Annotated in this window: 143 protein-coding genes and 3 tRNA genes; 81 read left to right on the top strand and 65 right to left on the bottom strand. The window is 42.6% G+C overall.

Annotation, left to right across the window (positions count from 1 at the left end; all coding sequences use genetic code 11):
• Window positions 1-208: 208 nt before the first annotated feature.
• A complete protein-coding gene (locus tag FQ083_RS09495) occupies window positions 209-469 on the bottom strand; it encodes a DUF1289 domain-containing protein (RefSeq protein WP_133104990.1) in 261 nt (86 codons plus the stop codon).
• A 188-nt stretch (window positions 470-657) separates the two neighbouring features.
• Between FQ083_RS09495 and FQ083_RS09500 the strand changes: the two genes are divergently transcribed.
• From FQ083_RS09500 to FQ083_RS09510, 3 genes are all read left to right on the top strand, one after another.
• Window positions 658-1,284: a YqiA/YcfP family alpha/beta fold hydrolase gene (locus tag FQ083_RS09500; protein WP_149409677.1), complete on the top strand. Its 627-nt coding sequence runs from the start codon at window positions 658-660 to the stop codon at window positions 1,282-1,284.
• A 139-nt stretch (window positions 1,285-1,423) separates the two neighbouring features.
• Window positions 1,424-3,310 carry a DNA topoisomerase IV subunit B gene (parE, locus tag FQ083_RS09505; protein WP_133104989.1) on the top strand — a complete coding sequence of 629 codons (1,887 nt, stop codon included), beginning with the start codon at window positions 1,424-1,426 and terminating at the stop codon, window positions 3,308-3,310.
• Between the two features lie 134 nt (window positions 3,311-3,444).
• The gene (locus FQ083_RS09510; RefSeq protein ID WP_262881098.1) at window positions 3,445-4,140 is read left to right on the top strand and encodes a lysophospholipid acyltransferase family protein; all 696 of its coding nucleotides are present in this window, start codon (window positions 3,445-3,447) and stop codon (window positions 4,138-4,140) included.
• A 112-nt stretch (window positions 4,141-4,252) separates the two neighbouring features.
• On the opposite strand, the gene FQ083_RS09515 is transcribed toward FQ083_RS09510, so the two are convergent.
• Complete coding sequence (locus FQ083_RS09515) at window positions 4,253-5,065, bottom strand: SDR family NAD(P)-dependent oxidoreductase (RefSeq protein WP_020444503.1); 813 nt, start codon at window positions 5,063-5,065, stop codon at window positions 4,253-4,255.
• Window positions 5,066-5,390: 325 nt separating this feature from the next.
• Between FQ083_RS09515 and FQ083_RS09520 the strand changes: the two genes are divergently transcribed.
• Window positions 5,391-6,770 (top strand): hypothetical protein, encoded by a 1,380-nt coding sequence (locus FQ083_RS09520; protein ID WP_188004102.1) that lies wholly within the window; start codon window positions 5,391-5,393, stop codon window positions 6,768-6,770.
• A 121-nt stretch (window positions 6,771-6,891) separates the two neighbouring features.
• Here FQ083_RS09520 and FQ083_RS09525 read toward each other — a convergent pair whose 3' ends face one another.
• Window positions 6,892-8,589 (bottom strand): mechanosensitive ion channel, encoded by a 1,698-nt coding sequence (locus FQ083_RS09525; RefSeq protein ID WP_020444501.1) that lies wholly within the window; start codon window positions 8,587-8,589, stop codon window positions 6,892-6,894.
• Between the two features lie 426 nt (window positions 8,590-9,015).
• On the opposite strand from FQ083_RS09525, the gene FQ083_RS09530 reads away from it, so the two are divergent.
• Entirely contained in the window at window positions 9,016-9,747 is a 732-nt protein-coding gene (locus FQ083_RS09530; RefSeq protein ID WP_149409678.1) for an FKBP-type peptidyl-prolyl cis-trans isomerase, read from the top strand.
• A 125-nt stretch (window positions 9,748-9,872) separates the two neighbouring features.
• On the opposite strand, the gene argA is transcribed toward FQ083_RS09530, so the two are convergent.
• Window positions 9,873-11,195: an amino-acid N-acetyltransferase gene (gene argA, locus FQ083_RS09535; protein ID WP_149409679.1), complete on the bottom strand. Its 1,323-nt coding sequence runs from the start codon at window positions 11,193-11,195 to the stop codon at window positions 9,873-9,875.
• A gap of 402 nt (window positions 11,196-11,597) precedes the next feature.
• Here argA and FQ083_RS09540 point away from each other — a divergent pair, with 402 nt between their 5' ends.
• A complete protein-coding gene (locus tag FQ083_RS09540) occupies window positions 11,598-12,185 on the top strand; it encodes a hypothetical protein (RefSeq protein ID WP_011514709.1) in 588 nt (195 codons plus the stop codon).
• A 124-nt stretch (window positions 12,186-12,309) separates the two neighbouring features.
• Here the strand turns inward: FQ083_RS09540 and FQ083_RS09545 are convergent, their stop codons facing one another.
• Window positions 12,310-13,317, bottom strand: a complete 1,008-nt coding sequence (locus FQ083_RS09545; protein ID WP_149409680.1) for a patatin-like phospholipase family protein — start codon at window positions 13,315-13,317, stop codon at window positions 12,310-12,312.
• A 267-nt stretch (window positions 13,318-13,584) separates the two neighbouring features.
• Between FQ083_RS09545 and recG the strand changes: the two genes are divergently transcribed.
• The 5 genes from recG to FQ083_RS09570 all read left to right on the top strand — a co-directional run bounded on the left by recG (window position 13,585) and on the right by FQ083_RS09570 (window position 23,667).
• Window positions 13,585-15,939 carry an ATP-dependent DNA helicase RecG gene (gene recG / locus FQ083_RS09550; protein ID WP_149409681.1) on the top strand — a complete coding sequence of 785 codons (2,355 nt, stop codon included), beginning with the start codon at window positions 13,585-13,587 and terminating at the stop codon, window positions 15,937-15,939.
• 426 nt (window positions 15,940-16,365) lie between these two features.
• Entirely contained in the window at window positions 16,366-17,481 is a 1,116-nt protein-coding gene (locus FQ083_RS09555; protein WP_149409682.1) for an OmpW/AlkL family protein, read from the top strand.
• Between the two features lie 398 nt (window positions 17,482-17,879).
• Entirely contained in the window at window positions 17,880-19,202 is a 1,323-nt protein-coding gene (locus FQ083_RS09560; protein ID WP_149409683.1) for an efflux RND transporter periplasmic adaptor subunit, read from the top strand.
• Window positions 19,199-22,306, top strand: coding sequence for an efflux RND transporter permease subunit (locus tag FQ083_RS09565; protein ID WP_149409684.1), 3,108 nt, complete (start codon window positions 19,199-19,201; stop codon window positions 22,304-22,306). The genes FQ083_RS09560 and FQ083_RS09565 overlap by 4 nt, the downstream gene beginning before the upstream one ends.
• A gap of 359 nt (window positions 22,307-22,665) precedes the next feature.
• Window positions 22,666-23,667: an NAD(P)-dependent alcohol dehydrogenase gene (locus FQ083_RS09570; RefSeq protein ID WP_020444493.1), complete on the top strand. Its 1,002-nt coding sequence runs from the start codon at window positions 22,666-22,668 to the stop codon at window positions 23,665-23,667.
• A gap of 249 nt (window positions 23,668-23,916) precedes the next feature.
• Here FQ083_RS09570 and glmS read toward each other — a convergent pair whose 3' ends face one another.
• The 7 genes from glmS to hisF all read right to left on the bottom strand — a co-directional run bounded on the left by glmS (window position 23,917) and on the right by hisF (window position 31,917).
• The gene (gene glmS, locus FQ083_RS09575) at window positions 23,917-25,761 is read right to left on the bottom strand and encodes a glutamine--fructose-6-phosphate transaminase (isomerizing) (protein ID WP_149409685.1); all 1,845 of its coding nucleotides are present in this window, start codon (window positions 25,759-25,761) and stop codon (window positions 23,917-23,919) included.
• Between the two features lie 159 nt (window positions 25,762-25,920).
• The gene (gene glmU / locus FQ083_RS09580) at window positions 25,921-27,297 is read right to left on the bottom strand and encodes a bifunctional UDP-N-acetylglucosamine diphosphorylase/glucosamine-1-phosphate N-acetyltransferase GlmU (protein WP_149409686.1); all 1,377 of its coding nucleotides are present in this window, start codon (window positions 27,295-27,297) and stop codon (window positions 25,921-25,923) included.
• A 196-nt stretch (window positions 27,298-27,493) separates the two neighbouring features.
• Complete coding sequence (locus FQ083_RS09585; RefSeq protein ID WP_149409687.1) at window positions 27,494-28,072, bottom strand: phosphatidylglycerophosphatase A; 579 nt, start codon at window positions 28,070-28,072, stop codon at window positions 27,494-27,496.
• A 3-nt stretch (window positions 28,073-28,075) separates the two neighbouring features.
• Window positions 28,076-29,110: a thiamine-phosphate kinase gene (gene thiL, locus FQ083_RS09590; protein ID WP_149409688.1), complete on the bottom strand. Its 1,035-nt coding sequence runs from the start codon at window positions 29,108-29,110 to the stop codon at window positions 28,076-28,078.
• A gap of 2 nt (window positions 29,111-29,112) precedes the next feature.
• Window positions 29,113-30,183 (bottom strand): transcription antitermination factor NusB, encoded by a 1,071-nt coding sequence (gene nusB, locus FQ083_RS09595; protein WP_262881099.1) that lies wholly within the window; start codon window positions 30,181-30,183, stop codon window positions 29,113-29,115.
• Window positions 30,184-30,407: 224 nt separating this feature from the next.
• Window positions 30,408-30,929 carry a 6,7-dimethyl-8-ribityllumazine synthase gene (gene ribE, locus FQ083_RS09600; protein WP_149409689.1) on the bottom strand — a complete coding sequence of 174 codons (522 nt, stop codon included), beginning with the start codon at window positions 30,927-30,929 and terminating at the stop codon, window positions 30,408-30,410.
• A gap of 205 nt (window positions 30,930-31,134) precedes the next feature.
• Window positions 31,135-31,917 carry an imidazole glycerol phosphate synthase subunit HisF gene (gene hisF / locus FQ083_RS09605; RefSeq protein WP_149409690.1) on the bottom strand — a complete coding sequence of 261 codons (783 nt, stop codon included), beginning with the start codon at window positions 31,915-31,917 and terminating at the stop codon, window positions 31,135-31,137.
• A gap of 188 nt (window positions 31,918-32,105) precedes the next feature.
• Between hisF and FQ083_RS09610 the strand changes: the two genes are divergently transcribed.
• The 3 genes from FQ083_RS09610 to FQ083_RS09620 are packed head-to-tail and all read left to right on the top strand — an operon-like array spanning window position 32,106 to window position 34,503.
• Window positions 32,106-33,275, top strand: a complete 1,170-nt coding sequence (locus FQ083_RS09610; RefSeq protein ID WP_149409691.1) for a homoserine kinase — start codon at window positions 32,106-32,108, stop codon at window positions 33,273-33,275.
• A gap of 43 nt (window positions 33,276-33,318) precedes the next feature.
• On the top strand, window positions 33,319-33,579 hold the full coding sequence (locus tag FQ083_RS09615; RefSeq protein WP_149409692.1) for a hypothetical protein: 261 nt from the start codon (window positions 33,319-33,321) through the stop codon (window positions 33,577-33,579).
• Window positions 33,580-34,503 carry a class II glutamine amidotransferase gene (locus FQ083_RS09620; protein WP_149409693.1) on the top strand — a complete coding sequence of 308 codons (924 nt, stop codon included), beginning with the start codon at window positions 33,580-33,582 and terminating at the stop codon, window positions 34,501-34,503.
• A gap of 23 nt (window positions 34,504-34,526) precedes the next feature.
• On the opposite strand, the gene FQ083_RS09625 is transcribed toward FQ083_RS09620, so the two are convergent.
• Both FQ083_RS09625 and FQ083_RS09630 read right to left on the bottom strand, forming a co-directional pair.
• Window positions 34,527-35,090 carry a YchJ family protein gene (locus FQ083_RS09625; protein WP_149409694.1) on the bottom strand — a complete coding sequence of 188 codons (564 nt, stop codon included), beginning with the start codon at window positions 35,088-35,090 and terminating at the stop codon, window positions 34,527-34,529.
• Window positions 35,091-35,132: 42 nt separating this feature from the next.
• Window positions 35,133-35,849, bottom strand: a complete 717-nt coding sequence (locus FQ083_RS09630; protein WP_149409695.1) for a metal-dependent hydrolase — start codon at window positions 35,847-35,849, stop codon at window positions 35,133-35,135.
• A gap of 114 nt (window positions 35,850-35,963) precedes the next feature.
• On the opposite strand from FQ083_RS09630, the gene FQ083_RS09635 reads away from it, so the two are divergent.
• Together FQ083_RS09635 and acnA are read left to right on the top strand one after the other, a co-directional pair.
• Entirely contained in the window at window positions 35,964-37,007 is a 1,044-nt protein-coding gene (locus FQ083_RS09635; protein ID WP_149409696.1) for a DUF3025 domain-containing protein, read from the top strand.
• 411 nt (window positions 37,008-37,418) lie between these two features.
• A complete protein-coding gene (acnA, locus tag FQ083_RS09640; RefSeq protein WP_149409697.1) occupies window positions 37,419-40,226 on the top strand; it encodes an aconitate hydratase AcnA in 2,808 nt (935 codons plus the stop codon).
• A gap of 88 nt (window positions 40,227-40,314) precedes the next feature.
• Here acnA and FQ083_RS09645 read toward each other — a convergent pair whose 3' ends face one another.
• The 5 genes from FQ083_RS09645 to gltX form a co-directional block, all read right to left on the bottom strand.
• Complete coding sequence (locus FQ083_RS09645) at window positions 40,315-40,968, bottom strand: LysE family translocator (RefSeq protein WP_149409698.1); 654 nt, start codon at window positions 40,966-40,968, stop codon at window positions 40,315-40,317.
• A 224-nt stretch (window positions 40,969-41,192) separates the two neighbouring features.
• A tRNA-Glu gene (locus FQ083_RS09650) sits at window positions 41,193-41,268 on the bottom strand.
• 145 nt (window positions 41,269-41,413) lie between these two features.
• Window positions 41,414-41,489: transfer RNA gene (locus FQ083_RS09655), tRNA-Ala, on the bottom strand.
• Window positions 41,490-41,611: 122 nt separating this feature from the next.
• Window positions 41,612-41,977: a hypothetical protein gene (locus FQ083_RS09660; protein ID WP_149409699.1), complete on the bottom strand. Its 366-nt coding sequence runs from the start codon at window positions 41,975-41,977 to the stop codon at window positions 41,612-41,614.
• A gap of 136 nt (window positions 41,978-42,113) precedes the next feature.
• Entirely contained in the window at window positions 42,114-43,643 is a 1,530-nt protein-coding gene (gene gltX, locus FQ083_RS09665) for a glutamate--tRNA ligase (RefSeq protein ID WP_149409700.1), read from the bottom strand.
• A gap of 277 nt (window positions 43,644-43,920) precedes the next feature.
• Between gltX and rsmH the strand changes: the two genes are divergently transcribed.
• The 7 genes from rsmH to FQ083_RS09700 all read left to right on the top strand — a co-directional run bounded on the left by rsmH (window position 43,921) and on the right by FQ083_RS09700 (window position 53,452).
• Window positions 43,921-45,072 (top strand): 16S rRNA (cytosine(1402)-N(4))-methyltransferase RsmH, encoded by a 1,152-nt coding sequence (gene rsmH / locus FQ083_RS09670; protein WP_262881100.1) that lies wholly within the window; start codon window positions 43,921-43,923, stop codon window positions 45,070-45,072.
• 212 nt (window positions 45,073-45,284) lie between these two features.
• Window positions 45,285-45,797, top strand: a complete 513-nt coding sequence (locus FQ083_RS09675) for a cell division protein FtsL (RefSeq protein WP_149409701.1) — start codon at window positions 45,285-45,287, stop codon at window positions 45,795-45,797.
• The gene (locus FQ083_RS09680; protein WP_149409702.1) at window positions 45,794-47,881 is read left to right on the top strand and encodes a peptidoglycan D,D-transpeptidase FtsI family protein; all 2,088 of its coding nucleotides are present in this window, start codon (window positions 45,794-45,796) and stop codon (window positions 47,879-47,881) included. The genes FQ083_RS09675 and FQ083_RS09680 overlap by 4 nt, the downstream gene beginning before the upstream one ends.
• A gap of 70 nt (window positions 47,882-47,951) precedes the next feature.
• Window positions 47,952-49,670 (top strand): UDP-N-acetylmuramoyl-L-alanyl-D-glutamate--2,6-diaminopimelate ligase, encoded by a 1,719-nt coding sequence (locus tag FQ083_RS09685; protein WP_149409703.1) that lies wholly within the window; start codon window positions 47,952-47,954, stop codon window positions 49,668-49,670.
• Window positions 49,671-49,781: 111 nt separating this feature from the next.
• Window positions 49,782-51,230, top strand: coding sequence for a UDP-N-acetylmuramoyl-tripeptide--D-alanyl-D-alanine ligase (locus FQ083_RS09690; RefSeq protein ID WP_149409704.1), 1,449 nt, complete (start codon window positions 49,782-49,784; stop codon window positions 51,228-51,230).
• A gap of 3 nt (window positions 51,231-51,233) precedes the next feature.
• Window positions 51,234-52,352: a phospho-N-acetylmuramoyl-pentapeptide-transferase gene (gene mraY, locus FQ083_RS09695; protein ID WP_011514680.1), complete on the top strand. Its 1,119-nt coding sequence runs from the start codon at window positions 51,234-51,236 to the stop codon at window positions 52,350-52,352.
• A gap of 158 nt (window positions 52,353-52,510) precedes the next feature.
• Window positions 52,511-53,452 carry a putative RNA methyltransferase gene (locus FQ083_RS09700; RefSeq protein ID WP_149409705.1) on the top strand — a complete coding sequence of 314 codons (942 nt, stop codon included), beginning with the start codon at window positions 52,511-52,513 and terminating at the stop codon, window positions 53,450-53,452.
• A gap of 70 nt (window positions 53,453-53,522) precedes the next feature.
• Here the strand turns inward: FQ083_RS09700 and cls are convergent, their stop codons facing one another.
• The 3 genes from cls to FQ083_RS09715 form a co-directional block, all read right to left on the bottom strand.
• On the bottom strand, window positions 53,523-54,962 hold the full coding sequence (gene cls / locus FQ083_RS09705; RefSeq protein WP_149409706.1) for a cardiolipin synthase: 1,440 nt from the start codon (window positions 54,960-54,962) through the stop codon (window positions 53,523-53,525).
• Between the two features lie 81 nt (window positions 54,963-55,043).
• The gene (locus FQ083_RS09710; protein ID WP_149409707.1) at window positions 55,044-55,823 is read right to left on the bottom strand and encodes a YdcF family protein; all 780 of its coding nucleotides are present in this window, start codon (window positions 55,821-55,823) and stop codon (window positions 55,044-55,046) included.
• An 809-nt stretch (window positions 55,824-56,632) separates the two neighbouring features.
• On the bottom strand, window positions 56,633-57,307 hold the full coding sequence (locus FQ083_RS09715; RefSeq protein ID WP_020444457.1) for a GntR family transcriptional regulator: 675 nt from the start codon (window positions 57,305-57,307) through the stop codon (window positions 56,633-56,635).
• A gap of 323 nt (window positions 57,308-57,630) precedes the next feature.
• On the opposite strand from FQ083_RS09715, the gene madL reads away from it, so the two are divergent.
• The 10 genes from madL to FQ083_RS09765 all read left to right on the top strand — a co-directional run bounded on the left by madL (window position 57,631) and on the right by FQ083_RS09765 (window position 65,871).
• Window positions 57,631-58,035, top strand: coding sequence for a malonate transporter subunit MadL (gene madL / locus FQ083_RS09720; RefSeq protein WP_020444456.1), 405 nt, complete (start codon window positions 57,631-57,633; stop codon window positions 58,033-58,035).
• A 72-nt stretch (window positions 58,036-58,107) separates the two neighbouring features.
• Entirely contained in the window at window positions 58,108-58,866 is a 759-nt protein-coding gene (gene madM / locus FQ083_RS09725) for a malonate transporter subunit MadM (RefSeq protein WP_020444455.1), read from the top strand.
• 21 nt (window positions 58,867-58,887) lie between these two features.
• Window positions 58,888-60,543 carry a malonate decarboxylase subunit alpha gene (gene mdcA, locus FQ083_RS09730; protein ID WP_149409708.1) on the top strand — a complete coding sequence of 552 codons (1,656 nt, stop codon included), beginning with the start codon at window positions 58,888-58,890 and terminating at the stop codon, window positions 60,541-60,543.
• A 21-nt stretch (window positions 60,544-60,564) separates the two neighbouring features.
• Complete coding sequence (mdcC, locus tag FQ083_RS09735; RefSeq protein WP_020444453.1) at window positions 60,565-60,882, top strand: malonate decarboxylase acyl carrier protein; 318 nt, start codon at window positions 60,565-60,567, stop codon at window positions 60,880-60,882.
• Window positions 60,875-61,762 carry a biotin-independent malonate decarboxylase subunit beta gene (locus tag FQ083_RS09740; protein WP_149409709.1) on the top strand — a complete coding sequence of 296 codons (888 nt, stop codon included), beginning with the start codon at window positions 60,875-60,877 and terminating at the stop codon, window positions 61,760-61,762. The genes mdcC and FQ083_RS09740 overlap by 8 nt, the downstream gene beginning before the upstream one ends.
• A 4-nt stretch (window positions 61,763-61,766) precedes the next feature.
• Window positions 61,767-62,483: a biotin-independent malonate decarboxylase subunit gamma gene (gene mdcE, locus FQ083_RS09745; RefSeq protein WP_149409710.1), complete on the top strand. Its 717-nt coding sequence runs from the start codon at window positions 61,767-61,769 to the stop codon at window positions 62,481-62,483.
• Window positions 62,484-62,514: 31 nt separating this feature from the next.
• Complete coding sequence (gene mdcG / locus FQ083_RS09750) at window positions 62,515-63,240, top strand: malonate decarboxylase holo-[acyl-carrier-protein] synthase (RefSeq protein WP_149409711.1); 726 nt, start codon at window positions 62,515-62,517, stop codon at window positions 63,238-63,240.
• A complete protein-coding gene (mdcB, locus tag FQ083_RS09755; RefSeq protein ID WP_149409712.1) occupies window positions 63,167-64,054 on the top strand; it encodes a triphosphoribosyl-dephospho-CoA synthase MdcB in 888 nt (295 codons plus the stop codon). Before mdcG ends, mdcB begins: the two co-directional genes overlap by 74 nt.
• Window positions 64,032-64,940: a malonate decarboxylase subunit epsilon gene (gene mdcH / locus FQ083_RS09760; RefSeq protein ID WP_149409713.1), complete on the top strand. Its 909-nt coding sequence runs from the start codon at window positions 64,032-64,034 to the stop codon at window positions 64,938-64,940. The genes mdcB and mdcH overlap by 23 nt, the downstream gene beginning before the upstream one ends.
• Before the next feature lie 127 nt (window positions 64,941-65,067).
• On the top strand, window positions 65,068-65,871 hold the full coding sequence (locus tag FQ083_RS09765; RefSeq protein WP_149409714.1) for a sulfite exporter TauE/SafE family protein: 804 nt from the start codon (window positions 65,068-65,070) through the stop codon (window positions 65,869-65,871).
• A 481-nt stretch (window positions 65,872-66,352) separates the two neighbouring features.
• On the opposite strand, the gene FQ083_RS09770 is transcribed toward FQ083_RS09765, so the two are convergent.
• Window positions 66,353-66,443: transfer RNA gene (locus FQ083_RS09770), tRNA-Ser, on the bottom strand.
• Window positions 66,444-66,666: 223 nt separating this feature from the next.
• Between FQ083_RS09770 and FQ083_RS09775 the strand changes: the two genes are divergently transcribed.
• From FQ083_RS09775 to FQ083_RS09785, 3 genes are all read left to right on the top strand, one after another.
• Window positions 66,667-67,560, top strand: a complete 894-nt coding sequence (locus tag FQ083_RS09775) for a DNA/RNA non-specific endonuclease (RefSeq protein ID WP_149409715.1) — start codon at window positions 66,667-66,669, stop codon at window positions 67,558-67,560.
• 76 nt (window positions 67,561-67,636) lie between these two features.
• Window positions 67,637-67,900, top strand: a complete 264-nt coding sequence (locus FQ083_RS09780; RefSeq protein WP_133104959.1) for a hypothetical protein — start codon at window positions 67,637-67,639, stop codon at window positions 67,898-67,900.
• Window positions 67,901-68,171: 271 nt separating this feature from the next.
• The gene (locus FQ083_RS09785; RefSeq protein ID WP_133104958.1) at window positions 68,172-68,555 is read left to right on the top strand and encodes a DUF2147 domain-containing protein; all 384 of its coding nucleotides are present in this window, start codon (window positions 68,172-68,174) and stop codon (window positions 68,553-68,555) included.
• Between the two features lie 293 nt (window positions 68,556-68,848).
• Here FQ083_RS09785 and FQ083_RS09790 read toward each other — a convergent pair whose 3' ends face one another.
• From FQ083_RS09790 to FQ083_RS09805, 4 genes are all read right to left on the bottom strand, one after another.
• Window positions 68,849-70,111 (bottom strand): ammonium transporter, encoded by a 1,263-nt coding sequence (locus FQ083_RS09790; RefSeq protein ID WP_011514652.1) that lies wholly within the window; start codon window positions 70,109-70,111, stop codon window positions 68,849-68,851.
• Between the two features lie 77 nt (window positions 70,112-70,188).
• Complete coding sequence (locus FQ083_RS09795; RefSeq protein ID WP_011514651.1) at window positions 70,189-70,527, bottom strand: P-II family nitrogen regulator; 339 nt, start codon at window positions 70,525-70,527, stop codon at window positions 70,189-70,191.
• A 439-nt stretch (window positions 70,528-70,966) separates the two neighbouring features.
• Window positions 70,967-71,821 carry a universal stress protein gene (locus tag FQ083_RS09800; protein ID WP_149409716.1) on the bottom strand — a complete coding sequence of 285 codons (855 nt, stop codon included), beginning with the start codon at window positions 71,819-71,821 and terminating at the stop codon, window positions 70,967-70,969.
• 145 nt (window positions 71,822-71,966) lie between these two features.
• Complete coding sequence (locus FQ083_RS09805; RefSeq protein WP_011514649.1) at window positions 71,967-73,466, bottom strand: SulP family inorganic anion transporter; 1,500 nt, start codon at window positions 73,464-73,466, stop codon at window positions 71,967-71,969.
• Between the two features lie 521 nt (window positions 73,467-73,987).
• Between FQ083_RS09805 and murD the strand changes: the two genes are divergently transcribed.
• Both murD and FQ083_RS09815 read left to right on the top strand, forming a co-directional pair.
• A complete protein-coding gene (murD, locus tag FQ083_RS09810) occupies window positions 73,988-75,403 on the top strand; it encodes a UDP-N-acetylmuramoyl-L-alanine--D-glutamate ligase (RefSeq protein ID WP_149409717.1) in 1,416 nt (471 codons plus the stop codon).
• A gap of 437 nt (window positions 75,404-75,840) precedes the next feature.
• Window positions 75,841-76,965, top strand: coding sequence for an FtsW/RodA/SpoVE family cell cycle protein (locus FQ083_RS09815; RefSeq protein WP_149409718.1), 1,125 nt, complete (start codon window positions 75,841-75,843; stop codon window positions 76,963-76,965).
• Window positions 76,966-77,013: 48 nt separating this feature from the next.
• Here FQ083_RS09815 and gluQRS read toward each other — a convergent pair whose 3' ends face one another.
• The 6 genes from gluQRS to FQ083_RS09845 all read right to left on the bottom strand — a co-directional run bounded on the left by gluQRS (window position 77,014) and on the right by FQ083_RS09845 (window position 82,597).
• Window positions 77,014-78,003 carry a tRNA glutamyl-Q(34) synthetase GluQRS gene (gene gluQRS, locus FQ083_RS09820; RefSeq protein WP_149409719.1) on the bottom strand — a complete coding sequence of 330 codons (990 nt, stop codon included), beginning with the start codon at window positions 78,001-78,003 and terminating at the stop codon, window positions 77,014-77,016.
• Window positions 78,004-78,266: 263 nt separating this feature from the next.
• A complete protein-coding gene (dksA, locus tag FQ083_RS09825) occupies window positions 78,267-78,707 on the bottom strand; it encodes an RNA polymerase-binding protein DksA (RefSeq protein WP_011514645.1) in 441 nt (146 codons plus the stop codon).
• A 523-nt stretch (window positions 78,708-79,230) separates the two neighbouring features.
• Window positions 79,231-80,070 carry a metallophosphoesterase gene (locus FQ083_RS09830; protein ID WP_149409720.1) on the bottom strand — a complete coding sequence of 280 codons (840 nt, stop codon included), beginning with the start codon at window positions 80,068-80,070 and terminating at the stop codon, window positions 79,231-79,233.
• A gap of 309 nt (window positions 80,071-80,379) precedes the next feature.
• Window positions 80,380-81,213, bottom strand: coding sequence for a metal ABC transporter permease (locus FQ083_RS09835; RefSeq protein ID WP_149409721.1), 834 nt, complete (start codon window positions 81,211-81,213; stop codon window positions 80,380-80,382).
• Between the two features lie 73 nt (window positions 81,214-81,286).
• The gene (locus FQ083_RS09840; protein WP_227673050.1) at window positions 81,287-82,018 is read right to left on the bottom strand and encodes a metal ABC transporter ATP-binding protein; all 732 of its coding nucleotides are present in this window, start codon (window positions 82,016-82,018) and stop codon (window positions 81,287-81,289) included.
• Window positions 82,019-82,075: 57 nt separating this feature from the next.
• Window positions 82,076-82,597 carry a Fur family transcriptional regulator gene (locus FQ083_RS09845; protein ID WP_149409723.1) on the bottom strand — a complete coding sequence of 174 codons (522 nt, stop codon included), beginning with the start codon at window positions 82,595-82,597 and terminating at the stop codon, window positions 82,076-82,078.
• A gap of 278 nt (window positions 82,598-82,875) precedes the next feature.
• On the opposite strand from FQ083_RS09845, the gene FQ083_RS09850 reads away from it, so the two are divergent.
• The 13 genes from FQ083_RS09850 to FQ083_RS12695 all read left to right on the top strand — a co-directional run bounded on the left by FQ083_RS09850 (window position 82,876) and on the right by FQ083_RS12695 (window position 95,877).
• Entirely contained in the window at window positions 82,876-83,805 is a 930-nt protein-coding gene (locus tag FQ083_RS09850; RefSeq protein ID WP_149409724.1) for a metal ABC transporter solute-binding protein, Zn/Mn family, read from the top strand.
• A gap of 294 nt (window positions 83,806-84,099) precedes the next feature.
• On the top strand, window positions 84,100-84,498 hold the full coding sequence (locus FQ083_RS09855; RefSeq protein WP_011514639.1) for an ATP synthase subunit I: 399 nt from the start codon (window positions 84,100-84,102) through the stop codon (window positions 84,496-84,498).
• A 682-nt stretch (window positions 84,499-85,180) separates the two neighbouring features.
• Window positions 85,181-86,047 carry a F0F1 ATP synthase subunit A gene (gene atpB / locus FQ083_RS09860; protein ID WP_011514638.1) on the top strand — a complete coding sequence of 289 codons (867 nt, stop codon included), beginning with the start codon at window positions 85,181-85,183 and terminating at the stop codon, window positions 86,045-86,047.
• 33 nt (window positions 86,048-86,080) lie between these two features.
• Window positions 86,081-86,329 carry a F0F1 ATP synthase subunit C gene (gene atpE / locus FQ083_RS09865; protein ID WP_010197960.1) on the top strand — a complete coding sequence of 83 codons (249 nt, stop codon included), beginning with the start codon at window positions 86,081-86,083 and terminating at the stop codon, window positions 86,327-86,329.
• A gap of 117 nt (window positions 86,330-86,446) precedes the next feature.
• Window positions 86,447-86,917 (top strand): F0F1 ATP synthase subunit B, encoded by a 471-nt coding sequence (locus FQ083_RS09870; protein ID WP_011514637.1) that lies wholly within the window; start codon window positions 86,447-86,449, stop codon window positions 86,915-86,917.
• A gap of 13 nt (window positions 86,918-86,930) precedes the next feature.
• On the top strand, window positions 86,931-87,554 hold the full coding sequence (locus tag FQ083_RS09875) for a F0F1 ATP synthase subunit delta (protein WP_020444434.1): 624 nt from the start codon (window positions 86,931-86,933) through the stop codon (window positions 87,552-87,554).
• Window positions 87,555-87,645: 91 nt separating this feature from the next.
• Window positions 87,646-89,190: a F0F1 ATP synthase subunit alpha gene (gene atpA / locus FQ083_RS09880; RefSeq protein ID WP_149409725.1), complete on the top strand. Its 1,545-nt coding sequence runs from the start codon at window positions 87,646-87,648 to the stop codon at window positions 89,188-89,190.
• 261 nt (window positions 89,191-89,451) lie between these two features.
• Window positions 89,452-90,333: a F0F1 ATP synthase subunit gamma gene (atpG, locus tag FQ083_RS09885; RefSeq protein WP_011514634.1), complete on the top strand. Its 882-nt coding sequence runs from the start codon at window positions 89,452-89,454 to the stop codon at window positions 90,331-90,333.
• 50 nt (window positions 90,334-90,383) lie between these two features.
• The gene (gene atpD / locus FQ083_RS09890; RefSeq protein ID WP_011514633.1) at window positions 90,384-91,817 is read left to right on the top strand and encodes a F0F1 ATP synthase subunit beta; all 1,434 of its coding nucleotides are present in this window, start codon (window positions 90,384-90,386) and stop codon (window positions 91,815-91,817) included.
• 104 nt (window positions 91,818-91,921) lie between these two features.
• Window positions 91,922-92,338, top strand: coding sequence for a F0F1 ATP synthase subunit epsilon (locus FQ083_RS09895; protein WP_133104949.1), 417 nt, complete (start codon window positions 91,922-91,924; stop codon window positions 92,336-92,338).
• A gap of 530 nt (window positions 92,339-92,868) precedes the next feature.
• Entirely contained in the window at window positions 92,869-93,585 is a 717-nt protein-coding gene (locus FQ083_RS09900) for a response regulator (RefSeq protein ID WP_011514631.1), read from the top strand.
• Between the two features lie 252 nt (window positions 93,586-93,837).
• Window positions 93,838-95,523, top strand: coding sequence for an ATP-binding protein (locus FQ083_RS09905; RefSeq protein WP_011514630.1), 1,686 nt, complete (start codon window positions 93,838-93,840; stop codon window positions 95,521-95,523).
• Between the two features lie 177 nt (window positions 95,524-95,700).
• Window positions 95,701-95,877 carry a hypothetical protein gene (locus FQ083_RS12695; protein ID WP_156772650.1) on the top strand — a complete coding sequence of 59 codons (177 nt, stop codon included), beginning with the start codon at window positions 95,701-95,703 and terminating at the stop codon, window positions 95,875-95,877.
• Between the two features lie 177 nt (window positions 95,878-96,054).
• Here the strand turns inward: FQ083_RS12695 and FQ083_RS09910 are convergent, their stop codons facing one another.
• Complete coding sequence (locus FQ083_RS09910) at window positions 96,055-97,524, bottom strand: ATP-binding protein (RefSeq protein ID WP_049751817.1); 1,470 nt, start codon at window positions 97,522-97,524, stop codon at window positions 96,055-96,057.
• Window positions 97,525-97,820: 296 nt separating this feature from the next.
• Here FQ083_RS09910 and rpsP point away from each other — a divergent pair, with 296 nt between their 5' ends.
• The 4 genes from rpsP to rplS all read left to right on the top strand — a co-directional run bounded on the left by rpsP (window position 97,821) and on the right by rplS (window position 100,265).
• Window positions 97,821-98,090, top strand: coding sequence for a 30S ribosomal protein S16 (gene rpsP, locus FQ083_RS09915; protein ID WP_011281274.1), 270 nt, complete (start codon window positions 97,821-97,823; stop codon window positions 98,088-98,090).
• A gap of 179 nt (window positions 98,091-98,269) precedes the next feature.
• Window positions 98,270-98,803, top strand: coding sequence for a ribosome maturation factor RimM (gene rimM / locus FQ083_RS09920; protein ID WP_149409726.1), 534 nt, complete (start codon window positions 98,270-98,272; stop codon window positions 98,801-98,803).
• A gap of 87 nt (window positions 98,804-98,890) precedes the next feature.
• A complete protein-coding gene (trmD, locus tag FQ083_RS09925; RefSeq protein ID WP_011514627.1) occupies window positions 98,891-99,655 on the top strand; it encodes a tRNA (guanosine(37)-N1)-methyltransferase TrmD in 765 nt (254 codons plus the stop codon).
• Window positions 99,656-99,836: 181 nt separating this feature from the next.
• Window positions 99,837-100,265, top strand: a complete 429-nt coding sequence (gene rplS, locus FQ083_RS09930; protein ID WP_011514626.1) for a 50S ribosomal protein L19 — start codon at window positions 99,837-99,839, stop codon at window positions 100,263-100,265.
• Window positions 100,266-100,476: 211 nt separating this feature from the next.
• On the opposite strand, the gene FQ083_RS09935 is transcribed toward rplS, so the two are convergent.
• Window positions 100,477-101,034: a DUF4442 domain-containing protein gene (locus FQ083_RS09935; protein WP_149409727.1), complete on the bottom strand. Its 558-nt coding sequence runs from the start codon at window positions 101,032-101,034 to the stop codon at window positions 100,477-100,479.
• Window positions 101,035-101,486: 452 nt separating this feature from the next.
• On the opposite strand from FQ083_RS09935, the gene FQ083_RS09940 reads away from it, so the two are divergent.
• Together FQ083_RS09940 and uvrC are read left to right on the top strand one after the other, a co-directional pair.
• Entirely contained in the window at window positions 101,487-103,007 is a 1,521-nt protein-coding gene (locus FQ083_RS09940) for a DUF3360 family protein (protein WP_011514624.1), read from the top strand.
• A gap of 148 nt (window positions 103,008-103,155) precedes the next feature.
• A complete protein-coding gene (gene uvrC / locus FQ083_RS09945; protein WP_149409728.1) occupies window positions 103,156-105,000 on the top strand; it encodes an excinuclease ABC subunit UvrC in 1,845 nt (614 codons plus the stop codon).
• A gap of 117 nt (window positions 105,001-105,117) precedes the next feature.
• Here uvrC and FQ083_RS09950 read toward each other — a convergent pair whose 3' ends face one another.
• The 3 genes from FQ083_RS09950 to lgt all read right to left on the bottom strand — a co-directional run bounded on the left by FQ083_RS09950 (window position 105,118) and on the right by lgt (window position 107,576).
• Window positions 105,118-105,690: a dihydrofolate reductase gene (locus FQ083_RS09950; RefSeq protein ID WP_149409729.1), complete on the bottom strand. Its 573-nt coding sequence runs from the start codon at window positions 105,688-105,690 to the stop codon at window positions 105,118-105,120.
• 55 nt (window positions 105,691-105,745) lie between these two features.
• A complete protein-coding gene (locus FQ083_RS09955; RefSeq protein ID WP_149409730.1) occupies window positions 105,746-106,618 on the bottom strand; it encodes a thymidylate synthase in 873 nt (290 codons plus the stop codon).
• Window positions 106,619-106,691: 73 nt separating this feature from the next.
• Window positions 106,692-107,576, bottom strand: a complete 885-nt coding sequence (lgt, locus tag FQ083_RS09960) for a prolipoprotein diacylglyceryl transferase (protein WP_149409731.1) — start codon at window positions 107,574-107,576, stop codon at window positions 106,692-106,694.
• A 157-nt stretch (window positions 107,577-107,733) separates the two neighbouring features.
• Here lgt and FQ083_RS09965 point away from each other — a divergent pair, with 157 nt between their 5' ends.
• Window positions 107,734-109,407, top strand: coding sequence for a DUF4139 domain-containing protein (locus FQ083_RS09965; protein ID WP_149409732.1), 1,674 nt, complete (start codon window positions 107,734-107,736; stop codon window positions 109,405-109,407).
• A 197-nt stretch (window positions 109,408-109,604) separates the two neighbouring features.
• Window positions 109,605-110,429 (top strand): NRDE family protein, encoded by an 825-nt coding sequence (locus FQ083_RS09970; RefSeq protein ID WP_149409733.1) that lies wholly within the window; start codon window positions 109,605-109,607, stop codon window positions 110,427-110,429.
• Between the two features lie 99 nt (window positions 110,430-110,528).
• On the opposite strand, the gene FQ083_RS09975 is transcribed toward FQ083_RS09970, so the two are convergent.
• The gene (locus FQ083_RS09975) at window positions 110,529-111,050 is read right to left on the bottom strand and encodes an RNA pyrophosphohydrolase (RefSeq protein ID WP_011514617.1); all 522 of its coding nucleotides are present in this window, start codon (window positions 111,048-111,050) and stop codon (window positions 110,529-110,531) included.
• Window positions 111,051-111,539: 489 nt separating this feature from the next.
• Here FQ083_RS09975 and FQ083_RS09980 point away from each other — a divergent pair, with 489 nt between their 5' ends.
• Both FQ083_RS09980 and FQ083_RS09985 read left to right on the top strand, forming a co-directional pair.
• A complete protein-coding gene (locus tag FQ083_RS09980) occupies window positions 111,540-111,953 on the top strand; it encodes an OsmC family protein (RefSeq protein ID WP_020444418.1) in 414 nt (137 codons plus the stop codon).
• A gap of 14 nt (window positions 111,954-111,967) precedes the next feature.
• On the top strand, window positions 111,968-112,393 hold the full coding sequence (locus tag FQ083_RS09985) for an MAPEG family protein (protein WP_020444417.1): 426 nt from the start codon (window positions 111,968-111,970) through the stop codon (window positions 112,391-112,393).
• Window positions 112,394-112,442: 49 nt separating this feature from the next.
• On the opposite strand, the gene FQ083_RS09990 is transcribed toward FQ083_RS09985, so the two are convergent.
• The 6 genes from FQ083_RS09990 to hisIE form a co-directional block, all read right to left on the bottom strand.
• The gene (locus tag FQ083_RS09990; protein ID WP_149409734.1) at window positions 112,443-113,465 is read right to left on the bottom strand and encodes a tRNA dihydrouridine synthase; all 1,023 of its coding nucleotides are present in this window, start codon (window positions 113,463-113,465) and stop codon (window positions 112,443-112,445) included.
• A 104-nt stretch (window positions 113,466-113,569) separates the two neighbouring features.
• Window positions 113,570-115,069 carry a UvrD-helicase domain-containing protein gene (locus FQ083_RS09995; protein WP_149409735.1) on the bottom strand — a complete coding sequence of 500 codons (1,500 nt, stop codon included), beginning with the start codon at window positions 115,067-115,069 and terminating at the stop codon, window positions 113,570-113,572.
• A 218-nt stretch (window positions 115,070-115,287) separates the two neighbouring features.
• Window positions 115,288-116,172 carry a twin-arginine translocase subunit TatC gene (tatC, locus tag FQ083_RS10000; protein ID WP_149409736.1) on the bottom strand — a complete coding sequence of 295 codons (885 nt, stop codon included), beginning with the start codon at window positions 116,170-116,172 and terminating at the stop codon, window positions 115,288-115,290.
• Window positions 116,172-116,867, bottom strand: coding sequence for a Sec-independent protein translocase protein TatB (gene tatB / locus FQ083_RS10005; protein WP_133104911.1), 696 nt, complete (start codon window positions 116,865-116,867; stop codon window positions 116,172-116,174). The genes tatC and tatB overlap by 1 nt, the downstream gene beginning before the upstream one ends.
• A gap of 26 nt (window positions 116,868-116,893) precedes the next feature.
• Window positions 116,894-117,136 carry a Sec-independent protein translocase subunit TatA gene (gene tatA / locus FQ083_RS10010; RefSeq protein ID WP_011514610.1) on the bottom strand — a complete coding sequence of 81 codons (243 nt, stop codon included), beginning with the start codon at window positions 117,134-117,136 and terminating at the stop codon, window positions 116,894-116,896.
• A gap of 189 nt (window positions 117,137-117,325) precedes the next feature.
• Window positions 117,326-118,174 carry a bifunctional phosphoribosyl-AMP cyclohydrolase/phosphoribosyl-ATP diphosphatase HisIE gene (hisIE, locus tag FQ083_RS10015; protein WP_149409737.1) on the bottom strand — a complete coding sequence of 283 codons (849 nt, stop codon included), beginning with the start codon at window positions 118,172-118,174 and terminating at the stop codon, window positions 117,326-117,328.
• Window positions 118,175-118,708: 534 nt separating this feature from the next.
• Here hisIE and rpmI point away from each other — a divergent pair.
• The 5 genes from rpmI to FQ083_RS10040 all read left to right on the top strand — a co-directional run bounded on the left by rpmI (window position 118,709) and on the right by FQ083_RS10040 (window position 123,866).
• A complete protein-coding gene (gene rpmI, locus FQ083_RS10020) occupies window positions 118,709-118,906 on the top strand; it encodes a 50S ribosomal protein L35 (RefSeq protein WP_011514608.1) in 198 nt (65 codons plus the stop codon).
• A gap of 150 nt (window positions 118,907-119,056) precedes the next feature.
• Window positions 119,057-119,413 carry a 50S ribosomal protein L20 gene (rplT, locus tag FQ083_RS10025; protein WP_011281252.1) on the top strand — a complete coding sequence of 119 codons (357 nt, stop codon included), beginning with the start codon at window positions 119,057-119,059 and terminating at the stop codon, window positions 119,411-119,413.
• A 339-nt stretch (window positions 119,414-119,752) separates the two neighbouring features.
• Entirely contained in the window at window positions 119,753-120,808 is a 1,056-nt protein-coding gene (gene pheS / locus FQ083_RS10030; RefSeq protein ID WP_133104909.1) for a phenylalanine--tRNA ligase subunit alpha, read from the top strand.
• A 104-nt stretch (window positions 120,809-120,912) separates the two neighbouring features.
• A complete protein-coding gene (gene pheT / locus FQ083_RS10035) occupies window positions 120,913-123,318 on the top strand; it encodes a phenylalanine--tRNA ligase subunit beta (protein ID WP_149409738.1) in 2,406 nt (801 codons plus the stop codon).
• 248 nt (window positions 123,319-123,566) lie between these two features.
• Window positions 123,567-123,866 carry an integration host factor subunit alpha gene (locus FQ083_RS10040; RefSeq protein WP_011514605.1) on the top strand — a complete coding sequence of 100 codons (300 nt, stop codon included), beginning with the start codon at window positions 123,567-123,569 and terminating at the stop codon, window positions 123,864-123,866.
• A 178-nt stretch (window positions 123,867-124,044) separates the two neighbouring features.
• Here FQ083_RS10040 and FQ083_RS10045 read toward each other — a convergent pair whose 3' ends face one another.
• Window positions 124,045-124,398: a hypothetical protein gene (locus tag FQ083_RS10045; protein ID WP_133104907.1), complete on the bottom strand. Its 354-nt coding sequence runs from the start codon at window positions 124,396-124,398 to the stop codon at window positions 124,045-124,047.
• A 541-nt stretch (window positions 124,399-124,939) separates the two neighbouring features.
• Here FQ083_RS10045 and FQ083_RS10050 point away from each other — a divergent pair.
• Window positions 124,940-125,824, top strand: a complete 885-nt coding sequence (locus FQ083_RS10050) for a neutral zinc metallopeptidase (protein WP_011514603.1) — start codon at window positions 124,940-124,942, stop codon at window positions 125,822-125,824.
• 168 nt (window positions 125,825-125,992) lie between these two features.
• Here the strand turns inward: FQ083_RS10050 and FQ083_RS10055 are convergent, their stop codons facing one another.
• The 3 genes from FQ083_RS10055 to trxA all read right to left on the bottom strand — a co-directional run bounded on the left by FQ083_RS10055 (window position 125,993) and on the right by trxA (window position 128,698).
• On the bottom strand, window positions 125,993-126,232 hold the full coding sequence (locus FQ083_RS10055) for a hypothetical protein (RefSeq protein WP_011514602.1): 240 nt from the start codon (window positions 126,230-126,232) through the stop codon (window positions 125,993-125,995).
• A gap of 341 nt (window positions 126,233-126,573) precedes the next feature.
• On the bottom strand, window positions 126,574-127,842 hold the full coding sequence (gene rho, locus FQ083_RS10060) for a transcription termination factor Rho (protein ID WP_020444407.1): 1,269 nt from the start codon (window positions 127,840-127,842) through the stop codon (window positions 126,574-126,576).
• 529 nt (window positions 127,843-128,371) lie between these two features.
• Window positions 128,372-128,698 (bottom strand): thioredoxin, encoded by a 327-nt coding sequence (trxA, locus tag FQ083_RS10065; protein WP_020444406.1) that lies wholly within the window; start codon window positions 128,696-128,698, stop codon window positions 128,372-128,374.
• A gap of 353 nt (window positions 128,699-129,051) precedes the next feature.
• Between trxA and FQ083_RS10070 the strand changes: the two genes are divergently transcribed.
• Together FQ083_RS10070 and FQ083_RS10075 are read left to right on the top strand one after the other, a co-directional pair.
• Window positions 129,052-129,765: an RluA family pseudouridine synthase gene (locus FQ083_RS10070; protein ID WP_149409739.1), complete on the top strand. Its 714-nt coding sequence runs from the start codon at window positions 129,052-129,054 to the stop codon at window positions 129,763-129,765.
• A 136-nt stretch (window positions 129,766-129,901) separates the two neighbouring features.
• Window positions 129,902-131,524, top strand: a complete 1,623-nt coding sequence (locus FQ083_RS10075) for a flavin-containing monooxygenase (RefSeq protein ID WP_149409740.1) — start codon at window positions 129,902-129,904, stop codon at window positions 131,522-131,524.
• A 19-nt stretch (window positions 131,525-131,543) separates the two neighbouring features.
• On the opposite strand, the gene FQ083_RS10080 is transcribed toward FQ083_RS10075, so the two are convergent.
• The 3 genes from FQ083_RS10080 to FQ083_RS10090 form a co-directional block, all read right to left on the bottom strand.
• On the bottom strand, window positions 131,544-132,482 hold the full coding sequence (locus FQ083_RS10080) for an NAD(P)-dependent oxidoreductase (protein WP_149409741.1): 939 nt from the start codon (window positions 132,480-132,482) through the stop codon (window positions 131,544-131,546).
• Between the two features lie 185 nt (window positions 132,483-132,667).
• Window positions 132,668-133,636, bottom strand: a complete 969-nt coding sequence (locus tag FQ083_RS10085; protein ID WP_149409742.1) for a response regulator — start codon at window positions 133,634-133,636, stop codon at window positions 132,668-132,670.
• Window positions 133,637-133,720: 84 nt separating this feature from the next.
• Window positions 133,721-136,033: a sensor histidine kinase gene (locus FQ083_RS10090; RefSeq protein WP_149409743.1), complete on the bottom strand. Its 2,313-nt coding sequence runs from the start codon at window positions 136,031-136,033 to the stop codon at window positions 133,721-133,723.
• 708 nt (window positions 136,034-136,741) lie between these two features.
• Here FQ083_RS10090 and rapA point away from each other — a divergent pair.
• Together rapA and FQ083_RS10100 are read left to right on the top strand one after the other, a co-directional pair.
• A complete protein-coding gene (gene rapA, locus FQ083_RS10095; RefSeq protein ID WP_188004103.1) occupies window positions 136,742-139,630 on the top strand; it encodes an RNA polymerase-associated protein RapA in 2,889 nt (962 codons plus the stop codon).
• A gap of 244 nt (window positions 139,631-139,874) precedes the next feature.
• On the top strand, window positions 139,875-140,777 hold the full coding sequence (locus FQ083_RS10100; RefSeq protein ID WP_020444398.1) for an acyl-CoA thioesterase: 903 nt from the start codon (window positions 139,875-139,877) through the stop codon (window positions 140,775-140,777).
• A gap of 105 nt (window positions 140,778-140,882) precedes the next feature.
• Here FQ083_RS10100 and FQ083_RS10105 read toward each other — a convergent pair whose 3' ends face one another.
• The 5 genes from FQ083_RS10105 to FQ083_RS10125 form a co-directional block, all read right to left on the bottom strand.
• Window positions 140,883-142,601, bottom strand: coding sequence for a DUF262 domain-containing protein (locus FQ083_RS10105; protein ID WP_149409744.1), 1,719 nt, complete (start codon window positions 142,599-142,601; stop codon window positions 140,883-140,885).
• A 42-nt stretch (window positions 142,602-142,643) separates the two neighbouring features.
• The gene (mutY, locus tag FQ083_RS10110) at window positions 142,644-143,912 is read right to left on the bottom strand and encodes an A/G-specific adenine glycosylase (RefSeq protein WP_223145236.1); all 1,269 of its coding nucleotides are present in this window, start codon (window positions 143,910-143,912) and stop codon (window positions 142,644-142,646) included.
• A gap of 243 nt (window positions 143,913-144,155) precedes the next feature.
• Window positions 144,156-145,112, bottom strand: coding sequence for a ribosome biogenesis GTPase YlqF (ylqF, locus tag FQ083_RS10115; protein ID WP_041772331.1), 957 nt, complete (start codon window positions 145,110-145,112; stop codon window positions 144,156-144,158).
• A 159-nt stretch (window positions 145,113-145,271) separates the two neighbouring features.
• Window positions 145,272-148,391: a DUF2339 domain-containing protein gene (locus FQ083_RS10120; RefSeq protein WP_149409746.1), complete on the bottom strand. Its 3,120-nt coding sequence runs from the start codon at window positions 148,389-148,391 to the stop codon at window positions 145,272-145,274.
• A 152-nt stretch (window positions 148,392-148,543) separates the two neighbouring features.
• Entirely contained in the window at window positions 148,544-149,281 is a 738-nt protein-coding gene (locus tag FQ083_RS10125; protein WP_149409747.1) for a dienelactone hydrolase family protein, read from the bottom strand.
• 160 nt (window positions 149,282-149,441) lie between these two features.
• Here FQ083_RS10125 and FQ083_RS10130 point away from each other — a divergent pair, with 160 nt between their 5' ends.
• A complete protein-coding gene (locus FQ083_RS10130) occupies window positions 149,442-150,005 on the top strand; it encodes a YcgN family cysteine cluster protein (protein ID WP_149409748.1) in 564 nt (187 codons plus the stop codon).
• 52 nt (window positions 150,006-150,057) lie between these two features.
• Here FQ083_RS10130 and FQ083_RS10135 read toward each other — a convergent pair whose 3' ends face one another.
• Window positions 150,058-151,401: a DUF4105 domain-containing protein gene (locus tag FQ083_RS10135; protein ID WP_149409749.1), complete on the bottom strand. Its 1,344-nt coding sequence runs from the start codon at window positions 151,399-151,401 to the stop codon at window positions 150,058-150,060.
• Between the two features lie 276 nt (window positions 151,402-151,677).
• On the opposite strand from FQ083_RS10135, the gene FQ083_RS10140 reads away from it, so the two are divergent.
• The 5 genes from FQ083_RS10140 to FQ083_RS10160 all read left to right on the top strand — a co-directional run bounded on the left by FQ083_RS10140 (window position 151,678) and on the right by FQ083_RS10160 (window position 159,074).
• Window positions 151,678-152,577, top strand: coding sequence for an HlyC/CorC family transporter (locus tag FQ083_RS10140; RefSeq protein WP_011514586.1), 900 nt, complete (start codon window positions 151,678-151,680; stop codon window positions 152,575-152,577).
• A 307-nt stretch (window positions 152,578-152,884) separates the two neighbouring features.
• A complete protein-coding gene (gene lnt / locus FQ083_RS10145; protein ID WP_149409750.1) occupies window positions 152,885-154,459 on the top strand; it encodes an apolipoprotein N-acyltransferase in 1,575 nt (524 codons plus the stop codon).
• Between the two features lie 136 nt (window positions 154,460-154,595).
• On the top strand, window positions 154,596-155,021 hold the full coding sequence (locus tag FQ083_RS10150; RefSeq protein ID WP_011514584.1) for a hypothetical protein: 426 nt from the start codon (window positions 154,596-154,598) through the stop codon (window positions 155,019-155,021).
• 312 nt (window positions 155,022-155,333) lie between these two features.
• Entirely contained in the window at window positions 155,334-156,896 is a 1,563-nt protein-coding gene (locus tag FQ083_RS10155; protein WP_149409751.1) for a peptide MFS transporter, read from the top strand.
• Window positions 156,897-157,256: 360 nt separating this feature from the next.
• Window positions 157,257-159,074: an aminopeptidase P family protein gene (locus FQ083_RS10160; protein WP_149409752.1), complete on the top strand. Its 1,818-nt coding sequence runs from the start codon at window positions 157,257-157,259 to the stop codon at window positions 159,072-159,074.
• A 75-nt stretch (window positions 159,075-159,149) separates the two neighbouring features.
• Here the strand turns inward: FQ083_RS10160 and FQ083_RS10165 are convergent, their stop codons facing one another.
• The 3 genes from FQ083_RS10165 to FQ083_RS10175 form a co-directional block, all read right to left on the bottom strand.
• Entirely contained in the window at window positions 159,150-160,022 is an 873-nt protein-coding gene (locus tag FQ083_RS10165) for a hypothetical protein (RefSeq protein ID WP_262881101.1), read from the bottom strand.
• Between the two features lie 126 nt (window positions 160,023-160,148).
• Entirely contained in the window at window positions 160,149-161,420 is a 1,272-nt protein-coding gene (fabF, locus tag FQ083_RS10170) for a beta-ketoacyl-ACP synthase II (RefSeq protein ID WP_149409765.1), read from the bottom strand.
• Window positions 161,421-161,648: 228 nt separating this feature from the next.
• Complete coding sequence (locus FQ083_RS10175; protein ID WP_149409754.1) at window positions 161,649-163,022, bottom strand: anhydro-N-acetylmuramic acid kinase; 1,374 nt, start codon at window positions 163,020-163,022, stop codon at window positions 161,649-161,651.
• A 119-nt stretch (window positions 163,023-163,141) separates the two neighbouring features.
• Here FQ083_RS10175 and tyrS point away from each other — a divergent pair, with 119 nt between their 5' ends.
• Window positions 163,142-164,353 carry a tyrosine--tRNA ligase gene (gene tyrS, locus FQ083_RS10180; protein WP_149409755.1) on the top strand — a complete coding sequence of 404 codons (1,212 nt, stop codon included), beginning with the start codon at window positions 163,142-163,144 and terminating at the stop codon, window positions 164,351-164,353.
• 132 nt (window positions 164,354-164,485) lie between these two features.
• Window positions 164,486-164,713 carry a DUF1653 domain-containing protein gene (locus tag FQ083_RS10185; RefSeq protein WP_149409756.1) on the top strand — a complete coding sequence of 76 codons (228 nt, stop codon included), beginning with the start codon at window positions 164,486-164,488 and terminating at the stop codon, window positions 164,711-164,713.
• Window positions 164,714-164,884: 171 nt separating this feature from the next.
• Here the strand turns inward: FQ083_RS10185 and FQ083_RS10190 are convergent, their stop codons facing one another.
• Together FQ083_RS10190 and FQ083_RS10195 are read right to left on the bottom strand one after the other, a co-directional pair.
• The gene (locus FQ083_RS10190) at window positions 164,885-165,634 is read right to left on the bottom strand and encodes an alpha/beta hydrolase (RefSeq protein WP_316623668.1); all 750 of its coding nucleotides are present in this window, start codon (window positions 165,632-165,634) and stop codon (window positions 164,885-164,887) included.
• Window positions 165,635-165,817: 183 nt separating this feature from the next.
• A complete protein-coding gene (locus tag FQ083_RS10195) occupies window positions 165,818-166,774 on the bottom strand; it encodes an alpha/beta fold hydrolase (protein ID WP_149409757.1) in 957 nt (318 codons plus the stop codon).
• A 235-nt stretch (window positions 166,775-167,009) separates the two neighbouring features.
• On the opposite strand from FQ083_RS10195, the gene FQ083_RS10200 reads away from it, so the two are divergent.
• A complete protein-coding gene (locus FQ083_RS10200; protein ID WP_149409758.1) occupies window positions 167,010-167,666 on the top strand; it encodes a hypothetical protein in 657 nt (218 codons plus the stop codon).
• 24 nt (window positions 167,667-167,690) lie between these two features.
• Here FQ083_RS10200 and FQ083_RS10205 read toward each other — a convergent pair whose 3' ends face one another.
• Window positions 167,691-168,443 (bottom strand): SDR family NAD(P)-dependent oxidoreductase, encoded by a 753-nt coding sequence (locus FQ083_RS10205; RefSeq protein WP_149409759.1) that lies wholly within the window; start codon window positions 168,441-168,443, stop codon window positions 167,691-167,693.
• Between the two features lie 80 nt (window positions 168,444-168,523).
• Window positions 168,524-169,171 (bottom strand): uracil phosphoribosyltransferase, encoded by a 648-nt coding sequence (gene upp / locus FQ083_RS10210; RefSeq protein ID WP_011281223.1) that lies wholly within the window; start codon window positions 169,169-169,171, stop codon window positions 168,524-168,526.
• A 251-nt stretch (window positions 169,172-169,422) separates the two neighbouring features.
• Between upp and FQ083_RS10215 the strand changes: the two genes are divergently transcribed.
• Window positions 169,423-170,130: a DNA glycosylase gene (locus FQ083_RS10215; RefSeq protein ID WP_262881102.1), complete on the top strand. Its 708-nt coding sequence runs from the start codon at window positions 169,423-169,425 to the stop codon at window positions 170,128-170,130.
• Window positions 170,131-170,653: the final 523 nt, after the last annotated feature.

The raw sequence follows: 170,653 nt of genomic DNA on the forward strand, positions 1-170,653 counted from the left end.
AAGTGAAACATCGTCGCGCCAATGGTAGTGTGGTTCGCCCATGTGAGAGTAGGTCATCGTCAGCTCTCTATTCTAGATAAACCCCCAACGTTAATTCGTTGGGGGTTTTCTTTTGCCTGACGTTTGGATGAGTGAGTGTTTATCGGATAATCGCGCTGATTTATTCAATTTAGAGTACGTATCCTAGTGAGGCGTTATCATGAGCTTTTTAGAAAAGCTTACCCGCTTCTGCTGTGTCTTCAAAATCAAACCCCAACTGCTCACCTTTACGCTGTTTCATTTGTTCGATACGTTGCCTGCGTCCAGAGACTAGCCGTAGCACCTCACGGCGCTGCTCGTTAGTCATGCTCAGCCATAGCTGACGCTCAGGACGACTGCGCAAGCAACCAAAGCAATAGCCTTTTTTATTGCTTTTACAAAGACCAATACATGGATTGGCAATCTCGAACAGCTCAAACTGTTGATTCATGGCTACTCCATCGCTATTATCGTCATTCCTTTGACCTATATAAAACTGCAATGACAACATTATTATGTCGCAAATACTGACTAATAGTGTGCCGTTTTATTGTTATTATTTTTGTTTAGCGGGTGCTATGCTTGGCTTTGATAGCCTATATAAGATAATCATAACAAAATTAACAAGGGAGATGATACGTGAACCTGATTTATATCCATGGACTGGACAGTGATGCCAACTCTACCAAAGGGGTGCTGTTAGAAAAATACTGCCAGCGTCATTATCCTGATATCAATGTATATCGTCCTAACCTGAATAGTGCTCCTGAGCAAGTTTTTGAGCAACTAGTTAAATTGGTAACCGAACTCAGTAGAGAGGATAAAACCTTACTTATTGGTAGCTCGTTAGGAGGCTATTTTTCTACCTTGGTGAGCAATCATACAGGTTGCCCCGCACTATTGCTAAACCCTAGCACTCAGCCTCATATTACTCTACAGCGTTTTTCTGACACCTCAGTATCAAATCAAGAAAGCAGTGATGAGTTGTCTCATAGTGACGTCCTGCATACGACGGCGGGCGGCTGGAATATTACTCCCTTAGATTTACAATGGTTTGCAGACCATCAACTTTTAGCAGTAAATTATCCCGATAAAGTTGCTGTGCTACTGAAAAAAGGCGATGAGCTGTTAAATTCTGAATTGTCTAAAGCTTTTTATCAGAGTCAGGGCGCATCGGTAGCTGTGCAAGCAGGTGGCGATCACAGGTTTAGCGATTTTGGTGAGCAATTGCCAAAGGTGATTGATATGCTACAGCAGTTGCTCTAAGTTCAAATAAAGCTGACATAGCGTATTAAATAGACGACATTATCTGACGTAAGCGACTGACTATTACCGTTACCGTCGCTATTTTTCGTTATAATGGTTTAATAGAATTAATCGTATATGAATATTTAAGGATGCATTTGTGAGTCAGTATAATGCGCAATCATTAGAAGTTTTAGAAGGGCTTGAGCCAGTACGTCGTCGTCCCGGTATGTATACTGATACCACTCGCCCCAATCATTTGGCGCAAGAAGTTATTGATAACTCCGTCGATGAGGCATTGGGTGGTTACGCCAAAACTATCAAGGTTCAATTGCATAGTGATGGGTCGCTGTCGGTTGAGGATGATGGTCGCGGTATGCCGACAGATATTCACCCTGAGTTCAATCAATCGGGTATCGAGCTGATTTTGACCCGTTTGCATGCTGGTGGTAAATTTTCGACCTCTAATTATGAAGTTTCGGGCGGTTTGCATGGCGTGGGTATTTCTGTCGTTAATGCCTTGTCGACGCGAGTTGAAGTCACGGTATGGCGTGATAGCACGCAGTTTGAGATGGCGTTTGAAAATGGCGCGCCAGTGACGGCGCTAACTGAGACGATTAGCTCCAATAAGCGTAAACGTGGCACTAGGGTACGCTTTTGGGCAGATGGTAGCTTTTTTGATACGCCAAAATTCAATGTAAAGCATCTCAAGCATAATTTGAAAGCCAAAGCGGTTTTGGCAGCTGGACTGACGATTGAATTCACTGATGACATTAATGATGAAAAGGTGGTTTGGCAGTTTACCGATGGGGTGGTCGAGTATTTAAACGAACAATTAGATGGTCTTGAGACATTGCCTGAAGCACCGTTTTATTATAATTACGATGCGAAAGCGGGCGAACGAGCTGCCATTACCTTTGCCTTGTCTTGGTTGCCTGATGGTGGGACGCCGATTCAAGAAAGCTATGTGAACCTGATTCCGACAGCTCAGGGCGGTACTCACGTCAATGGACTACGCACGGGTATCTTAGAAGCATTGCGTGAGTTCTGCGATATTCATAATTTGCTACCACGTAGTGTGAAGCTAACCGCAGAAGATGTCTGGGACGGGGTGAACTATATTCTGTCTCTGAAGTTCTCTGAGCCACAGTTTTCTGGACAGACCAAAGAACGTTTATCTAGTCGCGAGGCTGCAGGCGCTGTACAGACATTGGCAAAAGATGCCTTTAGCCTATGGTTAAACCAGCATGCAGACATGGGTACGCAAATCGCTGAACTGGCGATTAATAAAGCAGGGCGTCGTTTAAAATCTGCTAAAAAAGTCGCCCGTAAGAAAATCACTCAGGGACCTGCATTGCCCGGTAAGTTGGCAGATTGCCGCGGTGATTTGCGTGATGGGGCTGAGCTGTTTTTGGTAGAAGGGGATTCTGCGGGTGGGAGTGCGAAGCAAGCACGTGATCGTCATTATCAGGCGATTCTACCCTTGCGTGGTAAGATTTTAAATACGTGGGAGGTCTCATCAGATACAGTGCTATCGAGTCAAGAAATTCATGATATTGCGATTGCCATTGGCGTTGATCCAGCATCTGACGATTTATCTGAGCTACGTTATGACAAGGTATGCATCTTAGCGGATGCCGATTCTGATGGACTGCATATTGCTACCTTGATCTGTGCGCTATTCGTGAAGCACTTTCCTGCCTTAGTCGATGCTGGTCATTTATTTGTTGCAATGCCGCCACTCTATCGCGTCGATGTGGCTAAAGAAGTGCATTATGCGTTAGATGAAACCGAGCTTCAGCATATTTTAGCCAATGTACCGGGCAATAAAAAAGCTCAAATCACACGTTTTAAAGGCTTGGGTGAGATGAGCGCTGAGCAGCTGCGTGAAACAACCATGAATCGCGATACTCGTCGTCTGGTTCAGTTGGATATGGATGACATGGTACTAACCAACAGTGTGATGGATATGCTGCTAGCCAAAAAGCGTGCTGCTGATCGTAAGATATGGCTAGAAGATAAAGGTAATCTAGCTGATATCTCATAGCTATTTTTAGGACGCTTAGCATTATTTATAATCATGATTGAGTAAGCTATAACATAACAAAAGCATGTAAAATCCAGATTAGTGATACCAGCTTAATGGTATTATATGGATATCTTCTACTACATGGTGCCGTTATGACATCAAAATTATTTAATCGCTCTAATGCTAACAGTGCTAAGCCGCCACGCTCTAAAACATTACCAAGTCTCAATAAAAAACAGCTTGGGAATTTGGTTCCTAGACGCGGCAACAAGATTGCGCCAGTGATTGCGTCTGCATTATTAAAAGCGGCAGGCTGGCGTACCGTTGGTGAGATAGAAAATATTCCACAGGCGGTGGTGCTAGCGCTTCCGCATACATCAAATATCGACGGTGTATATGCGATACCCAGTTTGTTTGCGCTCGATTTGAAAATTAGTATTATGGGCAAACACACCTTATTTAAGGTGCCGATCCTTGCACAATTGCTGCATTGGATAGGTATTGTTCCGATTGATCGCCGTAATAAAGGCTCCGTATTACAAGCGAGTATTGATAAATTTAAAACAGGTGAGCCATTATTTTTGGGGTTGTCGCCAGAAGGTACGCGTCAGTACACCAAAAATTGGAAGTCAGGCTTTTATTATTTAGCAGTGGGTGCCGGTGTGCCAATCTTGCCAGTGGCGCTGGATTACAATACCAAAGAGATACGCTTTATGCCTTTGGTCTATCCTACCGGAGATATCGAATCCGATTTGCCAAGAATATATGCTCAATATCAAGGTGTAATTCCAAGACATCCTGAGCGTTTATCGCAGCCGCTACAGGACGTTAATAAATCAGCGGAGTAGTTTTTTAAGTAGTAGCTGATTATATTTATAAAAAACCCCTGATATGGAGTATCAGGGGTTTCTTGTTTGCGCTTATTAATCTTGAGCCCTTACACATTAAGGTTTTATAAAGTTATAAAGGTAGCTGACGGTTAGAAGTGCTTACACCGCCATCGACGGGCAAATTGGTACCGGTAATCATGGCAGCATCATCGCTTGCTAAGAAAGTAATCACCGCGGCAATATCGTTTGGTGTAGCACAGCGTCCTAATGGACTATTATCTGATGATTCATCTATATTTGCTTGAAGATCTGTTATATCGGTATTTTGAATATCGGTGTTTTGAATCGCATCTGATATATCAGACTGAGTGACGCTTGGATTTACTGCATTAACGCGCACGCCGTCTGCGCTGTGTGCCGAAGCCAACGTACGGGTCAAATCAGTAATACCTGAGGTGGCAGCATCATAAGTTGCTGCACTCTGATCGCTACTACAAGCTGCAAATGAAGGAACGTTAATGATACTACCTTTACTCTGTATTAAGTAAGGCATAGCCGTCTGACAGACATACAAGGTTTCACTTAAATAGTCATCAACAGCTGGACTCTTCTGTTCAGTAGATAACCCACTATTTCTGCCTTGCGTCGTTTGTGCTGCGTTATTCACCAATATATCGATTGTTTCAAACTTATCGATGACTCTTTTTATCATCTCTTGTACTTGGCTCTCAACACCAATGTCACAAGCGATGGTTAAAAAGTTGTCGGTATGAATCCATGTACGGTCTTGTGGAAATCCTTCAGTGATTTGATTTAATGTATCGGTCGAGCGTCCGACGAGTATGACGTTAGCACCTTCATTCGCAAAACGAATGGCGGTTGCACGACCGATATGTGAGTCGGCACCTGTTACGACAACTGTTTTCTCTTTAAAGCGTTTCATGATGGGCAAGTCCTTGTTATCATCAGAGAGACATTTTCTAAATAAATGGGCTAATTATATTGTAAGGTAGCATGCGTATTAATTGATTCCTTAATACGCGAGTAATACCGCTTTTATATCATCATAACAAGTCACTGTGCTGAAAGCGACCATGTATAATTGCTATTATGTAGTTTATTTTTTATCCAATAGTCTTGGAGCAGCAGTTGCATTTATCCGCTGCACACCAATTGCGCCGCTTATAATAGCGTATTTTTTTTCAGACAAAAAGGTGGTAACTGTGCCCAGTGATTCGACGATGGTAATGTCTGATGGAAGCTATCTTATGAATGAAATGGCTTGTTATTTACGAGCAGATATCTTAAAGATTATCTTACCGGATATGCCAGTGATAGAGAGCAACTATCAAGCGCAATATTCTCAGTACCAGCTACCACTAGGCGATCTTAACTTAGTAGAGTGGGTGATATATTTGCCTACTGACATGCTGCCAGCTGATATTGAGGCACTAGGTAGGACAGTTTTTAATGCTGTAAATATATGGCGCAAGACTCATATATCAAGATCTATAGACAGCCAGTTACGTAGTATTGACGTCTTGGTTTTGGATATCCAGCGTCAAATTGATACTGATACTGATACTGATACTGATACTGATACTGATACTGATACTGATACTGATACTGATGTTCATAATAAATCCTGCAAAAAAAATCCTGTTCAACGTCTAGCCCATAGTTTTACGGACAGTAATTTAGTAGAGGGTTCGCTCGTTGATACAAGTGCATCTATTCAGCCATTACAAGCATTTGGCTGGCATGACTGGCATATTCATTTAAATAAATTACAGATACCTTGCGAGCTATGGCGATTTTTACACTATCGTTTAGGGCAGTCACAGCAGGATAATAAGGATCATATAACAAATTCCGAAAACGATATTATTACTGGATTTCTAAATGTTGCCGACTTCTTTGCACCTGCAATTACGATAGATAATGCGTTGATAAAATATGGTTTGCAAAATGAGCCTAACTCGGCATTGATAGCGATGTCGCTGGCACAGAAAACCAATAGCCCAACTAAGCAGATGTATCAACAGCATATGGCGCAAGCGGCTGCTTTATGGTCACAACTTAGCATGCAGATGTTAGAAACAGTTTATAAAAATCCTGCTGCGTTTAAGCAGAAAGAATCATTGGAGAAGTCTAGTAAGGCAGATTTTTCTCATTGGCAACAGCAGATATTAGATGAGTCATTGTTTTCGCGTCATGAGTTAGTTCGTACTTTATATAAGCATCCCAAGCAAGCGCAGCAGTTGCAGCAACAAGGCTATGTTGTCCACCAACATTCTTACGAGTGTTTGGGGCGGCATTATGTACTAATATTTTATGGACAAGATGCAGAAGGAAAGCATGGTAAGTCGGCTATACGCCCAAATTTAGCGAAAATCGCTTTAGATGTGGCGACACGGTTACCAATGGCAGAACTACATCATGTGGTTGTATTGGGTATAGATTTTATAATAGAGGCTGAAGATGCTTTTATGGATATTGATTTATGGATTCAGCCAGTTAATCCCATGACCCAGCGCGAGCGCCAACTGACTAAAAAGGTTCAGCAGTTGCAGCAAAGTAATCAGAGTAATGCTAGTGAAATTACCGAAGATAATAAGAAAAAAGCTCATTCTAATCATCTATCATAAGTGCGCTTAAATATTCCAAGTGCATCTCGCCCTAATAATACTGACTAAAATTACTTATTATCAAACATAAAAAAAGACAGCCTAAGCTGTCTTTTTTATAAAATAAATCAATAACGATAAATTATCTTAGATTATTAGGACCATCGATATCACTATCATCAGTTGCAATATGATTGATATCAACCGTAGAAGAATTTACATCACTGGTAGAGCTTAAGTTATTAGGTGTGATGGTATTATTATCTACTTGGGTTGTGCTGCTACCAAACGTATCAGTAGCTGTACTTGGCGTATTGTCACGTACTGAAGCAGCAACCTTATCTTGAGTCGATGAGCTTGGCGTCAAAGCAGATTTTGCTTTTGCTTCGTCACGTTCTCTGTCCATTTTATCCTGCATTTTGCGTAAGAAACGTGCTGCTGCTTCTTGACCACCTAGACCAAACGATAGGGCAAATGCTACGGCAACCGCACCTAAAGTTAGACCAAATGCTAGGTTAACGATAGAATCCGCAATACCCATCGCTTTTAGACCCATCGCAAGAACTAAGCCCATGATCAAAACGCGCACGATATTTGCTAGGAACTGTGAACCTTGTTCAGAGCGCTCAACGACACCAGCGATGATATTGGCAAGCCAAAAACCGATGAATAGGATGATTGCGCCTAGGATGATATTGGCACCGAAAGCAATAAACATCGCAATAATGGCTGAGATAGGTTCAAAACCTAATAAGTCAGCAGCAGCGATAGAGGCAAATAACATGGCAAAAAATACGATGGCATAGCCAACTAAGTCAGAAACCTTTTTATCACCCATGGTCTGTTGAAGACCAACTTTGGCAGGTAACTGATTGATTTGCGTATTTTCAAGCAAGCCTTTAATGATGTTTGCAACCATACGTACAACATAAAAAGTCACAACCAAGATAGCAATTGCCATAAAGATATTTGGCAAGGCTTCCATGATTTTGTTTAACATGTTGGTTGCAGGACGAGCAATTACATCAATTTTTAGGGCATTTAAAGCAGCAATGATTGTTGGAATAATCACTACTAGAAACGCTAAAGAACCTGCAATGTTGGGTAAGCTATTCTGTTCGCTTAAACCAGCTTTGGTTGCAAGCTTCTGGACATCAAAAGTAGAAACAAGGTTGGTTACGATGCCACGTACCACTTTGGCGATGATGTAACCTACTACGAATACTACAGCAGCAATCAGAATATTAGGGATAAAGCTGAAGATTTTATCAACCATATTGGTTAATGGAGCAAATAAACCATCTAGCTCTAGTTGGCCTAATACCATGGTCAATACTACTAATAGAATGAACCAATAAACCATGTCAGCAATCGTGCTGCTCATGGGTTTTACACCAGCTTTTGCACTCAAACGCTCATCCATTGAGGTTTTTGAAAGTGCAGCATTGATGGCAGTACGTGCAACTGTTGCAATTACCCAACCGATCACACCAACTGCAATAGCAGCGATAAGATTAGGGATAAAGGTGAGTACTTGGTTTACCATATTGGCAAACGGTGCTGAAATAGAGTTTAGGTTTAACTGACTTAACGCGCCAGAAATAGCGATAACGAAAATAAACCAAAAAACAATCTTAGAGATGATGCCCTCTAAGTCATAGCTTTTACCCGTTGAAGAGTTCATACGTTGATTAAGATTGATTTTAGACAGCACGCCGCGTACCAGAGCAGCAATGCCCAAGGCGACAAGCCAACCAATGATAAAAATAAGAATAGCGCCGATGATGGAGCCGATAGGGCCACCCAGATAACCGTTGAAAGATGTAAACATTGGATTCATCCTGTCCTCCTCTAATGATCATGTGTCTGCTATAAGATAAGAAAATCACTTTAATTCAAGCGTTTCATCTGAGGCAAACACACACCTATTTATTAGTATTTTTAATTAAAATTATTTGTAAATTTGATTTTAGAGCTTTATAAGAAATTTATAATTAACAATCAGTAGTCACTATTAAAAAGACATATCTTTTGTTATTTCTTTCCTTAACCAATTTAGCTTAGCTTATGTAATTATGAATTTAAAGATAGAAAGCTTAACGTCTTACTATATTTGTGTGATAAGTTGTTATTTTTACGGTAAATATTAACATAGACTGTACATTTGACCGATAATTTCAAGTGAGTCATAGCAGGCAAAACTAAGATTTGCTATTATAGATAAATGTGACATCTCGCCACTATTATTACAATTTGAGAGCATTTTATGAAAAAAATCACTACCCTAAGTATCAGTGCCCTTGCTAGTGCTATGTTATTAATCACAGGCTGTAGCGCAAACAATGGCAGTAAAGAAACCGCTACCAAAAGTGTTTCAGTGACTGAACAAAGTCCTGCCAAGGAAAAAGTAGGCTATAGCTTGGGCTATATGATGGCAGAAGGGAATAAAGAAGCGGTTGGGGATCTGCACCTAGATACGTTTGAAAAAGGTTTTCGTGATGGCTATGAAGGCAAAAAAGCGGCATTGACAGAAGAGCAAATGCAAGAAGTGTTAATGACCTATCAAAAAGAACAGGAAGCGAAGTTTGTGAAAGATATGGAATCTAAAGCGGGTGCAAACAAAACTAAGGGCGCCGCATTCTTAGTAGAGAATGGCAAAAAAGCTGGCGTAAAAACCACTGCTTCAGGTCTACAATATAAAGTAGTGACCGCAGGTACTGGCAAGTCGCCAAAAGCTACGGACGTGGTTGAAGTAAACTACGAAGGTAAATTGATTGACGGTACTGTATTCGATAGCTCATACGAGCGCGGTGAGCCAATTGAATTCCCACTAAACCAAGTGATTGCTGGTTGGACTGAAGGTCTACAGTTGATGAAAGAGGGCGGTAAATACGAGTTTTATATCCCCTCTGATATCGCTTATGGTGAAGCGGGTAACGCAGGTATCGAGCCTAATAGCACGCTAATCTTTACCGTTGAGCTATTAAAGGTAAAGTAATTAGCAGTAATTAATGCTAATTTAGTATTGATACAATAGACGCAAAAAGAAGCCCTCTTAATGTAAGAGGGCTTCTTTTTGCGCAAGAAATAGCACTTAAGCTTTCGTCGTTAATGAGCCATTATTTAAAGATTCTTTTGGAAAACTTTAGAATTGCGACCGTTATTATACTTCTCGCGGCGTACTTCAGGTAAGGCACTTGCCTCAACTTCAGCAAACCCTTGTTCAACGAACCAATGTGCTGTACGAGTGGTCAATACAAATAACTTGTGTAGACCATGGCTGCGTGCTTGTTGCTCCAAAAATGCCAGTAAATCAGCGCCGCGGCTACCGCTGCGATATTCTGGATGTACCGCGACGCAGGCAACTTCTGCTGAATCTGTATCGAGTGGATAAAGCGCTGCACAACCTAAAATCATGCCGTCACGTTCGATGACGCTGTAATTATCAATCTCTTGCTCCAAGCGTTCGCGTGAGCGACTGACCAAGATACCTTGCTCTTCTAACGGCGATAATAGCTCTATCAGCCCTACCACGTCATCGACATCAGCGCGGCGAATCTCTTCGTAAGGGTCGTGACTAATCAAGGTGCCAGAACCATCACGGGTAAATAGCTCTTCAAGTAGTGCGCCGTTTTTGGCATAAGAGATAATATGGGTGCGATGAACCCCTTGGCGACAGGCATTGCTGGCACAGCTTAAGAAGTAATTAATCTCACAGTTTAGATCACGGTCACGTAAGAAGCGATCGACCTCATTTGGAATCATCTCACGTAGCAAACGATCATTGTGATTGATACCGGCTTCTTCGCTTAAGAATATAAGCTTGTCGGCACCAAGCGCCACGGCGGCACTAAGAGCAACATCTTCCGCGAGCAAGTTAAAGACTTCGCCGGTTGCCGAATAGCCCATAGAGCCTAAAATTACAATATGATCGTGTAGTAGATTATTTTTGATGGCTTCAACATCGATAGAGCGTACTTCGCCTGTCATCTGGTAATCAACGCCATCGCGGATACCATAAGGACGCGCAGTGACAAAATTGCCCGACACTGCATCAATACGTGAGCCGTACATAGGTGAGTTGGCAAGCCCCATCGATAGCTGCGCTTCAATCTGCAAGCGAATAGCACCAACCGCTTGTAATATAGAAGGCATCGCAACGCGAGGTGTCACACGAATATCTTGATGCAGTGGCGATTCAATATCAGCATCTTTGAGGTTTTTCTCGATTTGGGGTCGCGCCCCATGCACCAATACCAGCTTGATACCCAAGCTATGCAATAAAGCAAAGTCATGAATCAGTGTGCTGAAATTTGGATGATTGACCGCCTCACCACCAAACATAATCACGAACGTTTTGCCGCGATGGGTATTGATATAGGGGGCAGAATTACGGAACCAATGGACGTATTCAGGGTTAATCTGGGGCATGGCGCTAGTAGTCATAATGGGAGCAATAGTCGTTAGAATAAGAAAAAGGACGTGACAGAAAATGCCTGTCGCTAAAGGATCGCTAAAGATTTACCATAGCAAAAAACGTCGTTATGAGCTATCTTTTATTTCAGTAGCGTTAAAGAGTCTTCACAGCAGATTAACGATATACACAACATCAACACAGGGTTAATGTTCGTATAAATGCTTTTTGTTATGCTAAGCGCTATTGCTTTACCGATGGCTTACGCAGATAATTGATAAAAATAATAATGTTTAAAAGTTAACATGACTGAGTATGACCATATATGATGGTAAATTGCTTATTCTCCTATATTTTTAAAACTACTAATTTTTACCATCTCCTTTTTTACCAGCTTTGTTTTACCGATACATCAACTAGGGATAATGAATGTCATGAAGAAAAGTAACCATTTTGCGAACCCATTCAGTGCATGGACTGGACACCGTTTGTTTCATGTTGTCGCTGGTACGCTCGTTGGCGTTATGGCTGTCACGCAAGCATCAGCGATGTTGCCCACACCAGAACAAGCCGTTAATAATTCAGTAGCGGTTCAGTCAAACTTTAATCAAAACAGTCAGTCAAATGCGCAAGCAGTTAACAGTAGAATTACAGCGTCATTGATTAGTGTTGATGCCAATGGTAAAGAAATACTGGTTCCTGTGGATGCAAATACGCGTTTGCAGTCAGGTAATGTTTTAGAGTATCAAGGCTATTTTACCAATACCAATGCCGATCGTGTTCGTAAAATGACCGTGACGATGAGTATTCCTGAACAAGTAGAATTGCTGCGTGCTGTTTCTCCTGATTTTCCTTATGGTAGTGCAGATGGCAATACCTTTGCCCGTATGCCGCTACGTGGAAAAGTTGACAATCAGTTGCAAGAAATTCCGTTAAAATTCTATAAAGCCGTACGCTGGGATCTAGAAGGCGTAGGTCTTAATGATACAGTCGCAGTGAAATACCGTGCACGTGTCAAATAAGTTTATGCTTTGATATCTGCTTCAACAAAAAAGCACCGCAGCAATCACTGTGGTGCTTTTTTTATCGTCAATCTTTAATATCTGTAGTTAGCAGGATTTTTTATATATCCTTTTTCACTATAAATTAAAGAGTGGCATATTTACTCTTGGATTTCTCGTTAATAAGTTGCTTAATGGCATGAATTTGGGCGGTAGTGGCTTGCGAGCCAGCAGCAATCACAGCGCTGCGCTGGCTAGTATCTAGCGAGCTGATATGACCGACATTTGGCATAATCACAATATCAGCACTATCACGCTCATGACGCATTGATGCAGCGCTATGATTAATCGGAGATGCTTTCGCGTTATAGGCTGCATTGGCGATTAAACTGTTTTCAAGAAAGCCCCAAAAGCTGGTTAATGAATTGATGTTTGGTTTTTGATTGACAGTCGATGTATTAGCGTTAGCAGCAGTCACATCAACGGCGATGATAATATCGGCACCCAAATCACGGGCGCTATCCACAGGCACCAAGCTGACCACGCCACCATCAATATATTTTTTGCCGACTTTTTCAGGGATGCGCGGTGCAATAAAGATATTAGGCACACTACAGGATGCTTGTACTGCAAGCCCAACATCACCGGTGGTAAATACGGTCTTTTTCAGCGTATTTTTTTCAGCAGTAATAGCGGCAAAGCGGATTGGGAAGTTTTCTATCGTTCGTCCACCAACATTCGCGTTAATAAAGTTTTTGAGCTTAATACCTTCGATAAAGCCTTGGTTAGATAAGGTAAAGTCTGTCAATTCACTATCAGTGGTGTTCAATGCCAAGTGTTCAAGCTGCTTTGCAGTATAACCACTGGCATATAAGCTACCAACTAAGCTCCCGACACTGGTGCCTACTACCAGTGTCGGTTTGATACCGTTCTCTTCTAATGCTTTAATCACGCCTACATGAGCGAAACCTTTTGCACCGCCACCACCTAATACTAAAGCTACCGTAGGTTTGTTCGGTACTGACGTATCTGCTGGCGCGACTGGCGTCAAACTATTGCAAGCACTCATCAATATAGCAAATATAGCGAAGAGGCTCAGACGAAGCGTCAATAAAAAATGATAATAAGGGTGGCAGATAGAATGAGAGGACATAAAAAACCTTATCAAAAATTATCATAGAGGAATAAATAGCGGTGTAGTAAGGTATTCATCAATAGGTTACGCAGAAATCAGCTAGACGTTGTATGGCGAAATAGCTTAGCATAAGGTATTAGTTAGCATAATAATTTAGCGGTATAGCTAGGCACGTTACAGAATATTGATCATTATCACATGATAAGACAGCTTATAAGCTAGCATGAATTCTTGAACAAGACACTTGACCCTATAAAATTTATATTAACATCGTTAGGATTTTTGATGCCCACATCGGTTAACCCTGCTACACCTCATTTACTAGACGTTTTGGCACTTGATATGCCGGTGACGGCGCTGGCAGGTGTTGGACCAAAAGTGGCCGAGCAATTGACGCAATTGGGCATTGCCCGTATCTTTGATTTGCTACTACATCTGCCGCGCGACTATGAAGATCGTAGTCGCTTGGTATCAATAGGCGATGTGGCTCATGGACAAGCCGCCATGATTACTGGTCGCGTCGTGCATGTCGATACCAATCGCAGCGGCATGACGGTGATTGTAGATGATGACACGGGTACGATATCTCTACGCTTTTTTAAGGTATATCGTGGACTTGCTCAAACCATGTGTCTAGGTACCCATCTACAATTATTCGGTGAAGTCAAAGTGAGCCGCTACGGTAAGCAGATACCTCATCCTGAATATCAAATTATCAGCAGTAACGAGACGGTAGTAAATACGGGTTTACAGCCTATTTATCCAAGCGTTAAAGGTTTACATCAAAATAAGCTGCGTACATTGATTAAGCTTGCACTACAAACGGTTCGTAGTCAGGGCTTGCCAATGACTTTATTTACGCCTGAGGATTTTTCAGTCGTTGCGGATTTGCCATTAGTGCCTTTTGAACCAGCTAAAATACCGATAACCGAGCCAGACTATCCAGAAGATATCTTTTCCACCCTCGCGCGTAGTGTGCCTGACAACGGTTTTAGTAGTAGTGTTAGTGATAGCAATAACAGTAGCGTCAATAGGACGAAGCCCTCTTTTTATCATAGTCAAAATAATACCAGTTCCGATGCTATAAGTATGGCTAACAATAACGTCTATAATTTAACCATATTTGAGGCGTTGGTATTACTGCATACGCCGCCTACTTATACTGATGCTGGTCAACAATACAAATTATTAACCCAATTAAGCGCTCGTACTCATGCTGCTTGTCAACGCCTCATTATTGAAGAGTTGACTGCACATCAGCTCAGCTTATTATATCGCCGTCAGCAATTACATCAGTATAAAGCGCCAAAATGCGCTATCCAAAGTCCATTGGCAGATAAATTGTTTGGTGCGTTGCCATTTAATTTAACGGGTGCACAAAAAAGAGTTATGAGGGATATTACCGCTGATATGGCGACTTCAATACCAATGCTCAGATTGGTACAAGGCGATGTTGGCGCTGGTAAAACCTTAGTCGCGGCAGGCGCGGCGGGTTATGCATTAGATAGTGGTTGGCAGGTGGCGGTGATGGCACCGACGGAGATTTTAGCGGAACAGCATTTGGTTAATTTCAAAAACTGGTTTGAGCCGTTAGGTATTGGGGTCGGTTGGTTGGCTGGTAAACAAACCGCTAAGCAGCGCCGCGAAGCGTTAGAAGCGGTGAGCGAGAATACCGTACAAGTAGTCGTTGGTACTCATGCGCTTTTTCAGAATCAGGTACAATTTGCCAAATTGGGTTTGGTTATTATCGATGAACAGCATCGCTTTGGTGTTGAGCAGCGTATGGCGTTGACCAATAAAGGCGTGGCTGGTAGCACACCGCATCAGCTGATTATGACTGCAACGCCCATTCCGCGGACGCTAGCGATGAGTGTTTATGGCGATATGGACACTTCTATTATCGATGAGCTACCACCAGGGCGTACACCGATTACTACCGTAACAATTGACCGCAACCGCCGTGATGAGGTGATTGAACGTATTGCAGTTAATTGTGAAGCTGGCAGGCAGGCATATTGGGTGTGCTCACTGGTTGAAGAGTCGAGTGTACTCGATGCGCAAGCTGCTGAGGCGACTTATGAAGATTTGAGCGAGCGTCTGGATATTCGCATTGGCTTGGTGCATGGCAAAATGAAAGGCGCTGATAAACAAGCCATTATGCAAGCGTTTAAGGCAGGACAACTTGATTTGTTAATAGCTACCACAGTTATCGAAGTGGGTGTTGATGTGCCTAATGCTTCTCTGATGGTCATTGAAAATGCAGAGCGATTGGGTCTATCGCAATTGCACCAATTACGCGGGCGAGTCGGGCGCGGTTCAACAAAAAGCTATTGTGTGCTGTTGTATCAGAAGCCGTTGTCAGAGACAGGTATTGAACGTCTAAATGTATTGCGTGATAGTACTGATGGTTTTGTCATTGCGCAAAAAGATTTAGAGCTGCGTGGTCCGGGCGAGTTATTAGGAAAGCGTCAAACAGGTAATATCGGGTATTATTTGGCGGACCTTATTCGGGATGAGCAGTTATTTGCTATTGCCCAGCGTTTGGCAAAGCATCTGATTGCAGATCCTGCACGCAAAGCCGATGTCAGCCAACTGATTCATCGTTGGATGCCATCGGCAAGTCGTTATACCAATGCTTAATGATAGTTAACTCAACCTGTTTTCTATTACTGATTACTATAAAAAAAGCCATTATTTTAAGAAAATAATGGCTTTTTTATGGTTTTATAAATCATTTATCAACCAATAATTAACACTGTATTCTGATTTTAATGAACTAATATTGACTTATGTGTTCATGAGTTATTATTGAACTATGATTATTTGTGTGGCAGTTTACGATAATGGATTGGCACAGTGTCTTCCATGCGTTTGCTAGGATATCGCGTTTTGCATAATGATATATGGTTAAAATATGCGTATTTCTAGTCGTTTTATCGATTCTAACAGGACGTTAGGATGAGAACTTGATTAGCTTCATACTGGCAATCTATCTGCTTTGTCTGATGACTACTGTGCCATTCATGCTTTTTATTAACGACCTGAATTTATTAACAAGGATGTTTCATGAAAAAGACGTTAACCTTCGTTTGTGCTATCGCCACACCATTATTATTTAGCCAGTCTGCTTTTGCTGCATTCGATTATTTTAAAAGCGATGGTAGCTTCAAACGCTTTTCGGTCTCTGCTGGCTGGTTGCATGCCTCTCCGCAAGGCACGGCCAATCCTCTAGAAAATACGACAGCCATTAAAGATGGTACTGTCGCTAAAAACGGCAGTGTTAAAATAAAAACTGTCAGAGAGGTTATTGATCCTGATCAAAGTGAGCTTACTAAAGTTAAAGTAAATACAGGCCTAACTGCTATAGGGGTAGTAAGCTTTAGAGGTGAAGAAACTGATTTGTCTAGAACTACCCTAGGTGATGTATCAGGTCAAGTTAAGCTTGGCGGTTTAGAGAATTTCAGCAGTCCAGGTACGGGTCTTGAGTCTGCTGATGTTGATACTTTTGGTTCGCTATTTAACTATTATCTAAATGATAACTGGTCAATTGAGGTAAAAGCCGGATTTCCTCCTAAAGTAGATATTATGGGTAAAGGGAAAGTGTATGCACCTATATCTGGTGAGGTTACAGCTGGTGGAATAGGAGAATATGCACTACCAAAATTTAAAATTAAAAAAGAACAGCTTATAACCGATTTAGAACAAGGTGATGGCGTCGCGTCGAGTGCTCGCGCATGGCTACCGGCAGCGGGGGTGCAATATCAGTTTGGCAAATCTGGGGTCAATAAGTTTCGCCCTTATGTCGGTGCTGGGGTCATGTATGCCTATTTTAACGGTATTGAGCTAAATGATGGTATTCGTAAGGATTTAGAGGCAGCTGGACATCAAATTCAGAATATCAAAGATGGAAAATCGGGTGCTGCGCTAGAAAATGTGCCATCCAATCGAGAGATGAACGTGGATGTGGAGGCAGAAAGCGCTTTTGCACCTATCGTCACTGTTGGCGCTACTTATGATTTCAATGATAGATGGTTTGGAGTCGGGTCATTGTCTTATGCAAAACTGGACAGCGATACGACCATCACCGTTAAAAATGATAAGAATGAAGAGTTGATTCGATCGAAAGCTCACCTCGATATCGATCCTTATATTACTTTCCTTGGCGTCGGCTATCGTTTTTAATAGAAGGTTTGTAGTAACTACAGAATAGTAGGGTAAACATAGCGCATATTCTTAGGAATGTGCGTTTTGTCTTACGATCTACAAAAAGAATCTCTATCCTGTCAAATTCATTAATAAGCAGTATGTATGGCTTATCACTTTTAGTATGTTCGCTTGGAGCGTTTTTATATCTGCCGATATTGAGTTAGTATGGAACTTACGAAGCTCAGACACTATATATATAAATCAGATGACAACTTAATATATGCTATGCTCAATAAATTTACGAACTATTGTAGTCACAAACAGCATTTTGACCATATAAAGATGCTCGTTTAACGTAATGCTAGCCTATTTTCACCTATTATTTTCCTCATATTATATATCCTTATTATTGCCTGTATTGACAGAGAGTTATCATGAGCGATGTTGAAGACAACAAGCTGCCAGTTGAATCTGAGCTACCCCCATACCGCCAATCTGATGCGCGAGCGTCTAAGCCTTTATTAGATAAGCCATTATCAAAATTTCCTTTATGGTTATTACCAGTATTGGCTATTGTGCTCGTTATTGGGGTATTGGTTGGTAAGTACTGGGGCAATGATGAGGAAGCGAGCAATGAGTCGCCCGTTGCTAACAATGTACAAAACGATAGCGCTAACCTAAAAGATGCTAGCATTGAGCAAGCTGTATTATCGGTCGAAACAGTGCTACCAAGCCAAGATAATATTGGTAATACGCTCAGTGCTGACGGAACCATCAATGCTAAGGATGTCGCTAATGTCAGTGCCAAAGTAAACGGCGTAGCGATTGAACGGATATTGGTCGAAGAAGGTCAGCGTGTTAAAGCTGGTCAAATACTGGCTGTATTTGATACCGACGCGATGGAGCAGCAAGTCTTGCAAGCAGAAGCTGATGTTGCCGAAGCAGAAGCGACGCTTGCCAATGCCACTGCCGATGCCGCCCGCGTCCTGCCACTTATTGATATTGATGCCATTAGCAAACAAGAAGCGGATCGCTATCGTACGGCTAAACTACAAGCGCAGGCGTCATTGCAAGCCTCTAAAGCTCGACTGAGTACGCAGCGCTTGAGTGTCAATAATGCCAATGTGGTTGCACCGGTTAGCGGTATTATTAGTGAAAAAATGGCTGAAGTTGGTATGGTTGCTGGTGGAGACCCACTATTTACTATTATCAAAGGTGGTATTTTAGAATGGCGTGCGGATATCGATCCTAAGCTGATTGGTGAGGTTAATGTTGGCACACCAGTGCAAGTTAGCCTACCGGGCGGCGATTCTGTCATGGGGCAGGTCAGTCGCATTGCACCAACTGCTGATAATAATAGGCAAATTACCATTTATGCTAGCCTTGCTGCTAACGCAAAAGTACGAGCAGGCATGTATCAAACGGGCGAGTTTTTATTGGGTAGTAGCAGCGCTCAAACGGTTCCTAATAGCGCCATTGTCAGCAATGACGGCTATGACTATGTGATGCTAGTGACCAATATCAGTACTAAAGACGGTAAAAACGGTCACAACATTGGCCGTATCAAACAACAACGTGTGACCCTTGGTGAGCGCTTTGGCGATAGTATTATGCTCACAGAGCCACTCCCTGCAGAGAGCCGACTTGTAAAGCAAGGGGGAAGCTTTTTAAATGATGGTGACTTGGTACGTGTCGTTGATGGTCTGAGTCAAACTGGTAAGCAGGCTACTAGCACAGACACGCAGGCGCGCTCATGAGTTTAAATGTTTCCGCCTACTCGATTAAAAATCCATTAGTGGCTATCTTGCTGTTTGTACTGCTCACCTTAGGCGGTATCTATGGCTTTATGCAAATGAAGGTGCAGCAGTTTCCCGATATTGACCTACCAGCGGTGGTGGTCACGGTGACCTTGCCAGGCGCTGCGCCATCGCAGCTCGAAAACGATATTGCAAAAAAGGTGGAAAATAAGCTCACCAGTATTGAAGGCGTCAAGCACATTCGTACCACGCTACAGACGGGCGCTGCCACTATGGTCGCTGAGTTCGTCTTAGAAAAAGACATCCAAGAAGCGGTTGATGATGTGCGCTCGGCAGTCGGTGAGGTACGTGGCGATTTGCCTGCCGCTGCCAATGACCCTATCGTTACCAAAGTCTCAACATCAGGATTCCCAGTCGTCACGTACTCTGTCGCTGCTGAAAACATGAATGTAGAAGACTTGTCTTGGTTTGTCGATGATACCGTCACCAAGCGTTTATCTGATATACCCGGTGTCAGTACCGTTAGCCGTATCGGCGGTTTACAGCGTGAAATTACGGTTGCCGCTGACCCTATTACCTTGAGTGGTCTAAAGCTTTCTATCACGCAATTATCCAATCAAATCACCGGTATTCAGCAGGACAGCTCAGGTGGTGAAGCCGAAGTCGGCAAAACCACGCAGACCATTCGTGTACTTGGTGCCGTTGAGCGCGCAAGCGATTTAAATAACTTACAAGTTGCAGTGCCTACGGGTGGTACGCAAGCGCTTGGACGTATGGCACAAATTACGGATGGCGCGGCTGATCCTAGCTCTATTGCCAAGCTCGATGGGCAAACGGTGGTTGCGTTCAATATTACGCGCTCGCGTGGTGCCAGTGAAGTGGAAGTCATGGAGCTGGTTGACGCTGAGCTTACTAAGCTGTCAGCAGATGTAGGCAATATTAGTATTGAAAAAGTTTACGATCGAGCAACGCCAGTCGCTGAAGATTATCAAGCGTCATTACGGATGCTGATAGAAGGTGGTTTGCTTGCCGTAGTCGTGGTGTTCTTATTTTTGCGCAATATCCGCGCGACTTTTGTAGCTGCTGTGGCATTGCCATTGTCCGTCATACCTACTTTTTTGGGTATGTATCTGTTTGGTTTTAGTCTCAACATTATCTCCTTGTTAGCACTGTCGCTGGTCATTGGTGTACTGGTCGACGATGCCATTGTAGAAGTTGAAAATATTATTCGTCACTTGCGTATGGGTAAAACGCCTTATGAGGCGGCAATGGAAGCAGCGGATGAAATTGGCTTGGCGGTTGTTGCCACTACCTTTACCTTGATTGCCGTATTTTTACCGACTGCGTTTATGGGCGGAATTGTCGGGCAGTTTTTCCGGCAGTTCGGTTGGACGGCGGCATTATCAATATTTGCCTCGTTAATGGTTGCGCGCCTTATCACACCGATGATGGCAGCATATATATTAAAACCAGAAAAGAAGCACGTTGAAAAGCAGAGCGCGCTGATGGATTGGTATCTTAAAGTGGTCTCATGGACGCTAGATCATCGCTGGATGACGATGGGTGCTACCTTAGTATTGTTTGTAGCTTCATTGGCTTTGGTAAAATTATTACCCACCTCTTTTATACCTGATAATGATATTGACCAAACACGGGTGGCGATTGAGTTGACACCCGATGTGGCGTTAGCGGACACGGAACGAGTTGCCGCGCTGGCAAGTGAGCGTATTTTAGCCATGCCTGAAGTGACCAATATTTTTACGTCGGTAGGTGAGGCGCAGGCGACAATGGACTCAAACTCTAGCGGTGGCAAGGCAGAAAATATAGCAGGTCTAGATATTGTACTTGCACCAAGAGCAGAGCGCGGCTCTAAGCAAGAGATTGAGCGTAAGATGAGTACTATATTGGCAGAAGTACCCGGTGCGCGCTTTACGGTCGGGTTATCGAGTGGTGGTGAGACAGGTTATAATTTTTCTTTGACCAGCACCGACCCGCAACTGCTTGAGCAAACGGTACAGCAGATGATGTCAGAGATCCGTGAGCTACCAAGTGCTGGTGCTGTCACGAGTGATCGCAGCCTGCCCCGCCAAGAGTTGACCGTCACGCCAAATAGGCTAGCAATGGCGGATAAAGGGGTGACGACGCAAGACATCGCCACGACCTTACGTGTGGCGACCGTTGGTGACTATGAGCAACGTTTGTCCAAGCTGAATTTAGATACGCGGCAGATACCAATTGTCGTGCGCTTGCCAGATATCGCTAAGCAAAACGTCAGCCAACTCGAAGGTTTATATGTACCAAGTGCGCTACCAGCAGGACAAGGCGTGCGTGTTGGCGAAGTTGCGACACTCGACTTTGGTACTGGACCTGCGCAAATCAGTCGCCTAGATCGTGAGCGGGCGATTAGTATTACTGTTCAGCCTGCCAATGGTGAGCTTGGTGATTTGGTACAAGCGGTCAAGAGTATACCTAGTATGCAACAGCTGCCAGCCTCTATTACTATTATTGATCAAGGACAAGCAGAAAATATGGCCGAGTTATTTAGCGGCTTTGTGATTGCGATGTCGGTCGGCGTGGTCTGTATTTTGGGCGTACTTATATTATTATTTGGACGCATTTTGCAGCCATTTACGATTCTCATGGCATTGCCCCTGTCTATCGGTGGTGCCTTTGTCGGCTTGGTAATTACCAATAGCAGCCTGTCGATGCCCTCGATGATTGGTTTTATTATGTTGATGGGCATTGCGACCAAAAACTCTATTCTTTTGGTTGATTATGCACTGATTGCTCAGCGGCGCGGCTTAGCACGTTTTGAGGCGATTATCGATGCTTGTCGTAAGCGTGCGCGCCCGATTATTATGACTACCATTGCGATGGGTGCGGGCATGCTGCCATTGGTATTTGGTTGGGGTGATGCCGACCCGACGTTTCGTCGACCGATGGCCGCTGCGGTACTGGGCGGTTTGGTCACGTCAACCTTATTAAGCCTCGTTGTTATTCCGGTAGTTTATACCTTGATGGACGATTTGTCAGGCTGGTTTGCTAAGTGGTTTGCTGCAACTGATAAGCCAGATAGAGTGACTGAGAAAAAGCAGCAGCTCTAATATATGAATGTTAGTAAGCGACATAAAAAGCTCAAACTATAGGCAGATATAGTTTGAGCTTTTTATATATAAGATATTAGTTGCTGGATTAATTCAAGCTATTATGAAGTCAAAGAGTCGTAATGTGTGTTATTGGGAGACAGGTTACCAAGTTAATGGGCTTTCATTATGGTTCTTTGTATGACGTTAGTCTGAAACTGGTAAGTTTAGTGGTTTAGTTGAGCAAGTCTTTGTTATAGTCGATTCAGTTAAATTTATCAAAGAAACGGTTTATATCGATATTTTGATACTATCCGTGTCTTGATCACTACTAGAACTACAAACCAGTTTCTACAAACATTAGAAAACAAGGAATAACTATGATTAATGCCTATGCAGCAAAAGAAAAAGGTGGCGAGTTTGTGCCTTATCAATATGATCCTGGCACATTAGGGGATCATGAAGTAGAAATCGAAGTACATAGCTGCGGTATCTGCCATAGCGATCTATCGATGTGGCAAAACGAATGGGGAATGACCCAATATCCGTTTGTAGGTGGGCATGAAGTCGCAGGAAAAGTCCTCGCAAAGGGCAAGCACGTCAAGCACCTAGAGCTTGGCGATAAAGTCGGACTTGGCTGGCATAAAGGATATTGCAACGTTTGTGATCTATGTATTGGTGGGGACCACAATCTATGCCCTGAGCAAGAAGGGACTATCATTGGTAATCATGGCGGTTTTGCAGATAAGGTGCGCGCAAAAGATACGAGCGTCATCAAGATACCTGAAGGGCTGGATTTTAATGCGGTAGGACCATTGCTATGCGGTGGCGTTACGGTGTTTAATCCGCTTATGCAGTACGACATCACGCCAACCTCAAGAGTCGCTGTTATCGGTATCGGTGGTTTAGGTCATCTAGCGCTTCAGTTTGCCAATGCGTGGGGCTGTGAAGTGACGGCATTTACCAGTGAATCAAAAATGGAAGAAGCAAAAGAGATGGGCGCTCATCACTCATTAAACTCAAGAGAGGATAGTGAAATTGAAAAAGCCGCTGGTTCTTTTGATTTAATCATATCAACAGTGAACGTCGATATGAACTGGGATGTTGTGATCAAGACTTTGAGACCAAAAGGTAAACTACACTTTGTTGGACTGTTAGAAGCTCCATTAGAGATATCAGCTGCACCAATGATTATGTCTCAAAACAGTCTGTCAGGCTCACCAGTTGGATCACCGTCAACCCTGCGAAAAATGTTAGATTTTGCCGCTCGACATAATATTCAGCCAGTGACTGAAACGTATAAAATGTCTGATATCAATGAAGCATTTGAGCGCCTAGAGAGTGGTAACGCTCGCTATAGAGTGGTATTAGAAAGAGACTAAAAGTCTTTAAAGGTAATGAAGCATAGTCATAGTAGTGATACCTCATTTAATGAAAGACGGGGTATCGCTATTTTTTTGTATTGTACCTCTACTTTCTTTAAGCCATCTTTGCTTTTTTTTTGAGCGCATAAAAAACCCTTGCTGTGGTATTAAACAACAGCAAGGGCTAATAGTTGAGTCAATAGAATGAATTGTCTAATATGATACTTTATTACTCAATGACAATAAATATTGTTAAATTAGTAAACATTATTCGACTGTAACTGATTTTGCTAAGTTACGTGGCTGATCGACATCAGTACCACGCATCACCGCCACATGGTACGACAGCAGCTGTACTGGCACGCTATAAACAATCGGCGCAAGCGTTTCGCAAACATCTGGCACATACACCACGTGTAATCTATCTGCTGCGACCATTTGACTGGATTCGCTCGCAAAGACAAACAGTTCACCATGACGGGCATGTACTTCTTGCATATTGGCTTTTAGCTTATCAAACATACTGTCTTTAGGTGCTAGCACCACGATAGGCATGTCTTTATCAACTAATGCCAATGGTCCGTGCTTCAGCTCGCCTGCCGCATAGCCTTCAGCATGAATATAAGAGATTTCTTTTAACTTTAATGCGCCTTCTAGAGCAATTGGGAACTGTAAACCACGACCTAGGAATAAGCAGCTTTTTTTATATTCAAAATGCTCACTCATGATCTTGATAGGCGCGTCGAGGTGTAAGCTGGCATGGAGCTGACCCGGTAGTTGTTGCAGTTGACCAAGCAGCGTGCTCAAATTTTCATCAGTCATGCGCTGTTGGGTCACACCTACCTTTAATAACAATAACATCAGTGCTGCAAGCTGAGTAGTAAAGGCTTTTGTAGATGCCACGCCAATCTCGGGACCGGCAAGCGTTGGTAAGAAGATATCCGTTTCACGTACCAATGATGAGGTTGGCACATTGCACAATGCCAGACTAACCAGTCCAATAGGAGACTGTTTTTGAATATCACGTAGTGCAGATAAAGTATCAGCAGTCTCGCCCGACTGAGAAATACAAATCACTAAAGAGTTATCAATGACGACTGGATTGCGATAACGGAACTCACTGGCAACTTCCACTGAGCAAGGCAGACGAATAAGACTCTCAAACCAATATTTTGCGACCAGACCTGAATGATAGCTAGTACCACAAGCGATCACTTGTACGTGCTTAATGCCTTTTAATTGCGTTTCATGACGTTGCAGAAAATAATCACGCAGTTTAGTTGGCTCATCATTATCTAATGCCATCTCGAGAGTGCGAGCGACGGCATCTGGCTGCTCGTAAATTTCTTTGAGCATATAATGCTTAAATTCGCCTTTGTCCGCATTGTGTTGTGCTGCGTCAATTTCATGGATTTGGCGTGTGACCTCGACACCATCAGCGTAAACCTGAATACTGTTACGCGTTAATCGGGCAATATCGCCTTCCTCTAGATACATAAAACGATTGGTCACTGGTAAAAGTGCCAATTGATCGGAGGCGATAAAGTTTTCGCCAATACCGACGCCAATCACTAAAGGAGAGCCTAAACGTACCGTAATAAGCTCTTCTGGGCAATCAATATGGATAACGCCAAGGGCAAATGCGCCATGTAATAAAGGAGTGACAGTGCGAACGGCTTCTAATAAGTCAGGCGTTGCTTTATAGATATCGTTAATGAGATGCGCGACGACTTCGGTATCGGTTTGCGAGGTAAACTCGTACCCTTTGGCAATTAATTCTTCTTTTAGCTCGGCGTAGTTTTCAACGATACCATTATGTACCACAGCAATCTTGCCTGAAACATGCGGATGGGCGTTACGCTGAGCCGGCTCGCCATGCGTTGCCCAGCGTGTATGCGCAATACCAATATGACCATCGAAAAACTCTGGGTTGACTGCGACGGCATCGACTAAGGCCTGAACTTTACCCACTTGGCGCTCACGGTGGAGCTCGCCATCACGAATGACAGTCAGACCAGCAGAATCATAGCCTCTATATTCTAGGCGCTTAAGTCCCTCAAGTAAGATATTGGCGATATTACGCTCAGCCACTGCTCCAACTATTCCGCACATAACTATTCCTTAAATTTAATTATTAGTATTTCTATGTATTTCTATGTATGACGATGTCTGTTTAATCTATAAATATAAATAAGCAGCACCACAAATCATTGTCGTACTGCTTGAGATTGCTAAGAGCCGTTTTTATTTAGCTAACTGTCAACGCTGCCATTATTTTTTAGTCGGACGCTTAAAGTCATTTTTCTGTGTTTGACGAGCACGACCAAAGGCTAATGCATGAGCATCAACGTTTTTAGTAATCACTGAACCAGCTGCCACAGTAGCGGTATCACCAATTTTCACTGGCGCCACTAGACTTGAGTTAGAGCCAATAAAGGCATTATCTTCAATGATGGTTTGTGATTTATTTACACCATCATAATTGCAAGTAATCACACCAGCGCCAACATTGACACCAGTACCAATAGTGGCATCACCAATATAGCTTAGATGATTAACCTTGCTACCATCACCAATCGTTGATTTTTTAATTTCGACAAAATTACCGACTTTGCTGTTGTCAGAGAGTATTGTCTCAGGACGTAAATGCGCAAAAGGACCAATATCTACACCAGCGCCAACTTCAGCCCTATCAATCACGCAATAAGGTTTTATATGACAAGCGTTGCCTATCTGGGCGTTTTTAATGACACAGCCCGCTTCAATATAAACATTATCACCTAAGACACAATCGCCTTCAAATACCACACCCACATCGACAAACACGTCCTGACCTGCGCTCAAGGTGCCACGAATATCGACACGAGTAGGGTCAGCGAACTGTACGCCAGCTTCTTGTAAGTCGGCGACCAGTTTACCTTGCCATGTACGCTCTAAGCTAGCAAGTTGTTGGCGGTTATTCACACCTTCAATCTCAAAGGTATGCTCAGGCTCAATCGCTGCAATAGTAATGCCATCAGCAACCGCCATTTTGACAATATCGGTCAGATAGTATTCTTGCTGCGCATTGTCATTTGATAGTTTGGGCAAAAATTTATGCAATAAAGCATTATCGACGCAGTAAATACCGCTATTAATTTCTTGTATCTGCTGCTCATCGCTATTGGCATCTTTTTGCTCAATAATGGCTTCAATATTGCCATCTTTATCACGTTTAATACGACCAAGACCAAATGGATTATCTACGGTTAGCGTCAACATAGACATGCCGTCAGTATTGGCATCCTGTAGAGTCGCTAACGTTTGGCAGCTAACCAATGGCACGTCGCCGTAAAGAATGAGGCTTTGTCCATCTTTTGGTAACTCAGATAGAGTCACTTTGACCGCATGTCCCGTGCCCAACTGCTCAGTTTGGGCAACCCAAGTAATGGGCAAATGCGCATATTGCTGGTCAATGTGATCTTGTACTTGCTCGCCACCAAAACCATGCACAATGATGGTGTCATCAACCGTCAATTGATGGCAAGTGTCTAACACGTGACCTAGCAATGACTTGCCAGCCAATGTCTGTAGCACTTTTGGCTTGGCCGACTGCATACGCGTGCCTTTACCAGCAGCGAGGATAATTACCGAAAGAGGAGATGTCATAGTATTCCTAAAAAAGAGCCCTACAAATGTAACAAAATATAATTTTGGATTATAGCGTAAATTGCCATTTAGCTAAAACGCTATGTCGTGACCTCTTTGTAATTCAGCTATCGCTAACAGCAATATTAAATGATGAAAGTTGTTGTGTTATAACCATCTGGTTACAAGATAAAATAAATGCGCTGTTAATGTAAAATTAGAGGATCATATTATAAATAATAACCCAAACTGCCGCTGCCATAATGCCAGCAATAATGTCATCTAACATAATGCCTAGACCGCCAGCGACTTTTTTATCTGCCCATCCAATGGGTGGTGGCTTAATGATGTCAAAAAAGCGAAAAAGTATAAAGATCATGATCAGAGCAGCGACAGAAAAAGGTTGCGAGATATTGTGCCAAAAATTACCGTCAGCAATACCTATATAGGACAACGGCAATAAGGTAATCCATATACCTGCCCACTCATCCCAGACGATATGTGGATCATCATGACCGCCCATCAAATCTGAGGTGCGACTACATATCCAGATACCAATGATGCAAGATAAAAGTGTAATAATTAAAAATGGTATAAAACCTAAGCTTAGCAGCGGTATTGCAACAGTTAAGCCGCCAACCGTACCCCAAGTGCCGGGCGCCCGGCGAGGTATACCACTGCCCAAGCCGATACCGAGCCAATAAACTGCGCGGTCAAGCATGGTGGCGTTGACTGGCAGAGGAGGGCAATCATTTGCTTTACGGATATCGGGCTTAACTAGGTCGTGATCGGTCATGGGTTAACCTGCAAAATGTTGGTAACCCGTAAGATTGGGCCAAGTAATAAACGGTGAGGGATGGGTGGGTGTCACTGGCTGATCTTGATAATAAAGTTTAGGACGTTTATGCGCCACATTATCTGTATTTCTATCACTCGCCAATGCAATCACATTACCAATGTAAGTCACAGGCGTATTAACGTCGGTACAAGAAGACGGCTCAATATGGGGAGGCAAGGTAAAAGCCAACTCATAATCATCGCCACCAGTTAATTGACACAATAGCCGCTCAGATACATCGATACTAGCTAAAGGGTTACTGGTAGGAAGAGCTTCCAAATTAAGTCTCATAGCGATGCCGCTTTGCTCGCAGATATGACCAAGATCTTGATAAAGACCATCAGAGATATCTATCATTGACGTTGCACCGATTTGTGCTAGTGCTGCACCTAAGCTAATACGTGGTGTTGGCATATGAAGTCGATGCGCAAGTTCAATACCGATAGCATTATCAGGGTGCTGTAAGGCATAAGCAGCATCGCCCAGTGTACCTGATACATAAATTTTATCACCGACTTGCGCACCTGAGCGATAGACAGCTGGAGTATCTGCGGCAAGCAGCCCTTGGGCACTGACACTTAACACTAAGCTATCATTATGGGTCGTATCGCCGCCTATCAAGGTCACACCAAATAACTGGCAAGCATGAAATAAACCTTTGGCAAAATCAGTCAGCCACTGACTATTAGCAAGGCGCTGAGGTAATGCTAATGCCAGTAAAATGCTATGCGGGGTGGCACCCATAGCCGCGATATCAGAGACGTTAACGGCTACCGCTTTATAACCAATGGCAAATGCCAGCTCATTAACTTGATCCCAACCAGCGCTAAAGTGTCGACCTTGAACGAGTGTGTCAATACAGCTGACCAAGCGCGCGCCTTGCGGCAATGCCATGACTGCTGCATCATCACCGATGCCCTTTTCGACAGCGTTAGATGATGACTGCGTGGCTTGCATTTGCGAAAATATACGCTCAATCAGCTCAAATTCATTCATGGCTAGTCTTGGCTTTTTTCATCAGTATCGTTTAATTCAGCACTTTTTGTATCAAAATCAACGCTATTCGAGTCAAGTAATTCGACCTCTGCTGTAACTTTGTCATTGCTAGCAGCGATGTTTTCTTCTACTGGCTGATCATTGGCAATGTTTTCGGCACTAACGGCACTAACGGCAATCTCGTCTGCTTTATCAACGATGACTGTTTCGATGCTAGTCGGTTTAATAATAATTTCTTCAACCGTATTTTGAGTATCGTTCTGCTTACTGGCTTTGTAATCAGTAATATTTGCCAAAGCTTTACTGACACTATTGCGTTTAACACTGGCATTATTAGCACTGATACGTGGTTTATTTGATGCTGTTGGTTTTTCTTCGATATCACTATTATTAGCATTGATATCTGTGTTTTTATCCGCTTTAGTAACAGGCTTAGCTGCCGCTTTTTGCGAGGTGCGAAGATTGGCTTTACTATCTGCTTCTACTTCAGGAGCACGTAGCTCAACTGCCATTCTATCTAAGACGGCATTAATCAGTTTATGTGCATCTGTCGCGCCAAAGTGATTGTTTAGCTTCATCGCTTCATCAAGTACCACTTTGTACGGAATTTCTAAACGATTTTGTAGCTCGTAAGCGCCAACTAAAAGAATGGCATGTTCAACCGTATCGAGTTTATTGATTTCACGATCTAGATGCTGGCTAATAAGCGCATCTAAGGCATCAATCTGCTCTGGGATATCACGCATCATTTCATGATAGTAGCCAATATGTACAGTATGCATGGCATTAGTCGCGCGTGTACGAGCAGCAATATCGTGCGGGGCATTGGCTTTCCAGCCAAGCTTGCCATCGATATCAAAACGGCGGTCAGTAACCAGCCATTCATATAGACCTTGCATAGCAAAGCGGCGTGCCTTACGAATAGCAGTGTGACTGGTCTTATAAGAAGACTCACTCATATCAAAGGTTTGATCGCCCGCACTGCTGCTCGCGATGCGCGTGGCTTCAGCTTGTTGGTCATTAACTTGTGCGGTTTGTGCAGCGCTAATAGCGCGCTTGAGTTGGTCAGTCATAAGGGGTCTATACCTAGTTTTTGAGATAATAAGTTTAAAAATAAAATGTTAAATAGTGGTCGACTAGCAAATGTTGCTAGTCAGTCTTGGAGATGGATGTTCGATAATCATTTAAAATATTAACGCTATTGTAAAGTGCTGAGGGCTATCGTTATAACCATAGCCCCGTTTCAAACAATAAATAATAATTTTATACTCACAAATGCGGCTAACAGTGAGTGCAATTAAGCGTCTTCGCTGCCATCATCAATGTCTAACTGTGATAACACGGCAAGCATTTCTAGTACAACCATCGCTGCTTCTGAACCTTTATTACCAGCTTTAGTACCAGCACGCTCAATCGCTTGCTCGATGCTGTCAGTAGTCAATACGCCGTTTGCTACTGGAATATTATAGTCAATGGCAACACTGCTTAAACCTTTAGCAGATTCGCTTGCGACAAAGTCGAAATGCGGCGTGCTACCACGGATAATCGCGCCTAACGCAATGATGGCATCAAAACGGTCTGATTCAGCAGCGCGCTGAGCAACCAATGGCAATTCGAAAGCACCAGGAACGCGAATAACGGTAATATTGCTACCCAATACACCATGACGAAGTAGGGCGTCGATTGCACCATCTACCAATGATTCAACGACAAAACCATTAAAACGACCGACGACGATACCGATACGCACGTCCTCGTTTTGATGTAAATTGCCATCAATATGGGTCACGTCATTGCGTTGCTGTTGTAAATTTGACATAAAAAATCCTTTGCCGAATAGGCTATTAATAGAAGTATAAGAATCTAAGTATTAGGAATCTAAATATATTGTTAGGTTCAAATCGCTTATTTAATTGGCTAGTGAGCAGATAAATAGGCAGTCAAATGAACGAAAACCAAATGATAATAAGCAGTTAGCGCTATGATAACATTTTTTTCTACTATATTTGTATTTTACCAACGTCTTACAAACGCATTTGTATCCCTTGCGCTGCCATATATGCTTTGGCTTCTTGAACGGTATACTCACCAAAGTGAAAAATACTGGCAGCAAGGACGGCATCGACGCCACCTTCTAATACGCCTTCGGCTAAATGCTGTAAATTACCGACGCCGCCTGAAGCAATGACCGGTACATTTACACGACTGGTAATTTGCTTCATTAATGCCAAATCGTAGCCTTTTTTGGTGCCATCGCTATCCATAGAAGTTACCAATAATTCACCAGCGCCAAGCTCAGCCATTTTGCTTGCCCAAGCGACGGCATCAATGCCTGTTGGCTTACGACCGCCGTGGGTGAAAATCTCCCAATGCGGTACGATAACACCATCAACCGTGATATCTGCAACGCGTTTGGCATCGATAGCCACAACAATACATTGATTACCAAATTTCTGCGCCGCTTCACCGACGAACTCAGGGGTAAATACCGCTGCTGAATTAATCGCTACTTTATCCGCACCTGCATTGAGTAAGTTGCGGATATCCGCAATCTTACGCACGCCGCCGCCGACAGTTAATGGCACAAATACCGTTTCCGCCATACGCTCGACCGTATGATAGGTGGTATCGCGCTCGTCATTGGTTGCAGTAATGTCCAAAAAAGTAATCTCATCGGCGCCTTGTTCATTGTAGCGTTTCGCTACTTCGACAGGGTCACCTGCATCTTTGATATCGACAAATTGTACGCCTTTGACCACGCGCCCATTATCAACGTCCAAACAAGGGATGATACGCTTTGCTAACATAGGGTCTTTCACCTTATAATCAATTCATTCTATAAGCGCTAGTCTAGCAAAATCACTGCCATCTCAGGCAGGTTTTCGCAAGATTAATGTGCTTTTTGCCAAAGTTTATCTATAAGCGGTGCAATCGTCGCCATCACCGTCTATATTTATCCCATTTACCTTTATTTAATTGCCATAAGTGAGATGTCATGTCCGTCTATACCCAGTTAACCGATGATCAATTTGCTACCTTTTGCCAACGTTTTGGCGTGTCATTCGCGCGTGCCATTCCAATTACCCAAGGTATCAAAAACTCTAACTGGTTTATTCAGACGACTGATGATGTAGATGGTGCACATTCTTATGTGTTTACCTTGTTTGAAGAGCGTCCACCAGAAGATATCGAAAAAATGGCGGTTATCTTAAACCAATTAGATGGTAAATTACCGGTAGCGGCGCCGTTATCACTCGTTGATAGCGCAGAAAAATGTTATGTCATACGCTATGATAATAAAGCGATTACCTTAGTGCCATGTTTGGCAGGCTCTCATCCACAGCAGACTACGCAAGCCATGTGCCATGAAATTGGCGCATCTTTGGCAGTATTGCATGAAACGCTACAACAGCTACAGCCTGCGGAAGAATATGGCGTGCCATTATACCCATGGAGCGAGGTACGCGACCGTGAAATGCAGTTTATGCCAGCTGACGAAGCTAAATTGATGAGTGATATTTGGCAATCTTATACGGACTTGCCACTTGCCACTTTGCCAAAAGGCTTATGTCATTTAGACATGTTTGCTGATAATACTTTATGGAACTTATCTTTAAATAACAGTCAAAAAGGTGAAGCGCGTCTGACTGGATTGTTAGACTTTACCGAAGTCAGCGTCGAGCATTATGTGATGGATATTGCCATTACCATTAATGATTTTTGTACCACTTGGGGTATGGCTGAACAAGGCGAGTCGGTGAATTTTGACCGCAGCAAAATGGCGGCTTTTTTGCAAGGCTATGAGTCGAAACGCATGCTCGGTGAAGATGAAAAGCGTGCCTTACCAGTGATGCTCGCAAAAGCCGCGGTGATTTTTTGGCTATTACGTCTCAACGTCATTCATTATAACCGTACCGAAGGTCGTACCGGTGATAACATCATGGTCAAAAACCCTGACTTGATGAAGCGTCTAGCTGCTTATCATTGGTCACATGTTGAAAAAGTGCAAAATACGGTATTTGTATTGTTAGCTATTAATAATAAGATCGAAAAGCCGATAGCCGGTGTGTTCAGCAGTATTACGCAAGCTGAGCAAACATGTGATAGTTTAGGTAATAGCAGCGATTTTATTATTAAAGAATATACGCTCGATCAATTAGTATAATTTTTTTTGAGCATTCCTGTATCAAACATATAAAGGCGACCTCATGACCGATCAAGTTGATAACTGGCACAAACTGGCACGCTACGATACCAATATCCAAGGTGAGTTACATGCCAATTTGCTGCGTAATAATGATATTACTGTTTCTCTACAACCGCTGAGTGCGATGCCTGGTATGAATTCTGGCATCGTGCTTTGGGTACAAGATACCGATTTGGTGCATGCCAAACGCATTTTGGATAGTATTGATAAGGATGCGGCAAGCTTGCCTGAAACAGACGACAATAACGGCGGTACTCTATAAATGTGTCAACTTTTAGGTATGAACTGTAATACGCCAACCGATATTGGTTTTAGCTTTGCAGGCTTCCGTCGTCGCGGCGGCATGACAGACAGTCATGAGGATGGTTTTGGTATTGCATTTTTTGAGCGTAGCGAATGCACTAATAGTGACAGCTCTAATAGTGAAAAGTCGGACAATGCCTCGACTGGTCTACGCTTATTCCATGACAATCGCCCAAGCCATTTATCGCCCGTTGCTGATTTGGTTAATAATTATCCAATTAAAGCGATGAATGTTATCGCACATATTCGTAAAGCCACCCAAGGTCAGAATTGTTTGGCGAATACCCATCCTTTTGTCCGTGAAGTCTGGGGTGAGCAGTGGGTATTTGCGCACAACGGACAGATGAATAGCGAATTTACTAAACGCTGCCAGCGCCTGCAAGACAATGGTAATGCCTCACATTGCCAACCAGTCGGCACAACTGATTCTGAAATGGCGTTCTGTTATCTGGTCAATCGCCTGAAAAGTAGCTTTAAAACTCGTCCGGATGACAAAACGCTGTTTAACTTTTTGACGACTCAATGTCGTTATTTATCCGCTAACGGTTTGTTTAATTGCTTAATATCGAATGGTCAATGGCAATTGGCTTATGCAGGCAGTTTACTGTTTTATCTCACGCGCAAAGCACCATTTGGTGAAGCAAAATTAGCAGATGATGATTTGGCGATTAACTTTGGTGATGTAACCACTGATAAAGATAAAGTGACTATCTTAGTGACTGTGCCATTGACTGAAAATGAAAAATGGCAGCAGCTGGCAGTCAATGAATGCTTAATATTTCAAGATGGGGATGTCATTTATAAAGACAGCCCAAGCCAGCGCAAGTTTTTGACGATTGAGGAAGGCGTTGCGGTGGCACGGGCAGTTGGGGCGAGTGTTTAGAAGTGGTGAATAGTGGATGTTAATTAAATATACATTCCACAACAACGCTTAAACTTCTCACCCGAACCGCAAATACACGGCTGTTTTTGGGTTATAGTCATTTCTACTGTTGGGTCGAGGAAGTACCAACGCGCATCGTTGTTCGCTTTGTCTGTTACTTCTACAAAGGCAGACAATTCATGATGCGCCTGCAAGCCATCATCTTCATTATCAGAGACATTAAAGTAAGCCTTAAATTCAACTTGCGCATGACGTTTACCTAGCTTTGGCGTGTGCGCAACGATTTCCAATCCTGCCCAGTCCGTCTCTTTTGCCCAACTCTCAATTGCCTGAATATCTAGTAAATTTTGCTGCGCGGGTATTGTAGTCTTGACGATATAGTTTGGCTTGACCAACACAAAAGCACTATAACGCGACCGCATGAGGCGTTCAGCAGTTTCTGCTTTTATGCCGTCAGCTTTATCAGTTTCTTCGCTCAATAAACTGTCATGATAAGGCTGGCAGCAATCTTGATAAAGTAGCGGCGCGCTAATGTCATCCGATGACGGGTTCATTTGGCAAGGGCAGGTCTGTAGAGAAATTGACATTATTTACTCAAGTTATTATTCGTTTTGATAGCTTCATAAGTTTTAATTTAGCCAGTTTTTTATCAATTCTGGCCATAGACCGATTTTAAGCTTTGCCCAAGGGGCGGGGTCACATAGCTGCTGCCAAAATTCATCAAATGGTGGCGCAAAATATACCAAGAGCGCAAGGATAGCGTACAGTAGCAGATACCACCATTTGTCTTTATGTTGATAGAACTTCATCGCCGTACCCGATGAGCGCTTCATTTTCATATTGGATAAATTCACACTATATAGCTCATCCAATGCCAAATGTACCATCGCGCCGCCGAATAAAAACAAGCCGTAAAACCAGCTAACCGTCAACGGTAAGTGTAAAATATCGTAGCTGATATAGGTCATTCCAAGCCCCATTATCGCCATATAGGGCACCGAGTGAATGACACCACGATGCACGGTCATATTGGTAAAAATCGAAAATACCACATAACGCATAAAGCCGTAGCCGGCCAACCATAACGCTATCAACGCCAGTAAACTCAGCTCACTACGCCAATGCATTACCAGACCAAAGGCAAAAATAAACGAGGTAATATTAAAGCCAAGTTTAATCGGCGTCGAGTTATCTGAATCTAAATCAGGCAGCAACCCACCGATGGTACCGAGCGCCACACACATCAAAAAACCTGAATCATCAATCAAGCCAGCTTTATAAACCGTTAGACTCAGCGTACCACTGACCATGAATGCGACATTTAAGTGGGTGTTAAAATTTGCCATAAAAACTCATCAATCAGTAGCGCACGAAAACGTCATTTCGAGCGGCTCGTCTAGCCGTAAAAAAGCGCTCCATGATACCATAGCCACGCCAGTCGTCTAATAGAGATAGTGAATATGACCGCCACTGAATTACCTGCCAAGCCTAATACCAATCTTTGCAACGCTCCTTTCGATGTGCCTGTTAATGCGCCTGTTGAAGCTGCTATTAATAACCCGTCTGCATGCGATAGTCAGCTTGATGACAGCTTTGCTGCCATTGACTGGCAAGCGCCATGGCTCTGTCACTTAAACCAGTTAGGCTATATAAGTAAAGCTATCACAAAGCTTAGCTCTTTAAGAGATGAGCCTGCTCAAACAGATAAACTCGAAAACACACCTGATATTATCGCCAAGGTTTTAAATACAGCGTTGCAGCAACAGGCTGATGACCTACAGCAGTCATTACCGCAAACCAAACCTGCGCTAAATAATCAAGCCCAAACCTTACGATTTGTCTCACAAAATGCGTTGCCAGCAGGTGAAGCGTACGAGAGCTTTATCGGTACGACTGGTAATATTCCGACACGGGATAATTTGCATGACTTATTTAACGGTAGTATTTGGCTAACCTTTCCTAAGACCAAAGCCCTGCTGAATTATTATCATATGCTTGAAATCAATCAACAAGGTATTGGTGCCAGTCGCGGGCGTGTCCGCGATACCATTACCGTACTTGATGAGAACGGCGCGATTTTAGTGACAGCAGAGCCTAGTATTGGTGAGGCACTCATTGATTTTGACTGGCAAAAAAGTTTGGTAGAACCGCGTGAGCAGTGGGATAAGCCAAAGCAATCGAATAACCACTCTCGGGCGGCAGTTTATATTTTTGGTCATGCACTATTAGAGAAGCTACTTCAGCCGCGCAAGGCATTATGCGCCCATAGTATTGTTATTTATGTGACGCCAGATTTTTTTGCCTTATCGCTATCTGAGCGTATTAGTCATTTGGATCAGAAAGTAGCTGATTATATGGAGGCATTATTATCACAACCGGATGTGACACCGCGCAAACTGTCTCCATTGCCTATTTTGGGTGTGCCGCATTTTTGGGCTGAAAATGCCAAGCCTAACTTTTATGATGATAGCCAAGTGTTTCGCAGTGGTCGCCGTCAAAAATAAAAAGATAAGGGAATACCTTACGAGTTAACCGTTAATGCTTAACCGCTAAAGCATTGTTACGTTTACGATTGTGCCACGATTTGACTACGTCTAGACGTTAACAAAGCTCGGGTTATTTGTTATGGTAAAAGGACGTTACTGTTAAATACTAAAGATATGCTTATGTCTTTTGTTACCTAAGATTTTGTAAGTATAAAAATACAGCGGTCTATTTTTCTTAGCAACTCTTATGAGTCATTAATTTGAGTTGTTAATAACAGCTACTAAAGTTAGCCATTAAATGCATTTAGTAAAAATTTAAGCACTATTATTTAGCCACCAATTATCAGCATAAATGCTTATTGATTGATAGTCATATTAGTTCAAGAGTCATTTATGTTCAGGATCTATAACAACGATAAGGAAGCTACCATGAGTGATATTTTTAATGTAAAAGACACCATTACGGTCGATAGCAAGGACCATACCTATTACAGTCTGCCCAAGTTAACCGAGACTTACGAAAACATCAGCAAGTTACCATTTTGCATGAAAGTCGTTTTAGAAAACTTATTGCGTAATGAAGATGACGGGCAGTCTGTTGGCAAAAATCACATCGAAGCGGTCGCCAATTGGGATGCAGGCGCAGAAGCGTCAAAAGAAATAGCCTTTATGCCAGCCCGTGTTGTCCTGCAGGATTTTACTGGTGTGCCATCGGTAGTCGATTTGGCAGCGATGCGCGATGCCGTCGTTGAGCTTGGCGGTAAAGCTGAGCAAATTAACCCGTTTATCCCAAGTGAATTGGTCGTCGATCACTCAGTACAAGTTGATGCTTATGGCCGCGAAGATGCCATAGATCTTAACGAAAAGATTGAGTTCAAGCGTAATAATGAGCGCTATGAATTTCTGCATTGGGGCAAGAATGCCTTTAAAAACTTCGTTGTCGTGCCACCAGCCACAGGTATTGTGCATCAGGTCAACTTAGAGTACTTGGCCCGTGTGGTAATGGCTGCTGATGTCGACGGTGAGCTGACCGCTTATCCTGATACGGTATTTGGTACTGACAGTCACACTACTATGATTAATGGTATTGGTGTACTTGGTTGGGGCGTGGGCGGTATTGAAGCGGAAGCGGCAATGCTCGGTCAGCCATCATCAATGCTCATCCCACAAGTGGTTGGTTTTGAGCTAAAAGGTAAGTTAACCGAAGGCGTTACTGCAACAGATTTAGTGTTACGTGTGGTTGAAATGCTGCGTGCGCATGGCGTGGTTGGTAAGTTCGTCGAATTTTATGGCGAAGGCTTACACAGTATGCCACTTGCAGATCGTGCCACCATTGCCAATATGTCACCAGAATATGGTGCAACGTGCGGTATTTTCCCGATTGACCAAATGGCGATTGATTATCTACGTCTATCAGGTCGTGATGAAGCACAAATCGAGTTGGTTGAAAAATATGCCAAGGCACAAGGCTTATGGCATGATGCAGATACTCCAGCAGCGACCTACTCAAGTAAGTTGGAATTGGATTTATCATCAGTACAGCCCGCACTTGCTGGTCCGAACTTGCCACAACAGCGTATTAATCTATCTGATATGCATGAAAAATTTGGCGAAACCTTGACGGCGATGACCAAAGACCGTAAGAAAGAAGTTGAAGCCAAGGTTCGCTTCGATGAAGAAGGCGGTAAGCAAGAGCAAGCAAAAACGCTCGCGGCAAAACCTAATCCTTTTTGCGCGGAAGGCAGTACTTACTGCACGGTCAAAATCGAAGACGAAGAGTATAGATTGCGTGATGGTTCTGTCGTTATCGCAGCGATTACTTCTTGTACCAATACCTCAAACCCAGCAGTGATGATTGGCGCAGGTTTGGTTGCCAAAAAAGCCGCGGCAAAAGGCCTAACAGCTAAACCATGGGTTAAAACTTCACTGGCTCCAGGGTCAAAAGTAGTAACTGATTATCTTGAAAAAGCCAAATTGATGGATGAGCTAGAGAAAATAGGCTTCTACCTAGTTGGTTATGGCTGTACCACTTGTATCGGTAACTCAGGTCCGTTATTAGGGGCGATTGAAGGGGCTATCGAAGAAGGTGATTTGGTTGCCGCTGCTGTACTATCAGGTAACCGTAACTTTGAAGGTCGTATTCACTCGCACGTAAAAGCCAGCTACTTGGCGTCACCGCCATTGGTTGTTGCTTATGCCCTAGCAGGTACTGTCGATATTGACTTGACCACGCATCCTCTAGGACAAGACCAAGAAGGCAATGATGTATTCCTAAAAGACATCTGGCCAACGTCAGAAGAAATTAACGAGCTAATTGCCAATAATATCGACGCCGATATGTTCCGTAAAAACTATGGCGAAGTGTTTGACGGTAGTGCAGCATGGAACGCGATTAGCTCAGCCGATAGCCAGCTGTATCCATGGAGCGAAGAGTCTACGTACATTAAGAACCCACCGTTCTTTGATGGCATGACCATGGAGCCGGAAGGTATCCCTGATATCGAAGGCGCGCGTATCTTAGGGTTGTTCGGTGATTCGATCACCACCGATCATATCTCACCTGCTGGTAATATCGATGCTGATTCTCCTGCGGGTAAGTACTTGCAAGGGCGTGGTGTGATGGAAGCTGACTTCAACAGTTATGGCTCACGCCGTGGTAACGATGCGGTCATGACTCGTGGTACCTTTGCCAATATTCGTATCAAAAACGCCATGATGGCGGGCAAAGAGGGCGGTTATACCTATTACTTCAATGGTGATAGTGCCACGTTACAAGATGGTCAAGAAATGGCTATCTATGATGCGGCGATGAAGTATAAAGAAGACAAACGTCCGCTCGTGGTACTTGGCGGTGCAGAATATGGCTCTGGCTCTAGCCGTGACTGGGCAGCGAAGGGAACGATTCTACTCGGTGTAAAAGCGGTACTGACCAGCTCGTTTGAGCGTATTCACCGTTCAAACCTAGTCGGTATGGGTGTGTTGCCATTGACCTTTAAAGAGGGTAAAAATGCAGCGACCTATAATCTAGATGGTTCTGAAGTCCTTAGTATCACAGGTCTAGATAATGGTGAGAGCAAGACCGCCAAAGTCACGGCTACGCGTGCCGATGGTTCGTCTGAGAGCTTTGATGTCAATGTCATGTTACAGACGCCAAAAGAGCGCGAGTATGTGCGTCATGGCGGTGTATTGCATTATGTGCTACGTCAACTGGCAGCTGAGAGCAAAGACGCTGCGTAATAATTGATTAGACTTAGTATGACAAAGAGCCCAATCATATGATTGGGCTCTTTTATGCAATATTATCGTGCTTAGGTAATTTTATCGCTCAACCTTTCTCAGTCAGCAGCTTGACTCCCATGCCGATAAATATGACACCGCTTATTCTATTTAAAATCACTTCAATAGTAGGATTCTTACGCAGATTTTCACTGAACTTTGACGACAGTAATGCCAAGCATGAGAACCACATAAAAGCGGTCGTGGCAAAAGTTAGCCCAAGACCTAAAAAAGACAACATGCTATTACCGTAACTCGAGTCGATAAACTGTGGGAAGAATGCCAAGAAAAATAATGCGACTTTTGGATTAAAGGTATTAGTTATGACCCCTTGCTTATATATCTGCCACCTATCTAACGGTCGAGTAGACGCTAATTTTTCCTCAATGGGTAAATTACTGGCAAGTAAAGGTGCTGGTTTGCTAGTCAGCATTTTAAAGCCTAGATAGCATAAGTAGCTTGCGCCAATATATTTCACTAGCGTAAATGCAAATGGTGAATTGGCTAATAGGACGGACAACCCGAGCGCAGCCAGCAAAGTATGTACTAAAATACCAGAGATAATACCGAATACAGAGTAGAATCCTGCAGTCTGTCCCTGTGACATACTACGAGTAATGATATACATGCTATCTGTTCCGGGTGTTATATTTAATAAAATGGCAGCAAGAATAAATCCCAGATAATTTTCAATACCAAACATAGCCAATCCCTCCTTGTGATAGAAATTCAGCTCAACATTTTATAGAGCGCCTTTACATTGCATTCTATCAATATTCCTAATGGTATATATAGCCTTGCTAGCATTTTTCAGAAATGACAGACATAAAAAAGCCCAGTCACCGTATGATGACTGGGCTTTTTTATTGTTCGCTTATTAGTCTAATCTGATGCTAAGCAAAAGTGCTAATAAGTGACGCCGTATAGTGGCGTCCCCAGGGGGATTCGAACCCCCGTTACCGCCGTGAAAGGGCGGTGTCCTAGGCCTCTAGACGATGGGGACGCATAGAGTGTTATAACCAGGGGTTACAACGGTACTTCACAATATCAGATAGCTTATAAATAAGCATTGCCTAGGTGCTGATATCGTCCTACTAGCGAGTATTTACGTTAAAGTTTCAGTAAACTGAGCTTTGCAATAAATAGTATGGTGGAGCTAAACGGAGTCGAACCGTTGACCCCTTGCATGCCATGCAAGTGCTCTACCAACTGAGCTATAGCCCCTCGCTAAGAGTGTGCGTATTTTATGTAAGACCAGCAGTCTTGTCAACTGCTATTTTAAAAATAATGCATAAATATGCAAAAAAAAGTGTTCAAAGCTATTTTATTAACTTACTCAGCCCAAATTAGCGTGGATTTTGCTGACTGGCTATCTCTTTAATGGCTTTATCGGTAAAGAATTCTTCTTCCGTACCATCTGAAAAAATAACGGCACCGCATTCTGTGGGGATATATTGCCCACCTTTTAGTTGTACTGTGCTGATACCTTTAAAACCAATAATGTCAGATTCTTTCAATCGATCGACATTATGATTGATATAACTGCAATAAGAGGTATATATCCACTTTAAGTCATCAAAGTCTTGACCGGTCGTGAGGATTAACTTGGTATCGTATAGCTCTTTTATGATTGCATCATAGTATTTCTGCGCTTCTTTTAACGTGTTAAAGACATAATCTTTACTTTCTATTGTGACGGTCTTGGCTGCCATTTTTATTTCCAATTTAAGTATTAAATAAAGAATCAGTATTCGTATGCAAATGCTGATATTCACGTAAAAAGGGGTCAGTAATAGCCTGACCCCTCTTTTTTATTCACTAATAATGTTATGAACCAAAAGTTAAAAATTATTCAGCAGCTAAAAAATCTGGCAACTCTGCCGCTTGTTTCTCTAGTTTTTTCAGCTTCTTTTTGCCCAAACCACCAAGTACGTCAACCGCATGACGCAAGCGTGTCAATGTCATATCAGCGCCGATAATTGCCATAGAGTTCATGACTGGCGTCGATGAGGTGCTACCAGCGATAGCAATGAAGAACGGCGCCATAAAATCACGCATTTTAATGTCAAGGTGAGCAGCAAGACCTTTTAAGGTGGCATAGATGTTTTCTTCCGACCACGTTGGTAAGGTCTCTAGCTGCCAAAGCGCTAATTGCAGCATCTCAGTAATTTGTTCAGCCGAGAGTAATTTATGGGTAAAGCTCTCAGCATTGATATCAGGTAGGTTTTGGAAATAAAAGCCACCCCAATTAACTGCATCAGATAACAGCTCAATACGCGGCTGAATCGCTGCTGCGATAGCGGTTAATTTATCGCTGTTACTTGCCCAGTCGAGGATTTTGTTTTTGAGTTCTTCTGGCGTTAGCGCCCGTAGCCATTCTGCATTGAGCCAATTAAGCTTTTCGATATCGAAAATAGGGCCGCCAAGTGACACACGCTGAATATCAAAGCTGGCAATCATTTCATCCAAGGTAAATTTCTCAGCTTCGTCAGGCATTGAGTAGCCCATACGACCAAGGTAATTTAGCAAGGCTTCAGGTAGCACGCCGGCATCACGGTAATACGTGATAGAGGTTGGGTTTTTACGCTTAGACAGTTTTGATTTATCAGGGTTACGCAGCAGTGGCATATGGCAAAGGACTGGCATCTCCCATCCAAAATACTCATAAAGCAGCTGATGTTTCGGCGCAGAGTTGAGCCACTCTTCACCGCGCAACACATGGCTGATGTCCATCAAGTGGTCATCGACAACGTTGGCTAAATGATAAGTCGGCATGCCGTCGGTTTTGAGAAGCACTTGCATATCGACTTGCGTCCAAGGAATCTCGACCGTACCGCGCAGCATATCTTGTACCTGACAGACGCCTTCGGTTGGCACACGCATACGAATGACGTTTGGTTTGCCCTCAGCAACCAATTGCGCGGTTTTCTCTGGTGCTAAATGGGCACAGCGACCGTCGTAACGCGGCGTTTCACCATTGGCCATTTGCGCAGCACGCATGGCATCGAGTTCTTCACTGCTACAAAAGCATCGAAACGCATGATCGTTTTCTATCAGCTGCTCTGCATGCTTTTTGTAGATATCACTACGCTCGCTCTGACGATAAGGCGCGTGCGGACCGCCGATATCTGGACCTTCCGCCCAGTCAAGACCGACCCAACGCAGTGCATCCAAAATCATTTTTTCAGATTGCTCTGTCGAGCGCGTTTGGTCGGTGTCTTCAATACGCAAAATAAATTCGCCGCCATGAGCTTTGGCAAAGGCCAAGTTAAACAGTGCGATATAAGCAGTGCCAACGTGCGGGAAGCCAGTAGGCGAAGGGGCAATGCGGGTACGAACAGGGCGTATGATATTAGTAGAAGTAGATGGTTGCATCATAAAAATCTCAGAATGTTGTTGTTAATGAATGGGACAGTCAAAAGTAGTAGTGAAAAGTGAAAATATGGACGAAAGAATGGCAGTCAACGTTGAAAAATAGCGTAAAATATAGCGCTAGTATAACAGAGAGATGGGATATTTTTAACGAAATGCCCTTCTAGCGCTTGACTAGCCGTGTATCCTTGCGATAATAATGTTAGGTAAGTCATAACTTGTTTATTTTCATCTGATTTTTTACTATTACTGGTCAATTTGACCATCATCTATTGAGTTGTTTGTGTCCATATCGAATAGTAAGCCAAAAAATACGCCAAATGCTAATCACAATCCTTCTGACCCTGATCATTCTATGTCAGCGGCGAGTCTGTTTTCTGAAGAAAGCACTTCTACTCAAAAACTTACACAAGAGTCTAGTGAAGATCAAGCTACGTCTGACGAATTGAGTTTTGTCCATGATGCGGTGCTATTGCAAGAAGCAGTCGCCGCAGTGTTGGGTGTCAAAGCGCTACCGAAGCAGACAGACGACGAAAGTCAAGATAGCTTGCAAGCAAGCGGTATCTACGTCGATGCTACCTTTGGTCGTGGTGGCCATAGTCGCTTGTTATTAAGCCAGCTTGCCGATGACGCAACCTTGATTGTTTTTGATAAAGACCCAACGGCCATTAGTGTTGCTCGTAAATTGGCAAATAGCGACAGTCGCGTAAAAGTGGTACATGATAGCTTTGCGACGTTAACAGACAGTCTTGCTGCAATGGGAATCACTCAAGTTGACGGTTTAATGGCAGACTTGGGTATCTCATCACCGCAAATTGATGATGGCAGTCGTGGTTTTAGTTTTATGCGCGATGGCGCGGTCGATATGCGTATGGATACCAGCCGCGGGCAGTCGGTTGCTGAGTGGCTTGAGACGGTCGATGATGAAACCTTGGCCAATGTCCTTTATGAGTTTGGTGAAGAGCGTCACAGCCGCCGTATCGCTCGTGCCATTAAGCAGATGGACAGTTACGACTCTACTTTAGCATTGGCTGAAGTGATAAAAGTTGCGCACCCAAACTGGCAACGCGGCAAGCATCCAGCGACCCAGAGCTTTCAGGCGATGCGGATTTTTATTAACAACGAGCTTGGTGATGTCGATAACTTTTTAGAGCAAAGTATTCCGATATTAAAGGTAGGCGGACAGCTAGCAGTGATTAGTTTCCACTCGTTAGAAGATCGACGTATCAAGCAGTTTTTGCAGCGTCATAGTAAAGGGCAATATCCAGAAGATGAGAATTTGCCGATGCCACCCAAGCGTCCACGTTACTTTAGTAAGCCAAAACGCGTCGGTCCTAGTCAAGCAGAGATAAGTCATAACCCACGCTCGCGTAGTGCATGGTTACGCATGGCAACACGTACTGATGCTGACTATGTAGCAGATGTTCATCCATGAATGCCATTATTAAATTATGTGGTTTAAATATGACTGAATGTTTTAATGATTACGCGGCTGTTAAAAAGCTGTAAACATTATCTGCTAGGCTCAGCAGTTACTTTTTTGCTTGGTATTGTTTTTATTGATGGTGCTGATGGCTTATAAGAGTTTTATAACTCGTAAATGGTTATCGCTTTTTATATTTTGAAGTTCACTTTTTTGAGATTGTCATGGCAATATCCGACAAACCTGCAAACCGCCGCGCCGCAACGCCATCGAATACCGATGTTGGCGCCTTATTTGTGCGTAAGTTTAAAATATCAAATATCTATGTGGCTATATTGGTACTGTTGGCGGCTGGTATTGTATGGAGTGGCATCAAAACGGCTGAAGGTGTTCAGCAATATCATCAGGATTATAAAACCTTGCAAGACATGAAAAAACAAGAGCGGAAACTACAAGTTGAGCATCAGCGTCTGCTTATTGAACAGCAGACCTTTAGTGCGACGCCGCAGATTGCCAGTCGTGCCGTTGCTGAGCTTGGGATGTTTTCGCCGACACTCAAAGATAAGCTGATTATCCAGCCAGGTGCTGCGACAGCAGTTGCACTCGTGGACCCTGAGGCCAGTACTCCAGACACTTTAACGACGAATGATTCTGATGTTTTCGAAGCTGATGCTGTGAGCGATGCACCCGTTAAGGCTGCTGCTACCGATTCTGACCTAGCGGAGGCAGGACAATGAGCGATAAAAAACCCAGTGCTAAAGCGACCAGCAAAAAACCCGCCAGCGGCAAGGTTACTAAGCCACTACGCCGTGCTAGTGCGGCCAAATCTGGGCAAACGAGTAGCAAGCCTGACAATAAATCAGATGATGGCCGTAAAGCCAAGCTATTTGGTCGCTTAAAAAAGAATGAAGAACAGGGTGCTTATACCAGTGTCAAAAATCTAAAAAGCAAAAGATCAATTTTGGGAAAAGCATCTGGTGCTTCCTCTCGCGGCGGTGTCGAACAAGATAAGAACCGTTTCCGTTTGATTTGGGGTATAGCGCTGCTTATTTTGGTGGCACTTATCGGTCGTGCTTACTATATTCAAATTGCCAATACTCAGTTTTATCAAGATAAAGGCAATGAGCTCATCACCAGTGTACGCACGCAAAAATCCTATCGTGGCATGATTACGGATCGCAACGATTTGCCATTGGCTGTCAGTGCACCACTTGCGACAGTCTCTTTTAGCCCGCATGACTATGCCCGTGAATACTACGAGCTTAAGCGTATTATTATCACCAATCCTGAAAGTCCGCAGCTTATCGCACGTATGCAAAAGCGCTTGGATAATATGGATTTGACGACGCTTGCGGCGGCTGCCAACATCTCAGCCGATGAGCTAAAAAGAGTGACAGCTATCGATCCTACTATTGATGTAACGGATGAAGTGGCAGTCAAAGCAGCGCTGCCATCGGGTGCAGGCTCCCATTATTTGCCACTATTAAATAAAGTAACGCCGGAGATTGCAGAAAGCGTTAGCTCGCTTGATTTTCCTGGTGTTAATGAGAAAAACTTTTTTCAGCGCTATTATCCGCAGCCACAGCCTAACTCGCAACTACTAGGTTTCATGGGACAAAATGCCAACGATCCTGAAGGTGGTTACGAAGGACGTGCTGGTATCGAACGTCAGTATGAGAAAGAGCTGGCGGGTGATGATGGCAAGGTTTTGGTGCTCAAAGATGCCAAACAAAACAGTCTTAAAGAAATCAAACAGGTTGAACCAGAAGTGCCGGGTAAAGATGTGACATTGACCATTGATTCGCGTTTGCAATATTTGCTTTATAAAGAGTTAGAAAAGGCGGGGCGTTTGCAAAAAGCACGTTGGTCGACGGGCATGGTAGTCGATGTACAAACCGGTGAAGTACTGGCGCTATCGACATGGCCGTCATTTAACTCTAATAATCTAAATGAGATGACGGGTGAAAATCAGCGTAACCGTGCGCTTCTTGATGTCTTTGAACCCGGTTCAGTCATGAAGCCATTCACCGTTGCTGCAGCTTTAGATTCAGGGAAATACACTGCCACTACTTTGATCGATACCAATCCTGGCTCTATCCGTGTCCGTGGTTATACGATTCGTGACCATAATAATCTAGGGCGGATCACGATGGCAACGCTACTACAGAAATCTAGTAACGTCGCCTCGACCAAGATTGCTTTGTCTCTACCGGCTGATGGCATTACCAATATGCAAAGACAGTTTGGCTTTGGGGCAAAAACACCGCTGCAATTCCCAGGTGAAGGCAGTGGGCTTGTGGTGACACCGGAAGAAAAAGAGACCTCAAGACGGGCAACGGTCAGTTATGGCTATGGCATACAGGTAACGCTGGCACAGATAGCGCAAGCTTATTCAGCGCTGGCGGCAGGTGGCGTCATGCATCCGCTAACGTTGAATAAAAATGACAAAGCGCTACCAAGCAAACGTATTATGGCGCATGAACAAGCGATGGCCATCGTACAGATGATGGAAAGTGTCACAGAAGACGGCGGTACGGCTAAGGGTGCGGCTATTGATGGTTACCGCGTTGCTGGTAAAACAGGAACTTCGCGCCGTATCAATCCAAAAGGCGGCTACTATACTGACCAGTATCGTAATGTCTTTGCGGGTATGGCACCAGCTTCTAATCCAAAACTGGTCGGTGTCATGTTAATCGAAGACCCGCGTGGTCAGATTTATGCTGGTTTAACCGTGGCTCCTGTTTTCCATAATGTTATGAAAGAGGCACTACGTTTATATAATGTGCCTTTAGATAAGCCGCTCAAAACCGAAGCTCAATAGATATAAAAGTAAATTTTTTAATATCCAGCTCTTAACTATTTGATGTGTTTTAACCGTTTAGGATTTGCCAATGACCCTGTCTACCTCGTTGCCATGCAGTATCACAGTTACCTTGCACCAGCTGATTGCAGCTAGTAGCAGCGACGATAGACATAGTCTACAGCAGGTATTTACAGCGAATATGACCGCAGCTGTTAGCGAGTTCTCGAATCAAATGACCGCTGTTCAACTGGATGCGGTGATCAATATTCCATTCCAGCAGTTCTGTTTAGACAGCCGTCAACTAGCCAGCAATGACGTGTTCGTCTTGTTAAAAAGCCATACGCCAAATTGCCAAAAAAGCCGTGACCACCTCTATCAAGCCGCTAACAATGCGGCTTTTATCCTATCGGAAATCGACCCTATTGCTTTGCTTGCCACCGCTAATGTCCCGCCTCATGTCAATCTCGAATTGACTAAAACTGATAATGCAAAATCTATCGCACAGCAGCAATTAGATACTTTGCCTTGCCCCGTATTATATGTGCCTCATATCCGTGATTTTCTGGGCAGCTTGATTCAAGCACGTTTGCAGTATCAGCAGCCCGTGACATTACCAACTGTCATAGCCGTGACGGGCACCAATGGCAAAACCACTATTAGTCAATTGGTGGCACAATTGACGCAGCTGACAGATATGAGTAGCGCAGTCATGGGCACGGCAGGTAATGGTCGGCTTGGCGCTTTGGTGCAAGCCAGCCATACCACGGGCGATGCCTTAGCGGTCCAGCAATTTTTATATCAAATGGGCAAAGAAGGTGCTGAACTACTAGCATTAGAAGCCAGCTCACATGGGTTGGATCAGCAGCGTCTACAAGGTATGCCAGTGTCGGTGGCGATTTATACCAATCTTAGTCGCGATCATTTAGATTATCATGCTGATATGGCAGAGTACGCGGCAGCTAAAGCCAAGCTGTTTGATAAAGCCCATTTTCCAGATTTGACACATGCCATTATCAATATCGATGATGAGCATGCCCAGATTATGCTCGACACCGCACACGCTAGCAATTTGACCGTTTGGACATACAGCTTAGATTCACTAAAAACAGCTACCTTTGTCGCCGCTAACATCACGCCAAGTTTACAAGGTGTAGAGATTAGCCTGCGTACAGATTTTGGCGATGGGACAATGAATCATTTAGATATCGTCAGCCCATTATTGGGACGTTTTAACGTGGCGAATTTACTTGCTGCTATGGCAGCTGCTGTAGCTTTAGGAACTAGCCTTGAAAGCATTGCGACCGTTATCCCGCAACTGCAAGGTGTGGTTGGGCGTATGCAGCGTGTACCATCGAATGATGGTTGTTTCATCGTCGATTATGCTCACACCCCTGATGCCTTAAGTCAGGTGCTTGCCAGTCTAAAAAATCATTGTAAAGGCCAACTATGGGCAGTGTTTGGCTGCGGTGGCGACCGTGATGCGGGCAAACGTCCTTTGATGGCGCAAGCAGGATTGGCAGGCGCGGATAAAGTCGTGTTAACGGCAGACAATCCACGTACTGAAGACCCCAACGCGATTTTGCAAGATATGCAGGCAGGGATGAGTACTGAACAATATCAGCGTACCCATATTGAGCCTGCGCGCCAAGCAGCGATTGAGTATGCCGTCAATCAAGCAGCGGCTGATGATATCGTCGTTATCGCGGGCAAGGGTCATGAGACTTATCAAGAGATTAACAACATCCGTTATGATTTTGATGACAGCGTTATTTTGCAAAATGCCTTAAAACAAGCAGGGCGTGTATAGCATTTATAGATAAATAATAGCGCTTACAGTTAGTTTTCCATGCTATTTAAAAAGTATTGGTCGTTAACTATAAAAAATAAATAAGTAGTCATCATATATAAGGTAATCATTATGACAGCCGACAACGATAACAGCATTCAGTCGCAAGGGCTGTATGTTTGGCAAGCAGACAATCTGCTCGCGGCAACCGCAGCGCTCAACGGGCATTGGCAGCTGAGTGAAGGACAATCCGGCTCAGAAAACGATGTAATGAGCACTCGTATTGCCACCGATACCCGTACGATAAAGCCTGGTGATATATTTTTAGCGTTAACGGGTGATAATTTTGATGGTCACGACTATATCGATACTGCCATCGCGCAAGGTGCGGTTGCGGCTATCGTCGCTCGCCCTATTGCTACGGCTGATGCAAATAGCATTCCGCAGTTAGTGGTGAGCGATACCCGTTTAGCGTTAGGACAATTGGCTGCGTATCGTCGTCAACAGCATCAAAATTTAACCGTTATTGCTATTACTGGCTCTAGCGGTAAGACCACCTGTAAAGAGATGCTCGGTAGTATCTTTGGCAGACTTGCCCCAACGCTTATCACGCGTGGCAACCTAAATAATGACTTGGGTGTGCCGATGATGTTGCTCGAATTATCCGATCATCATCGCTATGCCATTTTGGAGTTGGGCGCAAACCATATCGGCGAAATTGCTTATACTACGGAGATTGTCCAGCCAGATGTTGCGTGTATCTTAAATATTGGTACGGCGCATTTGGGTGAGTTTGGCAGCCGTGAAGGGATTTGCCAAACCAAGGCTGAGATTTACCATACCTTGAATGACAGCCAATTTGCGATCGTTCCTGATAAAGATGATTTTACCAATCAATTACGCCGTATCGCTGAAAAGCATACGTCACACGTGATTGGCTTTGGTAATACTGATGTTAGTGCCAGCCATTTAGATGTCGAGCCTGAGCGCAGTGAATTTAAGCTGCATATCGGCAATCAAGTCCATGATATCAACTTGCCACTAGCGGGCGAGCACAATGTCAATAATGCTTTAGCCGCTGCTGCCTGTGCCCATGCATTAAACATTGAAGTTAGTGATATCGTCGTCGGACTTGAAAATGCGCGTCCTGCCAAAGGTCGCTTGAACAGTCAGCTGTTAGGCATGCATCGACTGATTGATGATACTTATAATGCCAATCCGCATTCGGTGCGAGCTGCAGCAAAAGTATTGGCGGCGCAAACAGGCACGCAAGTCATGGTGCTGGGCGATATCGCAGAACTGGGAGAGGCGGCGGTTAGCGAGCATCGAAGCTTGGGTCGTACCATTGCGACCACAGGTATTAATGTACTGCTTTGCGTTGGTGAATATGCCCCTTATACAGTCGAAGGTGCGCAGGAGATTTCTGATATCAATGCCCATGCGTTTACCGATAAAGACAGTTTATTGGCGTATTTGAAACCTTATTTGCAAGCGCAGCAGGCGCAACCTTGTACGGTGTTGTTTAAAGGTTCTCGTTCCATGGAAATGGAAACACTTATCAATGCGCTAGTCGAGGAGTAGGCGGTGTTAGTTTGGTTGTTTAGCTGGCTTGGTCATTATTATGCCCCGTTTTATGCGGTTTCTTCTTTGACGCTGCGCGCGTTACTGGCGGTCGTTACCGCCCTTGCTTTTAGCATGGTTTTTGGTAATCGCGTTATTCGACGTTTGCGTGCACTTAAGTACGGTCAGGCGATTCGTAATGATGGACCACAGTCGCATTTGGTCAAAACTGGTACCCCGACCATGGGTGGGGTGCTGATTTTAAGCGCGATTGGGGTATCAACCTTGCTTTGGGCGCGTTTGAATAATCCGTATGTCTGGATTTTGCTCATCGTCATGATTATCTTTGGTGCGGTAGGCTGGGCGGATGATTGGCTCAAAATTAAATATAAGAACCCCAAAGGTCTAATCGCTCGCAAAAAATACTTTTGGCTATCCATGGGTGCATTATTCGTCGGCATTTCTTTATATTATATTGCCACACTTCAGCCAGATATTGCGACGACTCGCGAGATGCAGGATTTATTAATACCTATCTTTAAAGATTGGATGATTCCATTTTCGGCAGTGCCGTTTGGTATTGGCTTTATTATCTTTACTTACTTTGTGATTAATGGCGCCTCTAACGCGGTCAATTTAACTGATGGCTTGGATGGCTTGGCGATTTTGCCAGTGGTCTTGGTTGCTGCAGGCTTGGGCGCGATGGCATATGTCTCTGGTGACGTACGCTTTGCGGATTACTTGCACGTGCCTTATATTGCTTATAACTCTGAGGTGATTATTGTCTGCGGCGCAATGATTGGCGCAGGGCTTGGCTTTTTATGGTTTAACGCCCATCCAGCGCAAGTGTTTATGGGTGATGTGGGTGCGCTGTCACTGGGCGCAATGCTCGGTACCATTGCGGTGATGACACGCCAAGAAATCGCTTTCGCAATTATGGGTGGACTGTTCGTTGCAGAAGCACTGTCGGTGATGCTACAGGTTGGCTCATATAAGCTACGCAAAAAGCGCGTCTTTCGTATGGCACCTCTGCATCACCATTTTGAAGAGATTGGCTGGAAAGAAACCCAAGTGGTGGCAAGGTTTTGGATTATCGCCATTATCTTGGTAATCCTTGGCTTGATGACGTTAAAGCTGCGTTAAAACAATAACTCAGATTAATCTCGATATTCTTCGTTAAAAAGCCATCTCAACAAGTTTGAGATGGCTTTTTTGTTTCCCATACTATCTTTTCTCATACCTTTTAATACTTAGCATGGCTGAATTTTGGTAAAATAACAGCCATATTGCTATGATTTGAGATGCCTGTGTCTTTATTTATTTGTCCCCTTTGTCAGTCGCCACTGCAGCCCGCAATCGATATATGGCGCTGTGATGGTAGCTTGCACCTGAAACAAACTGCGCATCCTTTTGATGTGGCACGTCAGGGTTACGTTAATCTGCTACCTGTCCAACAAAAAAAATCTAAAGCACCGGGTGATAGTCAAGCATCCATCGAGGCACGTAAACGGTTTTTAAATGCAGGGCATTATCAGCCATTACAAGCGCTTATTTGTCAAAAAATAGTGGAACTGTTAGCAAAAAACGAGTTGCCATCTGAACAAACTGGTAAACCAGTCAATTGGCTAGATATCGGTTGCGGCGAAGGTTATTACACCCAAGCGATGGCTCAGACGGGTATGGATACACTTATTGCGGCAGATATTAGTAAACCTGCCATAGTAGAGCTTGCAAAAGTGAGCAAGGCAGCAAGTTCTCTTTGGAATCAGCAAGATAAGAACGATAGTATTAAAACAGCAGTGATTTATCCATTAGTAACCAGTGCTGCTCATTTGCCCTTGCGTGCGCAAAGTATCAATGGGATTAGCAGTATTTTTAGTCCCATTCTGCCAGAAGCGTTCAATGAAGTATTAAGCGATGAGGGTTATTTAATCATTGCTAAGCCAGATATCGGGCATTTAGCAACGATGCGTGAGGCTTTGTTTAACGATGTCCGTGAGCACGATTCTGACAAGTTTTTGCAGGAATTAGCGCCATATTTTACGCTGCTTAACACTTATAATGTCAGTACTGAGTTAAAATTATCAGCAGATGATTTGGCCGATTTGCTGACTATGACTCCTTATGCATATCGTGCGCATACCGAAAAAAGACAAGCGCTACTAGCTTCAGTTGCAACCGAAACATTTGCAACTGAAGCCAAGTTTGTCATATACATTTTGCAGAAAACAACTAACTTATAAGTTTACTTATCGCTATGTCATCTTATCAAGACACTTCACAAAATAACCTGATGGGCTTAAAGTAAAAGGCTTATAAAACAGGTCCCATCGTAGCAATGATATTGTTCCAAATCCTAGAAGATAGTGGCCAGTTTTTGACCTCTTCACGTGTTACTTCGTCTGAGTCAGCGATATATTGGTATTGGCGCTCGATAATATCCGCCGTCAGCTTTTTATCGCTAAAGACAACGTTATTCTCATAATTCAAATCAAAGCTACGCAAGTCTAAATTGGTCGAGCCAATCAAGCTAATTTCACCATCAATCGTCAAGGTCTTCGCGTGTAACAAGCCTGGTTTATATTCATAAATTTTTACCCCCGCTTCAAGCAATTGCCAATAATAACTGCGACTGGTCGCGGCGACGATAAAGGAATCGTTATTTTTTGGAAAAACCATCGTCACTTCAACCCCGCGATAGGCGGTAGCGCATAAAATACTGACGAGTGAATAATCGGGCACGAAATAAGGCGTAGAGATAATCAGCGTCTCTTGCGCTTGGCTAATCAAAGCACCTAAAAACTGTGGCGTGGTACCGTGCCGCTGAGTAGGACCATCTGAAAAAACTTGGGCAGGGAAGCCATTAGGCTTTGGCGTGCTATCATAATAAAAGCTATCAAGCGAAGTATCTGGGTTTTCAATCAGCCAATCACTGGCAAATAACATCTGATTCTGCGCGACCACAGGTCCTTCAATACGCAGCATAATATCGACCCACGGCGCATATTTTGGCTTTACCATAAATTCAGGATCGGCGCAGTTACGACTACCAGAGTAGCCAATTTTGCCATCAATAACGGTAATTTTGCGGTGATTACGCAGATCAATACGGCTAAACAGCATTACTTTTACAAAGTTGGTTAGGGGGAGAGCTACACTGACTTGTACGCCAGCATCTTGCATTTCTTGCCATATCTTTGAGCTCACCATCTTCCGTGAGCCCATGCCATCAACCATTGCTCGACAAGTAACGCCGCGCTTTGCTGCTCGAATGAGAGCTTGCGCGGTATCAATACCCATGCCATCGACGAGCCAAATATAATACAGCACATGTATATGGTCTGTTGCAGCATCAAAATCGGCAATCATGCGTCTGCGTGTTTCGCTTGCATCTGCCATGAGCTCTGCCTGATTACCCTCCATAGTATGAAAACCGGTGGCTTTTGCTGCATAAGCAAAGGAAGCTTGATAAGCAGGCTTGATCATCTTCTCTAACGTCGTCTCATGACCAAGAACGCTTGGACTATGAGTATTTAATCGCTTAATGATATCGTCGCGTTTTTGCCCAAAGTCATGACCCAAATGCACTTCACCAAACATCCAGTAAATCAGCACGCCAAAATAAGGCAAAATAAACAGAATGACAATCCATGCTAATCTAGCGGGCGAGGTCAAATCATGACGAGATAAGACCCGTAAAGAAATCAGTATCAGTAGGATAAAATGTATCGTCAACAAAATATCTACGATCATAACAGCGTCCCTTATTATTATTTTATCTAAAAAGTATCAATCGCTTTAACTAATCAAAAAGAGAAGTACTATGAAAACCGTCTAGTATTCTCCAAAAAGCCAACCACTGACAAAGGCAAAGTACTCTCTAAACCACGCATTATAGCGGATGGATAACGGAGTAGGGCTGGCAATCATAATAGGTTGCACGTAGCCTTGATGCCGAGCGATGTTTGCGGCGCGAATAATATGAAAATCACTGGTCACGATAGCGATGGGCGCTTTAATAGAAATGCCTTTTGCCGCTAATATCTCTTGGCTATAAATAAGGTTTTCTGCTGTACTCGTGCTCTGACCTTCTTGCAAAATATGCTTAGGAGGAATGTCATATGTATCGTACAAGTAGGTTGCCATAATATAGGCTTCGCTACGTGTCTGACCAAAACCTATACCACCGCTAGTGATAACTAGCGCGCTTTTTTGTGAATCGATAAGGGGCGCGGCAGTATCTAAGCGTTTGGCAAGTGTTGGTGTAGGTTTGCCTGCCACCGTACCTGACCCTAGCACAATGATGGCAGCGACTTCAGGTATGGATTTAGCACTTTGTTTAATCTGCTGCTGTAATGCATAAACAAAAATGCCAAAACTGATCAACCAGATAAAAAACACCATCCATAGCCCATACCACAGACGGCCTAACCAACGATTTTGGCAGATAAATTTTATTACGTTATGCCACAAAATACCATGAGCAACAAACACCATACCCACTAAAAAGGGTACAACAGAACCAAAATTTACCTTACCTACTGCCATCAAAATCGTACAGTCGACGATCATAAGGCTACCGATAATGGTTAATATAACTCGCACTGGCATCATGAAGTTTTTTGGCAGGGGTATACGATTGTTTAAATGCGATATATTCAATGGATCTTCTATGGTGATATTAGTTTGGACGCTATAGCGTGTTTGATAAGAGACTGTTTGATCCCATCATAACGCACCCTGTTTTGAGATAACGTCTCATTGTTGTTACTAGGAAAGGCAAATTTAACGATGAGTGCTGGAAGAGAGAGTTAAAGCGGTTTAAGGTTGAAGAAATCATTCATTAATGTAAATTTAGTGATAAGAAAATCGTAGAAAGTGATATCAGAAAAACAAGCATGAGAAGACTATAAGATTTATCTTAAAAGTTTTTAAGAGATGTTTAGGAGAGAGTGGGACAAGTTGGGAAAACTAGGAATTTCTAAGATTGGCGGTGAAGGAGGGATTCGAACTATTAACATAAGACTTTGATTTTTAATATATTTCATTTTAAATACGTATTTATAGACCAGCTATTAGACCAACATCATTCAAGTGTTGGATGCAGGGTAAATATCGGGATTTATCTCAGAATAAGTTGAAACTAAATGTTTCTACTCTTTAGTTTCAAAACTATATTATCACTAAAAAAGGTTTTTTGAGGAATATAACCATTGTAAATTGATTCCTGCTAGAAAATTGATCAGAAAGTTAAGTGCTCTCAGTTAGCGAACATCGTAATTCCTAGCTTTATAAGAACCTCTAAACCTATCGTTACTAGTTAAAGGCTCATATAAATCAATTAAAATACATTCTTAAAGTGCCATAAAAGTATACTTATATAAACAATAAAACTATCAAGTTTTATAATGGTGCATATAAGCTTAATCTTGTGAGTTATCAGGACTCATAGTTGCAACTAAGTCTGTAAACCTTTCTCCTTGTACTGAGACATGTTCTTTAATTAAACGCTCAGCTAAATCCTCATCAGCACTAATAACTGCATCTACGATCCTTTGATGCTCTTCAAAAGAATGTTGCATGCGGTTATTTACTCGAAGCTGCAAACGCCTATATGGATGTAGTCGATTGTGTAAATTGCTTGCTTGCTCTATAAGAAAGCTATTATGACTAAGTTGATATAGGAAGAAATGAAACGTCCTATTTGCTTCATAATAGCTTTCTGTGTTCTGGTCCATTAAGTACTGTTTACATTGATTATGTAAAGACAGTAGCTCAACTTTTTCTTCTTCATTTATTCTTCTGGCAGCTAACCTTCCACACATTCCCTCAAGATATGCCATTACTTCAAACATTTCAAATAGCGTCACAATATTTAAAGTAGGGATGATTGCACCTCTACGTGGGCGTATTTCTACTAATCCTTCAGATGCTAAAAGTTTCAAAGCTTCACGAATAGGTGTTCTTGATACACCATATTTTTCGCAAAGCTTTGCTTCATCAAGTTTAGTACCAGGAGGAAGCCGACCATAAATGATCTCGTCTTCTATTTTTTTACTAACTTGTACTGATAAGGGTAAATCATCAATTAAACTCATAATACCTCAATTTGTATACAATATATATTTTAATAAATACAATATGGTTGCACTTTAAAACTATCTGTATTAGATTATATCAAACAAGTGGGTAGTAGGTGATAGATCCTTCTAAAGGTTTTGAGCTCTATTAAGGCTTATATTCTTTATAAGGTAGGGGTAGATAAGGAAATTCGAAGAACCCTGAAAGACATCATCAAGCTACAATTATTTGCGCTTGTATCTATATCTAATTGTTATTAATTTAGATTCTTATTTATACAGCCCGTATATCAAGTTAGATATTGCCAAAAAGGCTGTCATGATATCCAAGGAAGGTTTTTATGATCATATATGGTACTGCTTTATTGGCGGTTAGCTATTTGCTAGGAGTTTTTCTTGGTGGATTGTTAGGAAAAATATTAGGGGTTGACGCTAATATTGGTGGTGTAGCTATCGCAATGATTCTACTAATTGTCGGCAAAGAAATGCTTGCTAAAAAAGGTTATCTACCTAAGTCGACGCAGTTTGGTGTTCTATATTGGGCAGGTATGTACATCCCTATCGTTGTTGCGATGGCTGCAGGACAGAACGTAGTCGCTGCACTATCTGGCGGAATGGTAGCAGCTGTTGTTTCTGTTATTGCGCTTACTGCAACTGTCTTTGTCGTACGCTTACTTAATAATATTGGTAATGATTACGATACATTTACTTGGGATGATACTGAAGAGCATCGTGACCAATTGTGAGTGTCTCATCAATATTATCAACACTATAAGAAAACTGAAACTACCAATTCAATCGCGCAATGGAGTAATTAAATGGACTTAATTATAGAAACCCTCACTAAAAATGCCTTTGTAACTGCTCTAGCAGTAACAGGCCTAGTGATGCTCTTCTCTCAAATACTATCCAAGTACCTAACAAACAATAAGCTACAGTCATCTGCAATTGCTATCACCCTTGGTCTCATTGCTGCCTATTTTGCTGGTTTATATACTGGTGGTGAAAAAGGCATTTCCGATATAGAGCTTTTCTCTGGATTTGCTCTTTTAGGTGGCGCGATGCTCAGAGATCTTGCCATTGCATCTACTGCTTTTGAAGTAGACGTTAAAGAAATAAAGCGTGCTGGGAAGATTGGTATTGTTGCCTTGATATTGGGCTGCGTTATACCGTTTGTGGTAGGAGCCGGTGTTGCATGGACATTAGGCTATAGAGATGCTGTCTCTATGACCACTATTGGAGCAGGTGCAATGACTTACATTGTGGGACCTATTACAGGTACAGCAATTGGAGCAAGCTCTGATGTGATTGCTTTATCCATTGCCATTGGTTTGATTAAAGCCGTCTTCTTTATGATCGCAACCCCTTTACTTGCCAGATTTATGTATCTTAAAAGCCCACGTTCAGCCATGATTTTCGGTGGCTTGGTAGGTACTACTAGTGGAGTAGCAGCTGGCTTGGCAGGTACTGATGTAAGGCTGGTTCCATATGGAGCATTGGTAGCCACTTTTTATACGGGCCTAGGTGCTTTATTAGGACCATCTATATTTTTCTTAACACTAAACGCAATATTTTAATAAGTAGAGAAAGGAAGTCTTATGAAAGCGAATATTGACAAAAAAGTATGGGATACACAAAAAACTAGACGGCTTACCAAACTAAATGCTGCAAAAGACAAAGGATTAGAAAAACTAGTCCCGAGTGATAGAACAATTGAACTACTGGAAACGGTACTTGCACCTGAAGATAAAGTTTGTATTGAAGGTAATAATCAAAAGCAAGCTGACTTTTTATCTGAATGTTTGTCTCAATGTAATAATGAAGTGCTAAACGACTTGCATATATTACAGTCGGTTTTAGCACTACCCAGCCATATCGATATATTTGAAAAGGGTATTGCCAGTAAAGTAGATTTTTCTTTTTCTGGTCCACAAGCATTAAGATTAGCAAAGCTGGTTCAGCAACAAAAAATCCAAATTGGCTCGATTCATACCTATCTAGAGTTATATGGTAGGTATTTTATCGACTTAATACCGAATGTGTGCTTGATCACAGCACATTCTGCCGATGCAGAAGGTAACCTATATACCGGTCCAAATACTGAAGATACACCAGCAATTGTAGAAGCCACGGCATTCAAGAGCGGTATTGTCATTGCACAAGTGAATGAGTTAGTAGATATCGTTCCACGAGTTGATATTCCTTCGGATTGGGTGGATTTTTTCATTGTTGCACCTAAGCCTAACTATATAGAGCCTCTGTTTACACGTGATCCAGCCCAGATTACCGAAGTACAGATATTGATGGCAATGATGGTTATAAAAGGTATTTACGCTCCCTATCAAGTCAAACGCTTAAACCATGGGATTGGCTTTAATACAGCAGCAATTGAGTTGCTCTTACCTACCTACGGCGCAGAATTAAACCTCAAAGGTAAAATTTGTACTAACTGGGCACTTAATCCTCATCCGACTATGATTCCAGCGATAGAAAGTGGGTTTGTGGATAGTATTCATAGCTTTGGCTCAGAAGTAGGGATGGATGAATACATTCAAAGCCGCCCTGATGTATTTTTTACAGGCAAAGATGGAAGTATGAGATCCAACCGTGCTTTTAGTCAAACGGCAGGTTTGTATGCTTGCGATTTATTTATAGGGGCAACTTTACAGATTGATCTACAAGGTAATAGTTCGACAGCGACGGTAGACCGCATTGCAGGTTTTGGTGGGGCTCCCAATATGGGGTCAGATCCACATGGACGTAGACATTCTAGCTATGCATATCTCAAAGCAGGTAAAGAAGCGACAGATGGACGCGTGGTAAAAGGTCGTAAGCTAGTGGTGCAAATGGTAGAAACTTATCGTGAGCATATGGATTCTGTCTTTGTGGAAGAGCTTGATGCATGGCAACTACAAGAAAAGATGGGAAGTGACTTTCCACCCATCATGATCTATGGCGATGATGTCACACATATTGTGACCGAGGAAGGTATCGCAAACTTATTATTGTGTCGCACTCCAGAAGAGAGAGAGCAGGCCATTCGCGGTGTAGCGGGTTACACACCTGTCGGTCTGCAACGAGATCATGAAAAAGTCAAAGAATTAAGACAGCGTGGGATTATCCAAAGACCAGAAGATATTGGCGTAGATGCTTCAAAAGCGACGAGGGATTTATTGGCAGCCAAATCTGTCAAAGATTTAGTGAAGTGGTCGAATGGTACTTACTCTCCACCAAGCCGTTTTAGAAACTGGTAAAACAATACTAAGGATATAACTATGAATGTACTTAATTTCGACTTCATTTCACAACCAATCGAAAATATCAAAAAAGAAGTTATTTGCGGTGTGGTTGGGTCAGGCAACTTAGAAGTATTAGTAACACCGCTAGCGAACAATGAAAGTAGCAAATTCATTATTGATACCTCAGTCGCAGGCTTTGATCATATTTGGGAGACTGTGTTAAAGGATTTTTCTAGTCGTTATGCAGTAGGCGGATTGGAGTTTAAAGTCAATGATATGGGTGCGACTCCTGCAGTAGTGAGTTTACGTTTAAGCCAAGCGATTAATATCTTAGAGGAAGAATCAAATGGATAATTCAAATATTCAACAAAGCTTTTATGAAAAGACGGCACGTAATCGAATCACCAGTATTGTTGATAAAAACAGTTTTCAAGAAGTTCTTAAACCCGGCAGTATCCCTGTGAGTCCCAACCTTGCCTCGTTAGATATTGTAGGCAGTTTTGATGATGGTGTCATTATTGGGCAAGCAAAAATTCAAGATGAGCCAGTATACATGATTGCTCAAGAAGGCAAATTCATGGGGGGTGCTGTAGGGGAAATACATGGGGCAAAAATTGTCGGCATGTTACTCAAAGCTATTGAGGAAAAGCCTAAAGCCATCATATTTTTGGTTGATTCAGGTGGCGTTCGCCTTCACGAGGCAAACGCTGGTTTGATCACGATTTCTGAGATTATGCGTGCGATGTTAAAAGTTCGAAATGCTGGCATTCCTATTATTACCGTCATTGGTGGTACGAATGGTGCCTTTGGTGGCATGGGTATATGTGCGTGCCTAAGTACGCACGTTATCATGACAGAAGAGGGACGTTTGGCTCTTTCAGGTCCTGAAGTCATTGAAACTATTAAGGGTGTAGAAGAGTTTGACTCTAAAGACAGGGCTTTAGTATGGCGAGTGACAGGTGGTAAAACACGTTATTTGCTCAATCATGTCGAGTTTTTGGTAGAAGACGATGTAAATGATATTACTCAAGGGATTATTGAGGCTCTTCAGCAACCTGCTGTGGATTTAGACTTAGCGTATTTGCAGCAACAGCAAGCGTCATTGCAGAACCAATATGATCAGTGGTTTGGTGAGAAAGATAGTATACAAATTTGGCAGGCAATGAATATAGACAACCCTGAATCTATTTCCATGCTTAGCGCTCAACAGGTTAGAGCTATTAAAAAAGGATAATATCATGCAAACCAAAACAATTTTAGAAAAGCTTTTTCCCAATAATCTTGAGTATCGCATTGAGCATTCAATGATACGAGGTAGTGCAGACACTAAACTTGGGAAAGTTGAAATTATTGGTACAGTCGATTCTGCAGCTATGAACCAGCTGATTGCAATGACCCTTGCTAATGAGATATTAGATGTCATAGCAAAAGGTCAAAAAACACCCATCGTATTTATTGTAGACACGATGGGGCAAGACTCATCGAGAGCTGATGAGCTGTTATGTTTAAACAGAACATTTGCTCATCTAGCATCTTGTGTAGATTTGCTCAGACGTAGCGCTCATCCAAATATAGCCATTGTCTTGGGTGAGGCGGTTAGTGGTGGGTTTTTATCTTATGGTCTCATGGCAAATCAAGTATTTGCTATGCAATCAAGCCAAGTTAAAGTAATGGACTTAAATGCGATGTCCAGGGTAACCAAAATACCGTTAGATAAACTGAAGTCCTTGTCACAGACATCAGCCATTTTTGCTCCAGGTGTAGAGAACTATTATGCAATGGGAGCAGTTGATGATATCTGGAAAGAGCTTAATGAACATCTGGTCGAAAATGCTCTTGAATCCCAGCTGATGGATATTGATGATTTTCTTATAGATGATCGCCGGCAAGTAGCAGAAGAAAGAAAAGGGCGTTTATTATGCAACGAGATTGTTGAGTCAGTTCTGATGGCTTAATTCTAAGCAGATTTTTATAGAGGTGAGATGTATGCAACGTCATGATTTAGTTTACTTACAACCACATGAGTCATACGATTTTATGAATGCATCCCTACCTTTATCTGTGACGATGGCTGTTGGTAAGATGATTGAATCTCAACAGCCACTGACTGCTTGTAGACAAGACATTGCCAATGTAATCAAAGTTGCTACTAGTTATATAGAAGACGGTCGTAAATATCGATTGGCACTAACACTATCTAAAACACCTGAAATTATCAAGCCACCTTTAGCGCTTGAGGTTTTAGTGCCTCAGTTGCCGAAAGCGATTCGAGAACACACTCAAAAATTTATCGAACGCTGTTCTCATTTAGATTGTGATGTGCATGTCTATGGCTCCTTTGCCAATCAATATTTTACGGATTTGCCTTTTGTGAAACCAACATCAGATTTGGATGTTTTGATCGTTGCACACAGCAATAATATCTCACAAATATTGTTAGAAGTGGAAGCCTTGAACCTGTTTGCAAAATCTACTGTGGGTTTAAAAATTGATGGGGAGATAAGATTACATGGATGTAACGACATATCTTTTAATGAACTAATCTACGCCATTATGTTTGATATTCCAACCGTTTTAGTGAAAACCCTTTGTGATATCAAGCTTCAAAAAATAGACGTATCACTAGGATGGAATACTGATGAATTTGAACACTTTATTAGATCAAACAAACAAACCTTTATTGCCCATACAGGCAGTCTGGCAGCAGATTGATGAATTAGCATGTGAAGCTTTATATGATGAGTTAAGTTTGGAAAATAAACCAGGTCTTGTCTGTCCCTCCAGTAATGGCAGTCACACAGATATGAACCATATTACTTTTATTAATAGCATCACATCTTTGAAAGGGTATTTTTCCACGTTAAGTCAGTTTGGCTATGATGACAGACCATTCGATAACTTAAAGCATATGGGGATTTACCAAGAAGCAAAAATGCGAGAGGCGACCAAGAATATTAATACCCATAAAGGGGCTATATTTAATTTAGGTTTTGTCTGTGCAGCGATTGGTAGATGTATACAAGCAGAAATACCATTAACCGCTAACAATATCTGTGAGCAACTGGTGGATCGGTGGCAGTTTGATTTAACGACTCGTCTGCAGCGTGAGCCAAATAGCCACGGTCAAAAAATGTTTAAGAAGCACGGCATAACTGGTGCTATCGAGATGGTTTCTAATGGCTTTGAGATTATTTTAACTGACGTTTTGCCATGCTTCTATGACACTATTTATAGCACTCAAGATTTTGAAAAAGCCAGTATGCAAGCATTGATGACACTGATATCTGCATTATCGGATACTAATATCGTGTGGCGAGGCGGGATAAAAGATTTAGAAAATGCTCAAGCATTGGCGAAACAGTTTTTGCAGGAAGGTGGTGTACATCAGCTAAATTGGCGGCAGAAAGTAAGTAATATTAATCAATATTTTATTCATAATAACCTCAGCCCAGGTGGCAGTGCCGACTTACTAGCCGTCACAATCTTCTTTTATAAGGTGGAAAATGAATTTAATTATCTTATTTAGTGGGCAAGGCCTACAAAGCCAAAAGCATGTGAATGAAATACTGACCTATATCTCGGAGCACGAGCGATCGATTCTAAGTGCTATGGCACCCGAGCTCTTCAATGAAAATTCTGATAGTGATAAATTATTTGATAACAAAGTTGCGCAACCGTTTATTTATACTTTGCAATATTATCGATGGCATCAGCTACGTCAATTGATTGCAGCACCAACGGCTTTTGCTGGGTATTCTTTGGGAGAAGCAAATGCCTTTTGTTGTAGTAGCCAAATCACATTTGAGGGCGGGTTAGATTTAGTTAGTAAAAGAGCCAACCTCATGCAGCAAGAAGTAACAGAGTCTAGCGGGTTATTAGCAATCAAAGGTGTTTCTGATAGGAACCTTGAGCAACTGCTTGAAGAAAGCAACACCTATCTGTCTATCAAGATCAATAGGGACCAATTCATTATAGGTGGTAATAAAAATGATCTTGAACAGGCTGCACAAGTTGCACAAACACTAGGTGCACAAAGTGTGCAGCTGTTAAACGTGTCTGTGCCATCCCATACAGCAATGATGCAAGGTGCTGCAGAAGGATTTCGTAAATATACTAAGACATTGGCTTTACCTTCTATGACAACTCCCATCATTAGTGCAACTGAAGGAATAAGGTACAGCGATACACATCAAGGTTTAGAAATCTTGTCACGTCAAATAGACCATGCGTTAGACTGGTACTTTTGTATGGAAAATATTGAAGAATATCAGCCAAGTATGGTAATAGAAATAGGGCCAGGAAATGCTTTGTCCAGAATGGTAAATAATTTGCTACCGCATGTGCCTTGTAGAAGTTGGGACGACTTTCGTAATGTAGATGGGTTAAAAGAGTGGATAGACAGAAATAGCTAAGGTGCTAGTTAATAGTTTTTATAATTTAGAGCCTGATAAGTGGTTTTTTATAAAATTTTTAATAAGGCCATCAGATGAAATAATCATCATTATTTGTGATTTATTATAATCAAAAGGTAGGCTCTACATGTTGTATGTGTGGTTTGTTATTGCAGGTGCGTTCGCAGGGGTCAGTGCTGGTTTGTTTGGTGTAGGCGGCGGCATGATTATTGTACCAGTACTCGTGTGGATTTTTACCGCATACAATTTTTCACCTGAGGTAGTCACACATTTAGCTATTGGAACCTCTCTAGCGACTATTGCCGTAACCTCTATTAGTTCATTGACCGCACATAACAAACGTGGTGGTGTACGTTGGGAAGTCTGGCGTAGTATGGCATTAGGTTTAGTAATTGGTGGTCTAGTCGGGGCAGGGATTGCCGATATGATTGATGGAGATATATTGCAAGTCATTATTGGTATTGGGGCATTATTAATGGCTTTGAAAATGTTGTTTTTATCCAATAAGGAACAATTAGACAGGCCTTTACCGCCTGCTAGTGTGCAGTTTGGTGCTGGTAGTGCTATTGGTATGGCCTCGTCTATTTTCGGTATTGGCGGTGGTAGCTTGACTGTTCCATTTTTAAATTGGGCAGGATTACCGATGAGACAATCGGTGGGAACGTCTGCTGCTTGTGGTTTACCAATTGCTGTAGCTGGAGCGGTGGGTTTTGCATGGTTTGGTCAAGATGTTGTCAATCTTCCTAAAGGCACTATAGGCTTTATACATATTAGTGGATTTATATGTATCTCAGTTGCAAGCTTCGCGATGGCCAAAGTTGGGGCTAAGCTTGCCCATGTATTGCCAGCCTTGATGCTAAAGCGAGCATTCGGTGTGTTGTTATTAGTGGCAGGCGGTCAGTTATTGTTGAGCGGTATCGGAGTGTTGTAGTATGCCTTAGTCTAATAAAGTATTGAGAATTCAGCTGTAAAGACTGTTTTTCCGTTTTTAAGAACTCTTTTGACTAAGTTTAGGCTCTATCCTTGATAAAAATAATTAATGAGAAGCCTGCATAACCCATTACGTCAAAACCAATTTAGATAATAAACATAGTCATGTTCGTAATTGATCAAAAAATACTTGGTAGCTGTGTTTAATAATTTAAAAACGGTGCCTACTTGAGGCACCGTTTTTTTTGTTTGTATATGACTGTAGTGGCATAATTAAATTGGACAGCGCCTAAGAGGTTATACTAACCCAAAGAGGAAAATAGTATGACCAACGAATAGACCAACACAACACGTGGGATACATAGGGTTGAACGGGAATGATTGGGACAGCAATAGAGAATAATCATAGACTGAAAGTCTTGCTATTAAAGGTTTTAAGGAGTATTTAGGTCGAGATAAGGAAAACTAGGATTTTATAAGATTGGCGGTGAAGGAGGGATTCGAACCCTCGATACGCTATTAACGTATACACACTTTCCAGGCGTGCGGTTTCAGCCACTCACCCACTTCACCGTTTTGAGTCATACTCACTTAAATACTACACAGACCATTGATAATCTGATTAGGACTCCAAGCTTTTAAATACTGTATATGATATACAGGCACTGATTTTTGCAGGACCTAGTATAGCGGATAGCATTTAAAATGTCACGGTGTGCGCAGTATCTTTCTTTATTGGTAGACGCCTGCTAGGATAGAGCATACGTAATAGTAAGCATAAACGGTTGAAAGTTGCATGAGAAGTGTTTTTAAGCGAAGATTTAATCTAAAAAACAGCACGATAACGGTAATAATTGCTACCGTTTTAAGCGTATCAACGGCACATGCTGAGGATTTCACACAATGCAGCCAATCATTTTATGGCGGTGTCTATCCTGAATTCAGCAATACGAAGCTCAGTAATAATACCCAAGCACTATGTATGGACGGTTTCGCTGTCATGTATTCTGGTATATCACGTACACCATTATGGTCAGCAGAATATCTGGATCGTAAGCGTTTACAGCAGGCCAAACAAATCGACCGTGAAGACAGCTTTCATGAAGAAAGCCGATTGCCACAGTCCATGCGTGCCAAGCTCTCTGACTATTCAGGCTCAGGTTATGACCGCGGACATTTAGCGCCTAATGGTGACATGGCCAATCGAAGTCAGCAGTATGATAGCTTTAGCCTTGCTAATATAGCCCCGCAATCACCACGTAATAATCGCTATATCTGGCGCAATATTGAATCGGCGACTCGCTATTTAACGCAGCAATATGGTGAAGTCTATACTGTCACAGGGGTTGCATTTACTGATAAAAAAGCTAAACAATTAGCAGGGCGGGTACTGGTGCCCAGTCATTTTTTTAAAGCCGTTTATATTCCAGCGATCAATCAAGCAGGTGTTTACTATGCGCCAAACGACGAATCTGAGCGTATAGAAATCATTAGTATTGACGAATTGACGTCTAAAATTGGTATTGACGTCTTGCCGGTACTTGATGCAAAGACTAAAGTACAAGCTCTGGATTTACCGCTAAAGGCTGGCGAAGCGATAGATCTACCAACCACAGAGGTAGAAGAGCCTGCTTGGATATTATTCGTAGTAGCAATCTTTGAATGGCTCATGACACAATTGCAAACATAGGTCGTTTAAATATTGCTAAACCTGTGTGATTCTGATACATCCTGTAATATGCTACTCATGAAAAGAGGGGGATTAAATGATTGACCCATTTGCTAATAACCACCAAAGCATGCAAATTGGTGAGCTGGTAATTGAAAATCAAGAAGATAAAATTATTATTTATGGGGACATTAATCTGGTCTTAAATGACACTGGATATGAGCAGGCAAAGCAGTTGCATGAGCTTAGCGGTAAAATTTTAAGCGCCTTCGAAAGTAAAAGTCTTTATAGCAATAATGAAGCTAAGTCAAAAGAAAAAGATGACCAATCGGGCAAAATTATAGACAATCCTTTCTTGTAACTTATTGATATAGTTTTGATTTTATAGAAATAATAAACTATAAAAAAATTACTAGGCAAATTCTTAAAATTGCTTATAATGAGTCAAGACAACGCTTATGCTGTCCAGATTTTTTATAAAGAGTAAATTGGTCATTTGGTATTTGCTGTACTAATGAGCGAAAACTGAATATAGTACCACTGAGCTGTAATAAAAAATTGTTGGCAAAGGATGAGCTTAGGACATAGAAACATATCGTTTCTAATAATCATTGAATGAAGGGAGTCTATTTATGAAACTATTCGCAAAAACTACATTAGCAATTGCTGGTATCAGTTTAGCAAGCATGGCATTCGCTGCTGATCCATTAGCCAATACTACTTGGCAGACTTATGACGAAGGCAAGCCAAAAGGCGTGGTTAAAATCACCGAGTCAAATGGCGTGTTGACTGGTAAGCTTATCAGCACCGTGTCAGAGAAAGGTCAGAAGCACGTTGGTATGACGATTATCTCTGGACTAAAAGCTGATGGTAATGGTAAATACAGTGGTGGTAAGATTACTGACCCTGAAAAAAACAAGACTTATAAATTGACTGCTAACTTGAATGGTAGCAATCTTGATCTAAAAGGTCATTTAGGGCCATTCTCACGTAGTCAAACGTGGAAAAAGAAATAAGTCTGAGTTACTGTAACTCTCTTTATTAAGCTAAGTCTTAATAAAGGATAAAAAAATCCCGCATTGCCGAAAGGTATTGCGGGATTTTTAGTGGTGTCTGTTGTTATATTTCTGTTTAAAGTAAAATTAAGATCCTGATTAGATATTCGTCTCAAAACAAAAGCGGTATAAGATAACTATAGCTTTGCTAGGATAGATGTTCATCGTAAACTGTGAGCAATGCGTGGCAGAGACTTTGAAATCTCTGCTAGCAGCACTACAGCATTCTTAAAGCGGAGTTATTAATATATCCCCTATCTTATAAATTCTGGATAGGCTTCCATACCACATTCGGCAATATCAGCACCTTGATATTCTTCTTCTTCAGAGATACGCAGACCGATGACAAACTTGATAATGCTCCAAACGATTAAGCTGCTTATAAAGACCCATGCAAAAATAGTCGCAGCACCGACTAGTTGACCAAGCAATGACGCCGCCGGATTGGTCAGCGGTACAATAAGCAGACCAAATAAACCCACCACACCATGAACAGAAATAGCGCCTACCGGATCGTCAATTTTTATTTTGTCTAGTAGTAAAATCGATAAGACAACGATGACACCAGCAGTCATACCAAATAAGGTAGCTTGTAGTGCTGACGGCGTTAAAGGTTCTGCAGTGATGGCAACCAAACCTGCCAATGCACCATTTAAGAGCATGGTTAAATCGGCTTTACCAAATATAAGGCGTGCGATGAGCAAGGCACCAATCGCTCCACCAGCAGCGGCGGCATTGGTATTCAAAAACACGACAGCGACAGAATTGGCGCTAGCGATATCACCCAGTTTTAATACTGAACCACCGTTAAAGCCAAACCAGCCCATCCATAAGATTAAGGTACCAAGCGCTGCCAGTGGTAAGTTTGCACCAGGAATAGCGCGTATCTCGCCTTTAACGCCATATTTACCGAGGCGCGCTCCTAAGAGTAGTACACCTGATAACGCCGCCGCCGCACCTGCCATATGTACGATGCCAGAGCCTGCAAAATCAGAGAAGCCCAAGTCGCCTAGACTATATAAGCCAAAGACTTCCTTGCCACCCCATGTCCAGCTGCCTTCTAATGGATAAATGACACCAGTCATCACCACGGCAAACAGTAAGAATGCCCATAGTTTCATACGTTCAGCGACCGCGCCTGAGACGATAGACATACAGGTGGCTACAAAGACCACTTGAAAGAAAAAGTCGGACGCGCTGGAGTAAACGGCATCGCCATTAAAACCGTTTTCAGCTGAGGTAGCTAATGCATCAGTGACCAAACTTTCGGTGCCTGCAATACCACTCAAAAACAGATTGCCGTCATACATGATGGCATAACCGCATATCATATACATGGTACAGGCAGTCGCAAAAAGCGCGATATTTTTTGTTAGGATTTCGACAGTATTTTTTGAGCGAACCAGCCCTGCCTCTAACATTGTGAAGCCCGCAGCCATCCACATGACAAGCGCGCCACACATTAAAAAGTAAAACGTATCTAGCGCGTACTGGAGCTCAAAGATTTGATTTTGCATGTTAATTCCCCCTTGAATATATGCAATACAGAGATCGGTATGACCTATAAAGAGATATTTATAGGTAAGTCTTGCGCTTAGATAGCGTCAGGACCTGTCTCACCCGTACGAATACGAATGACTTGCTCGAGATTGGTCACAAATATCTTACCGTCTCCGATTTTACCGGTACTAGCGATACGCGTGATAGCTTCAATAGCTGGCTCAACCATCTCATCCATCACCGCCACTTCCACTTTTACTTTAGGCAAAAAATCCACCACGTACTCGGCGCCGCGATAGAGCTCAGTATGACCTTTTTGACGACCGAAACCTTTGACTTCAGTGACGGTAACGCCTTTTACACCAATGTCAGAAAGCGCTTCACGCACATCATCGAGCTTAAACGGTTTTAAGATCGCAGTGATTAGCTTCATAAAAAAATCCTTATATGGGTGATGTCGCAGGTCAATAGATGCCATTTGATGCAACATATTATGATCATGCTTATATTAAATGATTCAAGAATTGTGCCAAACTTACTCAAGGGGGAAGGTAAAATAAGGCGCATTTACTCAAAATCATTAGCACAATGACAAAAATGGCGTCTATACAGCAAATATAATCCTCATTTTACTGTGTATAAATAGACAATTAACCTGTAACGTTACATGAATACAAACTTTATTATAACTAACTTTTTAATCACTTGGGGGAGGATATGGCTTTATTTCCTGTGATGATTTGCTAAATGATTGTAGGATATAAAAACAGCTAGAAAAGATAAAGGCTACTTATTTATCGATATAAAGAGTAGTCTCTATATCGATAAACAGGTAGCCTGAGTGTCAAAAAGAATAAGCTAAGAGGCTGTCTTTAGGCCTTGGGGAACAATAAGTACGGAGTAGTGGTGCTACCTAATAGCTTTTTGGTGTCACTGCCTTTGAGCAGCTCAATTAAGCGGGGCTGGGCAAAGGCACCTGTCATCAGTAGACCGATATCGTTGTCACGTTGATAGTAGGTCAGCGCTGCAGTGACATCACGGCAGTCGAGCAAGGTTTTTTTGCATTTAATACCAGCTTGTTTTAGGCGCGCGTAGGCTTCACGTAATGCATCGCAGTTTTCAGAGTTCTCTTTGCCGACCATGACGATATGGATCATCAAGGCGCGCACTAAAGGTGTTTTACAGAGCCAATTCAGCATTTTGTGGGAAGTAGGACTATTATCAAACGCAAATAAAGCACTGGTAGGGGGCAAAAATGGTGCATGAGTCACCAAAATGGGGCAGTGACTTGAGCGGATAAGCTGGCTTAGAGTCGATTTACAAGTGACATGATGACCAATCACGATAAGTTGGGCTTGGTCATCAACATAATTAATACTGTCATCGAGCTTTTCATGCCGATGCAGCGTATAAGTCTTGATTTTGTGACGTTGCTGCTCGCAATAGCTGCTTGCTTGATGTAAAAGAAGCTTACCTTGCGCTTTTAACTCGCAATTACTCAAGTGCTCTTTTGTAGTGAATTGATCTAGTAAGGTATTTTCATCATCAATATTGAGGCAGCCTGAATAATCAACGGCTGCCTTTTGCTGTAAGCTTGGCACCGAATACAGCAGTCCAATCGGGGCTTGCAAGCGGATAGACGCCCACAAGCTTGCTTCCAATACAGCTTGCACATGGTTTGGGCAGTCTAAGCAGGCAATCACGCTATCTGGCTTCAAATTACTCATAAAGGCATCACATCATTTCAATAACTTAAATGCAAGCTGGGCAGTCGAGATATGGCGCTCAACTGCCCAACCTGATTTATATACCAATATAATTACTGATCAATAAACCACTCGTTTATATCAGCTTGATAACACACATACAGTGCTAATCTAATAAGCCAATATCTCGGCGATCATGAATTGAAAAACGATCGATAAGCGTACGGCTGGCACTGTTCAATCCAACGACTTTTACCTCAATACCTTCGCGCTGCAAGCGTATCACCAGCTTATCTAAAGTATCTACTGCGCTGATATCCCAAAAATGCGCTTGGCTCACATCGATGTGAACATTATCTAATGCCTCTTTGGTATCAAAGCTTTGCAAAAACTGCGTGGTAGATGCAAAGAACACTTGCCCTTGAACGTAATAATAACGCGTATTGCTACTGTCATCATATTCGCTAAATACGGTTAAGAATTGACCAATTTTGTTAGCAAAAGCTAAAGCAGATAATAGTACGCCAACACCGACGCCGTATGCTAAGTTGTGAGTAAAGACGGTGGTCAAAACTGTCGCTAGCATGACAATATTAAATGACATAGGATGGGTCTTAAATTCACGAATAGACTGCCAGTTAAAGGTACCAATAGATACCATAATCATCACAGCTACCAGCGCCGCCATCGGTATCAAGCTGACCCAATCATTTAAAAACACCACCATAATCAGTAGTACGACACCAGCGATGAGCGATGATAAACGGGTACGCCCACCAGATTTTACGTTAATCATTGACTGCCCAATCATTGCACAGCCAGCCATACCGCCAAAGAATCCTGATACGACGTTAGCGATACCTTGACCACGGCATTCGCGGTTTTTATCGCTTGGCGTATCGGTCAGCTCATCGACAATGGTTGCTGTCATCATAGATTCCAACAAACCTACGATGGCAAGCGCGATAGAGTAAGGCGCGATAATAAGCAAGGTAGTCAAGTTTAGGGGAATATCAGGAAGCAAAAACATCGGTAATGAATCTGGCAAGTCGCCCATACTACCAACGTTACGAATATCAAGATTCATATACATGGCAACAGCTGTCAAACCTACAATACAAATCAGTGGCGATGGAATAACGCGACCAATTTTAGGAATGAGGGGAAATAAATAAATAATCGCCAAACCTGCGGCAGTCATTATATAAACCGTCAGACCAACGCGTTCAGTGGCAGGGTTGAGCTCAGGCAACTGCGCGGCAAATATCAAAATTGCCAGCGCATTCACAAAACCGATAACGACTGAGCGCGACACAAAACGCATCAGATTACCCAGCTTTAAGATGCCCATAACGACTTGAATACCACCGCACAACAAGGTTGCAGCAAGTAGGTATTGCAGACCGTGGTCGGCAACCAAGTCAACCATGACCAGTGCCATGGCTCCTGTAGCTGCCGAAATCATACCCGGACGTCCACCAACGAAACTGATGACTACTGCGATGCAAAATGAGGCATATAAACCAACTTTTGGGTCGACACCGGCGATGATAGAAAAGGCAATGGCCTCTGGAATCAGTGCCAGAGCAACGACTAAACCCGATAAGGTATCGCCACGAATATTGGAAAACCACTCTTCACGTAAATTACCAAAAAAAGATGTCATAAGTAAACTGCACATAGTTGGGGACAAAAAAAGCAATCATTACTCAGTGACAGAATGATTGCATTGTGATGAGCATTTCTAGAATGATAAAACTGTGTCCGCAATCATGGTCTGCGGTAGAAGAAGACAGATAAACCGTCAGAAAAATTATAAAAATACATATGATGAAAAATAAGGGAGAGCATGCCTATCATACTATTAGCGTAATATGAAACATTGCCAATAAGAGGCGACAGTCGCACGATAATCGTGACAACATGCTAAACTAAAATGCTATGCTGAAGTTGTCGTCAATATAGTCGCTCTTACTAAGGTCGCTATTATAGCATTAGCCACTCAATATAAAAACCGCCGTCTCATTGTATAAAGTATTGAAAAATCAGTACCGAAATATGGTTGATACCGTTATCATGCTATTCATTTTAAGCAAATGGTTCAGGCGATATGTGCAGTATGTTGATTGTCTGTTTTCTTGATATTATTTTGTTCGTTTATTTATTCGTTTCATAAAAGGAAAAGCCATGACCGCTAGCACCGCAACAGAAACCTTACTTCATAAAGGCAGTGGTTTACAAGTCGTGGTCGGTTTGGGGCAGTCGGGGTTATCGGTCGCGCATTATTTGGCCGAGCAAGGCTACCAAGTTGCCGTCACTGACAATCAAGAAAATCCTGCGTTAGCAAATAAGCTACCTGCTACTATTGATATCAGGCAGTTTGGGGCGATCGATGCCGAATTATTACAACAAGCGGCACGGATTATTATCAGCCCTGGTATCTCTTTAGATAATGTCGCCATTGCCGCGGCACGAGCTGCAAATATTCCAGTGGTCAGTGATATTCAGCTATTTTGTGAGGCTTGTACGGTACCAATCGTTGCGATTACAGGTTCAAATGCCAAGAGCACCGTTACGACACTGGTCGGACAAATGGCGGCAGATGCAGGCATCAATGTTGGCGTAGGCGGTAATATTGGTGTGCCAGCGCTGAGCCTACTGAGTAATAAAGAGATGGAGCTGGCGGTTATAGAGTTATCCAGCTTTCAGTTAGAAACGGTCACCAACTTAGGAGCGCAGGTCGCGACAGTCCTCAATATGTCGCCTGATCACTTAGATCGTCATGGGGATATGCTCGGCTATCACCAAGCCAAGCATCGTATCTTTCAAGGCGCCAAATCAGTAGTAATTAATCGAGAAGATGCCTTGACTCGGCCACTGGTATCAGACAGTTTGCCAAGATTGAGTACTGGTATCCATGCGCCTAATAAAGGACATTATGGACTTATTACGGATACCGCCGGACAAACTTATTTGGCACGCGGCACAGAGCGTCTAATATCGGCAGACAAACTTAAGATAAAAGGGCGTCATAACCTGCTCAATGCCCAAGCAGCGTTGGCATTGGGCGAGCTTGCTGGTTTGCCGCTTGAAAGTATGCTCATTACTTTGCAGCAGTTTGCAGGGCTTGAGCATCGCTGCCAATATGTCTCTACAGTCGCTGGTATTGATTATTTTAATGACTCTAAAGGCACTAATATTGGCTCAACTATGGCGGCTGTTGAAGGTTTAGGTGCAGTTTATGCGCCAAAAGACGGTAAGCTGCTATTAATATTGGGCGGTCAAGGTAAAGGTCAGCAGTTCGGTGAACTTTCGCCCTTTATCAATCAATATGTGAGTCAAGTGCTGTTTATTGGTGAAGACGGTAAGCAGATTGAGCAGCATTTACGTGCAGCGGGTCTCAGCGATGAGGTCAGCCTGCATCAATGTCAGACATTAGAAAATGCTTTTGCGACGATTGAGCAAGTAACAGCAAGTAGTTTGTCGCAAGTACAGGCTGTATTATTGTCACCTGCTTGTGCAAGCTTCGATCAGTTTGATGGGTTTGTCGCCCGCGGCGAGCACTTTAGCCAGCTCGTTAAACAATTGGATATTGTGTCTTAAAGGCTTCTATCATGAACGGCAAAACCTAAGCATCTATATCGTCGTATTTAGTCTTATAAAGCGCCTTGTTACAATATTATGTGACCTGCGCTTTATAATCGTAAACACGACAAGCATTTTCTGGATAAATGATTGTTTTGCTTATAAATTGCTGCTACTGTCAAAGAAAAGCATTACGGTCAGGAATTACAGGCTGTAGCAGAGACAATGAATACTTTGATGAGTATTCATTGAAGGTTTTCTAATCGACACTTGCTTATGCGCAACTTTTTAGTCAAGTCTATTTAACAATATCTCTTTTTAATTTTTAAACGGTGGCGTTGCATAAACGCCGTGTTTTTTCGTTTGCTAGTGTATATAAAATTATGGCGCTCTCTTCTCTCTTTCGTTCTTCTTTTCAATCTCGACAACCTAACGGTTCAGATGGCGTTTTATCTATGCCATCTGCGCGTGCGATTTTATTATCTAGCGTTGGCTGTATGTTGGTTCTGAGCCTATTAATGGTGGCTTCGGCGTCTATTCCTTTTGCGCTCAGTCGCGGCATGACAGAGCTAAAGTTTTTCTACAATCAGCTTCTATACATGGGCATTGGACTGGCTATTGCAGCGGTTTCTTATCGGGTTGTATCCTTAAAGACCTTATATAAGACCGAAACTCAATTTATACTCTTAGCCATTACGGGAGCCTTGCTATTTGCAACCTTATTTAGCACACCCATTAATGGCTCGAAGCGCTGGTTAACCTTAGCAGGATTCAACTTCCAGGTAGCAGAGCTTGCAAAGCTTGTAATGATTATATTTGTCTCAGATTTTGTCGTACGGCGCTCATTCGAAGTTCGTAACGGTTGGGATGGCTTTTTAAGGATTGCTTTGGTGGTTGGGATGATAACTTTCCTATTATTAGCGCAGCCAGATTTTGGCTCCTTTGTGGTTATCATTGGTATGGTCTTTGCGATTTTTTATATCGCTGGTGCTCCTTACAAACAGTTTATCGCCTTGGGTGCGGTCGCTGTCGGCGGCGCAGTATTAATGGTTGCGACGGTACAGTACCGATTGGTACGAGTGATGTCTTTTCTAGACCCATTTGATGATGTGCAAGATACTGATTATCAGTTGGCACGCAGTTTAATTGCCTTTGGTCGTGGACAGTTTACCGGCGTTGGTTATGGTGAAAGTGTGCAAAAACTGTCGCATTTGCCAGAAGCGCATACCGATTTTTTATTAGCCATTACGGGTGAAGAATTGGGTTTCGTTGGGGTGACTATGATTCTAATACTTGAAGCGCTGATTATCGGTAGTGCCATGCATATCAGTTATACCGCTCTAAAGCGTCGGCAGATGCGCATGAGCTATACTGCTTTTGGGATTGCAGTGGTATTTATTGCACAGACTATTATCAATGCTGCAATGAATATGGGTGCAATTCCGACTAAAGGTTTGACAATGCCTTTCTTTAGTTATGGTGGCTCATCAATGTTGATTAGCCTAGTGATGGTGGCAGTGCTACTAAAGATTTATAAAGAAAGTCCTGAGATTGAAAAAAGCCAATGTCGCTATTACTAATTGGTGTTTTTGATTTAGAGAAGCGTCGCTTATAGCGGCGTTTTTTTGTTAAATAGTGGGCATATTTAAAGACTGCCTACCTTGTAATGGCGTGCTATCCCATTGAGTAATCGCTTGATTTAACATACGCTCTGGCGAGTCATGCTCGACTGGTAACTGCCCTAATAGCTTTAACGCATACGCAAGTAATTTACTTGGATGACGGGTATCGATAGGCTGCGCAAGATTTTGCTTGGAAAGTTTTTGACCATCTGAATTGCATATCAAGGGCAGATGATACCAATGACTGATCGTCGGTAAGCGTGCTGCTTGCATGATACTGATTTGAGCAGTCGTCATCGGTAAGATGTCCAAACCACGCATGATATGAGTGACTTGCTGTAGTCCGTCATCAAGACTTGCCGCCAAAATATAATTAATCATGCCATCTTGACGTCGAGCCACCATGTCCCCTAAAGTTTGCTGCGGATTATCCCACTGTATGCCCTGGATACCATCATTAAATCCAATACAGTAATCTGGCAGCTGTATACGCAGTTTATGTTGTGTAGGACTTAAATCCTCCTCAATACAAAAACGTGGATAGCGTTGTCTATTAGGCTGTAGATCGCTATCTACTTGTCTATTATCGTTAATAGACAAGTCAGTGGATAATTTTACATCATTAAGCGCTATTTGTTGTTCTTGCTGTGTCCAATAATGCTCTAAACGCTTACGTGAGCACTGACAGCCATAAGTCAGAGGACTTAATACTGAAGAGACATAATCATTATAAATATCAATGCGCTCAGACTGAAAAATAACATCGTCATCCCAGTTGAGCCCAAGCGCCTCTAAATCTATCAAAATTTGCTCGGTAAACTGTCTGTCACAACGTTCGGTGTCCGTATCTTCGATACGTAATAACCATTTGCCACCGAGTGATTTGATATGACAAAAGCTTGCAAGCGCGGTCGTTAACGAACCTAGATGCAGCTCACCTGTGGGTGAAGGCGCAAAACGGCCGATAGGCTGCGTCAATTCAATATTGGTTGGCATAGTTTTTTCTGACTTAGACGGGGTAGAGGTTTTCAACATAGACAGTTATTGTAAAATGACTGGAGAGATAAATAGAATAAACAATCCCATTATAAAAAGATATTTAACAAATACGCTTATTTTGTTGGTGACTCGTCAACCTGCGTAAAGCCTATTTATAAAACGCAACGAGCGACCAATCAATGGTCGCTCGTCGTTATTGTCATGCTTAATCAAAATGGCTTCAGTTCACTATATCTTGTATTTAGCAAACCTAAGCGCTTTTAGGTATGACCTTGGTTTTGGCGTTCTTTAATCTCAGACAATGTTTTGCAATCAATACACTGAGTTGCTGTTGGACGTGCTTCAAGACGACGCAAACCAATCTCTACGCCACAGGTTTCACAAAAACCATAATCATCATTTTCAATTTCTGAGATAGACTTGTCAATTTTGCGAATAAGCTTACGTTCGCGGTCACGCGTACGCAAAGTCAGCGCAAACTCTTCTTCTTGAGTGGCGCGATCATTGATGTCTGGCATGGCGCTCGACTCATCTTGAATATAAGTCTTAGTGCGATCCGCTTCACCGATAAGCTGATGCTTCCAGTCTAATAACATTGCCTTAAAATGTGCCAACTGCTCATCAGACATATACTCTTCGTCTTTGGCAGGTGCATAAGGCGTAAACTTAACATCACTTGGATTCGTGGTCAGGGTGCTCATATGGGTATCCTACTTTTTCAAATTAATTCAATAAAACGTGCTGTCAAAAGACCAGACGTTATCAATTTACCAAACGCTATAAATTTTCCCTTTATAAAACGTTTTACCACTTAGTAACACAGCTGATCTGATTAAAATGTTTGTCTCAATATGCTGATAATGACGTATCAATGGTCAAGTATATTGTCATAAATATTTATATTTAAATGGTTATGCCTAAATAAAATAATAAGTCACTGACTGTGAACACTTAAATTGTGGTCGATGTAGCCATCCTAGCTATTATAATATTGCCTAATGATATATTAAACTGTTGTGATTTTTATCACTATTTATCGTTTGTAATGCTGTCTTCAAAATATAGCTCTCAAGACAAAAATGCGATTAGTTATATTTATATCAACCTATACTGTGCCAGCCATTCTATAACGAATCAAGCAAAATCAGCGAGCAATATAGCCGACAGCCTCAAAGCACCATTATAGCCAGACAAGTAATCAATTCTAGTCAATAAAACTGGTCGTCAAGTATCTAGTCTTTCAACCCAGCTTGCAACCTTTCCATTGTTGGCTAATTGCAACCAACGATACCCTGGGCGCATATTTTTATCGTAGGCAAAATTGTCTTCAAACGGCTTAAATTGATAGCAGGTAGAAGGAGTGCTATATACAGTGACACCTTGATGATGGCGTGTTTGCTCTTGATGGGTATGTCCATTGATAATAACGCTAAGATTTTCAAAGGGGGTTATATGCTGCCAGAACTCCTCTGCATTCTCTGCCATATGGCTATCAATCCATTCGGAATCTACGGGCAATACATGATGATGGAGCGCGATGAGAGCGGGCTTAGCACAAAATGCTAGCTGCTCACGTACCCAATCAATGTCGGTTGATGTAATCTCGCCTTCTACTTTGCCAGTAATCGATGAGTCTAGTAAAAGCAGCTGCCAATGCTCAGATTCAATCAAATGACGGCTAAGCAGACGTGGGTCAGAAGCCCTCGCAATCAGCGTCCGTTGGTAAAAAGGTAAATCCTCACCCATCTCATCAGTCACGTCATGATTGCCAGCAATACAGGCAAAGGGAATACCCGTCTCCTTCAATACTGTAAAAATATGGTCATAAATAGCAGGCTCTACTTTATTGACCAAATCGCCTGTTACAATAATTAAATCACACCGTATCTCTTTGCTCAATGCTTGCTTGATAATTGCCTCAAAACTATATTGGCAAACAGCGACTTCACTACTGGTTTCATCAGCAGAAGCCGGCACGTGTGATGATAGATGCAAATCAGTGATTTGCAATACATTCACCTGTCCGTCTGGCGTGCTGACGGCACTCACAGGATAGCTTGGCATTAAATTTTGTCCCTTATCGAAGACTAACAATGAACACTTTTAGGATATTCAGATAATTAAATGCACCATGGCAGCTCACCTGATTTCTCAATGTCGTTTTTATAGAGCGCATTTTAGACTGCTGATAAGAAGGGTGTTCCCTCTTGCGTAAAGCGCTATTAACTATCATATTGATAGCATTCGTGAAATTTTACAACATTAAACGTATGAAAGCTTTAGCAATTTTAATGAAATAAAGTTGTGCAAGGGAAAGAGATATTTGAGAGCATTACCTATGGCTATAGTGTGTTATGGCAAATGGCCTACCTTCTAACGGCGTGGCGACCAAAACTTTGCCAATATAGATTTTGATGTGGTCAGTTTTGAGATGATTAAAGCGGTAAAGAACAAACTGGCTAAGACCAAGACGATAGAGAGTCCAGTTTGGATATCAAGCCAAATACTACCCCATACACCGAGTGTCACACCAAGTTGTGCTGTAAATAGGGCGAGAATCACCATCTGTTTTGGTGACGCTGACCACAGGCGAGCAGTAAGAGCTGGTAATACCAATAAGCCGCTGATCAATAAGCTGCCAACAGCTTGCAAAGCGATGGCACAGAACCCTGCTAATACGCCCATAAAAAACAGACGTTGGCGAGTAGGGTTAACGCCTTGTATACGTGCCAAAGCTTCATGGGTTGCCAATTTAATTTGGGCAGGCCATATATAAATGAGTAATGCCAAACCGACCAATACGCTGCCAGCAATTAAGGGCAAGTCTGCCCAATCAAGCTCAAGCAAGTTACCAAACAAGAACCCTAAGACGTTTGCTTGCTGATCGGTTAGTTGGGTTAAAGTTAATAATCCCAGACACAGTAAGGATACGGCAACCACTGCTAGTACAGCATCGGCTGGTAAGCGTTCATCATCCATAAATACCAGTCCCAATACCACCAGCACGCTGACCAATGCAATACCGATACCCATTGGCATCTGCCACCATACCGCCAGTGCCACACCTAGTAATGTCCCATGTGCTAATGCATCAGCGAAAAAAGCCATACGTCGCCACAACACCAAGCATCCTAAAGGTGCTGAAAGCAATGCTAAAATACTACCGGCAATCCAAGCAGGCGCAATAATGGCTAACCAAGCACTCATAATACATATCCGTAAATTTTTATAAAAAAGGTGTCAGGCATTTTTGATTTAAGTCATTTGATTTTTATTATATCTAGCTTGGTGCGTGATGCTCGCAGGCATGCGGCTGATGGACATACGGTTGCTCGTAATGATGACCGAATAGCTTTTGAAACTCACTGCTGATGGCAAGCTCACTCGGTTGACCTTCACAGCAAATATGCTTATTCAAGCAAATCACTCGTCGACTGCCTTTCATGACCCAGTGCAAATCATGCGAGACTACTAACATAGCACAGCGTAAAAATTCCGGTAATTCATCAATAAATTGATACAACCAAACCTCCGTTTCAGGATCAAGACCTTGCATCGGCTCATCTAAAATCAATAAGTTGGGCTTATCTAATAACGCCCTTGCCAATAATACCCGTTGAGTTTCACCGCCAGAGAGGTGCAGCATCTGCCGCGAGAGTAAATGGGTCAATGATAATTTATCAAATATAAACTGCCGCTGCTCTGCCGTAAGGCGTTTTTTACGGGCTTGCGCTAAAAGGTCGCTGACACGTAATGGCAGTATTGGTGGCACAGAAAATCGCTGCGGCACATAGCCTATCTGTAAAGGCTCAGAAGGCGTGACCTGTCCAGATGTTGGTACAATCAGTCCCAAAATAAGCTTAACCAGCGTCGACTTGCCCGCACCATTGGGACCAATAACGCTTACCGTCTCATTGACTGCAATGTCAATATTAATATTAGACAGTAAACGTTGTTGACCAATATAGTAGCTGACATTGCTTAAGTTCAGCAGCTTACTTGTATTATTCATCAGATGACCGCGCATATGGATAGGGAATAGGTTTAAATATAACAGTAATCTAAATTTTTACTGACAGGCTTGGCAACGACCGCTCAGCTCAATCACACTACGAGCAACGGTAAAGCCGATATCTTCTTCAGCAAAGCTCATCATCTCTTGCACAGGTAAGCTGCTACACTCTTGTACGCGTTGACACTGCTCACAAATTAAAAAGGCTGCCGTATGATGAGCGCGTGGATGACAGCAAGGTACATAAGCATTGATAGAGGTCAGTTGATGAATCAAACCTTCGCTCAATAAAAACTCTAAACTGCGATATACAGTTGGCGGTGCGACATTTTTTGTGCCTTCAAGCTCACTGTCATTATCTAAGAGTCGCATTTGCTGTAACTGAGTGATTAAATCATAAGCGCCCACTGGTTTATTGGCTTGCAATACCAGCGTATATATCTGCTGCCGTAAGGGGGTAAAACGCACACCTCGCATACGAGACTGCTCTTTTGCTGTTTCTAAACGCTCGGTCACATCCTGCGGCGTAAAATCTTGCACGTCATGAACATGCTCACAGTTCGGTGAAGTGGTCGGCATAGCATAAACTCCCAACAAATGCAGCAAGCAGTCGTTTCTAATTAAATTCCGCACAGTATAACGGTAAATGATCAGATCAATACGTAGATTTGTCAAACCTTACCATTACTTTTAATCAACATCACTTTTGTATGATGGGCTGCGGTTAGCAAAAACAGAATAGCTAAAATACAAAATAAGAGTGGGATTTCATTATGTTATAGTATAACATAATAGTTATTAAAAATATTATCTATTAAAAATATCTCAGTTTAATGACTTAATAGGATCAATAACGCATGATTGCCAATGCTCATAAAGCCACGCCGATTGTAGATAACAGCTTAAACGTTCAAGAAAAGAACCTTTTGCATAAAGTGCAGCAATTAACACAGCAGTACTTCTTAATAGCTAGCTTGTTGATGTTAGGGTTTTTGGTAATACCAGCTCAAGCGGCAACGGTGAGTGTGAGTAATTATCCATTATTTTTGTTAAGCCAGGCAGTTACTGAAGGCGCACCCCCTGCCAAGCAACTATTACAAGCAGGAGAGGTAGGGCATCATGGTAGTATCAGCCCCGGCGATATCAAGGCGATAAAGGACAGTACCTTTGTGGTTTGGTTTGGTGAGCCCTTAGAAAATAACTTGGCAGCAAATTTAAACGACGCGCCTAACTCTATCGCTTTATTTAAGTTTGATGCTTTTAATCGCCATCCTTTGCGTGATATCAAAGGCAAGCCTATCGCTGGCACGCTTGATCCACATATTTGGTTGGATCCTAACAACGCCAAAGCCATTACCCGTGCGCTTGCCGTCATACATAGCCATGCCAATCCGCAATATAAAAAACTTTATCATGCCAATGCACAAAAATTTGCCCAACGTATGGATGCAGCAGTGACAAACAGTAGTGCTAAACAAAAACCTTTGCCGTATTGGGCTTATCATGATGCTTATCAATATATGGAAAACAGCATCAACCTACAGCTCATCGGCAGCTTAAGTACTGACGATCATTTAGCACCAAAAGCCAGTCAATTACGCTGGCTTAACGAGCAGCGCCCCGCTAAGAAAATGTGTCTGGTCAGTCCAAGTGCGCCTGCCAAAGGTTTACTTGCCAAGTTACAGCCCGTTCAAGAAACCGTTCAGGCAGAAGATATGAGTAATAGTAAAGACTTTGTCAGTGGGTGGCAAACGATGGCACAGCAAATTCGCCAATGTATATCATAATGGACTTATTAGAATAAGTGATTGAAACTGTTAATTAAGAATCCCTAAAGACTGTGATATAGTGCCGGTCAAAGACTAGTTATGTACGCTTAAATATCTGAATTCTGGATGATTGAGCTAGGTGACTGATAAAAGGTATATTTTACTTGCTTAAAAGGGGCTCGCTCCCTATAATAAGTGGCGTTTAATTTTGGTTAAAAGGTAACATCTGTAGAGTGAGCCATTCACGGATAATAGTGTCGCGATGATGTTAGATAGCGATATAATCCAAATGTTTAAGGCTATAGAAATACCATGACCAAGCCTGCCAAACGCACACAAAAAGATAAAATTGGTATTTATATCAAACGTCAAGCATGGATACTGTTTATCCTTATTATTATTGCTTGGCTTGTAGATACGATGTGGCTGCACAGTGCGCTAACCGTTGCAAAAAGCACCGCTATTGGTGCCTTGCTAAGTTTTGCCACGCAAGCGGTCTTTGCCTTTTTTATCTTTTGGTATACCGGTTATCGCGCGCGCTTACATATTGTTAGCCAGCTTTATCGGGGTCAGATGGCCAAATGGCTATTGACTGTGTTTGGTTTCGCACTAATTTTTATTACCGTACAACCCCTATCTGCGCCAGCGCTGTTTATCGGTTTTATGGTAATGCAAATTAGTCACAGTTGGATGTTGTGGCATATACGCTAGTGTTAATAAATGATAACTATATACATAGTTACAGTATTCATTGCGCTTAGCAAGTCACCCTGCCGTCCAGCTTCTCTATGACTGATTTTAGAAAGTCGAAGCATAATAATTGTCTTAGGACAGTACCAACTATCGTGATATGAACGTTTGATATAAGGTAGCGTGCAGTAATGTGCGGGTAGGGGAGCGCGAAATGAGCGTTTACTACTATTTATACTTAAATTCTTACAATTTAATTATAGATGCGAAGCAACGGTGTTAAACGCCACTAGCAGCTAACTTATTCATACAGCGGATAAAAAAGTCACAATTGACTTTACACGAATACAACCCTGCATTAATATATGCAGCTAAATATTTTACTTAACAGCGCTGTATTAAGCGTCAACTGTCAAAACACAGTGATAATAAGTAAACATATACATAAGAATTTTGCGTACACATGTAAAGGGCTATTACTGAACTATCATAAGCCCTTTTTTGATAGCTAAAATTTATCTTACGCTATCAAATCAGCATGAGTCATAGAACTATGGGTTGGATGTTATTGGTTACATGAGCGTGTTAGCATGAGTCATTTGCTTGCTTTGTTGTAAGGCAGATAAACATACTAAAATCTCATCAGATGACAACCATATTTTTGGTAGTTGATTAAATCGTTGATTAATAAGAAGCTGACATTATGGCAGGCGAGCAAACAACAACAGAATATATCTCTCACCACTTAACGAACTGGACGTACGGCTATCTGCCGGGCGAAGGTTGGAAAGTTGCCTATAATGCTGAAGAAGCTAGTGCAATGGGCTTTAAAGCTATCCACCTTGATTCTATGCTTTGGTCAATTGGTCTAGGCATTGTTTTCTGCGCCATCTTTTGGATGGTCGCTAGGAAAGTCACTTCAGGCGTGCCGGGTAAAACTCAGGCTGCGGTTGAGATGATCGTTGAGTTCGTTGATAACAACGTTCGTGATTCGTATAGTGGTACCTCAAAGCTGATTGCGCCTTTGGCGTTGACTATCTTTGTATGGATATTCTTAATGAACTTGATGGATTTACTACCCGTCGACTTTATCCCTATGATTGCTGGCCAAATCGGCGCACTGATGGGACATGATCCACATCATGTGTACTTTAAGATTGTTCCAACCACGGATCCTAATATCACGCTTGGCATGTCTTTTTCTGTCTTTATACTGATTCTGTTTTATAGTATCAAAGAAAAAGGTTTGGGCGGCTTTGTAGGCGAGCTAACACTGCATCCGTTTAGTGCCAAAAACCCTATCGTACAAATTATTTTAATACCCATCAACTTTATCTTAGAGTTTGTTACTTTGATAGCGAAACCTATCTCTTTAGGTTTACGACTATTCGGTAACATGTATGCTGGTGAGTTGATTTTCATACTGATTGCCTTAATGCCGTTTTGGATTCAATGGGCGTTATCAGTACCGTGGGCTATTTTCCACATCTTAATTATTACACTTCAAGCGTTCGTATTTATGATGCTGACGATAGTTTATATGTCACTTGCATCATCAACTGAACATTAATTAGACATTCAATAGGTAAATGAGGATACATCCATGGATCCAGTATTAGGTGGTTACACAGTTATCGCAGTAGCACTACTTATCGGTTTAGGTGCACTAGGTACAGGTATTGGTTTTGCTATTCTAGGTGGTAAATTCCTAGAAGGCGTTGCGCGTCAGCCAGAACTTGGTTCACAGTTGCAAACTCGTATGTTCATCGTAGCAGGTCTTCTTGATGCTATTCCGATGATCGGTGTTGGTATTGCTATGCTATTGTTGTTCGCTAACCCTCTAGCAGGTTAATCAGAAAGCTCAGTTGTAAATGTTTGGTAGTCAAAGTTTGTATCTTAACCATAGCCAAAGTTTGGCTATCAAATATGATCAATGAAACTGATTTTTCATTAACAAAGAGGTGATCACGTGAATATCAATTCTACCCTCATCGGTCAAGCCATTGCTTTTGCAATCTTTGTGATGTTCTGCATGAAATTCGTGTGGCCACCACTTATCGGCGCAATTAATGACCGTCAGCGTAAAATTGCTGAAGGCTTAAATGCCGCAGAAAAAGCAAAAGCAGATTTGGCGACCGCGGAGCGAGATGTACAGCAGGAGCTTGATCTTGCAAAGACTAAAGCTGCTGCTCTGATCGAGCAAGCAAATAAAAGCGCCAATCAACTTGTTGAAGATGCAAAATCGCAAGCCCAAGTGGAAGGCGAGCGCATTCGTCAACAAGCGCAAGCCTCTATCGACCAAGAAATCAATCAAGCACGTGAATCATTACGTGCCCAAGTTGCTGAATTGGCGGTACTTGGTGCAGAAAAGATTTTGCAAGACAAAGTCGATGTGCAAAAACATGCCAGCATGTTAGACCAACTGGCGGCGAAGCTGTAATTGTGAGGATATAATGGCTGACTTATCAACCTTAGCACGACCGTACGCTAAAGCCGCGTTTGACTATGCCAATGAAAACGGGGCAGTAAATGAGTGGGAAGACTTCTTATTTGTTGCCGCCACCGTTGTCAATGACAAGTCGTTCAGTACTTGGCTAGACAATCCAGCTGTTTCTGCTGAGCATAAGTCAGCTGCTTTGGTCGATCTTTATGATACGCAAGTAGCTAGCGCTAATGATTCTGCTTTTAAGCAGTTATTAGATGCAAATAAAGGGGTTCGCCCTGACAGCAACGCCAGCTATCCAAAAGTATCAGTAGCATTTAGTAACTTCGTTAAACAGTTATCAGAACAAGAGCGTCTGGCGCTGCTTCCTGAAGTTTATGAGCATTATCGCCGTCACAAGGCAGTAAGCTTAAAGCAGCTTGACGCTTATGTGACCTCTGCTTATCCATTAACCGATGATCAGCGTGATATGCTACAAGCACGTCTTGCTGCTTCGCTAAATGCTAGCGTAGTGATTCATGAATCGGTGGATGCCAGTCTTTTGGCAGGCGTTACGATCAAAGTCGGTGACAAAGTCATCGATGATTCGATGCGCGGCAAGTTACAACAGTTAAAAACACAGCTAACGGCCTAATGCCAATCATTAACGTAGCTTAATTAAGCATGCGTGATATAAGAGCATTTACGTCAGTGGCGGGTTATCATAAATTAAAGGAAACAAGGCAATGCAACAATTGAATCCAGCGGAAATCAGTAACCTGATTAAGCAGCGCATTCAAGACCTTGATGCGGGTGCAACTGCAAAGAATGAAGGCACGATTGTCAAAGTATCTGACGGTATCGTGCAGATTCATGGTCTTGAAGATGCCATGTACGGCGAAATGATTGAGTTTGAAGGTGAAGTCTACGGAATGGCGCTCAACTTAGAGCGTGATTCTGTTGGCGCAGTAGTACTGGGTGACTTCCTAAAACTACAAGAAGGTCAAAAAGCCTATTGTACTGGTCGTATCCTTGAAGTTCCGGTAGGTCCTGAGTTGCTAGGCCGTGTTGTTGATGCTTTAGGTAACCCTATTGATGGCAAAGGTCCTATTAATGCCAAAATGACTGACAAAGTTGAGAAGATCGCTCCAGGCGTTATCGATCGTCAGTCAGTTGATCAGCCAGTAATGACAGGTTATAAGTCTGTTGATACCATGATTCCAATCGGTCGTGGTCAGCGTGAGCTTATCATTGGTGATCGTCAGACGGGTAAAACCGCGATGGCTATCGATGCGATCATTGCACAGAAATCATCTGGTATTAAATGTGTCTATGTTGCAATCGGTCAGAAACGTTCTACCATTGCCAACGTCGTACGTAAGCTTGAGCAAACTGGCGCCCTTGAATATACTACTGTTGTAGTAGCGTCAGCATCAGAGCCAGCAGCACTGCAATATATCGCACCGTACTCAGGTTGTACGATGGGTGAATACTTCCGTGACCGCGGCGAAGATGCACTGATTGTATTTGATGATTTATCAAAACAAGCAGTCGCGTATCGTCAAATCTCACTACTATTACGTCGTCCGCCAGGTCGTGAAGCGTATCCTGGTGATGTATTCTATTTACACTCACGTTTACTTGAGCGTGCATCACGCGTAAACGCGGCGTATGTAGAAAAATTCACCAATGGTGAAGTGGTCGGTAAAACAGGTTCTTTAACTGCTCTACCTATCATTGAAACCCAAGCAGGTGACGTATCTGCATTTGTACCGACTAACGTGATTTCAATCACTGATGGTCAGATTTTCTTAGAGTCAAGCCTATTCAACTCAGGTATCCGTCCGGCTGTGAACGCTGGTATTTCGGTATCACGTGTTGGTGGTGCGGCTCAGACTAAGATTATTAAGAAACTGTCTGGTGGTATCCGTACCGCACTGGCTCAGTATCGTGAACTTGCAGCATTCGCTCAGTTTGCATCAGATCTTGATGATGTGACTCGTGAACAGCTTGACCACGGTGAGCGTGTGACTGAATTGATGAAGCAAAAACAGTATCAGCCAATGTCAATCTCTGAGCAAGCCGCTGTTATCTATGCGTCAAACGAAGGTTTCTTAGCAGACGTACCAGTTGAAAAAATCGGTTCTTTTGAAGAAACTTACTTACGCTACATGCATGATGAGCAAGCTGACTTAATGAAAGAGATTGATGACACTGCGAATTATAACGATGATATCGCAGGTCGTTTAAAGTCTTCTTTAGAGACTTTTAAACAAAATCACAGTTATTAATTTAACGGGTTAAGCCAGTTTTGTTGTGGCTTTAGTGTTAGAGCTTATGGAGTGGCGCGTTGTCTGATAAGCTTTTTATTAAGACAGCAGCGCCACTTTAGTCACAACTCATGGTATATGGTTGCGTCATGCCACAAGATATTAAAACATTTAAACAATGATGCAATGCTAAATTGTACATTGTTAATGAGAATACCGTTTTATATTGAAATATTGTTGCATGCGCCAATGCTTTTTTAACCCTCTTATATTGGAATCATTATGGCAAACTTAAAAGAAATACGTGCCAAAGTCACCAGTATTCAAAGCACCCAGAAAATTACTCGCGCTATGCAAATGGTAGCCGCCAGTAAAATGCGCCGTGCCCAAGAGCGCATGGAAGTGGGTCGCCCGTATGCTGATAGTATGCGCCGGGTTATTTCGCATTTGGTGCATGCCTCATCCGATTATAAACATCCGTATATGGTAAGCCGTCCAGTCAATAGAGTTGGCTATATTGTCATCACATCTGACCGTGGTCTAGCGGGTGGTTTGAATATTAACTTATTCAAAGCCTTATCTAAGAATATTCAGAAATACCAAGAGCAGTCTGTACAAGCTGAATTTGCTGTCATTGGCGCTAAAGGTGTCAGCTTCTTTAAAAGCTTTGGTGGTAAAGTCACCTCAGCCGTAACTGATTATGGTGATAAACCTACTTTTGAGCAGATAAATGCGCCAGTTCAAGCAATGCTTGACGATTATACTAACGGTAAAATAGACCGCATTTATGTGGTTTATAATAAGTTTGTCAATGCAATGACCCAAAAGCCAACGGTCAATCAGTTGGTGCCTTTACCAGAGAGTGCGTTTGGTGAAGAAGAGAGCGGCATTCAGACAGAACTTAGTTGGGATTATATCTACGAGCCTGATATCAAAACATTGATTGATGAATTGCTTGGACGTTACATTGAGTCTATCGTCTATCAAGCGGTGATGGAAAACATTGCCTCTGAGCAGTCCTCACGTATGGTTGCGATGAAAGCGGCGACAGATAATGCTGGCGACCTAATTAACGATTTACAGTTGGTTTATAACAAGCTGCGTCAAGCGGCGATTACCCGAGAAATATCGGAAATCGTTGGCGGTGCTGCTGCTGTTTCATAATTGAAACCCTTTATAAAACCCAATATATACAGAATTTCCAGGAGAACGCAATGAGTAGCGGTCGTATTGTACAGATTATTGGCGCGGTTCTTGACGTTGAGTTCAACCGTAATGAAGTACCTAAGATTTTTGATGCTTTGCTAGTTGATGGCACCGAAACTACTTTAGAAGTACAGCAACAGCTGGGTGATGGCATCGTACGTACGATTGCTATGGGTTCTACTGAAGGACTCAAGCGTAACCTTCCAGTTACCAATACTGGTGGCCCAATTTCTGTGCCAGTTGGTATCGGTACGCTAGGTCGCATCATGGATGTTCTTGGTCGTCCTATCGATGAAGAAGGTCCAGTACAAGCAGATGAGCGCTGGTCAATTCACCGTGAAGCGCCAAGCTATGCAGAACAATCAAACAGTACTGAGCTGTTAGAGACTGGTATTAAAGTAATCGATTTACTTTGCCCGTTTGCTAAAGGTGGTAAAGTTGGTCTGTTTGGTGGTGCTGGTGTTGGTAAAACCGTCAACATGATGGAATTGATCAACAACATCGCTCTAAAACATGAAGGTTTGTCAGTATTTGCGGGTGTTGGTGAGCGTACACGTGAAGGTAATGACTTCTATCACGAAATGCAAGAAGCTGGCGTTGTAAACACTGAAGACTTTAGCAAATCTAAAGTTGCGATGGTATACGGTCAGATGAATGAGCCACCGGGTAACCGTTTACGTGTTGCACTGTCTGGTTTGACCATGGCTGAATACTTCCGTGATACCAAAGATCCTGCTACTGGCAAAGGTCGTGACGTATTGTTGTTTGTTGATAACATCTACCGTTATACACTAGCCGGTACTGAAGTATCAGCACTACTAGGTCGTATGCCATCAGCGGTTGGTTATCAGCCAACACTAGCTGAAGAGATGGGTATGCTGCAAGAGCGTATTACGTCAACGCAATCAGGTTCTATTACTTCTGTACAAGCAGTATATGTACCTGCGGATGACTTGACGGATCCATCACCAGCAACGACGTTTGCTCACTTGGATGCGACAGTGGTACTAAGCCGTGATATCGCCTCGCAAGGTATCTATCCTGCAGTTGATCCACTAGATTCAACGTCACGTCAGCTTGATCCATTGGTTATTGGTGAAGAGCATTACAACGTTGCTCGTGGTGTTCAAGAAGTTCTACAGCGCTATAAAGAACTAAAAGACATCATCGCGATTTTGGGTATGGATGAGTTATCAGAAGAAGATAAACTGGTTGTTTATCGCGCTCGTAAAATTCAGCGCTTCTTATCACAGCCATTCCATGTCGCTGAAGTCTTCACTGGCGCACCTGGTAAATATGTACCATTACGCGATACCATTGCTAGCTTCAAAGCAATCATCGCAGGTGAATATGACAGCTTACCAGAGCAAGCCTTCTATATGGCTGGCGGTATCGACGAAGTCGTTGCTAAAGCTGAAAAAATGAAGTCTTCTGCTGCGTAAGTGGTATTAGTATTCGCTAAAAAGTAGGTGTAATATAAACTTTATATCTACTCTTTAGTAACGTGTTGCGTTTTTGATCGCGCTTTGATAGTAAGGAATTAAGTATGGCAACGTTACAATGTCGCGTCGTAAGTGCTCGTGAAGAGTTGTATTCAGGCGAAATTAGCATGTTAATAGCTAGTGGTACCGAAGGCGAGATTGGTATATTGCCAGGTCACACTCCGCTTATTACTTTGCTAAAGCCAGGTGCAATGCGCGTACAAACGCTAAATGGCGAAGAAGAAGTGATTTACGTCTCAGGTGGCGTACTAGAAGTACAGCCAAAAATGGTCACCGTACTTGCTGATACTGCTATGCGTGCACATAACCTTGACGAAAGTAAAATCGTTGAAGCACGTAAGAAAGCGGAGCAAATGCTGGTCAATCAGTCTGATACCGTACAAACTAATGCTGCCTTGGCGTCATTGGCGGAATCTGTTGCTCAGCTACAGACCATCCGTAAGTACAAAAACCGTGCTTAATATTTTTTGCTTATAAGGGTAAATATTTATTCTTGTAAGCAATAATAAAAAAACAGTCCTTTATGGGCTGTTTTTTTATGGCTGTTGGTTTTATTGGATAGTGATGGTTTTTAGCTTTTAGCCAAAAAGCTACTAGCAACAACGGCAATATATGGTTATATTAAGGGTTGGAAAATAGTTTGCTAACTTATAGAGTTGAGCTGTTTTATGCGCTTTACTTAGTGATCAGGCTTATGATTGAAAGCTTTAGACATAGCGAAACGGTTATCAGCAAATAAAGTTATTTGACGCTTTTTGAATATGATAAACGGTATGATTTTTGCACGTAAAATAAAGTTTTAATGGTCGTAGTTTATAGGTTTTGTTAACGACTATAAGCTATAGTATAAGAAGCTGCAGGATTAATAGTATACTGTGCTGCCAAGTTTGTAACAGCTATATAAACAGCAGTTGCACTATTTTGTAGTGCTATTCATTTTACTGCTCTTATTTTGACTACTTTTAAATGAGATGTATTAGAGGATATAACAATGACAACGAATGATGATGACAACACCCCCCGAATTTTGATTGTTGAGGACGATGAGCGTCTGGCCATGTTGACCCAAGATTATTTGGTCAAAAACGGTCTAGAAGTGGCGATTGAAACGGATGGTAATCGCGCCATTCGTCGTATTGTCAGTGAGCAGCCAGATTTGGTTGTACTTGATGTCATGCTTCCAGGTAGCGATGGCTTGACAGTCTGTCGTGAAGTACGTCCACATTACCAAAACCCTATCTTAATGCTGACGGCTCGTACTGAAGATATGGATCAAGTATTGGGTCTTGAGATGGGCGCCGACGATTATGTTGCTAAGCCTGCTCAGCCACGTGTTTTATTAGCACGTATTCGTGCGTTATTGCGCCGTTCAGAAAACGCCCCGTCAGAAGATGTGCCACAGCGTCTAGAGTTTGGTGAATTGGTTATCGATAATGGTGGTCGTTCAGTGAATCTAGGTGATGAGTTAGTAGATTTCACCAGTGCAGAATATGATCTACTATGGTTGCTTGCTTCTAATGCTGGACGTATCTTGTCACGTGAAGATATCTTTGAGCGTCTACGTGGTATTGAGTATGATGGTCAAGATCGCTCTATTGACGTCCGTATCTCACGCATTCGTCCAAAAATCGGTGATGATCCAGAAAACCCAAAACGTATCAAAACCGTACGTAGTAAAGGCTATCTGTTCGTAAAAGAAGGCAACTAATCGCCGACTTTTGCTATAAGTCTTGATTGTTCCTCGTTATGCAATAAGAAACCAGCGTAAAGCTGGTTTTTTAGGGTTTAAATATTAAGTTTTTAACCTTAATTGCTGCGTTATGTGGTTTAATTAAGCAATAATTTTATGTACCAGTTTAATTATCATTAAATATATATCACAGCAAATATTATCCTATAGTGGTTATAATAGGTATTATTCTATTGATAACGCTTATTCATCAGGTTGGTCACGGCACGTATGTCATTAGTCTCTTCTCTTAAACACAGTATTTTTGTTCGTATTTATGCAGGGCTATTGATAGTCTGCTTGTGTGTGGCACTATTTGCCCAGCTATTGATGGATACCATCAATAAAGAGCGCGTCCAATCTTATCGTGAAAATATGGCGACAGGGGCGTTTCATATCGTGAGTGAGGGGTTGGCTCACCAAGAAAACGAGGCGCAACGTGATTATTGGTTGTCTGATGCCAGTAGTTTGTTTGGCTCAGAATTTAAGATTGTGTCTATCGATGAGGTGGATTTTAATGCCAGCGAGCTGCGTCGTTTTGAGAAAGAAAACACGGTCGTACGCTATATCAGTCAACTGACCACTGCCGATGTCTATTATCGCCTACCAGACAATCAAGGTGTTTTGACTGCGCGTATCTCACAAGTGACTGAACAGCAAGTCAGAGCTATCGCCGTATTTTTGCTAGATGATTTGTCCTATTATATTACTTTGTCTGATAAACGTGCACGTTTGGCACAGTTAGAAGAAAAGTTTTCATTTCCTTTAGCATTTAAAGCAGTAGCGGCGCTCAATTTGGATCCTGATCAGATGGCGCGCTTGCGCCGTGATGAGGTGGTTATCTTATTGCAAGATACCAATACCAGTAAAAGTAACTCATCTATCAAAGTCATTGTGCCGTCTGAAATTAGTGATATGGCAATTTTGATCGGTCCAGTACCTTTATTTAATTGGTTCCCACTAAACTTGATCGTCAGTATGATTTTGATCAGTATGTTTTTAATTAGTTTGGGTGTGTATGCACTGATTTTCCCGCTTGAGCGCAAGTTACAACTGATACAGGTCGGGGTGAATGAGGTCAGTAAAGGTAATCTTGAAAGTCAAGTACAGGTGATTGGTCAAGATGAAATCGCCCGTTTAGCTGCAACCTTTAATGCCATGACTTCTCATATTAAGCGTTTGATTGAGTCGCAGCGAGAGCTAACGCGAGCGGTGTCACATGAGCTACGTACGCCCGTTGCACGTATTCGCTTTGCTGTTGATATGCTGGCAGATACTGATGATGAAGATTCGCGTTTTATGCAGCGTGACTTTATTGATGAAGATATCGAAGCGCTTAATGGCTTGATTGATGAAATTCTCACCTATGCGAAACTTGAAGAAGGCTCGCCCAAACTAGATTTGGAACCAGTCAATCTTCGAGAGCTGCTTGAGCAGATTGAGCGTGAAACCAATGCCTTGGGTAAACCGATTAAAATTGTCACCAAACTGCCAAATGCTAAAGTAGAGGCGATAGCAGATAGACGCTACTTACATCGAGTGATTCAAAATTTGGCTGGTAATGCTCTGCGTTATGCGGAGACTACGATTATCATTAGTGCTGGGGTCAAAAAGGGCAATGCCTTTGTCAGCGTTGAAGATGATGGTCACGGTATTCCAGAAGCAGATCGCGAAAAGGTCTTTATTCCATTCTCCCGCTTAGACGATAGTCGGACCCGTGCCTCAGGTGGCTACGGTCTGGGCTTGTCTATCGTATCACGCATTGCTTTTTGGTTTAATGGTGGTATGAAGGTTGATGAGAGCCGAGATCTTGGTGGCGCGCGGTTTGTGATGACATGGCCTATCAAGCCACTGACACAAATTCTAGCAGCCGATGAATTAACCCAAGATAAGAGTGAGCGTGAGTTTGATGCATAAGCATCGTTAATATACTTTTGAAATAAAACAGTGCTGTTAAGATGACTTTTATAAAGGTATCAAAATGTCTATCGAAATACTATTTCACTTGTAGCTATGTTATTTCTAACTGATCATAAATGACGCTAACAAGTTATTTATTGCTGTTATTTAGTCTTTAATGGAGGAGGGCAACGGATGCCGTATTTATTTGGGGGTTTGGTGGTATTAAATGCTGTCACACTAGGATATTATTTATTCTTACAGCAGCCAAGTACTACTCAGACGCTAAAGGTAGCGCAGGATGAGATTACCCAGCCTTTAGCGTTTACTAACAGTGCTGAGTATATTCCACCAGTTATTGGCAACAAGTAATAAGTTTTATAACCGTTGAAGTTTTTATATCTAAAGAAAAATAACAAAAAAAGCAACGATAGCCAGTCGTTGCTTTTTTAGTATGATTGATTGGCACTATTATGATCAGTTCAATATAAAAGTGATTAAGCGAGAAAAATTCGTCCCAGTCTCGCCCCATAAAATAAGGTATCTATTTTATTTAGTATCAACTGTCTCAATAAATGGCTTTGTAGCGGGATTGATATCCAAAGGCTGCTCTCCGGCAACTTCTGAAATGAGAGGGATGCGAATACAGACTTGTAGACCACCATCTGGATGATTAATAGCCTCAACTGTTCCATGATGCAAGCGCGCGATACGGTCAACAATCGCCAAGCCGAGTCCACTACCCTGAGTGGTACGCGCTGATTCGCCACGCTCAAACGGCTGCATGACACGCTCGAGTTGGTCTTCTGCCACCCCATCGCCGCAGTCTCGCACACATATAATCAACTGCTCTTTTGCTTCTTTATTGACTGTATTTTCGGTCACGACATCGCTGTATTCTATCACCTCTTTTTCTACAAAGGTTGGCATGACAACAGCAGACAGATAAATAGGCGGTTCACCATAACGCTTGGCATTATTCACCAGATTGATAATCAGGCGCTTAATCGACATAGGACGTACGGGCACAAGCTTGCTGCATTCTGACTGATAAATAAACTCTAGTGGCGCAAATTGCACCATAATCTCATTAAATATGGTATCTAAATTGGTAAGGCGTACAGGCTCATCGGAGCCATCTTTCATAAACGAGATAAATTGCTCTAAAATAGCATCCATATCTTCGATATCGTAAATCAACCCTTCACGAAAAAAATCATCGGGCAGCATTTCAGCAGTTAAGCGCATACGAGTCAGCGGGGTACGCAAATCGTGTGAGATGCCAGCTAACATAATCGTACGCTCTTTTTGCGCCTGGTTAAGAGTAGTAAACAGGCGGTTAAAAGCCATATTTACTTGGCGAATCTCGGTAGGACCATGACGGGTCGGTAGCGTTGTTGCATGACCCAACTGAATATAGTTGGTAGCAGCACGTTGAAGATAACGTAGAGGACGATTTAATTGACGGGCTAATAAAATAATCGTCAACAGTGTCAAAATGGGTAGTCCAAACAAAAACAAGATCAATAAAGTAGGGCTGTACTGCGAATAATAGACCACAGGTTCGCGTATCCAAAAACTGCTATCACGACTGTCTTGTACCCAAAGCTGAGGTGTTGGTTTAAATTTAAAATATACTTCAACTGGTCGCCCCAATTGTGCGCTGATTTCTCGCTGTAACACATCCGTAAAAACACTGACAAAAGCTTTGTCCGCAACCTCTGGAAAGTCACTTGGATTATCTACCACTACTACATGTGAGTGCTGATAAATCCACTGACGGACTTCAGGGTTGTCCCGCCAGTCTCGATTGGCGCTGTTCATCAGCCGAAGCTCGCTGGTCAAATAGCGCGCATGGCTTTTGAGCTCTGGTAAATATAGACTGCGCCAAAAAAACAAAATTGATACCCCGACGCTAATGAGAACAATAAAAGCCACCATTAGAGTGGTTAGCAGACTATTAGAGTAAGAGCGGGGTAACCAGCTTTTATGAGGCAATGGTGGGTTTGGCGTGGTCATAGGAATCCAAATTATAATGAGGCAGTGACAGATGCTATTGCTAGGATAGCATAACCCATTAATAACGCTGCCAGCTTTCATCGACAACGCTGGCAATATCATCCGCTTAAGATAAAGGCATATGATAGAGGAGTATCCATCATATTAGCAGCGTGAATGATGAATCTTATTTACAGTCATAACGATTTAAGCTATTGTTAATAAATAATTAAATAAGCACAGTTTATGTTTTCAATAAAATAAGACTGTGGTATAATTATGCCCTTTTTGGTATACCTGCGAAAGAGAGAATTCACATGGTTGTTATTCGTTTAGCACGGGGCGGTGCCAAGAAACGCCCATTTTATCAAGTAGTTGTTGCTGATCAACGCCGCGCGCGTGACGGTCGCTATATTGAAAACATCGGCTTTTTTAACCCACTCGCTAAAGATTCTGAAGAAGCAGTGCGCTTGAACATGGAAGCGTATAATGCGTGGGTCGCAAAAGGTGCACAACCTTCTGATCGCGTTGCTTCATTAGCAAAAGCTTATAATAAGTCTGCTGCTCAAACTGAAGCTACTGCTTAAGTTTTGGCTGCAATAGACTGATAGTGCATTTATGCATCCATCAGTTGGCTTAAGAATACCTAGCGTAACTGGTCTAACCAGGGTACGCCATTAACTGTTTATCGCTTTTGACGACGTTTATCGTTTTTAATGGCTTTTTATTTATCATCGCTGTTTTTATCATTGTTAGGTTAGCCGTTATGTCGTCTGCTCCAAACGCTAGTGCCCTTATGAAAATTGGTCAGCTCAAAAAGCCTTATGGCATCAAAGGTTGGCTTTGGGTCTTTAGTGAAACAGACGATCGTACGGCGATATTTGACATCAAGCCTTGGTGGATGAAAACCGCTACCGGTATGAAACCTTTGACAGTAAAGGCTTGGCGTGAGCAAGGCACAGGAATTGTGGCTCAGTTTGAGCAGATTGCTGATCGCAATGTTGCTGAGACCATGAATGGGGTAACTCTTTGGGTCGAGCAAGACATCTTGCCAGAACCTGCTGAGGATGAATACTATTGGTCGGATTTGGTCAGCCTGCGCGTGATGAACGAGCAGGATGAATATCTAGGCGATATTACTGAGATGTTTGAGACTGGCGCCCACGCTATTATGCGGGTTGCGGCAACGACAGACAGCTTGGATAAAGAAGAGCGCCTAATTCCATGGCACAAGCAAACTGTAGTGAAAGTCGATCTGACTGAAAAGACAGTGCTAGTGGCATGGCCGAGTGATTATTGATAATAATTTTAACTTTGCGGTTAAGCTTTATCAGTAATAACACCGATTTATTTAGCCAATATTAGCCACTGCGCAAGTAGACATCTGATGTATTTTGCCGTTATTAGTATTTTTCCTGAAATGTTTGCCACGATTCGTGAGTTTGGAATCACAGGTCGGGCAGTCACTCAGAAGCAAGTAACGATTGAATGCATCAACCCGCGTGATTTTACCAGTGACAATTATCGCCGTATTGATGAACGTCCGTATGGTGGCGGTCCTGGCATGGTGATGATGGCTGAGCCATTATCCCAAGCGATTGAGGATGCGCGCCTACGAGCAAGTCAGCATGGCTGCCGTGTCGACAAAGCGCATTGTCCGGTGATTTATATGTCACCACAAGGGCAGACGCTGAGTGAGAGTAGTGTGGTCGATATGACCGAGTATGACGGCATGATTATATTATGCGGTCGTTACGAAGGCATTGATGAGCGCTTACTGTCGCAGTATGTTGATATGGAAATATCACTTGGTGATTATGTGCTTACTGGTGGTGAGCTACCGGCAATGGTGCTAATGGATAGTGTGATACGTCGTTTGCCTGATATTATGGGTGATGATAAGTCAGCTGAGCAAGACTCGTTCGTCGATGGCTTGCTTGATTGTCCACATTATACTAAGCCGCATGAGTTTGCGGGTATGGCAGTGCCTGAAGTGTTACTTTCAGGTCACCATGCCAATATCGCGAAGTGGCGCTTTAGTCAGCAAGTCGAACGTACGCAAGCGCGTCGTCCAGACTTATGGCAAGCGTTTACGCCAACGGTAGAACAAGCAAAGTGGCTAAAGGCATTAGCAAAAGCTGATAAAAAATAGCGGTTAAAAAGATAAACAGTTAAGTAATAAAATTTTGAGCAACAACAAAACGAGTCATAGCATAATGGCCGTTTGTCATAACCCACTTACGTTGTGTCTTATTAAAAAGAGATATAATTAATTATTACAAACAGGTGATATGCGTCAAGCCTCTATTATCTAATGTGAGGAGATAACTCTCATGAGCAACAAGCATCCATTGGTTCAGGTCATCGAAAATGCTCAATTGATTGAGCGCCCAAGCTTTGCACCCGGCGATACCGTTGTGGTTCAAGTAAAAGTACGTGAAGGTGAGCGTGAGCGTTTACAGGCTTTTGAAGGCGTTGTAATTGCTAAGCGTAACCGCGGTTTAAACTCAGCGTTTACTGTACGTAAAATCTCAAGTGGCGTTGGTGTTGAGCGTGCATTCCAATTGCATTCACCAATTATCGATAGCATCGAAGTGAAACGCCGTGGCGCTGTTCGCCGTGCGAAACTATACTACTTACGTGAACGCTCTGGTAAATCAGCACGTATCCGCGAGAAGCTTGCTCCGCGTGCGCCTAAAGTTGTTAAGGCAAAAACTGATGCTCGCGTTCCTGATGCAGTTGAAACTGCACCTGGTATTTAAGCAAAAGTTTGCCATCTTTAGTGAGCTGTATGGTATACAGTTGACTAGAGTAAGGCGATAGTAGATACAAACCCTTATTCATAGGTTTATCATATAAATAAGCGGGTCATACCAAAAAAGACAAAACCCCAATCTGTGCGAATGCCAGATTGGGGTTTTTGTTTCTGTCGCTTTAAATCACAAAATTAAATTAGAGCTTTAAACGTTGCCTTTAATCATCGAGATTTTCAATACGGCTGTTTTGGTCTTTAGATTTGCTGTACTTACGCAAGCGTATGTATAGCGTCTTGGTGACGATAGCGATGGTCTTTTGCTGATCGTCCACGATATCTACTTGGTATTCACGAAAGACGGGTTCACCCTCTTTTGCCAGCTCTTGAATGGCTTTAATCTCACTGCTAGGGATTTTCATGCGAGCAGTAACTTTGCTATTGCCCGGCGCGATAAATTCAATATGTGAGCTTTTATCCCAAACGACGTAACTGCTACCCAGTTGATGCATGAGCATGAGCATATAAAATGGATCAACCATTGAATATAAGCTGCCGCCAAACTGTGTCCCTACAATGTTCTTATTTAAACTATTTAGTCCCATATTGACCACACATAAACCTTGGTCAAGGTTTATATGCTCAATCTTGATGCCGGCACCGATATAAGGTGCATAAGTGTTGATACGTAGCTTGAGCAGATAAGGCGTGAGCAATGGCATAATATTTTTTTTAGCGTTACGTTTTAGCGTCTCAAGATTTTTGGGTAGTAAACTCATAAACTTATCCTAGGGTACTTCTTGATTTTTAGACTGCTATTATTCAATCGTTATGGGTAAAAAGGTATTTATCATAGTGAAAAACTTATAAAGGCGCTAGAGCTAAAGCGTAACTTCATTCAAATCTTAGCGCTTTGTGTTTGTCTATGCGTGATTGTTGATGGTTTATGTACGATCACGCATTATTAATTATAAGAACCATCATCATAATGACTACAATCTACTATCTTATTGGTAACTAAGTAGTTAATAAGTTTGTGTTTATTTTAAAAGGAAACTTTATGTTATTAATGGCTGCTATATTTATAGTATATTCGAATCGTTATACATTCGCGTTCTAAAGTCTCATGACATACAATGACTGCATTTTTTCTTCAGTGGCTTAACACTTATCGCAAGAGTAGTAAGTGAATAAGCAGTCACTAAAACGTCGGTCGACACAAGGAAATGTGATGAGTAACACGCAGCTTCCCCCTTTAGATGCCAATCCGCAGCAGCCAACCCCTTCTGATAATGATGTTCAAAGTAGTTATGTAGAATTACATAAGCCCTATTCAAGTTTTAAAAATCGTGATGCCTATCTCAATCATGAACTACAAATCATGCAGCCGAAACGCTGGCGGCCTAATTTGCCTTTCCGTGATTATCGTTTTGAGTACGAAGATACCATTCCAGCAATGGCTGCGACCATTGGTAAAGTCGTGATGGTGGGTGCTATTGCGGCGACCTTTGCAGGACCACTCGGTTTGGGTGACGCTTTTATCTTAGAAAACGTCCGTTATGAGTTATTGATTGTTTCGTTTTTTGTCATTTTATTCTCAGGATTTCTACTACCGACCGCCAACCTTGCAGGTACTCATGGGCCTTTAATTCCGCTTATTCCTATTGTTGTCGCAGCTGGTGGTCACCCGATGGCCTTTGGTCTGCTCATCGGTGCCTTTGGATTATTATTGGCAATCAGTAAAGGGGGCAGTTTACTAGCAAATTTGACCAGTAAAGGCGTGTGCGGTGGTTTGCTGCTCTACTTGGGCTTTATTGGTACGATATCACAAGTTAAAAACTTGTTTGCATGGGCAGAGGGCATTGGCATGGCGCATATTGCTTTTGTGGTGATTTTGCTGACGATTATCTTGTATGCTGTGTTAGAAAATTTTCAAAAGCGCTGGCTGGCTGTGCCGCTGAGCTGTTTGTTAGGTGGTGGCGTGGCGTTCGCTATGGGCGCACCTTTTGCCTTTAAAACCGCACCCGGTCTACCGCATATGAGCCCTATGTATTGGTGGGGCGAAAATACTGGTTGGATGTTAGGACTGCCAACGGTTGAGAGCTTTATCGTGGTATTACCTTTTGCGGTATTAGCAGTGGCGATGTGGTCGCCAGATTTTTTAGGTCATCAGGTCTTCCAGAAAATCAGCTATCCCAAACGTACTGAACGTGTACTGATGGATATTGATGATACGATGACCAGTGCATCGTTTCGTCAGGTCGTAGGTTCTGTGCTCGGTGGCGCGAACTTTGCGTCGTCATGGGGTACTTATATCGTACCTGCAGCAATTGCCAAACGTCCCATTCCAGCTGGTGCGATTTTGACAGGACTATTCTGCCTTATTGCAGGTGTTTGGGGTTATCCTATGGACTTGGCAATCTGGGAGCCGGTGATGTGTGTGGCGCTGATTGTTGGGGTCTTCATTCCATTGCTTGAAGCTGGGATGGAGATGACGCGTGAGGGTAAAACTACTCAGTCTGCCGCCATTGTCGTCTTTGCATCTGCGTTGGTGAATCCTGCCTTCGGTTGGTCTATTACTTTGGTGCTTGATAATTTAGGATTAATTGGCTCTAAAGAGCGTAGTGCCAGTCTAACCAAAATGAGCCGCTGGATTATTCCTGTGATCACCTTTGTGATACTGACCGGGGTTATGGCTATCGTCGGTATGTTGCCAGGTATCCCAGCACTATTACCAAATTTCCGTCACTAGTCGCACTGTAGGGTTGTTTTTCTGCAAAAAGTCAGCCTTGGTGCTGGCTTTTTTTATGGTTATTGCTAAGCTGATAAGGGTTCTTGTAAAACCCATACCATCGCCCCATAAACATCTGTATATCAGTATCTTGAGAGCAATAAATTCTATGGTCAATGTCTCAGAATCGAGTCCCATCGATGACAAGAAAGCCCGTCTTAAACATTTAATCCAGCGCCTGCCAAACTTGCCGGGAGTGTATAAAATGCTGGGTAAAAATGGTGATATTTTATATGTCGGCAAAGCTAAATCACTCAAGAGCCGTGTGAACAGCTATTTTGCGAAAACCATTGATCATCCTAAGACACGAGCACTGGTGGCACGGATACATAATATTGAAACCATCATTACCCGCAGTGAGACAGAAGCGCTGTTACTTGAGCAAAATCTGATTAAAGAATATCGTCCGCCTTATAACGTGCTACTGCGTGATGATAAATCTTATCTTTATGTGTTTATTTCAGCAGATAAGCCTTATCCAAGATTGGCTTATGGTCGCGGTAAAGGCAATCACCAAAAGGGTCGCTTTTTCGGTCCTTTTCCTTCTGCGCATGCGGCCAAAGAAACACTGGTGCTCATGCAAAAAATGTTTCAAATGCGCCAATGTACCAATACTTTCTTCAAGCAACGTAAGCGTCCGTGCCTCGAGTATCAAATTAAGCGTTGCCGTGCTCCCTGTGTGGGCTTAGTATCGCCAGAAGAATATAGCGAGGACGTCAATAATACTATTCGTTTCTTAAAAGGTGACTCTAGTGATATCCATACTGCTTTGATTGAAAAAATGGAAGCTTCTGCTGAAGAGCTAGACTTTGAAAAGGCAGTTTTTTATCGCGATCAGCTGTCTATGCTCCGTGAAGTACAAGCCAAGCAAGCCGTTTATACTGTGCAGGGTGAGGCGGATGTGATTGCTATTGCCAGTCAAGCAGGGATGACTTGCGTCAACGTATTGACAGTACGTGGTGGGCGCGTGCTTGGCGGTAAGAACTACTTCCCTGATGTGGATAGCAGTGAACCTCTTGCAGACAATTTATCGGCGTTCATCACTTCATTTTATTTTCAGGTGACGGATGATTTGCCAGCAGAGATTATATTGAGCGATGAATTACCAGATCAGCTAGCAGTGAGTGAAGCGTTGGCAACACACTTTGGTAGTAAGGTCGTTGTCAAAACCAGCGTACGTGAGCACCGTGCTGAATGGTTAGACTTAGCAAAACTCAATACTAATAATGCACTAAAAACCAAACTTGGTGATTATTTAGAGTTACATGCACGCTTTGGGGCGTTAAAAGATGTCTTGACTGAAGTCACGGATCGTACCATTGACCGTATCGAGTGTTTTGATATATCACATACGATGGGCGAGGCGACGATTGGTAGCTGTGTGGTCTTTGATCAAGGTGGCTCGCGTCGTCGTGATTATCGTCAGTATGCTATCCATGACATTGTTGGCGGTGATGATTATGCAGCGATGAAGCAGGTGTTGACACGGCGTTATAAGAAGCAGCCATTGCCGGATTTATTGCTTATCGATGGGGGTAAAGGGCAGCTCGGTATCGCCAAAGAAGTGCTGACTGAGTTGGGTATCCTTGGTGATACTTTGCTTATCAGTGTGGCAAAAGGTGAAGGACGTAAGGCTGGCTTGGAAGTGTTGCACTTTATTGACCATGAGCCCCTTGACTTGCCTATGGATAGCAAGGCGCTGCATTTATTAATGCATATCCGCGATGAGGCGCATCGTTTTGCGATTACAGCGCATCGCAAGAAGCGCGATAAGCGTCGTTCATCGTCGGTGCTAGAAGTGATTCCGGGGCTGGGTGAAAAGCGTCGCCGCGATTTGCTCAATCACTTTGGCGGCATGCAGCAATTGCTCGGTGCCTCGCAGCAAGAATTGGCAGGTGTGCAGGGAATTGGTCCGGTATTAGCGAAAACTGTTTATAAAGTGCTGCATGAGTAGTCTAGGTAATGTTCGTCAAATTTAGGTTTATGATCATAAAGTTTAAACATGAAAAAAGAGGCTGTCCTAGAGTTATTTAGGATAGCCTCTTTTTACGTTTTGTTTAAAATTTTACTATTATTCAGCGTTTTTTATTTTATAAGTCACAAATCTAAAATCTAACGCGCTTTTTTCATCATGCATCTGCTCAGATTCTTCCGCAACTTCAAACTCACTTGGCAGCTCAGGATAAAAGGCATCGCCATCAACGATTTCAGTGTCAACGTGAGTTATTTCGATACGGTCGGTGTACAGCAATGCATCGTTAAACACGCGCTCGCCACCAATTACCCAAATCGTATCAAGATGCGCACCATGCGCAAGGCTTGCTGCTTGTGTTAAGGCATCGTCTAAATTATGCATTACATAAGCTTTTTCACTACCGACTAAGCCTTTTTGCTCAGCATAATCTATCTGGCTACTGATAATAAAGCTCACACGTTTAGGTAACAGCTTACTGCCCATTGACTCAAAGGTCTTGCGACCCATAATCACGATACCTTGTATCGCACCGTCATTTGGTTTGGTTGTCATACTTTTAAAATGCTGCAAATCGGCTGAGATATGCCACGGTAGCTCATTGTCTTTACCAATACAGCGATTGCTACTGATAGCCGCGATTTGGGCAACTTCGGTGTTGGCATAACTCATAAATTATCCTTTGCTAATGTTTAAATATATTTAAATACAATTGAATAAACAGGCGCTATACCGCCACTTGCGCCTTAATCGCTGGATGAGACTCATAGCCATCAACGCTGATATCCTCATAATTAAAAGCAAAAATATCGGTTACATCAGGGTTAAGCGCTAATGTCGGCAGCGTATAAAGCGAGCGGGTCAGCTGCAGCTCCACTTGCTCGCGATGGTTTTGGTAAATATGACAATCGCCACCCGTCCAGACAAATTCACCAACTTCTAAACCACACACTTGCGCCACCATATGGGTAAGCAAGGCGTAGCTAGCGATATTAAATGGCACACCTAGGAATAAATCTGCTGAGCGTTGATAAAGCTGGCATGACAGTTTATTGTCCGCGACAAAAAACTGAAATAAAGTATGACAAGGTGGCAGCGCAACTTGATCTGCTTCACTCGGATTCCAGCCAGAGACAATCAAGCGCCGCGAGTTAGGATTAGTCTTTATTTGTTCAACCACTTGTGCGATTTGATCGACACCGTCAGAGTTATACTGCCCATCTGCACTTGTGGTCGCGCCATAATTACGCCATTGGTGACCATAAATAGGACCTAAATCGCCTGCAGGTCGATTAAAGCGCGCAGTTTGCTCTGTAGTTGCCCATTCATTCCAAATGCGTACACCGTTTTGTTGCAGATAATCGACGTGGGTACTGCCACTTAAAAACCATAGGAGCTCATAAGTGATGGACTTAAGATGAACTTTTTTGGTGGTTAACAATGGAAAACCATCGGCTAAATTAAAACGTAGCTGCGCGCCAAAATGGCTAAGCGTACCGGTTCCAGTGCGGTCGCCTTTTTCAGTACCTTCATTAAGAACAAGGCGTAGCAGATCTAAATAGGCTTGCTCGTTTTTAATGATAGAGCTGTTCATGATCATAAAATTACTCTTCTGTGCTATTAAAACACATCTTTAATATAGTTCTTAACGTGGTGCATGAAGAAGGTAAAGCTTAATAAGCGGCTTGCTTACCCCAATCATAAATACCACGCTTATAAGCATAAATCAGCATAATAAAGCCGGCAATAATCATCGGTGCACTCAATAGTTGACCTTTGGTCATCCAACCTAATAGTATAAATCCTTGGTCAACATCAGGCTGGCGGAAGAATTCGATGATAAATCGGCTGATACCATAACCCAGTAAGAACACAGCAGAGGCGGCCATACGTGGACGCGGCTTTGATGAATACCACCATAAGAAGATAAATAGCAGCAGACCTTCGGCAAAGGCTTCATATAGCTGCGATGGGTGACGCGGCAGCACATACTGACCATTAACCTCAATCATTAGCTCTTGCAATTGTGGATTACTCTGTAATTGCTCCATATCAAAGGCAGCGGCTTGCGGGAAATAAGTCAGCCAGTTGTAGCCACCGTCTGAGACGCGCCCCCACAGCTCACCATTGATATAGTTACCGATGCGACCAAATAATAAGCCAGTCGGCACGCAAGGCACGATAAAATCGAATACTTGGAAGGCTGTTTTTTTATATTTACGAGCAAAAAACCACATGCCTACCATGACACCAATAAAACCGCCGTGGAAAGACATACCGCCTTCCCAAACTTTTAATAGATAAGCCGGGTTTTGTAATAGCTCGCCAAATTGATAAAACAGCACATAGCCAATACGACCGCCCAAAATGACACCAAGCGCACCATAAAAGACCAAATCGGACACCATATCGGTGGTCCAATTGTCACGTTTGCTGCTGCGATACCAAGCCAGACCAAAAGCTGCAGCAAATGCGAGCAAATACATCAAGCCATACCAGTGTACTTCTACTGGACCCAAGGACAGCGCTACAGGATTATACTGAGGATGAATTATCATAAGGGCATCATCATTATTGGTAATTAAATGCTGTCTATAATAGCAAAATTCATCCCTTGCGAACACTATGATAAATGTATGGTTTATTGAATGAATAGCAAAGCGCTAAAAAAACCGATAAGATGAAAAAAAGCGCATCAACTTCTAAGGAATTATCATGTCTGCTACCGTATCATCACGATCATTTTTGCACGATAAACGGTTAACTACCGCAGTTGATGTGCAATCGCCAAACCTTAAGCGAAACAGATTGCCATTATCTTTATTGTGTATAGTCGCATCAGGCTTCAGTTTTTTCGTGCCAGTGACGGCGCAAGCAGCAACCAGTAGTATCGAAAAAATTACCATTTATCAAGGCTTAGCCAGTGTCACTCGTGCATTACCCATCAGTGGCACAGGTGAGCAGACACTGGTTTTTTCCTGTCTTTCGCCTGCGATTGAACCCGATAGTATTAGTGTGCAAGCACTGGGCAATGTTAATATCGGTGAAGTCAGTATTCAAACCTTGAGTGGCGAGCAAGCAGCGCAGTGCCAGTATCAAGGGGCAGCTAATGTACAGACTCAGCAGAATAATCTAGCGGATATCAGTGCCGAATTGGAAGCGGCACGCCTGACCAAAGCCTATTTGCAAAACCTAACCAAAGTCACGCAAATCACTACTGCTGGTACCCTTGCCAATAATGCACGCGACTTAGAAACGCAAGCCGCCAGTATTAACAAAAAAATAGTAGAGCTACAAAAACGAGAAGCTCGTGCTAAAGACGACTTAAATCAGCTGGTCGCTGACAGTACTTCTTCAGTACAAAGTAATGTCACCCAAGTCAGTGTACGTACCGCTAGCCGTTCTGCTAGTAGTGTTAAATTACATTATCAAGTACGCGGTGCCAGCTGGGAGCCGACTTATCAAGCGCGTTTAAATACCGATAATAAACAACTCAACATCACCGCCTCTGCCATCATCGCCCAACAAACAGGCGAGAATTGGAACAACGTGCCCGTTATTTTGAGTACTGTCAATCCCAATCAAACGACGACCAGCCAGCTACCAAGAGTTGAACGTTTGTCATTATATGAAGAAGAGCAAGCTAAGTTGAGCCGTTATGCACAACCAATGATGGAAGCTGCTCCAGTGGTTGTTGTTTCTGCCAGCGACAGTTATGGCGGTGCAGGTGGTATGGCGCCGCTACCGAGTTTTACGGTTAGCAGCCAAAATAAAAACGGTATCACTGAGTATCGCTTGCCGCAGCGCGTGAGTATCCCCAGTGATGGCAGGCGCGTACGCACAGTGATAGATGAACAATCCGGCATCAGTAAGCTGTGGCTACGGAGTACACCAAGCATCGAAGCTGCCGCTTACTGGTATGCGTCTGCGCCGTTTTTGACGCCAGCTTGGGCAGATGGCTCATTGCAACTGTATCGCGACGATAACTATGTTGGTCAGTCGCGCTATGATTATCAGAGTCTAAAAGAGCAGGGGATTGGTTTTGGTGTTGATCCGAGCTTGCTTGTGAAACCGCTGACTGATGAAGACAAAAAAGGCGATAAAGGCGTATTTAATCGTCAACAAACCAAGACCATCACTCAGGCTTATCAATTTACCAATCACCACAATCGTAGTATGCGCATGCAAGTGTTAGGCGCAGAACCCTTGAGTAGCGATGACAGCATTAAAGTAACCGCGACGCATATACCAGCGATTAGCAAAAAAGATTGGAATGATAACAAAGGAATGGTAGCGTGGGAGTTCGATTTACCGAGTCAACAATCTCAAGTCGTGCAGTCGATCTATCAAATTAGCTATCCTGCGGATAAAAAATTAAGCACGAATTAATGTTAAATCAGAACCATATAATCGATTCAATTTAAAAAATACAATCCTGATGGGAATGCTGCTGGGATAAATTTTATGAAGCCTCTGGAGTGCGAAGCGCACAGCAAGCGAGGAAAGTTTATCCCAGCATAACCCTATTTTGAACGAGCCTATTTTATATTGAAATGACTATATACCAATCATATAAAAGGAATTCTATGTGTATTGTCGCCATTGCTTGGCAGTTATTTGATGAGCTGCCTTTGGTTTTATTGTCCAATCGCGATGAGTTTTTACAGCGTCCGACAGAGCCACTACATCAATGGGAAGATAAGCCTATTTTTGCAGGGCGTGATGCGCAAAGCGGCGGTACGTGGTTAGGAATTCACCAAGAGCAGCATGCTGACTTTTATAAGCAAAATGGTCGCTGGGCAGCAGTATTGAACTTTCGCGATGGTGTGCAGGCAAGTAATGATGAGCGCTCACGTGGTGAATTGGTCGCTGGTTTTTTGACCAGTTGCTTAAGCCCGATGGAATTTGCACGGAAAATCAGTCTGCAAGAATATGCTGGGTTTAATCTGATTATCGGCGATAGCAAACAAGCGGTTGTCGTTAACAACCGTGGTCATGCACCAACACCCTTATATGGAGGCTTGCACGTATTCTCTAATGGACAGCCAGAAGAGGGTTGGTTTAAGACAGAGCGTTTGCGCGGTAGATTACGTCAAGAAATATTGCCATTAATTAGCGAAGATAGTGATGCGAAATACTGGCAAGACGCTGCTTTTACGGTATTGTCCGATAATACTCAAGCACCAGAAGAAGAGTTACCAAATGCTGGTATCGATATCAAAATAGAGCAAGCACTGTCTTCGATTTATATTGAAGGTGCCAATCTTACTGGCATTGCTAGTAAGGAGGCTGCCAATAATGCCGTGCCAAGCTATGGTACAAGGACACAAAGTATTTTAACGTTACGGCGAAATACTATTAAAGATTCAGGCATTCAAGCTGAAATCGTCAGCCGTGAATGTACTCATTAGCTATTAACAAAAATCCAGTGAGAAAAAAATACCGTTAGTCATATTAAATATCACTAACGGTATTCGTTATTGTGCTAATTGCATTAAAAATTGGTGACTTTATTCCACCAACAAATGGTTGTTTTGTTCCGGAATAATAAGCCCTTGTTGAAGCGGTAGCTCGGGCACCAATTCTTGTAAGGCGCGACGATATACGCTGCGTTTAAAGTGAATCACTTGTCCAAGTGGATACCAGTAGCTGACCCACTGCCAGTTATCAAACTCTGGTTTTCCCTCATCAAAGCGGATGTGTTGGGTATTTGGCTCATCTAAGCGTAGCAAAAACCATTTCTGTTTTTGCCCAATACATAAAGGGTACTGTCCATGACGCACATAGCGTTTTGGCAGACGATAACGCAACCAATCTTGCGTAACCGCTAGCAAATCGACATGACGCGGATGTAGACCGACCTCTTCCCAGAGCTCGCGATACATCGCATCCATCGGCGTCTCCCCACGGTCGATACCGCCTTGAGGGAACTGCCAAGCGTTGTGACCAATACGTTTTGCCCACAGAACTTGCCCTTGTGTATTTGCCAAGATGATGCCGACATTGGCGCGAAAGCCGTCTGCATCTATCATGACGTAACCTTTTAAAATGTTTAAAAATAGCTTATTTCAACAAGGCACAGTGACAGCAATCATAATTATTATAGGGTGATTGCTATCGATACTTTGGCAAAATAAGATTCATTACCATCATTAAACCAAGAAAAGAGCAAAATGTGTAACAGTATTTTGCTATAAAATGTTTCACAGCTTTAATGATTTAAAATCAAGAGGTTATATAAATATATTTAAGCAGACTTTTGTGTATTTTTTAGCTAAGTTATTTTGCTGTCAAAGTTTTTGCTTTAGTGTCTTATCGTTATAAGTGCTTACTTAATAATATAAGTAATAATACGAGTTTTTGATTCATTAATGCAGGTTTTAGCTTATGCTACACTAGTCATATTTTGCTTATCTTAATCAACGATAAAGTATTAAATCGATAAAGCTATTCTTATATATTGAACCAATAATATCGAACAAATAAGAACCTATTATTAAATAAAACTAGGAATATTAAAAATGTCAGAATCTAAAGCAAGTGTCACGTGGCAAGAAAACAAAGCTTTTATGGGCGTATCACCGTCAGGTCATAATGTACAAATCGATGCTGATAAAGAAAAAGGCGCCAGTCCAATGGAGCTGATTCTACTAGGGCTTGGTGGTTGTGCTAGCTATGATGTGGTGGCGATTTTGCAGAAATCGCGTCAAAATGTGACTGACGTACTTTGTGAGCTGACTGCTCAACGTGCCGAAACCGTACCGGCTGTCTATACTGATATTCATATGCATTTTGTCGTGACCGGTCAAGATGTCAAAGAAAGCCAAGTAGAAAAAGCCATAAAATTATCCGCAGAAAAATACTGCTCAGCCAGTCGTATGTTAGTACAAGGCGGGGTCAATGTGACGCATGACTTTGAAGTTATCGCAGGATAAAGGCGAATATATTGATGAATTTATTCTTAGGGTTGGTCTCTGATACTGCATCGTCAGCCATTTGGGCGATGGTCGTAGCAAGTTTATTACCGCTTGCCATGGCGTTGACAGCGAAAGCTATTGGCGGCTTTAATTTGGCTGACAATGCCCATCCACGTGATTTTTTACAGGGTACGACGGGTGCTGCTGCACGTGCTAATGCCGCGCAGCAGAATAGCTATGAGACTTTACCGGTATTCTTAGCTGCAGTCTTGGCAGCGATGCTGTTTTTTGTGCCACAGCTGATTGTGAATACATTGGCTTGGCTATACGTGCTCATTCGCATTGGTTTTTGCGTCGCTTACGTCACTAATTTGGCGATGTTCCGCTCTATCCTCTGGGGTCTTTCTATTGCCTGCTGTCTCATGCTCTTTTATTTAGCTATTCGAGTCAGTGTATAGTAGCAGTTGATTGAAAATACTAATGCTTATAAGATAAAAGCAGCTAACGTTACTGTGCACTCATCTGTAGTGCGCTAATGATAGCTGCTTTATTTTTCTCTCTTTTAATACTGTCCCATAATATCTTCGCCTCGCTATAGCCTTTGGTGAGCATCGCTAACCATTGTTTATAACGACCGACCAATACAATATCGCTTTTTGCTGTGCCTTGCAGAAATTTAATCTGATGCGCAATCAGGTCTTGCCATAATAATGTTGTTTCATTGTTTAAAGTCTGACTATGTTCTCTATCAACCTGTGCAATTAAGTCGGGACGGGTAACTGCACCGCGACCCAACATCAAATGCTCTGTACCCGATTGCGTCATACAATTTTGTGCGTGCTCTGCATTCCATATTTCGCCATTGGCAATGACGGGAATATCAAGCGCATTAAAGCCTTGAATCTTGTCCCAATAGGCTGGCGGCTTATATCCTTGGGTTTTAGTTCGTGCATGAATGGTCAGCCAATCAGCACCACTGTCGTTAATCGCAGCTTTGATATCATCCATACGACTGGTATCGGTGTAACCTAAACGAATTTTGGCTGAGACTGGAATGTCGGCAGGTACCGCTTGACGCACCGCGCTGATAATCTGATACATGGTTTCGGGTTCATCCAGTAATACCGAACCACCACGGTGGCTATTGACAGTCTTGGCAGGACAACCAAAGTTGATGTCAATCGCTGGCGCACCAAGCTCGGCAGCATAAGCGGCATTTTCTGCCATGAGTTGCGCTTCACTACCGAGTAGCTGGATATGAATCGGTGTGCCACAGGCAGTTTTAGCATCATGACGCAATTCTGGAACGTACTTATAAAATACATGCGCTGGCAATACGTGCTGAGTCACACGGATAAATTCGCTAACCGACCAATCATAAGGGCGACCCAAGTCCGATGCAATTTGCGTGAGAATTTGTCGCATTAATGGATCGGTTAAACCTTCCATTGGGGCAAGGAGGCGGACAGGATTGGCAAATAGATTTTGTATTTTTTTTTGACGTATTTGAAGTTGCTGACTATTATTCATGCTTGTTGTTCACTGCTAAAAGGGTGCTATTAAAGGATTGCCATAAAGACAAGTAAGCTAGAGGTTTAGAGTGGCAAATACTAAGATTGATTAAGTTAGGAAGATTAAGTATTGCCAAAAATCACTTTTTTGCCTGTCTGTAAGCCTGATATCAAGTCTTTGATATTATGGATGTCCAAATTGCTCTGGGCACGCGTGCAAGCGACGTATAGTAAACGCAACTCTTCTGGACTTATCTTGACGGCATTGGTCGTCACATCATAATAGAAGTCATCATCGAGCTGTACTTTTCCCCATTCAAGCCCTTTCGCCTTATGGGCAGTGGAGATAACATAGTCAGCATTTTCGATACTGGTAAGACTATTGACAGCTTGGCTCAGGACATTGGTGCCATGATCATCGACCAATTTCACCAGTGTTTTTAGATCGCTGCCTTCATTGGTTTCAGAGTACTCTTGTACATCGCCCCAATTATAAAAGTATGCCAGTTCAGGCACGCCATAAGCAGACTTGCCATTTTTTAAGTTTTCGGCGGCCTGACAAAATTTAAGCATACGATCGGTATCAGCTTGTAGTGCCACGCGGTGACCGAGCTTGAGTCCAGTCAATAGTTGCGACATCGCAGCCGCATTGGTGCGGCAAAGGATGGCATCTTTTTTACTGTGTACCATACCCTTATCAGTAGAAGATTGCTTATTAGGATTGCCTTTTAACGGGACATCTTCTTGCAATGCTTTGAGCAAAGTATTGGCAATTTCAGCAATCGGTTCGCCAAAACGAAACGACTGGGTCAATAAGGTTTGTGGTAAGGGTAGTTTTTTCATCGCATTGACTGCGCCGCGCCATTCATAAATCTGCTGATGAGCGTCACCCACATAAATTACTTGCCGTGGCTGCTGGGTTAAAATTCCCATCATCAATGGATCGGCATCTTGGGCTTCATCAAACAAAATAAAATCAGCTGGAATACTGGGTTTAGACAGTGCCCATAATTTAAGATAAATATCATGCCCGATACCAGCTGGATGGCGCGCATCAATCGACTGTAGCCAACGCTGCTCGACGGCTGGATAGAGCATCTCACGTAATTGCTCTGCATCTGAATCATCGAGCCAGCTGGGAAATTCAATATGCCTTGGTGCAGGATAACTGGCATGCGTACTACAAAAATTGCTGACAGCATCACTGACAAAACGCGATAATCGGGCTGGGGTGAGCGTAATGTATTTATTTATACCATCCATTTGCCGACGTACTTGGACGGGTTGCAAGCCCAAATCATCACCCAGACGTTTGGGTGAAAAACGCGGCAACGACAGCTTAGCAGTGATATCACGGGCGACATGCCGATAAGCAAGCGAATGAAAAGTGCGACATTCCACATGCGGTGGAAACTTTGAGCGTGCATCATTGGCAATCGTCTTGTTAAAAGCTAAATATAAGCCGCGGCCACGCAAACGCTCACCAATCAGTTTTAAGGTCGTCGTCTTACCAGCACCCGCATACGCCACCACTTTAAATGACTTGTGGTCCATCGCCATGTTGAGCGCGCTCAGTTGCTCATCAGTGGGATCGCTCATATAAGCTGGCATAGATGCGGACATAAAAAATTACCTAAAAGAGTAAAACGGATCAAAAATAACGGGGGTAAAAAAAGCCACTGCATAGACAATGGCTGGCTCGTCATATGAAATTGCAAAATACTTGCAAGTGCACATGACAATAATAAAAAAACTGATAGAAAATAAAGGTACAAATAAGCTGGTTATATTAACAGATTAGCGCATTGGCTGTTTTTGGAATAAGTGTCTGATTAGTGATGTTATTCTTTATTTAACCCTGTATCGCTTTCTAAGGTAGGACTATGTTCTTCTTTAATTAAAATTTTTGCTAAAAATAATCCTAGCTCAAATAGTAGCCACATCGGAATGGCGAGCATCAACATCGACACCCCATCAGGCGGTGTAACGACCGCAGCAACGGCAAAACAGCCGACAATAATATAACGGCGTTTATCTTCTAAGCTCTGAATGGAGACGACGCCAGTCAATATCAATAGCAAGGTGACGACTGGAATCTCAAAGGTTAAACCAAATACCATAAAGAGTTTGAGTGCAAAACTTAAATAACTGTCGATGTCGGTCATTGGCAAGACGTTCTGCGGCGCGAACATAATAAAGAATTTTAGAACCCCTTTAAGGACAATAAAATAAGAGAAAGCCACACCCGCATAAAATAAAAATATAGAGGACATCAAAACGGGAATGGCGATTTTTTTCTCTTTCTTATATAAACCGGGTGCGACAAACGACCAGATTTGATACAAAATGTAGGGCATTGCAAAGAATGCTGCGACAAAGACAGTCAGACGTATCGGTGCCATAAAGTTGGAGGTGATATCCGTCGCGATCATCGTTGAGTTGGCAGGCAACTGAGCAACCAATGGGTCGGACAAAAAATCATAGAGCTCGCGTGAAAATCCGACCAAGGCTAAGAATATTACCAGTACGGCAACACATATCTTAATCAAATGACGACGCAGCTCAATCAAATGCTCGGTAATCGGCATATCGCCAAGTGAGCTTAGAATATCGCCAGAGTCATCAATATTGCTGTCGACATTACCATTAATGGTAGCTGTTGAGGTCTCGATATCTGAATCCGCGACTTTTTCTTGACGGCTTTTTTTACGTTTAAATAAACCCACTAATTGCTCTCCTGCTTATTAACAGAAGCCTGTTTAGGTAAAGGACTGTCTAGATGGCTGTTGAGTAAGATATCGGCTTTATAGTTTGGTAAATAAGGCGGTTGCGGTAAACGACGCGCTTTATCATAAGCACCAAGACGAAACCACATATTTTCCCACGGTCTAGTTGTGATCGTTTGAATCACTTGATTGGGGTTATCATTAAAGTCAGTTTTTAGACTGTCGTTATCACCTTGTGCCGATGACTGCTCAGGGCTTTCTGGTTTCTCAGCCTGTCTATTACTGTCATAGGCGTAGTCAAACTCTTTTGGCTGTACTGATCGATTATCATCATTCTCACTACTGGCTTGACTACTTTGTCTAGGCGTATTGCCATCGACTGGATCACGCGATGCTTTTAAATGCTGGTTTTTCGAGGATTCAAACTCTTGCATACTGCCGCGCATTTCTGCCATTTCACGGCGCATTTCTGCTTCAGTCTGGCGAATTTTGGCCAGCTCTTTTTGCATTTGCTGGCGCGTCTCAGCTAAGTCAAGTTCCGCTTCGATTTCAGATTGCAAAGTAGAAACCGTGCGGCGAATTTTGGCATACCATTGCCCAGCGGTACGCGCCGCTTGGGGCAGCTTTTCTGGCCCCAAGACGATTAAGGCAATGACGCCAAAAAGCAATAATTCAGAAAACCCAATATCAAACATAATGTTTCGATGTCACTGTCTAGATGCTATACATTATGCGTGTCATCAACCTTAGTGGTTGTTGGGCGCTCTTCAGTGTGTGCGTTGCCATCATGGTCGAGCACCACTTGCTTTTTGGCATGTTCAGTATTTTCATCTTTGACGGCTTCTTTAAAACCTTTGACCGCACCGCCCAAATCTTTACCAGCATTTCTCAGTTTGGAGGTGCCAAATACGACAACCACCACCACCAATAAAATCAGCCAATGCGTAATGGAAAAACTGCCCATAATGCTATCCTTATGTCTTAGTTTTCAGTCTTTATAGGAATACGTTGAGTGTATAGAGTATTGTGATCGTACACAAAAGCTATCGACCGCTTATGCGAAGTAACACGTCACTATATTATAACCTGCTGTTATGACAAAAAGGTGAAAGCAACAATAATCAAACAGGGTAATGGCTAATCTTATAAAACGCTATCGAGCGGCTTTTTCATCAATACCTGATAGACCAAAGCGTCGACCTAGCTCATTTAATACTGCCTCTGACTCGATATCGAACCAAGCCAAACCTACTAAGGTATGGAACCAAACATCAGCGACTTCATAGATCAGCTCATGACGCGCTTCGTCATATTGGGTTTTATCAGTGCTTTCATTGCAATTGGCAAAGTCTTTAGCAGCGATAATGCTCTCTGTACTTTCTTCACCGACTTTTTCTAAGATTTTATTGAGACCTTTGGCGTATAAGCTTGCTACATATGAGCTATCGGCATCCGCTTGTTTGCGTTCTGCTAATACTTTATCAAGCTGCTGCAAGATGGAGCGAGTGATGGGGCTGTGGTCATTCTGATTGGTATCTGAATCGACTATATTTTCCGCCGCCGCTTCATTAATTTCAGGCGTGGCTTGTGTTGCTGTATTTGAATGATAAATATCAGCAGGATCCTTCAATACTTTATCAACCGTTTGCCACTCAGGCGTTTGCCCTGATAAATCCAAACGCTGATAGAAGCAAGACTCGCGGCCAGTATGACAAGCAATACCACCGACTTGAGTGACGCTAAGGACAATCACATCGGCGTCGCAATCTAGACGAATATCATGTACGCGTTGGGTATGTCCAGAGGATTCGCCCTTATGCCATAACTTGCCACGCGAACGCGAAAAATACACCGCCGTCTGCGTTTGTGCGGTTAATTGTAGGGATTCGGCATTCATCCAAGCCATCATCAAAATACGCCCTGACACATAATCTTGTGCAATTGCAGGAATCAAACCATCTGCATTGAAATTTACGGCAGCCAGCCAAGCAGGTGAAGTCATAATCTTGTTGCCATCTTATAGGTAGAAAATAATAAAAAGTCGCTAAGTATTCGCTAAATAATAGTTATTCAGCCTATCTGTCATTCATGTAAGCGCTTTATCAACACGCAGTCTCTACTTAAACACAGCTTAAGCTGACATTCAATATGTTAAATCAGTAAATACAGCACAATTATACTCGAGCTGAATTTTGATACAGTAAGAATTGCAAATTAACAGTGTTCTTAAATCGCCTAGTTTGTTTTCAGCTAGCTATCGCTTGTGGCTGCTCAGTTTTTGCTGCTAAGCGTGTGCTTTAAGTGGCTAATAACCAAGTTTTGGAAGACGAAAATAAGCAGCAAGGTATTTGTGATTAGAAAGAACAACATACGCTAAACAGCGTTAAAACTTTCCTTGGCAAAACAGCGCACGATCTGTTAAAATGTCGCCTCCCACCTCGAGGCAAATAGAGGTTTGGTGCCTGTTTTTACAGCCACTAATCATTATTGACTATTTGACGACCAGGTTCTAAAACAGAAAAAGAGGCAAATCATCATGAAAAATAAGATGAAAACCAGAAGCGGTGCAGCTAAACGCTTCAAAAAAACAGCGAACGGCTTTAAGCGTAAGCAAGCATTCAAAAGCCATATTTTGACCAAGAAATCACCTAAGCGTATTCGCCAGTTGCGTGGTCTTAAGTTGGTGCACAAGTCTGACGAAGCAGCAGTTCGTCGTATGTGCCCATACATTTAATAGGCTATCGTCATTTATCTTTAATTAAGCGCTGTTTAATGAATAGCTACTGAATTAAAAGTATATGACTTTGCAATTTGATAACGATGTCTATTATCTGATGACATCGTGATTCGTTTAATAATGATTAAAAATATCTTGGAGTAATTTATGGCCCGTGTAAAACGTGGTGTACAGGCGAATCGTCGTCACAAAAAAATCTTAAAGCGTGCAAAAGGCTACTACGGTGCCCGTTCACGTGTTTACCGCGTAGCGGTACAGGCAGTGACCAAAGCTGGTCAATATGCTTATCGTGACCGTCGCAACAAAAAACGTACTTTCCGTCGTCTTTGGATTGCACGTATCAATGCTGGTGCACGCTTAAACGGCTTAAGCTATAGCCGCTTTATCAATGGCATGAAAAAAGCTAACATTGCAATCGATCGTCGCGTACTTGCTGACATCGCTATGCATGATGCAGCGACTTTCACAGCGTTGGTCGAAAAAGCTAAAGCGGAACTAGCATAAATATTAACCTTCCTTTAGGTAGGCTGCTTTTTAAATCATTATTGATAAGTAGTTATCTACATGGATAGGAATAATATTGATTAATAGGTTGATATTAATAAAAGCTACCGCTGGTCGGTGGCTTTTTTTATATCACATTATCTGACTGCCTACTTTTAGTATCAGAATCACATACGCTGTTATAGGATAGCGTTTATCATCGTCTAAATATTCAAGCCATTCATATCATTGAAATTATCGTCACATGAATGGGTAAATGATTTGCAATATTTGGTCAAATCCCTACAATTACCTATCACTATTATTAATAGTCCGTTTAAATCAGGAAGAATGCGTCTTATGACTACCCCTGCTGCTACCACCGATTTGTCGGCGCTACCGACCTTGTCCACAGAGCTAAGCGAGCTTAATGAAGCTCAGCTAAATGAGTTGGCCAGTGCCGCTGAAGCCTTGATTCTACAAGTAACCGATGTGCGTGCGTTGCAAGATTTGCGGGTGCAATTGACCGGTAAAAAGAGTCCCTTAACTGGCTGGTCAAAGCAGATGGGTAAACTCAGCAGCGACGATAAAAAAACCTACGGCGGCTGGTTGCATCAAGTCCGTAGCCGTATTCAAGATGCGTTGACAGAGCAGCAGCAGCAGCTAGAAGTGGCTGCACTAAATGCCAAGCTTGCAAGCGAGAGCATTGATATCACCTTGCCTGCTCGCGGTGGTCAAAAAGGTCATTTGCATCCCGTGACCATGATTACCCAACGTATGCAGCAGTATTTTATACAAGCGGGTTTCAACGTTGCTACTGGTCCTGAAGTTGAGAGCGATTACTATAACTTTGAAGCGCTCAATATTCCGTCGCATCATCCAGCACGCGCGATGCACGATACATTCTATTTTGATGCGCATTATTTACTGCGTACGCATACCAGCCCCGTGCAAATTCGCACTATGGAAAAGAATGAGCCGCCGATTCGTATTATTTGTCCCGGTCGCGTCTATCGTAATGACTCGGACCAAACCCATTCGCCGATGTTCCATCAGCTAGAAGGTTTAATGGTTACCGAGTCGAGCACTTTTGCTGAGCTAAAAGGCTTGATTAGTGAGTTCTTGGAAGCGTTTTTTGCCAAAGAGCTAACCGTACGTTTCCGCCCGTCATTTTTCCCATTTACCGAGCCGTCAGCTGAAGTCGATATCCTAGATGATAATGGTAAATGGCTTGAAGTCATGGGCTGCGGTATGGTGCATCCACAAGTGCTGACCAACTGCGGTATTGATGCCGAAAAATATACTGGTTTTGCCTTTGGTATGGGTATTGAGCGCTTTGCGATGCTGTACTACGGTATCGATGATTTGCGCCTGTTTTTCCAAAACGACGTACGCTTCTTAAAGCAGTTTGGCTAGAGTGCTCTTTGTTTATATAAAAAGTGCTCCTTGTTAATATAACAAGTTAATGTGCCAACCTTTACTTCAAAATATTTATTATAAAATTCTGATCCGAGATACTTATGAAAATTAGCGAACAGTGGCTACGTCAATGGGTAAACCCCAACAATAGCAGTGAGCAATTGGCTGAACAACTCACGATGGCAGGGCTAGAGATTGATGATCGCTTTGCAGTCGCTCGTGCCTTTAGTGGTGTGGTCGTTGGTGAAGTTATCAGCGTTGAGCAGCATCCAGATGCCGATAAATTGCGCGTGACGCAGGTTAATATTGGTGCAGCTGAGCGGTTACAAATCGTTTGCGGTGCGCCCAATGTGACTATTGGTATGAAAGTGCCTGTTGCGACTGTTGGTGCGGTTTTGCCAAGTGATGACAAAAAAGGCTTCACAATTAAAAACGGTAACCTACGTGGTGTCGACTCTAACGGTATGCTTTGCGGTGCGTCTGAGATTGATTTAACCGACAGCATTGATGGTTTACTTGAGCTGCCAGCTGATGCGCCAATCGGTATGGATATCCGTGAATATCTAGGCTTAGACAATCAAATACTGGATATCTCTATTACGCCAAATCGCGGTGATTGTTTTAGCGTACGTGGTATTGCGCGTGAGATATCCGTCATTAACGATTTGCCGTTACAAATGCCAAATATCCCTGATAATATCGATTTCACTCAAAACGAAGTGATGCCAGCTGTAACAGTCAGTGCTGTAGAAGCTTGTCCACGCTACCTTTTACAGTCGATAAGCAATATCGATCGTAGTATCGATACGCCAAAGTGGATGCAAGATGCGCTGGTTCAGTCAGGACTACGCTCGCACAACTTTTTGGTTGATGTGACCAACTATGTCTTGATGGAATTGGGTCAGCCGCTACATGCTTTTGATGCTGATACTATCGAGGGCGATATCGTTGTGCGTTTGGCACAGTCTGAAGAAACGATTACTTTGTTGAATGAGCAAACTATTACCTTAACCGGTGATGAATTGGTCATTGCTGATGATAAAGGCGCACTTGCACTTGCCGGAATTATGGGCGGTCAACGCAGTAGTGTGACTGATAGCACCACCAATATTGTGTTAGAGAGCGCATTCTTTAATCCATTGGCTATCGCTGCACGCGCACGCCGTTTTGGTCTGCATACTGATGCCTCACAACGCTTTGAGCGTGGGGTAGACTTTGAATTGCCAGCGCTTGCTTTAGCGCGTGCTGTTGATTTGATTACCAGTGTAACGAATTCTCAAGCGGGGCAAATAATCACAGTCGAAAGTAGCAAGCATTTACCGGCTCGTGCACCTATTACACTGCCGATTACTAAAGTCCGTGATGTCATCGGTATTGAGATTGAGCCTGCAGTCATGGTACGTATCTTGACTCAATTAGGCTTTAAGGTAGAGCAGCAAGCAGATAGCCTGATTTGCATGCCGCCATCATATCGCTTTGATATGAGTATCCGCGAGGATTTGATCGAAGAGATTGCTCGTATCTATGGTTATGACAATATTCCAAGCATCTTGCCACACCTGCAAGTCAGCATGGATTATGACGATACCGCAGACTTGACACACGAGATGAAGCTGGCGCTAGTCGATAATGGCTATATGGAAGCCATTAGCTTTAGCTTTAGTGACGCAAAAATAGAAGCCTTGCTTGATGATAAAGCACTAGGAGAAGTGTTGGCACTGGCCAATCCTATCTCTAGTGACTTAGCCGTGATGCGCCGTACTTTGCTATCAAGCTTATTACCTTGCGTGCAGTACAATCTCAATCGTCAGCAGCCACGCGTTCGGTTCTTTGAGACGGGTCTTAGTTTTGTTGGTCAAAGCATTAGCGAGTTGGTACAAACACCAAGTATTGCATTAGTAGCAGTCGGAGATGTTTGGGACGAGCAAGCGTATCAAAACCGTGCGTTAGACTTTTATGATCTTAAGCATGATATTGAGCAGTTATTACCTGCGCAAGTGGATGGTGCGCGTATCCGCTATGAGCGTAGTGAACTAGCTTTCTTGCATCCAGGTCAAAGTGCCAAGCTTTATATCGATGATCAGTATGTTGGCTGGTTGGGGCAATTGCATCCTAATACCGCTAAACAGTTGGATCTGCCAGCTACGTGGGTTGCGCAGTTGTCATTGGCACCATTACTAACGCTTGCTCGTGAACAGCATGCCATTACTACTCCAAGTAAGTTCCCGCAAGTACGCCGCGATATTGCTATATTAGTAGACAGCGATATCAGCCTTCAAACCCTAGAGTCAACTATACGTAAGGCATCAGGTGCACTCTTGACTGATCTTTGGTTGTTTGATGTATACCAAGGCGAAAAAGTGCCAGCAGGTCAACGCTCATTAGCATTTGCCTTGATATGGCAAGATAAAACGCAAACCTTATCGGATGACGCTGTAAAAACGGCCACTGATAAAGTGGTACAAGCATTAACGGTTGAGCATTCAGCACAGCTACGTGACAGCTAACCTCTAATCGAAAAAGACAAATACTCTATAGCCTCAATATAAATGAGGCTATGGATTTTTGCTATTTATAAAAATTATTAACTGATAGAAGAATTTTATTCATAGAGTAAGTTAAGTGGTTATTAATAAAGGATTTTAATGCAGACTTTATTAAAAAGACGCACAAAAACCTTTATAATAGCTAACACTAATTCTCATACCGCTAAACCATGATATTCGACATCACGACATAGCATAGGAGTCGTACTGTGAGCACCTTAACCAAATCTGACATGATTGAGCATTTGATGAATCATCTAAACCTAACGCGCCAAGAAGGTCGCTGTTTGGTAGAGAATTTTTTTGACGAACTGTCAGAGAGTTTGATTGATGGCAAAGAGGTCAAGCTTTCAGGCTTTGGCAACTTTGAGCTTAAAGACAAAAATAGTCGCCCAGGACGCAACCCTAAGACAGGGGAGCCCGTCGCGGTATCAGCGCGCCGCGTTGTGACCTTTAAAACAGGACAAAAATTCCGTCAACAGGTCGATGAGCGCCTATTTGACCAATAATAGTAGTGAGTAAGACTAAAAGTGATGGTTCGCAGTTGTCTATTAAATCGACTGTTATAGCCATCATTTTTTTATGCGACATTGTCTCAGTTATATAAAACATAAATTGCAGGCATAAAAAAAGAGAGCATAAGCTCTCTTTTTTTTAGTACAGTATTTTTATTTATAAAAATAAAAATTACTGAGCTGGTTGCTCAACTACAACTTCGTCAGCTGCGTCTACAGCTGGAGTTTCGCTAGCTACGTCAACGCTAGTAGTAGTACCGTCTACAGGTACTTCAGCATCGATTTCGTCAGTAGCAGTAGCAAGTTGTGCATCAGCGATATCAGCTTCAGCGCCGGCAACAGCAGCATCAGCTTCAGCAGTAGCTTCGCCTTCAGCAGCAGCTTCGTTTAGCTCTTCTTTAGCGTCAGTTACTTCTTCTTGAGCGTCAGATAAATCTTCAGCAGCGTTTTCTTTGTTGCTATCACAGGCAGTTAAGCCCATAGTTGCAGTCATGATACCAGCTAGAGCAAGTAATTTTAAGTTCATAAGGTTTTCTCCGGGATAATTAAATGAGCAGTAGCAGCAAAAAAGGTTGAACATCCGAGATGTCTCAGATATTCAACTAGTCTTAGTCACAGCTACTCAGCTTTCACGCATTCTATATGATTTCTTTCTGCATAGAAAGAGGTTGTACAATTAAGTTACAATAAAATTGTAAATAGGGTTTTATTTTACTTATTTTACATAATTATCCATACAAAAAGTCAAATTAATCGACGTATAATCAACGACATCTGCTTATTGCAGAGAAATTTCTTATGTCTGGTACTTTGTATCTGTTTGCGCTATTTATGACAGCATAATAAAGAAGATAGCGGATACATAAGTAATGCTAAATGGTAGTCGCAATAACTGGCTGTAAATATAAAAAAGCGCTAAGTGTTTTAAAGCAGTTTGTAGTCTGTGGCAGATGAAATTAGCAAAGGTTATCAAGATATGACATCAAAGGATTGAGCTAAAAACTATATAACATGAATCATGATCGATATGAGTGGCATAAGATATCGTATTTTTTGGGAGAAGGATTATGAAATGGCAAGGCAGACGTGGCAGTACTAATGTGCGTACTAGTAGTGGTGGCGGTAAGCTAATGGGCGGCGGTATCGGCGGTATCATTATTGCTGGTATTTTATGGCTAGTGTTTGGCGTAAATCCCATGACCGCATTGCAAACAGGTCAAGAGGTCGCAGGCGGTGGTAATACATCTACTGAACCAGCTACCAGTGACGATCGGGATACACAGTTTGTCAAAGTTGTCCTAGCGGACACTGAAGAGGTTTGGCATCAAATATTCAATGAGGGTGGTAGTACATATAAAGAGCCTTCACTGATTTTGTTTAATGGACAAGTCAGTTCTGCTTGTGGTAGTGCCAGCTCAGCGACTGGTCCTTTTTATTGCCCAGGTGATCAAACGGTCTATTTAGATACGTCGTTTTTCGTAGAGATGCGTCAAAAGCTTGGTATATCTGGTGATATCCAAAACTCAGGGGATAGTGACAATCAGAACAAAGCGGGCGATTTTGCCCAAGCCTATGTGATCTCCCATGAAGTAGGTCACCATGTACAGACTTTGCTTGGTATTACTCAACAAGTAAATGAAGCCAGCCGTCAAGTGACTCGTGCACAAGCAAATAAATTGTCTGTCCTACAAGAGCTACAAGCTGATTGCTTTGCTGGTGTTTGGGCGCAGCGCAATCAAGAGCGCGTACAGTTTTTAGAAGCAGGTGATATCGACGAAGCTATCAATGCTGCTGGTCAGATTGGTGATGATCGCTTAGCACGTGCAGGAGGCGGGGCGGTAGTACCTGATAACTTTACTCATGGTACTAGCCAACAGCGTGTAGAGTGGTTTACGCGCGGTCTAGAGAGCGGTAATGTGCAAACTTGTGATACGTTTAGTGGTGCTTTATAGCACTGACTATTACAAAACCAGTTATATTGATTGGTATGATTAATAGTTAATATAATAATCGTTAGACACAAAAAAGCCTGCAATTGCTTGCAGGCTTTTTTTGTCAGCTAGTTGGCTAGGTAATATCTTTCATAAAATATATGTGCCAAAAGAGCTGCTTAAAACTGATTATCTGGTTTGATCATAGATATAACCACCAGCGCCGCCAATAGCAGCACCAGCGATTGCACCACGAGCGATATCTTTGCTATCGCCTTTACTTTTGATCAGTGCACCGGCAGCAGCGCCAGCAGTGGCAGCTTTAGCTGTATTACTTAGACCAGTGCTATATCCGTTAGTAGCACAGCCACCCATGATAAGAGCAGAGCTAGTTAGAGCCGTCATTGCGATAGTTTTAGCAAGTTTCATAATATCACCTATTAAATCGTCAAGTTTAAAATACTAAGTATACAGTATATATTTCAGTATGTTCTTAACCCTTATAGTAGCCCTTATATATAAATCTGGTCGTAGTAAAAACGCTAAGCTTTGCAAGTAAGCTGTAAATTATGTTGCCTCACTGTGTCATTGGTAGTGCCTTTGCTTAGGGTTATTGTATTTATCCTGATAGTAAGCTAACTGTTCTCGACGCGAATTATTCCTAATGATAGAGCCAATAGTAATAAAAACAAAAAGACCGCCTTATAGGCAGCCTTTATGAGTAAAACGTCAATTATTTATATAACTTTATTGTCGTAAAAGATTTAAAATCAATTTTGTGATTTACGCTTCATTTGCTCAAAAAATTCATCATTGGTTTTGGCTTCTTTTAAGCGGTCCAATAAGAACTCAGTTGCTTGTACACCATCCATCGGCTGTAGCAATTTACGCAGGATCCAAACTTTACGCAGTTTATCTTCATCAAGCAGACGTTCTTCACGGCGTGTACCCGATTTTTTGATATTAATGGCAGGGAAGACACGCTTTTCTGCCAGATCACGCTCAAGGGTAATCTCTTGGTTACCGGTACCTTTGAATTCTTCAAAGATAACGCTGTCCATTTTACTACCAGTATCAATAAGGGCACTGGCGATAATGGTCAAGCTGCCGCCTTCTTCAATATTACGAGCAGCACCAAAGAAGCGTTTTGGGCGCTCTAACGCATTGGCATCCAAACCACCGGTCAACACTTTACCTGATGAAGGAATAACAGTGTTATAAGCGCGGGCAAGACGGGTAATCGAGTCAAGCAGAATGACCACATCTTGCTTGTGCTCAACCAAGCGCTTGGCTTTTTCAATGACCATTTCAGCCACTTGTACATGGCGCTGTGGCGGCTCATCGAAAGTTGATGCAACTACTTCACCGCGTACAGTACGTTCCATCTCGGTGACTTCTTCTGGACGCTCATCAATCAGCAGTACAATGAGGTAGCACTCAGGATTATTACGAGTGATCGATTGTGCTATTGACTGTAGCAGCATCGTTTTACCCGCTTTGGGCGGTGCCACAATAATAGAGCGCTGACCTTTACCAATCGGTGCAATCAGGTCGATAATACGACCAGTCAAATCTTCAGTCGTACCATTACCTAGCTCAAGTTTTAGCTGCTCAGTTGGAAATAATGGCGTTAAGTTTTCAAAGATAAGCTTGTGACGTGAGCGGTCTGGCGTATCAAAGTTGATTTCACCGACTTTTAATAGTGCAAAATAACGCTCAGAGTCTTTTGGTGGACGAATCGTGCCTGCGATACTGTCACCGGTTTTTAGACTAAAACGGCGAATTTGGCTTGGGCTGACATAGATATCATCAGGACCTGCTAAATAAGAGCCTTCAGATGAGCGCAAAAAACCAAAACCGTCAGGGAGCACTTCAAGTACACCATCACCATAGATGGCCTCACCGTTACGGGCATGAGTTTTTAGAATGGCAAAGATAATGTCTTGCTTACGGCTACGTGCCATATTATCAAGACCCATCTCTTTAGCGATGGCCAGTAGCTCAGCGATTGATTTTTTCTTTAATTCAGTAAGATTCATAGATAGGTCGTTAGCAGTTGATAAGATGAGAGATGCCATTATTCACAAATCACGACAGTGATTAAAACAATGTTATTAGGGCGATAGAGGGTATATATACAGAGTTAAAATTTATGTAGTTTTGATTTTATGTGTCAGTTTATGAGCTTGTCGCAAGAGAGGCAGACAAGTTATAAAAGGTGAAGATAAAGAAATCTACATAAGAGTCTGCGTCAAAAACTCAATATCAGTCATTGTGTTTAGTCATTCGATCAGTAGTGGTATTTAATAATGACGATGGTGTTTTTGTTGATAAACACGAGGAGAATAGCGACAAGATATTTAGGAGAGCCATTAGTGTTCTCTTATCAGCAGACTATACGGGCTTAAAGATAGTATTGTCAATAATTTTTGCCAAAAAAGTAAAGTAATCTAGCTTTTTGCTCATAAAATCAACAAAAAAGCCACTATCTGTATCAGATAATGGCTTTGACGTTTACGATTTTTTCAGCGCGGTTACTAAGAATAACCAAAGCAAGCATGCGTTAATTTATAGATGTTTATCTAGCACTTTTGCCAATTCAGCCTTTGGCTGCAAGCCCATGACTGAATCCACTTTTTCGCCACCTTTAAATACGAATAGGGTAGGAATGTTGCGGATACCAAAACGGCTTGCCGCTTGTGGGTTGTTATCAACGTCAACTTTAACGATTTTAACTTTACCTTGGTACTCAGTCGCTAAATCTTCTAAAATAGGTGCGATGGCTTTACAAGGACCACACCATGTTGCCCAAAAATCAACTAATACTGGCACGTCAGATTGTAAGACGTCTTGGTCAAAGTTGGCATCAGTGGTATTAACAATAAGGTCTGACATAATTTTTCTCTCTTGTTTTATTATATGTGTCACCATTTATCGATAAAACAATAAATGTCATACCAAAATGATGACCAGCTAACGAATGTTAAGAATGTGTATAAATCTGCCATTATATTAACATGTTTGCCTAAAGTTGACAGACGTAGACTGGTTAAATTGTTTAACAATTACGATTAGCACAATAAATCGACACATAAGGATACAGGGTTGGCTTTTATCTGTTACCTACTGTATTTATTTCTGCCTTTAACTGCTCGTTAAGATTACTTTCATTTTGATTCTATAACGGATTCTGATTTTTATATCCGAACTGATTAATATAAGTCCATTCATATAAGTAGCCCACATTTATGCCCTTTACAGATGAAAAAATCGATGCCCTTAATGCTGAAGAAAAAACCCGTTCGCCTGAGTTTTTTCAAACATTTGCAAAAAAAGTTACCGTCTATGAAGATGAAGATATCTGGGTAGTCGATAAGCCAGCAGGACTATTGAGTGTCGACGGTAAGAGCTTGAAAGTGAGCTTGCTAGCTCGCCTTGAACGTGCCAATCCTGCCGTCAAACTGATTCATCGCCTCGATATGGATACCTCTGGCCTGCTTGTTTTCGCCAAAAATGCAGCGGCACAAACCAATATTAGTAAGCAGTTCATCGACCGACTACCGCAAAAAAGTTATCAAGCACGAGTGTTTGGTCAATGGGACAGCGTTGGCGCTACTGGCAAGATATCGGTACCAGTACGTTATGAGCCTGCAACCAAACCGCGTCATATCGTCGATCCTAACTGGTCAAAACATGCGCTGACTTTATATGAAGTATTGGCGCATGAAGAATGTGATGGTCAAATAGTAACTCGCGTCCTATTAAAACCAGTCACCGGTCGTAGTCATCAGCTGCGCGTCCATATGGTACATGTCGGACATGTGATGATTGGTGACCCGATTTATGCAGAAGGTATTGCATTGGATATTGCGCCAAGACTAAATCTACATGCGCAGCAACTGCGCCTAAAACATCCAACGCTTGGAGCGTGGATGGACTGGGAAAGTCCAACACCTTTTTAGTGTTTTTGAAATAAACTAAAATCTAGCATTGTTGCAAATTACTAGATAAAGTTACTAGGTAAAGTTGCTATGGAAAATTAGTAGGGCATCCTGCGCTCTGATAGGTCAGCCAATTTGCAAAAACAAGGATTGTATTATGCTTGATATGACTACTGCCAAGCAGGCGCTTAAAAAGCGTTTTAAAGCTAAACCTTATTCATCAGATGCTCATGCAGATTATGAGGTACTGATTATTGGTGCGGGTATCGCAGGCATCAGCATGGCTTGCCATTTGCAACAGCAGAGCTCGCAAAAAAGTCATCGAAGTCTTTTTGATAGTAAAAGCGTTAAGCAGAAAAAACGCCTCAAACTTAATAGCCAACGATTTTTAATCGTAGAAAAACGTGAGGATTTGGGCGGTACATGGGATTTGTTTACCTATCCTGGTATTCGTTCTGACTCGGATGCGCTGACTTTTGGCTATAGTTTCCGTCCGTGGTTGGATCATAAGATGCTTGCAAAAGGTGCAGACATTAAAAGCTATATTGCTGATACAGCACGCGAGTTTAAAGTGGTAGAGCATATTCGCTATCAGCATGAAGTACAGCAGTTATCATGGTCAAGCGACAGTCAGCAATGGACGGCGATGATTAAAAATCATGCTACCAGTGAAGTATTGAGCTTAACGGCAAACTTTGTCGTTGGAGCGACCGGTTATTATGACTATGAAACTGGTTATAGACCACATTTTAAAAATGAAGAAAACTTCAAAGGTGAAATAGTCCACCCGCAGCATTGGCAAAATACACAATACGACGATAAAAAGGTCGTCGTCATTGGTAGTGGCGCGACGGCGATGACACTGATACCGGCATTGGTCGATGAAAGTAGTATACAATGTGCCCGTCATGTCACCATGCTGCAACGCTCACCGACGTATGTTGCAAGCGTACCGGGCGATGATCATGCGCTTGACTTGCTATCAGGTAAATTCTCACCTTTATCAAAATCACAGGCGTACACCTTGTTGCGTACGCGCAATGTGATGTTTCAACAAGGTGTTTATCGGGTGGCAATTTATGCGCCAAAGGTGATGAAAGCGCTATTAAACCATAAAGTCAGAAAAGAGCTTAAAGGTAGTGGCGTGGATGTGGCCCATTTTAAGCCGGCTTATAATCCTTGGGAAGAGCGTTTGTGTGCGGTACCTGATAGCGATTTGTTTCAAGCTTTGCATAGCAAGCGCGCTGAAGTAGTAACCGATAGCATCAGCCAGTTTACCTCAACTGGTATTGCATTAGCATCAGGCAAGCATTTGGACGCAGATATCATCGTTACTGCGACGGGTCTAAAATTACAGATGTTAGGCGGTGCAGCTTTATATGTCGATGGGGAGCCGATCGATGTAGGCGCACGGATGACCTACAAAGCAGTGATGCTTGAGGGTGTACCAAATATGGCAATCATGTTTGGCTATACTAACGCGTCTTGGACATTGAAGATTGATTTGGCCTGTCAGTATGTGCTGCGTTTACTGAGTTATATGAATAAAGAAGGATACAAAACAGTATGTGCGCAGGCTGAGACGGAGCACGAAAAAGTGAAAATGCAGGCAGATACGGTACTTGGGGCACTATCGGCAGGGTATGTCAGCCGTGCCAAGGATGAGCTGCCAAAACAAGGTGATCGCTATCCTTGGCGAGTGAACAATAACTATGTCACCGATCGCATCATGCTCAAATACTGTAAAATCAAAGATGAGTGGCTACAGTTTAGTCGTTAGAATTGACTAATTATTAATATTACTGAGCTTGATTGATAAAATCACTGACTTGTTTACTAAGCATTTGCCATAAGGTTTCTTGCGCGCTTTTGCTGCCCCACGCATTGTGCGGACTAAATATCACGCGTGGATGCTCACCAAGAGCCAGTAAAGGATCATTGGCAGCTATGGGTTCTTGCTCAAAAACGTCGCTGCCATACCCTAAAATCTGCTCATTGTTAATGGCATCAGCAAGCGCTTGGCTATCAACAATACCACCACGAGCGACGTTGACAAGTAGAGGTTTTTTAGTCATTTTGGCCAAGGTGTCTGCATTGATAAGGTGCTGAGTTTTCTCATTTAACGGGCAATGTAAGCTAATCACATCAGCACAAGCGAGCACTTCATCAAAGGCGGTATAATCATTATTACGCGGCATACGCCCTTGGTGCTCCGCCCACAATACCGTCATGCCAAAAGCATGCGCAATATCAGTGACACGTTTGCCAATGGTACCAATGCCAATAATACCCAGCGTTTTATTTTCCAAATCTATAAGCGGGATATCAAGTAGGCAAAAATTACCATTATCTGCCCACGTGCCATCGGTGACTTTATTATGATAATGCAGACCAGCACGCATGCCATTTAACATCAGCATAAAGGTATGCTCAGGCACGCTTTTCACCGCGTAACCGGCGACGTTATAGAGCGCGATATTATGCTCAGCACAAGCATCTTGGTCAACGTTATTCATACCCGTAGCGGTCAGTTGAATAAGTTTTAGCTTTGGCAACTTAGCAATCGCTTCGGCATTGATTTGCACTTTATTAGTAAAAATAATATCGGCGTCTTTGCAGCGCTCAATGATCAGTGCTTGAGGCGTATCATCGTAAGTAATGTAATCAGTAACGCCAGCGGGTGCTGGCAAATCGACGTTATCAGAAAAAGTGCCTTTATCTAAAAAAACCGCTTGCATGATGATTCCTTATCTCGTTGTTATCGTAAATAGGTTTTGTTTATTATCGGCTTAATGTAGCACGTTGCTGCATTTAGTCAAAAAACATGTCAAAAAGCGCAAAGCAAAAAACCTCTACTTCAAGCTGAAATAGAGGTTTTATTTATTGAGACACTAGTTTCTTGCGCTTACTTATTTTTTTGCGCTTATAAAGAAAAACGCTTACGCAATTTACCGATCAGACTACGTACACGACTGCTCAAGTCAATGCGCACATCGTTTTCAGGATCGTGCTCGACTTCATAACGTTTGACCAATTCAGGGCTGGCTTTTAGTTTTGCATGGTGCTGGAATGCACGATTGACACTAATTTCAAGGAGGCTTGCGCGCATTGGCTTCGGTAGGCAGCGATAGACCTGACCTTTATTAATCAAATCAATCAGCAGTCCTGCATCTTGGAATTCGGTCTGTACCAAGACCACCAGATGCGGCGCATCTTGTTTTAAGGTAAAGATAATCGGCGCGATATTTTCGCCGCTGACATTGATGTCGGTAATACAAACACCGATATCTTCATTCGCTAAATAATCGTAAGCTTCTTCTAAGCCTTTAGCATGCAGCACTTTATAGTTGTTAGAGAACTGCTTACGTATTTGCTCAATCAACTCATTGGTCTCATCAATGACCAATAAAGTCTGCTTATTGCCTGAACTATCGAACTGCTCGGCGTCTTCGTCTGGGTTATAAGTCAAAGCGATTTCAGTGGCGCGTCCGACGACAGCGAGCAGTTCTTCAGATTTACACGGCTTGGTTAAATAACGGTAAATTTCACCATCATTAATAGAGCCAATAATCGCGTTCAAATCAGCATAGCCGGTTAATAATATACGCATGGTAGAAGGTGATACGTCTTTTACTTCGCGCAAGATATCAACGCCAACCCGCTCAGGCATACGTTGGTCACTGACTGCAACGTGTACATGGTTGTTTTTGATATAGTCGATGTATTCAGCCGGGTCAGTGGTAATAAAAACGTCATGTGTTTTACGAAATAACAGTTTCATAGAACGTAAAATACGTTGTTCATCGTCAATGAACGCCAATTTCGGTTTCGCTTCAACCCCTAACTCAGCGGTACTTATGTTATTACTGGTGTCATTTTCTAATTCATTCATGATGGTATCCTTATGATGAATAACAGTGATATAGCTTCATATAATCATTAAAATAGCAATTAAAATAACAGCAGAACCTAGCGATTATGCCGCTAGGCTTTTTTCTGTCAGATCATTATTAATCGGTAGCGTTAAGGTAAAGGTTGTGCCAACGCCTACAGTCGATACGGCTTTAATGTCGCCATTATGCTGCTCCATAATCTGCTGACTGATTGCCATACCAAGACCAGTACCTTCGCCTGCGCCTTTAGTGGTAAAGAACGGCTCAAATATCTGACTCAGCACTTCTGAGCTCATGCCTTTACCGTTATCGATGACATCAACATACACATTGCTGTCATCGGCGCGGGTGCGTACTTCGATTTTGCCATCCGGTTTTTCGCCCATGGCTTGCGCGGCGTTATTGAGCAGATTGACCAAGACTTGGTTGATTTGCGACGGTGAGCATTTGATCTCAGGTGTCGGCGCAAAATCAGTGACAATCTCTTGATGTCTGATAGAGTTACCTGCGATTTTCAGCGAGGCTTCGATACATTCGCGCACATCAATGGTCTTCACTTTTGACTCATCAAGACGGGCAAAGTTACGTAGGTTTAATACCATCTCGGTGATTTGCTCGACGCCAAATAGCGAGTCTTTAATCAGCTCTTTTAGCTCAGCGGACAAATCATCTTCTTGAATTTCATCGGAAGCACGGACGATATCTGCTAATAACTTATCAATCTTGCCATCAGATGCGACGTCAGACTTGATACCTTTTAACCCTTGTACCAGTTCAATCAGCTCTTCGTATTGCTCAGTTAACTGACCGATAATCTCGAGGTTATTCTGTACATAAGATAAAGGCGTATTTACTTCATGGGCAACACCCGCAACCATCTGCCCCAACGTTGCCATTTTTTCTGAACGGATCAATTGTAGCTGCGAGCTTTTCAGCTCTTTTAGTGTGTCTTGCAGCTCAGCAGTACGTTCTTCTACTTTAATCTCTAGCTGTTGGTTAATATTGGCAAGCTTACCTTCGTTAGATTGGATACGATCTAATAGATCGTTAATAGAGCCGTTTACCAGTCCAATCTCGTTGCGACCTGTCTTGAATTTAACTGAGCTTAGCTTGTTGTACTGCTTGTTATTAATGATGTTTTCTGCGAGAGAAATTTTATCAGTGGTTTCTTTCAATGGCTTGAAAGCTAAGAAAGTTAGCATAAAGTAGATAATACCAGCGGTGATAAGGAGCGCTAATGCAATCCAGTTAATCAAGTTTTCACTTAGATTGTCGGCAATGGCGTTAATCTCAGCATCAGGTTGGACAACGATAAGTTTCCAATAGGTTTCAGGAATTTCAAAGACATAGGCTTGACTGCCGTTATAAAAGTTATCATTGGTCAGCTCAAAGCTTTGTAGCAAGCGACTATCCATAGCATTTTGCTTGTTTTCACCGTTATTTAGGTAAGCAGCATAGTTGACCAAATAATAACCTTTGGAATCACCTGTTTCTGCTTTATCAATTGTATTCAATACTTGCTGAACTTGCGGTGACACGCTAGCTGCAACTTGCTCGATAATCTCGTTACGCTGAGTTTCCAAGAAGTTTAATACCGGATTCCAAGCAGCGTCAGAGTTGATAACTTGTTTGATATCAAGTGGTGTACCGGTTGCTTCATCAATATAGCTTAAGCGTTCAGGGTTAGATGAGGCGATTACCTTATCACTGTTATCTAATAATAAAATGTAGCCTGAACCAGAGCTCTCACTCAACTTGACGATGTTCTCTTGCAACTGGTTTAGGGTAAAGTTGACCGTACTGGCACCCCAAAACTGATTGTCACGCTCGATTGCGACACCGCAGCTCATGGCAAGCTCGCCTTTGGTTTGGCTGGCGCGAACATGGTTCCAGATACAGCTGTCAGGTTTGAGTAGTTTTAAGACGCTAAACCAATCTTCTTGATAATAAGGATTGGTTGGGTTTGGATCGCTTAGTACCGCTTGATAATCACCGTTTTGGCGTACCATCAAAAACGGATGGGTTGCAGTATTGGCACCAAGAGCGCCTTTTTCTGGCCAAATGCCGCCACTACCCAATAAGTTATAGTCGCGTTTATCGAATGCATTGGCGGTACTGACTTGCAAAATATTCTCTTGCGGTGGCAGCGTTTGCGCGCTTTGCTGTAACAGCAAGGCACTACGCATGACACGATTGATGTCGGCTGAGATACTATTAACCGCGGTATTACCACGTTCAGCGACCAGCTTTGCTGACTCAAGACGGATTTTATCATGGCCTTCTTTATCAACCACATAAACAACGACCGCAAGTACGACCGCAAAAGCAATGAACAAAATAGTGGTAACTTGGGTACTGACTTGATTAAAAAAGCCAACTTTTTTAGAGGCACTCATGACGGGATTTGTCCTTGGGAGTAGGGAGCACAAAAAGAATTACCAATGGGATGGATTGGCTACAACGAAATATATGGTTAAGTTTCATCAAAATAGCTTGTTAACACTGGTCATAAACGTCAACTGAAAATAGTGTTAACATAACTTAAAATTATGATAATAAACTCAACTTATAACTTAATGGACTATCACAGGCAATAGCATACTTATAACCGCTGATAAAGCATGGATAACGGTTATGAGGTCTATGCTATTTTTTATATAAGTAGTAGTTAGCTAAAAGTCTAATGACTTAGTTAAATTGAATAGATTTGGTATTAAGAGAGATGTTCTATTGCATTTTTTAACAATACAGTAACAATTTTACGATAACAATATTTTTTGTTTACTTGCGAGTCGTTATCTTATTGGTTTATAAGCCCAACTTATGCTTAGCCTTGACTTTATCTTGCAGAAATCTGCTCTTGAAAAGTGAACTTAACGCACTCATCTAAGCGCTAACGTTATATAATGATCTGTTTTATCGACGGATTTGGCTTACAAGCTGATGTGCCTGATATATCTCGTGACAATATACTGAATAACCGTATATTGAATAAACGTATATCCAATAATTATCAGTTCGTCCATGTGACTGAGCCAGCAAGCATGGCTTGCATCGTAAACTACCTATTTTCTTATCATCTGAGTACAAAAAGACATCGCCCTATGACTATCTCTATCGCTTCATTGCACAGCACCGAATTCGCCGTTGGTCAACGCTATTTATCTGATACGGAGTCCGAGCTGGGCTTAGGTGTGGTCATCGATGTAGACGACCGATGTGTGCACATTTTATTTCCGCAAAGTGAAGAGACGCGCGTTTATGCAAAAAACTCTGCGCCGTTATCTCGTGTGGTGTTTAAAGTCGGCGATAGTATCTCTGATCAGGCAGGTAAGAGCTATACAGTAAATGCTGTTGAAGAAGTAATGGGCGTGCTCAAGTACAGTGTAAATGAGCACGAGAAAGCCATCATGGAAACTCGTCTGGCTGCTAATATTACTTTGGCGAAACCACTTGAGCGTTTGCTAGCAGGTCGTATTGAGCGCAGTGATTGGTACGATTTGCGTCAAGATATTTTGCGTATGCAATCAGCGCTTGCAGGTCACCCGCTCAAAGGCTTGATGGGGGCGCGCGTCGATATCATTGAGCATCAGCTCTATATTGCTCATGAAGTTGGCAAACGTATCGCACCGCGTGTGTTGCTGGCTGATGAAGTTGGTTTGGGTAAAACCATTGAGGCAGGTTTGATTATTCATCAGCAGCTGCTGACGGGTAAAGCTGAGCGTGTATTGATTCTTGTACCAGACAGTCTGCAATACCAGTGGATGATTGAGCTGCGCCGCCGCTTTAATCTCAACTTTGCCTTGTTTGATTTGGTGCGTACCGCAGCGATTAAAGAGCATGACCCTGAGCAAAATGTCTTTATGACTGAGCAATGTGTCATCGCTGGTATGGATTTACTCCTTGACCATCCTGACTTGTATGATCAGGCGATGGAAGCAGGGTTTGATTTACTGGTCGTCGATGAAGCGCATCACCTGCATTGGGATGAAGCTCAAGGCGGCAATGATAAGTACGACCTCATTGCAGATTTTGCTGAAGAGACGGCAGGAGTCATGCTATTGACGGCGACACCTGAGCAGCTTGGGGCGCAGAGTCACTTTGCCCGTTTGCGTCTATTAGACCCAGATCGCTTTGATGACTTGGATGAGTTTATCGACGGTCAAGATGCCTTTGCAGAAACGGCAGCCGTCGCCAGACTACTAATAGAAGATAAACCTTTAAGTGATGGTCAAATTGCCGCACTGAGCAGTTTACTGACGATTAGTATCGATGAATTAGCAACGATTAACGAAGACGAAAAACTCCGTACTTACGCCCTAAATGAATTGCTAGATCGCCATGGTACGGGACGTATTTTATTCCGTAATACCCGTGAGAGTGTAAAAGGTTTTTATGGTCGTAGTAGCCAGCCTTATCCACTGCCATTACCTGAGGCATGGGTCGACAGCTATCAAACCAATGGTAAATTGCGTGAACAGCTATGGGGCGAAGAAAATCAACCTGATGGTGGCTGGTTGGAAGATGACCCACGTGTGCCTTGGCTGATTGATATCTTAAAGGGTGAGCTTAAGCACAAAAAAGTACTGTTAATTGCCCGTAGTGGTGCGACCGTTGAAAGCTTGGAAGCAGTATTGCGTCTGCATGCAGGTATTAAGACTGCTATCTTTACCGAGCAGATGACCTTGCTTGAGCGTGACCAAGCCGCGGCGTTCTTTGCTGATAGTGAAGGCGCGCAGATATTATTATGCTCAGAGATTGGCTCGGAAGGTCGTAATTTTCAGTTTGCAAGCCAGCTGATATTATGGGATTTGCCTGCCAATCCAGATACCTTGGAGCAGCGTATCGGTCGTCTAGATCGTATTGGGCAGACGCAGCAAATCATGCTACATGTACCTTATGTGCAAGGTACCGCGCAAGAGCGTCTGTATCAGTGGTATAACAATGCGCTAAATATGTTCAATCAGATTTCACCAACAGCGCAGAGCGTACAAGAGCAGTATATCCAAGAGCTAAAACCGATGCTTGAGGGTGCCGATAACGACGTCAATCGTGCAATATTAGCAGATATTATCGCAGAAGCAGCACAGACACGACAGGGACTTGAAACACAATTGCAAGCTGGTCGTGATCGTCTATTAGAATACAACTCATGCCGTCCGCGCGTTGCTGGACGTATCGCTGATGCCATGCGCGATTTTGATGGGCACAACCTATTACCACAGTTTATCGAGCGCTTTTTTGCTTCGGCCAATATCGAGCATAATATCCAACGCGATGGCTCGTGGGTGATTGCCCCGATTGACAGCACAGAGATTAGCGATTATATCGATGGCTTGCCACTTGGTGATGAAGATGGCATGACCCTGACTTTTGAGCGTGAGCAAGCGCTGCAACGTGAGGATATTGCTTTTATCACGCATGAACATCCATTGATGCAGGCGATTTATGAGCTAGCAAGTACCAGCACCTTTGGTAATACCACGGTTGCAATGCTAAAAAGTGCTGCGGTACCACAGGGCATGGTGATGTTAGAAGTGAATTTCCGTGTAGAAGCCATTGCGCCAAAACTGCTTAACTTGCCTGCAACCTTGAGCACGCAAAATATCCGCGTCTTTATCAGTGAGCAGGGCAGCGATTTGTCAGCGCGTATCAGTGCCGATATGATCATGCCGCACATTGAGCGCCTAGATAAAAACCGCGCCCGCCAAGTGATTAAAGTACGCGGCGATGTCATCGAGCAGCGTTACTATGAAGCGGAAGATATTGCCCGTCAGCAGTTGGCTGAGATTGGTGAGCAAGCAAGTGCCCGCTTTAGCCAGCAGTGGTCGCGTGAGATCAAACGTCTTAAGCATCTACAAACCATCAATCCAAACGTGCGTCCAGCAGAGATTGAGCGTTTAGAGCAGCTAAAATTACAAGGCGAGCAAGCATTGGCGGGCTTGTCATTGGTGCCAGATTCTATCCGTGTATTGGTGGCAGTAAAACCATAAATTTAATACAATAGTAAAAACGAGGTGTATTTAAGCATCTCGTTTTTATTTATGACTTTTTATCATGAGTTTTCGATAATCCATTTATTGCTCATCTACAGATTTATCTTGTATATTACTGCTATTGATTTCATATTATTTAAATTAAAACGCCATATCGGCTCAAGCCATATCGTCTTGATATTCTTTGGCGCTTATATCTAGATGCTTGGCGTTATTGATAAAAATAAGGAAAGTAATCGTCATGTCTGATTATTCACAACTAATAGATGAGCTATTGGCTACCGTCGCGCTCATCGAAGTCAGCCCTGATGTATTTGAAGGTAAAAGCCATGACTATGTCGGTGCCCGTATCTTTGGTGGGCAAGTGCTCGCACAAGCGATCATGGCAGCAGCGCATACGCTTGATGAGGATAAACCTTGTCATTCATTGCATGGGTATTTTTTGCGCGGCGGTGATATTAACCAGCCGGTGATTTATCAAGTGCGCCGCTTACGTGATGGGCGTAGTTTGTCCGCGCGCGAAGTAACAGCGATTCAGTATAAGCAAGTACGTGGTAAGCCGCCGGTTGAGCAAGTGATATTTTCAATGATTGCCTCTTTTTCACCGATGGAAGAGGGCTTAGAGTATCAAGAAGATATGCCTGTTTATCCACCGCCTGAAGACTTACTTGCGGAGCAGGATCTAAAAGAAGACTATGTTGGTAAAGTTCCAGAGGCATTAAAATCTCGTTTTATGCGCCGTCGTCATATCGAGATTAAACCAGTAAAACCGCGTGATCCGATCCATCCAGAACCAATGAAACCTAAGCAAGCGAACTGGCTGCGTATCCGCGAGCTTGGCAATCAACCCGTCGCGATTCAGCAAGCATTACTGGCATTTTCCTCTGATTTTTATTTGGTTGGCACGGGGCTGATGTCACATGGTATTAGCTTTATGACCAGTGGCTTGCAAGCTGCTAGTATCGACCATTCGATGCATTTTCATCGTCACTTTGACCTAAATGATTGGCTGCTATATGACATGTGGAGTGATACGACATCCAATGCGATGGGGCTCAATCATGGTCAGTTTTGGCAAGATGGGAAGTTGGTCGCGACCGTACAACAAGAGGGCTTAATGCGTCTGCGTGTACCGAAGTCTTAAATCTAATAATATAGCCGCTATTTAGTTAATAAAAATCCTGGCATATAGCGGCTATAGTATTATAGAGTGTCCATATGATATGACTTTTTTACTTCATTTATTAAGCTAAAAAATGACTTTAGAGTAAAGTGCGTTACATATGTTTTTAGTACGTTCTAAAATTTTATCTTCGTTCCATTGAGGGTTATCTAAGAAAAATTTAGCTAATGGATAACCTGTTTGGATAAGTAAGGTTATTTTCTCATTAATACTCTTATCTTTTAGTTCATGACCATTGGTATTTGAGTCAGTTAAGATGAGATTCCCGATACTTCCAACAATATCATCCTCTAAACCTGTTTTGGTTCTAGCTTCAGGTATCAGGTGTTCTATAGTCAAGTTGTCATGATTGATATCTAAACCATTGCTATTATTCCCAACTAATCTTCTTAATGCATATTTAATAATAGATTTATTTTTAGTCTTATTTGATAGATAATTTAGTTCTAAAAACTTAACTTCGAATTCTTCGTATGAAGGTAGTTTGCCTTTTAGTTTTCGACTTAGGCTGACCAAAATTCCTTGTATTTCGTCTTGACTATCAGTATTCGATAAATCTATTGCATGTTGAGAATACATAGTTGCAACACTACCTGACGAGCGTTGCTGTGTGATTGCATTAAAAACAAAATGAAAATGCTCAATCTTATCAAGCATGTTTTTTAATTGCTTTAGTGTGATTTTTCTTTCTTGATAAGCTGATAGTAGGGCTAATACAAAGGATGACTGTTGTTTAACTTTGAAACTATTTAGCGCTTCTAACGATAATTTTATTTCAAACTGCTCTTTAGACCATACTGCATTTTCGGGACTGAGCATTACACAGTAATTTATAGCAGACGTGCTTAAGCTCTCTAATAGTTCTTTAGCGTTATTGGGAGATTTCGATATATAGCTTTTAATACATGAGAACAGTTTTTTATCAGTCGTATATTCTTGTTTCGAAATCCAGTAGTGCAATAGAAAAGCATCTATTACATCATTCTCAGCTATATCATCGAACCCTTTAATAAGTTTGTTCCAAGCTTGTTTAGGACTATCATAGGTTGTATTTGAAGATTTAATAGTTTTTAGAAGGAGGTTTTTGACCAAATCAGAAGTTCTTAAATCTCGCCCTCGTGCGTTTAGAGTTTCGAAGATTAAATAGGCATCATCCTCATTATCTAGTTGTATAAAAACAAGCTTCAATGAAAGGAATTTATCGCGTAATGCCTTTAATTTAATGATAGAGTTTTCAGGTGTAAAAAGATCCTGCTGAAGATTGACATCAGAAATTTCTGGTATGTGGGCTTCTAGCTTTTCTGAAAGAAGATCATAAGCTAGTTTTAAGTTTGCCTCTTCTGCACCAACGTCGCAGTCAAAATTTATTTTAGAAGGCGAGTCTTCAAAAGACTGAATATGTGTTTGTAAATAAGGAAAAGAAGTTTCTGTATCTAACACGAACTCATCAATGAAATCATTATTAGGTCTTTCAATATATCTGTGAATTCCCTTTGCTAAATTAGTATCGCCTAACTTAGCAAAAGCGTCTCTAATAACAGATAATACTATTGTGATTGTTGTTAAGCGCTGTTGACCATCAACGATTCCAAAGTAGGGCTTTTTAGTCTGATAGACGACCATAGAGCCGATAAAGTAACTATCAGTCATATCATTTATAATATCGTCCCAAAAGTTCTCTACTTCAGTCTTACCCCATGAGTAAGGTCTTTGAAATCTAGGGATTTTAAATATGCCCAGAGAAAAAATATCTTGAATTTCCTTGTCATCCGCTTCAATTTTCACTGTTAGTTCATTCCTTTAATTTAATGGAGTAAATGACTCATTTTATAATAATTTTTCTGTATTAGACTCCAAAATCTTAACCATTGCTCGCGGTAATCCTAGCGTTGCCTGTGCATCATTAGCGTTTAACCAATTAATATTAATTTCAGCTGCTTGTAATGCCTTGGTTATCTCAGTTACCTGTTTATCGTTTAAAGTTACTGATTGCGGGGTTAAATACCAATGAAAATGGGTCAATGAATGTTTGATAGGCGAATCATCGAGTAATGTGTTGCTGATTGATTTTGTGACCAATTGATTCTTATCTAACCACTCATTAATAATTTGCTCAGCAGTAGTAAATTCTGTCTCGTATATTTTTTCATTACTAGCTACTTCTAAAAGCTGATTATCATTCGCTGCAATTGGTTCCTTGTTTTTATTCTTGTCAGCATCCTTCAAAGCAACTTTTCCACTAATTTTTTCTATAAATGCTAGCGGCAAACTCCACAGTCCGCCCCAAATGCCATTATCAGGGCGCTGTAGCCAAAGTATTTCGCCATTTTCGTTTTCAATAAGCAGTGCATTACTAAATTTACTCGGTTTAGGCTGTTTCTTCGCCTTGACTGGATAGTCCGTCTCACGACCTTGCGCATGTGCCAAACAGTCGTCCTGTAGTGGACATAGTAGACAAGCAGGCTTGCTACGCGTGCATAAAGTTGCACCCATATCCATCATCGCTTGCGCAAACAATCCTGATTGTTCTCTAGGCGTTAGACGCTCTGCCAATGCCCACAGCTCTTTAGTCGTCGCGGACTTAGTGATGTCACCATCAATTGCTGCCCAGCGTGTCAGTACCCGTTTGACATTACCGTCACAAATGACGCCATAACGATGCAAGCCCATTGACATAATCGCCCCAGCGGTCGAAGGACCAACACCTGATATCGCTTCCCAACCTGCCAAGGTTTGCGGAAAGTCGCCAGATTCGTCAATTACAGCGACCAATTGCTTCGCGCCTTTATGCAAATTACGTGCACGCGCATAGTAGCCAAGTCCCGCCCAATGCTCCGCGATGGTGTCCCATTCTGCTGCTGCTAAATCTTGCACTGTCGGAAAGGAGTCCATAAAACGGGCAAAGTAGGGCAGCACGGTGGTCACTTGCGTCTGTTGTAGCATGACTTCTGATAGCCAAACAATATAAGGATTTGGCGTATCGGTCTGGTGCTGTTGCCAAGGCAGGTCATGGCGACCATTATCGGCGAACCAAGCGAGGAGGCGCGGGGCGAATGCGTCTAAAGAAGTTAATGAGTGAGAAAATTGAGTATGCAAGCGTATTCCTTGTAAATTTAACAGGGATATATAAAATTTGGGATTAAGGTTATTTATGGGGTGTAATACGATTGATACAAGACAACAGTAGGTGAGCTTAGTTGTGAGCACCATTGGATAAAATGGCAATTAACTGTATTGTTTGCCAAGTGAGATTGTGAGGATTTTCAGATAAGTTAAAGGTGAATTATAAAGATAAAACAGGTGCGCTAGGCGCACCCTACGAGCTATGTTAATTAGTGTCTACTTCCGATTCTTCCGCGTTTTAAGGCGACGTAAGCGTTTCTCTTCTTCTTTAGCGATTCTTTTTTCTTCTGACGCGATGCGTTGCTCAGCGACGACAACTTCTTCAGCCTCAGTCATAGGAGGCGTCTCCAAAGTGATACGCCCAATCTTACCGCTACGCAGCTCATTAACTAGGATTTCAGACATCCGGTAGGTATCGACTTTATTGCCCGCGCGCACGCAGCCACGATTGCGACCAGCTATTTCAAAAAACTCCCAATCGGTCTTAGGCAGTTCTTCAATTTTATAGCGGGTTTTTAGCAGCTCAGGATAGGCGGTTAATAAATACTCAGCGGTATAACCGGCAACATCCGCAAAATCAAACGCCGTATCACGAATGCCGCCTGTTGCAGCCAAGCGATAGCCAGAGTTTTCGTTTTCGACTTTTGGCCACAGCATACCGGGCGTGTCATAAAGCATAATATCGTCGTCAAGTTTAATCAATTGCTGAGACTTGGTGACCGCTGGCTCATCACCTGTTCTAGCCACGGCGCGCCCAGCCAAAGTGTTGATCAAAGTCGATTTACCGACGTTTGGAATACCCATAATCATGGCTTTGATTTGGCGACCCGTACCAACTTTATTGGGGACGAGTTGTTTACAGATGGCGATGATACGTTTGACATCATTGGCTTTATCAGTATCGCAGGCAATAGCTTTAACACCATTTTGCTGCTCAAGATAGTCCATCCACGCTTGGGTCAGCTCAGGATCAGCAAGATCAGCTTTATTTAAGATTTTGATGACCGGTTTTTCACCGCGTAATGCAGCGACCATTGGGTTTTCGCTGCTATAAGGAATACGCGCATCAATCACTTCGATAACCACATCCATCTGCGGCATAATTTCTTTGATTTCATTGCGGGCTTTGTTCATATGCCCAGGGAACCACTGAATACTTACTCTCTTATCCATCTGCTTTCATAACCTTTTATAAAAAATGCTCAAAGTAAGACGATCGTCATTTACTTTTCATGGTGTTCAGTTTACTACATAAGCCACGTACGGATGCTAAAAAGTAACAATGCTAATAGTGCTCACGCTATAATTTCAATTTACTCTAATAAGAAACTATTATTCGACCTGTTCTGCTGTTCCATCACGCGCCGGCGGCAACGGTGCCAAATAACCAATCAATAAAATCAAGCTACCCGCACCAAGGAAAGAAATCACTCGCCAAATTGCCTCAGTCTGTGACAAATCAACCAAGACCAATTTTAAGACCACAATACCCAATAAGCCAATGCCCATAAACCACAGTGCACGTTGGAGGTAACGACTGGCGATAATGGTGGCGACCAATGCCAGTAGCGTCCATAAAATCGTCAGTCCTGTCTGTACTTGCTCGCTACGCCATGCACCACTAGTATGATCGTATGAGTCAGCTATCCACAGCGGTGTATTAATAAAAGCGTGCAGCGTTCTGACCAGCATACTAGAGAGTATCCAAAAGCTAATCAGCGCTAGTACGATCAACAGCGTGTCACTCTTACGAATGGCGCTAAATAAATTTTGCGAGTGCGCGCCACGTTGACGCAATAAATAAACGCCCAATCCGTAAAACAACACCAGCCACAACGTCACATCATACAAGTTACACAGAGGAAAGTAGGGCAGTCCCCAAATCACGCCATTATAAGAGAAGTTGGTAAAAATGACCCAGCACAGTGTTAACGGCACAAATATTTTGGCGCAACCTAACAGTGCACTTTGCCAGTCAAACCAATACATAGAGAGCGGTGAAATTAGATTTTTCATCTGATTATTATTTTGCTGACGGTACATCAACCAGAGCCCAGCTAACATAAGCACAACCGGCACAAGAATGGTCATCACGCCTTTTGACTCGGGCAAACCATAATGTACAGCCTCGGCCAAAATTATAATGCCAGTACCAAGCCAGCTTGCACTATCGTAGCCTTTTAATTCTGTACCGTTATTGTCGTCGTTATTAGCATTGTTATGCCACGTCTTTAGCCATAATTGACCAAAAATCAGCCAGCCGATGAACAACGTTGTAAATATCGGCCAATAAAAGGCTGTCCATTGATAGTCAAATTCATATTGTTGTGGCAGTTGTAAGATCAGCATCGCATAAAATAACAGCAGCAAACCATGGCTAAATCGTCTGATTTCTCGCCATGAACGATATTGATTGATAAAATGATAAATCATCATGCTAACGACACTTGCTAGGGCAATAAGCGTCGATGTTGCCAATTGCCAGTTGGCAAGCCATTGGTCAAAATCGAGGACTAACACATACAGCAGCCAACCCACCGCAGTGAGCGTTAACAGCCGTATCAAAGAAGGACGTTGCCAAATGATTTTAAACGCGATACTTTGGTTGTTGACACTTTCAAACCATTGCTGAGTTGCTGTCTCGCTAAGGCCTAACGCTTTGCCGTATTCGGACAGCGTATTATTGGCGTTAAGCTGATTTTCATAATCGTGGACAGATGGCATTGAGCCTTGCGTCGCTGTCATAGGCGATGAAATAGGTAATGAAATAGGTAATGAAATAGGCGAATTGCTGGCACGTAAGATAAAGACGCTGGCAATTGCACTGATGGCAGAAATGGTTAATGCGAGCGTTGGATAGTAATCAAGGGTAATGACAAAGGTATTTGATAAAATACCAATGCTAATTAGCTGCAATACTAAACCCAATAATACTGACCATGCACGAAGAGAACGCCTGCCAAACCATACCAATGCTAATCCTTGAACCGACCAGCCGAAGGCAATCCATTCTGCATTTAATGCCAGCGGAATCACTAATGCCAAAAAGCCAAAGCCTAATGCCAGCATCCCTTCCGTAATCAATGCATAACGCTGACTGCGCTGAATAAACGTCCAACCAAGCCCCAAATAAATTACTGCTAAAACTGCGCTAGTGAGGGTTAAAGCGTGATTGATATCGTACAGTAACGCTGAAAATAAACCAAATGCCATTAGCGGTACAGAGAACAGTAGCCCAATATCAATAGGAAACACATAGCTGGCATGCTGACTCTTAATATCAGCAGTCTGGTCGGTATCAGTAGCCATAACGGTAGCGGCGTCACTATCGTCATGAGAAATAGTATCATTGTAAGCAATGATTTGCTGTGCATAGCGAATGACGACGAATAGATACAGCAGTACATGTAGCGCGACGAGTAATACCAATGCCCAGCGTTGATTTTCTATAACTACCGCTAAATTTTCAGTCAATCCCCAGTAGTATGCCAGACCAAATGTCACACTCGCGCCAAATAAATTGAGCACTTTCCATGGGCGATAATGGGCAATAATGGCAATGGTGATATTTAATAACAAGTAATAGCTAAAGAGTATCGTTAAGCTGCCAGTATCTTGACTGGTCAAAATCGGTGCAAAGAATCCACCGGATAATGCTAATAATGCCAAAGGAAAAGCGTTTTGGCGTACCGCTAAAGCGACCGTGACTGCTGATAATATGCCAAGCGCTATAAAGCTTGGCAGACTACCAATCACCTGATAGACGCTATAGGCAAAAAATGTGGTCAGATAAGCAATGGCTAAGCCAGTACCTTGCAAGCTGATACCATAGGCAAAGCGTTTTGCCGCCAGCTTTAAGCCTAATCCTGCCAGCCCTAATCCTATGATAATAATGACTGTTAGCTTGACGCTAATAGGCACTTGGATTAAGTCACTTAGTAAGCGCAGCAGTAGAACCACGCCGATCAGTAAAACCAATACTCCAACACGCACTACTAGGTTGCCACCCAAAAACCAGTTTTGAATCGAATGAAGAAGTGAGGTAACAATAGGAAATGAGCGCTCGTCAGGTTCTATCGGCGCATTAGCGGCTTTATCGATCAAAAGCTGGCTATTGGAAACTGATGATTGTTTTGCAGATGTTGATACAAAGTTATTTGATAGAGGATTAGAGGATAAAGCACTAAGTGGTAATGGGGGCGGCATTGATTTTTCTGTTGATGACAATGCATCATTCCCAGATAATTCGATGTCAAAGATACTTTTCACAGCAGCATCTTCTATAGTAGTGGTACTATTCTTTTGCTGCTCAAGCTCGCTCTTTAGCTGCGCCATGTCTTGACGCAGTTGTGCCAATTGCTGATGCAGCCTAATATAAAGGGCAATCATAATTACTATTAAAGTAATTACAACCAGCCAGCCTAAAGAACCCATCAAAAAATATAGCATCATTCCCACTCAATCTGTCTGTCATTGAGTGATAATGACGCTATTTGATTATAAGCACAAGAGTGACGTACCCAACACGCCACAACTGAGCTTATTCAAAGAAATTTAAAGGGCTTAAATAAGCTTATTGAATGTCAAAGTAGTATAAAAAGCTATTATGCCAAATTGTCTTTCATAAACTTTAGCATATTGTCCCAGCTCTGTTTGGCCGCCGTCTCGTTGTAACCAAGATCGACATCATTTTTCGCTGCGCGCTCATCCGCATTTGGATTGGTAAAGCCATGCTTAGCACCATCATAAACATCAATAGTGTAATCAACGTTCGCCGCATCTAGCTCTGACTTAAGACCTTCTATCGCATCCATAGATACCATAGAGTCATCACGACCATGAGCAACCAATACTTTAGCAGTGAACTGCTCATCGGCAGGCTGCTTCGGTGATGGGTTGCCGTGGAAGGTAGCGACTGCTTTTAAGGGCATACCTTCGCGCGCCATATCAAGGACGATTTTGCCACCAAAGCAATAGCCAATCGCACCTAAGTTTTCGCTATCAACAGCAAGCTGGTCACTGAAATCATTAAGGATTAAACGGCAGCGTGTCATCAGCATATCTGGGTCTTCTAATACTTGCTCCATCCACATATTGGCTTGTGCAGCATCTGAGGTTAGCTTACCTTCACCGTATACGTCCATAGCAACCGCAGCGTAGCCTGCTTTTGCTAAGCGTTCAGTGACATTCTTTGGATGCTCGACTACGCCCCACCACTCTGGTGCGACCAAAATGCCAGCGACAGGATTATCATTTGTCGCATTTTCTGGCAATGCGATATAGCTAATCAATTGAATACCATTTTCTGTCGTACTGATTAATTCAAACGTCTTGATTGACATAGTGTTGTCCTTTTTTAGGTAATGAAATTTACGTTATAAGTATCAGATATCTGTATTTTTTGAGTGATCTATTTGCTGACCTTTACTACCATAACGCCCAACTTAGTCAAAAACAGCTATAATACTGTAACGCTCTTTGTCAAAATGATACGGCAGTTTTATGACCCTAAATTTGTTAAATAACGATGAATCCCACTTAAGAGCTGCTGCGGAGACGCCTTTATTATTTGAAGGTGGCTCGACTGAATCACTGCGCCCGCAGTTTTGGTCACGCTATACGCTAGCAGAATTAAACCCTAGCGAATGGGAAGCCTTGTGTGATGGCTGCGGCAGTTGCTGCTTGATTAAATATATTGATGAGGACGAGCAGGGTAATGTTGATGAAGATTTGGTGGAATATACTGATGTAACCTGCCAGCTAATGGACTGTGCGACCGGCTACTGCACGCATTATGCGACACGCCAAGAGCATGTGCCAGATTGCATTCAGCTGACGATTGATAATCTACCGAATATGATGTGGCTACCGTCGCACTGTGCTTATAAACGCTTATATAAAGGGCAAAGCTTGCCAAATTGGCATTTATTATTGACCCAAGATGCAGTGGCAACCAAGCAACAAATGCGCGCTGCCAATGTCGGCGTAGCAGGGCGCTGCGTGACTGAGATCGGTATGGATGATGAAGAGATGGAAACGCGCGTGGTAAATTGGGTAAAGCCTTAATAAGCTCTGATCTTTTTATTGTTGAAATCTTTAATCTCTTGTAGCAGTGATATCAATGTGAAGCTTGAGCGGCAGATTTAGCATTTGCTTCGGCAATATTTTGCGAATCAGCCAATGGCGGAATAGGAATGCTTTGTCGAATTTGTCGTGAAAATTCGCTGCCATGAATATCGTTGCTATTCTGAAATCCTTTAACCTTTGGATTGATATGGGTGCGCTCATACCACGTATCCATCGACCAAGGTTGTCCTCTATTTTCGGGATTGGTATCTAGCATACCAGCATCATAAAGATAATTGGGCAACCAACCAGAGACCCAAATTCGGTAGTCCCATGGCAGACGATCATCACTGACCAGACGCGCCATGTAAAAGATGATATTGGTACAGTTGCTGGTTAAAGTGTTGTACCACGCAGGCTTGGCATTGAGCTCATCAGCGGCTGTCAAATATGACTCAAACAATGCTTTGACTTCATGCTGCTGTAGATGGCTAATGGGGAATAAATAGACTTGTTCACCGCGTGCGTTAGTACGTGTGTAGATAATATCGCGCTCTTCAGCGGCAATCAGGCTCAATTCAAAACGTCTAAAAAATCCTGCCAATGCCGAAAACGATTCGCCATTCTCTTTACGAATCTCAAATGAAAAGGCAAGTGGTCGCTCATCTTCGAACCGAAAGCTTACCAAAGTATGAGCAATCAGTGGTCCCATCCAATAAGAATTACTAACATCGATACCCGATAGTTTAGACATATCAATCGTGCGCGTCTCCCAGCGCTCTGTCGCTTCTGTGTCGGTATGCCAATCAAAATTTCGTACATTGGTGAGTGTAATCAGATCAGGATTGCTAGGATCGCGCCTATAAGTGACTCTTTCAGAAACTTCTGGCATCCAGTCACGTGATTGCTCTGCTTCAATAGAGAAAAACCAGCCAAGACCGATTAGCCAAAATGTCGTATAAGCGGCTATAAGGCTTTTAGCGACAGTCTTTGCAGAAATACGTTTACTATTCAATTTCCTTATGCCAGTGAGCCTGTTTATCAGTGTCTCAGCCATGCTTGTCCGCAAGCGAATAGCAAGCAGTGCTGCCAGTAGCCCAATGACAGTAATGGTTGTGAACCACGTGATAACTGAATGACCACCGAATTGATACCAAATCGCTAGCAATAGCCAAACCGCTGACAGTAACAGCGTTAGCGCAATAAAAAATTGCAGCAAATAATATCGCCACTTGGGTTTGGTCGGCTTAGTTTTTAGTGGCTTACGATTCGATGGTTTATTCAATGTGCTATTTGCCTTGTCATTATTTAACTGATGATTGCCTAAGCCATTGTCTGAACGATGACCAGTTGAGTGCGACGAAAATAGGCGAGAAAAAAAGGCACGTAGCGACATAAGGTTTATTTTGCCTTTGTGTTGGCTTTTATTAAGAAAGAAACAGGCTTTGACCATAGCAAAAATTGCAACACACTGACAATACAATTTGAGTGAATTTGACGTTGAATGTCGCCAAGCCTTGCGATAAAGTAAACCTGATTAAGATGGATGATTTGTGCTTTAATATCCTCTTAATGATAAGCTGACTGTTTTATTTAGCCTTTTTATCCCCATCTATCATTTTTATGATTCTAATTGCCATTCCATTAATTAAAGAGGTTAACTCACACCATCATGTCTGAAGATGCTCCAAGCCCGAGTAGTTGGTCGATGCGCGGCTTAAAACGCTGGCTATCGACCGCCCCCGAAACCCGAGATGAACTGATACGTTTGGTGCAAGACTCGCGCCAATTTCTAGAACCTGACACCGTGGATATGTTAGAAGGTGTGCTTGATTTGCCTGCAACACAAGTGCGTGAAATCATGACACCGCGCCCGCAGGTGGTTGGGCTACACGAAAGCGCCAGCCTTGCTGAAGTCATGGACATCATCCTTGAAACCACCCATTCGCGCTATCCGGTTTTTGATAGCCAAGATGACGATGCGGTCATTGGTATTCTGTTGGCAAAAGATTTGATTCCTCTGTTGGTGCACATGGTGCGCGATGAAGAAGAGAAAATCAGTAGCAAGCGCTTAAGAGATTTGGTGCGTCAGCCACTCTATATCAGTGAAAGTGCACGCTCTGATACTTTGCTGCGCTCATTACAGCGTACCCAAGTTCATATGGCGATTGTCGTCGATGAATTTGGCAATTTTGGTGGTGTGGTCACGATGGAGGATTTGCTTGAGGAAATTGTCGGTGACATCGTCGATGAGCATGATGATTTTGATGAAGACAGTGACATTAATAATATCGTCGCTGACCCCGAAAAACCCAACACTTGGCGTGTGCAAGCTTCTACCGTGATTGAAGATTGTAACGATGAGCTTGGCTGTCATTTTGATGATACTGATGTCGATACCATGGGTGGCTTGGTCATGCAGACCCTTGGTCATGTCGGAGATTTAGAAGGTGAGAGCGTGGTCATAGACGATTGGCAAATCACTATCACTGATGTCGAAGGGCGTTTTATTCAAAATCTTGAGCTGACTAAAATTAATCCTGAACAACAAATCTTAATTGGCAGCCATTAAACACTCTGTTGAATAAGTTGAGCCTCTTGATTAGAGCTATTAAAGATACACTTAATAAAGGTCATAACCATACAAAAAACACGATTGCGATCGTGTTTTTTGTTTTTTAGCATTTGTAATCACTCTTTGGTCTATAAATTGATCGATAAAACACGCAAATTTACCCATTATTTTGGACAGACTGGTATTATGAGCAAGTTTGATTTTTGACGGCTGTATTGAGCATAATATGCCTGTTTTTATATGAAACGTCGATTGAATCATCAAGATTTGAAATTACTGAATAATAAAGTTTTGGATAACTGCTATGCGTCTGTCTACTGTTGATTTGCAAAAACGTCTAAACCCTGAGAATCCAAAGGGCTTACCTCTGGTGCTGACGGTCTTGATTGCGTGGCTGGCAGGCGCAATATTTATCTTTGCACTCGCGCCTTATGGCTTTTGGCCCGTGGCTTTGGTCTCTCCGGCGATTTTATACGCTTTATTATTGCCACAGATGAGTGGTAAGCGAGCATTCTTTATTGGTCAGACTTATGGCACAGGGCTTTGGTGTGTGGGGGCGTTTTGGTTATATACGTCCATTCATGTGTATGGTGATACGCCAGTATGGCTTGCGCTGATTATGATTGCGCTAATGGGTCTGGGCATGGGGTTATTCCATGGCTTTTTGGCGCTGACTTTTAATCGGCTAGTTGGCAAGCAGCCGTTATCATTTGCCGCGCTATGGATATTGCAAGAGTGGATGAAAACTTGGCTGTTTACAGGCTTTCCATGGCTGTTTGTCGGTTATGCGTTTACTGAGCAGTATTGGCTGTCGTCATTGGCACCGGTCGCGGGCGTGTTTGCTGTATCGTTTGTGGCCGTATTATTAGCAGCCAGTATCGTGGAGCAATTTCGCCGTCGCGGTGGTTATCTGATTGCCACGTTTGCGCTATTAATCATTAGTACTTCTTTGTGGCTCATCAATCCACAATGGACGAAGCCAAAGGGCACACCTGATTTGTCGGTGTCGTTAATTCAGGGCAATATCCCCCAAGACTTGAAATGGCTGACTGAGTATCAAGTAGAGACGCTAAAAATATATGCAACTTTGACCAGTACAGAATGGGAACGTGATATTGTCGTATGGCCAGAATCTTCTATTCCTATGTTTCAAGATGAAGCGGTTGGTTTCATCAATGAAATGGTAAAGATGGCTAAAGAAACCAATACCACATGGGTCACAGGTATTCCTTATCGAGATCAAGCAGACTTTGATCCAAAAATGGATAAGTACCCGCCGTTTTATAACAGTGTGATTGCGCTTGGTAGTGATGCGGAAGGGATGTATAAAAAGCAGCGTTTGGTCCCCTTTGGTGAATATATTCCTTTTGAGGGTATGCTAGATATCTTGCCGAATCTTGCTGGTAGCCAAGATATCATGAGCTATAGCCGCGGTAGTGATAGTCAATCACCGCTGCGTGTACGTGGGCATAATCTGGGCGCGGCAGTATGTTACGAAGTCGCTTATCCTGATACCACGCGCAAAAACGCTATCGATACTGACTTTTTATTGACCATCTCAAACGATGCATGGTTTGGCACTTCAGCGGGTCCGCTGCAACATCTGCAAATGGTACAGATGCGCGCGTTAGAGAACGGACGCTGGTTTATGCGTGCGACCAATACGGGTGTGACTGCTATTATTGACCATAAAGGACGTATCGTTAAACGTGCCCCGCAGTTTGAGCGTACCGTATTACGTGGCGATGTTCAGGCGCGTGTCGGTAATACCCCTTTTATGCGCTTTGGTAATTATCCTATTTTAATCGTGATTGCGCTACTATTGTTATTGAGCTATCTTGGCAAACGATCGACGCCTCAAACACGTACGATTGAGTAATTACACCGTAAATATGCGGTGGCTATCATATTTTTCGATAATAAAACCTTTAATTAGTTGAGGGTTTTAACAAATCGACATAAATTGCGATATAATAGCCCAATATTTTAAATATTTTGTGCAAGGTGGATAAGGTATGTCAGAACATATTGTCGAAAACAACCCTAAAAAAGAGCTATTGTTGACTTTAGGCGGTGTTGCCTTATTTTTAGGTATCGTCTTATTGATCGGTATTTCTGGTTTCTTGCGCCCAGCGGGAGAGCATATCACTGCTGAAACTATGCCAGCAGTTGAAGCAGAAGCACCTGCAACAGCAACCGAAGAGGCAGCACCTGCTACTGCCCCAGCAGCAGATAATACCGCAGTGGCGACTGCTACTCCCGCAGATGCGACAGTGACCCCAGCAACTGACGCTGATAGTGCCGTTGTTAGTGCAGAAGCAGGTACAGCTACTGCTGAAGGTACAGTAAGTCAAGCGGCAGTTGCCGATGCTGATTTAACAGCAGAACCTGCTGATGGAGTAGCAGCGGAAACTACTGAAAAAGCGCCTGCTGCACAGTAATTTTGCTGTTTTAGAGTGATAGCATAAATATAGCGATAAGCAAGCTGTCTATAATTAAGTCTCTAAATGTAGCGTTCAGTCTCTACTTAATGACATTGCTATTGCTGCTATGATTACGACTCAGCACAACCATAAAAACCCCGTTCTCAATTATGGAGAGCGGGGTTTTTTTATGGTTGTTTGTGTAATTATTGACCAATTCTCTCTTTACTTGCTTCCGAGCAGGTGAAACAATATTGCGCCTATAAAACCACTGACTAAAAGAATTAGGAATTGGGGCATTATCTAAGTGGAATTTAAGGGAATAGATTTATGAATATAGAATCAAAATCAGAGGTAAGTGCTGCCGAATTGGCATCGCTAGAAAATGGCTTTATGGGACATCCTAAGCCGCTACGCCCGTTATTTTTCACTGAAATGTGGGAGCGTTTTTCTTATTATAGTATCCGTCCGCTACTGGTATTGTTTATGGTAGCGACTGTCGGTAATGGGGGTTTTGGCTTTGATGAAGTGACTGCCTCTGCCATTTATGGTATTTTTGCCGGTTCGTTGTATTTAGCAGCCGTTCCAGGCGGCTGGCTAGCTGACAATTGGCTCGGTCAAGAGCGTGCGCTATGGTGGGGCAGTATTATTATTGCTTTGGGTCATTTGTGTATCGCGCTTTCTGCTATGTTCGGTATGACGCTGTTCTTTATGGGGCTCATCTGTATCGTCTTGGGTTCAGGCTTATTTAAAACTTGTATCTCAGTGATGGTTGGTGCCTTATACCCTCAGAGCGATTCGCGCCGCGATGGTGGATTTACTTTATTTTATATGGGTATTAACATTGGCGCGCTATTGGCAGCACTGATTGTGGGTGTATTTAAAGAAAAAGGGATGTGGCATATAGGTTTTGGCGTTGGTGGACTTGGTATGTTGGCTTCGCTAATCATTTACCGCTTTTCTGCTAAAAAGACGTTAAATCGTTATGCCAGTGCCAAAAACATCACCCCTGAATGGGAGCAAACGACAGGACTGTTTAAAAACGTCGGTCAGTGGGTTGCAGGATTCTTAGCTTTGCTAGTTGCCATCGTGATTTTAGTATCCACTGGTATCATGCCATTTAGCCCTGAAATGGTCGCAGAATATATGACTTATGTCATTGCTGCAGTGGTCATCTTATATTTTGCAATAATGGCTATTTCACCAAGACTGGATAAAACAGATAAGCTGCGTTTGTTGATTTGCTTTATTTTGATTATTGGCTCGACGCTATTTTGGTCAAGTTTTGAGCAGCAACCAACGTCTTTTAACTTGTTTGCCGATCGCTATACAGATCTAAATGTCTTAGGGTTTGAAGTACCCAGTATCTGGTTTCAATCATTGAATCCGTTGTTTATCTTAATATTAGCGCCTATAGCTAGTATTTTATGGGTCAAGCTTGGCAATCGAGGTCTTGAGCCAAGTAGTATGACGAAGTTTGCGCTTGGTATGTTGCTTGCGGCGGCTGGTTTTGCCTTGATGATATTTGCATCAAAAAGCATCTTAACCGCTGATGGCGGCTTGGCATCACCTTTATGGTTGGTAGGTAGTTTATTACTACTGACGCTTGGTGAGTTGGCACTGAGCCCTGTTGGATTGTCTGCTATGACGAAGCTTGCGCCAAAAGGTATGCAAGGGCAGATGATGGGACTGTTCTTTGCTTCTGTTGCACTGGGCAATTTAGTTGCGGCATTCTTTGGTGGTCATGTCTCAGCAGATAAGATTGAAGGATTACCCGGATTGTTTACCACTATGACTGTCTTTTTGGTAGTAACGGCAATTATCTTGCTATTATTGGCAAAACCTATCAATAATATGCTCAAACAAAGCGAGCATGCGGATCAAGCCAGCTAGATAACCAGTTATTGATTAGATAAGTGGTCTAATCAGTGACTGATGATAAGACGTGTTACCATTATAGGTAGCACGTCTTATTTTTTAATTTGGTAAGATATTTACCTAAGGCGATTGAAAGCTGACTGTCTGCCCAAACATCTAAGGGTATTGTTTTTACTCTTACGCTTCATCAACCTTGTCTGATTACTATGCAAAATGACTTTGCCTAATATCATTTACCTAATCTTTGTTATTTTTTAATTCACATGAAGAACCAAAGCAATTTCTCAAATAAGACGGCTATCCATAGTCGCCTCACGTTATTTTTTAAAAACTGTTTTAAATACTAATTTTTAAACACTCATAAGGAATTACCTAATGAATAAACAAGCCATTCATGATCGTATCGAGAGCTTACGTCAAGCCCTAGCAGCACAAGACCTTACTGCGATTATTGTCCCTTCTGCTGATCCGCATCTGTCTGAGTATTTACCAGAATATTGGCAGGCGAGGCTTTGGTTGTCAGGATTTACCGGTTCGGTCGGTACATTGGTCGTTACCGCTGACTTTGCTGGTCTGTGGACCGACAGCCGCTACTGGGTACATGCAGCTGAGCAGTTGGATGGCACGGGTATTACTTTAGAGAAGCTAGCACCGGGTCAGCCAAACCATATCGATTGGTTGGTTACGCATTTGGCGGAAGGTGATAGCGTGGCAGTCGATGGCAATGTACTGTCTATCGCTGAGCAAGATCGCTTGCTTGATGCCTTTGAAGCCAATGATATTACCTTAATTACTGAGCGTGATCTATTGACGGAAGTATGGACTGACCGTCCAGCATTGCCAGCAGCCAGTTTATATGTACATGATGCACAGTTTTTAGCGCAGTCTGCTATCGACAAATTTGCCGCCGTCCGTGCGGGTATGGCAGAGGCAGGGGCGACGCATCATTTGCTCTCGAGCTTAGACGATATTGCTTGGCTGACCAACTTACGCGGCGCTGATGTTGATTATAATCCTGTGTTTTTGGCACATATGCTCATTGGCGAAAACGACGCGACATTGTTTATTGATAATAATAAAGTCAGTAGCGAGATAGCACAAAGCTTGAAAGATAGCGGTATCGCAATTGCTGATTATGAGGCAGTGCAAGACGCATTGGGTATGCTCACAGCCAATGACTTATTGCTATTAGACCCAAGTAAAGTGGCAGTGGGTACGCTATCTAAAATGGCCGATGGCGTAGGTTTTATTGAGCAAATGGCGCCAAGTACTTTGCTAAAATCGGTTAAATCTGACGCTGACATCGATCATGTACGTGAAGCGATGCGTCAAGATGGCGCAGCATTATGTGAGTTTTTTGCCACCTTTGAGCAGCGTTTAGCAGACGGTGAGCATTTAAGCGAGCTGGATGTTGATAGTATGCTGATTGAGGTACGTAGTCAGCAGCCACATTATGTGTCGCCAAGTTTCCCCACTATCGCAGGTTTCAATGAAAACGGTGCTTTGCCACATTACCGCGCAACACCAGAAAAATTCAGCTATTTAGAGGTAAATGAAGGCGAAGGCGGACTGCTACTGATTGATTCAGGTGCTCAATATCAAAACGGCACCACAGATATCACGCGCGTGGTTGGCATCGGTCAAGTAAGCACGGAACACAAACGCGACTTTACCACCGTACTTAAAGCACATATTGCTTTAGCAAAAGCACATTTTCCTGATGGTATTGCCTCACCACTGATTGATGCGATTTGCCGTGCGCCACTATGGCAAGCTCAAATGGATTATGGTCACGGTACGGGTCATGGCGTTGGTTACTTCCTCAATGTCCATGAAGGTCCACAAGTTATTGCTTATAGTGCCAGTACGCCAAAAGAGCGCGCGATGAAAGAAGGTATGATATCTAGTAATGAGCCGGGTCTATACCGCGAAGGTAAGTGGGGGATCCGTATCGAAAACTTGATGGTTAATAAACGTGTTTCTCATCCAGTAGAGACGGAATTTGGTAATTTCCTTAATTTTGAGACTGTTACTTACTGCCCAATTGATACACGTTTGATTGAGCCGTCATTATTAAGTCAAGTAGAGATCGATTGGCTGAATGACTATCATCGCCAAGTATATGCAGAGCTAAAAAATCGCGTCGATGGCGCAGCACTTGACTGGCTAACGGAGCGTACGAAAGCCATATAAACATTGCTCATTTTTAAGCAAGCATAAAAAAGCCCCGTAAATATTTATGGGGCTTTTTTTGTTCAGAGAATGCGTTTAGTTTTTTGGAAGATTACCGTTAGAAAGATTTTTGTCTTGCTCGCTTAAATGTTGAGTCATCTCAGCACGTAGCCAAGATTTTAGGTTTTCAGACATCAGCATCATCTGATCGCTCAAATAATCGTCAATCTGCATTTCAAGCTCATGAATTAAGTCTTTATGAGTGACGCTGAGTTTGGCATCTTTAACAGCTAAGCTGATCGCTAAACTGGCTTTATTGTTGATGGCGTTAATACTGCTATCATTTTTAATAGTGCTGTCATTTTTGATGCTGTCATCATCAATTGCATTAGCATGTTCGCTAATGGTTTTACTATTAGCAATATGTTCCTCATTATCAGACTCATCGTTGATGATAGTATCAACTTTATCGTCGATTTCTGTTTCATCTGCATCAGCTGTCTCTAGTTTTATAGCTGTTTCTAAACGATTTTTATCATCAGCAAACAGTGTCTCTTTTTCTGCTTCTTTTTGAGTATTTTCAGCTTCTTTAGGCTTATTTTTTTCTTCTAAAGCTTGTTCTTTTAACCTGCTTTCCTTTGTTAAGTGAGCTTCTTGTTGACGTTTGGTCTCTTCTGCTGCTTTGATTTTTTGTTCTTCTTCTAAACGCTGTTGTTCAGCACTTGCCTGTTCTGCCGCTTGTTTATCAGCGATTGCCTTGGCGATAGCTTGCTCAGCTTCGTGATTCTCATAGAGATCATCAAGGTGTGCATCTAGGTCATGGGTGCTAAAAACAAAAGTTTCAAATGGCGTTTCAGCTTTCAATAAAGTCGTGATATCGGTGAGTTCTTGGATGATTGAGGCACGGATAGGCTCTGGTGCACACGTCCAGCGCTGATAAAACTGATGAGAAAATGAATAGCTTGACATGGTATCGTCCATAAATGTTGCAAAAATTACCCCTTATCATACGCAAGGATGATAAGGGGCTGCAAGTAGACAATCGTAGTAAATCTGCCACCAAGGTTACAAGGTCTCACTCATAAGCTTGACGCCTTAATGATTGAGTGGCCAGCGGGCAAATATCAATGAACCATTGGTGCCACCAAAACCAAAGCTATTGGATACGGCATACTGCAAGTTCTCAACTTTGCGCGATTGGTTGGCAACATAATCCAGATTACAGTTATCCTCAACATTGTCCAAATTAATCGTTGGTGGTACTTGCTGATGTTGCAAAGCAAGAACAGTAAAGATGGCTTCAACGCCGCCCGCAGCGCCAAGTAAATGACCGGTCATTGATTTGGTGGAGCTAACCAAGATGCTATCTTTTACCGGTGCAAATACCGTTTCAATCGCGATAGATTCGGCGACATCACCGGCAGGCGTGCTAGTGCCATGAGCATTGACATAGCCTACGACTGACGGCTCAATACCGGCATCGTTTAAAGCATTACGCATCGCTTGTGCTGCGCCACTACCATCTTCTGGCGGCGCAGTAATGTGACTGGCATCATCACTCATGCCAAAACCAACCAATTCAGCCAGTATCGTCGCACCGCGCGCTTTTGCGTGAGCAAGACTTTCTAGTACCATGACACCAGCACCATCACCAAGTACAAAACCATCGCGGTCTTTATCAAATGGGCGTGAAGCGCGAGTTGGCTCGTCATTGCGAGTTGAAAGAGCGTGCATGGCACCAAAACCTGAGATACCAAGTGGGCTTGAGCCTTTTTCACTACCGCCTGCTAGGATCACATCGGCGTCGCCATAAGCAATTAAGCGCGCTGCCAGACCGATTGCATGAGTTGCTGTAGTGCAAGCAGTGGACGTTGCAAGGTTCGGACCTTTTAAAGTATGTTTGATCGCCACCAGCCCTGCTGCCATATTGACGATAGAGCCTGGAATGATAAAGGGAGAGACTTTACTTGCCCCTTTTTCACGTAAAGTATCACGGCTATTTTCGATGTTTTGAATACCACCAATACCTGAGCCTATAATGACACCAAAGCGCTCTTGATCAACACCTTGTACCGGAGCGTCAGCAGCGCTTACTTCATTGATAAAACCTGCTTGCTGTAGCGCCATCGAGGAAGCAGCAACCGCATAATGCATAAAATCATCATAACGGCGTGCGTCTTTGGCATTCATATATTGCTTTGGATCGAAGTCTTTGACCACGCCTGCGATTTGCGCACGATAACCCGATGCGTCAAAATGACTAATAGCGGTGATGCCACTTTCACCTTTGAGTAGTTTTGCCCACGAGCTTTCGACATCTAATCCCAATGGCGTGACCGCGCCCATACCTGTTACGACAACGCGCATCTCATCAGTGCGTTCAAAATGTGGCGGCTTATGACGTTTTTTTGTCTGAGCGGTGGCAATAGGGTTATTAACAGTACTATTCGTAGCTTGGTCGATAAGTGAGTCGTTCGGTAAACTGCTGTGCTGGCTCATTCGCTATATCCTATACTGACAGATCCTAAGAGGAGTGTATTTCTAAAGCCATTATAAAACACATAGGTGTACGCATGTAAACTAAAATTTGACCGCTCAGGCAAAACATACTTGTCCCAATACCACGCCTTTACTTGCGCCTGTCACGGCGGGCAAGTTACCGGTTTCACCCATAAGTGTTTGTCTTGCTAACCAAGCAAAGGCAACGGCTTCTACCCAAGTTGGCTCAAGTCCTAAGCTGGCTGTCGTTTCTACTTTGCATCGTGGCAAATGTACTTGTAAGCGAGTCATTAAATAATTATTTAACGCCCCGCCGCCGCAGACATAAACAGCATTATTACTACTAGCATTGATAAATAGATTGATTTGCGCACTGGCACTGATGGCGGTCAGCTCAGTGAGCGTTGCTTGTACGTCGGCGGATGAGTAGCGAACATCAGCAGAAGCCTGGTCGAATTTTTGTAACTCATCTTGTAGCCATGCTAAGTTAAAATCTTCACGCCCCGTACTTTTTGGATAGGTTTTCTTAAAAAATGGATGCTCTAATAGCTGATTCAGTAAAGGCTCAACGACTTGACCTGACTGTGCCCATGTACCGCCCGCATCATAATCCTTGTCCGTGTGCAATGTTGTCCACGCATCCAATAATAGATTGGCAGGACCGGTATCATAACCAACCACGCTATCAGATGGCTGATTTTCTGAGTGTTCATTAGAATCTACAAGGTCATTAGAAATCGCTGGCAAGACAGCGATATTAGCAATACCGCCCAAGTTTAATAACACACGCGTGCTATCAGGCACCGCAAACAATGCTTGATGAAAAGCTGGAACCAAAGGCGCACCTTGACCACCAACTGCCATATCACGGCGACGGAAATCACTGACGACGCTAATGCCCGTACGTTCAGCAATGATATTGGCATCGACCAATTGTAAGCTAAAACCCATCTGCGGACGATGGCGTACCGTTTGACCATGACAGCCAATCGCTAGTACAGATTCACTATCAGTATTTGATTGCTGCAATAATATATTAACCACGTCGCTTGAAAATTCAGCATATTCTTTACTTGCCCAGCCAAACCAGTCTAATTCGCTATTTGGTTCATCATCGGATGGCGTTAATGCTTGAATCCCATTAGGCTGACACAATGCTAATAGCACTTCACGCAGACGCGGTGGGAAATCTTGGCTATGAGTCGCTAACAAGTGCATCGGTTGTTGGGTATTATCTTTATCACTGAATTGACAAAGAACCGCGTCCATACCATCTAAGCTAGTGCCCGACATCATACCTATATATAAGCCATCATCGAAGTTTTCAAACACCGTTTGTTCGAGCGCATCGGTCAAGGTGGCATAGTTTAAATCGTCCATATTATCTAGACGACTATCAAAATCATCATCTAAACTCAGATCTGAAAAATTATTATGCTGACTATCAGCAAACGATGCAGGGTTGGTCATGGCAATTTACCTTAAAAAACGCTAGTATATCTGTCAAATTCTAACATTTTTTGATGGCTACGAGATTCTAAATAGCCCAAACGCTTTACCCTTTAAATAAAGACAATAAAGAGAGCATCATGACCACCCAAACTTATACCTTAGAAGAACAACTAGCGATAATCCAACGCGGTACACAAGAAATCCTATCTGAAGAAGATTTGGTTAAGAAGCTAAAACTCAATCGTCCGCTACGTATCAAAGCAGGTTTTGATCCTACCGCACCAGACTTACATTTGGGTCATACCGTGCTGATTAATAAGTTGAAGCATTTTCAAGATTTGGGTCATGAGATTTATTTTCTAATCGGTGATTATACTGCCAAGATTGGCGACCCTTCTGGCAAAAACAGCACACGCCCGCCATTGACTGATGAGCAAATCAAAGTCAATGCGCAGACTTATGCTGAACAAGTTTTTAAAATTTTGGATAAAGAAAAAACCAAGATTGTCTTTAACTCCGAATGGTTCAAGGATATGTCAGCGGGCGATATGATTCAGCTTTCTAGCCAGTTGACCGTTTCACGTATGCTTGAGCGCGATGATTTCTCTAAACGCTACGCGGCGCAAACGCCAATTGCTATCCATGAGTTTCTCTACCCATTGGTGCAAGGTTATGACTCTATCGCGCTAAAAGCCGACGTCGAGCTTGGCGGTACTGACCAAACCTTTAACATCCTGATGGGACGCACCCTGCAAGGTCGTTACGGGCAAGAGCCGCAAGTTTGTATCACGGTGCCAATCTTAGAAGGACTAGACGGCGTCAATAAAATGTCTAAGTCACTTGGCAACTATGTCGGCATTTACGATGCGCCGGGCACCATGTACCAAAAACTGCTGTCGATGCCAGATACTTTAATCCGTCGTTACTTTGAATTTTTAAGCTTTAAGCCGATGGAAGAAGTTGAGGCGTTAATGGCTGAGATGGAAAACGGTCGCAATCCACAAGAAATCAAACGCATTCTTGCTGAAGAGTTAATCGAGCGTTTCCACGATGCCGATGCGGCTGCTAATGCGCATAAATCAGCGGGTAACGTACTTGCTGATGGCGAATTGCCAGTCGATTTACCAGAAGTGACGTTAGAGTTAGAAGGGCAGGACGCATTATTTATCACGCAGATATTAAATCAAGCAGAGCTTGCCAAAAACAGCTCATCGGCTAAAGATATGATTAAACGTGGCGCGGTAAAAGTAGATGGCGAAGTGGTTGATGCGGGCTTTAGCTTAACGTCTGGTCAGACAGTTGTTATCCAAGCAGGCAAAAAGGCTTATGCGAAAGTGACAGTAGCTTAATAATTTATTGAGACAAGCTATTGAGAGTAAGAATAAGGTCGACATGATGGTCGACCTTATCTATTTTTGCGATGTAAATATAATGAGAAAGTATTTAATTCGTGCATTTATAATAAAAATTAGGGTTCAATCATGACAAAACCTATCCCTCAAGGTATCTACCGCCATTACAAAGGCAGCCTTTACCAAGTATTGCATACCGCGCAGCACTCCGAAACGGAAGAAGCGTTAGTCGTTTATCGCTGTCTCTACGGTGAGTATGGCGTTTGGGTAAGACCGTTAATGATGTTTTCTGAAACTGTCACGGTAGATGGTAAGCAGTTACCTCGATTTGAGCTTATAAAAGGATTGGCTGATTGAACCTAAGAATTTTCTGATAACTGATAAACAAGAAAGCGACCATTCAAGGTCGTTTTCTTTTTTATATACAAAATTCATTAGCTGTCTAAAAAAGCAATTAAAGCTTCATTAAACTCTTTAGCATGCGTCACATTGATACCGTGCGGGCCGCCTTCAACGATATGAAGTTGACTATCTGCAATCATTTCGTGCGAACGCTGACCACTGACCACTGACCTCTAACGGTACGATTTGATCTGCATCGCCATGAATGACCAAAGTTGGTACATCAAATGCTTTTAAGTCATCACGGAAATCGGTATAGCTAAAAGCTTTGACACAATCGTAGCTAGCTTTGGCGGAGGCAAATGCAGCAATATCACGGTTATATAAGCGTAATGGTTTACTAACTAATAACGTGCCGTCTTTTGGGGTAAAAAACTTCTTAGTAAAATCATTTAGGAAGGCAATACGGTCACCGCTGACACCATCTAAGAATTGCTGAATATCTTGCTTTTCTAGACCACCTTCAGGATTGTCATCTGCTTTATATAAATAAGGCGGCACAGCAGAGGCTAATACTGTTTTACTGACACGTTCAGAACCATATTTCCCAAGATAACGTGCCACTTCGCCGCCACCCATAGAGAAGCCGACGATAGTAGCATTTGTTAAATCTAGCTCATCCATCAAGGCTTTTAAATCTTGTGCCAAAGTATCGTAATCATAGCCATTCCATGGCTGGGAGGATTTCCCGAAACCACGTCTATCATACGTAATCACTTGATAACCAGCCTCAACCAGCGCAGGAAGTTGTGACTCCCATGCCCGTCCGCTTAATGGCCAACCATGAATTAACACGACAGGTTTGCCAGTACCTTGGATTTCGTAATACAGTTCGACAGGTTGCTCGTTTTGTGTTGCAACTTTTACATATGGCATGTTCAGATCCTTTTTATATTATTATAAAATTTTTATAATGACGCACTTTTTTGATTTGGTTTTTGGTTAATGAAGGCGGACGTCAGCTTTTTAGTATAAAAGTAGGTTTGAGCAATTACTATGACGTGTTGTAAAGTTATGGTGTCGATTATAGAGTTTTTAAGTGACATCGTAATGTTATGCCTAAGTTTCCAAAAAACTCTTTAACACTTTATAAAACCCAATTGGTTCATCCATCGGTACTGCATGACCTGAGCGTGGCAACACGACCTCAGTTGCATTGGGTAGCATCTGGGTGACTTTTTGCTGCCACTTAGCATCGTAAAGTTTAGAGCGACCACCGATGAGGTTAACAACTGGAATAGTGACACGCTCTATCGCGCCGCGAAAGTCATAGGGTAAGGTCAAATAGGCTTGTAAGCAGCGCATTTTATGATGCCAAATACTGTGTTCATAAAGCGCAAGTTTAGGGTCATTTTTATAGGTCATCACTTGTATAAAAGCTTTTGAGCGCGTGCGATTGACGGATAACAGAGAAAATAGCCGTTCGACATCCGTTGCACGGCGTTTCAGGGCAAAAGGCAGATGGGTAAAGCTTTCGATGTCAGCATAAGGCAAAGTCTTATCAATCACCTCATGAAAGATATCGAATACTTCTTGCTGGCGCGTGCCAAACAAGCCACCTTGCCAATTAGGTTGATTGTGAATAGCAGGACTTTGGTCAATATTCAAATAGCGGCTGACTCTTTCGCCACCATAACGTTCAAAGTATGCCCACATCACTTGCGCGCCCATCGAAATAGCGGCAACTGGCAAGGATTCTATATTGCGCGCCAAGCAAATTTGCTCAATGACGACACTGATATCATCGGCATACTGACGCACAAAATCAAACTGGGTCTGCTTGATATCTTTTGCCGCCCCAAACCCTCGCAGATGCGGTAGATAAAATGCGTAGTTGCCAACTAAAGGTAAAATAAACGGCAAAAACTCACGCGCATCCATACCATAGGCATGCAAGAGCAGCATGGGTTTACCATTTCCTATCACTGACACTGGTAGCAACGTACCGTCAGTCAAAGCAATATCAATTGTTTTCAACTGATAGTTAGCAGGCAGTTTGATTAAGTTTCTCTTCATAAGGCAATGCACCTTGTTTTCATTAAGCGGTTTTACCAAGTCGATTTAGCCGAAATGTATCGTAGCAAAAGTCTTTATCTCATTTCTAAAAGACTGCTATATTAAAATAGGTAACTGACCATAACATAAAAGCTGTTTAGGGTTAAAAGCAGTTAAGCGGTAAAAGTAGCGACTTGTCATAGACTGTGATCAATCGAATCAAACGTCAGCAAGTAAAATATAAGGATATTAAGGTATGAACAAGTCAAATTTGCCATTGCTTGATAGCAGCCTATATCCACAAATCTGGCAGCAGCAGAACTTTGCTAGTCCACAGACATTATTGATGGAGATGTTAACAGCAGATATCACACTAGACGCCGATGCTTTCACCAAGCAATTACTAGCCAATGATATTTATCAAGACTGGATTAATAGCAGCGTGTTTGGACGTTATTTACATCGTAATTTTACGGCGTTCTCTCAGCAAACAGAAGACAGTTTTAATATTGATATGCCTTCGCTGTTTCGTCAGGAATTGATGCGTCACGCGCAGTATTTACCATTAGAGCAGGTATTGTTTTTTGCAGGGGATTTACCAAAAAGTGTACGTCAGACAAAGGTGTTAATTACAACTATTAATCCTGTTACCGCCATCATTAATGCTCAGAAGCTAAGTGAAAAAGCTACCCTCAATAATTCGACCACGATTATCAATCAGATAGTGATTAGAGGTAAGCAAGTCTTAGGATTTCCGATACGGCACAATAAACGCACCAGCGAGCGTTTGCGTAATGAAGTACTGATTTTAGACTTTCAGGAATTGCGCTTGGTCAATGAAGAGAATATCAGTAGCAAAAAAAGAAGCAATATAGATGCGACTATATTGCTTCGGTCTTATGAACTGCGTTAATGAGCCAAACGGTCAGCTAAAATTTTAAGAGTCTTGCTTAGCAATGGTCAGACCGTTATAAGTTTGCGCGACAGGCATGACTTCCAAGCGATTGACATTAATATGAGCAGGCGATTCAATCAACCACAATAAAATATCGCCAATATCATCGCCGGTCATGGTTTTAAAGCCGTCGTAAACCTGAGCGGCTTTATCATCATCGCCGTGGTAACGCACGTTTGAAAACTCAGTACCCGCGACATTACCCGGTTCAAGGTTGGTCACGCGCACTTGCGTACCGATGAGATCCGCACGCAAATTTAAGCTAAACTGTTTGACAAAGGCTTTGGTCGCGCCATAGACGTTACCACCAAAGTAAGGCCAACTTCCGGCAATCGAGCCGACATTAATGATATAACCGCTATCGCATGCGACCATGGCTGGCAAGACCGCGTGAGTCAGCGCCATTAAACCTTTAATATTGGTATCGGTCATACGCATCCAATCATCAAGACTAGCCTTGTGCGCAGGCTCTGTACCAAGCGCCAGTCCAGCGTTATTTACCAAGACATCGATTTGTTTAAAATCAGCAGGCAAATTCGCAATGATTTGCGGGATAGACGCTGTATCACTCACATCCATAACCACAGGTAAAAACGCCTCGCCCAAAGTTTCTGCCAAAGCATTGAGTTTGTCTAAGCGTCTGGCACAGCCAATCACGCGATGACCTTTGGCAATCAAACGCTCAGCCAGCGCTTTACCGAAACCCGCGCTTGCCCCTGTAATCAATACGTTCATCTTATATCCTTATCATTGATGTTTTGTACATATGTCATGTTGTTTGAGACGACAGCTTGTCTTAGTTTATCTGCTTTGGCTTACTTATTAAATAATTGCTTACCAAAGATTTTATCGCCCGCATCGCCCAGACCTGGAATAATATAACCGTGCTCATCCAAATGACTATCTAATGCAGCAGTATAAATAGTCACGTCAGGATGTGCTTCATTGACTACACGGACCCCTTCAGGTGCCGCAACTAATACCAAGGCTTTGATATTAGTACAGCCGTTTTTCTTAAGCATTTCGATAGTTGCAACCATAGAGCCGCCAGTGGCTAACATTGGGTCAATGATAAGGGCTGGGCGTTTGTCCATATGGCTGACAAACTTTTCAAAGAACGGCACCGGTTGTAAGGTTTCTTCATCACGTTGCAAACCAACGACAGAGATTTTCGCCGTAGGAATCAAATCGAGCACCCCATCAAGCATGCCAATACCTGCGCGTAAAATCGGTACGATAGTTGCCGTCTTACCGATGATCTGCTCACCAATGATTTCACCACACCAGCCTTCCATCGGAAAGGTTTCAATTTCGAAATCGCGGCTAGCTTCATACGCCATCAAGCGCGCAAGCTCTTTGGTTAATGTACGAAACTTATAAGTACTACAGTCTTTTTCGCGCATAAGGCTGAGTTTATGACGGACTAACGGGTGATCGATAACAGTGATTTTTAAGTCGCTCATAAGTATTCTCTTGGTTTTTTGGTCTGATGCTTGATTAGTATAAAAGATACAAACACTTACTGCACTTCAACCCTATATTTAGCCCATCAATAGTAAGCTTAATACTTTAACAAAAAGTAAGCCAAAGGCATTTACAACGAGCTCGGTTTTGTTTAAGCCGACTATGTTTGACTATATAGCGCTATAACAAATGAAGTAGTGTTTAATCCTGCTATGATACCAAAAAAACTGCTTTTCTGATGAAGAATCTTATGACCAAAACCTCACTGAATAATCCCACCCATCCACAAAAAGCTGCTAACGACTTTGTGTGGACACAGAAATTAAAGACCGATAGCGCAAATATCGAAACCCATCCTTTTGGTCCTGTCCTACCACCTGATGCCACCGTCATGATGATGGGCAGTTTTCCGCCCACTGCCGATAAATGGGCAATGAGGTTCCATTATCCCAATTTTCAAAATGACATGTGGCGCATTTATGGACGCGTATTTTTTGATGATGCGGATTATTTTAGAGTAGGGGAGGAGAAACGCTTTGATCCTGAGCGCATTCGAGCCTTTATGTTTGAGCGTGGTATTGCCTCTTGTCCCACGGTAGTACAAGCGATTCGCGAAACAGGCAATGCGTCTGATAAAGACCTTACGGTCGTGACCACCGTCGATCTAGACACAATTTTGCCGCAAGTACCAAAAGTGCAGGCACTATTCACCACTGGTGGTAAGGCAACAGAGGTCTTACTGAACTTATTAGCTGAACCACCTGCCAAATCAAAGCATCCTAAGACCAATCAAAGTATGGACTATCCTTATAAGTGGCAGGATAAAGATAATAAAAAATCTGATGTTAATAGTTTAACCTTATATAGACTGCCTTCTACCTCGCGCGCCTATCCTTTAGCATTAGATAAAAAAGTCTCTGCTTATAAAGACTTCTTCAAAAAGATAGGTAAGCTATAAAAGTGTTATATATAGAAGAAGCTATGAGGCTATATATAAGCACTAACTAAGGACAAGAATTGATTTTGGTAAAGGTAAAAGTACTTTTAACCCTAACTGACTGATAAATAGATGGTATTGATGATAAGGATAGATAATCGCCAAAATATCGGGCAAACCTCCTTGACCCTCTACTAAAACAGCGTATACTGCCACCCAGTCGGAGAGGAAGGCGGATTGAGAGTGGTTTATCGCTTAGAGAGTTTAGCCAACCAAAAAAATTACTTTTAAGTTAACTCAAATTAAAATAATTTACTTCTTGACTTACCAATTAAAGCGTCTATAATACGCACCTCATTAAGACGAACCGGAAGCAGCTACTGTGTGATTACACAATAACTACCCCGTTAACTTAAAGAAACAAATTAAGAAAAGAAGTTGACAGACTATTAAAACATGATATGATGGTCAGCTCGCTAAATAGGATAAGCCAGATTGGTTTAGCATATTTAGTAAGAATACTCTTACTGGACGACAGTAGAGA

The organism is Psychrobacter sp. ANT_H59 (genome assembly GCF_008369225.1).
Lineage (GTDB): Bacteria > Pseudomonadota > Gammaproteobacteria > Pseudomonadales > Moraxellaceae > Psychrobacter > Psychrobacter cryohalolentis.

What these genes read in the sequence shown, in the direction of transcription:
- rplT (WP_011281252.1), top strand. Translation starts at nt 119,057, where the DNA reads ATGGCCCGTGTAAAACGTGGTGTACAGGCGAATCGTCGTCACAAAAAA.
- pheT (WP_149409738.1), top strand. Translation starts at nt 120,913, where the DNA reads ATGAAAATTAGCGAACAGTGGCTACGTCAATGGGTAAACCCCAACAAT.
- FQ083_RS09680 (WP_149409702.1), top strand. Translation starts at nt 45,794, where the DNA reads ATGAGCGATAAAAAACCCAGTGCTAAAGCGACCAGCAAAAAACCCGCC.
- FQ083_RS10195 (WP_149409757.1), bottom strand. Translation starts at nt 166,774, where the DNA reads ATGAAGAGAAACTTAATCAAACTGCCTGCTAACTATCAGTTGAAAACA.
- FQ083_RS09800 (WP_149409716.1), bottom strand. Translation starts at nt 71,821, where the DNA reads ATGAGTAATTTGAAGCCAGATAGCGTGATTGCCTGCTTAGACTGCCCA.
- FQ083_RS10135 (WP_149409749.1), bottom strand. Translation starts at nt 151,401, where the DNA reads ATGTCGCTACGTGCCTTTTTTTCTCGCCTATTTTCGTCGCACTCAACT.
- fabF (WP_149409765.1), bottom strand. Translation starts at nt 161,420, where the DNA reads ATGCGCGTTGTCGTAACAGGTATGGGCGCGGTCACGCCATTGGGATTA.
- FQ083_RS09785 (WP_133104958.1), top strand. Translation starts at nt 68,172, where the DNA reads ATGAAACTATTCGCAAAAACTACATTAGCAATTGCTGGTATCAGTTTA.
- FQ083_RS09830 (WP_149409720.1), bottom strand. Translation starts at nt 80,070, where the DNA reads ATGCCAAGCTATCCTGTGAGTGCCGTCAGCACGCCAGACGGACAGGTG.
- FQ083_RS09895 (WP_133104949.1), top strand. Translation starts at nt 91,922, where the DNA reads ATGGCAACGTTACAATGTCGCGTCGTAAGTGCTCGTGAAGAGTTGTAT.
- FQ083_RS09525 (WP_020444501.1), bottom strand. Translation starts at nt 8,589, where the DNA reads ATGAATCCAATGTTTACATCTTTCAACGGTTATCTGGGTGGCCCTATC.
- FQ083_RS09635 (WP_149409696.1), top strand. Translation starts at nt 35,964, where the DNA reads ATGACCGCCACTGAATTACCTGCCAAGCCTAATACCAATCTTTGCAAC.
- FQ083_RS09995 (WP_149409735.1), bottom strand. Translation starts at nt 115,069, where the DNA reads ATGTCCGCATCTATGCCAGCTTATATGAGCGATCCCACTGATGAGCAA.
- FQ083_RS09690 (WP_149409704.1), top strand. Translation starts at nt 49,782, where the DNA reads ATGACAGCCGACAACGATAACAGCATTCAGTCGCAAGGGCTGTATGTT.
- atpD (WP_011514633.1), top strand. Translation starts at nt 90,384, where the DNA reads ATGAGTAGCGGTCGTATTGTACAGATTATTGGCGCGGTTCTTGACGTT.
- murD (WP_149409717.1), top strand. Translation starts at nt 73,988, where the DNA reads ATGACCGCTAGCACCGCAACAGAAACCTTACTTCATAAAGGCAGTGGT.
- FQ083_RS09775 (WP_149409715.1), top strand. Translation starts at nt 66,667, where the DNA reads ATGAGAAGTGTTTTTAAGCGAAGATTTAATCTAAAAAACAGCACGATA.
- atpE (WP_010197960.1), top strand. Translation starts at nt 86,081, where the DNA reads ATGGATCCAGTATTAGGTGGTTACACAGTTATCGCAGTAGCACTACTT.
- recG (WP_149409681.1), top strand. Translation starts at nt 13,585, where the DNA reads ATGCCCACATCGGTTAACCCTGCTACACCTCATTTACTAGACGTTTTG.
- FQ083_RS09905 (WP_011514630.1), top strand. Translation starts at nt 93,838, where the DNA reads ATGTCATTAGTCTCTTCTCTTAAACACAGTATTTTTGTTCGTATTTAT.
- FQ083_RS09610 (WP_149409691.1), top strand. Translation starts at nt 32,106, where the DNA reads ATGTCCGTCTATACCCAGTTAACCGATGATCAATTTGCTACCTTTTGC.
- FQ083_RS09975 (WP_011514617.1), bottom strand. Translation starts at nt 111,050, where the DNA reads ATGATAGATGCAGACGGCTTTCGCGCCAATGTCGGCATCATCTTGGCA.
- trmD (WP_011514627.1), top strand. Translation starts at nt 98,891, where the DNA reads ATGTATTTTGCCGTTATTAGTATTTTTCCTGAAATGTTTGCCACGATT.
- FQ083_RS10125 (WP_149409747.1), bottom strand. Translation starts at nt 149,281, where the DNA reads ATGTCAATCAAGACGTTTGAATTAATCAGTACGACAGAAAATGGTATT.
- FQ083_RS09950 (WP_149409729.1), bottom strand. Translation starts at nt 105,690, where the DNA reads ATGAGTTATGCCAACACCGAAGTTGCCCAAATCGCGGCTATCAGTAGC.
- tatA (WP_011514610.1), bottom strand. Translation starts at nt 117,136, where the DNA reads ATGGGCAGTTTTTCCATTACGCATTGGCTGATTTTATTGGTGGTGGTG.
- FQ083_RS10150 (WP_011514584.1), top strand. Translation starts at nt 154,596, where the DNA reads ATGTCAGAACATATTGTCGAAAACAACCCTAAAAAAGAGCTATTGTTG.
- FQ083_RS09765 (WP_149409714.1), top strand. Translation starts at nt 65,068, where the DNA reads ATGTTGTATGTGTGGTTTGTTATTGCAGGTGCGTTCGCAGGGGTCAGT.
- madL (WP_020444456.1), top strand. Translation starts at nt 57,631, where the DNA reads ATGATCATATATGGTACTGCTTTATTGGCGGTTAGCTATTTGCTAGGA.
- tatB (WP_133104911.1), bottom strand. Translation starts at nt 116,867, where the DNA reads ATGTTTGATATTGGGTTTTCTGAATTATTGCTTTTTGGCGTCATTGCC.
- trxA (WP_020444406.1), bottom strand. Translation starts at nt 128,698, where the DNA reads ATGTCAGACCTTATTGTTAATACCACTGATGCCAACTTTGACCAAGAC.
- FQ083_RS09955 (WP_149409730.1), bottom strand. Translation starts at nt 106,618, where the DNA reads ATGATCATGAACAGCTCTATCATTAAAAACGAGCAAGCCTATTTAGAT.
- FQ083_RS09520 (WP_188004102.1), top strand. Translation starts at nt 5,391, where the DNA reads ATGAATGAAATGGCTTGTTATTTACGAGCAGATATCTTAAAGATTATC.
- rpmI (WP_011514608.1), top strand. Translation starts at nt 118,709, where the DNA reads ATGAAAAATAAGATGAAAACCAGAAGCGGTGCAGCTAAACGCTTCAAA.
- FQ083_RS10190 (WP_316623668.1), bottom strand. Translation starts at nt 165,634, where the DNA reads ATGCCATATGTAAAAGTTGCAACACAAAACGAGCAACCTGTCGAACTG.
- atpA (WP_149409725.1), top strand. Translation starts at nt 87,646, where the DNA reads ATGCAACAATTGAATCCAGCGGAAATCAGTAACCTGATTAAGCAGCGC.
- FQ083_RS09545 (WP_149409680.1), bottom strand. Translation starts at nt 13,317, where the DNA reads ATGTCCTCTCATTCTATCTGCCACCCTTATTATCATTTTTTATTGACG.
- FQ083_RS09935 (WP_149409727.1), bottom strand. Translation starts at nt 101,034, where the DNA reads ATGAGTTTACTACCCAAAAATCTTGAGACGCTAAAACGTAACGCTAAA.
- FQ083_RS09835 (WP_149409721.1), bottom strand. Translation starts at nt 81,213, where the DNA reads ATGAGTGCTTGGTTAGCCATTATTGCGCCTGCTTGGATTGCCGGTAGT.
- FQ083_RS09685 (WP_149409703.1), top strand. Translation starts at nt 47,952, where the DNA reads ATGACCCTGTCTACCTCGTTGCCATGCAGTATCACAGTTACCTTGCAC.
- FQ083_RS09570 (WP_020444493.1), top strand. Translation starts at nt 22,666, where the DNA reads ATGATTAATGCCTATGCAGCAAAAGAAAAAGGTGGCGAGTTTGTGCCT.
- FQ083_RS09645 (WP_149409698.1), bottom strand. Translation starts at nt 40,968, where the DNA reads ATGTTTGGTATTGAAAATTATCTGGGATTTATTCTTGCTGCCATTTTA.
- FQ083_RS09795 (WP_011514651.1), bottom strand. Translation starts at nt 70,527, where the DNA reads ATGAAGCTAATCACTGCGATCTTAAAACCGTTTAAGCTCGATGATGTG.
- FQ083_RS09585 (WP_149409687.1), bottom strand. Translation starts at nt 28,072, where the DNA reads ATGACCGATCACGACCTAGTTAAGCCCGATATCCGTAAAGCAAATGAT.
- FQ083_RS10055 (WP_011514602.1), bottom strand. Translation starts at nt 126,232, where the DNA reads ATGAAACTTGCTAAAACTATCGCAATGACGGCTCTAACTAGCTCTGCT.
- FQ083_RS09710 (WP_149409707.1), bottom strand. Translation starts at nt 55,823, where the DNA reads ATGATGCCAGTGCGAGTTATATTAACCATTATCGGTAGCCTTATGATC.
- mdcA (WP_149409708.1), top strand. Translation starts at nt 58,888, where the DNA reads ATGAAAGCGAATATTGACAAAAAAGTATGGGATACACAAAAAACTAGA.
- FQ083_RS09970 (WP_149409733.1), top strand. Translation starts at nt 109,605, where the DNA reads ATGTGTATTGTCGCCATTGCTTGGCAGTTATTTGATGAGCTGCCTTTG.
- FQ083_RS10140 (WP_011514586.1), top strand. Translation starts at nt 151,678, where the DNA reads ATGTCTGAAGATGCTCCAAGCCCGAGTAGTTGGTCGATGCGCGGCTTA.
- FQ083_RS09855 (WP_011514639.1), top strand. Translation starts at nt 84,100, where the DNA reads ATGACCAAGCCTGCCAAACGCACACAAAAAGATAAAATTGGTATTTAT.
- mdcH (WP_149409713.1), top strand. Translation starts at nt 64,032, where the DNA reads ATGAATTTAATTATCTTATTTAGTGGGCAAGGCCTACAAAGCCAAAAG.
- tyrS (WP_149409755.1), top strand. Translation starts at nt 163,142, where the DNA reads ATGACCACCCAAACTTATACCTTAGAAGAACAACTAGCGATAATCCAA.
- FQ083_RS10215 (WP_262881102.1), top strand. Translation starts at nt 169,423, where the DNA reads ATGACCAAAACCTCACTGAATAATCCCACCCATCCACAAAAAGCTGCT.
- FQ083_RS09495 (WP_133104990.1), bottom strand. Translation starts at nt 469, where the DNA reads ATGAATCAACAGTTTGAGCTGTTCGAGATTGCCAATCCATGTATTGGT.
- FQ083_RS10070 (WP_149409739.1), top strand. Translation starts at nt 129,052, where the DNA reads ATGCCCTTTACAGATGAAAAAATCGATGCCCTTAATGCTGAAGAAAAA.
- FQ083_RS09560 (WP_149409683.1), top strand. Translation starts at nt 17,880, where the DNA reads ATGAGCGATGTTGAAGACAACAAGCTGCCAGTTGAATCTGAGCTACCC.
- FQ083_RS09845 (WP_149409723.1), bottom strand. Translation starts at nt 82,597, where the DNA reads ATGCCGACCACTTCACCGAACTGTGAGCATGTTCATGACGTGCAAGAT.
- gluQRS (WP_149409719.1), bottom strand. Translation starts at nt 78,003, where the DNA reads ATGCCAACCAATATTGAATTGACGCAGCCTATCGGCCGTTTTGCGCCT.
- FQ083_RS10090 (WP_149409743.1), bottom strand. Translation starts at nt 136,033, where the DNA reads ATGAGTGCCTCTAAAAAAGTTGGCTTTTTTAATCAAGTCAGTACCCAA.
- FQ083_RS09700 (WP_149409705.1), top strand. Translation starts at nt 52,511, where the DNA reads ATGCCTGTGTCTTTATTTATTTGTCCCCTTTGTCAGTCGCCACTGCAG.
- glmS (WP_149409685.1), bottom strand. Translation starts at nt 25,761, where the DNA reads ATGTGCGGAATAGTTGGAGCAGTGGCTGAGCGTAATATCGCCAATATC.
- FQ083_RS09900 (WP_011514631.1), top strand. Translation starts at nt 92,869, where the DNA reads ATGACAACGAATGATGATGACAACACCCCCCGAATTTTGATTGTTGAG.
- rapA (WP_188004103.1), top strand. Translation starts at nt 136,742, where the DNA reads ATGACTATCTCTATCGCTTCATTGCACAGCACCGAATTCGCCGTTGGT.
- FQ083_RS09555 (WP_149409682.1), top strand. Translation starts at nt 16,366, where the DNA reads ATGAAAAAGACGTTAACCTTCGTTTGTGCTATCGCCACACCATTATTA.
- FQ083_RS10050 (WP_011514603.1), top strand. Translation starts at nt 124,940, where the DNA reads ATGAAATGGCAAGGCAGACGTGGCAGTACTAATGTGCGTACTAGTAGT.
- cls (WP_149409706.1), bottom strand. Translation starts at nt 54,962, where the DNA reads ATGATCGTAGATATTTTGTTGACGATACATTTTATCCTACTGATACTG.
- rimM (WP_149409726.1), top strand. Translation starts at nt 98,270, where the DNA reads ATGTCGTCTGCTCCAAACGCTAGTGCCCTTATGAAAATTGGTCAGCTC.
- FQ083_RS09840 (WP_227673050.1), bottom strand. Translation starts at nt 82,018, where the DNA reads ATGAATAATACAAGTAAGCTGCTGAACTTAAGCAATGTCAGCTACTAT.
- FQ083_RS09530 (WP_149409678.1), top strand. Translation starts at nt 9,016, where the DNA reads ATGAAAAAAATCACTACCCTAAGTATCAGTGCCCTTGCTAGTGCTATG.
- gltX (WP_149409700.1), bottom strand. Translation starts at nt 43,643, where the DNA reads ATGATGCAACCATCTACTTCTACTAATATCATACGCCCTGTTCGTACC.
- ribE (WP_149409689.1), bottom strand. Translation starts at nt 30,929, where the DNA reads ATGTCAAATTTACAACAGCAACGCAATGACGTGACCCATATTGATGGC.
- nusB (WP_262881099.1), bottom strand. Translation starts at nt 30,183, where the DNA reads ATGACTGACCAACTCAAGCGCGCTATTAGCGCTGCACAAACCGCACAA.
- FQ083_RS10120 (WP_149409746.1), bottom strand. Translation starts at nt 148,391, where the DNA reads ATGATGCTATATTTTTTGATGGGTTCTTTAGGCTGGCTGGTTGTAATT.
- FQ083_RS09790 (WP_011514652.1), bottom strand. Translation starts at nt 70,111, where the DNA reads ATGCAAAATCAAATCTTTGAGCTCCAGTACGCGCTAGATACGTTTTAC.
- mdcE (WP_149409710.1), top strand. Translation starts at nt 61,767, where the DNA reads ATGCAAACCAAAACAATTTTAGAAAAGCTTTTTCCCAATAATCTTGAG.
- FQ083_RS09910 (WP_049751817.1), bottom strand. Translation starts at nt 97,524, where the DNA reads ATGACCACGCCAAACCCACCATTGCCTCATAAAAGCTGGTTACCCCGC.
- FQ083_RS10100 (WP_020444398.1), top strand. Translation starts at nt 139,875, where the DNA reads ATGTCTGATTATTCACAACTAATAGATGAGCTATTGGCTACCGTCGCG.
- FQ083_RS10185 (WP_149409756.1), top strand. Translation starts at nt 164,486, where the DNA reads ATGACAAAACCTATCCCTCAAGGTATCTACCGCCATTACAAAGGCAGC.
- FQ083_RS09965 (WP_149409732.1), top strand. Translation starts at nt 107,734, where the DNA reads ATGTCTGCTACCGTATCATCACGATCATTTTTGCACGATAAACGGTTA.
- FQ083_RS09815 (WP_149409718.1), top strand. Translation starts at nt 75,841, where the DNA reads ATGCCATCTGCGCGTGCGATTTTATTATCTAGCGTTGGCTGTATGTTG.
- FQ083_RS10175 (WP_149409754.1), bottom strand. Translation starts at nt 163,022, where the DNA reads ATGACCAACCCTGCATCGTTTGCTGATAGTCAGCATAATAATTTTTCA.
- madM (WP_020444455.1), top strand. Translation starts at nt 58,108, where the DNA reads ATGGACTTAATTATAGAAACCCTCACTAAAAATGCCTTTGTAACTGCT.
- mdcG (WP_149409711.1), top strand. Translation starts at nt 62,515, where the DNA reads ATGCAACGTCATGATTTAGTTTACTTACAACCACATGAGTCATACGAT.
- FQ083_RS09620 (WP_149409693.1), top strand. Translation starts at nt 33,580, where the DNA reads ATGTGTCAACTTTTAGGTATGAACTGTAATACGCCAACCGATATTGGT.
- FQ083_RS10200 (WP_149409758.1), top strand. Translation starts at nt 167,010, where the DNA reads ATGAACAAGTCAAATTTGCCATTGCTTGATAGCAGCCTATATCCACAA.
- FQ083_RS10085 (WP_149409742.1), bottom strand. Translation starts at nt 133,636, where the DNA reads ATGAATGAATTAGAAAATGACACCAGTAATAACATAAGTACCGCTGAG.
- FQ083_RS10155 (WP_149409751.1), top strand. Translation starts at nt 155,334, where the DNA reads ATGAATATAGAATCAAAATCAGAGGTAAGTGCTGCCGAATTGGCATCG.
- FQ083_RS10205 (WP_149409759.1), bottom strand. Translation starts at nt 168,443, where the DNA reads ATGAACGTATTGATTACAGGGGCAAGCGCGGGTTTCGGTAAAGCGCTG.
- FQ083_RS09850 (WP_149409724.1), top strand. Translation starts at nt 82,876, where the DNA reads ATGATTGCCAATGCTCATAAAGCCACGCCGATTGTAGATAACAGCTTA.
- rpsP (WP_011281274.1), top strand. Translation starts at nt 97,821, where the DNA reads ATGGTTGTTATTCGTTTAGCACGGGGCGGTGCCAAGAAACGCCCATTT.
- FQ083_RS09660 (WP_149409699.1), bottom strand. Translation starts at nt 41,977, where the DNA reads ATGGCAGCCAAGACCGTCACAATAGAAAGTAAAGATTATGTCTTTAAC.
- lgt (WP_149409731.1), bottom strand. Translation starts at nt 107,576, where the DNA reads ATGATAATTCATCCTCAGTATAATCCTGTAGCGCTGTCCTTGGGTCCA.
- FQ083_RS12695 (WP_156772650.1), top strand. Translation starts at nt 95,701, where the DNA reads ATGCCGTATTTATTTGGGGGTTTGGTGGTATTAAATGCTGTCACACTA.
- FQ083_RS09625 (WP_149409694.1), bottom strand. Translation starts at nt 35,090, where the DNA reads ATGTCAATTTCTCTACAGACCTGCCCTTGCCAAATGAACCCGTCATCG.
- FQ083_RS10160 (WP_149409752.1), top strand. Translation starts at nt 157,257, where the DNA reads ATGAATAAACAAGCCATTCATGATCGTATCGAGAGCTTACGTCAAGCC.
- FQ083_RS09715 (WP_020444457.1), bottom strand. Translation starts at nt 57,307, where the DNA reads ATGAGTTTAATTGATGATTTACCCTTATCAGTACAAGTTAGTAAAAAA.
- mdcB (WP_149409712.1), top strand. Translation starts at nt 63,167, where the DNA reads ATGAATTTGAACACTTTATTAGATCAAACAAACAAACCTTTATTGCCC.
- acnA (WP_149409697.1), top strand. Translation starts at nt 37,419, where the DNA reads ATGAGTGATATTTTTAATGTAAAAGACACCATTACGGTCGATAGCAAG.
- FQ083_RS09565 (WP_149409684.1), top strand. Translation starts at nt 19,199, where the DNA reads ATGAGTTTAAATGTTTCCGCCTACTCGATTAAAAATCCATTAGTGGCT.
- uvrC (WP_149409728.1), top strand. Translation starts at nt 103,156, where the DNA reads ATGGTCAATGTCTCAGAATCGAGTCCCATCGATGACAAGAAAGCCCGT.
- FQ083_RS09615 (WP_149409692.1), top strand. Translation starts at nt 33,319, where the DNA reads ATGACCGATCAAGTTGATAACTGGCACAAACTGGCACGCTACGATACC.
- rho (WP_020444407.1), bottom strand. Translation starts at nt 127,842, where the DNA reads ATGAATCTTACTGAATTAAAGAAAAAATCAATCGCTGAGCTACTGGCC.
- FQ083_RS09875 (WP_020444434.1), top strand. Translation starts at nt 86,931, where the DNA reads ATGGCTGACTTATCAACCTTAGCACGACCGTACGCTAAAGCCGCGTTT.
- FQ083_RS10045 (WP_133104907.1), bottom strand. Translation starts at nt 124,398, where the DNA reads ATGAACTTAAAATTACTTGCTCTAGCTGGTATCATGACTGCAACTATG.
- FQ083_RS09980 (WP_020444418.1), top strand. Translation starts at nt 111,540, where the DNA reads ATGTCAGAATCTAAAGCAAGTGTCACGTGGCAAGAAAACAAAGCTTTT.
- argA (WP_149409679.1), bottom strand. Translation starts at nt 11,195, where the DNA reads ATGACTACTAGCGCCATGCCCCAGATTAACCCTGAATACGTCCATTGG.
- hisF (WP_149409690.1), bottom strand. Translation starts at nt 31,917, where the DNA reads ATGTTAGCAAAGCGTATCATCCCTTGTTTGGACGTTGATAATGGGCGC.
- thiL (WP_149409688.1), bottom strand. Translation starts at nt 29,110, where the DNA reads ATGAATGAATTTGAGCTGATTGAGCGTATATTTTCGCAAATGCAAGCC.
- glmU (WP_149409686.1), bottom strand. Translation starts at nt 27,297, where the DNA reads ATGACATCTCCTCTTTCGGTAATTATCCTCGCTGCTGGTAAAGGCACG.
- FQ083_RS09630 (WP_149409695.1), bottom strand. Translation starts at nt 35,849, where the DNA reads ATGGCAAATTTTAACACCCACTTAAATGTCGCATTCATGGTCAGTGGT.
- lnt (WP_149409750.1), top strand. Translation starts at nt 152,885, where the DNA reads ATGCGTCTGTCTACTGTTGATTTGCAAAAACGTCTAAACCCTGAGAAT.
- FQ083_RS09740 (WP_149409709.1), top strand. Translation starts at nt 60,875, where the DNA reads ATGGATAATTCAAATATTCAACAAAGCTTTTATGAAAAGACGGCACGT.
- dksA (WP_011514645.1), bottom strand. Translation starts at nt 78,707, where the DNA reads ATGAGCACCCTGACCACGAATCCAAGTGATGTTAAGTTTACGCCTTAT.
- mdcC (WP_020444453.1), top strand. Translation starts at nt 60,565, where the DNA reads ATGAATGTACTTAATTTCGACTTCATTTCACAACCAATCGAAAATATC.
- FQ083_RS09675 (WP_149409701.1), top strand. Translation starts at nt 45,285, where the DNA reads ATGGCAATATCCGACAAACCTGCAAACCGCCGCGCCGCAACGCCATCG.
- FQ083_RS09985 (WP_020444417.1), top strand. Translation starts at nt 111,968, where the DNA reads ATGAATTTATTCTTAGGGTTGGTCTCTGATACTGCATCGTCAGCCATT.
- FQ083_RS09510 (WP_262881098.1), top strand. Translation starts at nt 3,445, where the DNA reads ATGACATCAAAATTATTTAATCGCTCTAATGCTAACAGTGCTAAGCCG.
- FQ083_RS09940 (WP_011514624.1), top strand. Translation starts at nt 101,487, where the DNA reads ATGAGTAACACGCAGCTTCCCCCTTTAGATGCCAATCCGCAGCAGCCA.
- FQ083_RS10075 (WP_149409740.1), top strand. Translation starts at nt 129,902, where the DNA reads ATGCTTGATATGACTACTGCCAAGCAGGCGCTTAAAAAGCGTTTTAAA.
- atpG (WP_011514634.1), top strand. Translation starts at nt 89,452, where the DNA reads ATGGCAAACTTAAAAGAAATACGTGCCAAAGTCACCAGTATTCAAAGC.
- upp (WP_011281223.1), bottom strand. Translation starts at nt 169,171, where the DNA reads ATGAGCGACTTAAAAATCACTGTTATCGATCACCCGTTAGTCCGTCAT.
- hisIE (WP_149409737.1), bottom strand. Translation starts at nt 118,174, where the DNA reads ATGACTTCACCTGCTTGGCTGGCTGCCGTAAATTTCAATGCAGATGGT.
- pheS (WP_133104909.1), top strand. Translation starts at nt 119,753, where the DNA reads ATGACTACCCCTGCTGCTACCACCGATTTGTCGGCGCTACCGACCTTG.
- rplS (WP_011514626.1), top strand. Translation starts at nt 99,837, where the DNA reads ATGAGCAACAAGCATCCATTGGTTCAGGTCATCGAAAATGCTCAATTG.
- ylqF (WP_041772331.1), bottom strand. Translation starts at nt 145,112, where the DNA reads ATGGATAAGAGAGTAAGTATTCAGTGGTTCCCTGGGCATATGAACAAA.
- FQ083_RS10080 (WP_149409741.1), bottom strand. Translation starts at nt 132,482, where the DNA reads ATGCAAGCGGTTTTTTTAGATAAAGGCACTTTTTCTGATAACGTCGAT.
- FQ083_RS09540 (WP_011514709.1), top strand. Translation starts at nt 11,598, where the DNA reads ATGAAGAAAAGTAACCATTTTGCGAACCCATTCAGTGCATGGACTGGA.
- FQ083_RS09515 (WP_020444503.1), bottom strand. Translation starts at nt 5,065, where the DNA reads ATGAAACGCTTTAAAGAGAAAACAGTTGTCGTAACAGGTGCCGACTCA.
- FQ083_RS10165 (WP_262881101.1), bottom strand. Translation starts at nt 160,022, where the DNA reads ATGTCAAGCTATTCATTTTCTCATCAGTTTTATCAGCGCTGGACGTGT.
- FQ083_RS09990 (WP_149409734.1), bottom strand. Translation starts at nt 113,465, where the DNA reads ATGAATAATAGTCAGCAACTTCAAATACGTCAAAAAAAAATACAAAAT.
- FQ083_RS10130 (WP_149409748.1), top strand. Translation starts at nt 149,442, where the DNA reads ATGACCCTAAATTTGTTAAATAACGATGAATCCCACTTAAGAGCTGCT.
- atpB (WP_011514638.1), top strand. Translation starts at nt 85,181, where the DNA reads ATGGCAGGCGAGCAAACAACAACAGAATATATCTCTCACCACTTAACG.
- FQ083_RS09805 (WP_011514649.1), bottom strand. Translation starts at nt 73,466, where the DNA reads ATGACATCTTTTTTTGGTAATTTACGTGAAGAGTGGTTTTCCAATATT.
- FQ083_RS09780 (WP_133104959.1), top strand. Translation starts at nt 67,637, where the DNA reads ATGATTGACCCATTTGCTAATAACCACCAAAGCATGCAAATTGGTGAG.